The sequence below is a fragment of the Inquilinus sp. 2KB_23 genome, from assembly GCF_052115705.1.
GTDB lineage: Bacteria > Pseudomonadota > Alphaproteobacteria > DSM-16000 > Inquilinaceae > Inquilinus > Inquilinus ginsengisoli_A.
This window is the reverse complement of the sequence record NZ_JBFRHF010000001.1, coordinates 112,117-342,802: the sequence shown is the minus strand read 5'-3', so window position 1 is coordinate 342,802 and position 230,686 is coordinate 112,117. Positions and strand designations below refer to the sequence as shown.

The following is a 230,686-nucleotide window of genomic DNA, read 5'->3' as shown; positions in this document are numbered from 1 at the left end:
GCGGCCGCGCACCACCCTGACCCCGTCGCTGGCCCTGCGCGACGGCAAGCCCTACATGGCGTTCGGCTCGCCCGGCGGCGACCAGCAGGAGCAGTGGCAGCTGCAGCTGTTCCTGCGCCACGTCCATCACGGGCTGAACCTGCAGGAGGCGATCGAGCAGCCGGCGTTCCACACCGCGCATTTCCCCAGCTCGTTCTTCCCGCGCGAGCGCAAGCCCGGGCACCTGCTGGCCGAGGAGAATTTCGGTGCCGAGGTGCTGGAAGATCTGCGCCGCCGCGGCCACGCGCTGGAGACGGCGCCGGAATGGACGGTCGGCCGCCTGGTCGCCGCGTCCCGCGACCCCGACGGCCTGCTGCACGCCGCCGCCACCCCCCGGCTGATGCAGGCCTACGCCGCGGGGCGCTGAGGGACCGGACCCGACGGCTGGTGCGGATCGCCACCAGCCGTCTTCCGCCCGTCTCCGGTTCAGCCTAGTTTCGATGCGGCGATCTCCAGCTCGAGGACCGAAATGAGCCTGTCCGGCATTTTTGCTCAAGTCGTCGCGCTGATCGGCGCCGTGGCGATCCGTTTGCGGCACCGGCACGACGGCCCGCAGAAGCCGGCCTTCGGCAGCGCGCCGGCGATCCCGACGGCGAAGCCCCAGGGCAGCATCCCGACGCTGAAGATGCCGACCGCAAAGGGATGGGTTGCGGGGCAGACCCCGATCGCGGCGCCGGGGCTGCAGGTCAACGCCTTCGCCGCCGGCCTGGTACATCCGCGCTGGATCCATGCCCTGCCGAATGGCGACGTGCTGGTGGCCGAGGCGCTGAGCACGCCGGGGGGCATCAAGTCCGTCTTCGACTACGCCATGCACAGCACGATGAAGCGCGCGGCCGCGGTGGGGGTCAGCCCGAACCGCATCACGCTGCTGCGCGATGCCGATGGCGACGGCGTCGCCGAAACCCGCGAGGTGTATCTCGACGGGCTGAACCAGCCCTTCGGCATGGCACAGCTCGGCGACACGCTCTATGTCGGCAACACCGATGGCGTGGTGGCCTTCCCGTATGTGGCCGGGGCCACCCAGATCACAGCCGCGGGGCGGAAGCTGAACGACCTGAAGCCCGGCGGGCATTGGACGCGCAGCCTGCTGGCGAGCCCCGACGGGCGGAAGCTCTATATCGGCGTCGGCTCGCTCAGCAACATCGGGGACCACGGGTTGCAGGCAGAGGAGGGCCGCGCCGCCATCCACGAGCTGGACCTTGATACCGGCAAGACCCGCATCTTCGCCGGCGGCCTGCGCAATCCGGTCGGCATGGCGTGGGAACCAACGACCGGCGCGCTCTGGACGGTGGTCAACGAGCGCGACGGGCTGGGCGACGAGACACCCCCCGACTATCTGACCTCGGTGCGCGACGGCGGCTTCTACGGCTGGCCCTTCTGCTATTGGGACCGGATCGTGGACGATCGGGTGCCGCAGGACCCGGCGCTGGTCGCATCCGCCATCACCCCGGATTTCGCCTTGGGCGGGCACACGGCGTCGCTGGGCCTGTGCTGGCTGCCGGCCGGCACCCTGCCCGGCTTCCCCGAGGGCATGGCGATCGGCCAGCACGGCTCCTGGAACCGCAGCACGCTGGCCGGCTACAAGGTGGTCTTCGTGCCGTTCGTGAACGGGCGGCCCGCCGGGCCGGTGCGCGACATCCTGACCGGCTTCCTGTCACCGGACGAGCGCGCCTCCTACGGCCGGCCGGTGGGCGTGACCATCGGCCCCGACGGCTCGGTGCTGGTGGCGGACGATGTGGGCGACGTGATCTGGCGGGTCACCGGCGCGCCGGGGCACGGCTGAACCCGCAGGGACTGATGCCGGCCTACGCCGGTCCGGCTTCGGCTCGTTTCGGCGAGGCCGGCAAGAGGTCTGCGCCGTCTCCTTTTTGACCTGCTGCGGGCGGACACCAGCATCCGGATATCCATCGCACCACGGCATCCGAATCTGTCGCCCCACGATGATTTTGATTAACGAGATATGCAAAACGTCTGCTAAATCTTCTTCATTCTGAGACTGCCCGGCCAGCCGGGTGCATTTCACAGCCCGGCCGCTTTCCCTCAAAAAGCCAACGGCGGCGACGCAGGAGGAAGACCCGTGACCCAGACCCTCAACGGCACCGCTGGCAACGATATCCTCGCCGGCACCGATCCGGGCAATCCGGCCAACCCCGACGGCATCGACATCATCAGTGGCCTCGCCGGCAATGACACGCTCGCCGGCCTCGGCGGCAACGACATCATCGAGGGCGGCGCGGGCGCCGACCACATGAATGGCGGCGCCGGCATCGACACGCTCACCTATGCCCACTCCACCTCGGCCGTCAGTGTTGCCCTGAACGCCAACTCCGGCGGCGGCGACTCCACCGGCGACACCCAGAGCGCCTTCGAGAACCTGATCGGCAGCGCCTTCGACGACCAGCTCGCCGGCGACACCGGGGCCAACACGGTCGACGGCGGCAACGGCAACGACTACGTCCAGATCGGCGGCGGCGCCGACACGCTGATCGGCGGCGCCGGCGGCGACATCCTCGACGCCCGCGTCTTTGGCGCGGCCGTCAACCTCAACCTGGCCACCGGGGTCGGTAACGGAGGCGTCACCCTCTCCGGCTTCGAGACGGCGCTGGGCTCCAGGTTCAACGACACCCTGACCGGCAACCTGAACAGCAACACCACGCTGGTCGGGTACAACGGCGCCGACACGCTCAATGGCGGCAATGGTGCCGACACCCTGTTCGGCGACAGCTACGCCGGCATCAACGTTTCCGGCGGCGCCGATACGCTGAACGGCGGGGGCGGCAACGACATCCTCGAAGGCGGCCAGTTCGGCGACGTGCTGAACGGCGCCGGCGGCTTCGACACCGTCTCCTATGGTGGCTCCAATGTCGGGGTGACCGTCAACCTGGCCACCGGCGCCGCCAGCGGCGGCGACGCCGAGGGCGACACGCTGATCAGCGTCGAGAGCATCACCGGCTCGAACCTGGCCGACGTGCTGACCGGCGACGCCGGGGGCAACAGCCTCTTTGGCGGCGGGGGCGGCGACCTGCTCGACGGCGGCGCCGGGGCCGACACGCTGAACGGCAGCTTCAGCGTCGACACGGTGACCTACGCCGCGTCCACCGCGGCGGTGAGCGTCAACCTGACGGGGGGCACCGCCACCGGGGGCGACGCCCAGGGCGACGTGCTGACCAGCATCGAGAACCTCATCGGCTCGAATTTCGGCGACACGCTGATCGGCACCGCCGGTGCCAACACCCTCGACGCCGGCAACGGCAACGACACGCTCCAGGGCCGCGCCGGTGCCGACACGCTGCTGGGCGGCGCCGGCATCGACACGGCGGGCTATAGCGCCTCGGGGGCCGGGGTCGTGGTCACGGTCAACGGCGCCGCCTCGGGCGGCGACGCCGATGGCGACACCATGACCGGCATCGAGAACCTGACCGGCTCGGCCTTCAACGACACGCTGACCGGCGATGCCGGGGTCAATGTGCTCGACGGCGGCGGTGGCGATGACCTGCTCACCGGCCTCGGCGGCGCCGACACGCTGCAGGGTGGACTCGGCATCGACACCGCCTCCTACGCCGCCTCAGCGGCGGGCGTCACGGCCAACCTGCTGACCGGCCTGGGCTTCGGCGGCGACGCCGCGGGCGACACCCTGTCCGGCATCGAGAACCTGATCGGCTCGGCCCTCAACGACACGCTGACCGGCGATGCCGGGGCCAACACCCTGGCCGGGGGCAACGGCAACGACACGCTCCAGGGCCTCGGCGGCGCCGACGCACTGCAGGGCGGCGCCGGCATCGACACCGCGTCCTATGCCGCCTCCGCCGCGGGCATCGCGGTCAGCCTCTCGACCAACACCGCGTTGGGCGGCGACGCCCAGGGCGACAGCTTCAGCGGCATCGAGAACATCACCGGTTCGGCTTTGGCCGACACGATCAATGGCGATGCCGGGGTGAATGTCCTGGACGGCGGCGCCGGGGACGACCTGCTGGCAGGCCGCGGCGGCGCCGACACCCTGATAGGCGGAACCGGAACCGACACCGCCTCCTATGCCGCATCCGCCGCAGGCGTCAATCTCAGCCTCTCGTCCAACACCGCGACGGGCGGGGATGCCGAGGGCGACAGCTTCAACAGCATCGAGAACATCATCGGCTCGGCCCTCGCCGACAACATCAACGGCAGTGCCGGGGTGAACGTCCTGGATGGCGGTGCCGGCGACGACCAGCTGGCGGGCCGCGGCGGCGCGGACGTCCTCCAAGGCGGGGCCGGCAGCGACACCGCCTATTACATCGCGACCGGAAGCGTCACGATCAACCTGGCCACCAACACCGCCACGGGGGGCGATGCCGCCGGGGACACCTTCAACAGCATCGAGAATCTCTCCGGCTCGAACCAGGCCGACAGCCTGACCGGCGATGCCGGGGCCAACATCCTCGACGGCATCGATGGCAACGACCTGCTCGCCGGCGGCGCCGGGGCCGACACGCTGATCGGCGGCGCGGGCATCGACACCGCGTCCTATGCGGCCTCCGCCGCGGGCATCACGGTCAGCCTCTCGACCGGCACCGCGACGGGTGGCGACGCCCAGGGCGATACCTTGATCGGCATCGAGAACATCACCGGCTCGGCCTTGGCCGATGCGATCAGTGGCGATGCCGGGGTGAACGTCCTGAACGGCGGTGCCGGTGACGACGTGCTGTCGGGCCGCGGCGGCGCGGACTCCCTGATCGGCGGGACCGGCAACGACACGGCCGACTACATCGCATCCGCCGCGGGGGTCACGGTCAATCTGTTGACCGGCATCGCCACGGGCGGCGATGCCGCTGGCGACACCTTCAACGCCATCGAGAGCGTCAGCGGCTCGAACCTCGCCGACACTCTGACCGGCAGCAGCGGGGCCAACGCCCTCAGCGGCGCCGGCGGGGATGATCTGCTCGACGGCGGCGCCGGGGCCGACGCGCTGAATGGCGGCGCCGGCATCGACACGGCGACCTATGTCGCCTCGGTCGCGGGCGTCACGGTCAACCTGTTGACCGGCACCGGCACGGGCGGCGATGCCCAGGGCGACACGCTGGCGGCGATCGAGAATCTCATCGGCTCGGCCCTCGCCGACACCCTGACCGGCAGCGCCGCGGCCAATGTGCTGAACGGCGGCAACGGCAACGACGTGCTCCAGGGCGGCGCCGGGGCCGACACGCTGACCGGCGGCGCCGGCACCGACACGGCGAGCTATGCTGGCTCGGCCGCCGCGGTGGTGGTCACGGTCAATGGTGCCGCCTCCGGTGGCGACGCCGCGGGCGACACCATGACCGGCATCGAGAACCTGACCGGTTCGGCCCTCGCCGACACCCTGACCGGCGACGCCGGGGCCAACGCCCTCTCCGGCGCCGGCGGCGACGACACGCTCACTGGCGGCGCCGGGGCCGATGCGCTGGACGGCGGCGCGGGCATCGACACGGCGACCTATGCCGCCTCGGCCGCGGGCGTCACGGTCAACCTCCTGGCCGGCACCGGCACGGGCGGCGACGCCCAGGGCGACACGCTGACGGCCATCGAGAACCTCATCGGCTCGGCCTTCAACGACACGTTGATCGGCAGCGCCGCGGCCAATGCGCTGACCGGCGGCGACGGCAACGACACGCTCCGCGGCGGGGCCGGGGCCGATGCCCTCAACGGCGGCAACGGCACCGACACTGCCGACTACACGGGCTCGGCGGCGGCAGTCGTGGTTAATCTGCTGACCGGCGTGGGCACCGGCGGCGACGCCGCGGGCGACACGCTGACGGCGATCGAGAACGCCACCGGCTCTGCCTTCGCCGACGTGATCAACGGTAGTGCCGGGGCGAATGTCCTGGATGGCGGCGCCGGTGACGACGTGCTGGCGGGCCGCGCCGGTGCGGACACCCTGATCGGCGGGGCCGGCAGCGACACGGCCAACTACATCGCCTCCGCCGCGGGCGTCGGGATCAACCTTGCCAACACCGCCGTGAGCGGCGGCGATGCGACAGGCGACAGCTTCGACAGCATCGAGAATCTCTCCGGCTCGAACTTCGACGATGTCCTGATCGGCGACGCCGGGACCAACGCCCTCTCCGGTGCCGGCGGGGACGACACGCTCGCCGGCGGCGCCGGGGCGGACGCGCTGGATGGCGGCGCGGGCATCGACACCGCCAACTACGTCGCCTCGGCCGCGGGCGTCACGGTCAACCTCGCGGCCGGCACCGGCACGGGCGGCGACGCCCAGGGCGACACGCTGGCGGCCATCGAGAACCTCATCGGCTCGGACCTCAACGACACGCTGATCGGCAGCGCCGCGGCCAATGCGCTGACCGGCCGCGCCGGCGACGACGTGCTCCAGGGTGGCGCCGGGGCCGACATGCTGACCGGTGGCGCCGGCACCGACACGGCCAGCTACGCCGGGTCCAGCGCCGCGGTCGTGGTCACGGTCAACGGCGCCGCCTCGGGCGGCGACGCCGCGGGCGACACCATGACCGGCATCGAGAACCTGACCGGATCGGCCCTGAACGACACGCTGACCGGCGACGCCGGGGTGAATGTCCTGGCCGGGGGCGACGGCAACGACACGCTCCAGGGCCTCGGCGGCGCCGACGTGCTGCAGGGCGGCAACGGCAGCGACACCGCCTCCTACGCCGCCTCTGCGGCCGCGGTCGTGGTCAACCTGCTGACCGGGACCGGCGCGGGCGGCGACGCCCAGGGCGACACCCTGACCGGCATCGAGACCCTGGTCGGCTCGGCCTTCGCCGACACGCTGAGCGGCAGCGCCGCGACCAACTTCCTGACCGGCGGCGACGGCAACGACACGCTCCAGGGCCTCGGCGGCGCCGACGTGCTGCAGGGCGGCAACGGCACCGACACCGCCTCCTATGCCGCCTCGGCCGCCGCGGTCGTGGTCAACCTGCTGAACGGGACCGGCACGGGCGGCGACGCCCAGGGCGACGTGCTGACGGCCATCGAGAACCTCATCGGCTCGGCCTTCGCCGACACGCTGAGCGGCAGCGCCGCGACCAACATCCTGGCCGGCGGCGACGGCAACGACACCCTCCAGGGCCTCGGCGGCGCCGACGTGCTGCAGGGCGGCAACGGCAGCGACACCGCCTCCTATGCCGCCTCGGCCGCCGCGGTCTCGCTCAGCCTCACGACCGGCACCACCTCGGGCGGCGATGCCGCGGGCGACAGCTTCAGCAGCATCGAGAACGTCATCGGCTCAGCCTTCGCCGACACGATCAGCGGCGATGCAGGGGCGAATGCCCTGGACGGCGGCGCCGGCGACGACACGCTCTCGGGCCGTGCCGGCGCGGACTCCCTGCAGGGCGGAGCCGGCGTCGATACGGCCAACTATGTCGCTTCCGCCGCAGGCGTCACGGTCAACCTCGCAACCGGCACCGGCGCGGGCGGCGATGCCCAGGGCGACACGCTGGCCGGCATCGAGAACCTCACCGGCTCGAACCTCGCCGACGTCCTGACCGGCAATGCCGGGGCCAACACCCTCGACGGCGGCAACGGCGACGACGTGCTCCAGGGCGGCGCCGGGGCCGACGCGCTGATCGGCGGCGCTGGCAGCGACACCGCCTCCTACGCCGCCTCGGCCGCCGCGGTCGTGGTCACGGTCAACGGCGCCGGCTCGGGCGGCGATGCCGCGGGCGACACCCTGACCGGCATCGAGAACCTGATCGGCTCAGCCTTCGCCGACACGCTGACCGGCGACGCCGGGGTCAATGTCCTGGACGGCGGCGACGGCGACGACACGCTCCAGGGCCTCGGCGGCGCCGATGTGCTGCAGGGCGGCAACGGCAGCGACACCGCCTCCTACGCCGCCTCGGCGGCCGCGGTCGTGGTCACGGTCAACGGCGCCGCCTCGGGCGGCGATGCCGCGGGCGACATCCTGTCCGGGATCGAGAACCTGACCGGCTCGGCCCTCGCCGACACGCTGACCGGCGGCGCCGGGGCCAATGTCCTGGCCGGGGGCGACGGCAACGACACGCTCCAGGGTGGCGGCGGCGCCGACACGCTGCAGGGCGGCAACGGCACCGACACCGCCTCCTATGCCGCCTCCGCCGCGGGCGTCAGTCTCAGCCTCTCGTCCAACACCGCGACCGGCGGCGATGCCCAGGGCGACAGCTTCAACAGCATCGAGAACATCATCGGCTCGGCCTTCGCCGACACGATCAATGGCGAGGCCGGGGCGAATGTCCTGGATGGCGGCGCCGGCGACGACGTGCTGGCGGGCCGCGGCGGCGCGGACACCCTGATCGGCGGGCTCGGCAGCGACACGGCCGACTACATCGCGTCCGCGGCCGTCACGGTCAACCTCGCCACCAACACCGCCACGGGGGGCGATGCCCAGGGCGACACCTTCAACAGCATCGAGAATCTCTCCGGCTCGAACTTTGCCGACACCCTGACCGGCGATGCCGGGGCCAACATCCTCGCCGGCGCCGACGGCAACGACGTGCTCCGCGGCGGGGGCGGGGCCGACAGCCTCATCGGCGGCAACGGTACGGACACCGCCGACTACACGGGCTCGGCAAATGCGGTCACGGTCAACCTGCTGACCGGGACCGGCACGGGCGGTGACGCCGCGGGCGACACTCTGCAGAGCATCGAGAACCTGATCGGCTCCGCCCTCGCCGACACGCTGACCGGCAGCGCCGCGGCCAATGTGCTGAACGGCGGAGACGGCGACGACGTGTTCAACGGCGGGGCCGGGGCCGACAGCCTCATCGGCGGCAACGGCACGGACACCGCCGACTACACGGGCTCAGCGGCGGCGGTGTCGGTCAACCTGCTGACCGGGACCGGTTCCGGCGGCGACGCCGCGGGCGACACGCTTGCGACCATCGAGATCGTGATCGGCTCGGGCTTCGCCGACACGCTGACCGGCGACGCCGGGGCCAACACCCTCACCGGCGCGGACGGCGACGACGTGCTCAACGGCGGGGCCGGGGCTGACGCGCTGCAGGGCGGCAATGGCGTCGACACGGTGACCTATGCCCAATCCACGGCCGGGGTGGTGGTCACGGTCAACGGCGCCGCCTCGGGCGGCGATGCCGCGGGCGACATCCTGTCCGGCTTCGAGAACCTGACCGGCTCGGCCTTCGCCGACACGCTGACGGGCGACGCCGGGGCGAACGTGCTGGCCGGGGGCGATGGCGACGACACGCTCCAGGGCGGCGGCGGCGCCGACACGCTGGACGGCGGCATCGGCGTCGACATTGCCGACTACGCCGGGTCGTCTGCCGGGATCGTCATCGACCTCATCGCGGGAACCGGCACCGGCGGAGACGCCCAGGGCGACACGCTGATCGGCATCGAAGACATCGTCGGGTCGAGCTTCGCCGACCGGCTGTACGGCGACGGCGGCGTCAATGCGCTGAGCGGCGGCGGCGGCGACGACCAGCTTCGCGGCGGCGCGGGCGCCGACACCCTCGACGGCGGGGACGGGTCGGACATCGCCAACTACCAGGGCTCGACGGCCGCGGTCTCGGTCGACCTGCTGGCCCACACCGCCACAGGCGGCGACGCCCAGGGCGATGTGCTGACCAGCATCGAGAACCTTTACGGCTCCAGCAACGACGACCAGCTGACCGGCGACAATGGCGCCAACGTCCTCGGCGGCGAGAACGGCAACGACACCCTGGTCGGGAATGGCGGCGACGATGCCATGAACGGCGAGAACGGCAACGACATCCTCGATGGCGGCGACGGCGCCGACCGCCTCGTCGGCGGCGACGGCATCGACACCATCCATGGCGGCACCGGCAACGACTCGATCGATGCCGGCGCCGACAACGACATCGTCTTCGGCGATGCCGGCGATGACGGCCTCTATGGCGGCGCCGGCGACGACCAGATCGACGGCGGCGACGGCAACGATACGCTCGAAGGTGCGGCCGGGGCCGACGCCCTGACCGGCGGCGACGGCCTCGACACCGCCAGCTACGCCGGTTCGACGGTCGGGGTGACGGTCGACCTGGCCGCGAACACCGGCACGGGCGGCGATGCCCAGGGTGACACCTTCGCCGGGATCGAGAACCTGACCGGCTCGGCCCAGGCAGATCATCTGACCGGCGACGAGACTGCCAACATCCTGTCGGGCAGAGCCGGCGACGATGTGCTGACGGGAGGCATCGGCGCCGACCTGCTGCTGGGCGGGGCCGGCAACGACATCTTCGTCTACACCGGCACCGCCGACAGCACGGTGGCGTCGGCGGGTAAGGATGTGATCCTCGACTTCTCGACCGGCGACCATATCGACCTGTCGGCGATCGACGCGGACGGCAACAGCGGCAACGGCGACACCGCCTTCAGCTTCGGCACCGGGGCCTTCACCGGCCAGGCCGGGGAATTGCGGATCGTGACGGCCGGAGCGGTCCAGGTGGTCTATGCCGACACCAATGGCGATCGCACCGCCGATCTCGCCATCAACGTCCACGCCGACCAAGCCCTCACCGCGGCGGATTTCGTGCTGTAGCCCGGGCGGGCTCGGGCGCGTCTACGCCCGAGCCCTTCCCAGGTGCCGATGATCCGCTTTCGGGGCGGATAGATCACCAGGAGCGTCTGTCCGGATCGGCCCAGCTGGTGCGCCCGGCCATCCGGAAACGCGCCTGGGCAACGCCTCCACCGGAGGCGAACACAATTCTTATAGCCTTAGCTCGCGACTATGTTCATGATCTGTTCCATGAACAACGCGCCGATCGACGCCGCCCCTGCCGAGACCCCGCCGGTCGACCCCGACCGGGAGTGGACGGTGTGGGTGTGGGCACGCTGCGCGAGCTGGTCGACATCGACATGCGCGCTGCCGCCGGCTCGAAGGCCAGCACATCGTGGCCGGGAACCGGTTCGAGCCGCCGGTGATCGACTTCGCGCTGTCCCAGGCCCGCATCGCCCGTGCCGTCCGCCTGACCATCGCCATGACCGAACGCATCCGCGAGGCCTACCGGACCCGCAAGGACGCGGCGGAGAAAGCCGCCGTCGAGATCCAGGAGCGCCGGCAGCGGCGGCGGGCGCAGGTCGCCCGCGCCGTGGCCGAGGCGTTGGGGCCGGAGCGGCCGGCCGGGGATGGTTCCAAGGGCGCCGAGCGCCCGGTCGCCGAGCCGCGGGAGAGCCTGACCGAGACCGAGGTCCTGGACGTCGAGCTCGACACCCTGCCGATCGGGGAGATCGTGACGCGGATCTGTCGCCGGCACGGCCGCGAGCCCAGCCGCCTGCCGCAGGGCTGGGACGCCGCCGTTGCCGAGGACGAGGCGGCCGAACCGCTCGACGACCCGCCCCCCGAAGCGCCCGAGCCCATCGATGTCGCCGACCGGGATGAGGCCGGCCCGCCGACCCCGCCGGCCCGGAAGCCGTCGCCGGACAGCAGCTGAGCCGGCAGGATGGTTGCGCTCATTCCATCCGCTCGACCTCTATCCGCTCGACCGGCAGCACCTTCCTTGTCCCCCCTCCCCTTGCGGGAGGGGGTTAGGGGGAGGGGTCTGTGCGCGTCCGCACGCGAATGGGCCTTCAGGATCCGACTTGCGTCATGCCGGTACCGGCTCTGGCTGCGACACCCCCTCCCCCAACCCCCTCCCGCAAGGGGAGGGGGGACTCACATTGTTTCGTGCCTGCCCTCGGATCTGGAAAGGAGCCCTCGTCGTGATGGAGTGGAGGCTGCGCTGGCGCCGGACCGCCCCGCTACCGCAGCTTGCCGGCGATGCGGTCGGCGAGTTCGCCGAGGGCGTCGCTCATCGCCTGGACCTCGGCCGCGGTGCTCTGGTCCGCCGGGCGGCGGGTGATGCGGGCGGTCTCGGTCACCGGCTTGCCGCGCGCCTTGTGGCGCAGGCGCCATTGCGCCTCGAGCACGATGGTGCCGTCGGCCTCAGGGTCGAAGCGGCTGAGCGCCAGCTCGACCGTCAGGTCCTCGTCGCCCGACAGGGTGCGGCTGGTGGTGATGACCGATCCCGCCGGCAGCCGCCGGGTCAGGTCGTCGGCCAGCACCCGCTGCACCATGTTGGCCAAGGGCTCGCCCCAGCGCTCGAATTCGGCGACGCCGAGCTCGACCGCGCCCGAGCGGGTGACGATCTGCGGCCGGTCGAGGTATTTCGGCACCTCGACCGCCGCCACCGACGCCGTCACCGGCCGCCCCGGGGCCGAGACGCCCGGCGCGGCCGCCAGGGTGTAGACCTTGGGCGGCGTCGAGGAACAGGCCGCCACCGCCGCCAGCAGGCAGGCGGCGAAGGCGCGGTGGGACAGCGGCAGAGCACGCATCAGTTCAACCCTTCGGTCTTGCCCCGGATCAGCGCCTCGGGGTGCTGCTCGAGATAGTCGGTGAGGACGCGGATCGAGCGCAGCGTGTCCTCGACCTGGCCCATCAGCCGGGTGAGGTCGCGCTTGAAGCCGGAATCGGCGCCGTAGCCGTCCGACCCCAGCGTGCCGCCGAGCCGCCGCACCGCCTGCTGCGCCGCGGCCAGCAGCGGCGGCAGCTGCTGCAGCGTCGGGCCGAGATTGGTGTTGGCCTGGCCCAGCAGCTGCTGGGTCGAGGACAGGGCCCCGGCCAGCGAGCGCAGCGACTCCGTGATCTCCGGCGAGGCCGCCAGGGACTGGAGGGTCTTCAGCGTGGCGTTGGTCTGGTCGACCAGCTGGTCGATCGGCAGCGCCGAGATCTTGTCGAGGATGGCGCTGGCCGAGCGCATGACGCTGTCGAACTGGCCCTGGACGGTCGGCAGGATCGGATAGCGGTCGCCCTCGCCGACGGTCTGCGGGTAGGTGTCGGGGAAGATGTCCAGCGTGACGATCAGCTGGCCGGTCAGCAGGTTGCCGTTCTTCAGCTGCGCCCGCAGGCCGCGGCCCACCAGGGCCTTCACCTGATCGGTGTATTCCTTCGGGCCGAGGCCGGGCTTGGCCCCGATCATCTCGATGCGCTGCGGCTCCAGCTCGACCAGCACCGGGATCCGCATCCGGTTCTGCGCCGCGTCGTATTGCAGCCGGACCTCGGACACCCGCCCGACCTTGATGCCGCGCCATTCGACATTGGCCCCCGGCTCCAGCCCGCCGACCGAGCCGTCGAAATACAGGAGGTAGGGCAGCCGGACGGTGTATTCGGCCTCCTCGACGCTGGCCTCGTCCTTGTACAGGGTGAAGGTCCTGCCGGACTTGGCCCGCCCGCCGGCGCGGGCGGCGTCGGGGGTGTCGAAGGCGATGCCCCCGGCCAGCACCGCCGTCAGCGATTCGAGCTGGATCTTCAGGCCCTGCGCCCCGGCGCCGATCGAGATGCCGGAGGCGTTCCAGAAATTCGTCCCGTCATGGACCTGGGCGTCGAACGGCGCGCGGACGAAGGCGTGGATGGTGACGCCGTTGGCCAGGTCGTCGGCGTCGAAGCCCATGATCTGGCCGACCTGGACGTCGCGGTAGAAGATCGGCGAGCCGGGGCCGACCGAGCCGATGCGGTCGGCCTTCAGCAGGAATTCGCTGCCCGGCACGTCCGCCCGCACCACCGGCGGATCCTCCAGCCCGGTGAAGGCCCGGCGGCTTTCGCCCTTGCCGGGGTCGAGCTCGATATAGGAGCCGGAGACGATGGTGGAGAAGCCGGTCAGCCCGCCGCTGGCCGACAGCCGCGGCCGCACCACCCAGAACCGGGTGTCCTGGTTCAGGTGCGGCGCCGCCGCCTGGGTCATCTCGGCGGTGACCTCGACATGGCTCAGATCCTCCGACAGGGCGATGGTCTTGACCGTGCCGAACACCACCTCCTTGTGCTTGATCAGGGTCTTGCCCGCCTCAAGCCCGTCCGCGGCCTGGAAGCTGATGGTGATGGTCGGCCCCTGGCTGGAGAAGGTGATCCAGCCGAGATAGCCGGCGATCAGCACCGCCACGATCGGGATCAGCCAGATCGGCGACAGCCGGCGCTTGCGGTCGATGCGGGGGGCGGCCGGCGGGAGGCCGCTGGTCTCAGTCATGGTCGGCACTGTTCTCTCCCGCCGCGTCCCACATCAGGCGCGGATCGAAACTCATGGCCGCGATCATGGTGATGATCACCACGGCGGCGAAGGACACGGCCCCGATGCCGGGCTCGATCGTCGCGATCTGCCCCAGCTGCACCAGCGCGACCAGGATCGAGATCATGAAGATGTCGATCATCGACCAGCGCCCCACCGCCTCGACGATGCGGTACAGCACCGTGCGGTCCTGCAGCCGCCGCCTTGTGCCGCGCCGGGTGGTGACCAGGAGGGTGATCAGCCCGGCCAGCTTCAGCACCGGCACGGTGATCGAGGCGAAGAACACCAGCGCCGCCAGCGGCCACATCCCGGAATCAGCCAGTTCGATCACCCCGCTCATGATCGTGTCCGGCGCCCCGCTGCCGAGCGAGATCACCGTCATGACAGGCAGGATGTTGGCGGGGATGTAGAGGATGATGGCGGTGATGACCAGCGCCCAGGTCCGGGTCAGGCTGTCGGGCTTGCGGCGGTGCAGCGCGGCGCCGCAGCGCGGACAACCGGCATGGGCGCCCGGCGTCACGTTCGAGACCAGGCCGCAGGCATGGCACAGCCGCGCCGGCCGGGCCGGGTCGGCCGCCGGCGGCGTCGGCACCAGCCCGCGCCGTTCGAACTCCCGCCACACCGTCTGGTTGTCGAGCGAGGTGCCGGCGGCGATGATCGCCAGCATCAGCGCCCCGACCGAATAGAGGCCGGGGCCGATGTCGACCGTGGCGAGGTCGATCAGCTTCACATAGGCGACGAAGACGCCCAGCAGGTAAACCTCCATCATCGCCCAGGGGCCAAGCAGTTCGGCCCAGCGATAGAGGCGCGGCAGCCAGCGCGGCGGCCGCTTCAGGCGCAAGCCGCCCAGCACCAGGGCCAGCGTGCCCAGCCGCAGCCCGGGGGCGACGAACATGGTCAGCGCCACCACCGCCGCCAGCTCCCACAATCCCTGCCGGTACAGGGTGACGACGCCGGTGACCAGGCTGGCCGCCTGGATCCGGCCCGAGATCTCCAGCGAGATGAAGGGCAGGAGATTCGCCATCAGGAAGAACACCAGCCCGGCGCAGGTGTAGGCGAAGGCGTGGTCGAGCGAGGTGGCGCGGAACTTATGCAGGGTGGCGCCGCAGCGGCTGCAGCGCGCGGCGGTGCCGTCCGGCAGCGCCGGCACGTCGTGCCGCAGCCCGCATTCATGGCATTCCATCAGCCGGCCGGCCCCGGGGTCGGTCGGCCCGGTCCGCGTCGCCGCGATATCGCTCAACGGTTCATCTCGATTGGCCTTGCCGGCGCCATCCCCTCCCGCAGCGGCAGGACGGCCCCGCGACTTTATGGGCTAAGACCCGCCGGGCGAAACACAAGATGATTGATTCCCGGTCTTTTTTGGCCGGGGCCGTCGCGACCGACGGCACGATCTTCACCCTCCATCGCCTGGCCTTTGGGCCGGGCCTCGCCATGAGCTGCTGGAACTGCGCGGCGAGGATCCTGACCAGGGTCAGGCCGGCTCCGCTCCGGCCACGGCCGAGAGGCCGACCATCTGGCGCATCACCCTCGTGCTATTCCCTGGCAGAGATGGCGTGCCTTTCTGATGTCAGAAACAAGACATCTGTTGCACACAAATCAGAAAGCTGACAGTCTTTACCAAACAGGGGGTTTCAGTGACCGGATCGGTGCGCCAGAGACTGACCGAAAGCCTGGAGGACGGGACGGCCGCGGGGCGCGCGATCGCCACCTACATGCTGGCCAATCTGAGCGAGCTGCCGTTCGAGACCTCGGCCACCATCGCCCGCAAGGTCGGCGTCAGCGAACTGACCGTCGGCCGCTTCTGCCGCTCGGTCGGCTACCAGCACTTCAAGGACCTGAAGGCCGACCTGAAATCCGACATCGGCGACAGCCCCTGGCTGATCGGCGACCGGCTGCGCGAGTTCCAGGCCCGCAGCCGGACCGGCGGCGGCGACCTGGCGCGCAGCCTGGATCTGGAGATCGCCGCCATCGTCCGGGTCTACGAGCTGGCCCAGACACCGCAATGGAAGACGGTGGTGCAGCGGCTGGCGACCGTGCCGCGGATCTTCGTCGCCGGCTTCCAGACCGAACGCGGCATCGCCGCGATCATGGTGCATCAGCTGCGCTACCTGCGCGACGGGGTGCATCTGGTCGACCTGTCCTCCGGCAACTTCGCCGAGGTGCTGCTGACCGACGCCGAAGGGGCCGCGCTGGTGCTGTTCGACGCCCGCCGCTATTCGCAGCAGGCGCCGCTGCTGGCGCGCCGGGCGCGGGATGCGGGCATGCCGGTCACGCTGGTCACCGACCAGTTCTGCGACTGGGGGCATGACTGCGCCACCGAGGTGTTCGCAGTGCCGACCGAGATCAACCTGTTCTGGGATTCGACGGCACCGATGGTGTCGCTGATCCAGCTGCTGCTGAACGGCATCTTCGCCGAGCTCGGGCCCGAGGTGGAGGAACGGCTGAACCGGATGGCCGAGCTTTACAACGACTTCATCGGCCATGTCGGCCGCATTCCCGACCGCTGACGCGGCCGGCCACGACAAAAGACCAAAACACGGAGGCAGAGATGACGGGACTGACGACAGGCGGAGTCCGCCTGGCCGGAGTGCTGGGCCTTGCTCTCGCGGCGATGCTGCCGCTGCGGCCGGCGGCGGCACAGGATGCGGTGATCGTGCTGAGCAGCGCCGAGGCCGGGGTGCCGAACTACGACCCCATCCGCGGCGCGATCCTGAACACCGGGGCGGCGCTGATCTATGACCGGCTGGTCGAGCAGGACGCCGACCAGTCCTTCCACCCCCACCTCGCCACGTCCTGGGAAAGCACCTCGGACGGCATGGCATGGACCTTCAAGCTGCGCCAGGGCGTCAAGTTCACCGATGGCGAGCCGTTCAACGCCCAGACCATCGTGTGGTGGATCCCGAAATACAAAGGCACCGAGAACGAATTCATGATCGACGCCATCGACCATGTCGAGGCGGTGGACGACTACACCGTGCGCTTCGTGATGAAGCGGCCGGAGCCGAACCTGATCTACAACCTGGCCAGCACCTTCATGAGCATCCCCAGCCCGAAGGCGTTCGACGCGGCCGGCGACAGCTATGGCGTGACCGAGGCGGTGGGCACCGGCCCCTACAAGCTGGAGAGCTTCACTGTCGGCCAGGAAACCGTGCTGGTCCGCAACGACGACTACGCCTGGGGCAGCGACCTCTCGGAGAACCAGGGCCCACCGCATATCGGGCGGCTGACGCTGCGCGAGATCCCGGACCAGTCGACCGCCTTCCTGGAGCTGAAGACCGGCGGCGTCGACATGCTGCTGGACCTGCCGACCGACTACCTGTCGCAGCTGAAATCCGAACCGGACATCGACTTCCGCACCCAGCCGGGCTTCGGCACCACCTACATGCCAATCAACACCCAGGCCGAGCCCTTCACCGACATCCGGGTGCGGCAGGCCACGGCGCTGGCCATCGACCAGGCCGCGATCCTGAAGACCGTCTACAACGGCATCGGCACCGAGGCGCACCAGTTCCTGATCGCGTCGCTGCCGGAATCCAAGGTCGATCCCAAGGTCGAGATCCGCTACGACGCGGCCAAGGCCAACCAGATCCTCGACGAGGCCGGCTGGGTGCGCGGCGACGACGGCATCCGGGTCAAGGACGGCAAGCCCCTGTCGGTCAAGCTGTGGACCCGGGCGGAGACCGAATACAAGCGCATCGCCGAGATCGTCCAGGCCCAGCTGAAGGCCATCGGCATGGACGCCGCGATCACCGTCTTCGACACCAGCACCATCCGCGACCAGTACAAGAAGGGCGAGCACCAGCTGGTGATCGCCACCTATGGCTGGAACAACGCCGACATCCTGGACTGGTGCTTCAGCGGCAAGCGCCTGTTCTACCCGAATGTGGCGATGTGGAACGACCCGAAGTCGGAGGAGCTGAACGAGGTCGCCATGCACCAGTCCCGCACCGGGGCGGAGCGGGAGGCCAATTTCCGCAAGTACCACGAGTACCTGCTGAGCCAGTTCGTGTTTGCCCCGATCTACGAGCCGGCCCAGAACGTCGCCTTCAACAAGGCGCGGCTGCAGGTGCCCGGCGTGATCCGCGGCCCGCAGCTGAGCCAGCAGACCATCGTCGACCTCAAGGTCGCCGAGTAGCTTCGGCAGGGCGGGAGACCGACATGATCGCCTTCGTGCTGCGGCGGCTGGTGCTGATGGTGCCGGTCTTCCTGGTGGTGTCGCTGGTGGTGTTCCTGATCATCCACCTGGTCCCGGGCGACCCGATCGACAACCTGATGCGGGTCGGGTCGACCCCGGCGCAGCGGGCCCAGATCGAGGCAAAGTACGGCCTCGACCGCAGCCTGGCCGAGCAGTACCTGGTGTGGATGGGGCGGCTGCTGACCGGCGACCTGGGCACCGCCATCATCCAGCGCCGGCCGGTCGCGGAGCTGATCGGCCAGAACCTGCCCTACAGCCTGGCCCTGGGCGGGCTGGCGCTGGCCTTCTCGACCCTGGTCGGCGTGGCCGCCGGGGCGCTGGCGGCCAGCTTCCACCGCAGCTGGCTGGACGACGGCGTCACCGGCCTTATCCTGCTGGGGTCCACCGTCCCCGGCTTCTGGCTGGGGCTGCTGCTGATCCTGGTCTTCGCCGTGTCGCTGGGCTGGGTGCCGGTGTCCGGCGCCCGCGGCTGGAGCTCGCTGATCCTGCCGGTGATCGCCGCCGGCGCCGGCGGCATCGCCCTGGTGGCGCGGGTGACCCGGGTGGCGATGATCGAGGCGTCGCGCCAGGATTTCGTGCTGCTGCTGCACGCCAAGGGCGTGCCGCCCTGGACCATCCAGCTGCGCCATGTGCTGCGCCACGCCATGCTGCCGGTGGTGACGGTGCTGGGGCTGCGCATCGGCTGGATCCTGGGCGGCGCGGTCGCCATCGAATACGTCTTCGCCCGGCCCGGCCTGGGGTCGCTGCTGATCCGCGCCCTGAACCAGCGCGACTATCCCCTGGTGCAGGGCTGCCTGCTGATGCTGGCGATGGCGGTGATCCTGGGCACGCTCTTGGGTGACATCGTCCAGGCGGCGATGGATCCGCGCCAGCGCGAGGGGCGGCCGTCATGACCCGGCGCCCTGCCCTCCTCTCCGCCCTGTCGACCGTCAAGGGCGGCATCGCCGGGCTGTACCTGATGCTGCTGGTGGCCGGCGCCGTGTTCGCCCCCTGGCTGGCGCCCTATCCCTACGACCAGCAGGAGCTGTCGATCGTCAACCAACCGCCCTCAGCCGAACACCTGCTGGGCACCGACGAGCTGGGCCGGGACGTGCTGTCGCGCATCCTGAATGGCGCCCGCACCTCGCTGTCGGTCAGCGTCACCGCGATCGGCGTCTCGGTGCTGCTGGGCCTGGTGCTGGGCGCCGCCTGCGGCTATTTCGGCGGCGCCTTCGACCGCGCGGTGATGGTGGCGGTCGACCTGACCTGGTCGTTCCCGGAGATCCTGATCGCCCTGATCCTGGTGGCGATCATCGGGCCAGGGCTGCAGGGCGTGCTGCTGGCCATCGCCATCGCCTACCTCGCCCAGTTCACCCGGCTGACCCGGACCCAGGTGCTGTCGCTGAAAAGCGAGACCTATGTCGAGGCCACGGTCAATCTCGGCGCCGGCCACGCCCATGTGCTGTTCGCCCATCTGCTGCCCAACGCCCTGGCGCCGGTGCTGGTGGCGGCGATGCTGGCCACCGGCGACGCCATCATCCTGGAGGCGACGCTGGGCTTCTTCGGCCTCGGCGCCCAGCCGCCGACGCCGAGCTGGGGCGCGATGATGTCCGCCGGGTCGGCCCAGCTGTTCATCGCGCCCTGGGTGATCCTGCTGCCCGGCCTGGCCGTGGCCCTGACTGTGGTGTTCCTCAACCTGTTTGGCGACGCCCTGATCGCGGCGCTGGACATCCGCACCCGGCTGCGGGAGGCCTGAGATGCTGCTGACCGTGGAGGGCTTGCGCATCGGCATCGGCACCCTGGCCCCGGTGGACGATGTCGGCTTCGGCGTCGACCGCGGCCAGATCCTGGGCGTGGTCGGCGAGTCCGGGTCCGGCAAGTCGCTGACCGCGCTGGCGGTGATGGGGCTGCTGCCCCGGATCGGCGGCCGCATCGAGGCCGGGCATATCCGCTTCGACGGGCAGGAGCTGGTGGGCCTGCCGGAGCGGCGGCTGCGCCGGCTGCGCGGCGGCCGCATGGCGCTGATCACCCAGAACCCGATGACCTCGCTGGACCCGATGATGCGGGTCGGGCCGCAGATCGACCAGTCGGCCCGGCTGCATCTCGGGCTGGACCGGCGCGCCGCCCGCGCCCGCAGCCTGGAACTTCTGGCCGATCTGCGCATCCCCGACCCGGCGGCGGTGTACGCGCTGTACCCGCACCAGCTGTCGGGCGGCATGAAGCAGCGCATCGTCATCGCCATGGCCCTGGCCGGCGACCCCGAGCTGCTGGTGGCGGACGAGCCGACCACCGCGCTGGACGTCACGGTGCAGGCCCAGATCGTGCAGATCCTGGTCGAGCTGGTGCGCGACCGCGGCCTGGCGCTGGTGCTGATCACCCATGACATGGGCGTGGTGGCCCAGACCTGCGACCGGGTGGCGGTGATGTATTGCGGCCGGGTGGTCGAGCGCGCTCCGGTCGACGCCATCTTCGGCCAGCCCCGCCACCCCTACACCCAGGCGCTGATCCGCTGCATCCCGCGCGCGGACACGCCGCGCGGCAGCCTGAGCGGCATTCCCGGCATCGTGCCCGGCGCCGCCGACCACCCGCCCGGCTGCCGCTTCCACCCGCGCTGCCCCCGCGCCTCCGACCGCTGCCGCGAAGACATGCCGCTGCTGGGCGGCGCGCTCGACGGCCACGGCGCGGCCTGCCACCTGGCGGAGGCGGCATGAGCGCACTCCTGACCGTCACCGGCCTGGGCCGGCGCTTCGCCGGCGGCGGGCTGTTCCGCCGGCGCCGCGTGTTCCATGCCGTCAGCGACGTCTCGTTCTCGGTGCCGCACGGCGGCGTGGTCGGCATCGTCGGCGAATCCGGCTGCGGCAAGTCCACCCTGGCGCGGCTGGTGCTGCGGCTGATCCCGCCAAGCGAGGGCAGCATCCGCTTCGATGGCCAGGACATCCGCGGCCTGAAGCGGGGCGAGCTGCGGCGGCTGCGGCGCCGGATGCAGCTGGTGTTCCAGGACCCGTATTCGTCGATCGACCCGCGCTATTCCGTGCGCGACGCGCTGCTGGAGCCGTTCCGCGTCCAGCGCCTCCCGCCGGCGGAGGGTGACGCCACCGTCGCCGGCCTGCTGGAGATGGTGGGGCTGAGCCCGGCCCTGGCCCGCGCCTATCCGCACCAGCTGTCCGGCGGGCAGAAGCAGCGGGTGGGCATCGCCCGCGCCCTGGCGCTGCGGCCGTCGCTGGTGGTGCTGGACGAACCGACCGCGTCGCTGGACGTGTCGGTGCAGGCCCAGATCATCGGCCTGTTGGACCGGCTGCGGCGCGAGCTGGGGCTGACCTATCTGTTCATCTCGCACGACCTCGGCCTGGTCCGCTATTTCTGCGACCGGATCCTGGTGATGTATCTCGGCCGCATCGTCGAGATGCTGCCGAGCGGGGCGGAGCCGGCGCATCCCTACACCCGGGCGCTGCTGGACAGCACCTTCGAGCCCGATCCGCGCCGCCGCCGACACATCACCCGGCTGTCGGGCGAGATCCCGAGCGGCTGGGACCCGCCGCCGGGCTGCGCCTTCGCCGCCCGCTGCCCCCGCGCCACCGATCTGTGCCGTCACACCCTGCCCGCGCTGGCCCCTGTCTCCGGCGACACCGCCAGCGGACAGCAGGCGGCCTGCCATCACCCCCTGATCTGAAGGGAGCAACCATGACCTTCCGCGTCCTGACCGCCGAATTCGCGCATGAGACCAACACCTTCAACGTCCACCCGACCGACTACGACGCCTTCGCCCGGCGCGAGTTGTATTTCGGCGAGGACGCCATCCGCGCCCTGGGCGACGCCAACACCGGCATCGCCGGCTTCCGCGACGTTGCCCGCCAGCATGGCTGGACCCTGCGGCATGTGCTGAGCGCCGCGGCCGAGCCGGCCGGCCCCGTGACCCGCGATGCCTTCGACCGGCTGGGCGGCGCCATCGTGCGCGCGGCGGCCGAGGCGAAGGGGGCGCTGGACGGGATCCTGCTGGCCCTGCACGGCGCCATGGTCACCGACTTCTCGCCGGACGGCGAGGGCGAGCTGCTGGAACGGCTGCGCGACGTCATCGGCCCCGGCCTGCCGATCGCGATCACCCTGGATCCGCACGCCAATGTCACGGCGAAGATGTGCCGGCACGCCGACATCATCATCTCCTACAAGACCTATCCCCACATCGACATGCGCGAGATCGCGCGACATGCCGGCGAGGTGCTGCAGCGGACCATGGCCGGCGAGATCCGGCCGAAGACCCTGCTGGTCCGCCGGCCGATGCTGGAGGAGATCAATGCCGGCCGCACCGATGTCGGGCCGATGGTCGGCTGGATCGCCGAGGCCCGGGCCTATGAAGGCCAGGGCGACGCCTTCGCCGTCAGCATCAACGGCGCCTTCCCCAACGCCGACATCCCCGAGGTCGGGCCGACCGTGCTGGTGACCTATCAGGGGGATGAGGCGCCGCACCGCGCCTTCGCCGAAGGCATCGCCGACAAGATCTGGGACGCCCGCTTCGACGTGCTGAACACCTATCACACGGTGGCCAAGGCGGCGGCGATCGCCCGCGGCTGGCATGACGACAAGCCGCTGATCGTCGCCGACTACGCCGACAACCCCGGCGCCGGCGGCTATGGCGACGCCACCACCCTGCTGGGCGCCCTGCTGCAGGCCGGCATTGACAAGGCCTGCTTCGGCCCGATCGTCGACCCCGAGACGGTGCAGCAGTTGCACGGGGCCAAGGCCGGCGAAACGCTGCAGCTGCGCCTGGGCGGCAAGACCGACCCGCGCTTCGGCGGCGGCCCGCTGGCGGTGGCGGCGACGCTGCTGTGGACCAGCGACGGCAAGCTGGTCGGCGATGGCCCGATGCTGGGCGGCCTCGAATTCAGCTTCGGCCCGACCGCGGTGGTCCAGGTCGACGGCATCACCGTGCTGGTGGTCAGCGAACCGTCGCAGATGCTGGACCTGCAGCAGTTCCGCGCCTTCGGCATCGACCCTGCGGCGCACCGCGTGGTCGGGCTGAAGTCGATGCAGCATTTCCGGGCGGCGTTCGAGCCGATCGCCGGCAAGGTCATCGTCTGCGACAGCGGCGCCCTGTGCACCCTGGACTACGAGAAGATGCCCTATCACAACGTGCCGCGGCCGATCTATCCGCTGGACCGCGACATGGCCCTGTGACCCGGGCCGCATCATGATCGACTCTCAGTTGGTGTCGCCGCGCGTCGGCGCGGCGGCCGGGCACCTGACGCTGGACGGCCACGACCTGGTCGCCCTGGCCCGGGCGCATGGCACGCCGCTCTTCGTCTTCTCCGAGGCGCGGCTGCGCGGCAACGCCCGGCGGTTCCGGCAGGCGGCGGAGGCGGGCCATCCCCGCGCCCTGGTCTGCTACGCCAGCAAGGCCTGCTCGAACCTGGCGGTGCTGGCAGCGGTGCGCGACGAAGGGCTGGGCGTCGAGGTCAATTCCGGCGGCGAGCTGTACAAAGCGCTGGCCGCCGGCGTGGTGCCGGACCGCATCGTGTTCAACGGCGTGGCCAAGACCGTGGCGGAGATCGGCGAGGCGATCGGCCGGGGGATCAAGGCGATCAATGTCGATTCCCCGTTCGAGCTGCGGCGGATCGGCGAGACGGCGCGGGCGATGGGCCGGCGGGCCGAGGTGGCGCTGCGCCTGGTGCCGGGGGTCGAGGGCGGCGCCACGCCCGGCATCCGCACCGGCGGCAGCGACAGCAAGTTCGGCATGATGCCGGAGGACCTGCCAGAAGCACGAGCGATCGCCGCGGAGTTCGCCGACGCGGTCGAGGTCATCGGCCTGCATTGCCATATCGGCTCGCAGGTCGCCGACGCGGGCGCCTTCCGCGACGGCACCCGGTTCATGGCCCGGCAGGCGCGGGAGATCGGCGCCTGGCTGGGGCGGCCGTTGCGCCATGTCAATCTCGGCGGCGGCTATCCGGTGCGCTACGTCCATGGCGACGCCGCGGGACTGGGGGCGTTCGACGCGGCCGAGGATGCGGCGGCGATGGTCGGGCGGGTGGCGGCCGAGGCGGCGCAGGAACTGGGGCCGGATGTCGAGCTGCTGTTCGAGCCCGGCCGCGCCATCGTCGGCGATGCGGCGGTGCTGCTGACCACGGTCGAGAACATCAAGCACCGCGGCGCGCAGCCCTGGCTGTTCCTGGATGCCGGCTACCACACCCTGATCGATTCCGCGGCGGTGCGCTGGTACTTCCACATGGTCACCGCCAACCGGGTCGGCCAGGCCGAGGCGCCATTCCGCGTGGTCGGCCCGCTGTGCGATTCCGCCGACTGCTTCTTCGATGTCGAGGGCGAGCATCTCTACGACGCGCTCCGACAGTCGCGGCCCGACGATGACGGGCTGGAGGCCGCGGTGGTCCGGCTGCCCCGGCACCGCGGCCTGGCCGCCGCCACCGCGCCGGGCGACATCGTCGCGCTGCTGGATGTCGGCGCCTATGCGCTGGAGCAGATGTTCCCCTATTGCGGCCGGCGCCGGGCCGGGGCGGTGATGCTGCGCCGCGCCGGCGACGTCGCCTGGATCCGGCGGCCGGACACGGTCGAGGATTTGGTCCGCGACGACGTGCCGGCCGCCTGACGATGCGTAGGTTGGGTTCGCCCCGGGGCGAACCCAACATGCCGAAGCCAGAGCGAGTGTTAGGTTCGCAAGCGCGAACCCAACCTACGGGCTTATCCCAGGCGCGGCAGCCGCAGCCGCTGGGTGCGGTCATTGTTGATGACGATCGCATCCGGCAGTATCCGCACGGCGCAGAGCCAGGACGGGACCTCCGGCTCGGGTCCGTCTGCCTCTGTCGCTGGGCGGGCCAGCAACAGGCCGGGCGCCACTGGCCGCAGCACCGCGTCCAGCACGGCGAAGGAGGAACGGAGGCGCAGCCGGGCCGTCTCTCCCTCCAGCACGATCTCGGCCTCCAGCGCGATGGCGGGATCGCCATAGCGGCCGGCGGCATCGGCGGGCAGGGCCGGGGCCATGCCGGGCAGACGGCGATAGTGCCGCCGGCGGCCGAACCAGTCGGCATCGATGTCGCCGTCCGGCCGCAGGCCGAGGCGCAGCGGGATGATGCCGCGTTCGGGCTGGAACACCCCCGGCTCGACCTCCTCGACCTGCGCCTTGCCGCCATTGCCGCCGAGCACCGGCACGCCGTCCTTCAGCGCGATGGCGAAGACGTCGTCGGTCGCCTCGTCATGATACAGGCCGGCGGCTGCGGCCAGGTGCGCGCCGGCCTCGGCCGAATGCGGCGGCCCCGGCGGCCGACCGAGCACCGCGTCGACGATGCGGCGGGCCAGCGAGAACGGCGCGATGTCGTCGGTATTCGCCAGGATGACGATGTCGAGGCCGAGATCGGGGAACCGCACCCCTTCCGACCGGGCCCCGGCCATCGCCCCGCCATGGCCGATGCTGCGGTGGCCGCGATACTCTGTCGTGACCAGCCCGAGGCCGTAAGGGCTGGGCCGGCCGTTGATGGTGGCGCCCGGCCGGGCCATCCGCGCCAGCTCCGCGCCGCCGACCTTCGGGTCGTTCAGATTGGCCAGCCAGATCAGCATGTCGTCGACCGAGGAGACGATGCCGCCATCGCCATTGGCCTCCTCGCCGGCCCAGGCGCGGCGCCAGGCCCCGTCCGGCCCCTTGGTGTGATGGTCGGCGAGATGGGGCACGATCTCGTCATCCTGCTTCAGCAGCAGGGTCTGGCTCATGCCGAGCGGGCCGGTGATCCGGTCGCGCAGCAGCTCGTTGAAGCTGCGGCCGGCGACCTGCTCGATCACCTCGTACAGCAGCAGAAAGCCGGCATTGCAGTAGATCAGGTCGTCGCCGGCCGGGAAGTTCACCCCGCCGTGCTCGCGGATGACCCGGCGCAGCATCGCGCGCGGCGCCGGCGACAGCGGCGACTGGCCGCCCAGCTCCATGATCTCGACATAGTCCCGCAGGCCAGAGACGTTGGCGGCGAGGTGCTGCAGCGTGACTTTGCGCGGGAATTCCGGCAGCCAGGGCAGATGGCGCCGGACGTCGTCCTGCAGCGACAGCTTGCCCTCGGTCTCCAGCATCAGCGCCAGCAGCACGGTGAACTGCTTGGTCTGCGAGGCGATGCGCATGACGCTGCGGCCGGACAGCGGGATGCGGTGCGGCAGCTGGGCCAGGCCGTAGCAGCCGCGATGGATCTCGCGCCCGTGGCGCCGCACCACCACCACCGCGCCGGGAGACTTCGGCTTCGCCCAGGGCGCAAACAGCGCATCGATCCGGGCGGAGAGATCGGCGGGCGAACCACCGGTGTCGTCGGGTGCCATGATACCTCCCATCCTGCGGGCTTGTTGGACGAGAGAATGGCAGTTTTCTGATTTAGTGGCAAACAGAGACGGTTTTCTGACACCATCCGGATCAAAGCATTCGAGGCCGCTTCCTGGAAGCGGCCTCGAAGCACTTTTCCGGAGTATCCCCCGCGCTTAGAGCACGAAGTCGCCGGCGGTGAGGGTGATGGCACCGGTCAGGGCGATGCTGAAATCCGCCGTGCCGTTGCCGTCGATGTCGCCGCTGACGGTGGTGATGCCCCCGGCCACGGTCGCCCGCAATTCGCCGGCATGGCTGGTGAAGGCGCCGGCCCCGATGAAGCTGAAGGCCTGGTCGCCGGCCAGCGCCGGGTTGGCGTCCATCAGGTGCAGGTCGATGCGATCGGTCTGGGCATGGCTGAAATCGGTGATGCGGTCGGCCGCGGCGACCGTGCTGTCGCTGGCCGCGGTGTAGACGAAGCGGTCCGCACCGTCGCCGCCGATCAGGGTGTCCTGGCCGCCCATACCGAACAGCTGGTCGCTGCCGGCGCCGCCGACCATGCCATTGGCGCCGGCGCTGCCGAGCATCGTATCGGCAAAGCCCGTGCCGTAGACGTTCTCGATCGAGACCAGGACGTCGCCCTGGGCGCTGCCGCCGGTGCCGATGCCGGTGGCCAGGTTGACCACGATGCCGGCCGTGCCGTCGCTGTACAGCACGGCATCGGTGCCGTCGCCGCCTTCGAGCCGATCGGCGCCGAGGCCGCCCCGGAGCACATCGTTGCCCGCCAGCCCCTGCAGCAGGTTGGCGCCGGCGTCGCCGGTCAGGGTGTCGCCGGCCAGACCACCGGTCAGGTTCTCGATGCCGACATAGATGTCCCCCAGGGCCTCGCCCGTTCCGATCCCGGTGGCGAGGTTCGCCGTCACCGCGAAGGTGTTGGCGGCATAGCTGGCGGTGTCGATCCCGATGCCCCCGTCCAGCACATCCGCGCCCAGGCCGCCATCGAGCACGTCGTTGCCGCCGCCGCCGTAGAGCGCGTCGGCGCCGCCCAGGCCGCTCAGGCCGTTGGCGCCCGCATCACCCGTCAGCACATCCGCGTAGCCGTAGCTGCCTATGACGTTCTCGATCGAGGAGAACACGTCGCGCTGGGCGTCGCCGCCGACGGCCAAACCGGATGAGAGATCGACCCGCACGCCGGTGGGGGTGAAGCTGGTGCCGTAGTTGAGGGTGTCGATGCCGGCGCCGCCGTCCAGCACATCGGCGCCGGTGCCGCCGATCAGCAGGTCGTCCCCGTCGCCGCCGAGCAGGACGTCCTGGCCGTCCTGGCCGTCGAGGGTATCGTTACCGCCCAGGCCGACAAGGCGGTTGGCGTTGGAATCGCCGGTCAGCGCGTCGCCGAAGCCGGCCGAGCCGATGACGTCCTCGAAGCCGGAGACGAAATCGCCTGTCGCGTCGCCGCCCGTCGTGACGAACGTCGTCATATTGATGGTGACGCCGGCGGTGCTGTCGAAATAGGTGACGGTGTCGATGCCGTCGCCGCCGTACAGGGTGTCGCCTCCGGTGCCGCCATGCACGAAGTCGTCGCCGGCATCGCCGGAAATGGCGTCGAGGTCTCCGCCTCCATCGAGAATATCATTGCCACCATCGCCTTCAATGGCGTCGTTGCCGGCGCCGCCGGTCATGTCGTCGTCGCCGCTGCCGCCGATGAGGACGTCGGCGCCGCCGAGGCCGGAGAGGATGTCGTTGCCGCCCGAGCCATCCAGCTGGTTGTCCGCGGCCGATCCGGTCAGGACGTCGTCGAAGGCATTGGTGCCGGCAATGTTCTCGATATCGGCGCCGATCACGTCGCCCTGCGCCTCGCCGCCGGAGGCGACCGCGCCGATCGTCACCGTCACACCGCCGGCGAAGGTCGTGGCGTAGGTGACGCTGTCAACACCGGCCCCGCCATTGAGGATGTCGGCGCCGGCGCCGCCCTCGAGAGTGTCGAGGCCGTCGCCGCCGTTCAGCGTGTCGGCGCCGTCGCTGCCCTGCAGCGTATCATTGCCGGCATCGCCGTTCAGGGTGTCGTCGCCGCCGTCGCCGCCGATGAAGTCGTTGTCGGCACCGCCATTGACCAGGTCGTTGCCGTTGCCGGCAAAGACGAAGTCGTTGCCCGCATCGCCGAAGATCTGGTCGTTGCCGCCGTTGCCGGAGATCGAATCCCCTTCGGTCGTGCCGTTGAGCACGTTGTCGTTGTCGTCGCCGTTGATGGTGGCCATGAGTTTCCCCCTGAATGAGCTGGCCACCCCATGCGGCGGCCCAAGGGGAAACTAGGCCCGGCCGGTATCCGGCGGATGTCGCCGGGCGGGTGAATGTGTATCGTCTGTATCGCCCCGGCGGTCAGGAATGGCCGGCGATGTCCGACTGGACCCGCCGGATCTCCGCCTCGACGCGCTGCGCCGGTCCGGCCAGGTCGGGCGCATCCGCAGCCGCGGCACTCTCCAGCGCCTCGGCGGCATCGCCCAGAACCGCCGCGCCGACGATGCGGGCCGCGCCCTTCAGCCGGTGCGCCTCGGCCACGACATCCGGGCGCCACCCGCCGGCGACCGCCCGGGCGATCGCCGCCGCGGACGCCTCGGCGGAGACGAGGAAGTCGGCCAGCATGGCGGCGATCGTCGCCGTATCGTCCCCGAACAGCCCGGACAGCGCGGCCGGGTCGATCGCCCTGCCCCGGCCGGGATCCTCGGACGGGAACCAACGCTGCAGCACCTCCTGCAGCCGGGCGAGCTGGACCGGCTTGCCGACATAGTCGTCCATTCCCGCGGCGCGGCAGCGCTCGGCCTCGCCGGCCAGCACATTGGCCGTGACCGCCACGATTGGAATCCGCCGCCGGCCGGCCCGCTCCGCCTCACGGATCCGCCGCGTCAGCTCGAAGCCATCCAAGGACGGCATGTGGCAGTCGGTCAGGACCAGGGCGTAGGGGCCCGCAGCCCAGGCCGCCAGCGCCTCCACCCCGTCCGCCGCCGTGTCGGCGGCGTAGCCGAGAAGCTGCAGCTGCCGGACCAGCACCTGCCGGTTCACCGGATGGTCGTCGACCACCAGGACCAGCCGGCCGTCCCGGCGCGCCTGGTCGATGTCGGTCGCGGCCGGCAGAGTGGCGGCGCGGGCGGGCGCGATCTCCGCATCCTCCGCCTGTGCCACGGCGAGGTCGAGCGTGAGCCGGAAGGTCGCGCCCCGGCCGGGCACGCTGTCCACCGTGATGTCGCCGCCCATCATGGTCGCCAGCCGCCGCGCGATCGACAGGCCCAAGCCGGTGCCGCCGAAGCGGCGCGTGGTCGAGGCATCCGCCTGCGAGAAGGGCTGGAACAGGCGCTCCTGCTCGATCGCGCTGATGCCGATGCCGGTGTCGATGACGGCAATCGAGATCCGGGCGCGTCCGGCCTCGTGCCGGGCCAGCGCGGCCTCGATGCGGACGCTGCCGCGTTCGGTGAACTTGATCGCGTTGCCGGCGAGGTTCAGCAGGATCTGGCGCAGCCTGACCGGGTCGGCCAGCACCGGATCCGGAATCGTCGGGTCGGTCGCGGCGGTCAGGACCAGCCCCTTGTCGCGCGCCTGCGGGGCCAGCATGTCGACCAGGCCGGCGATCGCGGTGCGGATCGAGACCGGCATCCATTCGAGGTCCAGCCGACCGGCCTCGATCTTCGAGAAGTCGAGGATGTCGTTGACGATGCGCAGCAGCGACCGCGCGGATTCGCGGATGAGCTGCAGCGACTGGCGCTGGCCCTCGTCGAGCCGCGACTGCTCCATCACCTCCAGCATGCCCAGCACGCCGTTCATCGGCGTGCGGATCTCATGGCTCATCACCGCGAGGAATTCGGATTTGGCCCGGGCCGAGGCCTCCGCCGCCTGGCGCGCTTCGGCCATCACCTGTTCGGCGAGGCGGCGTTCGGTGATATCGTAGGTCCAGGCGATGGTGCCGGACTGGCCCTCGAAGGCGATACGCTCGAGCGACAGCAGCCCCCAGAAGCGGCCGCCTTCCCCGGTGCGGAACTCGACCTCGGCATCATGCACCAGCCCGTCCTGGCGCAGCGTCGCCTCCAGCCGGGCAGCGTCGCCGGGATCGGCGTAGAGGCCGCGCGGATTCCGCCGTGCCATGGTCTGCCCGGCCAGGCCGAACAGGTCGACATGGCGCTGGTTCGCGAACAGGAAGTTCCCGTCGCGGCCATAGATGGCGATGCTGATCGGGCTGCGGTCGAGGATGTCGCGCAGCAGCCGCTCGCTCTCGCGCAGCTCCGCAGTGCGTTCGGCGACGGCGTGCTCCAGCACGTCATTGGCCTGGGCCAGCGTCTTGCGGCCGTCCTCGATGGTGCGGATCTGCTCATAGGACCGCAGTGCGGCGACCAGGGTGGTGAACAGCCGGGTCTGCGTCAGTTCGGTCTTCGCCTTGTAGTCGTTGATGTCATAGGCGACGATCACCTCCTGCTCCGGCGCCTGGCCCGGCTGCCCGGTCCGCAGCACGATGCGCACCATGCTGTTGCCGAGCACGCCGCGGATCCAGCGGGCGAATCGCAGCCCGGCGTCGTCCGTCTCCATCACCACGTCCAGCAGGACCAGCGCCACGTTCTCGGTCCGGCGCAGGATGTCCATCGCCTCGGCCGCGGAATAGGCGTCGATCAACGCCACGCCGCGGCCGGAGAAGCTGAAGCCGTCGAGGATCAGCCGGGTGATCTGGTGCACCTCGGGGTCGTCGTCGACGATCAGCACGCGCCACGGTTCGGCGCGGCCGGACGCCTCTTTGGGGATCTCCTCGGGCGCGTCGTCGTCGAGGATCAGGAAATCGTCCGGCTGCGCCTTCGCCGTCATGGTATCCGCCCTTTCTCGGCCATCGCGCGACCGGGCTCAGTATCCCGGATCCGGCGCGAACATGTACCCGGCGCCCCGCACGGTCCGGATCACCTCGGGCTTGGTGGGGTCCATCTCGATCTTGCGGCGGATCCGCGTGATCCGCAGGTCGATCGAGCGATCGAACGGCTCCATCTCCCGGTTGCTGGTCAGGTCCAGCAGGCGGTCCCGGCTGAGGACCTGGTTCGGATGCTGGGCGAACACCTTCAGCAGCGCGAACTCCGATGCCGCCAGGGCGACGCCGTCGCCCTCCAGCGTCGTCAACCGGCGGGCCGCCAGGTCGAGGATGCAGCGCCCGAAGCGCAGGCATCCGTCCGGGGCCGTATTGGCGCGCCCACCGGACCGGCGCAGCACACTCTTGATCCGCGCCACCAGCTCGCGAGGCTCATAGGGCTTGGTGACGTAGTCGTCGGCGCCGGTCTCCAGCCCGACCACGCGGTCGACCGTGTCGGTGGCGGCCGTCACCATGATGATCGCGACATTGCCGCGTTCCCGCAGAAAGCGGGCCACCGCGAAGCCGTCCTCACCCGGCATGTGGACATCGAGCAGGACGAGGTCCAGCGGATTGCGTCGGGCCAGCAGCTTGCGCAGTTCGGCCCCGCCCTCGACCCCGGTCACGCGATAGCCCTGCCGCGTCAGATATTCCTCGAGCACCCGCCGCTGGAAGGCATCGTCGTCGACGACCGCGATATGGGGCTGACTCATCCGCTCGATCTCTGGCAGGGCGCGGCCAAGAGCCATTCCGGACGGGCCCAGCATTGCCCAGTATGCCATGTCTCGCGGCGCCGCACAGCGCCGAGGCGCTGTGCGGGATAGCAATTCGGCGATCACCGGCCATCGCCTACTTGATGCGGGTCCAGATCTCGCCGCCCAGCTTCGTGCCATTCTCCATGTCGGCCCAGATGCCTTCGAGATTGGCGCCCTTCGGCGACATGGCGAAGACGAAGCCGCCCTTGCCGAGGATGCCGCCGACCGCCAGGGTGGTGCCGAGGAAGACGCCGCGGCCGACCGAGGTGTCGCCGGCCACCGTCCAGGTCACGACATAGGTGTCCCCGGTCGCTTCGACCACGGCGGTGCCGGCATAGTGGCTGCCGGTCGGGTTGGTGCCGGCGACGCTGTAGGTCCCGGTCACCGCGCCCTGGGCCATCGCGAGGTGCGGGGACGCCAGGATCGCGCCCAGCAGGATCGTGACGGCCAGGGCCATGCTGGTGAAGATGTTGCGAAACATGAGGATGCTCCCTGTTTGATCGGCACCGGACCGACCGGCCGATGACGAGATGATCTGCCACCCCGGTATCAGGCTCATGTCGCGGCGCCGGGTTTTTGGTATCGTCTGTATCGCGTCAGGGGGGCGGATCGCCCCGCGGCCATAATCGTGTCGCCCCGATCGGATCGACGGCGCGGGCGGAGGGATGGGAACAAGCTTGACCGCGGCCAGCCGATCGGGAACACAGGCGCCGAACCCCGCCCTGGATCCGGTGCTCGATGCCATTGCCGCCGTGCTCGGCGCCGGCATCTGCGTGCTCGATGCCGAGGACCGCCTCCTGGCCTGGAACGACACCTATCTGACGCTGTTTCCCGAGGAAGCCGATCTGCTGCGCCCGGGCCTGCCCTTGAAGGAGACGGTGCGCCGCTTCTTCGAGACCCATCTGGAGCCGGCCGAACGCCCCTTCATCGACCGCCACGTCGCCGCCGCGCTGGAGCGCCACCGCAACCCGCCTAGCTCTTACACCCGGCAGTGCAAGGATGGGCGGTGGCTGTCGCTCGAGGTCAGGCGCCTGGCCGACGGCCGGCTGCTCAAGATCTTCACCGACGTGACGTCGCGCCATGACAGCGGCGCGATGAAAGAGGCGATCACCGCGGTCGATGTCGGCCTGATCCGCTATGCCGGCGACGGCACGTTCCAGACCGCCAATCGCGCCGCCAGCGTGCTGTTCCCGGCGCTGGTGGGGCAGTTCCGGTCCGGCAGCACCCGGGGCGACCACATCCGGCTGCTGGCCGATTCCGTCCTGGCCCCGGGGGAGGCGGCGCGGGCCGAGCGGCTGCTGGCCATGCCCCAGCCGGACGCGGCCCCGCGCGAACCGGCGGTGCTGCGCGACCGTGACGGGCGCTGGCTGCAATACGAGGAGCGGCGCCAGGACGATGGCGGCGTGGTGATGATCTGGCAGGACGTGACCGTCCGCATCGATGCCCAGGCCGAGCTGGACGGGCTGCGCCTGCGGATGACCGACGCCATCGAGTCGATCCATGACGGCTTCGTGCTGTTCGACGCCGAGGACCGGCTGGTGCTGTCGAACAGCGCCTATCGCCGGCTGTACGGGATCGGCGACGGCGAGATCGCGGCCGGCACCGCCTTCCGCACGCTGGTCGAGACCGCCATCGCCCGCGGCCTCTATGCCGATGCGGACAACGTGGTCGACTGGATGCGGCGGCGGCTGCGGCACCATCGCGGCGACTCGGCGCCGCTGGACCTGCCACTGGCGGATGGCCGCTGGGTGCGCATGACCGAGCGCCCGACCCATGAGGGCGGCATCGTCGGCATCCATGTCGACATCACCGACATCAAGCGGCGCGAGGCGGCGCTGGGCGACAGCGAGAGGCGGCTGGCCGCGACGCTGGCGGACGACGCCCGCCGCACCGCCATGCTGGACGCGATCGGCTATGCCGCGACCCAGATCATCGGGCGCAGCACCTGGCGCGCCGGCATCCAGGAGATGCTGGCCCGGCTGGGCCGCGCCACCGGCACCGACCGGACCTATATCTTCGAGGTCCAGGACCTGCCGGGCGGTCGCCTGACCAGCCGCTACAGCTATGAATGGGTGGCCGAGGGCGTGCCGGCGCTGATCGACGACCCGCAGATGCATGACCATCCGCTGCCCGACGACCCAGCTGTGCTGCAGGCGCTGATCGACGAGCGCATGACCGGCATGGCCGCGCTGAGCGGCTGGAATCTCGGCAGCGAGCTGGAGCAGAGGGAGCTGCGGCGCCAGGGCGTGCGTTCGAACCTCAAGGTGCCGATCCTGTTCGGCGGGCGCTGGTGGGGCACCATGGGGTTCGACGACATCCGCGAGGAAGAGCGGTCGTGGCGCGCCGATGAGATCGACGTGCTGAAATCGGCGGCCAGCCTGATCGGCGCCGCGATCGAGCGTGGCCGGATGGATGAGGAGCTGCGGCGCAGCGCCGCCGACCTGGAGCGCCGGGTCGAGGACCGGACGGCGCAGTACGCCCGGGTCGCCGAGGAGCTGCAGGGCACCGTCGCCGACCTGCGCCGGACCCAGGCCGACCTGGTGCAGGCCGAGAAGATGGCGTCGCTGGCGCAGCTGGTGGCCGGCGTGGCCCATGAGATCAACACGCCGGTGGGGACCGCCCTGAGCGCGGCGTCGCATCTTGAGGAACGGGCCCGCGCCTTCGCCGAGATCGTGGCCGGTGGCCAGATCCGGCGCTCGGAGCTGGAGCGCTTCGTCGACCGCGCCGGCGAGGTGTCGCGACTGCTGCTGTCGAACCTGGAGCGCGCGGCCGCCCTGATTCGCGAGTTCAAGCAGGTCGCGGTCGACCAGACCAGCGCCGAGCGCCGGACCTTCGACCTCGCGACCTATCTCGAAGGCGTGATCACGAGCCTGGCCCCGAACTACCGGCGCACGCCGCACCGGGTGACGCTGCGCAGCCCGGCCGGCATCACCATGGACAGCTTCCCGGGCGCCCTCTCGCAGATCGTCACCAACCTGGTGATCAACGCCCTGGCCCATGCCTTCCCGACCGGCGCGCCGGGCACCGTGGCGCTGACTGTGGCGCCGGGGCCGGAGCCGGGCCAGGTGATCCTGGGCTTCGCCGATGACGGGGCCGGCATCCCGCCCGAGACCATCGGCCGGATCTTCGACCCGTTCTTCACCACCAAGCGGGGGGCGGAGGGCAGCGGCCTGGGCCTGCACATCGTCTACAACCTGGTGACCGCGAGCCTGGGCGGGCAGATCACGGTCGACTCCACACCCGGCCACGGCACCCGCTTCACCGTGATCCTGCCCCTGGTCGCGCCCGGCGCAGCCGAAGGCCGGGCTGACTGAAGCGGCGCCAAGCTTCTCCAGAGCCAACGGGCCCGCTTTCGCCCGTTCGTGCCCATCCTGGCCGGCGCCACGCTGCAGGAGCGGATCCCCGGCGTCGACCGCCGGGGATCCGCCGCCGACATCAGGCGATGTCGAACCGGTCGAGGTTCATCACCTTGGTCCAGGCCGCGACGAAGTCCTTCGCGAACTGCGCCTGCGCGTCGGAGCCGCCATAGACCTCGGCCAGCGCCCGCAGCTGCGAATGCGACCCGAAGATCAGGTCGACGCGCGTCGCCGTCCACTTGGGCTCTTCCGTCTTCCGGTCCCGGCCCTGGAACACGCCGTGCTCGTCCGCGGACGGGTGCCACTTCGTGCCCATGTCGAGCAGGTTGACGAAGAAGTCGTTGGTCAGCACCCCCGGCCGCTTGGTGAAGACGCCATGCGGGGAGTTTCCGGCATTGGCGCCCAGCACGCGTAGACCGCCGACGAGGACGGTCAGCTCGGGCGCCGTCAGCGTCAGCAGCTGCGCCCGGTCGACCAGCAGCTCCTCGGGCGGCAGGCCCTGCGCATTGCCGAGATAGTTGCGGAACCCATCGGCCTTCGGCTCGAGCGGCGCGAAGGAGGCGGCGTCGGTGTGCTCCTCCGTCGCGTCGGTACGGCCCGGGGTGAAGGGCACCTGCACGTCCTGCCCGGCATCCTTCGCCGCCTTCTCGACCGCCGCGCCACCAGCGAGGACGATCAGGTCGGCCAGCGAGATCTTCTTGCCGCCGGGGGCCGAGGCGTTGAACGCCGCCTGGATCTCCCCCAGCTTGGCGAGCACCGTCGCCAGCTGCTGCGGCTGGTTGACCGCCCAGTCCTTCTGCGGCGCCAGGCGGATGCGCGCGCCATTGGCGCCGCCGCGCTTGTCGGAACCGCGGAAGGTCGAGGCCGACGCCCAGGCCGTCGAGACCAGCTGGGGCACGGTGAGGCCGGAGGCGAGCACCTTCGCCTTCAGTGCCGCGATGTCCGACGCGTCGACCAGCGGATGGTCGACCGCCGGCACCGGGTCCTGCCAGGGCAGGATCTCCTGCGGCACCAGCGGGCCGAGATACCGGGCGCGCGGGCCCATGTCGCGATGGGTCAGCTTGAACCAGGCGCGGGCGAAGGCGTCGGCAAACTGCTCCGGATGCTCGTAGAAGCGCCGCGAGATCTTCTCATAGGCGGGGTCGAAGCGCAGCGACAGGTCGGTGGTCAGCATGCCCGGCGCATGGCGCTTCGACGGGTCGTGGGCGTCCGGGACCGTGCCGGCGCCGGCGCCGTTCTTCGGCGTCCACTGATGGGCGCCGGCCGGGCTCTTGGTCAGCTCCCATTCATATTCGAACAGGTTCTTGAAGAACTCGTGGCTCCACCGGGTCGGCGTCGAGGTCCAGGTCACCTCCAGGCCGCTGGTGATCGCATCGCCGGCGATGCCGCTGCCATGGCTGCTCATCCAGCCCAGGCCCTGGTTGACGATGTCGGAGCCTTCCGGCTCCTTGCCGACATGGGCGGCGTCGCCGGCGCCATGGGTCTTGCCGAAGCTGTGGCCGCCGGCGATCAGGGCGACCGTCTCCTCGTCGTTCATCGCCATGCGGGCGAAGGTCTCGCGGATGTCACGGGCCGCGGCCACCGGGTCCGGGTTGCCGTTCGGGCCTTCCGGATTGACGTAGATCAGGCCCATCTGCACGGCGCCGAGATGGCCCTGCAGCTCGCGGTCGCCGCTGTAGCGCTCATCGCCCAGCCACTTGCCCTCGGGGCCCCAGAAGATGTCCTGGTCGGGCTCCCAGGTGTCGGGACGGCCGCCGGCGAAGCCGAAGGTCTTGAAGCCCATCGACTCGAGCGCGACGTTGCCGGTCAGGATCAGCAGGTCGGCCCAGGAGAGCTTGCGGCCGTATTTCTGCTTGACCGGCCACAGCAGCCGGCGCGCCTTGTCGAGATTGCCGTTGTCCGGCCAGCTGTTCAACGGCGCGAAGCGCTGCTGACCCCGCCCGCCGCCGCCGCGGCCGTCGCCGATGCGGTAGGTGCCGGCGCTGTGCCAGGCCATGCGGATGAACAGGCCGCCGTAATGGCCGAAATCGGCCGGCCACCATTCCTGCGAATCGGTCATCACGGCCTTCAGGTCGTTGATCACCGCGTTCAGGTCTAGGGTCTTGAATTCCTTGGCGTAATCGAAGGATTCGCCCATCGGGTCGGACAGGGCGGAGTGCAGGTGGAGCACCGAAAGGTTCAACTGGTCCGGCCACCAGTCACGATTGGTGTGCCCGCGGGTCCCGCCCGCAACCGGGCATTTGCTTTCGCTGGCCATGTTCCCTCCGTTGGCGTTGCTCAGTTTTGAGTCGTTCTAAACTATACGACCCTTTGCCCGCGGGGGAATAGAGGTCGGCATAGCGACGCTTTGGCACGCGGCGGACATCCTGTGGTCAGGGTCTCGACCGCCGCCGCCTCGAAATGGAATCGGCGGCCGAAGCCGCCGATTCCTCTTCAGTTGCGCGAGACGTTTCACCTCCCAAGGAGGATGAAGACGCCGCCCGGCTCGCTCAGGGCATGTGCTGCATATGCCCACCCTGGAGCTGGAGCGGCGACGCCCCCTCGGCCACGTCGGCGACATCCCCGTCCGGCAGCACGATCGCGACGTTCTGCATCATGCCGCCATCCTCATGATCGAGGATGTGGCAGTGCAGCACGAACTCGCCGATGTAACGCTGATAGCGGGTCCGGATCTTGATCGTATAGAGGCCCTTCGGGTCGCTCGGCAGCAGACTCTTGATCCAGAGCGTGTCCTTCCAGACGCCCTTCAAGCCAGGATACTGAGGATCGGCCACCCCCGGCTGGCCGCCGTTGTTGTCGATGGCCCCCGGGACGCTGACATCGACGCCCTTGGGATCGATGATCGAGACGACCTGGAACGGATTGACGTGGATGTGGAACGGGTGGCTGACGAAATGCGATTGCAGCGTCCACTCGTCCACCCCGCCCAGCTTGAGCGCCCGGTCCAGCCGCGTGGGGTCGTAGGGTTCGGCCTGCTTCTCGTCCAGGGTGTTGCTCACCTCGAACTTGGTGTCGTCGGTGCTGGTGTCGATGAAGAAGGTCAGCTCCTGCTGGCCGGTGACCTCGCTGTCCGCGATATCCGGATGAGGGACGAACTTGGACAGCTTGAGGCCGGCCTTGAGATCGGCGACCACCGTTGCCTTGACATCATCCGGCATCTTGGCGTCGGCCTGGGCCACCAGGGCGTCCCTGACATAGTTGGTGTAGTCCGCGGGCGGCGCCGTGCCCGGCTCGACATCGACGAAGCCGAGCAGCGACGGGTTGGGGCTGTCGCCGTTGACCGACCCCGCCGCCGGGGAGGAGGCGTCGATCAGGCAGTAGCGGCCCGCCTCCGGGAACATCACCACCTCATCCCAGCGGTAGCCGGGCTGGAAGACCGTGAGGTTCGAGGCCTGCGCCTGCGCCAGGGTCAGCCCGTCCGCCGCGACCCGATAATGGGTAATGCCCGCGTCGCTGCAGGATTCCTGGATGAAGGCCTGGGCCTGCGCCGCGCTGAATGTCGCGGCGAGCCGGGCCGTGGGCCTCATCTTCACGATCCGGAGGCTGATCGTGTCGCGCACGCCGCCGTGGATCATCCGCCAGCGCTCGAGCTGCCCCTGTGTGGCCTTGAAGGTCGGCAGGACCTCGCCGTTGATCGAGGTGTAGCGCCCCGATTCGGGCCATTGCCCCGGGGAGAACAGGTCGTAGTTTTCGATCTTGCCGACATCGCCGGGGTCGCAGCGATAGGTCTTGTCTTCCGGAGGATTGGTTCGCTTGATCGATCCATCCGGGTTGCGGCAGGCATACTGGATCTGCTGGAACACCAGCACCCGGTCCGTCAACCCATCCAGCAGCGTGTCGAGATCGCCAGTCTTCGTGGGAGTCGGCTGCCGGTTGCCGCGGATGATCAGCGCCCCGGCCATGCCGCTGGAGACCTGCAGCGCGGTCGAGCCGTGGCGGTGGGTGTGGTACCAGAACGTCCCCGCCGGATGGTCGCCCGGGATGTTGTATTCGTACTGGAACTTGACGCCGGGGTTGATCGACAGCAGCACGTTGTCGCCATTGCCCGCCGGGTTCACCCACAGCCCGTGGGTGTGCAGGTTGGTGCCGTTGAAGCAATGCGGCCCGTTATGACCGTGATCGTCGGCCGTGCAGCTCGGGTCGGCCGGCAACTGGTTGTCCAGGTTGACCCGGATCGTGTCGCCCGGCACGGCCTCGATCGTCGGCGAGACGTAGGGGGTGTCCGGATTGACATCCGTGCCGTTGTAGCTGCGCAGATACACCTCGTCTTCGCGGCCCGTCGCCGGGTTGTAGATCTTTCCCGGCGTGTAGACGATGTTGAGGTCCAGCACCCTTTCATGCGGCAGCGCCCGCACCGTCGGCGTCAGGCTCTCCGGTGCGATCCCCGCGCCCAGCACCCGGGGGTTGCTGATCAGGCGCTCCGTGGTCTGTTGCGCCGAGGCCGGGATCGCGCCGAAGGCGGCCAGGGCCAGCCCGGCGAGCAGAAGACGTGCGATGGGGATCTTGGTCGTGACAGCCATATCATCCTCCGAAAATTGTTCGAATATCGAAATCTCAAAACATCCCGCCCCACGGGGCGCGCCGGCCGGTCAGGGGCCGATGCGCACCGTGACGCGCGGAACCTCCTGCTCGGTCGGAGCCCGCGCCGCCCCGCCGGTCTGGGTGATCGTCAGCCGGATGGTCACATGCCCATCCGCGATCGCCTCCGCCGGCAGGGGCAGCGCGTAGACCCCAGCGGTCTCACCGGCGCGCGGGCCGAAGGGCGAGATCACGCCGATGATCCGGCCCGCCGCCGTCGCAATGGTGACCTCCCGCCGGCCGACCGGGCCGACCTCCAGCTCGATCCAGGCAGTCTCGCCCGGCCGGAACGACGGCGGCAGGGGCAGCGTCCGCTCCTGCGCCGCCGCGTGCCCGCCGCCGAGCACCAGGATCGCGAGCAGGGCCGCGGCGGCGGAGCGCGGCATCGCCCTACCGCACGGACAGCGAGACGGCCTTGAGCACGACGGCCCGCTTGTCTTCGCCATGGGACGGCACCACCCGGATCTGCAGCTTTGCATCCGCCCCCGCGGCGAGGGCGGTGAAGGCCTGCAGCCTCCGCGGCAGCGGCACCGAGAAGGTCAGGTCCCCATGCATGTGCATGCCCGGCATCGGCGCGCCGAACAGGGCGAAGGTGCCAGCATAATAGGGGCTGTCGGCCGAGACATGGGTGACGCCCTCGGGCGCGTTGACCAGCACGTCGAACTCGCGCGGCCCGGCCAGCTCCATCGGCCGGCTCATCGTCACCGCCGCGACCAGCAGCCGGGCCTGGCCGGCGGCCAGATGGCCCTGGACCGCCGCGCGCGGCACGGTGAGCGTCGCGATGTTGGCGGCCACGGCGCTGCGGATCAGTGGCAGCGGTTCGGCGTTCGCCACGCTCGTCTGCGGGATGATCTGTTCCCCCGACCCCGGCTCGTAGTCGTAGTCGAACACGGCCTTGTCGAAATAATCCTCGGCCTTGCCGGCGACGATCGGATCGCCCTTGCCGTCGATGAAGAACAGGAACGGCTCGCCGAAATAGTCCGTCTTGTCCGCATCCGACGGGTTGGGCGACAGGCCCATCGCCACCTGCTTCCGCGTCCAGACGTCCCACAGCCGGTCCATGTTGGCGTGATGCAGGAAGAAGATCGGGTCGACCGGCGACAGGTTGTTGGTCATGTTGCCGAAGGGACCCGGCTGCAGATCCGAATCCGGAAGGGAGCCGTAGCCGCCGATGTAGTTGTGGACCTTGTTGTGCGGAAAGCCCTCGAGCGTGGAGAACACGGTCCTGCCGGGCGGCGGGACGTGATGCGACTTCGTGTGCGAGCTGGTGAAGCTGTTGACGGCGTCGGTGTCGCCGTTCTGCTCGGTGACGTTGAACCCCTCGGGCGACAGCCCCCCGAGGATCTTGTCGATCTCGACATTGGCGGCGGTCTTGTCGTCCAGCTTCGGGTTGTCGCGCGTCAGGTAGCGCGCGCCGCCGGTGATGACGAATGCCTGGTTCTGGGAGATCGGCACCGGATTGCCATCGCACATGGCATAGCCGAGGATGTCGCTCCAGACATCGTCGAGTTTCTTGTAGCCCCGCTTGGCCTGTTGCGCGAGTTGGGCGGGCGAGAAGCCGCTCCAGTACGTCGTCAGGGCCGGCTTCATGAAGTTGGTGAACGCCGTCACGCTGCCGGTATAGGGCAGGAAGGGGGCGCTCGACGGCGTCAGGCAGTCGTCGAACATCCCGTCCGGAATCTGCGGCAGCTGGGTCCAGTCCCAATAGGGCAGAACGAAGCTGTCCTCCTTGGTCACGGTGCGGATGGTCTGCTCGAAATATCCGATGTAGCCGCGGTGCCAGACATAGAACCACCAGTTGCCGTGCGGGCAGTCCATCATGTGCACGAAGGCGTTGCGGAACCAGTTGTGCGGATGGTCCGCCGGCAGCTTCAGCATCGCCTCCACGCCTTTGGCGTAGATGGCCAGCATCTTCTGGCCGGCCTCGCTGGTGACATTGGGGCGGGTGAATTTCGCGGCGGCCCGCGATGGCCTGAGCGGAATGGCCGCTGCACCGGCCGTCACGGCGGCGGCCACCAGAACGTCACGACGCGACAAATGGAATCCCGAGTTATCCATATCGATCCCCCAATAATCTGAAATTGAGAAGAGGCAATCCGAATTTATCGACCATCTGACCGGGCATATTCAAAATCTGAATCGCCGATTCTTCGAATACTGTAATACGAGATGGTGAAACTGCACCACCTCATCTATAACGTTTGATGTTATCTACTTTACATTCCTTTTATTAATTGCTTTTGAAATAAACTATATCTGCAATAACTCTTTTACTGCAAAAATCTATATATTAAAATATCCAGCAATCATCTGAAAGATCTGCTTAACATCAGATTAGGAGCCGTATCTCCGCGAGGAAAATATCGGGTCTCACGAAACGACGCACTCTGAGAGACACTATTCCCAATTCTGTCCAGAATTGCAATTCCTATTGCGCATCCGAATATAAAGATAAAATTTCACTAATTATCACGAAATTCCTTCTTATCACCGAAGCGCGACAAAGGAGACCTTCTCTCGTTTTAAGGATCCGGTCTTGACCTCATGCGCTCGAGACCAGCTTGAGCCCGATGACGCCGGCCAGAATGAGGGCGATGCAGAGCACCCGCATCGGCGCAACCGAGTCGCCCAGCAGCGCCATGCCCAGAATCACGGTGCCGGCCGCGCCGATGCCGGTCCAGACCGCGTAGCCGGTGCCGACCGGCAGCGTGCGGAGCGAGAGTGAAAGCAGAAAGACGCTCGACACGCCGGTGGCGACCGTCAGCAGCCCCGGTATCCATCGCGTGAAGCCTTCGGACGACTTCATGCTGAGGGCGAATGCGATTTCGAGAAGGCCGGCGATGCTCAGGAGTATCCATGCCATTGTGACAGATCCGTTCAAGGACTCGCCGGGCCTTGCGGCCGGGCGAGCTGTTGGGGGGTGGGAGCCATGTCAGGCGAGGGAACCGCAGCCGGTTCGATCCGCTGACGCGAATGTCAGCCGGGAAGGCTTCAGACCCGGCCGCCACATGGGGAGGCGAGCGCCTGCGACGGGACGTCGTCCTGCGCTGAGCGCCCGCCAATGGGGTGTTTCAAGCTTTGGCAGCGGCAGCTGGGGTGGAACGGAACGCGATCCCGAAGCGATTGAAGGCGTTCATCAGGCTGATCGCATAGGTCAGGTCGGCGAGTTCCTTGTCGTTGAACTCGGCAGCCGCCGCCTCGTAGTCGGCATCGGGAACGCCGGTTTCGGACACGCGGGTCACGGTTTCCGCCCAGGCCAGCGCGGCCCGTTCGCGGCGATTGAAGACTTCGCCCGCGTCGTGCCACACCGGCACCAGCACGAGCTTTTCCACCGCTAGGCCGGATTTGAGCAGGTCGCGCGAATGCATATCGATGCAGAACGCACAGCCATTGATCAGCGAAACCCGGAGATAGACGAGGTTGACCAGCTCTTTCGGCAGGCCGCTTCTCTGAACGGTGACGTACACCCCGCCGAAAGCCTTGTAACCCTCGGGCGAAGCCTTGGCGTAGTCGATGCGATTGCTCACGATGATCCTCATCTCTAACTGATTGAAGGATCCCAAACGTGATGCGTCTTGGCCTATTCGAGAAGGGCCATAAACCGGCTTCAGCACTAGGCCATGATCACCCCTGGGAGGGCCGCAGCCGCGGTCAAAGCAGCGCCAGGATGCGCCGTCCGAAGGCCTCGGCGGTGCCCCGGGAGTCGATGTTCGTGAAGTTGAGAAGCAAGGCCGACGGGCCATCGCCGCCCGCCGTCCAATCGGTCAGGGCTTCCCCGTACAGGCCATCTTCCCGCATGCGCGCGACCAGCCCGCGGTCCGACTGCCGGCCCTGCAGCCGCAGGATCAGGTGCATGCCCCCCGGCTGGGAATCGATCGGCATGTGCTTCCCCAGCACGCTTTCCAGCCCCGCTGCGGTCGCGTCCCGACGCTCGGCATAGAGCTTCCGCATCCGCTGGATATGGCGCGCGAAATGCCCTTCCTTGATGAAGGCGGCGACGATGGTCTGCGTCAGCTCGGGGCTGCCCCCGGCAAAGGCCTGGGTGATCTGCTCGAACCGCTCGACCTGCGAGTCCGGCACCACGAGATAGGCCAGCCGGATGCTCGGCAGCAGCACCTTGCTGAAGGTGCCGGCATAGAGCACGCGCCCGTCGCGATCCAGGCTCTTCAACGCCGGCAGGGGGCGGCTGACATAGCGGTATTCGCCGTCGTAATCGTCCTCGATGATCCAGGCGTCGGTCCGCGCCGCCCAGTCCAGCAGCGCCAGCCGCCGCGGCAAGGACAGGGACACGCAGAGCGGGCTCTGATGCGCCGGCGTGACCACGGCCGCACGCGCCCGCGGCGCCCGCTTGATCCCGTCGGAAACCACCATGCCGTCCCGGTCCACCGGCACCGAGACGCCCGCGATCCGCATATGGCCCAGCAGCTCCCGCGTCGGCGGGTATCCCGGATCTTCGAGCCAGACGCGATCCCCTGCCTTCAGCAGGGCATGGGCGATCAGCTCGATGGTGTTGCGGTACCCCGAGGTCACGAAGATCTGGGAGGGCGAGCAGCTGATCCCGCGCGACAGCTGGAGATAGGCGGCGATCTCGGCGCGCAGGGCCGGCAGGCCGTGGACGGGGGGATGGACCATGCCGGAGGGCTGCAGGGCGCGGACGCATCGCGCGCCCAGGCGGGCCCAGATCTTGCGGGGAAACGCATCCAGCGCCGGCAAGCCCATCTGGAACGGCAGGATCGAATCCGGACGGAAGCTGGTCACGGCGCTGCCGCGGTCGGATGGCAGCACCGTGCTGGCGACAGCCGCCCCTGGTTCGAGGCCCGGCGTCACGATGGTGCCCGCCTGGCCACGGGCCTGGATGTAGCCCTCCGCGGCCAGCAGGGAATAGGCCGTCTCGATCGTGCCCCGCGCCAGGCCCAGTTCCTTGGTCAGCGCCCTGGCTGAGGGGATGCGGTCGCCCGGCTTCAACACCCCGCTGGTGATGGCGCCGCGGAACCGATCGTAGATCTGCCGGTAGAACGGTGCGGTCGCGGCGGGATCCAATGGCGGGATGCTGCTGGGCTTCAGGGCGGCCATGGACCAGTCAACTTTGTGGATGGGCCAAAGCCGACTGTACCATGCGCGACTGGGCGATGGCCATCATGGACCAGTTTCAATGTCGGTTCATGGATCTGGGGCATGGGCCATCCAGCCCGTAGATTGAGGACTTCTCGCGTGGCGGCCGGCCGGCGACATCAGGAAACCCGGCGAGAACGGCGGCATTCGGCAAGAATTCGGAGATCGGACGATGAAGAAGATCCTGCGCGTCAGCTGCAGCCCCCGCGGCCAGGACACCGAAAGCCATCGGCTGTCGCAGAAGATCGTCGGTCTTCTGCAGCAGGAAGACCCGACCGCGATCCTGGTGGAACGGGTGATCGGCGATGGTTCCATCCCGCATGTCGATGCGGATTACGCGACATCCCAGGGGTCGTCCGTGGACATCCTTCACGGGGCGTCCATCGCCCTGTCGGACAAGCTCATCCAGGAGCTGGAGAGTGCCGATGTCCTGGTCATCGGAACCCCGATGCACAACTTCACCGTGCCCTCGATGCTGAAGGCATGGATCGACCATGTCGTCCGGGCCCGCCGGACCTTCAACGTGACCCCGGCGGGCAAGGTGGGCCTGCTGCGCGACCGCCCGGTCTTCGTCGCCATCGCCTCGGGCGGACGGTTTTCCGGGGAGCGCGCGCGCCAGCCGGATTTCCTGACCCCCTATCTGAAGGCCGTCCTGGGCATCACCGGGCTGCATGACCTGACGTTCTTCTCCGTCCAGGGAACCGGCTCGGCCCCGGAGGCCGTGGCCGAGACCCGGATCCAGACGGATCAGGCGCTACAGGACTATTTCTCCTCGCCCGCCCGCAGCGGACCGGACGCGTCGCCTACTGCAGCGACAGCCCCGGCGCCGCGCGCATGAAGTGGTTCGGGCCGACGGTGACGATGCTGTCCGTCGCCTGCCGGCTGGCGGTGCGGATTGCCTCGGCCCTGGCCTGGAAGGCGCCGCTGCCGGTGCCGCGCAGCTTGACGTCGGGGTCGGGCACTGCCGAGAGCAGCAGCTGGGTGTAGGGGTGGCGCGGCGCGCCGGTCACCGCCGCGGTGTCGCCCCACTCCACCATCTGGCCGGCGAACATCACCACGATCTCCTCCGCCACATGCGCCGCCGTGGCGATGTCATGGGTGATGTACAGCATGGCCAGGCCGCGCGCCGCCTTGGTCTCGGCCAGCAGCTTCAAGATGTCGAGCCGGATCGAGACATCGAGCATCGAGGTCGGCTCGTCCGCCACCAGGATCTCCGGCTCCACCGCCAAAGCGCGGGCGATGTTGACCCGCTGGCGCTGGCCGCCGCTGAGCTGGTGCGGAAACTTGATCGCGGCGATGTCGGGGTCGAGCCCGACCCAGCGCAGCAGCTCCGCCACCCGGGCCTCGACCGCCTTGGCCGTGGCGGCATGCCCGTGCAGCCGGATCGGCCGGGACAGGTGGTGCGAGACGTTGAACACCGGGTTCAGCGAGGCGAAGGGATCCTGGAAGATCATCTGCACCGCGCGGCGATAGGCCAACTCCCCCGCCCGCCCGGCCTGGGCCGTCACATCGGTGCCGCGGAACCGGACCTGGCCCTCGGTCGGCCGGTACAGGCCCGCTATCAGCCGGGCGCAGGTGGTCTTGCCGCAGCCGGATTCGCCGACCAGCGCGATGGCGCGGCCGGGCTGCAGCCGGAAGGTGACGTCGCGCAGCGCGGTGACCGCATGGTCGCCGGCGCCGAAGCGCATGCCGACGCCCTGCAGTTCGAGAAGGGCGGCTTCGGTCATGACAGGGTCCGCTCCCGCAACGCATCCGCCGGCGCGCCCGTCCCACCCTCCACGGCCGCCGCCGCCGGCAGGCGCGGGATCGCGTCCCACAGCCGGCGGGTGTAGTCGTGCTGCGGCGCCCGGGTGATCTGGTCGACCGGCCCCTGCTCGACGATCCGCCCGGTCAGCATCACCGCGATGCGGTCGCAGAACTGCGACATCAGGTGCAGGTCGTGGGTGATGAACAGGACGGAGAAGCCGAGCCGCGCCTGCAGGTCGCAGATCTGCTGCAGGATCTCGCGCTGGACCACGACGTCGAGCGCTGTGGTCGGCTCGTCCATGATGATCAGGTCGGGTTCCAGCGCCAGGCAGATGGCGATCACCAGCCGCTGGCGCATGCCGCCGGAGAACTGGTGGGGATAGTCGCCGACCCGCTTGGGGTCGATGCCCACCAACCGCAGCATCGCCTCGGCTTTCGCCCGCCCTTCCGCCCGGCTGCAGCCGGTGTGGCGGTACAGCACGTCGAAGAACTGGCGCTCGATCCGCAGCAGCGGATTGAGCGAGTTCATCGCGCTCTGGAACACCATGCCGATGCGGCGCCAGCGCAGTTTCTGCAGCGACGCCTCGTCGAGACGCAGCAGGTCGGTGCCGTCGAATCGGATCTCGCCCTGCCGCACCCAGGCCGGCGGCCGCGGCAGCTGGGTGATGGCATAGGCGATGGTGCTCTTGCCGCAGCCGGATTCGCCGGCCAGGCCGAAGATCTCGCCGCGCCCGATCTCGAAGGAGACGGTGTCGACCGCGACGAAGGATCCCTTGTCGAGCAGGTATTCGATCACGAGGTCGCGGACCTCCAGCAGCGGCGCGGTCATGCCGGCTTCCTCTCGCGGCGGCGCCGGTCGACCAGACGCAGCCAGCGGGTCAAGGCGGGGCCGGAGCGCAGCTGCGGGTTCGCCACCTCGTCCAGGGTGAAGTTGATCAGGGCCAGGCCGAGGCCGAGCAGGGCGATGGCGGCGCAGGGGGTCATGATGTCCCACCACGCCCCGACCGTGATCGCCGAGGCGTTCTGGGCATTGTACAGCATCCGGCCCCAGGAGACGCCGAGCGGGTCGCCGAAGCCGAGATATTCCAGCGTCACCTGGGCGACCACGGCGTAGATGATGCTGCCGACCAGGTTGATGCCGATGATCGAGGCCAGGTTGGGCAGGATCTCGACCCCGACGATGCGCCAGGTCGGCTCGCCCACCAGCCGCGCCGCCAGCACGAATTCGCGGTGGCGCAGCGCCAGGGTCTGGGCCCGCGTCACGCGCGCCCCCCAGGGCCAGGAGGTCAGCGCCACGATGGTGACGATGGCGCCGATCCCGGCATTGCCGAGGAAGGCGGCGAGCATGATCAGCAGCGGCAGATTCGGGATCACCAGCACCACGTTGGTGGCGAGGTCCAGCACCTCGTCCAGCCGCCCGCCGCGATAGCCGCCGATCAGCCCGACCGCGGTGCCGATCACGGTGATGACGATGCCGCCGGCGAAGCCGACCAGCAGCGAGGTGCGGGCGCCCCAGACCAGCTGGCTGAGCACGTCGCGCCCCACCCGGGTGGTGCCCAGCAGGTGCTCGGCGCTGGGCGCCTCATGCGGCCGCCCGACCCGCGCGGAGGGGTCGTAGGGCGCGATCAGCGGGGCGAAGACTGCGATCAGCACGAAGGCCAGGACGATGGCCAGGCCGATCGTCACCTTCTTCTGGCGCCACAGCCGTTGCATCAGGCCGGTCATGCCGGCTGGTCCCGGAGCCGGGGGTCGAGCCAGAGATAGGCGATGTCGACCGCGAGGTTGGCCGCCAGCGTCGCCAGGGTCATGATCAGCAGCTGGCCCTGGATCACCGGATAGTCGCGTGAGATCGCCGCCTGGAACAGGGTGAGGCCGAGGCCGGGATAGTTGAACACCACCTCGGTGACGATCGACCCGCCGAACACGCTGCCCAGCGCCAGCGCCAGGCTGGTCAGGTTCGGCAGCACCGCGTTGCGGGCGGCGTAGCTGAACATGACACTGGTCTCGCTGAGCCCCTTGGCCCGGGCCATGGTGATGTAGTCCTCGCCCAGCACCGAGATCATGTTGTTCCGCATCGTCGCCTGGAAGTCCCCGATCAGGAACAGCGACAGGGTGAAGACCGGCAGGATGGCGTGCCAGGCGACGCTGCCGAGGAAGGCGAAGGACAGGCCGGGGTCCAGCGCCGGGTCCCAGGCGTAGCCGAGCGGCAGCCAGCGCAGGCTGACCGCGAACAGGAACAGGGCGCAGATCGCGATCACCACCGGCGGCAGCGCCAGCAGCACCACGGCGACGGGCGAGACGATGCCGTCGAACTTGCTGCCGCGGCGCCAGGCGGAGACGGTGCCGAGCAGGCTGCCGAGGGCGAAGCTGAACACGATCGAGGTGGTGACCAGAAGCCCGGTCCAACCGATCGACCGGCCCAGCACCTCGACCACCGTCTGCGGGTAGTATTTGGTCGAGACGCCGAGATCGAGGCTGGCGATGCCCTTGAGGTAGACCCAGAACTGCTCCAGCAGTGTGGCGTCGCCCTGGCCGAAGCGCATCTTGATCGCCTCGATCATCGCCGGGGTGGCGCGCTTGCCGAACTGGGCGATCATCGCGTCGACCGGGCTGCCCGGCATCAGCCGCGGCAGCAGGAAGTTCATCACGATCGCGACCGCGAAGGCGATGGCGTAGATCAGCAGGCGTCGGTATGGAACGCGCATGCGGCCTCCCAGCCGGTCGGATCAAGGCTGTGCTGATGGGGTCGTCCTGTCACCCGCCGGCGTTCCACCCCCTCACCCTTCCGTCGCCGCTGGCGCCGGGCCTATCCCTCCCCCCGGAGGAAGGGCGTCGGGTGAGGGGGTGGCGCCGGCCTCCCCCCTCGCCGGACGGCCTACTGCACCGGGCGCAGGGCCAGCAGGTGCAGGATGCGGGTGTGCACGCCGTCATGGTTCTCCGGCACCGCGAAGGGGTTGTCCGGCGTCGCCCAGCCGGTGAACCGCTTCGTCGAGTACTGGTACCAGGTCGGGTTGTTGAACAACGGGATGACCGGCAGGTTGGCGGAGACGATGTCCTGCACCTTGCCCATCAGCTCATGCTGCCTGGCGCTGTCGGTGGTGTCGCGGAACGCCGCCAGGGCCGCGTCGAGGTCGGGGTTGGCGTAGCGAGCGGACCCACCCTCGACCCGGCCGCCGCTCTTCGAATTGTAGGTGTCGTTGTAGAACTTAAACGGCGTCGCCCCGTCCAGGGTCGAGCCGAGGCCGGCGTCGAACGAGCCCCCGATCATCGCGGTCGTCCGCTGCTCCAGCTCCGGCGTCTCGACGCCGGCGTCGATGCCGATGGCGCGCAGCCCCTCGATCGCGATCTGGCTGTCGTCGATCCAGTCGGTCCAGCCGTTCGGCACCAGGATCTTGAACGAGATCGCCTTGCCCGACGGGGTGGTGCGCATGCCGTCGGCCCCCGCCTTGTAGCCGGCGGCGTCGAGCAGCGCCTTCGCCTTCTCGACGTCGTAATGCATGAAGGCGTCCCACTGCGCCGGATCGGTCTTGCTGCGCCAGACCTCAAAGCGGGGCGGCAGGCCGCTGGCGTGGGCGTTGGCCGTGGGGTAGCCATAGCCGGCGACGTTGACCATCGAGTCCCGGTCCATCGCCAGGCTGACGGCCTGGCGGAAGGCCAGGTCGTTGAAGGCCTCGCGGTTGCCCTCGTTCTCCGCCTTCAGGTTGAACACGAGTGACACGGTCTCGGCCGGCGGCTGCCAGTAATGGTGGTTGGCCGGGTCCTTGGCGACGTAGGTCTTCTCGATGTCCGGCAGGAACGAGCCGAACCAGTCGAGGTCGCCGCTCTGCGCGATCGCCAGGGTCTGGTCGTTGCCGGCGATCTGCGGGAACTTCAGGCAGTCGATCTTCAGCGAGGCGGCATCCCAGTAGTTCGGATTGCGGCACTGCTCGTAGACCTGGGTGGTGAAACGCCGGATCTCGGTCATCGGGCCAGTGCCCACCGGGGTCTCGTTGGCGGTGGCGATCGGGTCCGGAATGGCCGACCAGACATGCTTCGGGACGATCGGCACGTCGCTGAAGGTCTCGGGGAAGGTCGAATCCACGGATTTCAGGTGGATCGTCACCGTGTGCGGGTCGACCACGTCGACCGACTCCACCGCATCGGCCATGCCGTAGGCGTCGACCGCCGGGTTGCCGCGCGCGAGATCGATCGAATACTTCACGTCGTCGGCGGTGAAGGGCTGGCCGTCAGACCATTTCACCCCGTCGCGCAGGGTGTAAGTGACCGCCTTCAGATCGTCGGAGAAGGTCAGGCCGGTGGCCAGGCGGTAATAGGGCTTGCCGCCCTCCATCGGGTTGAAGATCACCAGCGGCTCGTAGATCAGGTCGACCGTGCTGGCGCGGCGCGAACCGAGATTATACGGGTTGAAGTTGCGCACCCAGGCGCTCTGCTCCTCCATGTGGAGGGTCAGCACGGTTTCGGCGAGAGCCGCGGCTGGCGCCCCTAGCGTCAGGGCGGCGATGACGGTGGATTTCCAGAACTGCATGTTGCCCCCCGGCAAATGGTTGGACCGACCGTTTTATTCATTCATTTCGAATTAATCGTGACCCGGCCCCGAACCGCTTGTCAACACAAAGTGGACTAGACCACTGGATTCAACAGCGCCTGGAAGCGCGGGGCGTAGGTGCGGGCGATCGGCTCGGTGGCGGCGCCGATGGCGACGGCCCAGGGGCCGGCGGTGCCGATGATCAGGCGCGGGCGGGTCCGCCCCGGTCGGTGGCTGAGCGACGGCAGCAGCGGCGTCATCGCCGCCGCGATGCGCTCCAGGAACGGTTCCGACAGCTGGCCGCCGAGCAGGATCGTCTCGGGGTCGAACAGGGTCTCCAGCAGGTGGACGGCGACGCGCAGCCGGTCCGCGGCCATGGCGATCCAGTCCGCCAGCGCGGGGGATTCGCCCTTGCGGATGCCCTCCAGCCGGTCGTGGAGGTCGGCCATGTCGGGGTCGAGCCCGAGATGGCGGGCGACGGCCCACAGCGACACCAGCTCCTCCAGCGTCGCGAAGGGCATGTCGTCCGGCGGCGGGGTGCCGAACATCGCCGCCGGCAGCATGCCGATCTCGCCGGCGTTGCGGGCGGCGCCGCGCACCACCTCGCCCTCGACCACGATGGCGCAGCCGAGGCCCTGGCCGATAAACAGCTGGACGAAATTCTCCAGCCCCCGCGCCGCGCCGGCCATGCGCTCGCCGATCGCCGCCATGCGGGCATCGTTCTCGAGCGAGACCACCAGCCCGGTGCGCTCGGTCAGGGACTGCACGTAGTCGCCGGCCGATTCGATCCAGTCGGCGTGCCGCCCCGCCACCGATTTCAGCGGCAGGCCGAAGGGCCCGGGCATGGCCAGGCCGATGCCGAGCACGCGGCCCGGAGCCGCAGGATCGATCGCCGCCAGGTCGCGGCCGAGCTCGTCCGCCAGATCGGCCAGGGTCGAGACCCGGGTGGCGGGGTCGCCGGCATGCAGCCAGCGTTTGGCCCGGCCCACCGGCGCACCCGACAGGTCCACCACCACGCCGCGGACCTCGTGGTGGTCGAGATGCAGGCCGATGGCATGGCCGCCGCTGGGGCGGATGCGGTAGGGCGTCGGCGGCTGGCCGCGGCCGCCGGCCACCCGGGCGCCGGTCTCGACCAGCCCGGCGGCGGCGAAATCCTCGATGATGTTGGAGACGGTCTGCGACGACAGGCCGGTGCGGCGCGCCAGCTCCGCCCGCGACAGGGGCCCGGACAGGCGCAGCAGGTCGAACACCACCCGCCGGTTGTGCGCGCTCGCCCCTTCCAGATTGGCGCCCGCACGGCGCGCGAGGGCGGCCTCCTGCATGTTTGGCCTCGACAGTTGTCAAATCATTTAGATTTAATAGCCTGGATCTGACAAGCGCCCGATTCACACGAGGCCTGGAATGACGGACACAACCGCACCCTTGTTGATCTGGCAGGTGCTGGAGCGGCGGCCGGACGGCCGGGCGGTCAGCCAATTGCAGCTCGACCTCGGCGACACCCCGATTCCGGCGGGCGCGACCTGGGCGCTGTACTTCAATGTCTGGCACGTGCTGGCGGCGGACGGCCTCAAGGGCGACCTGGCGCTGGACCGGCTGAACGGCGACCTGCGGCGGCTGCGGCCCGCGGCGGGCGCCGCCGGGCAGCGGCGCTGGCACGCCCGGCTGGTCAGCGAATCCGCCCTGCCGCAGGTGACCCACCTGCCCGCCACCTGCTTCCTGGTGGTGACCGGCGCGGATGGGCGGGAGCAGCCGCCGCGGACCGGCACGGTGCGGCGGACCCTGCCGCGCGACCCCGCCGCCTGGAGCCGCGGCACCGAGGACTTGGTGCCGCCGGAGACGCCGGCGACGCTGTTCGCCGCCCATCGGGGCGTCGCGGCGCTGCCGGAGACGGCGCTGGCGCCGCTGACGCCGAAACCCTGGCGCAGCACGGTCGGCACGGGCCGGTTCCGGCTCGACCCCACGGCCGCGATCGCCGCGGCGCCGGGGCTGGAGCGCGAGGCCGCGGTGCTGGCGGCAGGCCTCGAAAAACTGGCCGGTCTGGCCCTTCCATCCGGCACAGATCCCGCGGCGATCCGGCTGGAACTGGGCCCGATTGCCGAGGTGGCGGAGGCGACCGACGAGGCCCACATCCTGGTCATCGACGCCGCCGGCATCCGCATCGCCGGCCGTGGCCCGGCCGGGGTGATGCGCGGGGTGCAGAGCCTGCTGCAGCTGGTGCCGCCCGGCAGCCGCGGGCCGGTCGAGCTGCCGCACCTGGCCGTCACCGACCGGCCGCGCTTCCCCTATCGCGGCCTGCATCTCGATGTCGGGCGCAACTTCCACGACGCGGCGACCGTGATCCGGCTGCTCGACGTCATGGCGCTGTACAAGCTGAACACCCTGCATTTCCACCTGACCGAGGATGAGGGCTGGCGGCTGGAGATCCCGGGCCTGCCGGAGCTGACCGAGATCGGCGCCCGCCGGGGCCACAGCCCTGATGAGGCCGACCGGCTGCAGCCGTCCTTCAACTCCGGCGCCGAGACCGAGCCGCCGGGCACCGGCCATTACAGCCGTGCCGATTTCCTGGCGATCCTGCGCCACGCCACCGACCGGCACATCGCCGTGATCCCGGAGATCGAGCTGCCCGGCCACGCCCGCGCCGCGATCCGGGCCATGGCGGTGCGGCACGACCGGCTGGCCGCGGCGGGGCAGCCGGAGGCGGCGGGCGAATTCCTGCTGACCGACCCGGACGACCGGTCCGACTACCGCTCGATCCAGGGCTGGGTCGACAATGTCGTCTGCGTCGGGATGACCTCGGTCGACCGCTTCTTCGCCCATGTGGTGGATTCGATCGCCGCGATGTATGCCGAGGCCGGTGCCGCCCTGACCCACATCCATGTCGGCGCCGACGAGGTGCCATCAGGCGTCTGGGCCGGGTCGCCCGCCTGCCGCCGCCACATGGACCAGCACGGGCTGGCCGACCTGCACGCCCTGGAGACCGACTTCTTCCGCCGGCTGCGCGCTATCCTGGCCGAGCGCGGCCTGGGCCTGGCCGGGTGGCAGGAGGCGGCGCTGCGCGGCCACGGCCGGGGGCCGGACCACGGCCAGGGACCGGACATCGTGGTCGACCCCGGCTTCGCCCGCGACGACTGCCTGATCTATGTCTGGGATTCGATCTGGGGCCGCGGCCGCGAGGACTGCGCCTTCCACCTGGCCAATGCCGGGGTGCCGGTGGTGCTGTGCTCGGCCGACCGGCTGTATCTCGATCTCGCCCATGCCAAGCACCCGGACGAGCCGGGGCAGGAATGGGCCGGCTACATCTCGACCCGCGCCGCCTTCGAATTCTGCCCGACCGACCCGTTCCTGGAGCCGGCGGGCGACCCGCTGGGCCGGCTGGCGACGCCGGAGCAGCTCGCCGCGAAGCTGCGGCCGACGGCAAACGGGCTGGAGCATATCCGCGGCCTGCAGGGCACGCTGTGGAGCGAGCACATCACCAGCCGCGACCGGCTGGACCATTTCGCCCTGCCCCGCGTGCTGGCCGTGGCCGAGCGCGCCTGGGTCGGCGACCCCGCCTGGGCCGCGGTGGCGGACCCGGCCGAGCGGCGCCGGCAGATGGATGCGGAATGGTCGGACTTCGCCAACCGGCTGGGGCAGCGCGAGCTCTGGCGCCTGTCCGCCCTGGGCTATGCCCCACGTGTCCCGCCGGTGGGCGGCGCCGTGGTCGACGGCACGCTGGTGCTGAGCACCGAGATGCCGGGCCTCGCCCTGCGCTACGAGCCCGGCCAGGCCGACCCGACGCCGCAGTCGCCGCTCTATGAGGGGCCGGTCCCGGCCGCGCCCGGCGCCCGCTTCCGCGTCGCCGCCTTCACCCCCGACGGCCGGCGCAGCCGGGTGGGGACAGTGGTCGCCTGAGCGGAACCGGCCCGTCGCCATCCAATCGGCGGAGAGGCGCAGCCGGCGCTGTCCGCCGCCCTCTCTCCAGGGCATGATGCAGCGAAGCGCGACGGCGCCGTCCAATGAAGGGGGGCCAGGAATGCCCATGCGTCTCAGTTTCCTGTCCGCTGCGGCCCTGGCCGTCACCCTGGCACCGTCGGCCGGCGCAGGTGCCGGCACCGTGACGCCGGAGGCGGTGACGGCGGCGCTGCCGCTGCTGGAACGGCAGGCGCAGGCGGCGGTCGACCGGGGCGACGTGCCCGGCCTGTCGATCGCGGTGGTCTATCGCGACGAGGTGGTGTTCCTGAAGGGCTTCGGCCGGCGCGAGGCGGGGCAGCCGGCCGCCGTCGATGCCGACACCGTGTTCCAGCTGGCCTCCTGCTCGAAGCCGATCGCCTCGACCGTGGTGGCGGCGCTGGTGAGTGCCGGCACCGTCACCTGGGACACCCGCATCGCCGACATCGATCCGGGCTTCGCCCTGGCCGAGGCCTATCCGACCCAGCAGCTGACCATCCGCGACCTGTTCGCCCATCGCAGCGGCCTGCCCGGCGAGGCCGGCAACGAGCTGGAGGCGCTGGGCTACGACCGCGACGAGATCCTGCACCGGCTGCGCCAGGTGGCGCCGGCCAGCAGCTTCCGCGCCGGCTATTCCTACAGCAATTTCGGCATCACCGAAGGCGCCGTCGCGGCGGCGAAGGCGGCGGGGATGGCCTGGGAGGACGCGGCGCAGCAGCTGGTCTATGCCCCGCTGGGCATGGCCTCGACCAGCTCGCGCCATGCCGATTTCCTGTCCCGCCCGGACCGCGCCGCGCTGCATGTCCGCGTCGGCGGCGACTGGCAGGCCAAGCTGACGCGCGACCCGGATGCGCAATCCCCCGCCGGCGGCGTCAGCTCGACCGCGCGCGACATGGCGCAGTGGCTGCGGCTGGAACTGGGCCGGGGGCGGTATGCCGGCCAGGACCTGATCCGCCGCGATGCGCTGGACCAGACCCACCAGCCGCTGATGGCCCGCGGCGCCAACCCGGTCACCGGCGCCGCCGCCTTCTACGGCCTGGGCTGGAACGTTGAGTATGGCCGCCACGGCCTGCAATGGGACCATGCCGGTGCCTTTAGCGTCGGCGCCCGCACCCTGGTCAGCCTGTATCCGGACGACGGCATCGGCATCGTGATCCTGGCCAACGCCTTCCCGACCGGCGTGCCCGAAGGCCTCGCCGACAGCTTCTTCGACCAGGTCTTCGATGGCCGGGTGACCCAGGACTGGCCCGCGAAATGGGGCCGGATCTTTGACGGGCTGTTCGGCCCGGCGGTGGCGGCGTCCCAGGCACGCTATGGCACCCCGCCGGCCTCGCCATCCCCCGCCCTGCCCGCCGCGGCCTATGCCGGCCGTTATGCCAACGCCTATCTCGGCACCGCCGCCGTGGTCGAGCGCCAGGGCACCCTGTGGCTCACCCTCGGCCCGCGGCAGCAGGCCGAATTCCCGCTCCGGCATTTCGACCGGGACCTGTTCGTCTATGCGCCGTCCGCGGAGACGCCGGACCTCCTGGCCGCCGTGACCTTCCGGATCGGCCCGGACCAGGTCGCGGACCAGGTGACGATCGAGGATCTCGACGACCTCGGCCTCGGCGTGCTGACGCGCGCGGCGCCGTGATGGCGGCTGAAGGCCGGGCCTAGCGGACCGGCCGCAGCACCCGTTTGGCGACATCGATCAGCGCCCGCAGCTTGGGCTGCGCCTGGGCCCGCTGCGGGAAGTACAGGAACAGCCCCGGCCCCTTCGGCAGAAGCGGAGCCAGCACCCGTTCGAGCAGGCCGGCGCGCAGTTCGGCGTCGACCGCGATATCGGCGACATAGCTGAGGCCGAGCCCGGCGCAGGCGAAGGAGACCAGGAGCGCGCCGTCATTGACGATGACGCCGCCGGGAGGATCGACCGAGACGCTGCGGCCTTCGCGCTCGAACTCCCAGCGATAGATCGCGCCCGAGGTCGGGAATCGGTAGCGGATGGCGTCGTGGCGGGCGAGGTCCTCGAGACTCTCCGGCCGACCATGCGCGGCCAGATAGGCAGGGCTGCCCACGAGGGCCCAGACGATGTCGCGGGTCAGGCGCACCGCGACCATGTCACGTTCGATGTACTCGCCGATGCGGATGCCGGCGTCGAAGCCGCGTTCGAGCAGATCCACCGCCGCATCCTCGACGGCAACCTCGACCGACAGCTTGGGGCAGGCGCGCCGCAAGGCCGGGACGACCGGATCGATCACCAGCGGCACTGCCATGCGCGGCGCCGTCAGACGCAGAAGGCCGGTGGGCTCCTGGCCCGCCGCGCCGACCGCATCGACCGCCGTCGCGATCTCCGCCGCCGCCGGCCGGATCCGCGCCAGCAGCGCCGCGCCGGCCTCGGTCAGGCGCACGCGCCGGGTGGTGCGGATGAACAGGGGCGCGCCGAGCCGGGCCTCCAGCGCCTTCACCGTCTGGCCCACGGCGGCCGGAGAAACGCCGAGCCGGGCCGCCGCCGCGGTAAAGCCCTCCGCCTCCGCCACGGCGAGGAAGGTGGAGAGACCGAAGAATGGATCGGCAGTGGAGCCCATCTCACGATTATAAAGGTTTCCTTTTAAATCCTGAAAGCCACATCCAATTTTTGCAGGCAGTTGCGCCCGGTAATGTTCGTCATGTTCCAACAAGGGAGACGACCATGACCGACACCAGCACGCATGGCGAAGCCACCCCCCTGCCCCGTCGCGGATTGCTGCTCGGCGCGATGGCCGCGGCGGGCGGGCTTGCCGCGGTGCCGGCGGGGGCGCAGGCCCCGGGCGCTCTCACCGGCAAGGTCGCGATCGTCACCGGCGGCACCTCGGGCATCGGCGCGGCCACTGTGGCGGCCCTCGCCGCAGCCGGCGCTGCGGTGGCCTTCAACGGCCGCCGCGAGGCGCTGGGGCAGCAGGTCGAAGCCGCCGCCCGCGCCGCCGGCGGAGAGGTCGTCTATCTCCGGTCCGACGTGCGCGACGCCGCCCAGATGGAGCGCTTCGTCGCGGCGGTGGTCGAACGCCACGGCCGGCTCGACATCGCCTTCAACAATGCCGGCATCGACCTGCCGCCGGCCCCGATCGCCGACACCGGCATCGACGGCTTCGACGACCAGATCGCGACCAATCTGCGCGGCGTGTTCCTGTCGATGAAGTACGAGCTGCCGCATCTGGCGCGGGCGAAGGGGGTGATGATCAACATGGCCTCGATCGGCGGCCGCCATGCGTTCCCCAACATCCTCGCTTATGGCGCCTCGAAGGCCGCGGTCATCCACATGACCCGCGCCGCGGCGCAGGAATACGGCCGCGACGTCCGCATCAACGCGATCGCCCCGGGGCCGATCGAAAGCCCGATGCTGGAGCGGGTGCGGCGCGACTGGAAGGTGACGACGGAACAGCTCGTCGCCCCCTACCCGATGCGGCGGACCGGCACGCCGGCGGAGGTCGCCGCCGTGGTGCTGTTCCTGGCCGGCGACGGCGGATCCTATGTCAACGGGCAGGTCCTGGGGGTCGACGGCGGCGACCTGCCATAGCTCCGGCGGCCCCCGCAGGGCTGCCGCCACCCATCAGTTCGCCGGGCCCTTGCACTGGGTGTCGAGATCGGCGAAGGCCTGGGCGAAGGCGTCCAGCTGGTATTCCTGGACCGCCCCGTCATAGCGCTCCAGCCGGAAGGGCCGGCCGAGCTTCGCCGAGTCGAACAGCTTCGCGGATTGCCGGGCGGGCAGGATGACGGAGTTGGGGGCATCACCCTTGGTCAGGGTGATGCGTTCGCGGTTCTGGTTGATGGTGAGGTATCCGACGGGCGCCACGACGTCGTCGCCGTCGCTGTCGCTGCGACCGAAGCCGAACACCACGGTGACCGACTGGTCGGCCAAGCTGCAGCGGAAGCTGACAGAATCCTTGTCGCCGTCGCGCCCGCTGATCGCCAGCGTCACGGATTGCCCCCCGGGGTCCTTGACGATCTCGCCGACATCGTCGGCCGTCTCATAGGGCTGGGCGAACCCGGCCAGGGGGCTCAGGGCCACGACGCCCAGGCAGACGAGCCCGGTCCATTTCATCCACGCCTCGCTGAAATTTCCAGCGGCAGCGTAGCACGGACCGCAGCGTCCTCCTTGTGTGGCGTAAGCGCTTCGGATCCGGTCAGGCCAGGCCCTCATGGCGCAGCGCCTGCTGCACCGCCGGCCGCGCCGCCATCCGTTCGACGAAGGCCGGCAGCGGCTCCGGCACCGGCAGCCCCAGCGCCCCGGCCCAGCGCAGCATCACGTAGAGATAGGCGTCGGCGACGCCGGCCTGGTCGCCGAACAGGTAGTCGCCCTGCATCTGGCCGGCGATGACGCCGAGCCGCAGCGCGATCACCTCGTCGACTGCCGCCTTCTCGGCGTCGCTGGTCGGAAAGATCGACCGGATCAGCAGCTTGTGCAGCTCGCTGCCGATGAAGGCGAGGGTCTCGACCAGCCGGATGCGGCCCAGCTCGCCGCCCGGCGCCAGCTGCGGCGCACGGTCCGCGATCCAGCTCAGGATCGCCACGTTCTCGGTCAGCACCGCGCCGTCGTCGAGCACCAGGGCCGGGACATAGCCCTTGGGGTTGATCTGGGTGAAGTCGTCGCCGCTCTCGGTCCGCCGGGTCGGGATGTCGACGCGGATGCGGTCGAAGTCAAAGCCGGCCTCATGCAGCGCGATGTGGTCGGCAAGGCTGCACGCGTTTGGGGTGAGGTACAGCTTCATGGCGTCGCTCCTCCACAGGGTCTGGTTGGGACCATCCTGCCAAATCCGGCGGATGATAGCAATCTGCAACCAGTTGCAGGCCAGAACACCATCCCTTGGGAGGGAAGCTCACTACCAAGGAGCAGCCCTGCCGACCCGGATTGCGCGGCAAGGACCGAGGTTCCGCCGCCGCGAAACCCCTTCAGTCTCCATCCCGACCGATGCCGCAGGACGGCATGGAATCGTATCATGAAGGGACCGCGACATGACCGCATTGGCCGGGAAGATCGCCATCATCGCCGGGGCCAGCTCCGGCATCGGGCGCGCCACCGCGCTGCTGTTCGCCCGCGAGGGCGCCAGCCTGGTGCTCGGCGCCCGCCGCCGCGAACCGCTTGACACCCTGGTCGGGGAGATCGCCGCGGCCGGCGGCCAGGCGGTCGCCCTGGCCGGGGACGTCACCCACGAAGGCTTCGCCCAGGGGCTGGTGGAGACGGCCGAGACCCGCTTCGGCGGCCTCGACATCGCCTTCAACAACGCCGGGATGGTCGGGCCGATGGCGCCGACCCCGGAGGTGACGCCGGAGGCATGGCGCGAGACGGTCGAGACCAACCTGACCAGCGCCTTCCTGGCCGTCCGCCACCAGATCCCGGCGATGCTGCGGCGCGGCGGCGGGTCGGTGATCTTCACCTCCAGCTTCGTCGGCCACACCGTGGGCTTTCCCGGCGTGGCCGCCTATGCCGCCAGCAAGTCCGGGCTGATCGGCCTGACCCAGGCGCTGGCGGTGGAATTCGGCGCCCAGGGCATCCGCGTCAACGCGCTGCTGCCGGGCGCGACCGAGACCCCGATGTACGAGGTCTTCGCAGGCACGCAGGAGGCGCGCGACTTCATCAAGGGCCTCTACCCGATGAAGCGCATCGCCAGCCCGGAGGAGATGGCGCGGTCGGTGCTGTACCTCGCCTCCGACGCCTCCAGCTTCACCACCGGGACGGCGCTGCTGGTCGATGGCGGGGTGTCGATCAGCCGGAGCTGAGGCCTGCCTCCTGGCGCGGCCTCTTCCCCCATCGTCATTGCGAGCGCAGCGAAGCAATCCATGCCAGGCGGCGCCATGGATTGCTTCGTCGGCTTCGCCTCCTCGCAATGACGATTGAGGGGGCGGGAGAGGCCATGCAACTTGCCTCAGGCGATGAGCCCCGCATGGTGCTCCACCGCCGCCAGCACCGTCTCCATCTGCACGGTGTGGCCGAGGGCGAAGCGGTCGCCGTAGATGGTTTCGTCGGGGTATTCGGTGATCAGGGTCAACGGCACCCGGCTGCACTCGTCCGGCCCGATCATGCAGGGGATGCCGTTGACCACGGTGAACGGCCCCGCCCCGGCATGGGCGCCGTAGGCGGCCAGCTGCATCCGGTTCAGCTCCAAGAGCGGCGCGATCCGCGCCAGCCGGCGGGTCACCGCCTGGATCAGCGCCATGCCCGGCTCCGCCCAGTCCGGATGGTGGCGCAGGATCAGGAAGAAGCCCTTCGGGATGGTCCACATCGCGAAGCCACGCGGCAGGTAGCCGGTGAAGGGCCGGGTCCATTCATGTGCGGGATAGCCGTGCAGGTTGACGTGCAGTTGCGCACCCGTCCGCTCCACCGCCTCCTGCCGCGCCGCGCGCTCGTACAGCCCCTCGCCGGTGCGGTACTCCAGATCGTCGCCCATCGCGGTGTAGCGCGCGGCATGGTGCATGTGCCGCGGATTGTCCCGGCACAGCCGTTCATGCAGGGCGTAGCCGTCGGGATTCTCCAGCGGGATCAGCGCCAGATGTACCGCCGGTTCCTGCAGCAGCCGCTGCGCGGCGCGCAGGGCGCCGACCGGGCCGGTGGTCTCGTTGGCGTGCTGGCCGCCGGTGACCAGCACCGCCGGGCGGGACCCCGGGCGGATGATCCCCGGCACCGCCCGCCCCTGGCGCGACCGGGCCAGGATCGGCTCGCCGCCCAGCGCCGCCAGCTCGCGATGCGCCTGCTCGATCGAGATCGGCGCCGCCGCGCCGTCCAGCGGCTGCGGCGCCCAGGCCCCGGCCTCATCGGCGAGATCGCCGAAGGGCACGGCCTCGACCCGCACCCGCGGCTCCCCGGCCGCCGCCCGGATCTCCGGCACGATCTGGCCGGGCTGCAGGCCGCGGTCGCCGACCGGGCGGCCGGACTGGCGCTGGAACAGCTCGAGCAGCGAGAAGTAGAGGTCCTCGTGCAGCGCCTCGTGCAGGCTGACCGCCTCCTCATGGAAGGGCAGTTCGCGTTCGAGCGCCGGCGTCTCGACCACGATCGACAGGCGCTCGAAATAGGGCTCCTGCGCCCCCCAGGGATGGGCCCGGACCATGTCGACCACCGCCCGGAACAGCGCCTCGACCTCGGTCTCGATGCGCTGGTCGAGGTCCGGCAGGCCGCCGGGCCGGCCGGTGACGCGCAGCCAGCCGGTCGGCGACAGCGTGGCGGTGTCGAGATGGTCCATCGCCAGGTGGTTGGGCGCGAAGATCGCTGTCTCCAAGGTGCGGCCGTCGCGGTAGGACAGCGTCGCGCGGTAGGACAGCTCGGCATCGCCAGGCTCGAAGCGCAGGTCGACGCCCTCCAGCAGCGGCGCCAGCGGATAGGCCTCCAGCGTGAAGCGGTCGGGCGCGGCCGCGGGATGCACCGGGTGGCGGATGGTCACCGCCGCCAGGCCCGAGGTGTCGATCTCCTCCAGGAAGGCATGCAGCAGCGGCTTGTAGGCGCTGCGCAGCCGGGCCGAGACGCCGGCAGCGGCCAGGGCGGTCTCGGCCTCGCGGCGCGCCGCCTCGCCCTCGAACAGCCAAGCCTCGACCAGGGCGCCGCGGTGATCCTGGGAGAGATCGCGGACGATGGCATCGAGGCTCCGCGGCACGGCACGGTCGAGCAGGACGGTCATGGTCAGATCTTTCCGGTCGGGTCGAGCACGTCGCGCAGCCAGTCGCCCAGCAGGTTGAGGCCCAGCACGGTGAGCATGATGGCGAGCCCGGGGAACACGCTGATCCACCAGGCGGTCTGCAGATAGGTGCGGCCGTCGGCCAGCATGCCGCCCCAGCTGGGGATCAGCGGGTCGACGCCGAGGCCGAGGAAGGTCAGGCTGCTTTCCAGCAGGATGTTGTTGGCCACGTTCAGCGTCATCAGAATGACGATCGGCCCCAGCACATTGGGCAGCAGGTGGTCGAGGATGATGCGGTGGTCGCGCACGCCGATCGCCGTCGCCGCCTGCACGAATTCGCGGTCGCGCAGCGACAGCACCGAGCCCCGGACGACCCGGGCGTACTGCACCCATTGCGAGATCACCATGAAGAAGATCAGGTTGCCCAGGCCGCTGCCGAGGATGGCGATGAAGGTGATGGCGATCAGGATGAAGGGCAGCGCCAGCTGGACGTCGGCGCAGCGCATCAGGATCAGGTCCCAGACGCCGCGGTAGTAGCCGGCGACGAGGCCGACGATGGTGCCGATCACCACCGCGCCGGCCACCGAGAGGAAGCCGACGGTCAGCGAGATGCCGCCGCCCGTCACCACCCGGGCCAGCACGTCGCGGCCGACCGGGTCGGTGCCCAGGGGATGGGCCCAGCTGTGGAACGGCGGCAGCAGGCGGGCGGTCAGGTCGAAGCCCTCGCCGCCGTCGGGGAACAAGAGGCCGGCGCACAGCACCGCCAGCACCATCACCCCGGTCAGCGCGGCGCCGAGGATGAACTCCAGGTTGCGCAGCCGCCGCGACCAGGGGCGGCGGTCCTCGATCACCGCCATCACGACACCCCGGCGCGGATGCGCGGGTCGACCAGCCCGTAGGCGATGTCGACCGCGAGATTGATCACGACGATCAGGATCGCCAGCACGGTGATCACCGCCTGCAGCACCGGATAGTCGCGGGCGGCGATGGCGTCGAAGGCCAGCGACCCCATGCCGGGCCAGGCGAAGACCTGTTCGACCACCACGATGCCGCCGACCAGCCCGCCGAATTGCAGCCCGATATAGGTGATCAGCGGGATGGCGCAGTTGCGCAGCGCATGCTTGTACAGCACCACCCGTTCGCGCAGGCCCTTGCTGCGGGCCACCATGATGTACTGCGCCGACAGCGTCTCCAGCATCGCGGTGCGCACCAGCCGGACATTGGTCGCGGTCAGGATCACCGCCATGGTCGCGGCCGGCATCACCAGGCTGGACGCGTCCTCCATCCCGCTCGGCGGCAGCCAGCCGAGGCCGATGGAGAACACCAGCACCATCATGATCGCCAGCCAGAAATTGGGGAAGGACAGCCCGACCAGCGACAGGATCCGGATCAGCTGGTCCACCGCTTTGCCCCTGTGCACGGCGGCGTGGATGCCGAGCGGGATCGACACCAGGATCGAGGCCGCCAGCGAGACGAAGGCCAGCAGCAGCGTCGCCGGCAGGGCCCGGCCGACCAGCAGCGACACCGGCGTGCCGCCGAGGAAGCTGCGGCCGAAATCGCCGGTCACCAGGCCCTTGAGGAAGCCGAGATACTGCACCAGGAACGGCCGGTCGAGGCCGAGGGCGATGCGGATGCGCTGCAGGTCCTCCTCGGTGACGCTGCCGGCGCCCTGGGCCAGCATGATGGCGGGGTCGCCGGTCAGCCGGATCGCCCAGGACACCAGCAGGGTGACCACCAGCACGACGAAGACGGCGAGCGCCACCCGCCGGGCGATGAAGACGATCATGGACGGCGGCCTTCGTGAGAAGGGATGGGCCAGCCCGATGGACCTGAGTCCCCCCTCCCCTCGCGGGAGGGGGTTAGGGGGAGGGGGTTCGCGTCGCCGAAACCGGCGAGGGATAAGAATTGACCGATCGATCGGTCAGGGATTGGTTGGCTTGGGTGCTTGTCATCGACAACCCCCTCCCCCTGCCCCCCTCCCGCAAGGGGAGGGGGGACTAGAGAAATAACGGCCCCGCCGGTCATTCGACGGTCGCGTCGACGAAGCGCAGGCGCTCGTCGGAGGGCAGCTGCACGTTCTGCACCCGGCGGTTGACGCCGTAGATGGTGTTGAGGTTGTAGAGCGGCAGCTCCATCGCCTTGTCGGCGACGTAGCCCGCGACCTGCTGCAGCGTCTTCTCGCGCTCGGCCGGGTCGTAGGTCTTGCGCTGCGCCTCCAGCATCGCGTCGAGCTCCGGGATGCTGTCGTAGGGATTCCACTTCTCGCCGGTGTGGTACATCAGGTAGGCGGTGTTGTCGTAGTCGAAGGTCCAGCCGCCCCAGCCTTCCTGGAACAGGTCCCCGGTCTTGCCGCCCGGCACGATGTCGTTGAGGAAGACGTTGACCTCGTACGGCTTCAGCGTGGCCTTGAAGCCGACGATCTGGAGGTAGCCGGCCACCGCCTGCAGCACCTCGCGCTGGGTGGCGTTGTTGCCCGGGAAGTCCAGCTGCAGCGGCGTGCCCGGCCGCACCCCCGCCTGGGCCAGCAGCGCCTTGGCCCCCGCCGGGTCGAAGGGCAGCGGCTTGAGGTCCGGGGGATAGCCGAAGGACAGCCGGCTCTGGAAGCTGACGATCGGCTCGGCCTGGCCGGCCAGCACGGTCTTGACGATGGTGTCGCGGTCGACCGCCATGATGATGGCCTTGCGCACCGCCTCCTGCGCCGTCGGGCCGGATTTGGTGTTGAAGCGCATGGCGAAGACGGTCGGGCCCGGCACGCTTTCGATCCGCAGCTTCGCATCCTGCTCGACCACCGGCACCTGCGAGACCTCGACCCGCATGGCGATGTCGATGCGGCCGGCCTGCAGCTCGGCGATCTGGGTCGAGGATTCGGTGATGAAGCGATAGACCAGCTTGTCGAGCTTCGGCGCGCCGCCCCAGTAGGCGGGGTTGGCCTCCAGGGTCAGGCTGACCTTCGGCTCATAGGCCACGACCTTGAATGGGCCGGTGCCGATCGGGCTGGCGTTGAAGACGTCGTCACCGTTCTCCGCGATGTATTTCGGCGGCACGATCATGGCGCCGTAGCCGGCCAGCTTGGTCAGCAGCACCGGGTCCGGCCGCTTCATCACGAAGTCGACGGTCGCGGCATCGACCACCGCGACATGGTCGATCGAGTTGTAGTTCGACTGCTGCGGCCCTTTGGCGCCCTCAGGCCCGAGCAGCCGGTCGAAGGTGAACTTCACCGCCGCCGCGTCGAAGACCTCGCCGTTCTGGAAGGTCACGCCCTGGCGTAGGTGGAAGCGGATGCGGCTGGAATTGTCCAGGAACTCCCAGCTCGTCGCCAGGCCGGGCACCAGCTTGAGGTCCGGCCCGCGCATCACCAGCCCGTCGAAGATCTGGCTGCCGACCGACCCCCAGGCCACCAGGAAGGTGTCGATCGGGTCCCAGCTGCCGGGGTCCTGCCGCAGGGAGACGGTCAGCGTTCCCGCCGCCTGGGCCTGGGACGCCGCGGCCGGCAGCAGCGCCGCCGCGAGCGCCAATCCGAGGGCATGTCTTCCGATGGATCCGTTGCGCATGTTCGCCTTCCCTGTCTGCTTGTTGTGTTTGCGGCTCAAGCTTCGATCGCCGCGAAATGGTCCGGGCCGACCGGCCGCAGCCGCAGGACCGGCGGCTCGTCGCCGACCGCGCGGGTCGAGCTGGGGATTTCGCCCTCCGGCACCGCGCGCGGCGCCGTCCGTTCGGGGTCGGCCACCGGCACCGCCGCCAGCAGCCGCTTGGTGTAGGGGTGCCGCGGCGTCTCGAACACCGCCCGGCGCGGCCCGATCTCGACGATCTGGCCGAGATACAGCACTGCGACGCGGTGGCTGATCTTCTCCACCACCGCCATGTCGTGGGTGATGAACAGGTAGGACAGGCGCTGCTGCGCCTGCAGCTCCATCAGCAGGTCGACGATCTGGGCCTGGATCGAGACGTCGAGGGCCGAGACCGATTCGTCGGCGATGATCAGCCGGGGGTCGCTGGCGAGCGCCCGGGCGATGCAGATGCGCTGGCGCTGGCCGCCGGAGAACTCGTGCGGGTAGCGCCCGGCCCGCGCCGCCGGCAGCCCGACCCGCTCCATCAGCTCGTGCACCCGCCGGGTCACCGCCGCGCGGTCCGTCGCCAGCCCATGGGTGACGATCGGCTCGGCGATCGAGAACCCGACCCGTTTGCGCGGATCGAGCGCGGCGAAGGGGTCCTGGAACACGTACTGGATCTTCTGGCGCAGCCGGCGCCGGTCCGCCGCCCCCATCGCCAGGATGTCCTGGCCTTCGAAGCGGATGGACCCGCTGGTCGGCGCCACCAGCTGCTGCAGGGTCTTGCCGATGGTCGACTTGCCGCTGCCGGATTCGCCGACCAGCGCCAGCGTCTCGCCGGGATAGACCTCGAAGCTGACCTGCTGCACCGCGTGGCAGCGATGGGTGGGCCGGCCGAACAGGTTCTTCTTCAGATCGAACCAGGTCGACAGCCGGTCGACCGACAGCAGCGGCGTCGCATAGTCGGCGGTGTCCTGGACCCGCGCCTCGCCGACGCCGCGGGGGGCGTCGCCCTCCATCACGATCAGCGGCACGCGCCGGGGCAGGGCTTCGCCGGTCATGCTGCCCAGCCGCGGCACCGCCGACAGCAGGGCGCGGGTGTAGGGGTGCTGCGGCGCCCGGAAGATCTCGCGCACCGGGGCCTGCTCGACCTTGCGCCCCTGCCACATCACCAGCACCTCGTCCGCCATCTCCGCCACCACCCCCATGTCGTGGGTGATGAACAGCACGGACATGCCGAGATCCTGCTGCAGCTCGCGGATCAGGGTCAGGATCTGGGCCTGGATGGTGACATCCAGCGCCGTGGTCGGCTCGTCGGCGATCAGCAGCTTCGGACGGCAGCACAGCGCCATGGCGATCATCACCCGCTGGCGCATGCCGCCCGACAGCTGGTGCGGATAGCGGTCCAGCATCGCCGCGGCGTCCGGCAGCCGCACCCGGCGCAGCAGCGCCTCCGCCGCCCGCCGCGCCTCGCGGACGCTCAGGCCCTGGTGCAGGATCAGCGCCTCGGCGATCTGGTTGCCGACGGTGAACACCGGGTTCAGCGACGTCATCGGCTCCTGGAAGATCATGGCGATGTCGTTGCCGCGGATCTGCCGCAGCCGGGCGTCGGAGGCCCGCGCCAGGTCGATCGGGACGCCATCGTCCGGCCGGAACCGGATCGACCCGCCTTCGATCCGGCCGTTGACGCTTTCGACCAGCCGCATGATCGACAGCGCGGTCACCGACTTGCCCGACCCCGATTCGCCGACGATGGCCAGCGTGCGGCCGGGCGCCAGGTCGAAGCCGAGCGACCGCACCGCGGTGAACGGCCCCTGCCCGGTCTCGAAGCTGACGGTGAGGTCGCGCACCGACAACAAGGCGCCGTCGGCACCAGCATTAGCCTGCGGCACGTCGAGGGTCCCGGCCAGGCCGGTCACAGCGTGGTCGCCGCGCGCGCGGCCTGCTCGTAATAGCCGGACAGGGCGCGCAGCTGGGCTCCCATCTGCGACAGCAGCTCCTCCGCCGGGCCGGTCGAGACGGTCGCGTTCACCAGCAGCCGCTCGCGGATCTCGGCGTAGCGGTCGCAGGCGGCGCGGCCGGCCTCGGTGATCCGGATCAGCTTCTCCTTGCCGGCGCGGCCGGTGGCGACCAGCCCGGCGGCCGCCAGCTTGCGGATGGCGTAGGTGGCGACATGGGTGTCCTGGATGTCGAGCACGAGGCAGAGATCGGCCAGGGTCTTGGCCCGGTCGCGATGCCGCACCGAATGCAGGATCATGACCTCGATCGCGGACAGGCCGGGCACTCCGGCCGCCGCCATGCAGCGCACCAGCCAGCGCGAGAAGGCGTGGGACGCCAGGATCAGCCCGAATTCCAGCTCGGACAGCGCCGGGGACGCACCCGCGGCGAGATGGGCGGAGGACACGACGGCGCCGACGCCGCGCGGCTTGCCCGCAGTGCCGGCGGGGCCACGCCCCGTCGTTCCGTTTCGCGCCATGCCGCCCCTGTCCGGAGATTTGTTAGATACAAATTGTCGACATAATGTCGATATGCTGTCAACCGGGGATGCGCGTCCTATCTCCGTCATTGCGAGCGCAGCGAAGCAATCCATGCCAGGCGGCGCCATGGATTGCTTCGTCGGCTTCGCCTTCTCCCAATCGCGATTGAAAGAAGCCGCGCGCCCCTACCCCCGCGGCGTCACCAGCGCGGTCCAGCCGGCCATGGCGCTGTCGACCACGGCGTGCAGCGCCGGGCAATCGGCGCCGTTGCGGGCCTGGATGGTCAGGCCGTTCAGCACGGTGGCGTAGAAATTGGCGACGGCCAGGGTGTCGGCCCCGGCCGGCACGTCGCCCTCGGCGATGCCGCGGTCTAGCCGCGCCTTCAGCCGCACCACCGATTGCCGCCCGGATTCCTGGAGATAGTCGCGGATCTCCGGGCTGGCCGGGACGCCGACGGCCGAGGCCAGCACGATCATGCAGCCCGGCGGCTTGCCCGGTGCCGTGTAGGCGGTGGCGTTGTCGCGCAGCATCGCCTCGACCGCCCGGCGCGCCGTCGGCTCGGTCTCCAGCGCCCGCGCCGCCACCCCGCCCTCGCCGGCCTCGTACAGCTCGAGCGCCTCGCGGAACAGCGCCTCCTTGCACCCGAAGGCGGCGTAGAGGCTGGGCGAAGCGATGCCCATCGCCGCGGTCAGGTCGGTCATTGCCGTGCCCTCATAGCCGCGCGCCCAGAACACCTCCATCGCCCGGCGCAGGGCGGCGGTCCGATCGAAGCGGCGGGGACGGCCCCGTTCGGCCATCGTCGGTTCCTTTCTGTGTCAACCAATACATAATTGGCTGGACAGCCGGCGGCAAGCGGGTTATCGATTTATGTATCATTCAACACATAAATGGAGATCCCCGATGTCCGGACTTGGCGGAAAGGTCGCCCTGGTCACCGGCGGCAGCCGCGGCATGGGCGCCGCGATCGCGGAGCGGCTGGCCCAGGACGGCGCCGATGTGGTGCTGACCTACAGCGCCTCGCCCGACAAGGCGCAGGCCGTGGCCGGGCGGATCGAGGCAGGGGGCCGGCGCGCCCTGGCGATCGCGGCCGACGCCAGCGACGGCAAGGCGGTGCAGGCGGCGGTGGAGCGGACGGTGGCGGAGTTCGGCCGCATCGACATCCTGGTCAACAATGCCGGCGTCTTCCCCTATGGCCCGATCGAGGAGGTCAGCGAGGCGGAGCTGGACCGCACCCTGGCGATCCATGTCCGGTCGGTCTTCCTGGCGTCGCAGGCGGCGGCGCGGCACCTGGGCAAGGGCGGGCGGATCATCTCGATCGGCTCCTGCCTCGCCGACTATGCCGGCGAGGCGAACATGACGCTCTACATCATGACCAAGGCGGCGGTGACCGGCCTGACCCGCGGCCTGGCGCGCGACCTGGGCCCGCGTGGCATCACCGCCAATGTGATCCATCCGGGGCCGACCGACACCGACATGAACCCGGCCGACGGCCCCGGCGCCGAGAGCCAGCGCCAGGGCATCGCGCTGGGCCATTACGGCGAGTCGTCCGACATCGCCGCCATGGTCGCCCATCTCGCCGGCGAGGGCGGGCGCTGGATCACCGGTGCGTCGATCGCGGTCGACGGCGGCACCAACGCCTGACGCGGCTGCGCCCCGGCTCGAAGCCGGGGCGCAGGTGCAGAAGCCGGTTACTCCGCCGGGACTTCGACCGGGCGACTCCGGCCCAGGGTCATCTGGGTCAGGACGAAGGCGATGACGGCGCAGCCGGCGATGCCCACCACCATCGGCAGCGAGGTGCCGTCGAAGAACGGGCCGACCGCGGCGATGACCAGGGCGCCGGTGACGAATTGCAGCGTGCCCATCAGGGCCGAGGCGGTGCCGGCGATGGCGCCGTGCTCCTCCATCGACAGCACCGCGGTGGTCGGGATCACCAGGCCGAGGAAGCCGTAGCCGACGAACAGCAGCGCGGCCAGCACGTCCAGCCGGTCGACCCCGGCAAGGGTGACGATCAGCAGCACCGCCATGGCGAAGGCATAGCCGCTGACCGCGACCCGGACGATGCGGTCGAGGCCGAAGCGCGAGGCCAGCCAGCCGGTGGTCTGCGACACGCCGATGAACGACACCGCGTTGATCGAGAAGAACACGCTGTAGAGCCGCGGCGACAGGCCGTAATGCTCGATCAGCACGAAGGAGGAGTTGGCGAGGTAGGCGAAGAAGCTGGCGATGCCGAAGGCGCCGATGAAGGTCAGGCCGAGGAACTTCCAATCGGTCAGCAGGGCGCCGTAGGCCGACAGCGCGCCGCCGATGCTGCTGTCCACCCGGTGCTCGCGCGGCCGGGTCTCGCCCAGGAACAGCGCCATCAGCAGGATGCCGAGCGCCGCCAGCACGGTCACCACCCAGAACACGCCGCGCCAGCCCGCCGCTTCGATCACGAAGCTGCCGGCCAGCGGCGCCAGGATCGGCGACACGCTGAACACCAGCATCAGCAGCGACATCAGCCGCGCCGCCTCGGTACCGGTGTGCAGGTCGCGCACCACGGCGCGCGGGATCACCATGCCGGCGCAGGCGCCCAGGCCCTGCAGGAAGCGGAAGGCGATCAGCGTGTCGATGTCCGGCGCGAAGGCGCAGCCGATGCTGCCAACCAGGAACACGGCCAGGCCGAAATACAGCGGCAGCTTGCGGCCGAGCATGTCGGACAGCGGCCCGTAGATCAGCTGGCCGGCGCCGAGCGAGATGAAGAACGCCATCAGGCTGGCCTGCACCATGCTGGTGTCGGCCGACAGGCTGCGCCCGATCTCGGGCAGCGCCGGCAGGTACATGTCGATCGCGAACGGGCCCATGGCCGTCAGCAGGCCGAGGACGATCGCGTTGCGAAGCAACTTGGAGGGCATGGCGGACGCTTCCGGAAATCGGGTTGCCGGCGGAGGGAGCTTCTTCCCGGGCGGGAGGATGACCATATGGGGAGCGCAAGCCGCCTCTGCGAGCGGCCGTTGCGACTCTCTGTCCAAAAGATTGGACAGTATTGTCCAATTCGTCAAGACCCCCTATCTTGGGGACATGCGGATCGCGGATGACATCGAGCGGCCGGCGTCCCCCCGGCGCGGCCAGTACGCCAAGCACAATTCGGTGCTGGACGCGGCGGCCATGGTGTTCTGCCGCGACGGCTTCACCGGCGCCAGCATCGACGTGATCGCGTCCGAGGCCGGAGTGTCGCGCCAGACCGTCTACAACCATCACGGCGACAAGGAAGCGCTGTTCGTCGCCGTGGTGCGGGAGATGACCGAGCGCTGCAACGCCGGCCTGTTCGCCACCCTCACCACCTTTCCCGACCAGCCCCGGGAGCTCGGGGCGGAGCTGACCGCCTTCGCCGGGCGGATGGTGCGCGACTGCCTGTACAACCGCGACGGCGCGGCATTGCGCAAGCTGATCCAGGGCGAAGGCGAGCGCTATCCGGCGCTGTTCACGGCCTGGCGCGAGCACGGGCCGGGCACCGCCTGGGCCGCGCTCGCCGCCCGCTTCGCCAAGCTGGCCCATGCCGGCCACCTGCAGGTCGAGGACCCGGACCTGGCGGCGCGCCAGTTCCTGGCCCTGATCCATGCCGATTTCCACATCTCCCACATGCTCGGGACCAAGCCGGCGGATGCCGAGATCGACGTCGGCGTCGCCAACGCCGTGCGCACCTTCCTGCGCGCCTTCGGCCCGCAGGGCCCGGCCTTGCAGGCAATGCCCAACTGAGCGGTCCGGTCGGACCTGCATTGCATCCGTAACAGGTGCGGACATAAAGATCTGACATATCATCCGGTGACGCCGCCGAAGGTCACCGCATCCCGTCCGCAACCGATCGAGCGCCCCTCATGACCGCCTCCGCGCTGTTCTCCCCGCTCGCCCTCGGCCCGGTGCCGCTGCCCAACCGGATCGTGGTGGCGCCGATGTGCCAGTATTCCGCCGATGACGGCAGCGCCACCGACTGGCACCTGCAGCATTGGATGACTCTCGCCATGTCCGGCGCCGCGCTGGTGGTGTTGGAGGCGACCGGCGTCGAGCGCCGGGGCCGCATCACCCATGGCTGCCTCGGCCTCTATTCCGATGCCAACGAACGCGCCATCGCCCGCGGCCTGGCCGCCGCCCGCGGCGTCGCCCTGCCCGGCACCCGCTTCGGCATCCAGCTCGGCCATGCCGGGCGCAAGGCGTCGTCGCAGCGCCCCTGGGAGGGCGGCCGCGCCCTGGGCCCCGCCGAGGATCCCTGGCCGACCGTCGGCCCCTCCGCCCTGCCCTTCAGCGAAGGCTGGCACACGCCGGAGGCGCTGGACGAGGCCGGGCTGGAGCGGGTCACCGCCGCCTTCGTCGCCGCCGCCCGCCGCGCCGTGCGGCTGGGCTTCGACGCCATCGAGCTGCACATGGCGCATGGCTATCTGCTGCACAGCTTCCTGTCGCCGCTGTCGAACCGGCGTGATGATCGCTGGGGCGGCGATGCCGAACGCCGACGCGCCTTCCCGCTGGCGGTGGCGCGTGCGGTTCGCGATGCGGTCCCCGCAGGCATCGCTCTGGGCGTCCGCGTCAGCGCCTCGGAATGGGTCGAGGGCGGCTTCGAGGTCGGGGATGCCGCGGTGCTGGCGGTCGAGTTGAAGGCCCTTGGTTTCGACTTCATCTGCGCCTCGTCGGGCGGCAATGCCTCGCATGCCCGCATCCCGGTCGCTCCCGGCTACCAGGTGCCGTTCGCACGCGAAATCCGGCAGAAGAGCGGCCTGGTGACCCGCGCGGTCGGGCTGATCGTCGACGCGCAGCAGGCCGAGGACATCATTGCCCGCGGCGACGCCGACCAGGTAGCGCTGGCCCGCGCCGTGCTGGACGATCCGCGCTGGGGCTGGCATGCCGCCGAGGCGCTGGGCGCCGAGCTGACCCTGCCGCCGCAGTACCGCCGGGCCGCAGCCGCCACCTGGCCCGGCCGCAAGCTGCTGGAAGCCGCTGAGTAGTCGAGGGGAGCCCGGGACGAATGACTGATCCGATCACCGTCCCGGGCCTCGCCGCCCCGGCCGAAATCCTGGTCGACCGCTGGGGCATCCCGCACCTGACCGCGGCCAGCCTGGACGACCTGTTCTTCCTGCAGGGCTTCAACGCCGCCCGCGACCGGCTGTGGCAGATCGACCTGTGGCGCAAGCGCGGCCTGGGCCTGCTGGCGGCGGATTTCGGCCCCGGCTACCTCGCCCAGGACATCGCCTGCCGGCATTTCCTCTACCGCGGCGACATGGTCGCGGAATGGGCCGCCTATGCCGAGGATGCGGAGGCGATCTGCACCCGCTTCGCCGCCGGCATCAACGCCTATGTCGCCCTGACCGAACGCGAGCCGGACCGGCTGCCGGAGGAGTTCCGGATCTTCGGCACAAAGCCGGCGCGCTGGCGGGCGGAGGATGTCGTCCGCATCCGCAGCCACGGCCTGACCCGCAACGCGCTGTCGGAGCTGGCCCGCGCCCATGTGCTGGCCGGCGCCGACGCCGCGACCGACCGGCTGCGCAAATCGATCGAGCCGCCGGTGGCGGTCGGGCCGGTGCCCGGCTTCGACCCCGTGGCGGTGCCGCCGGACGCGCTGCAGCTGTTCCGGCTGGCCATGGCGCCGGTGACCTTCCCGCCCGAACGGCTGGCGGCGACGCTGGATGAGGCCGGGCGGTGGCGCGAGGTCACCGATCTGGGCGAGGTGCTCCGGGCACCCGAAGCGGAAGGATCCTCCGACGGGTCGAACAACTGGGCCGTGCATGGCAGCCGCACCAGCACCGGCCGGCCGGTGCTGGCCACCGACCCGCACCGTGCCCATGCCGTGCCGTCGCTGCGCTACCTCGTCCACCTGACCGCGCCGGGCTTCGACGCGATCGGCGCCGGCGAACCCTGCGTGCCCGGCATCATGATGGGGCACAACGGCACCGCCGCCTTCAGCCTGACCATCTTCGGCGCCGACCAGGAGGATGTGTATCTCTACGAGACCCGGCCGGACGATCCCGACTCCTACCGCTACGGTGCGGGCTGGGAGCGGATGCGGGCGGTCGAGGAACGCTTTGCCGTCAAGGGTGCGGCGGAGCAGGCGCGGACCCTGCGCTTCACCCGGCACGGGCCGGTGGTCCATGCCGATACCAACAGGCGCAGCGCCGTGGCGGTGCGGTCGGTGTGGTTCGAGCCCGGATCGGCCGCCTATCTCGCCAGCCTGAGCGGCATGCGCGCCCAGGACATCGACGGCTTCCGCGCGGCGATGCGGCGCTGGGGCACGCCGTCGGTCAACCAGGTCTATGCCGACATTTCGGGCACCATCGCCTGGCTGCCGGCCGGCCATGTGCCGCGGCGGCCGAACTGGCACGGCCTGGCGCCGGTGCCGGGCGACGGCAGCCATGAATGGGACGGCATGATGGACCCGGCGCTGATGCCGGTGCGGATCGACCCGCCCGAGGGCTTCGTCGCCACCGCCAACGAGCTGAACCTGCCGGCCGACTGGCCGCATGACCAGCGCCCGGTCGGCTTCGAATGGCTGGAGGCCAGCCGCGCCGTGCGCATCCGCGAGGTGCTGGGCGGGCAGGACCGTCACAGCCTGGCGGATGCGCAGGACCTGCAGGCCGACACCCTGTCGGTGCCGGCGCGGCGGATGCTGCGGCTGCTGGCGCCGCTGGAGTCGGGGGACGCGGCCCTGGCCCTGCTGCGCGGCTGGGACGCGCGGCTGGAGGCGGATTCCGCTGCCGCCGCTCTGTTCGAGCTGTGGTGGACCAAGCACCTGAAGCCGGCGCTGTTCGCCCTGGTGGTGCCCGACCCCGCCATCCGCAAACTGCTGGCGCCGGGCGACGTCGCCGGCATCCTGGCGGCGCTGGAGGAACCGGACGGGCGCTTCGGCGCCGACCCCGCTGCGGTGCGCGACGCGCTGCTGCTGGAGACCCTGGCCGCGGCCTGGGCGGATGCGGCGCGGCGGCTGGGGCCGGATCCCGCCGCCTGGCGCTGGGGCGACCTGCATCACGGCTATTTCGGGCATCCGGCCAGCACCGTGGCGCCGGACCGGAAGGCCGAGCTGGATGTCGGCCCGCTGGCCAAGGGCGGCGGCGCCTCCACCGTCATGCACGCCGCCTATCGCCCGGACAGCTTCCAGGTCACCAACGGCGCCTCGGTCCGCATTGTCATGGATGTCGGCGACTGGGACCGCAGCACCTGCATCAACACCCCCGGCCAGTCCGGCGACCCGCGCTCGCCGCATTACCGCGACCTCGCGCCCCTGTGGGCCCGCGGCGAGCAGGTGCCGCTGCTGTACAGCCGCACAGCCGTGGAAGACGCGGCCGAGACCCGCATCGCGCTGGTGCCGCAGCCGTAGGTTGGGTTCGCGATTCCGCGAACCCAACATTCCGACCTCCCCCATAGGACGCCGTTCCCGCCTTGACAGGTCCGCTTGAGCGGATGAAGATCGTTTGTATACGAATGAAATGCCGGCCGGGTAACGACGGGCTCTTCGGAACAGGATCAGGCCAGGGAGATCCCTTCATGCATCTCCGGACAGGGCAGCTCCGGCCCAGCGGACCATGGGCGACCAGCCGCGCCGCGCCCTTCGGCGCCGGGCGCGCCGCCGCGGCCGCACAGCAGAATCGAGACTGACATGTCCCAGCCGACCGCCCCGGACAAGACTGCCGACGGCCGCATCCGCTGCGATGCCTGCCCGGTGATGTGCTACATCAAGCCCGGCGCCGCCGGGGCCTGCGACCGCTATGCCAACCATGACGGCACGCTGGTCCGGGTCGACCCGCATGTGGTGCTGGACCGCACCCTGGCGCAGGGCGGCAGCGTGGTGCCGTTCACCCGCACCAGCGACTGGGACGGCAAGCTGGTGCGCGGGCCGGAAACCTTCGTCACCGCGATCGGCGCCGGCACCACCTATCCCGACTACAAGCCGGCGCCCTTCATCGTCTCGGCCGAGGTCGACGGCGTCGACATGGTCACCGTGGTGACCGAGGGCATCTTCAGCTATTGCGGCGTCAAGGTGAAGATCGACACCGACCGCCATCTGGGGCCGGAGCGCAGCTTGGTGCGGGCGCAGGGCGAGCCGGTCGGCCATGTCACCACGGGCGAATACGGGTCGCAGATGCTGTCGCTGGGCGGCGTGCATCACCTGACCGGCGGCAGCAAGAAGGAAGGCCGCGTCACCTGCGACACGCTGCTGGAGCTGAGCAACGGCCGCGCGGTCGAGCTGACCATCGACGACGGCGCCACCGTGATCGTGCAGGCCGGCCGGCCGCCGATCGTCAACGGCGCGGCGGAAGAGCGGATGCGGGTCGGCTGCGGCTCGGCCACCATCGGCATGTTCGCCAAGCAGTGGCAGGGCAAGGTCGACGAGGTGGTGGTGGTCGACGACCACATCACCGGCGTGCTGTCGGAGCACCAGGCCGGCAAGCTGCTGGGCATCGCCGAGACCGGCATCAATATGAAGGGCCGGCGCTCCACCCCCGGCCGCTATTTCCAGGTGGCCCAGCCCGGCACCGGCTGGGGCGGCACCGACATCTCCGACCCGCTGTCGATCCTGGGGCCGTTCAACCCCAAGACGGCCCGGGCCGGCCTGACCATGCTGATGGTCAGCACCACCGGCGAGCATTTCGCCTATTACAAGCTGGACGACGAGCTGCGGCCGGTGCAGCAGGAGCTGCCGCCGCTGCTGCGGCAGTCGATCGAGCGGATCGAGGAGAATTGCGAGCCGGCGCTGTGCACCGTGCTGTTCATGGGTGGGGCCGGCGGGTCGCTGCGGTCCGGCGTCACCGAGAACCCGGTGCGGCTGACCCGGTCGGTCAAGGAAGCGCTGACCTATGTCACCTGCGGCGGCGCCCCGGTCTATGTCTGGCCGGGCGGCGGCATCACCTTCATGGTCGATGTGACCCGGGTGCCGGAGAACGCCTTCGGCTATGTCCCCACCCCGGCCCTGGTGGCGCCGATCGAGTTCACCCTGCGCCTGTCCGACTATGAGGCGCTGGAGGGGCATATGGATCATGTCCGCCCGATCTCCTCGCTCGGGGTCGACATGGCGCGACGGCAGGTGCCGGGCCATCGCGACAACCCCTGGCCCTTCGCGCCGCAGGGCGCGAAGCGGTCGCACGGCTGAGGCCGCCAATGGCCCGAATCCCGCAGATCGCGCTGCTGTCCGACGGGCGGCGCCTGCATCTGCAGGACGGGCCGATCGACCTGGTCGTCGAGGCGACCGGGGCGGAAGCGGCGGTGCAGGCCGCCTACGCCGCGGCGGCGCGGCGCTTCACCGGCCTGCTGGACCAGCTGTGCGACGAGCTGCCGGCGCTGCGGGCGCCGGCCCGGCCCGGCCGCTCCCCGCTGCAGGGCCCGATCGCGCGCCGCATGCATGACGCGGTGGCCCCCTACGCCGCCGAAACCTTCATCACCCCGATGGCCGCGGTGGCCGGTGCGGTGGCCGAAGCCGTGCTGGCGGCGATGGTCGCGGCGGCACCGCTGGACCGCGCCTATGTCAACAATGGCGGCGACATCGCCCTGCACTTGGCGCCGGGCGAACACTTCACCATCGGCCTGGTCGACCGGCCCGATAAGCCCGGCCTGTTCGGCACCACGGCGCTGGCGGCCGAGGATGCGCTGCACGGCATCGCCACCAGCGGCTGGCGCGGCCGCAGCTTTTCGCTCGGCATCGCCGATGCGGTGACGGTGCTGGCGGTCGGTGCCGCCGATGCCGATGCCGCGGCCACGGTGATCGCCAATGCCGTCGACCTGCCCGGCCATCCCGCCATCCTGCGTCAGCCGGCCCGCGACCTGCAGCCCGACAGCGACCTGGGCGACCGCCCGGTGACCCGCGGCGTCGGCCCGCTGCACCCCGCCGAGATCGACGCCGCCCTTGAGGCCGGCGCGGCCGTGGCCGAGGACCTGGTCGCCCGCGGCCTGATCCGCGCCGCCGCCCTGCACCTGGCCGGCGAGACCCGGACGGTGGGGTTGGGCGGGGATATGCTTCCCGTCCCTCAGATGTCATTCCCGCGAAAGCGGGAATCCCAAAATCCACAGCACAGAGCCTGATCCATGCCCGAGGTCGAGATCCGCAAGCGCCTGGTCACCATCGAGGAGATCTTCCACGAGGGCGGGCCGCCGGCCGCGACGCCGCTGCGCCGGGGGGCGATCATCGCCGTGATCCGCAACCCCTTCGCCGGCCGCTATGTCGAGGAGATCGCCGGCTTCATGGACGACCTGAAGCCGCTGGGCCTGGCCATGGCGCAGCAGCTGATCCAGGCGCTGGGCGGCGACCCGAAGGCGATCCAGGGCTACGGCAAGGGCGCCATCGTCGGCGCCGCCGGCGAGCTGGAGCACGGCGCGCTGTGGCATGTCCCTGGCGGCTACGCCATGCGCGAGGCGCTGGGCGGCGCCAAGGCGATCGTGGCCTCGGCCAAGAAGGTCGGCGGCCCCGGCACCCGGCTGGACGTGCCGGTCACCCACATCGACGCCTCCTATGTCCGCAGCCATTTCGACGCGATGGAGGTCGGCGTGCCCGACGGGCCGAAGGCGGACGAGATCGCGCTGGTGCTGGTGATGACCACCGGCGCCCGCGTCCACGCCCGCGTCGGCGGGCTGAAGGCCAGCGAGATCAAGGGCGAGGACGGGCTGCGATGACCGCGAAGATCCGCAAGATCGTCACCGTGGTCGAGGAGACCGTGACGGAGATGGGCCGGCCGGTGACCCCGCCGACCCGCCGCGCCGCCGCGGTGGCGGTGATCGAGAACCCCTTCGCCGGCCGTTATGTCGACGACCTGACCGAGCTGTTCGAGATCGGCGAGGAGCTGGGCGCGTTGCTGGCCGCGAAGGCGGTGGCGGCGCTGGGCATCGAGGGATCCCGCGCCGAGAGCTACGGCAAGGCTGCGGCGGTGGGCGAGAATGGCGAGCTGGAGCACGCCGCCGCCATCCTGCACCCGAAGCTGGGCACCCCGGTGCGCAAGGTGCTGGGCAAGGGCGCGGCGCTGATCCCGTCCTCGAAGAAGCGCGGCGGCCCCGGCGTGGCGCTGGACATCCCGCTGGGCCACAAGGACGCGGCCTATGTCCGCAGCCATTTCGACGGCATGGAGGTGCGCATCGCCGATGCGCCGCGCGCCGGCGAGATCGTGGTCGCCGTGGCGGTGACCGACAGCGGCCGCCCCCTGCCCCGGGTCGGCGGGCTGAAGACGAGCGAGATCAAGGGCGAAGACGGCCTGCGCTGAATCGGGCAAACCACAAGGCAGCCCCACCCAACCGGGACACGAAGGAGACAGGGATGAAGGCAAGGTTTCACGTGGCGGCGGCGCTGGCGCTGGTCGCCGCCCTCGGCACCCCGGCAGCCGCCGGGGCGCAGGAGATCAAGATCGGCGAGATCAACAGCTATTCGGCTTTGCCGGCCTTCACCGAGCCCTACCGCAAGGGCTGGCAGCTGGCGATCGAGGAGATCAACGCCGCCGGCGGGGTGAACGGGCAGAAGCTGGTCGTCGTCTCCAAGGACGACGGCGGCAAGCCGGCCGACGCCGTGACCGCCGCCAATGAGCTGGTGTCCAGCGAAGGCGTCACCATGCTGGCCGGCACCTTCTTCTCCAACATCGGCCTCGCCGTGTCGGATTTCGCCAAGCAGAAGAAGGTGTTCTTCCTGGCCGCCGAGCCGCTGACCGACGCCGTCACCTGGGCCAACGGCAACCGCTACACCTTCCGGCTGCGCCCGTCGAACTACATGCAGGCGGCGATGCTGGCCGAAGAGGCGGCGAAGCTGCCGGCCAAGCGCTGGGCCACGGTGGCGCCGAACTACGAATACGGCCAGTCGGCCGTGGCGGTGTTCAAGCAGCTGCTGTCGGCCAAGCGCCCGGACATCGAATGGGTGAACGAGCAGTGGCCGCCGCAGGGCAAGATCGACGCCGGCGCGGTGACCCAGGCCCTGGCCGCGGCCCAGCCCGAGGCCATCCTGAACGTCACCTTCGGCGCCGATTTGGTGAAGTTCGTGCGCGAGGGCAACACCCGCGGCCTGTTCGAGGGCCGGTCGGTGGTGAGCTTCCTGACCGGCGAGCCGGAATACCTCGACCCGCTGAAGGACGAGACCCCGGCCGGCTGGATCGTCACCGGCTATCCCTGGTACGCGCTGCATACCCCCGAGCATGACGCGTTCCTGAAGGCGTACCAGGCCAAGTACAACGACTATCCGCGCCTGGGTTCGATCGTCGGCTACACCACGATGAAGGCGGCGGCGGCGATCCTGGCCAAGGCCGGGTCGACCGACACCGACAAGCTGATCGCGGCGGCCGAGGGCATCGGCCTCGACAGCCCGTTCGGCCCGATCACCTTCCGCAAATCCGACCACCAGTCGACCCTGGGCGCCTTCGTCGGCAAGACCGCGGTCGAGGACGGCAAGGGCGTGATGACCGACTTCCAGTACCGCGACGGCGCCGCCTACCTGCCGAGCGACGCCGAGGTCGCCAAGCTGCGGCCAGCGGAATAGCCCTCCTTGTCCCCCCTCCCCTCGCGGGAGGGGGCTAGGGGGAGGGGGTTCGGGCCCGCGAGAACCGTTCGGATGGTCCGACCTCGAGAGCAATTTAAAACCGGCAACGCCGGAGTCCCGCATCGGCAACCCCCTCCCCCTACCCCCWCCCGCAGGGGGAGGGGGGACTAGAACAAGTAACGGGAGAGGCTTGGTGGATTTCCTCGTCGCCCAGTTCCTGACCGGCCTCGCCAGCGCCGCTTCGCTGTTCCTGGTGGCGTCGGGCCTGTCGATCATCTTCGGCGTGACGCGGATCGTGAACTTCGCGCATGGCGCCTTCTACATGCTGGGCGCCTACCTCGCCTACACCCTGACAGAGCGGCTGTCCGGCGCGGTCGGCTTCTGGGCCGCGCTGGTGCTGGCCGCCTTGGCCGTCGCGGTGCTGGGCGCGCTGCTGGAGATCGTGCTGCTGCGCCGGATCTACCGCGCGCCGGAGCTGTTCCAGCTGCTGGCCACCTTCGGCGTCACCCTGATGGTCGAGGACCTCGTGGTCCTGATCTGGGGGCCGGAGGATCTGGTCGGCCGGCGGGCGCCGGGGCTGCGCGGCGCGGTGCAGGTCTTCGGCCAGCCGCTGCCGCTGTACGACCTGTTCCTGATCATCCTCGGACCCGTGGTGCTGGGCCTGCTGTGGCTCTTGTTCCGGCGCACCCGCTGGGGCGTGCTGGTGCGGGCCGCGACCCAGGACCGCGACATGGTCGCCGCCCTCGGCGTGAACCAGAAATGGCTGTTCACCAGCGTCTTCGCGCTCGGCGTTTTCCTGGCCGGGCTGGGCGGCGCCCTGCAGATCCCGCGCGACGCGGTCAGCCACGGCATGGATCTGCGCATCATCGTCGAGGTCTTCGTCGTGGTGGTGATCGGCGGCCTGGGCAGCGTGCCCGGCGCGTTCATCGCCGCGGTGCTGGTGTCGGAGCTGAACGCCTTCGGCATCCTGGTCTTCCCCACCATCTCGCTGGTGCTGGTGTTCCTGGTGATGGCCTGCGTGCTGGTGGTCCGCCCCTGGGGCCTGCTGGGCAAGCCCGAGGCGGCGGCGCGGCCCACCGTCGGCATCGGCCTGCGGCCGTGGCGGCCCTTCGGCAAAACCGAGCGCATCGTCCTGCTGGTGGTGGTCGCGGCCGCCGCCCTGCTGCCGACCGTGGCCGGCGCCTATGCCCTGACCGTCGCCACCGAGATCGCGATCTTCGCCCTGTTCGCCGCCAGCCTGCAGTTCCTGATGACCACCGGCGGCCTCGCCTCCTTCGGCCATGCCGCCTATTTCGGCCTCGGCACCTATGGCGCGGCCTTCGCGGTCAAGGCGCTGGGGCTGCCGATGGAGGCGGCGCTGCTGGCCGGCCCGCTGTTCGGGCTGCTGGGCGCCGCCCTGTTCGGCGCCTTCTGCGTGCGGCTGTCCGGCGTCTATTTCGCCATGCTGACCCTGGCCTTCGCCCAGATCGCCTGGTCGGTCGCCACCCAATGGGTCGAGGTCACCGGCGGCGACAACGGCATGCTGGGAATCTGGCCGTCCGCCTGGGCCTCCAGCCCTGCCGGCTTCTACTGGCTGGCGCTGGCGGTCGCCGCCGCCGGCATCGCCGTATTGCGCATCCTGACCTTCTCGCCCTTCGGCTACGCCCTGCGCGGGGTGAGGGATTCGCCCCAGCGGGCCGAGGCGATCGGCATCGGCCGGCCCAAGGTGCAATGGGTCGCCTTCCTGGTCGCCGGCACCATGGCCGGGCTGGCCGGGGCGATGTTCGCCTTCCTCAAGGGCAGCGTCTTCCCCGACAATCTCGGCATCCCGGTGTCGATCGACGGGCTGGTGATGGTGCTGCTGGGCGGCATCGAGACCGTCTCCGGCGCCGTGGTCGGCGCCATCGTCTACAAGGCGCTGGCGATCTGGCTGGTCAGCCAGACCGACCTGTCGAAGCTGATCCTGGGCGGCATCATCGTGCTGCTGGTCGTGGCCTTCCCCAAGGGCCTGGTCGGCTTCGTCGAGGAGGTCCGCGGAAGGCGGCGGAAGGGGGCCGCCTCGGTTTCGGCCGCCGCATCCCCCATGGAGGCCGCGGAATGAGCCCGCCGCTGCTGCAGGTCGAGGGCCTGGCCAAATCCTATGCCGGGGTGCAGGCGGTGCGCGGCGTCGGTTTCACGCTGCAGGCCGGCGAGATCCTGGCCCTGATCGGCCCGAACGGCGCCGGCAAGAGCACCTGCTTCAACATGCTGAACGGCCAGATCCGGCCCGATGGCGGCCGCATCCGGCTGATGGGGCGCGACACCACCGGCCTGGCGCCGCGCCGCGTCTGGCGCCTGGGCGTCGGCCGCACCTTCCAGATCGCCGCCACCTTCGCCTCGATGACGGTGCGCGAGAATGTGCAGACCGCGCTGCTGTCGCACCGCCCCATATCCACGACGAGTTTGGCCGGCTTCGGCTTTGCCGGCCGGGCCCATCGCGGCGAGGCCGACGCGCTGCTCGACCTCGTCGGGCTGGGTGATGCGGCCGGGCGGGCCTGCGGCGAGCTGGCCTATGGCGACGTCAAGCGGCTGGAGCTGTCGATCGCCCTGGCCAACGACCCGAAGCTGCTGCTGATGGACGAGCCGACCGCCGGCATGGCGCCGAAGGAACGGGTCGAGCTGATGCGCCTGACCGCGACCATCGCGCGGGAGCGGCAGATCGGCGTGCTGTTCACCGAGCACGACATGGATGTGGTGTTCGAACATGCCGACCGGATCATGGTGCTGAACCGCGGCGCGCTGATCGCCGAGGGCCCGCCCGACACGGTGCGCCGCGACCCTCAGGTCCGCGCGGTCTATCTCGGCGACGGCCTGGTCTACGATGCCCGGCACCGGCAAGAGGTGACTGCGTGATGTTGACCGTCTCCGGCCTCAACGCCCATTACGGCCCGGCGCATATCCTGTTCGATGTCGGCTTCGAGGTCGGCGCCGGCGAGGTGGTCGCCTTCCTCGGCCGCAACGGCGCCGGCAAATCCACCACCTTCCGCTCGCTGGTCGGGCTGGTGCCGCGGCGCGAGGGCCGCATCCAGTTCGGCGGCGCCGAGATCTCGACCCGCGCGACCTATGAGATCGCCCGTGCCGGGCTGGGCTATGTGCCCGAGGACCGGCGCATCTTCACCGACCTGACGGTGGAGGAGAACCTGGCCGTCGGACGCCAGCCGTCGCGGCCGGGCGTGCCGGACTGGACGCCGGAGCGGCTGTACGCCCTGTTCCCCAACCTGGCCGAGATGCGCGGCCGGCTGGGTGGGCGGATGAGCGGCGGCGAGCAGCAGATGCTGACCATCGCCCGCACCCTGATGGGCAACCCGTCGCTGGTGCTGCTGGACGAGCCGTCGGAGGGGCTGGCGCCGAAGATCGTCGAGCAGATGGCCGACGCCATCCTGGCGATGAAGCGCGAGGGCTTGAGCGTCCTGCTGTCCGAGCAGAACCTGCATTTCGCCCGGCTGATCAGCGACCGCGCCTACATCATCGAGAGCGGCCGCATCCGCTTCGGCGGAACCATGGCGGAGCTGGAAGCGCAGCCGGAGATCCGCGACGCCTATCTGGCGGTGTGATAGGAAGCCGCGATGACCGTATCCGCACCCGCGACCCGCCGGCGCAAGGCCCCCGAGGGGCCCTACCATCTCGACGACCAGATCGGCTTCATCCTGCGCCAGGTCAGCCAGCGCCATGCCGCGCTGTTCGCCGCCGGCATCGGCGACGACCTGACCGCCACGCAATGGGCGGTGCTGGCCAAGCTGCAGGAACGCGGTCCCTGTTCGCAGAACCGGCTGGGCCGGCGCACCGCGATGGATGCGGCGACGATCAAGGGCGTGGTCGACCGGCTGGGCAAGCGCGGGCTGATCGAGACCCGCCCCGACCCGGAGGACGGCCGCCGGCTGGAGGTGGCGCTGAGCCCCGCCGGCCACGCCTTGGCCGAACGCACCGCGCCCAACGCCCTGCGCATCACCGAGGAGACGCTGGCTCCGCTGGACGATGCCGAGCGGAACCAACTGATCGCGCTACTGCGGAAGCTGAGCTGAGGCGGTCGGCAGCGGGCTGCTTCCCCGCCGTCATCCCCGGCCCGGCTGAGCGATTCCACAGGAATGAGCTAGGTTTTCATTGTCATTGCCCGGCTTGACCGTGGCATGACAAGTGAGAGGCGTAGCGACAGTGAGCCGGCCTAAGCCGGGATCGCCTGCACGGTCGCCGCCTCGAGGTCGGACACCCGGTCGAGCCAGACCGTGCCGGAGCCTTCGGTCTCCCACATCGCCAGGTGGGCGAAGACGTGGTTGGGCACTGCGCCGTGCCAATGCTCGACATCCGGCGGGATCACCACGGTGTCGCCCGGCTGCAGCCGGATCGGCGGCTCGCCGCGCTTCTGCACCTGGCCGATGCCCGTGGTGACATACAGCAGCTGGCCGATCGGATGGGTGTGCCAGTTGGTCCGGGCCCCCGGGCTGAAGGTCACCAGCGACGCGTTCAGCCGCGAGGGCCCGTCGGCGACCACGACCTCGTTCATCCACACCGCGCCGGTGAAATAGTCGGCCGGCGCCGGCTTGCTGGTCCGCGCCGCAGCCTTGATCACCTTCATCGCTTCTCTCCGCCTGATCGGTTCGACCGCCGCCATGGGGCGCCGGATGAGGGGATATGATAGGCCAGTTGCCGCCGGCGATGGGCCGCGATCGCCACTGCGCGGGCAAACGTCGCAAGCCTGCCGCTGCGCCGGGCTTCATCAAGATTTCATGGACTTCGCTGGATTGAAATCTTTAGACTGATCTCCGTAAGAAGATTTCGACCGGCATTTCAAATCAGCAGCGGTCCTCGCATTCAGACCGCCAACGCATGTCCCGGGGCGAACGCCGGGACCGACCACGGATCTCGACAGGGGGAGAGATGACGACGATTCCGGGCACCGAAGGCGACGACCGCCTGTTCGGCGACGACACTGGCAACGACAACCTCTACGGCCTCGGCGGCAACGACCTGCTGCGCGGGCTGGGCGGGGACGACTGGCTCGAAGGCGGGGCCGGCGACGACAACCTCTATGGCGGGCTCGGGGCCGACACCTTCATCGGCGGCGACGGCATCGACATCCTGAACTACGGCGACAGCGCCAGCGGGGTCTCGGTCAACCTGACCACCGGCCTCAACCATGGCGGCGCCGAGGGCGACATCACCCTCGACAGCTTCGAGATCGTGCGCGGCAGCCTGTTCGACGACAGCCTCGTCGGCGACGGCAACGCCAATGCCCTGCGCGGCCTGGCGGGAGACGACACGCTGCGCGGCCTCGACGGCGACGACATCCTCGACGGCGGCAGCGGCGCGGATTATCTCGACGGCGGCAGCGGCGACGACCTGCTGCGCGGCGGCCAGGGCGGCGACAGCTTCCTCGGCGGCGCCGGCCAGGACGGGGTCAGCTACGCCATCAGCGACGCCGGGGTGGTCATCGATCTGGCCGCGGGCACCGCCCATGGCGGCTTCGCCGAGGGCGACCGCTTCTTCGACCGGGTCGAGATCCTGGACGGCAGCCTGTTCGGCGACAGCCTGACCGGCGGCGACGCGGATGACAGCCTGAACGGGCTGGACGGCGACGACGACCTTCAGGGCGGTGGCGGGGACGATGTCCTGCAGGGCGGCGCCGGCGCCGATGTCTTCACCGGCGGGATCGGCACCGACACGGTCGACTATGCCCACAGCCAGGCCGGCATCGCCGTCGATCTCGGCACCGGCGCGAACCATGGCGGCGACGCCGAGGGCGACAGCTTCGGCGATGCCATCGAGATCATCCGCGGCAGCCGCTTCGCCGACAGCCTGGCCGGCGGCGCCCATGGCGACACCCTGTTCGGGGCGGGCGGCGCCGACCTGCTGGACGGCGGCGGCGGCGACGACGTGCTGGAGGGCGGCGCCGGTGCCGACAGCTTCATCGGCGGCGACGGTATCGACATCGTCAGCTATGCCAGCAGCGTGACCGGCGTGACGGTCGACCTGACCGAGCCGGGCCGCGCCTTCGGCGACGCCCGGGGCGACCAGTACCTCAGCGGCATCGAGATCATCGAGGGCAGCCGGATCGCGGGCTGTTCGATGCGCGGCGACGGCGACGCCAACAACTTCCGCGGCCTGGGCGGGTTGAACAGCTTCAGCGGCGAGGGTGGGGACGACATCCTGGAAGGGGCGCAGAATCTCGACATCCTGTCGGGCGGCGCCGGCGACGACACGCTGCGCGGCAACGGCGGCAACGACTATCTCTATGGCTATGAAGGCGCGGACATCGTGGTCGGCGGCGCCGGCCAGGATTTCATGGAAGGCGGCGCGGGCGCGGACCGCTATGTCTTCACCGCCGTCACCGATGCGGTCCCCACCGAGCCGAACGGCAACCGCGACATGATTTCGGGCTTCTCAGCCGCCGAGGGCGACATCATCGACCTCGGCGCCATCGACGCGGATGGCAATGCCGCCAATGGCGACACCGCCTTCACCATCGTCACCGGCGGGTTCACCGGCGCCGGGGCCGAGCTGCTGATCGTGCCGGTCGGCGGCGGGGGCCACGTCCAGATCCGGCTGGATGTGGACGGCGACCAGCGCGCCGACTTCCTGGCCCACGTCTTCGCCTTTCCGGCGCTGACCGCCGCCGACTTCGTGCTGTAAGAGGGGTCCCTACCCCTTAACGACCACGGGCACCCGGGTCGCCGGCGGGGTGTTGCGGCTGCGCTGGCTGCGCACCACGCCGTCGATCACGGTCATGCCGACGCCCGGCAGGTCGCCCAGCTGCACGCTTTCCAGCATCGACGTGCCGGCGGAATGCTGCGCCGTATCCAGGAACACGAAATCGGCCGACCAGCCGGTTTCGATGATGCCGGCGTCGAGCTTGCGCATCCGCGCGGTGTTGCCGGTGGCGAAGCAGAAGGCGGTTTCGGCCGCCACCCCGCCCAGCGACGACAGCATCGACACCATGCGCAGGATGCCCAGGGGCTGCACGCCGGAGCCGGCCGGCGCGTCGGTGCCGAGGATGACGCGGTCGAGCTGCCCCATCTCCTTGGCCGTGCGCATGGTGAACAGCGCCGCCCGCTCATTGCCGTTATGCACCAGTTCCAGCCCGCGCTTGCAGCCCTCGCAGATGCAGCGGATCTGGCCGTCCGGCAGGGCGGTGTGGCCGCCATTGATGTGGCCGACGACGTCGGCGTCGGTCTCCAGCACCACGTCCTTGTCGATCAGGCCGGAACCGGGGATCGAGGGGCCGCCGGTGTGGATCGTGCTCTGGATCCCGTATTTGCGGGCCCAGCCGACCATGCGGTTGGCGGTCGGGCCGTCCTTGACCCCGCCCAGGCCGATCTCGCCCAAGAGGGTGACGCCGGCATCGGCCAAATCCTTGAAGTCCTGCTCCTCCATCTCGTGCTCGATCACCGGCGCGCCGGCATGGAGCTTCACGCCGGAGGGGCGGAAGGCGGAGAAGCTGCGCTGCGCCGTGATCGCCAGCGCCTTCAGCCCGACGATGTCGCGCGGCCGGCCGGGCAGATGCACCTCGCCGGCCGAGATCATGGTGGTGACGCCGCCATGCAGGCTGCTGTCGATCCAGCCGATCTGGTTCTGCCGCGGCGTCCAGTCGCCGATGACAGGGTGGACGTGGCTGTCGATCAGGCCGGGCGCCAGCGTGGTGCCATGGGCGTCGATCACGGTGGTGGCGCCTTCGGTGTCGACATCCTTCTCGCGCCCGATGGCGGCGATGCGGCCGTCGATCGCGACCACGGTGTCGGCGTCGAGGATCGGCGCCTCCAGCTTGCCGCTCAGCAGCAGGCCGATGTTGCGGATCACCAGCTTGGCCGGGCCGGCCGGCTTCTGCGGCTCGTCATGCGCCATGGGACGTTCCTTTTGATCGCTGCGCCCGTGCCGGGCTGCCTTCACCTGTCGTGAGCGATTGACATTACGGCCGATCGCCCGTATTTATTGTTTGTATACAAACAATAAATCACCCAAGCAAGGGTGCCTTGCGAATTCGTCGCAGCCGAAAAGTCGTATCGGCATCGACATGAACGAGGTCGTCGGTCACATTCCGCGCTTCGCGCGCGGGGCCATAGTCCGCGCCTTGCGCGTGGGCACGAGCGTCAGGGAGCACGAGCGGTGAGCAATTTCTACGAAGAGCGGGTCCTGAGCGTCCACCATTGGACCGACACGCTGTTCAGCTTCAAGACCACGCGCGACCCGACCTTCCGGTTCAAGAACGGCCAGTTCACGATGATCGGGATCCAGGTCGAGGGCAAGCCGCTGCTGCGCGCCTATAGCGTGGTCAGCCCGAACTACGAGGACGGCCTCGAGTTCTTCTCGATCAAGGTGCAGAACGGGCCGCTGACCTCGCGCCTGCAGCATCTGAAGGAAGGCGACCCGGTCATCGTCGGCCGCAAGGCCACCGGCACCCTGGTGCTGGACAACCTGCTGCCCGGCCGCAACCTGTACCTGATGGGCACCGGCACCGGCCTGGCGCCGTTCATGAGCCTGATCCGCGACCCCGAGACCTATGAGCGCTTCGAGAAGGTCGTGCTGCTGCATGGCTGCCGCCAGGTCAGCGAGCTGGCCTATGGCGAGCTGATCACCAAGGACCTGCCGCAGGACGAGTTCCTGGGCGAGGAGATCAGCAGCAAGCTGATCTACTACCCGACCGTGACGCGCGAGCCGTTCCGCAACCGCGGCCGGATCACCGACCTGATCACCTCGGGCCAGCTTTTCACCGACATCGGCCTGCCGGCGCTGGAAGCCGAGCACGACCGGGTGATGCTGTGCGGCAGCCCGCAGATGCTGGCCGACCTCAAGATCATGCTCGAGGGCAGCGGCTTCAGCGAGGGCAACCACGGCGAGCCCGGCCACTACGTCATCGAGAAGGCCTTCGTCGAGAAGTAAGCTCAGGGCGGCGCTGCCGCCGGCGATGGAATGCCAAGGGGCTGCCGGAGCGATCCGGCGGCCCCTGATGCTTTTTGGGGCCGCCTCCCTCAATTGTCATGCCACGGCTTGCCCCGGATCAAGTCCGAGGGGTGGCATCCAGGGGCCGGCAGGCAGCGCTCTCGAAAGCCCCTGGATTGCCCGGTCAAGCCGGGCAATGACAATAAGGGAAGGATGGCTTCGTCATCTGTGCCATCTTCCTGCAAAAACCTGCCCATCCATGCGCAAACCGAGCAGGACAACCTGCCGCGCGACCCGCTTTCGCACGGAACGCCCACGTCGGCGCTGGTATCATCCTGGAAGATCCGCCACGCCAGGAGCACCCGATGGGCCCCTATCCGCACGACGCGCCGCCGGCCGAGATCACCGAGGCCAACCCGATGGGCACGGACGGCTTCGAATTCGTCGAATACGCCTCCGCCGAGCCGGAGAAGCTGGGCGCGCTGTTCGAGACCATGGGCTTCGCCCCGGTGGCGCGGCACAAGTCCAAGCGGGTGACGCTGTACCGCCAGGGCGACATCAACTTCATCGTCAATGCCGAGCCCGACAGCTTCGCCAGCGACTTCGCCCGCAAGCACGGCCCCTGCGCCTGCGCCATGGCCTTCCGCGTCGCCGATGCCGGGCACGCCTTCCGGCGCGCGGTGGCGCTGGGTGCCAAGCCGGTCGAGAGCCGGGTCAATGCCGGCGAACTGCAGATCCCGGCGATCGAGGGCATCGGCGGGTCGCTGCTGTATTTCGTCGACCGCTATGGCGCCAAGGGCTCGATCTACGATGTCGACTTCGAGTGGACCGGCGAGGCCGAGCCGCACCCGGAGGCCGCCGGCCTCTACTATCTCGACCACCTGACCCACAACGTCCATCGCGGCCAGATGGATGTCTGGACCGGCTTCTACACCAGGCTCTTCAACTTCCGGCAGATCCGCTACTTCGACATCAACGGCAAGATGACCGGGCTGTTCTCGCGCGCCCTGACCAGCCCGGACGGCAAGATCCGCATCCCGATCAACGAAAGCGCGGATGAGAAGAGCCAGATCGAGGAATATCTGCGGGCATACAAAGGCGAGGGCATCCAGCATGTCGCCATGGGCAGCCGCGACATCTATGCCTCGGTCAGCCAGCTGGCCGACAACGGCCTGGCCTTCATGCCGGCCCCGCCCGACACCTATTACGAGAAGATCGCCGACCGGCTGCCCAAGCATGGCGAGCCGGTGGAAAAGCTGCGCGACCTGGGCATCCTGATCGACGGTGAAGGCGTGGTCGAGGGCGGCTACACCAAGACCCTGCTGCAGATCTTCTCGCAGACCGTGATCGGCCCGATCTTCTTCGAGTTCATCCAGCGCAAGGGCGATGACGGCTTCGGCGAGGGCAATTTCCGCGCCCTGTTCGAGAGCATCGAGGAGGACCAGATCCGGCGCGGCGTGCTGTCGGCCGACAGCGACGCGGCGTGAACGGCAACCCCTTCGCGCCGGAGGCGGGGCCGGCCTGGCGCCGGCACCCGCAGGCCCCGGCGCCCGGCACCGCGCTGGGGCGGGTGGACGAGATCGAGGATCCCGGCGTCCGCGTGCTGTCCTTCGGAAGCGGACGGCGCGTGTTCTCGATGCTGCTGGTCCGCCACGGCGACGCGGTGCGCGCCTTCCTCGACGCCTGCCCGCACAACTGGCTGCCGCTGAGCTGGCGCGGCGGCAGCCTGCTGAGCGAGGACGGTGCCCGCCTGGTCTGCTCCAACCACTTCGCCGAGTTCGACGCCGATGACGGCCGCCCCGTCTCCGGCCCCGCCGATTGCGGCCTCGACGCCATCCCGGTCCGGGTCGAGAACGGCGCCATCGTGATGGGGTGAGGTCGACGGCCGCGAGTGCTATGGAAGGGCCTTGATCGCGACGGGGCCCCGAGCATGCTGACCGGCAAGACCATCATCGTCACGGGTGCTGCCTCCGGCATCGGCGCCGCGACGGCCCGGCTGGTGCAGGCCTGGGGCGGCCGGGTGATCGCGGTCGACCGCCACCAACCCGCCGACCCGGTCGACGCGTTCTTCGCGGCCGACCTGTCCGACCGCGCGTCGATCGACGCCCTGGTCGCGGCGCTGCCCGCCGGCGCCCATGGCCTGGCCAACATCGCCGGCCTGCCGCCGACCCGGCCGGCGGCGGAGGTGCTGCGGGTCAACTTCGTCGGGCTGAAGCACCTGACCACCCGACTGGTGCCGAATCTGGCCGACGGCGCCGCCATCGTGAACCTGGCCTCGCTGGCCGGGCTGGACTGGGCCGAGGCGCTGCCGGCCGTGCGCGCCAGCCAAGACCTTGCGTTCGAAGACGTGGAGGCGTTCTGCCGGGACCACGGCATCGCCGGCGCCCGCAGCTATTTCTTCTCCAAGGAAGCGCTGATCGCCTGGACCCTGCGGCACCGCTGGACCTGGCGCGACCGCGGCATCCGCATGAACGCCGTCAGCCCCGGCCCGGTCGACACGCCGATTCTGAAGGATTTCGTGGCGACGCTGGGTGCCCGGGCCGAACAGGACATGGCGGTGATGGACCGGGCCGGCCGGCCGGAGGACATCGCCCCCGTGGTCGGCTTCCTGCTGTCCGATGCCTCGGCCTGGATCCGCGGTGCCAACATTCCGGCCGATGGCGGCCTCTACGCCCATGTGCTGGACCGCCGGCACAGGCTTTAGCTCCGAGGCACTGCCAGGACGATGGCGCGCGCCGCCTCCTGCAGCGCCGGCAGGAAGCGGGCCTGCATCTCCACCGCCCCCACCCGCGACGCCGGGGCGCTGAGGTTGATCGCCAGGCTGCCGGCCGAGATGCCGCCGGGCACCGCCACCGCGATCGAACACAGCCCCGCCTCCAGCTCCTCCGACACCAGCGCGTAGCCGCGGGTGCGGATCTCGGCAAGCCGGGCGGCCAGTTCGGTCCGGCTCGTCAACGTGTGCGCGGTGAACCGCTCCAGCACCGCCGCCTCGAAATAGCGTTCCAGCTCACGCGGATGCAGCGTCGCCAGCAGCGCCTGGCCCATCGAGGTGGCATGCGCCGGCAGGCGGGTGCCGACGCCCAGCCCGACCGTCATGATCCGGTGCGGCGCCGGCGACCGCGCAACATAGGTGATGGCTGTGCCGTCAAGCATGGCGGCGGAGGAGGATTCGCCGAGGCGACGCGTCAGCTCCAGCAGCGCGTCGCGCACCCGCTCCAGCTCGCCCATCCCCGACAGGAAGCTGTGGCCAATGGTCAGGATCGCTGGGGTCAGCTCGAAATGCTTGCCGTCGCTGCGGGCATAGCCGGCCTCGCACAGGGTCAGCAGGAAGCGCCGGGCGGCCGCCCGGGTCAGGCCGGTGCGGGAAGCCGCCTCGGTGATGGTCTGGCGACGGTGCCCCGCGCCGAAGCTGCGGATCACGTCCAGCCCCTTGCGGAACGACAGCACCTGCTCGGTTCGCTGCAGAGTGGCTCCTCCCCATTTGTTCGTTTTGCGAACAAGGCATCCGTTCTGCGAACCGATCCTTGACCCGATCCACGCCCCGGCACAAGACAGCAGGGTAGAAAAAACGCAGGAAAGATGGGGGAAGCGTCCGGGATGGCGAAGACCGTCACCCTTCCGGCGACCTGTGCCGCGGCGGGCCATGGCCCGGCCCCGCGCTTGCCCCGACCCGCAATGGCGTGACGAGGCGAAGGACACCCGCATGGTCGCATCCATCCCCGAAGACCGGCCGCTGACGGCACCGATCCAGAATGCCGCCGTCGCCGCGCTCAGCACCCGCGGCCGGATCTTCGCCATCGTCGGCAGCTCGTCCGGCAACCTGGTCGAGTGGTACGACTTCTACACCTACGCCTTCACCTCGATCTATTTCGCCGGCGCCTTCTTCCCCAAGGGCGACCGCACCAGCCAGCTGCTGGCCACCGCGGGCATCTTCGCCGTCGGCTTCCTGATGCGGCCGATCGGCAGCTGGGTGTTCGGCCGCATCGCCGACCGGCACGGCCGCCGCACCTCGATGGTGCTGTCGGTGCTGATGATGTGCGCCGGGTCGCTGGCGATCGCGGTGCTGCCGACCTACGACACCATCGGCACCGCGGCGGGGGTCCTGCTGCTGCTGGCCCGCCTGGTGCAGGGGCTGTCGGTCGGCGGCGAATACGGCACCAGCGCCACCTATATGAGCGAGGTGGCGGCGCGCGGAAACCGCGGCTTCCTCGCCTCCTTCCAATACGTCACGCTGATCGGCGGCCAGCTGCTGGCAAGCCTGGTCGTGGTGGTGCTGGAACTGACCCTGTCCGGCGACGAGATCCGGGCCTGGGGCTGGCGCGTTCCCTTCGTGATCGGGGCGGTCGCCGCCGTCGTCGCGCTGTATCTGCGCCGGTCGCTGATCGAGACCAGCTCCGAGGATGCCCGCAAATCCAAGGATGCCGGCACGATCGGCGCCCTGCTGCAGCACCCGCGGGCCTTCATGACGGTGCTGGGCTTCACCGCCGGCGGGTCGCTGATCTTCTACACCTACACCACCTACATGCAGAAATACCTGGTCAACACCGCCCATATGGCCACCAGCACGGTGAGCCTGGTGATGACCGCGGTGCTGTTCGTCTACATGGTGGTGCAGCCGCTGTTCGGCGCCCTGTCCGACCGCATCGGCCGGCGCAACAACATGCTGGCCTTCGGCCTGCTGACCACGCTGAGCACGGTGCCGCTGCTGGGCGCCATCGGCACGGTGACCAATCCCTTCGCCGCCTTCGGGCTGATCCTGTGCGGGCTGGCCGCGGTCAGCTTCTACACGGCGATCAGCGGGCTGGTGAAGGCCGAGATGTTCCCGATGAGCTGCCGCGCCCTGGGCGTCGGCCTGTCCTACGCCATCGCCAACGCCGTCTTCGGGGGCAGCGCCGAGTATGTGGCGCTGTGGCTGAAGGATGCCGGGATCGAGGGCTGGTTCGCCTGGTACGTCACCGCCCTGTGCGCCATCGCCTTCATCGTCGCCATCCTGATGCCGGACAGCCGCAGCAAGAGCATGATCGAAGACAACTGATCCAGCGGCGGGAGAAACCCGCCGCACACCAGAACAGGGAGGACCATGATGCGTCGACGCCATCTCACCGCCGCGGCCCTGGCCGCGATCCTTCTGGCCCCGCTGCCGGCGCTGGCGCAGGACACGGTCAGGATCGGCCTGATCCTGCCGATGACCGGCCCCTCCGCCTCCACCGGGCGGGAGATCGAGGCCGCGGCCCGGCTGTACCTGCAGCAGAACGGCACCACCGTCGCCGGCAAGACCATCGAGCTGATCGTCAAGGACGACACCGGCACCGCCGACGTCACCAAGCGCCTGGCGCAGGAGCTGGTGGTGAAGGACAAGGTGGCGGTGCTGGCCGGCTTCGGCCTGACCCCGCTGGCCGCCGCCGTGGCGCCGATCTCGACCCAGGCCAAGGTGCCGCAGGTGATCATGGCCGCCGCCACCGCGGCGACCACCGAGGCGTCGCCCTTCATCGTCCGCACCAGCTTCACCCTGCCGCAGGTGACGGTGCCGCTGGCCGACTGGGCGGCGCAGAACGGCATCAAGACGGTGGTCACGCTGGTCAGCGACTATGGCCCCGGCCTGGACGCGCAGAAGGCCTTCGCCGAACGCTTCGGCAAGGCCGGCGGCACGGTGACCGAGCAGCTGCAGGTGCCGCTGAAGAACCCGGATTTCGCGCCGTTCCTGCAGCGCGTCGCCGACGCCAAGCCGGATGCGGTGTTCGTGTTCGTGCCGTCCGGCTTCGGCGCCATCTTCATGAAGCAGTTCGTCGAGCGCGGGCTGGACAAGTCCGGCATCCGCCTGATCGCGACCGGCGACGTCACCGATGACGAGCAGCTGGACAGGATCGGCGACGTGGCGCTGGGCACCATCACCACCCACCACTATTCCGCCGCCCATGACAGCCCGGAGAACAAGGCCTTCGTCGCCGCGTTCCTGGCCGCCAACGACGGGCTGCGGCCGAACTTCATGGCGGTCGGCGGCTATGACGGCATGCATCTGATATACGAGGCGCTGAAGAAGACCGGCGGCGCCACCGACGGCCAGGGGCTGCTCGACGCCATGAAGGGCATGAGCTGGACCAGCGTGCGCGGCCCGATCTCGATCGACCCCGACACCCGCGACATCGTCCAGAACGTCTATGTCCGCAAGGTCGAGCGGAAGGACGGCGCGCTGTACAATGTCGAGTTCGCGACCATCGAGGCGGTGAAGGACCCGGTCAAGGCCGCGAAGTAGGCCCGCCATGGCGACCATCCTGTTCGACGGCATCGCCTACGGCATGCTGCTGTTCGTGCTGGCCTGCGGCCTGTCGGTGACGCTGGGGCTGATGAACTTCATCAACCTGGCGCATGGCGCCTTCGCCATGCTGGGCGGCTATGTCACCGCCATCCTGATGAGCCGCTGGCAGGTGCCGTTCTTCCTGTGCCTGCCCGCCGCCTTCGCCGCGGCGGCGCTGGCCGGGCTGGTGCTGGAGCGGACGCTGTATCGACAGCTGTATCGCCGCAGCCCGCTGGATCAGGTGCTGTTCTCGATCGGGCTGGTGTTCATGGCCGTCGCCGCCGCCGACTACCTGATGGGGTCGGAGCAGCAGATCATCCAGCTGCCCGGCTATCTCCGCGGCCGGGTCGAGGTGCTGGGCGTCGGCATCGGCATCTACCGCGCCCTGATCATCGTGATCTGCGGCGTGCTGGTGCTGGCGCTGCAGGCCGTGCTGGCCCGCACCCGCTTCGGCAGCCGGCTGCGCGCCGCGGTGGACGATCCGCGCGCCGCCCGCGGCCTGGGCATCCGGGTCGACATGATCTTCGCCGCCACCTTCGCCGTCGGCAGCGGTCTCGCCGGCCTCGGCGGCGCGCTGGGGGCGGAGATCCTGGGCGTCGACCCGACCTTCCCGCTGAAATACATGATCTATTTCCTGATCGTGGTGACCGTCGGCGGCACCTCCAGCCTGACCGGGCCGTTCCTGGCCGCCCTGCTGCTGGGCATCGCCGACGTCGCCGGCAAATACTACGTCCCCGCCTTCGGCTCCTTCGTCATCTACACCGTGATGATCGTGGTGCTGATCCTGCGGCCGCAGGGCCTGTTCGCACGCGGTGGCACGCGATGACCGATACGCCCCTGCCCGCTGCGGCAACGATCCGCCCGGCCGCGTCGCGCGCCCGCTGGCGCTGGCCCGAGATCCTGTTCTGGCTGGCGGCGCTGGCCGCCCTGTTCGGGCTGCCGGACCAGTATCTGATCCTGAATGAGATCGCGATCCTGGCGCTGTTCGCGCTCTCGCTCGACCTGATCCTGGGCTATGCCGGCATCGTCTCGCTCGGCCATGCCGCCTTCTTCGGCACCGGCGCCTATGTCGCCGGCCTGCTGGCCGTGCATGTCGCCGGCGAGCCGGCGCTGGGCTTGGCTGCCGCCGCCGTGGTGGGCGCGGCGCTGGGCTTCGTCACCAGCTTCCTGGTGTTGCGCGGCTCGGACCTCACCCGGCTGATGGTGACGCTCGGCGTCTCGCTGCTGCTGTTCGAAATTGCCAACCAGGCGGCCGGCCTGACCGGCGGCGCCGACGGGCTGAACGGCATGGTGGTCGGCCCGGTGCTCGGCCTGTTCGAGTTCGATCTCTACGGCCAGACCGCCTATGGCTACAGCCTGGCGGTGCTGTTCGTGCTGTTCCTGGCCGCCCGGCGGCTGGTGCATTCGCCCTTCGGCCTGTCGCTGCGGGCGATCCGCGACAACCCGCTGCGCGCCGGAGCGATCGGCGTGCCGGTGGCGCGGCGGCTGGTCGGCATCTACACCCTGTCGGCCGCCTATGCCGCGGTGGCCGGGGCGCTGCTGGCCCAGACCACGCAGTTCGTCTCGCTCGACGTGTTCGACTTCCACCGTTCGGCCGATGTGCTGCTGGTGCTGGTGATCGGCGGCGCCGGATACCTGTATGGCGGGCCGGTCGGTGCCGTGCTGTTCCGCTTCCTGCAGGACTGGATCGCCGGCATCACGCCGCAATACTGGTCGTTCTGGCTGGGCGCGTTCCTGGTGCTGCTGGTGCTGGTCGGCCGCGACCGGCTGGTGCAGGGCTTGCGCTGGCCGGTCACGGCACTGCTGTCCCGCTTCGGAGGCGGCCCCCGCCTTGGAGGTGAGCGATGACCGCGGCGCTGGAGACCATCGGCCTGCAGAAGCGCTTCGGCGGGCTGGTCGCCACCAACGACGTGTCGCTGCGGATCGAGGTCGGCGCCCGGCATGCGCTGATCGGCCCGAACGGTGCCGGCAAGACCACCTTCGTCAACCTGCTGACCGGGGTGCTGGCGCCCAGCGCCGGCCGGGTGCTGCTGACCGGCGAGGACATCACCGGGCTGAAGCCGCATCTGCGGGTCCGGCGCGGCCTGGCCCGCACCTTCCAGATCAACCAGTTGTTCGCCACCATCACGCCGCTGGACACCATCGGCATGGCGGTGTCCGAGCGCATGGGCAGCGGCGGCGACTGGTGGCGCGTCGCCGGCGGCAAGGCCGATGTGACGGATGAGATCCAGGAGATCGCCGACCGCTTCCGCCTGGCGGATGTGCTGCACGAGCGCACCGCCACCCTGGCCTATGGCAAGCAGCGGCTGCTGGAGATCGCCACCGCCTTCGCCTGCCGCCCGCGCGTGCTGCTGCTGGACGAGCCGGCGGCCGGCGTGCCGGAGGCGGAACGGCATGAGCTGCTGGCCACCATCGCCGAGCTGCCGAAGGACGTGTCGGTGCTGCTGATCGAGCACGACATGGACCTGGTGTTCAGCTTCGCCGACCGCATCTCGGTCCTGGTCAACGGCACGCTGCTGACCGAGGGCACGCCCGACGCCATCGCCGCCGATCCCCAGGTGCGCGCCGTCTATCTCGGGGAGGCGGTGGATGGCTGAGCTGCTGACCGTCAGGGATCTGGTCGCCGGATATGGCGAGGCCGTGGTCGTCACCGGCGTGTCGCTGGCCGTGGCCGAGGGCGAGGCCCTAGCGCTGCTGGGCCGCAACGGCACCGGCAAGACCACGCTGCTGAACAGCATCATCGGCGTCACCCGCCGGATGGGCGGCACCGTCGTTCTGGCCGGCCGCGACCTGACCCGGGCGCGGCCGGAGGACCGGGCGCTGGCCGGCATCGGCTGGGTGCCGCAGGAGCGCAACATCTTCAAGTCCCTGACGGTCGAGGAGAACATGACCGCGGTGGCCCGGCCGGGCCCGTGGACTCCGGAGCGGGCCTATTCGATGTTCCCGCGGCTGAAGGAGCGGCGGCGCAACCTGGGCCACCAGCTGTCGGGCGGCGAACAGCAGATGCTGGCCATCGCCCGCGCCTTGATGCTGAACCCGAAGCTGCTGCTGCTGGACGAGCCGACCGAAGGCCTGGCGCCGATCATCGTCGAGGAGTTGCTGGCCGCGCTGAAGCGCATCCTGCGCGACGAGGGCGTCGCGGCTATCGTGGTCGAGCAGCATGCCCGCAAGATCCTGTCGGTCACCGACCACGCCGTGATCCTGGAGCGCGGCGCCATCGTCCATGCCGCGCCCAGCGCCGCGCTGAAGGCCGACGACGCCGCCCTGGACCGCCATCTCGGCGTCACCCGCAAGGGCCCGCGCCCACCGCACCATTGAGAAGAGGGACCGTCTCATGCCGCGCCAAACCCCACCCTTCCGCGCCGACATGGTCGGCAGCCTGCTGCGCACCGCACCCTTGAAGGCCGCCCGCGAGCAGCATGAGCGCGGCGCGATCTCGGCCGGGGAGCTGCGCGCGGTCGAGGACCAGGAGATCCGCACGCTGGTGCGGAAGCAGGAGGAGATCGGCCTGCAGGCCGTGACCGACGGCGAGTTCCGCCGCGCCTTCTGGCATTACGACTTCCTGGAGCATCTCGACGGCGTCGAGGGCTTCTGGATGGACCATGGCGTGCAGTTCCAGGGCGCCCAGCTGAAGCCGAAGGGCATCCGCGTCACCGGGAAACTCGGCTTCTCCGGCCACCCGATGCTGGATCATTTCCGCTTCCTGAAGGCCGCGACCTCCCGGGTGCCGAAGATGACCATCCCGTCGCCCAGCATGCTGCACTATCGCGGCGGCCGGCAGGTGATCGACCCCGCGGTCTACCCCGACATGGAGGAGTTCTACGCCGATCTCGGCCGGGCCTATGCCACGGCGGTGGCCGCCTTCGCCGCCGAGGGCTGCCGCTACCTGCAGCTCGACGATGTCAGCTTCGCCTATCTCTGCGACCCCGAGCAGCGGCGGATGCTGGCCGAACGCGGCGACGACCCGGTGAAGCAGCCGGAGATCTATGCCGGCATGCTGAACGCCGCCATCGCCAACCGGCCGGCGGACATGGTGATCAGCATGCATCTCTGCCGCGGCAATTTCCGCTCCACCTTCATCGCCTCGGGCGGCTACGAGCCGGTGGCGGAGCGGCTGTTCAACCAGATCGGCGCCGACGCCTATTTCATGGAATGGGACACCGAGCGCGCCGGCGGGTTCGAACCGCTGCGCTTCCTGCCCAAGGGCAAGACCGTGGTGCTGGGCCTGGTCACCTCGAAGACCGGCACGCTGGAGCGGAAGGACGACATCCGGCGCCGGATCGACGAGGCGGCGAAGTTCGTCGACCTCGACCAGCTCGCCCTCAGCCCGCAATGCGGCTTCGCCAGCACCGAGGAGGGCAACACCCTGGCCGAGGACGAGCAGTGGGCCAAGCTGGCGATGATCGTCGAGATCGCCCGCGAGGTCTGGGGGTAGGGTCACCGCTCCCCCTTTGTCACATTGTCATGCCCGGGCTTGCCCCGGGCATCCAGAGAGCGTCGACACCTTCTGGATTGCCGGGTCAAGCCCGGCAATGACAGGGAAAGGGAGGGCGGCGAAGAGCATTAATCAAGATATGACTTGCAATATCCCCTTGACCTGAAGTGCACTTGAGCTTGTAGCGGTGGAGGCTCCTGACGAGAGGAGCATCCTGTCCATGCCGACCGATATCGATCTGAGCCAGCTTCGCGTCGCCGTCACCGGCGGCACCTCCGGCCTGGGGCTGGCCCTGGTCCGCCTGCTGACCGCGATGGGCGCGCGGGTCGCCTTCGTCGCCCGCACCGGCCCCGCCGTCGCCCGCCTGGCCCGCGAGACCGGCGCCCAGGGCATCATCGCCGATGTCGGGCGCAAGGAGGACATCCACCCGATCGCGCTGCAGGTCACCGCCGGGCTCGGCGGGGTCGACGTGCTGGTCAACAACGCCTCCAGCCTCGGCCCGGTGCCGCTGGCGCTGCTGGCCGACACCGAATGCGAGCAGCTGGAGGAGGCGCTGGCGATCAACCTGGTCGGGCCGTTCCGGCTGACCCGGGCGCTGTTCGGCGCCCTCGCCGCCTCGGCCCGCGACGGGCGCGGCGCCGTGGTGGTCAACATCTCCAGCGACGCCGCGGTCAGTGCCTATCCCGGCTGGGGCGCCTATGGCGCCAGCAAGGCGGCGCTGCGCCACCTGACCGCGATCTGGGCCGAGGAGACGCAGGAGGAGCGGGTGCGGTTCCTGTCGATCGATCCCGGCGACATGGACACGCCGCTGCACGCACTGGCGGTGCCCGACGCCGACCCCGCGACCCTGAAGCAGCCCGAACTCTCGGCCGCGGAGATCGTGCAGGCCATCCTCGCCGTCTTGCCGGGCCGGGCGGAGCGGCCGGCGGCCGAGCTCCCGGTCGGGACCGCAGCATGATCGCCGCCGACGCTCCCGACCGGCGCGCCGCAAGGCTCTGCGCCATCGACCCGACGGGCAGGCTGCGGCACTTGCCCCGCGCCGGGCTGGCGGCGCTGCTGCGCCCCGGCGACCTGGTGGTCGCCAACGACGCCGCGACCCTGCCCGCGAGCCTGCACGGGCTGCACGCTGCCAGCGGCCGCCTGGTCGAGCTGCGGCTGGCCGGCTGGGTGACGGCCGGCGACCCGACCCGCTTCGTGGCCGTCGCCTTCGGCGCCGGTGACCACCGCACCCGCACCGAGGACCGCCCGCCCCCGCCGCCGCTGGCGCCGGGCGACCACCTGGCGCTCGGGCCGCTCGCCGCGATGGTCGAGCGGCGCCTCGGCCATCCCCGGCTGGTCGGGCTGCACTTCCTGGGCGGCCGTGACGCCGTGCTGGCCGGGCTGGCGCGGCACGGACGGCCGATCCAGTACGCCCATGTGCCGCAGCCGCTGGCGCTGTGGGATGTCTGGACCAGCATCGCCGCCGACCCCGTGGCGTTCGAGCCGCCTTCGGCCGGCTTCGCCCTCGATTGGGGCCTGCTGGCCGCCTGGCGGAAGCGCGGCGTTGGATTCGCCACGCTGACCCACGCCGCCGGGATCTCTTCGACCGGCGACCCCGCGCTGGACCAGCGGCTGCCTTTCGACGAGCCCTACCGCATTCCGCAGCCGACAGCGGCGGCGATCAGCCGGGCGAAATCCGGGGGCGGGCGGGTCATCGCCATCGGCACCACCGCGGTCCGGGCGCTGGAGGCCGCGGCGCAGGCCGACGGCCGGGTGCGGCCCGGCGCCGGCGTGGCCCGCGGGCGGATCACGGCCGAAACCCGGCTGCGGGTGGTGGATGCGATCCTGACCGGCGTGCATCAGCCCGGCGAAAGCCATTTCGAGCTGCTGCGCGCCTTCGCCGATGACGCGGTGCTGGACCGTGCCCTCGAGACCGTGGCGGCGCAGGGCTATCGCGCCCATGAGTTCGGCGACTGTCTGATGCTGGAGCGGCGGCGCGCTTTCGAAAGCGGCCGGCTGGCGTCCTAGGCCGGAGGGTCCGCCCTACGACCGGGTCTTGGCCAAGGGATGGGCCGAGGCCACCAGGCTCTGCAGCCGGTCCCCCAGCACATGGGTGTAGATCTGGGTGGTGGCGATGTCGGCATGGCCCAGCATGGTCTGGACCGAGCGCAGGTCGGCGCCATGCGACAGCAGATGGGTGGCGAAGGCGTGGCGCAGCACATGCGGGCTGACCCGGCTGGGCTCGATCCCCGCTTCGACCGCCAGGTCCTTCAGCAGCTGGCCGAAGCGCTGCCGCGTCAGGCTGCCGCCGCGCGCGGTGCGCGACGGGAACAGGAAGCCACGGTCGCGGCCCTTGACGAAGAACACCCCGCGATACGGCAGGTACGCCGCGATGGCGTCGCGCGCGGGCTCGGACAGCGGCACCAGCCGCTCCTTGTCGCCCTTGCCGCGGACGATCAGTGCCCGCCCGTCGCGCCCCAGGGCCGAGAGCGGCAGCCCGACCAGTTCCGAGACGCGCAGGCCGCCGCCATAGAGGATCTCAAGCAAGGCCAGCAGCCGCAGGCCCTCGGCCATCCGCTCCGGGTCGGCGAACAGCCCGGCGATGGCGCCGATCAGCCCTTCGACCTCGGCTTCGGACAGCAGCTTCGGCAGCGACCGGCCGAGCGCCGGGGAGTCGAGCGCGGCCGAGGGATCGTCCTGGCGCCGCCCTTCCGAGACCAGGAAGCGGTAGTACTGTCGCATCGCCGACAGGCGCCGCGCCGCCGTGCGCGCGCCGGTGCGTTCGCCCTTGGCCCCTTCCCTGCGGGAGAGGTCACCGAGATAGGCGCGCAGATCCTCGGTCACGGCGCTGTCGATGGCGCCGCCGCCGGATTCGAGGAAGCGGTTCAGGTCGATCAGGTCGCGGCCATAGGCCTCGCGGGTGTTGGCGGCGGCCCCGCGCTCCGCCACCAGCATGTCGAGGAACGCGTCGACCGAGGGCGGCGGCAACAGCCGCGGCGCCGGCGGACGGCCGCGCCGGCGCTTGGGTCCGGGGGCTGCCGCGTCCGCCACCCTCGTCAGGCTCTCACTTGAAGTGATCGTTCGAGATCACCTTCTCGACCGTCTGGCTGGGCGGCCGGAAATCGATCACGGTGAGCGCGACGCCGCCGCCCACGATCACCAGCAGCACGGCGACCGCCAGAATCCGGCCGAGGCCACCGCCCCCGCCGCCGCTGGAGGAGCTCGGGGAGAATCGGTTTTTCGAACGACGACGAGCCAAGACGGACCCCGTGACTGCTGCGAATCAGGACCAATGCGCCGGCCGCGGCCGGCACCTGCCGGAGAAAGCAGATGCGGCAGGGCCGGCGCAACCCTATCTTAGGCGGTCGGGACGGCGGCGGCAAACCGCCATCCCCTTTCAACCAAGCCCTGCCGGGCCCGGAACAGGATCGATGATCACCGCGCTGCACCGCCCCTTGCCCCGCACCCTCGTGCTCGTCGGCCTGATGGGCGCCGGCAAGACGGCGGTGGGCAAGCGCGTGGCCGCCCGGCTGGGGCTGGGCTTCACCGATGCCGACCACGCGATCGAGGAGGCGGCGGGCTGCAGCATCCCCGACATCTTCGAACGCTATGGCGAGCCGGCCTTCCGCGACCTGGAGCGCCGCGTCATCGCCCGGCTGATGCATGAGCCGGTGCAGGTGCTGTCGACCGGCGGCGGTGCCTTCATGGATGCGCAGACCCGGGCCACCGTCGCCGAACGCGGCCTGTCGCTGTGGCTGAAGGCGGAGCTGGAGGTGCTGACGGCGCGCACCGCCAAGCGCCACAACCGCCCGCTGCTGCGCCAGGGCGACCCCAAGGCGGTGCTGGCCGGGCTGATGGAGCGCCGCCACCCGATCTACGCCCTGGCCGACCTGACCGTCGACAGCCGCGACGGGCCGGTCGAGGAGACGGTGGAGCGGGTGCTGGCGGCGATCGACGCCCGCCTGGCCGCCGAGACCGCCACGAGCGAAACCGATCCCGGCCAGACAACTCCGGACCACCCGGCCCCCGACCCTATGACCGCGGGCCAGGCAGCCCCGGACCAAACGGATTGACCCCCTGACATGACACGCGAAACCATCCGCGTCGGGCTGGGCCCGCGCAGCTACGACATCGTGATCGGGCCCGGCGCCCTGGCCGAGGCCGGGGACCGGATCGCGGCGCTGGGCCGGGCCGGGCGGGTGATCGTGATCGCCGATGCCCGGGTCGCGGCGCTGCACGGCGCCGCCCTGGATGCGGCGCTGACCAAGGCCGGGATCGCGGTCGAGACCCTGACCGTGCCGCCGGGCGAGGCGTCCAAGTCGATGACGGTGCTGGCCGGCCTGCTGGACCGCATCCTGGCCCTGGGCATCGAACGCGGCACCCTGCTCGTCGCGCTGGGCGGCGGCGTGGTCGGCGACCTCGCCGGCTTCGCCGCGGCGGTGGCGCTGCGCGGGCTGGACTTCGTGCAGATCCCGACCACGCTGCTGGCCCAGGTCGACAGCTCGGTCGGCGGCAAGACCGGGGTCAACAGCCAGCACGGCAAGAACCTGATCGGCGCCTTCCACCAGCCGCTGCTGGTGCTGGCCGACACCGCGTTGCTGGCCACCCTGCCGGCGCGGGAGCTGCGCGCCGGCTATGCCGAGGTGGTGAAGTACGGCGCCCTGGGCGACGCCGGCTTCTTCGACTGGCTGCAGGACAACGGGCCGAAGCTGCTGGCCGGCGACGGCGCCGCCACCATCCAGGCGGTGAAGCGCAGCTGCGAGATGAAGGCCGAGATCGTCGGCCAGGACGAGCGCGAGGCGGCACAGCGCGCCCTGCTGAATCTCGGCCACACCTTCGGCCATGCGCTGGAGGCGGAGACCGGCTACGGCGACGCCCTGCTGCATGGCGAGGCGGTGGCGATCGGCATGGTCATGGCCTTCGACCTGTCGGTCCGGCTGGGCCTGTGCCCGGCGGCCGACCGCGACCGGCTGGTCCGGCACCTCGACGCGGTCGGGCTGCCGACACGGCCGGACCGCAGCCGCAGCTGGTCGGTCGACGCCCTGCTGCACCACATGACCCGCGACAAGAAGGTGCGGGACGGCCGCCTGACCTTCATCCTGGTGCGCGGCATCGGCCAGGCCTTCGTCACCAACGAGGTGCCGGCGGAGCCGGTCGCCGCGGTGCTGGCCGACGCCATCGCCGCCTAGCCCCCCAACAAGGACGCCCGAAGACGCCTATGTCCGACGACCTCGCCCTGCTGCTCAGCGTCGCCGGCATCGTCATCCTGCTGGTGATCTCGGCGTTCTTCGCCGGCTCCGAGACGGCGCTGACCGCGGCCAGCCGGGCGCGGATGCACCAGCTGGAGAGCCACGGGCTGAAGCGGGCCGGCATCGTCAACCGCCTGCGCGAGCAGAAGGACCGGCTGATCGGCGCCCTGCTGCTGGGCAACACCCTGGTCAACATCCTGGCCTCGGCGGTCGCCACCAGCCTGCTGAGCACCATGGTCGGCGCCTCGGCGGTGCCGATCGCGACGGTGGTGATGACCGCGCTGATCCTGATCTTCGCCGAGGTGCTGCCCAAGACCTATGCCATCACCCATGCCGACCGGGCGGCGCTGTCGATCGCGCCGCTGGTCCGCAGCGTGGTCTGGGTGCTGGGCCCGATCGTCCGGCTGGTGAACTGGCTGGTGCGCGGCGTGCTGCGCCTGTTCGGCGCCGACCCGCACCGGGTCGGCCTGGCCGACTATGTCGACGAGCTGCGCGGCGCCATCGAGCTGCACCGCGGCAGCGAGGCCGAGGTGGCGCAGGAGCGCCAGATGCTGCGCTCGATCCTCGACCTCGGCGACGTCTATGTCTCGGAGATCATGACCCATCGCCGCACCGTCGAGGCGATCGACGCCGAGCTGCCGCTGCAGGAGGTGGTGGGGGCGATGCTGAACAGCCCCTACACCCGCATGCCGCTGTGCCAGGGGGGCCTGGAGAACATCATCGGCGTGCTGCACGCCAAGGACGTGCTGCGGGCGCTGCAGGCGGCCGGCGGCGACCCCGATCGGCTGGACATCCGCCGGATCGCGACCAAGCCCTGGTTCATCCCGGACACCACCAGCCTGCTGGACCAGCTGCACGCCTTCCGCGTCCGGCGCGAGCATTTCGCCATCGTGGTCGACGAGTATGGCGACCTGAAGGGCGTGGTGACGCTGGAGGACATCCTGGAGGAGATCGTCGGCGACATCGTCGACGAGCACGATTTGCCGGTGGCCGGCGTGCGGCCACAGCCCAACGGCAGCTACCTGGTCGACGGCACCGTGACCATCCGCGACCTGAACCGCCGCTTCGAATGGCGGCTGCCGGACAGCGAGGCCTCGACCGTCGCCGGGCTGGTGCTGCACGAGGCGCAGCGCCTGCCCGAGGTCGGCCAGGCCTTCACCTTCCATGGCTTCCGCTTCGAGATCCTGCGGCGCCAGCGCAACCAGATCACCGCGGTGCGCCTGACCCCGCCCGTCGACGACCCCGAGGAGGGGTGACATGCCCCTGTCCGCCCCCGCCCCGCGCGCCCCCATCCACACCCGCCGCGTCACCTGCGAAGGCTTCCGCCGCGAGGACGGACTGTGGGACGTCGAAGGCCACCTGACCGACGTGAAGGCCTATGAGTTCCGCAACGAGTTCCGCGGCGCCATCACCCCGGGCGATCCCCTGCACCAGATGCGGATGCGGCTGACCGTCGATGACGGGCTGGCGATCGTCGCGGTCGAGGCGGTGACCGAGCACGGCCCCTACGCCCTGTGCCCGGAGATCACGCCGAACTTCCAGGCCCTGGTCGGGCTGCGGATCGGCCCCGGCTTCACCCGCGCGGTCAAGGAGCGGCTGGGCGGCCCCAAGGGCTGCACCCATCTGGTCGAGCTGCTGGGCCCGATGGCGACGACGGCGTTCCAGACCGTGTTCCCGGTGCTGTCGCGCGAACGCGAGGGGGAGGCCGACCCGGCCAAGCGGCCGATCCTGCTGGACAGCTGCCACGTCTTCGCCGCCGACGGCGACCACGCCCGGCGCAAATGGCCGGCCTTCTACACCGGGCCGGAGCAGAGCTGAGGCGCCCCCTCACTTGCATTATGCAAGCGTCGCGCCTAGATCACCTGCCCATGCAACGGACCAGCTTCGCCGCGATGGACTGCCCGATCGCCCGCGCGCTCGACGCGCTGGGGGAGTGGTGGAGCCTGTTGATCCTGCGCGACGCCTTCCTGGGCGTGACCCGGTTCGACGATTTCCAGGCCAGCCTGGGCATCGCCCCGAACATGCTGACCCGGCGGCTGAAGCGCCTGGTCGATGCCGGCCTGCTGGAGCGGCACCCCTATTCGCAGCGGCCGCTGCGGCACGAATACCGGCTGACCGCGGCCGGGCGCGACGCCTTCCCGGTGCTGGCCATGCTGGGCGCCTGGGGCGGCCGCCACGCCACCGGCGGCAAGGTGCTGGTCCAGCTGACCGGCCGTGCCGATGGCGCCACGCTTGACCCGGTGCTGATCGACCGCCGCAGCGGCGCGCCGATCACGCCCGAGACCGCGGAATTCCGCCTCGGCCCCGATGCCGGGGCCGAGGGCCGCGCCCGCGCCGCCCGGATCCTGGCCCGCCGGGCCGGGGCGGCCAACGAGACTGTTTCGGCTTGAGGAGATCTGACATGCGCCGCATCGTGGTGACCGGGATGGGTGCCGTCTCGCCCTTGGCCAATGGCGTCCAGCCGAGCTGGGCCCGCCTGCTGGCCGGCCGGTCGGGGCTGCGCCGCCTGCCGGAGGAGATCGTCGCGGATCTCGGCGCCAAGGTCGCCGGCGTGGTGCCGTCGATCGCGGAGGATCCGGAGGCCGGCTTCGACCCGGACCTCACGGTGCCGGTCAAGGACCAGAAGAAGATGGACCGCTTCATCCTGTTCGCCATGGCGGCGGCGGAGGAGGCGATCGCCCAGGCCAACTGGCGGCCGACCGAGGCGCGGGCGCAGGAGCGCACCGCCACCATCATCGCCTCCGGCGTCGGCGGCTTTCCCAACATCGTCGAGGCGGTGCGCACCACCGACCAGCGCGGCGTGCGGCGGCTGTCGCCCTTCACGGTGCCGGCCTTCCTGGTCAACATGGCGGCCGGCCAGGTCTCGATCCGGCACGGCTACAAGGGCCCGCTGGGCGCCCCCGTCACCGCCTGCGCCGCCGGAGTCCAGGCGATCGGCGACGCCGCCCGGATCATCCGCGCCGGCGAGGCCGACGTGGCGCTGTGCGGCGGCACCGAAGCCTGCATCGACCGGGTCAGCCTGGGCGGCTTCGCCGCGGCCCGCGCCCTGTCGACCGGCTTCACCGAGACGCCGGAGCGCGCCTCCCGTCCCTTCGACGCCGCCCGCGACGGCTTCGTCATGGGCGAAGGCGCCGGCATCCTGGTGATCGAGGCGCTGGACCATGCGCTGGCGCGCGGCGCCACCCCGATCGTGGAGCTGATCGGCTACGGCACCGCGGCCGACGCCTATCACATGACCTCGGGGCCGGAGGACGGCAACGGCGCCCGCCGGGCGATGGAGATCGCCCTGGCCCAGGCCGGGATCGGCCCCGGCGACGTGCAGCACCTGAACGCGCACGCCACCTCGACCCCGGTCGGCGACCGCGGCGAGCTGGCGGCGATCAAGACGCTGTTCGGCACCGGCGGCACCGTGGCGGTCAGCGCCACCAAATCCGCCACCGGCCACCTGCTGGGCGCCGCCGGCGGGCTGGAGGCGGTGTTCACCATCCTGGCGCTGCGCGACCAGATCATGCCGCCGACCCTGAACCTGGAAAATCCGGACCCGGACGCCGCCGGCATCGACCTGGTGGCGCTGGAGGCCCGCCGCGGCAACATCGAGCACGCTTTGTCGAACGGCTTCGGCTTCGGCGGCGTCAACGCCAGCGTGCTGTTCCGCCGCTGGCACGGCTGAGGCGCCGGCAGGTCTGATCCGGCCTCGCTCAGTTTGAGCGAGGCCGGATCGGAGACGTCCTAATCCGGGACAGGCGCCACGAGGTCGTCGATCCCGATGGGAAACCGCCGGACGCGTATTCCGGTCGCGTGCCAGACCGCGTTCGCTACCGCGCCTGCCGATCCCGTGACCCCGATCTCACCGACCCCCTTGATGCCGAGCGCGTTCACATGGGGATCGTGCTCCTCGATCATCAGGGCTTCCAGGGACGGCACGTCGGCGTTCACCGGGATGTGGTATTCGGCGAGGTCGGCGTTCAGCGTCCGGCCCGACCGCGGGTCCACAACGGCACGCTCGTGCAGCGCGAAGGACGCGCCCCAGATCATGCCGCCGTAGAACTGGCTTTGCACCAGCCGCGGATTGATCACCCGCCCGGCCGCGAAGGCCCCGACGAGACGGCTGACGCGGACCTGGCCGAGATCCGGATCGACCCGGACCTCGGCGAACACCGCCCCATGCGCGTGCATGGCATAGGCCGATTGCGTCGCAGGGTCTGCGGCGCCCGTGCCGCGGCCTTCGATCTCGGCCAGGCCGGCGCGGGCGAGAACCTCGGCATAGCTTTCGCTGCGGCTGTCGTCGTCGCGACGGAACAGGCGACCGCCCTGTGCGACCACCCCGGCATTCCCTGCCCCGAACAGGGGCGAGCGCTCATCGGCCGTCGCCAGGTCGGCAAGCTTGGCGATGACGGCGGCGCCGGCGTTGTGGATCGCCATCCCGGCCGTGGCGGTGTGGGCCGAACCGCCGGCGATTCCGGCATCGGGAAGATCGGATGACCCAGCCTTGAACTCCATCTGCTCGAGATCGAGCCCCAGGGAATCGGCCGCGATCTGGGCGAAGGCGGTCCAGGCGCCCTGGCCCATGTCGTGGGTGCCCGACTCCATCACGCCGGTCCCGTCGCGTCGCAGCACCGCCCGTGCCTCGGCCTGGAACATCAGCGCTGGAAATGTCGCGGTGCCCACGCCCCAGCCGACCAGGAAGCCGGCCTCGTCGCGCATCTGCCGCGGCGCGAGCGGGCGCCCCGACCAGCCAAAGCGCTCCGCACCCTTGGCGTAGCATTCGCGCAAGGCCTTGGAGGAGAACGGCTTGCCCGAGATCGGTTCGACCTCGGCATAGTTCTTCAGCCGGAAGGCCAGCGGGTCCATCCCGACGGCCCAGGCCGCCTCGTCGATCGCGCTCTCCAGCGCGATCGAGCCCGTGGCCTCGCCGGGGGCCCGCATGAACAGCGGCGTGCCGGTGTCGTTCCGGACCACCTCGTGCGAGGTCACGATGGCGGGGCTCGCATACAGCGTGTGCGAGGCGTCCGCCGCCGGCTCGAAGAAGTCGTCGAAGGTGCTGGATGTCGTCTTGGCGTGATGCTCCAGCGCCGTCAACCCGCCGTTGCCGTCGACACCGATGCGCAGCGTCTGGCGGGTGGGCGCCCGATGGCCGACCGGCCCGAACATCTGCTCACGGCGGAGCACCAGCTTGACCGGCCGGTCGACCATCCGGGCCGCCAGGATGCCGAGGACCTGCGGGCCGGAGACCAGGCCCTTGCAGCCGAAGCCGCCGCCGAGGAACGGGCTGCGGATGTGGATCTTCTCCGGGGCGATTCCGAACAGCCCGGCGATCCGCCCCTGGGCCATGGCCATGCCCTGGCTCGGCGTGTCGATGGACAGGGCGTCGCCGTCCCAGGCGGCGACGATGGCATGCGGCTCGATCGGGTTGTGGTATTGCGAGGGCGTCTCATAAGTCGCCTCGACCCGGTGCGCCGCCGTCGCCAGGCCCGCCTCGACGTCACCCCGCTCGACCCGGCCCGGATTGCCGACGCCGACGGCGGGCGGAAGGAAGCTCTCGCCGGCATCCAGCCCCACCCGAACCGGCTGGGTTTCGTAGCGCGGCGACAGCAGCGTCGCCCCTTCCGTCGCGGCCTCCAGCGTCTCGGCGATCACCACCGCGATCGGCTGGTTCGCATAGCGCACCAGATCGTTCTGCAGCAGGTCGAGCCGGAACATGAAGGGGTGGAGCTTCGCATCCGGGTCCGTCGCCAGCGGCGGCCGGTTGGCGGGGGTCATGACATCGACGACGCCCGGATGTCCCTTGGCGGCCCCGATGTCGAGGAAGGTCACCCGGCCGCGGGCGACGCTGCTGACCGCCATGACCGCATACAGCATCCCGGCCGGGTGGTTGTCGGCGGCGTAGCGGGCCTTCCCGGTCACCTTCAGGATGCCGTCGCGGCGCGTGAGCGGCTGACCGATGCTGGAGCCGTGCCGCGCGTGGGCGGGAGCCTGGGTGGGGTTGATCTCAGACGTCATGGCGCGCTCCGGGACCGAATGAGAACGGGGACGCCGGGAGGGCGGGGACACGCTCCGGCGTGCCGGCCGCGGCGACCGTCAGGGCACGCACCAGGATTCTGCGCGCGAGTTCGATCTTGAAGGCGTTGTCGCCGGACGGCCTGGCGTCGACGAGGGCCGCCTCCGCCGCCCGGCGGAAGACGGCTTCATCGGGGCTGGCGCCGGCCAGGACATCCTCGGCCGCACGGGCGCGCCACGGCTTAGCGGCGACCCCGCCCAGCGCGAGCCGCGCCGTCCGGATGGTGCCGCCCTCGATCCGCAGCGCCGCGGCGGCCGAGACCACCGCGAAGGCGTAGGAGTTGCGCTCGCGCACCTTGAGGTAGCGGGAATGCGCCGAGAAGGCCGCAGCCTCGGCCGGCAGGCGCAGGGCGACGATCAGATCGCCCGGCTGGAGCGCGCTCTCCTGCTCCGGCGTGGTCCCCGGCAGGCGGTGGAGGGCCTCGACCGGGATGTCGCGGCGGCCGCCCGCGCCTTCGACCTCGACCACGGCATCCAGCGCGACCAGCGGCACGCAGAAATCCGACGGGTGGGTGGCGATGCAGGACTCGCTCCAGCCGAGCACGGCGTGCAGGCGGTTTTCGCCGTTCCGGGCGTCGCACCCCGCGCCGGGCTCGCGCTTGTTGCAGGCGCTGGCGGTGTCGTAGAAATACCCGCAGCGTGTCCGCTGCAGCAGATTGCCGCCGACCGTCGCGGCATTGCGCAGCTGCGCCGAAGCCCCCGACAGCAGCGCCTCCGCCACCGCCGGATAGGCCTGGGCGAATTCGGGATCGTGGGCGAGGTCGGCATTGCGGACCAGCGCGCCGATGCGGAGGCCGCCATCGGGCAGGGGTTCGATGCCGTCGAGCCCGGGAAGGCGCGTGACATCGACCAGGCGGTCCGGACGGCTGATGCCGCCCTTCATCAGGTCGAGGAGGTTGGTGCCGGCGGCAAGATAGGCGGACCCCGGCTCGGCCGCTGCCGCGACGGCAGCGGTGATCGAGGTGGGCCTGACGTAATCGAAGGTTTTCACGCGGCGTCCCTCCGGCCGGTTTCGGCCACCGTCTTCTGCGCCTCCAGCACCGCCTCCGTGATCCCGGAATAGGCCGCGCATCGACAGAGGTTTCCGCTCATGCCCTCACGGATGCGCTCGGGGTCGTCACCGGCCTGGCCTTCCCCGATCAGGCCGATCGCGCTCATGATCTGGCCCGGGGTGCAGAACCCGCACTGGAACCCGTCATGGGCGATGAAGGCGGCCTGGACGGGATGGAGCTGGTCGCCGCGGGCCACACCCTCGATGGTGAGGACATCGGCGCCGTCGAGGCTGACGGCGAGCGCCAGGCACGAATTGATCCGGCGGCCGTCGACCAGGACCGTGCAGGCGCCGCACTGGCCCCGGTCGCAGCCCTTCTTGGTGCCGGTCAGGTCGAGGCGCTCACGCAGGAGGTCGAGCAGCGTGACCCGCGGATCTTCCAGCTCGACGTCATGCCGCACACCATTCACGGTGAGGCTGATGGCGAAATTCATGCAGGACTCCGATCAGTGGTATCGTCGAAGGCATTGGGGCCGCACGGGTGTGCGGCTGCAGGCCGGGCAGCTTGATTGGCTTGCCGTGGGGCGCCGAAGCCACCCGGCTTGACCAAAGGGCGGCATCAGGTGATCTACTCGCCCGGACAATATACGGAGGGACCCTCCGCTTTGCAAGCGGATGGGCAACCAGATGAGGGATATGGGCGAGGATTCGGCAAAGACCACCCGGCGGCCCCGCGCCGATGCCATCCGCAATCGCGAGCGCGTGCTGGAGGCCGCGAAGGTGGTGTTCAGCGCCGGCGGTCCGGATGCCAGCCTGGAGGCTGTGGCAAGACGGGCCGAGGTCGGCATCGGCACACTGTACCGGCACTTCCCGACCCGCGAAGCCCTGTTCGAGGCGGTCTACCGCCGCGAGGTCGGGCAACTGGTCGAACTGGCGGAACAGCTGAAGGACGAGGCCGCGCCGGTCGACGCCTTGCGCCGCTGGCTGCGGTCCAATGTCGAGCTGGTCGCCACCAAGAAGGGCATGCTGGCGGCACTGGCCCTTGCCACCCACGGCCCGTCGCAGCTCTACGCCGACACGTTCCATCGCCTGACGGCGGCGATCGGCACGCTGCTGGACCGCGCCGTCGCGGCCGGCGAGATCCGTGCCGACGTCAGCGCCGAGGACCTTCTGCGCGCCCTCATCGGCATGTGCTACATGCACGATCAACCCGGCTGGCAGGAGGCGGTGCTGCGGCTGCTGGACGTCTTCGTCGATGGTCTTTGCCTGCAGACCAAAGCGAAGCGCTGAAGGCGGCAGGGATCCCGCCGACACAGGAAAGTCCTCGGAGACGACAGATGCGCCAACGGCCTGTGAGGCTATCAACAGAAGACGCCTTTATTTCCGAAGAATCCCTGATCTCCGCATTAATATCGATCGGTAATTACTGAATAATTTCACGAAAGCCGAAGTGAACTACCGTTGCAATATGCTTGAATCAGCGCTGCCGGCACGGCTGCGCTAGGCCCGCCCGCCCGGGCGGGTGCCGACCTCGCGGATCAGGTCGATGAAGGCGCGCAGCCCGGCGGGCAGGTGGCGGCGGCCGGGATAGTACAGGCACAGGCCCGGCAGCGGCGGCGTCCAGTCCGCCAGCACCCGGACCAGGCGGCCGCCGGCGACGGCATCCGCCACCACCCATTCCGGCAGGTAGGTCAGCCCGGCGCCGGCCAGCGCGGCCTCGAGCATCAGATCAGCCTCGTTGAGGATCAGCGGCCCGGGGACGTCGATGTCGAGGGTCTCGCCATCACGCTCGAACTCCCAGCGGAAGACGCTGCCATTCGGCATCCGGGCCCGGATGCCGCGATGCGCCGCCAGGTCGCCGGGCACCACCGGCCGGGGATGGCGCGCGAAATAGGCCGGTGATCCGACCACGGCGAAGGTCAACGTCGCGCCGAGGGGAATGGCGATCATGTCGCGCGGGATGGACTCCGCCGGCCGGATGCCGGCATCGAAGCCCTCGACCACGATGTCGATCAGCCGCTTGTCGGCGATCAGCTCGACCTGCATGTCCGGATAGCGATCGAGATACTCCAGCACGACCGGCACCAGCACCTGGCGGGCGCCCGAGATCGAGCTGTTGATCCGCAGCGTCCCCCGCGGCGTGTCGCGGTGGCTGTTCACCGTCTCCATCGCGGCCTGGATGTCGGACAGGGCGGGCGCGACCTTGGCCACGAAATCCGCCCCCGCCGCCGACAGCGAGACGCTGCGCGTCGTCCGGTTGAACAGCCGCACGCCGAGGCGGGCCTCCAGCCCGGCCACGGCGTGCCCCACCGCGGTCGGCGACATGCCGAGGTCCCCGGCCGCGGCGCGGAAGCTGCCGTGGCGGGCGACCGCGATCACCACCTCGAGTTCGATCATTCCGCTTTTGTGCATTGCACCGGTTTCCGGGTCAGGTCATGCCGATTTATCTCACTTATCGGCGCAGTCACGCACACCCATCTGATCGGCAACGTCAAAAATCATCCCGCCGCACCGATGGCTTCGCAGCCCCGGCCGCCCCTAGTGGGCCGGCTGGTCGCGGCCTGTTCACTCCGGAAGGTTTCCCATGGCACCCACACGACAGGGATCGGCGGCACAGACGTCGGCCTCGGGGCTGACGCTCGGCATCATCCTGGCCTGCCAGCTGATGATCGTCCTCGACGTGACGGTGCTGTACACCGCCATGCCGCACATCGAATCCGCCCTGCACTTCACCCTCGCCACCCTGTCCTGGGTGCAGAGCGCCTACACCCTCGGCTTCGGCGGGCTGATGCTGCTGGGCGCCCGCACCGGCGACATCCTGGGCCGCCGCCGCGTCTTCATCGCCGCCATCGCCCTGTTCACCCTGGCCTCGCTGGCCGGCGGGCTGGCCCAGTCGGCGGAGGGGCTGCTGATCGCCCGCGCCGTGCAGGGCATCGCCGCCGCCTTCGCCGCGCCCTCGACGCTGGCCCTGATGATGACCAGCTTCCCCGAGGGCCATGAGCGCAACCGGGCGGTGAGGCTGTACACCGCCGTGTCGGGCGCCGGCGGCGCCATCGGCCTGGTGCTGGGCGGGCTGCTGACCGACGCCGTCTCCTGGCGCTGGGTGATGTTCATCAACCTGCCGATCGGCCTGGGCCTGCTGATCCTGGCGCCGCTGTGCCTGCAGGAGACCGAGCGCCATCGCGGCCGGTTCGACCTGGCCGGCGCCCTGACCGTCACCTTCGGCAGCAGCGCCCTGGTCTACGGCCTGATCCGCGCCGTCACGGATGGCTGGGCCGACACGCTGACCGGCCTGTCCTTCGCTGCCGGCGCCGCCTTGCTGGCGGCCTTCGTCTGGGTCGAGCGGCGGGCGGCGCAGCCGATCACGCCGCTGCACCTGTTCGCCAGCACCGAGCGCTCGGGCGCCTATGCCGGCCGCATCCTGCTGATCGGCGGCAATCTCGGGACCTTCTTCTTCCTGACCCAGTATGTGCAGACCGGCCTGGGCTACAGCGCCCTGAACGCCGGCTTCGCCTTCCTGGCCCTGGTGGTGCCGCAGGTGCTGATGTCGACCTACGGGGTGCGGCGGCTGCTGCCGCTGGTCGGCCACCGGCTGCTGCTGGCCGGCGGGCTGGCGCTGGCTGTCGCCGGCATGGTCGGGCTCAGCCGGATCGGCGTCGACATCAGCTATTTCCCGCAGCTGGCGGTGCCCCTGGTCATCCTCGGCATCGGCACCGGCGCGGCCTTCGTGCCGCTGACCACGGCCGGGATCGCCGGGGTGGCGCCGCGCGACGCCGGCGCGGCCTCGGGGCTGGTCAACACCGCGCACCAGCTCGGCGGGTCGCTCGGCACCGCGGTGATCGTCGCCATCGTCGGACCTGTGGGCGACCCCGCGGCGGGCCCGCTGGTCGACGGCGTGGCCTCCCACCTCGCGGTGCGGTCCGCCCTGACCCATGCGCTGACGGTCTCGGCGACGGCGTCGGCGGCGTTCTTCGCGCTGGCCCTGGCCGTCGCGCTGCTGACCATGCGGCGCGCCGGAAGCCTCAAGCCGGCGGTCCCGAGCGAAGGCCGGGCCGGCTGATGCGATGCTCTAAGATTCGAAGCTGTCGAGGAAGTCCGCGGACGGAAGGAAGAACAGCGATCCGGTGACGGCGCGGCTGTAGTCCAGCAGCCGGTCATAGTTCCCCGGCGGCCGGCCGACGAACATGTTCTCGAGCATCTGCTCGATCCGGTGCGGCGACCGGGCATAGCCGATGAAGTAGGTGCCGAACTCGCCCTTCCCGACCTCCCCGAACGGCATGTTGTCGCGCACGATCTCCAGCTCCTCGCCATCCTCCACGATCGAGGTCAGCGCGTTGTGGGCGGAGGTCGGCTTGACCGCGTCGTCGAGCTCGATGTCGTCGAGCTTGGTCCGGCCGATGATGCCTTCCTGCTGCTCGACCGGCAGCCGGTTCCAGGCCTTGAGGTCGTGGAGGTATTTCTGCACCACGACATAGCCGCCGCCGGCGAACCCGGCATCCTCCTCGCCGATCGTGGTGGCGTCGATCCGGGCCTGGCCCTCGGGGTTCTCCGTCCCGTCGACGAAGCCGATCAGGTCGCGATCGTCGAAATAGTTGAAGCCGTGCACCTCATCGACCACCGCGACCGCGCCGTCGAGCTGCGCCATGATCTGGGTCGCCAGGGCGAAGCACAGATCCATGCGCCCGGCGCGGATGTGGAACAGGATGTCGCCCGGCGTCGAGACGGCGTGATGCACGCCCTTGATCTCGCGGAAGGGATGGAGGTCCCGGGGCTTCGGCGTGCCGAACAGCCGGTCCCAGGCGTCCGATCCGAAGCCCATGACGCAGGACAGCCCGCCGTCGAGGTCGCGGAAGCCCACCGCCCGCACCAGGCCGGCCAGCTTGCCGCACAGGGTCTTCACCGCATCGTCGTTCTCGTGTCCCGGATTGATGGTCGCGACCACGAAGATGGCGGCCCGGGTGAGCTTGGTGGCGACCGGCTGGCTTTGAACTGATGGCACTTGGTCGCATCCGTATAGTGACTGGCGTTGGTGACTGGCCCAGCACAACTCCGTGCGGCGCCCCGCACCACTATCCCCAGGGCCGCTGCCGGTGGCAACTCCGGAGGCCCGCGTCACACCGTCAGGTCGACCGCCGGCAGCGAGCGGCTGGGGCGGCGCGGATTGTAGATCACCACGATCGGGTCTCCCGGCGCCGGGCGGGGCCACAGCGTGCGGGAAGAGCCGCGGCCGTCATGCTCCCTCCCCGCCGCGTCGCGGAAGCGGTAGTGGACATAGATGCGGTGTTCCGGCCGGAACCGGAACGCGCCTTTCGGTGAAGCAGGGGAAGCCGGCGCCATGAGAAATGGCTCGGTCCGGGTCACGATGCCCTGGGCCGCGACGCCGTGGCGGGCGAGGCGCCAGCGCCGGATGGTGTTCGGCAGGGCGAACCAGAGGAACAGCAGCGCCACGAGGGCGGCCAGGATCCCACACGCGGCGGTGGAACCGCGGGTGCCGGCCACGGTCCAGACTTTCATCATCGCCGGAGCGCCCGGCAGCAGGGCCGAGGCGACAAAGCCACCCCCCAGGAGGAGGAGCAGACCGAAGAGGAGGCCGCTCTCCCAGGCGATTCGCCAGAAGCTCTTGTGGCGCCGCGGCGCGGAAGAGCCATTGAAATTGATCGCGTTGGACATGGGCAGCCTGAAATCGGATCGCTGGAAATGCGTCACTCGATGGCAGGAGTATGCTCCTACCGGCGATGGCCGCAAAGCCTCGACGCCACGGACACAGCCGAAATAAAATGTCTCCAGAGTCGCATCCAGCGCAACTCTGGCATGATATAGGTCAGTCTCATTGACATAAATCGGAGCCGCATGGTTCCGTGGGTCGACGCCGGGATGCGGCGCGCCCAGGACGACCGACCGAGGACCAGACCGATGAGCATCGGTGAGACCCACTACGCCACGCGCGCCGCCAAGATGCGCGCCTCCGAGATCCGCGAGCTGCTGAAGCTGCTGGACCGGCCGGGCGTGATCTCCTTCGCCGGCGGCATCCCCGACCCGGCGCTGTTCCCGACCGATGTCATCCGCGAGGGCTATGCCGCCGCGCTCGATGCCGGCGGCGCCGCGCTGCAGTATTCGGTCAGCGAGGGCTATGTCCCGCTGCGCCAGTGGCTGGTCCGGCACATGGCGTCGATCGGGGTGTCCTGCACCATCGACAACATCGTCATCACCTCGGGCTCGCAGCAGGGGCTGGACTATCTCGGCAAGCTGTTCCTGTCGCCGGGCGACACCGCGCTGGTGACCTGGCCGGCCTATCTCGGCGCGCTGCAGGCCTTCAACGCCTATGAGCCGCGCTACGACCGGCTGGCGCCGGAGCACGGCAACACCACGCCCGCGGCTTATCGCATGGCGGCTGAAGCCGCTGGAGGACGGGTGGCTTTGGCCTACCTGACCCCGGATTTCGCCAACCCGTCGGGCGAGACCCTGAGCCTGGACGGCCGCCGCCGCGCCTTGGCCCTGGCCGACGAGCTGGACATCCCGGTGATCGAGGACGCCGCCTACCAGCAGCTGCGCTACGACGGCGAGGATGTGCCGCCGCTGCAGGCGCTGGACGTCGCGGCCAAGGGCGGCGACATCGACCGCAGCCGGGTGATCCACAGCGGCAGCTTCTCCAAGACCCTGGCGCCGGGCCTGCGCATCGGCTGGATCTGCGCCGCGCGCGGCGTGGTGCAGAAGCTGGTGCTGACCAAGCAGGCGGCCGACCTGCACACCCCCACCATCAACCAGATGGTGATGCACCATGCCGCCGAGCACGCCCATGCGGCCCAGGTGGCGAAGATCCGCGCCGCCTACCGCGACCGCCGCGACCACATGCTGGCGGCCTTGCTGCGGCACATGCCGGCGGGGGTCAGCTGGACCCGGCCGCGGGGTGGCATGTTCATCTGGGTCACCCTGCCGGAGGGGCTGGACGGCGCCGAGCTGCTGGCCCGGGCGGTCGAACAGGGCGTCGCCTTCGTCCCCGGCCGCGCCTTCCACGCCGACGGCACCGGCGGCAACAGCCTGCGCCTGTCCTTCTCGCTGGCCGACGCGGCGGCGATCGAGACCGGCATCGGCCGGCTCGGCGCCCTGATCGCGGGGGCGGCGCGGGAAGCGGCCTGAGGGAAGGCGCGCTCGGGCGCGGCAGCAAGAACCGGATTGGCCCGACCCGGCCCATGACCGAGAACACCGCCTCGTTTCCACCACGAGGAGGATCCGGCATGGTCGACCGGCTGACGCCCGAGCGGCGGTCCTGGCTGATGGCCCGGATCCGGAGCAAGGACACGCTGCCGGAGCGCCGCACCCGCAGCGCCGCGCACGCCATGGGCCTGCGCTTCCGGCTGCACCGGCGCGACCTGCCCGGCACGCCGGACCTGGTGCTGCCGAAGCGGCGGGTGGCGCTGTTCGTGCATGGCTGCTTCTGGCACCAGCATCCCGGCTGCCGCAAGGCGCGCCAGCCTCAGACCCGGCCGGACTATTGGGCGGCGAAGTTCCGGGCCAATGCCGAGCGCGACGTCCGGGCCGCGGCGGCGCTGGAGGCCCGCGGCTGGCGTGTCGTCATCCTGTGGGAGTGCGAGACCGAGGATGCCGAGGGCCTGCGGCGGCGGCTCGGCGAGCGCATCGACGGCGACCGGCCCGGCCTTGCCGGCGCCGGCGGTCAGCCCTCCGGCGTTTCGTCCCGGAAATAGGGCTCGACCACGCCGTTCATCTTCATCGTCAGGGGGTGGCCGCGCCGGTCCAGCGCCTTGCCCATCGACAGCCGGACCCAGCCTTCGCTGACGCAGTACTCCTCGACATTGGTCCGCTCGGTGCCGTTGAAGCGGATGCCGATGCCCCGGCGCAGCACGGCCTCGTCGTAATGCGGGCTGTTCGGATTGTTCGAGAGGTGGTCGGGCGGGGTCTGGGTCATGGCGGCGGCCTTCACAGCAAAATCACCCCGCGTGATAGCCGCCCGCGGCCGCGCTGCCAACCACGCTATCGTCGCCGCCCCTTGACCGTCCCGAGTTTCCGCCCTTAGGCTGAATCGCAATTAAGGAAGCAATTCCACAATAACGGAATTACCCGAAAAGGGATTCCAGCCACCGCAGCGAGGCGCAATCATGTCGGGATCGGATCGGACGGAGACCGGTGTCACACAGGGCGAGGCTATGGCCTCGGGCCCTGATGTTGCTGGGATGTCGCGGCGCGCGGTGCTCGGCGGCACCGCCACACTGGCCATGGGGATGACGATGGCGAACGGCGCGAGGGCGGCGGAGATCAAGGCGGGATCCCGGCTGCTCTATGTCTGCAGCTACACCGGCAAGACCGGCAATGGCCCGGGCATCACCCTGGTCCGGCTGGACGCGCAGAAGGGCCGGCTGGAGACGGTGAAGAGTTTCGCCGGGCCGAACCCGTCCTGGCTGGCCTTCGCCCCCGATGGCGGCCACGCCTATGCGGTCAACGAGATCGACTCCTTCGGCGGCAAGGCCCAGGGCTCGGTCACCGCCTACCGGGTCGACCGCGCCAGCGGCGACCTGACCGCGCTGAACAGCGTCGGCTCCGGCGGCACCGGGCCGGCGCATTGCAGCGTGCATCCCGCCGGCCGCCACGTGCTGGTGGCCAATTACGGCGGCGGCCAGGTGACGGTGCTGCCGATCGCGGCGGACGGGTCGCTGGCCGAGGCCACCGATGTCCAGGCGCCGCAGGGCCCCACCGGCCCGACCACGGCCGAGGCCGCGCCGCCGGGCAGCTTCGCCTGCAGCGGCCACGACGCCTCGCATGCCCATATGGTCGAGGCCGACCCGCAGGCGCGCTTCGTGCTGAGCACCGATCTCGGCCAGGACCGCACCTATGTCTGGACCCTCGACCCCGAGGCCGGAAAGCTCCACCCGGCCGACCCGGCCTTCTTCGCCACCGCCTCGACCGGCGCCGGGCCGCGCCACTTCGCCTTCCATCCGGATGGCCGCATCCTCTACACCCTGTATGAGGAAGCGTCGCAGCTGGCGGTGCACGGCTACGACCCCGCGACCGGCCGCACCGCGCTGCTGCAGAAGACCGGCACGCTGCCGCCGGGCTTCGCCGGGTCCAGCTTCGCCTCGGCCCTGACGGTCAGCGCCGACGGCCGCTTCCTCTATGCCGGCAACCGGCTGCACAACAGCATCGCCATCTTCGCCATCGGCGGCGACGGCAAGGTGCGCTGGCTGGACGCGGAATGGACCCGCGGCGACTACCCCAACCAGATCGCGCTCGACCCCACCGGCCATTTCCTGTTCGCCTGCAACCGGCGCAGCGACCAGGTGACCCTGTTCCGGGTCGACCGCCGCTCCGGCAAGCTGGACTTCACCGGCCAGTACCTGCCGGTGGGCAGCCCCAACATGGTGGCCTTCGCGCCGGGCTGAGCCTGCCCTACTCAACCTCCACCACCACTTTCCCGGCGGTGTTGCCCGCGGCCACCGCGGCGTGGGCGGCCTCGGCCGTGGCCAGGGTGAAGCGGCGCGGGTCGACCACCGGCGCCAGGGTGCCGGCCTCGGCCAGCGCCCCGGCCTGGCGCAGGATCTCGCCGTGCCGGGCGCGGCCCTCGCCGGTCAAGAGCGGCAGTAGGGTGAAGACGCCGGAATAGGTCGCGGCGCGGAACGACAGCGGCGCCAGCGCGTGGCTGCCCCAGCCCAGGCTGCTGACGACATGGCCGAAGCGCCGCACCGCCTGGAACGAGGCGTCGAGCACCGGCCCGCCGACCGTGTCGTAGACCAGGTCGAAGCCGCGGCCGGCGGTGTGGGCGGCGACATACTGCTCCACCGTCACCGCCTCGTGGTCGATCGGGGTGGCGCCGAGGCGCCGCACCAGATCGTGCTGCCCGGCCGAGGCGGTGGCGAAGACCCGCGCCCCGAAGGCCCGGGCGATCTGCACCGCGACATGGCCGACGCCGCCTGCGCCGCCCTGGACCAGCACGTCCTGCCCCGCGCGCACCGCGGCGCGGTCGACCAGCCCTTCCCAGGCGGTGATCACCACCAGCGGCAGCGCCGCGGCCTCGCGCATCGTCAGGCTGGCCGGCTTGGGCGCCAGCAGCGCCGCATCCACCGCCGCATAGTCGGCCAGCGACCCCTGGTGGCCGCCGACGCCGCCGGTCATGCCGTAGACCTCGTCGCCCGGCCTGAAGCCCGCGACGCCGGGTCCCACCGCCGCCACCGTGCCCGCGAGGTCGATGCCGAGGATGCCGGGCAGCGGATGCCGGGCGTGCGCCGCGGCGCCGGCCCGGATCTTGAGGTCGAGCGGGTTGACGCCGCTGGCGGCGATCCGCACCAGCACCTGGCCGGCGGCCGGCACCGGCCGGGCCAGCTCGGCAAGGCGGAACGGCGCGTCCGGCCGGTCGAGCACCAGCGCGCGCATGGAGGGGATATCGGTCATGGCTAGCTCCTCAAGGTCGAGGCCCGAGAGATGGCCCATGCCCGGCCGATCCGAAATCGAAGAGAATGTTCGAGATCCATGCATTTTTGTATGATCCCGGCATGGAATGGAGCGACCTCAAGATCTTCCTGGCGGTGGCGCGGGCCGGCACGCTGGGCGCCGCGGCCCGGCAGTTGGGCCAGACCCAGCCGACCATGGGACGGCGGCTGCGGGCGCTGGAGCAGGCGGTCGGCCAGACCCTGTTCCAGCGCACCCGCGACGGCTTCGTGCTGACCGCCGAGGGCGAGGCCGTGCTGGCCCATGCCGAGCGCATCGAGGAGGAGGCGATCGCCTTCGAGCGCACCCTCGCCGGCCAGGGCCGGGCGCTGGAGGGGATGCTGCGGGTCTCGGCGTCGGACTGGTTCGGCGCCCGGGTGCTGACCCCGGTCCTGGCCGGTTTCACCCGCGCCCATCCCGGCGTCACGGTCGAGCTGGTCACCGATGCCAGGCTGTTCAGCCTGGCCCGGCGCGAGGCCGACCTGGTGGTGCGGATCCGGCCCTTCGACGAGCCCGAGGTGGTGCAGCGCCGGCTGACCCATGTGCCCTACGCGCTCTACGCCGCGGCGGGCACCCCGCCGCCGGTGGCCGGCGACGGTGCCGGCAGCGCCCTGGTCACCATGGACACCGCCTTCGAGGCGCTGCCGGATGTCGGCTGGCTGACCCGGCTGCTGCCGCGCGCCCGCATCGCCTTCCGCAGCAACAACCGCGAGGCCCAGGCGCGGGCCTGCGCCGCCGGGGCCGGCTTCGCCGTGCTGCCCCGGCCGCTGGGCGATGCCGAGCCGGGTCTGGCGGCGATCGACCTCGGCGAGGCCCCGCCGGGCCGCGACGTCTGGATCGGCTTCCACCGCGACCTGCGCCGCCTGGCCCGGCTGCGCGCCCTGCTGGACACGCTGCTGGACCGGCTGGCGGGATAGGGCTGAACCCAATCGGGTCCTCGTCCCGTAGGGGGCTCGGTTTGCTTTGGCTCTGTCATGGGACAGGCCGGCTCTCCCCCTCACCCCAGGGAGAGGGCGAAGCCCTCTTCCCTCTCGGCCCATTCCTCCTGAGTCCCCCCTCCCCTTGCGGGAGGGGGTTAGGGGGAGGGGTCTGCGCGCGTCCGCGCGCGACTGCGCAAAGGACAGGCTTCGCCATCGACGGCTGGATCTTCGGAATCGAGGCCGGCTCCAGCGGCGAAAACCCCCTCCCCCTACCCCCCWCCCGCAGGGGGAGGGGGACTAAGAGAAGGCGCGCCGCTCCACACCTCTCCTTGGGGAGAGGTCGAAATCGCGCAGCGATTTCGGGTGAGGGGGTGGCCCCGGCCCATCCAGCCCGTCACCCGGTATCCGGCGCGTCCGGCTTGAAGCCGAAGATCATCGGGCTGAGCCCGAGCGACCGGCAGAGGCGGTGGGCCGCGGTGGCGATGGTCTCGGTGTCGAGCATCTCGACCGCATCCGCCTCCTGCAGCCGCACCGCCAGCCCGGCCCGGAGCGCCGGGATCCAGGCGGGATCGGCGCATTCCGCAAAGTCCCGCTCGACCGCGGCGGTCACCGCCTTCCGGCGCTTGGCCCGGATCGCCCGGATCTCCGCCGGGCTGCCCGCCGGCCGGGCCGGGCGCGGCGTGGCCGGCCATTCCTCGCCGCGCCAGCGCTGCCAGGTCTCGGACAGGCCGAGGCCGCAGGCCACCCCAGCCATCACCGACCCCACCGGCCGGTCCTCGACCTGGACATCCTGGTCCTCGTAGAGCCCATCGACCCGCTCCTCGAGATCGTCCTTCAGGGCGTTGAAGCGGCCCTCATCCTCGATCTCCTCGCAGATCATGTCCTGCAGCGTGTCCTGGACCTCGTCGCGGTGGCGGTCGCGGCGGGCCTTGCGGGCCGCCAGGCGGTCGGGGGTCTCGGCCCGGTCCTGGGCGCACAGCTTGTCGGCGGTGCGGGCGCGCTGGGCCAGCGACTGATGCACCGTGCGGGAGAAGCGGCTGAAGGCCAGCCCGGCCTCCCGCGCCTCGGCCCTGGCCGCCGCGGCCTCGTCGGTCCCGGGCGCCGCGGCCCTCACCTGGGCCTGGGCGTCGAGGGCGCGGGCGCCCTCGCCCCTGACCAGCTGCAGACTGATCTCGGCGATCTCGGTGAGCATCTCCATCTGCTGCAGCGCGAGGCTGCGGCAGTGGGCCTGGATGTCGAAACCTTCTGGTGCTGCCTCCATGGAACGCATCATGAACGAGTCGTTCCACTTAACACAATGCACATTGTGTTTACGCCTGCGCCTCTCCCGCTTGCGGGACCCTTTCGGAATGAACCGAGCCCATTCCTTTCTTGTCCCCCCTCCCCTTGCGGGAGGGGGTAGGGGGAGGGGTCTGCGCGCGTCCGCGCGCGAATGGGGCAAAGGACAGGCTTCGTCGTCGGAGCCAAATTGCCAGGGTCGTGGCCGGTTCGGGGCATCGGAAACCCCCTCCCCCWACCCCCTCCCGCGAGGGGAGGGGGGACTCTTTTTAACCTCCGCCGCTGGCGGTATCGCTCACCCCCGATACACCGGCGCCCCGTACGGCGCGCCGGAGCCGCCGCCGTCGACGAAGATCTCGGTGCCCTGGATGTTGCTGGATTCGTCCGAGGCCAGGAACAGCACCGTGTTCGCCACCTCCTCGGCCTTGCCGAAGCGGCCGAGCGGGATGCCGCGGGTGATGCGCTGCTCCAGCGCCGCCCGGGCTTCTGGCGTCGGCGCCACAGCATCCCAGATCTCGGTATCGGTGGCGCCGGGCGACACCACGTTCACCCGGATGCCGCGCGGCGACAGCTCGGACGCCAGCACCCGGCCCATCGACCGCACCCCGCCCTTGCTGGCGGCATAGGCCGACCAGCCCGGCGCGCCGTAGACGCTGTGCACCGAGCCGTTGAGGATGATCGAGGCCCCGTCGTTGAGATGCGGCAGCGCCGCCTGCACCGCGAAGAACACGCCGGTCAGGTTGATGCGCAGGATCTGTTCGAACTGCTCGAGCGCGGTCTGGCCGATCGGGGTGGTGCCGCCGACGCCGGCATTGGCGAAGACGATGTCGATCCTGCCGAAGCGCTGTGCCGTCTCCGCCGCCGCCCGCTCCATCGCCGCGACATCCGTGGTGTCGGCCTGCAGCGCCAGCACCGCATCGCCCAGCTCGCGCGCCGCGGCGTCCAGCGTCTCGCGGTTGCGGCCGGTGATCGCCACCCGCGCGCCCTCGGCCACGAACCGCCGGGCCGTCGCCAGGCCGATGCCGGCGTTGCCGCCGGTGATCAGCGCGACCTTGTCCTGCAATCTCATCACGATCTCCTGCACCCCGTCGGGGCGTCGCTTGCATAGGGTGCCGCGCATCCCTGGCGGCGGTGGCCTGACGACCCCATATTCTGCATGATGGCCGTCATCCTGATTGAGGAGATGATAACCGTCATCCTGATTGTCAACCGGTGTGGGGAGATATCGCCATGGGCCATTCGCGGGACGACAAGGCGGCCAGCCACGACCGGATCGTGCGGATCGCGGCGGCGCGCTTTCGCGAGTCGGGGGTCGACGGCCTCGGCGTCGCCGAGCTGATGCAGGAGGCGGGGCTGACCCATGGCGGCTTCTACCGCCACTTCGCCTCACGCGACGACCTGGTGGCCGAGGCGGTGGAGATGGCGCTGGGCCACAGCCGGGTGCAGACCACCACCACCCGACCGGACGGCGCGCCGCGCGACTATGCCGAGTTCGTGGCGACCTATCTCGACCCGGCGCACCGCGACGATCCGGCGAATGGCTGTGCCGTGGCGGCGCTGGCCGGCGAGGCCGGGCGCCTGGACGAGCGGCCGCGGGCGGCCTTCACCCGCCAGTTCAAGAGCAACCTGGACAGTGTCGCCGCCATGCAGCGGGCGAAGGACCCGGACGCCAGCCGGGCCTACGCGCTGCTGGCGGCCAGCGCCCTGGTCGGCGCCGTGGCCCTGTCGCGCGCCGTGTCGGACCCGGCGCTGTCGGACGAGATCCTGGCGGCGGTCCGCGCCAGGCTGGTCGCGCTGGCGGAGGGCCAGCCTTAGCCCGGGACCTTGGCCGATTCCGCCGGCGTCTGGGTGGTCAGCGACAGGGCGTGCACCCGGTCCTTCAGCTCCGCCGCCAGCAGGTCGTAGACCAGGCGCTGGCGGTCGACCCGCGACTTGCCGGTGAAGGCCTCGGACACGATCCGCACCCGGAAATGGCTTTCGCCCTGCCCGTCATGCCCGGCGTGGCCGGCATGGCGGTGGCTGTCGTCGATGATCTCCAGCTGCGCCGGGGCCAGCGCATCCTCGATCTTGCGGCGCATGCTTTCGGCGATCTGCATCGGTCTCGACCTCTTCCGTTCCGGTCTCTCCCGACCGTGATAGCAGAGGCCGCCCCGGCCGGGGAGGTCCTGCGGAAGATCCCGCAGACCCCGGCTGCCCTCCTACCCGCCTATGCCGCAAGCGCCGATGCTGCGACACGGCGGCAGGTCTGATCCCCACCGCGTCGGCTTGTCAGGCGAATGAGCCCTGCCCATACTCGCACCATGGCCACTGCAAACCGCAGATATCACCGGACGTATGAGGAGCCGGCGCCGTCAGCGCGCCGCTGCGATCATCCGGGCTGCGCCGGCGCAGGGGAATTCCGCGCGCCGAAGTCGCGCCAGCATCTCAACGAGTACTACTGGTTCTGCCTCGACCATGTGCGGGAGTACAACCGCGGCTGGAACTACTACCAGGGCATGAGCGCCGACCAGATCGAGCGCGAGGCCCGCCGCGACACGGTGTGGGACCGGCCGACCTGGCCGATGGGCAGCTGGCGCGCCGAGCAGCGGCTGCGCGACCGGATCTACCGCAGCTTCGCCGAGGGCGCCGGCGACAACCCGTTCCGGGCCGGCGCCGAGGCGCAGGAGGAGGCTCAAGCGGGCCGCCCGCTGACCGAGCAGGAGAGCGCGATGAAGACGCTCGAACTCGCTCCCCCTTTCGACCTGAAAGCGCTCAAGGCGCGCTACAAGACGCTTGTCAAACTGCATCACCCGGACGCCAATGGCGGCAGCCGCGATGCCGAGGAGAAGTTCAAGACCATCAACCACGCCTACACCGTGTTGAAGGCTGGCTTCGCCTCGTAACCCGCCACCGCGTACTCCGTTACCTCTGGAATTTGGACTTCGACTGGATCATGAGCGCTGACACCTCCACCACGCTGCCCGACATCAAGGTTTCCGTCCGGCAGACCTTCGGCATCGACAGCGACCTGCAGGTGCCCGCCTTCTCCTCCGCCACGCCGCACGTGCCGGATGTCGACAGCGCCTACCGCTTCGACCGCGACACCACCATGGCCATCCTGGCCGGCTTCGCGCACAACCGCCGCGTCATGATCCAGGGCTATCACGGCACCGGCAAGTCGACCCATATCGAGCAGGTCGCGGCCCGGCTGAACTGGCCCTGCGTCCGCGTCAACCTGGACAGCCACATCAGCCGCATCGACCTGGTCGGCAAGGACGCCATCGTGCTGCGCGACGGCAAGCAGGTGACCGAGTTCCGCGAGGGCATCCTGCCCTGGGCGCTGCAGAACCCCTGCGCCATCGTGTTCGACGAATACGACGCCGGCCGGCCGGACGTGATGTTCGTGATCCAGCGCGTGCTGGAGGTCGAGGGCAAGCTGACCCTGCTGGACCAGAACCGGGTGATCAAGCCGCACCCGGCCTTCCGCATCTTCTCCACCGCCAACACCGTCGGCCTGGGTGACACCACCGGCCTGTATCACGGCACCCAGCAGATCAACCAGGGCCAGATGGACCGCTGGTCGATCGTGGCCACCCTGAACTACCTGCCGCATGACGCCGAGGTCGAGATCGTGCTGGCCAAGGTGCCGGATTTCGACAATGAGGACGGCCGCGCCAAGATCAACGCCATGGTCCGCCTGGCCGACCTGACCCGTGCCGGCTTCATCGGCGGCGACATCTCGACCGTGATGTCCCCCCGCACGGTGATCACCTGGGCCGAGAATGCGCGGATCTTCGGCGATGTCGGCTTCGCCTTCCGCCTGACCTTCCTGAACAAGTGCGACGAGGTCGAGCGCTCGACCGTGGCCGAGTACTACCAGCGCTGCTTCGGCACCGAACTGCCGGAAAGCGGCGTCCGCGCCCATCTGGCGTGAGGCCGGGTCGCGGGACTTTTCTTCCTGTCATGCCCGGACTTGATCCGGGCATCCAGAGGATGTCGAAACCCTCTGGATTGCTGGGTCAGGCCCGGCAATGACAGGCTAAAGCGGAAGCGGCGAAAGCCGCAGAGACGAAGCAGGCGATGCCCCAGGACGACAGCCCGATCGAGGTCTTCAAGCGCGCCACCACGGCGACGGTGCGCGCCATTGCCGAACGGCCCGACATCACCGTCGCCTATTCCAGCGAGCCGCCCGGCGTCGCCGGCACCCGCGCCCGGCTGCCGCAGCCCTCGCGCCTGCTGACCACCGCCGAGGTGGCCAAGGTGCGCGGCGCCGCCGACGCCGTGGCGCTGCGCCTGCGCCACCACAACGCCAAGGTCCACGCCGCCCGCATGCCGCAGGGCGACATCGCCCGCGCCGCCTTCGAGGCGCTTGAGCAGGCGCGCTGCGAGGCGATCGGCGCCACCCAGATGGCCGGCGTCGCCGGCAACCTGACCGCGGCGCTGGACGACCGCTACAAGCGCCAGGGCCTGGACCGCGTCACCGAGCGCGAGCAGGTGCCGCTGGCCGAGGCGGTGCGGCTGGCCGCCCGCGAGGCGATGACCGGCGAGAAGCCGCCGCCGAACGCCCGCCACGCCGCCGAACTGTGGAAGTCCTGGCTGGAAAGCCGCATCGGCCGGACGCTGCACCAGCTGGCCGAGGCGATGGAGGACCAGGACGCCTATGCCCGCCAGGCCAAGCACCTGCTGGCCGAGCTGGACGTCGAGATCGGCCAGGAGGACGAGAGCGAGGAGACCGAGGAGGGCGACGACGACGAGAAGTCGCAGGGCGAGCAGCCCGAGGAGGAGGGCCGCGAGGGCGAGCAGGTCAGCGCCAGCGCCGACGACAGCGACAGCGACCCCGAGAGCGGCGACGAGACCGACGCCGAGGGCGCCGAGCAGGAGGATTCCTCCGACGACAGCGACGAATTCGCCACCGAGGACACCGACGCGCCGGGCCAGCCCTGGCGCGACGACCAGACCGGCCCGTTCGACCCCACCGGCCTGAACTACAAGGCCTACACCACCCAGTTCGACGAGGTGGTGGTGGCCGAGGACCTGTGCGACGCCGACGAGCTGTCGCGCCTGCGCCTGATGCTGGACCAGCAGCTGCAGCACCTGCAGGGCGTGATCGCCAAGCTGGCCAACCGGCTGCAGCGCAAGCTGATGGCCAAGCAGACCCGGTCCTGGGATTTCGACCTGGAGGAAGGCATCCTGGACGCCGCCCGGCTGGCCCGGGTGGTGATCAACCCGCTGACGCCGCTGTCCTTCAAGATGGAGCAGGACACCGATTTCCGCGACACGGTGGTGACCCTGCTGATCGACAATTCCGGGTCGATGCGCGGCCGGCCGATCACCATCGCCGCGATCGCCGCCGACATCCTGGCGCGGACGCTGGAGCGCTGCGGCGTGAAGGTCGAGATCCTGGGCTTCACCACCCGCGCCTGGAAGGGCGGCATGGCGCGCGAGCGCTGGATCCAGCAGAGCAAGCCGCAGAATCCGGGCCGGCTGAACGACCTGCGCCACATCATCTACAAATCCGCCGACGCCCCCTGGCGCCGCGCCCGCAAGAATCTGGGCCTGATGCTGCGCGAGGGCGTGCTGAAGGAGAACATCGACGGCGAGGCGCTGCTGTGGGCCCACAACCGCATCGTCGGACGGTCGGAGCAGCGGCGCATCCTGATGGTGATCTCGGACGGCGCGCCGGTCGACGACTCCACCCTGTCGGTCAACCCCGGCAACTATCTCGAACGCCACCTGAAGCAGGTGATCGAGTACATCGAGCGCTGGTCGCCGGTGGAGCTGGTGGCGATCGGCATCGGCCATGACGTCACCCGCTACTACCGCCGCGCCGTCACCATCGTCGACGCCGAGCAGCTGGGCGGCACCATGATCGATAAGCTGGCCGAGCTGTTCGACGAGGCGCCGAAGAAGGCGGCCGCGGGCCTGCGCCGGGCGGGGTGAACCGGCGGGGCCGCGCCCCATCGCTGCGAACCGACGACACAGTCCGTTCCCTTCACTGACCGGACGCCCGTCCGCCAGGACCGGTTCCGCACCCCGCGGGCGATGCCGTTCGGCCGCAGCCGCCCGCCGATCGCCGCCGGATATCCACACCGATGCCACAATAGTGGTAATCATGGAGGGGTATATCGGCCTTCATATTTTCCTCCCGATTTGGAAAGATGTTCGCCGGGCATTCTCGGTTTTCGCCACGGCCAGCCGAGTACAGGACCAGAATCGACGGGGATCGCTGCAGTAGTCATTTTTTCCTTTTCTAGGAAATGCCGGAGCGTTTGCGATGTCTGCATGCCATGATCGACCAGGGCGCGACGAGCATGCGGCGATGCGTGCCGGTCCGACATTTGATCCCGCCCGGGCGGCGCAGGCAGAAGGATCGGTCGAATGACCGCGGGCGCGCAGGCGATCCTGCAGACCGTGCAGCGGATCTACGACGCGGCGCTGGAGCCCGATGGCTGGCCGCAGTGCCTCGACGCAGTGCGCGACATCGTCGGCGGCAGCCATGCCATCTTCAGCACCTCGACGCCGCTCGGCGTCGACCTGTCGACCTGCAGCCGGATGGACGTGCAGCTTCACTCCAGCCGCTGCGACCGCATCCTGCACAGCGACTTCTGGGCCGAGCAGATGCGGCGGTTCCCGGCCGGCGTCGCCCGCACCCAATCCTCGATGCTGCCGGTGCGGGACTATGAGCGGACGGATTTCTACCAGGAGCTGATCCGGCCGATCGGCGGCGGGCTGGCCGCCGTCGCCGTGCCCTGGCGCCAATCCTCCGACTGGTCGGCGGTCCGCGTCTGCCGCCCGCTGCATGACCGGGATTTCGGCGAGGCCGAGCTGACCACGCTGCAGACCCTGGTGCCCCATCTGGCCAAGGCGGGCCGGCTGAGCCGCCGCCTGGCCACCACCGACCCGCGCGCGGCCGGCGCCCTGGCCGCGATCGACGCGCTGGGCATCGGGCTGATCCTGCTGGACCGGCAGGGCCGGCCGACCTACCGCAACGAACGGGCCGAAGCCATCATCGCCGCGCGCGACGGGCTGCTGGCCGACAGCTACGGCATCGCCACCGCGCTGCCGGCCCAGACCCGGGTGCTGCACCAGGCGATCGCCGCGGCCATGCTGATGGGCGGCGGCCCGGACGACATGGACGCCGCCTTGTCCAGCAGCGGCGACATGGCCCGGCGCATCCCGGTGTCGCGCCGCCCGCCGAACGGGCCGCTGGTGCTGACCGTGGTGCCGGCGCCCACCATCGGCCGCCGGATCGACCGCGAGGATGCCGGCGGCGTGGCCGTGCTGGTGTCCGACCCCGACCGGCGCCTGCGCATCGACACGGGCGGGCTGGTGACGACCTATGGCCTGACCCGGCGCGAGGCCGACCTGGCGGCGCTGATCGCCGACGGCTCCGGCCCGGCCGAGGCCGCCGCAACCCTCGGCATCTCGATCGGCACCGCCCGCCACTACCTCAAGCAGGTGTTCGAGAAGACCGAGACCCACCGGCAGGCCGATCTGGTCCGCCTGCTGCTGCACAGCTTCGTGGCCGCCGACATCGACGCCGTCACCGGGCGCTGAGCGGCCCTCCGCGACCCCGACCGGCGTCGGCTTGACCGGCCGGGCCGGATCGGGCCTGCTGCGGCCGATTTCGACTCAGAAGGCGCCGCCATGCCCGCCCCGATCCTGGAGACCGGCCCGGTCCTGGAGACAGACCGCCTGATCCTGCGCCCGACGCAGGCGGAGGATTTCGAGGGCTGGGCCGCGATGATGGCCGATGCCGAGGTCGCCCGCGCCCTCGGCGGCGTGCAGCCGCGCACCACGGCCTGGCGCGGCTTCATGATCATCGCCGGGGCCTGGGCGATCCAGGGCTTCGCCATGTTCTCGGTGATCGAGAAGGCGACCGGCCGCTGGATCGGCCGGCTCGGCCCGTGGCAGCCGGAAGGCTGGCCGGGCACCGAAATCGGCTGGGGCCTGTGCCGCGAGGCCTGGGGCAAGGGCTACGCCACCGAAGGCGCCGCCGCGTCGATCGACTGGGCCTTCGACCATCTCGGCTGGACCGAGGTGATCCACTGCATCGCGCCGGAGAACGAACCGTCCAAGGCGGTGGCGCGGCGGCTGGGATCGGTGTTCCGCGGCCCCGGCCGGCTGCCGGCGCCGCTGGACAGCCTCGACATCGAGATCTGGGGCCAGACCCGCGAGGAATGGCGCGCCCGCGCCGGGGGCCGGCGGTGACGGTCGCGATCCGCGCCGGCCGGCTGGACGACAATCCCGAACTGCTCGACATCTGGCTGCGCGCCGTGCGGGCCACCCACCACTTCCTGACCGAGGACGACATCCAGCTCTTCGTGCCGCTGCTGCGCGACCACTATCTCGCGATGGCCGAGCTGTGGGTCGCGGCCGGGGCGGGCGATGCGCCGGTCGGCTTCATGGGCCTGGCCGAGGCGAAGGTGGAGATGCTGTTCGTCGACCCGGACCGGCACGGCCTGGGCACCGGCCGGGCGCTGCTGGCGCATGCCGCGGCGCTGAAGGGCGCCCTGACCCTCGACGTCAACGAGCAGAACCCCGGCGCCGTCGCCTTCTACCGCAGATGCGGCTTCCGCGAGACCGGGCGGTCCCCGGTCGACGGCATGGGCATGGCCTTCCCGCTGATCCACATGGCCGCGGAAGCCTGACCGGACGACCGGTCAGCCCAGCAGCGCCGCAAGCTTGTCGAGACAGTCCTCTCAGCCGGCGATCTTGAGAATGCCGCGAAGATCCGCTACCGCCACAGCGGGACCATGGGGATGCGGGATGATCGGGGTCTTCGATTCGGGCACGGGCGGGCTGACGGTGCTGCAGGCCCTGGCGCACGACCTGCCCGGCCAGCGCTTCGTCTATCTCGGCGACCACCGCCACGCCCCCTACGGCAACCGCGAGCCGGAGGAGATCTACCAGCTGACCGTGGCGGCGGTGGAGCGCCTGTTCGGCCTGGGCTGCCGGCTGGTGGTGGTGGCCTGCAACACCGCCGCCGCCAACGGGCTGCGCCGGCTGCAGCAGAGCTGGCTGCCGTCGCATCACCCCGACCGCCGGGTGATCGGGGTGCTGGTGCCGATGGTCGAGGCCATCACCGGCGTGCCCTGGATGGCCGACATCCGCACCGGCCGGCACCGCGGCGAGCCGCGCACCGTCGCCATCTTCGCCACCCGCCACACCGTGCGCAGCGGCGCTTTCGTCGAGGAGATCGGCAAGCGGGCGCCGGAGGTGACGGTGGTGCAGCAGGCCTGCCCGGTGCTGGTGACGCTGATCGAACAGGCGGCGCCGGAGGCGGTGCTGCGCCGCGCGGTGCGCCGCTACGCGGCCTTGCTGATGCGGCAGCTCGGGGGCGTGCCGCCGGATGCGGTGATCCTGGGCTGCACCCATTACCCGCTGATATCAGGGCTGTTCGCCGAGGCGCTGCCGCCCGGGGTCGAGATGCTGTCCCAGCCCGACATCACCGCCCGCAGCCTGGCCGCCTATCTTGAACGCCACCCCGAATTCGACACCGCGGACGGGACAGCGGCGCCTTTGCCCCGCTTCTATACGACCGGCGATGCCGAAAAGGTCTCCGCCCTCGCCACCCGCTTCTACGGCCGCCCGGCCGTGTTCGAGCCGATCGGGGCGGCCTGAGGCCCCGCGAGTCTGAGCCCAATTCTCCGGTCGCGTCTCGGCACGCCCCTTCACTTGTCATGCCACGGCTTGACCGTGGCATCCAGGGGCGGCCAGAGCGGCTCGTCGTGGCCCCTGGATTGCCCGGTCAAGCCGGGCAATGACAGTAAAGGATAGATCTCGACCGTCAGACGCAGGTCGAGTTCGCAAGCACGAACCCAACCTACGCCCTACCGGGAATAGGCCAGGCGCAACCCGGGCTCGGGCCAATCCATCGCCACCAGCCGCCCGGTGCCCGACAGGGTGATGTAGGCGGTCTTCAGATCCGGCCCGCCGAAGCAGATGTTGGTCGCGACCGGGTCGGGAAGCATGACCTGCCGCAGGACGGTGCCGTCCGGAGAGATCACGGTGATGCAGCCGGTGATCAGCGTCGCGACACAGATGTTGCCATGGGCATCGACGGCCATGCTGTCGAAGCGCTGGTATCCGGGCAGGCCGCAGACCAGCCGGCCGCCATGCGGCGATGGGAACGGGTGCCGCCGCGGCCGCCCCGGCGCATCGAGGTCGAAGGCCCACAGCCGCCCGGTGTCGGTTTCCGCGACATAGACCGTGGAGTCGTCCGGCGACAGGCCGACGCCGTTCGGCATCTCCATGGGATAGGCGACCTCGACGATCTCAGAGCCGTCGGCGCGGGCGTAGTACAGCCCGCCATAGTCGCGGTCGCGCTCCCGGTGCTTGCCGTAATCGGTGAAGTAGAAGCCGCCCGACCGGTCGAAGACGATGTCGTTCGGGCCGCACAGCCGGTTCTCGCCGCAGCGGTCGTAGAGGGTCCGGACCTCGCCCGTGGCGAGATCGAGGCGTTCGATCCGCCCGCCGCTGTACTGCGGGTGGACGCCGCGGCGCATCCGGTTGTAACCGCCGTCCATGTGGAACAGGAAGCCGCCGTTGTTGCAGACATAGAGGGCGCCATCCGGGCCGACCGCCAGACCGTTCGGCCCGCCGCCGAGCGTCGCCACCACCTCGACCGTTCCGTCTGGCCGGACGCGGCTGACGGTTTCCCGCTGGATCTCGACGACCAGGACGGAGCCATCGGCCTCGGCCACGGGCCCTTCCGGGAACAGCAGCCCGCTGGCGACGGTACGGATATCAGGCATTGTCCCCTCCCAACCTACCCCAGCTTCGGCACCGCCCGGCCGAAGCCGTTGCGGCTGGCCCAGGATTCGATCGCGCGGGCGGCGGCCAGAACGGCGCGGTCGCCGCGGCGGCGGCCGATGATCTGCAGGCCGAAGGGCAGCCCCGCTGCGTCGCGGCCGAAGGGCAGCGCCACCGAGGGCAGCCCCGCCAGGGTCGGGCCATAGGCCAGCGCCAGCCAGTGGAAGTAGCTGGACAGTTCGGCGCCGTCGATCGTCGCCGGGTACCAGTCCTTCCACGGGAAGGGCGGGTGGCCGGCCACCGGGCAGATCACCACGTCGACACCGGCCAGGAAGGCATCGAAGTCGCGCAGCACCCGGGTCTGCACCGTCAGCGCCGAGGCGACGTCGGCGAGGCCCAGCTTCAGGCCGGCCGCGACATTGGCGCTGACATTCGGCCCCACCTTGTCGGGCGTGGCCTCGACCTTCTCGCGATGGCCGGCGACGAAGCCGACGGCGCGCAGCGTGGCGAAGGCCTGGTCGACCCCGCGCATGTCGACCGCGAAGTCGGCGCGGCGGCCGAAGGCGGGCTCCAGCGCCTCGCGGGCCGCGCGGAAGGTGGTGCGGACGCGGCTGTCGACCGGGGCGAAGCCGAGATCCTCGGTGAAGGCCGCGGACAGGCCCGACAGCTCCGGCGCCTCGAGCGAGCGGAACGGCGCGCCATCGACGCCGAGCGACAGCGGGTCGCGCGGGTCGTCGCCGACCATCACCGACAGCATCAGCGCCGCATCGGCCACGGTGCGCGCCATCGGCCCGTCGACCGACAGCGGCGACCAGCCATGGCCGCGGGTCTCGGTCGGGATCAGCCCCGGCGTCGGGCGGAAGCCGACGATGCCGCAGTAGGAGGCCGGGGTGCGCAGGCTGCCGGCGAGGTCGGAGCCGGTGGCCAGCGGGACCATGCCGCAGGCCAGCGCCACCGCCGAGCCGCCGGAGGAGCCGGCGCAGGTCAGCTCATGGTCGAAGGGGTTGAGCGTAGGCCCGAACACCTCGTTGCGGGTGTTGGCGCCGGCGCCGAATTCCGGGGTGTTGGTCTTGGCCAGCACGATGGCGCCGGCCTGGCGCAGCACCGCCACCACCAGCTCGTCGGCGGCCGGCACGTTGTCGGCGAACAGCGGCGAGCCATAGGCGGTCAGCAGCCCCTCGGTCTCGCTGAGGTCCTTCACCCCGATCGGCAGACCGTGCAGGGGGCCGAGGGCGTCGCCGCGCCGCACCGCCGCCTCGGCTCGCTGAGCCTCCGCCCGGGCGCGGTCATAGGCGGTGGCGGTGATGGCGTTGACCGCCGGGTCCGCCGACTCGATCCGGGCGATGCAGCTCTCCACCAGCTCCACCGGCGAGATCTCGCCCGCCCCGATCAGGCGCCGCAGCTCCACCGCCTCGCGATCGCACAGCTCCGCCATGTCAGCCTCTCCGGTTCATGTCGGGCAAATGTGCGAGGCCGGTCGCGGGGGCGTCAACCGCGATCCGTGGCCACCAGATCCCCATATTCCGGGTGGCGCCGGATCACCGCGGTGATGAAGGGGCAGAGAGGCCGCACCTTCAGCCCGGCGGCGCGGACCCGGTCGAGCGTGGCGAGCACCAGGGCAGTGCCGATTCCGCGGCCGGACAGCGCCTGCGGCACCTCGGTGTGGGTCAGCGCCAGCACATCGCCCAGGCGGCGGTATTCGACCACCGCCACGGCGCCGTCGACCGCCATCTCGTAGCGGCTCAGCGCCGGATTGTCGGCCACCTCGGCCATGTCCCTGCCTCCATCGGATTGCGGCCGGCAGTCTAAGCGCGGCCCGCCATCGAAGGCGAGGTTGACTCCACCGCAGATCGGAACAAATTAGCAACATGACCGAGACCCTGACCACCCTGGCGAAGCTCGACATCCTGGCCGATGCGGCGAAATACGACGCGTCCTGCGCCTCCTCCGGCGCCACCAAGCGCGATTCGCGGGACGGCAAGGGCCTCGGCTCCACCACCGGCGCCGGCATCTGCCACTCCTACACGCCGGACGGGCGCTGCGTGTCGCTGCTGAAGATCCTGCTGACCAATTTCTGCCAGTACGACTGCGCCTACTGCATCAACCGCCGGTCCAGCAACGTGCGGCGGGCCCGCTTCACCATCGCCGAGGTCGTCGACCTGACCATCCAGTTCTACAAGCGCAACTACATCGAGGGGCTGTTCCTGTCGTCCGGCATCATCCGGTCGGCCGATTACACCATGGAGCAGCTGGTCGAGGTGGCGCGCCGGCTCCGGCATGACCATGGCTTCCGCGGCTACATCCACCTGAAGACGATCCCCGAGGCGAGCCCAGAGCTCCTGGAAGCCGCCGGCCGCCACGCCGACCGGCTGTCGATCAACATCGAGCTGCCGACCGAGGACGGGCTGACCCGGCTGGCGCCGGAGAAGCGCAGCCGGACCATCCGCGGCGCCATGGGCCGGCTGCGGCTGGGGATCGACGAATCCGAGGCCGAGCCGAAGGCGCCGCGCTTTTCCCCGGCCGGGCAGAGCACCCAGCTGATCGTCGGGGCCGACGGCGCCGACGATTCCACCATCCTCGGCACCGTCGCCGGCCTCTATGCCGGCTACCGGCTGAAGCGGGTCTACTACTCCGCCTTCAGCCCGATCCCGGAGGCGAGCAGCGCCCTGCCGCCCCACGCCCCGCCCCTGCAGCGCGAGCACCGGCTGTACCAGGCGGACTGGCTGATGCGGTTCTACGGCTTCGACGCCGGCGAGATCCTGGCCGACGTGCCCGGCGGGATGCTGGACCTCGCCATCGACCCGAAGCTGGCCTGGGCGCTGCGGCACCGCGACCGCTTCCCGGTCGACGTCAACCGGGCCGAGCGCGGCCTGATGCTGCGCATCCCCGGGCTGGGCGCGCGGACGGTCGAGCGGATCGTGGAGACGCGCCGGCACCACAGCCTACGGCTGGCGGATTTGGCCCGCCTGACCGGCGCGCTGAAGCGGGCCCTGCCCTTCATCATCGCCGCCGACCACCGGCCGACCCGGCTGCTGGACCGGGCCGACCTGCGCGCCCGGCTGGCCCCGCCCACGCAATTGTCGCTGTTCGCCTGATGCGCGCGGTCGTCATTCGCGAGCCCGACGATCTCGATGGCTTCCGGCAAGCGGCGCGCGGGCTGATCGCGGCGCAGGTGCCGCCGGGCGCGGTGTCCTGGCACGAAGGCGGGGATCCGCCGCTGCTCGGCGAGATCCCGCCGGCCGCGGCCGAGGCCCCGCCCCTCGCCGTGCCGGCGCGGTTCCAGGATCTGGCCGGGGCCGCGATCTGCCATCGCGATCCCGAGCGGTTCGCCCTGCTGTATGCGGCGCTGTGGCGGCTGGCCCATGGCGAGCGGAGCCTGCTGCGGATCGCCTCGGATCCCCTGACCGGCCGGCTGGAGCGGATGGCCCAGGCGGTGCGCCGCGACGCGCACAAGATGACGGCCTTCCTGCGCTTCCGCCGGGTCGAGGCCGAAGGTGACGGGGCAGGCGAGCACTTCATCGCCTGGTTCGAGCCGGAGCACCACATCCTGCGCCGCGTGGCCCCGTTCTTCACCGGCCGGTTCGCGGCGATGCGCTGGTCGATCCTGACGCCCGAGGGGTCGCTGCATTGGGACGGGGATAAGATCGCCTTCGGCCCCGGCATGCGGCGCGACCAGGCGCCGGAGGGCGATGTGCAGGAGGACGCCTGGCGGCGCTACTACCGCGCCACCTTCAACCCGGCCCGCGCCAACCCGGTGGCGATGCGGGCGGAGATGCCGAAGAAATACTGGCGGAACCTGCCGGAGGCCGGGCTGATCCCGGGCCTGCTCGGCGATGCCCGGGCGCGCACCCGCGCCATGATCGACGCATCGCCCGAACCGCCGCGCAAGCCGATCCCGGCGCCCGACCTGCATCGCCCGGGCCCTGCCGGCACGCTGGCCGGCCTGGCGTCGGAGATCGCCGCCTGCCGGCGCTGCCCGCTGCACGGCCCCGCCACCCAGCCGGTGTTCGGCGAAGGCCCGGCGGACGCGGCGGTCGCCTTCGTCGGCGAGCAGCCGGGCGACCAGGAGGATCTGGCGGGCCGTGCCTTCATCGGCCCGGCCGGGCAGGTCTTCGACCGCGCCCTGGCCGATGCCGGCATCGACCGCGGCCGGGTCTACATCACCAACGCGGTGAAGCATTTCAAGTACCAGCTGCGCGGCAAGCGGCGCATCCACCAGCGGCCGAACAGCGGCGAGGTCGAGGCCTGCCGCTGGTGGGTCGACCGTGAGCTGGCCCTGATCCGGCCGCGGCTGGTGGTGGCGCTGGGCGCGACCGCGGCCCGATCCCTGTCGGGCCACGCGGCCCCGCTGGCCGAAATCCGCGGCGTGCCGGTCCGCTTCCGTGGCGACCTGCCGGGGCTGGTCACCGTCCATCCGTCCCACCTGCTGCGGCTGCCGGACCGGCAGGCGCAGCAGGCGGCCTATGAGCGGTTCGTCGAAGATCTCCGGCACGCCGCCCTGCTGGTGCCGGAGATCGGTGTCGCCCGGATCTGATCGTCAGCGGGCGCAGTCCGCGGCGGGGACCAGCGCCGGCCCGCGGCGGTCGAGCCGCAGGCTGAACGCCGCCACCGCCAGCCCGGCCAGCGGCACCAGGGCGGCGACCCAGGGCACGGCGCCGAGGCCGGGGCCCTGGTCGATCACCACACCGCCGAGCCAGGCGCCCAGCGCGTTGCCCAGGTTGAAGGCGGCGATGTTGAAGCTGGAGGCCAGGCTCTGGCCGGCGCCTTGCGCCTTCTCCATCACCCACATCTGCAGCGGCGCGACGGTGGCGAAGCCGGCGGCCCCGAGCAGGCCGACGAAGACGATGGCCAGGACCTGGCTGTGGATGGCGAAGGTCATCAGCCCCAGCACCACGGCCAGCACCACCATGCTGCCCAGCACCGTCGGCACCAGCCAGCGGTCGGCGAACCTGCCGCCAGCCAGGTTGCCGACCACCAGCCCGCCGCCGAACACCAGCAGGATCGGGGACACCGCACCTTCCGAGAAGCCGGTGATCCGGGTCAGGATCGGCGCGATATAGGTGAAGACGGCGAACACGGCGGCGAAGCCGAGGACGGTGGTCAGCAGGCCCAGCAGCACCGGCCGGCGGGCCAGCACCCGCAGGTCCTGGCGCCAGTCGCTGGCCTCCGGCGCCGCCTTGTCCTTCGGCACGGCGACGGCGATCACGGCCAGGGCGGCGATGCCGACGGCGGTCACCGCCCAGAAGGTGGCGCGCCAGCCGAAGCCCTGGCCCAGCCAGGTGCCGAACGGCACGCCCAGGATGTTGGCCACGGTCAGGCCGGTGAACATGATGGCGATGGCCGAGGCCCGCTTGTCCGCCGGCACCAGGCCGGTGGCGACCACCGAGCCGACGCCGAAGAAGGTGCCATGGGCGAAGGCGGTCAGGATGCGCGCCGCCATCAGGGTGTTGTAGTCCGGCGCCACCGCGCAGGCGAGGTTGCCGATGGTGAAGATCACCATCAGGCCCAGCAGTACGGTCTTGCGCGACATCCGCCCGGTCAGGGTGGTCAGGATCGGCGCGCCGGCGACGACGCCGAGCGCGTAGCCGCTGATCAGCAGGCCGGCGGTGGAGATCGAGACGCCGAGATCGGCGCCGACCTGGGGCAGCAGGCCCATGATGACGAATTCGGTGATGCCGATGCCGAAAGCACCGACGGCAAGGGCGTAGAGGGCGAGGGGCATGATGGCCGACCTTCCGATGAACCAACCTTCCGTGAAACGGTCACCGCAAGATGGGCACCCCGGCCGTTTGCGATTATCCTTCGCCGCGGCCGATCATCTGTGAAACGGATTCCAAAGCCGATGGATGTGAACCGATCCGGCGAGATGGAGGTGTTCGTGCGGGTGGTGGAGGATGGCAGCTTCTCCGCCGCCGCCCGCCGCCTGGGCCTGACCCCGTCCGCCGTCGCCAAGCTGATCGGGCGGCTGGAGGACCGGCTGGGGGTGCGCCTGCTGGCCCGGTCGACCCGCAGCCTGATGCCGACGCCGGAGGGCAGCCTGTTCTACGAGCAGGCCAGCCGGATCCTGGCCGACATCGCCGAGGCCGAGGCCGGCGCCGGCGGCTCCGCGGCGCCGCGCGGGCGCCTGCGGGTCAGCGCCTCGATCCCGTTCGGCACCCATTGCCTGATGCCACTGATGCCGGAGTTCCGGGCCCTGTACCCGGCGGTGACGCTGGACATCAGCCTGACCGACGAGGTCGTCGACATCCTGGCCGAGCGCACCGACGTCGCCATCCGCCACGGCCCGCTGCGCGACAGCGGCCTCTTGGCCCGCAAGCTGGGCGACAGCCGGCGGGTGCTGATCGCGGCGCCGTCCTACATCGAACGCCGCGGCCGGCCCGAGACGCCGGCGGACCTGGCCGGGCACGACTGCCTGACCTTCAACTACCGCCGCAGCTTCACCGACTGGGTGCTGGCCGGGCCGGACGGGCCGCGGCCGATGCAGGTGTCGGGGTCGCTGGTGGTCAACAACGGCGAGACCCTGCGCCAGGCGGTGCTGTCCGGCATGGGGATCGGCCGCACCGCGATGTACCATATCGGGCACGACCTCGCCGCTGGCCGGCTGGTCCAGCTGCTGCCCGAATTCGACCCGAAGGAGATGGAGGAGATCCACGCCGTCTTCCTCGGCCGCGGCACCATGCCGGCCCGGGTGCGCGCCTTCGTCGACTTCCTGGCCGATCGGGTGCGGATCGCGTAGCCACCATCGACGGCCGCGCCAGACTTGCTAAGATGGGGACATGCTCGACCACAGCCGCACCCCGCATCCCGAACACCAGTATCTCGACCTGCTGGAGCGCGCCTGGCGCGAAGGCGCGCCGCGGCGCGACCGCACCGGCGTCGGCACCCGCGCCCTGTTCGGCCAGACCCTGCGAATCGACCTGTCCGACGGCACCGTGCCGCTGCTGACCACCAAGCGGGTGTCGTGGAAGACCATCGTCCGCGAGCTGCTGTGGTTCCTGGACGGCGGCACCAACATCCGCCCGCTGCTGCAGGACGGCGTGACGATCTGGACCGACTGGCCGCTGGCCAAGTACCGCCGCGAGACCGGCGAGGACATCTCGCAGAAGGCGTTCGAGGCCCGCATCGTCGAGGACGAGGCCTTCGCGCAGCGCTGGGGCGACCTGGGCCCGGTCTACGGCGCGCAATGGCGGCACTGGCCGCGCTACGAGCCGGCGGGCGAGGCCGACGGCGAGACGCTGTACCGCCGCGACCCCGAGGGCATCGACCAGATCACGGCGCTGGTGCGCGACATCCGCACCAACCCGTCGTCGCGGCGGCTGATCTTCACCGGCTGGAACGTCGCCGAGCTGGGCGGCATGGCCCTGCCGCCCTGCCACACCACCTACCAGTACTTCGTCGCCGACGGCCGGCTGTCGGGCCTGCTGCACCAGCGCAGCTGCGATGTCGGGCTGGGCGTGCCCTACAACCTGGTGACCGCGTCGCTGCTGATCCGCATGCTGGCCCAGCAATGCGACCTGGAGCCGGGCGAGTTCGTCTGGTTCGGCGGCGACACCCATGTCTATGAGAACCACGGCGACCTCGTCGCCGAGCAGCTGAGCCGCGAGCCGCGGCCGTGGCCGACGCTGCGCTTCGCGCGGCGGCCGGAATCGATCCTCGACTACCGGTTCGACGACTTCATCGTCGAAGGCTACGACCCCCACCCCTCCATCGCCGCGCCGATCGCGGTGTGACACGCCTGCCGCAGGGAAGCCGATGACCGTTCCAATCGTGCTGGTGGCGGCGATGGCGCGCAGCCGCGTCATCGGCGCCGACAACGGGCTGCCCTGGCGCATGCGGTCGGACATGCAGCACTTCAAGGCGGCCACCATGGGCAAGCCGCTGGTGATGGGCCGCAAGACCTGGCAGTCGATCGGCCGCCCGCTGCCGGGGCGCCGGACCATCGTGGTGACGCGCGACCCCGGCTTCGCGGCCGAGGGCGTCGACGTCGCCGGCAGCCTGGAAGCCGGGCTTGAGCGCGGCCAGGCGCTGGCGCTAGAGATGGGCGCGGATGCGGTGATCGTCGCCGGCGGCGCCGCGATCTACGCCCAGGCGCTGCCGCTGGCCGACCGGCTGATCCTGACCGAGCTGGCGCTGGACGCCGCCGGCGACGCGGTGTTCCCGGCCCTGCCGCCGCAGGATTGGCGGGAGGTCAGCCGCGTCGCCCACCCGCGCGGCGAGGCCGACGACGCCGCCTTCGAGGTGGTGACCTGGGAGCGGCGCCGGCCGGGCGGTTAGGGTGCAGGCCGCGACGGAAGAGACGCGATGAGCCTTGTCGATCTCGGCCTGCCGCCGCTCAACGCCCTCGTGGTGTTCGAGGCGGCGGCGCGGCTGGCCAATTTCTCCCGCGCCGGCGCCGAGCTGGGCCTGACCCAGAGCGCGGTCAGCCGCCAGATGCTGAAGCTCGAGGGCTTCATCGGCGCCAAGCTGTTCCAGCGCACCCCGGCCGGCGTCACCCTGACCCCGGTGGGCGAGGCCTATGTCGCCGAGATCCGGCGCATCCTCGGCGACCTCGCCGCCGTCACCCATGGCGCCCGCGGCTCGGCCGGGCCGCGCCAGGTGACGCTGGCCTGCTCGCACGGCATCGCCGATCTGTGGCTGATGCCGCGGCTGCAGGCGCTGGACGCCGCCCTGCCGGGGATCGAGCTGCGCCTGCGGGTCACCGACGACGTCGCCCGTCTCCGCCTCGACGAGTTCGACCTCGCCATCTTCTACCGGCGCGAGCGGCCGACCGGGGTGGCGCTGCATGTGCTGGGCACCGAGGAGATCGTGCCGGTCACGGCGCCCGGCCGGCCTGCCCTGGCCGACGACCCGGCGCCGACCCTGCTGGCGATCGAGGATTCGCTGCGCGAATGGCTCGATTGGACCCATTGGTTCGGCGCCGTGGCCATGCCGCAGCCGGCGGCGGCGCGGGTCTGGCGCCTCGGCTCCTACGCCCTGTCGGTGCAGGCGGCGTCCCAGGGGCTGGGCACCGCGCTGGGCTGGACCTGGCTGCTGCGCGACCGCCTGGCCGCCGGCACGCTGGTGCCCGCGCATGACTTCCACCTGCGCTCGGAAGGGTCGTTCTACCTGATGCGGCCGCTGGACCGGCATGTCCGCCGCGTGGTGCGGCAGACCATGGATTGGCTGGTCGCCAGCAACGCCGGCTGACCGGACGCCGGGCCGGGACCGGCTCATAGGGATATGACGAAAAATCATGTCCGACTTATTGGAGCCATCCCCTAGGGTCCAGTCGTTCAAGGCCGCGCGGGACCACAACAGCGCGGCCGGAATCGGATGAAGCCTCCGCAAACAGGGATCGTCATGACCAACAGCCATTTCCCCCGTCTCGGGACGACGCGCCGCAACCTGCTGCTGGGAGCGGCGGGGCTGGGGCTCGCCGCCGCGGGCGGCTTCGGCGGGCAGGCCTTCGCCCAGGACACGCCGCGCAAGGGCGGCGTGCTGAAGCTGGGCATGGGCGGCGGCAGCACCACCGACAACCTCGACCCCCGGGTGATGACCGACTGGGTGCCGCTGAACCAGGCCTTCATGCTGATGAACGGCCTGGTCGAGATCGACCGCAACAACCAGGCGGTGCCGGAGCTGCTGGAGAGCTGGGAGGCCAAGCCCGGCGCGGCGGACTGGGTGTTCACGCTGCGGAAGGGCGTCACCTTCCACAACGGCAAGGCGCTGACGGTCGAGGACGTGATCTATTCGATCAACCTGCACCGCGGCGAAAGCACCTCCGCCGCCCGCGCCATCGCGGAGCAGATCAAGGACGTGCGCAAGCTGTCGGACAGCCAGATCGCGATCGAGCTGACCGGCGGCAATGCCGACCTGCCCTACCTGCTGTCCGACTACCATTTCCTGGTGGTGCCGGAAGGCTTCACCGACTGGTCCAAGCCGATCGGCACCGGCCCCTTCGTCTATGAGAGCTACGAGCCCGGCGTGCGCTCGCGCTTCACCCGCAACGAAAGCTACTGGAAGCCCGGCTGCGCCAATGTCGATGCGGTCGAGGTCATCGTCATCAACGACGTCGCCGCCCGCACCAACGCGATGATGTCGGGTCAGGTCCACGCCATCAACCGGCTGGACTTCAAGACGGTCGACCTCTTGAAGCGCAACCCGAAGCTGCAGATCGTGCAGTCGGCCGGCGGCCAGCACTTCACCTTCCTGATGGACTGCACCAAGGCGCCGTTCTCGGACGTCAATGTCCGGCTGGCGATCAAGCACGCGATCGACCGCGACCAGCTGCTGAAGGTGGCGCTGCGCAGCGCCGGCCAGATCGGCAACGACCACCCGATCCCGCGCACCGACCGTTTCTTCAACACCGAGCTGCCGCAGCGCCCCTACGACCCGGACAAGGCGAAGTACTACCTGCAGCAGGCCGGGATGACCGACCTGAAGGTCGAGCTGTCGACCTCCGACGCCGCCTTCGGGGGCGCGGTCGACGCCGCGGCGATCTTCCGCACCGCCGCGGCCAAGGCCGGCATCGACGTCGCCATCAAGCGCGAGGCCGCCGACGGCTATTGGGACAAGGTGTGGCTGCAGGCGCCGTTCAGCATGGGCTATTGGGGCGGCCGCCCGACCGCCGACCAGATGCTGTCGATCGCCTATGCCTCCGACGCCAAGTGGAACGACACCCATTGGAAGAGCGAGCAGTTCGACAAGCTGCTGGTCGAGGCCCGCGGCCTGCTGGACGACGCCAAGCGGAAGGAGATCTACTGGACGCTGCAGGAGATGATCTCGAACCAGGGCGGCGCCATGATCCCGATGTTCGGCGACTATCTCGACGCGGCGTCGACCCAGGTGCAGGGCGTCACCCCGCATCCGATGTTCAACTTCATGGGCGGCCGGCTGGCGGAGCGCGTCTGGCTGGCGGCCTGATGACAGTCCTGATCCTAAAAAGGATCGCGCTCGGCGTCTTCACCCTCTGGCTGGTCTCGCTGCTGGTCTTCGCCGGCACCCAGCTGCTGCCCGGCGACGTCGCCTCGGCCATCCTCGGCCAGTCGGCGACGCCGGAGGCGGTGGCGGCGCTGCGCCGCGACCTGGGGCTCGAGGTGCCGGCGCTGGTCCGCTACGGCCACTGGCTGTGGGGCTTCGTGCAGGGCGATCTCGGCCAGTCCCTGGCCAACCGGCAGCCGGTGGCGGAGCTGCTGTGGCCGCGCTTCTGGAACACCATGTTCCTGGCCGCCTATGCCGCCATCATCGGCGTGCCGCTGGCGGTGACCTTGGGCATCCTGACCGCGGTGCGCCGCGGCGGGGTGTTCGACCGGCTGGTGAACGTCGCGGCGCTGGGCACCGTCTCGCTGCCGGAATACTTCCTGGGCCTGGTGCTGATCCTGGTCCTGGCGGTGCAGTACCCGGTGTTCCCCAGCCTGGCCGACGTCTATGCCGGCATGAGCTTCGGCGAGCGGGTGGACGCGACCACCCTGCCGATGCTGACGCTGCTGCTGGTGACCGTCGCCCAGATCATGCGCATGACCCGGACGGCGGTGCTGGCGGTGATGGATTCCGCCTATGTCGAGACCGCCTACCTGAAGGGCCTGCGCACCGGCCGGGTGGTGATGCGCCACGCCCTGCCGAATGCGGCGGCGCCGATCGTCAATGTCGTCGCCTTCAACATCGCCTATCTCATCACCGGGGTGGTGCTGGTCGAGGCGGTGTTCAACTACAACGGCCTGGGCCGCTTCATGGTCGATGCGGTGTCGAAGCGCGACCTGCCGATGGTGCAGGCCTGCGCCATGGTGTTCGGCGCGGCCTATGTGCTGCTGAACATGACCGCCGACATCGCCGCCATCGCGCTCAACCCGCGCCTGCGGCACCCCCGATGAGGACCGTCCTGAAGCGCATCCCCCTCACCGCCTGGATTGGCCTCGCCATCATCGCCGTGAACCTCGCCGCCCTGGTGTTCGGGCCGCTCTTGGCCCCCTATGGCGAGGAGGACATCCTGGGCGGCCCGTTCGACCCGGCCACCGCGCTGAACTGGCTGGGCATGGACCAGAACGGCCGCGACATGCTCTCGCGCATCCTGTACGGCGCGCAGATGTCGATCGGCGTGTCGCTGGCGGCGTCGCTGATCTCCTTCTCGATCGGCCTGCCGCTGGGCTTCTTCGCGGCGCTGCGCGGCGGCTGGGTCGACACCGTGCTGTCGCGGCTGGTCGACACCATCATGTGCGTGCCGGTGCTGATCTCGGCCCTGGTGGTGCTGCAGGCGCTCGGCTCGTCCCTGCCGGTGCTGATCCTGACCATCGCCATCCTGGATTCGACCCGGGTCTTCCGCCTGGCCCGCATCCTGGGGCAGGGTATCAATGTGATGGAATATGCCGAGGCGGCGCGGCTGCGCGGCGAAGGCAGCTGGTGGCTGATCCGCAAGGAGATCCTGCCGAACGCGGCGGCGCCGCTGATCGCCGAATTCGGCATGCGCTTCTGCTTCACCTTCCTGTTCGTCGCCGGCCTGTCCTTCCTGGGCCTCGGCATCCAGCCGCCCTATGCCGATTGGGGCGGCATGGTGAAGGACAACCAGCAGGGCATCCTCTACGGCCTCTACGCGCCGCTGTACCCGGCGGCGGCGATCGCGCTGCTGACCATCGGCGTCAACCTGGTGGTCGACTGGCTGCTGGCCGGCCGCAGCCGGCCGCAGGGAGAGGCGCGATGACCGACATCCTCACCATCCGCGGCCTGCGGGTCGAGGCGCCGAACGGCGCCGTCCTGGTCGATGGCATCGACCTTGACCTGAAGCAGGGCGAAGTGCTGGGGCTGATCGGCGAATCCGGCGCCGGCAAGTCGACCATCGGCCTGGCCGCGATGGGCTGGGGCCGCGGCGGCTGCCGCATCGCCGGCGGCACCGTCGCGATCGGCGGCAAGGCGCTGACCGGAGAGGGTGCGGCCGGCCGGGCCAAGGTGCGCGGCGCCCGCATCGCCTATGTCGCGCAGAGCGCCGCGGCCGCCTTCAACCCGGCGCTGACCATCGGCCGCCAGGTGCTGGAAGGGCCGCGCCACCACCGCTCGATGGGCCGGGCCGAGGCCCGCGCCTGGATGCTGGAGCTGTTCCGGGCGCTGGACCTGCCCGACCCCGAGCATTTCGGCGACCGCTATCCGCACCAGGTCTCGGGCGGGCAGCTGCAGCGCGCCATGGTGGCGATGGCGATGTCCTGCCGCCCCGACATCCTGGTGCTGGACGAACCGACCACGGCGCTCGACGTCACCACCCAGATCGAGGTGCTGGCCCTGCTGCGCCGGCTGATCCAGCGCTACGACACCGCCGCGCTCTACATCAGCCACGACCTCGCGGTGGTGGCGCAGATCGCCGACCGGATCCAGGTGCTGCGCCACGGTAAGGCGGTGGAACTCGGGAGCACCGCCGCGGTGCTGGAGGCGCCGCGCGAGGACTACACCCGCCGGCTGGTCGGTGAACGGCAGGCCAGCCTATCGGGAGCACCGCGCCGGCACGAGGGCGGCGAGGTGCTGCTGACCGTCGACGGCATATCGGCCGCCTATCACCACGTGCCGGTGCTCAGCGACGTGTCGCTGTCGCTGCGGCGGGGCGAAACCCTGGCGGTGGTCGGCGAATCCGGTTCGGGCAAGTCGACCCTGGCGCGGGTGATCACCGGCCTGCTGCCGCCGGTGGCCGGCACGGTCCGGCTGGGCGGCCAGGTGCTACCGCCGGGTTACACCGGGCGCAACCGCGACCTGCTGCGCCGGGTGCAACTGGTCTACCAGCTGCCCGACGTGGCCCTGAACCCGCGCCAGAGAGTGGGCGAGGCGATCGGCCGGCCGCTGGCCTTCTATTTCGGCCTGAAGGACCGCGAGGTGAAGCAGGAGGTCGCGCGGCTGCTGGGGCTGATCGGCCTGGACGCCGATTTCGCCGACCGGCTGCCGGGGGCGCTGTCGGGCGGGCAGAAGCAGCGCGTCTGCATCGCCCGCGCTTTGGCCGCCAAGCCCGATTTGATGATCTGCGACGAGGTGACCTCCGCCCTCGACCCGCTGGTGGCGGAGGAGATCCTGCGGCTGCTGCGCCGGCTGCAGGACGAGCTGGGCGTCGCCTACCTGTTCATCACCCACGACCTCGGCGTGGTGCGCCGGCTGGCCGACCGCACCGCGGTGATGCAGCGCGGCCGGATCGTCGAGCAGGGGCCGACCGCCGAGATCTTCGCGCCGCCCTTCCACGACTACACCGGCCGGCTGCTGGCCTCGGTGCCCGAACTGCGCCGCGACTGGCTGGACGGCGTCCTGGCCGGCCGCGACGCAAGCCCCTGATCCGTCTTCGTTGTCTAGCGGACCGCTGCGGTCCTGGTTCTGGAGATCCGACATGCCCGTCTCCGTCGAGGAGAACATCTGGATAGCCCTGGCCGACGGCACCCGCCTGGCGGCGCGGCTGTGGCTGCCCGAGGGGGCGGAGGCGGCGCCGGCCCCGGCGATCCTGGAATACATCCCCTACCGCAAGCGCGACGGCACCCGCGGCCGGGACGAGCCGATGCATGGCTGGTTCGCGGCCCAGGGCTATGCCGCCATCCGCGTCGACATGCGCGGCAGCGGCGAATCCGACGGCCACATGGCGGACGAGTACCTGCAGCAGGAGCAGGACGACGCGGTCGAGGTCATCGCCTGGATCGCGGCCCAGCCCTGGTGCACCGGCGCGGTCGGCATGATGGGCAAGTCCTGGGGCGGCTTCAACGCGCTGCAGGTGGCGGCGTGCCGGCCGCCGGCGCTGAAGGCGATCATCACGGTCTATTCGACCGACGACCGCTACAGCGACGACATCCACTACCAGGGCGGCTGCCTGCTGAACGACAACCTGTGGTGGGGCGCCATCATGCTGGCCTATCAGGCCCGCCCGGCCGACCCCGCGATCGTCGGCGACAGCTGGCGCCGGCAATGGCTGGAACGGCTGGACACCCTGCCCTTCTTCCCGGCGCTGTGGCTGCGGCACCAGCGCTATGACGACTACTGGAAGCACGGCTCGATCCGCGAGGACTGGTCGGCGATCCAATGCCCGGTGCTGGCGATCGGCGGCTGGGCCGACAGCTACACCAACGCGGTGCCGCGGCTGCTGGCCGGGCTGCAGGTGCCGCGCCGCGGCATCATCGGGCCGTGGGGCCACATCTATCCGCAGGACGGCGTGCCGGGCCCGGCGATCGGCTTCCTGCAGGAGGCGCTGCGCTGGTGGGACCAGTGGCTGAAGGGCCACGACACCGGGGTGATGGAGGAGCCGATGCTGCGCGCTTTCGTCGAGGATTGGATGCCGCCCGCCGGCGACCGGCCCGAGAGCACGGGCCGCTGGGTCGGCGAGGCCGCCTGGCCCAGCCCGGCGATCGCGCCGCGGCGTTGGGCGCTGAACGCGCCGGGCAGCCTGGCCGATGCCGCCGGCCTGGAGGCCGACATCCTGGTCCGGTCGCCGCTGAGCCACGGCAAGGCGGCCGGCGAATGGATGGCCACCGGCTGCCCCGGCGAGCTGCCGGTCGACCAGCGCCTGGATGATGGCGCGGCGCAGCTGTTCGACACCGCGCCTCTGCCGGATGCGGTCGAGATCCTGGGCGCGCCGGAGCTGCTGCTGGACCTCGCGTCGGACGCGCCGGTGGCGCAGCTCGCGGTGCGGCTGTGCGACGTGGCGCCGGACGGCCGGTCGACCCGGGTCAGCTATGGCGTGCTGAACCTGACCCATCGCGACGGGCACGAGTCACCGGCGGCGCTGGAGCCCGGCAGGCGCTACCAGGTGCGGCTGAAGCTGAACGATTGCGGCCACCGCTTCCCGGCGGGGCACCGCATCCGCATCGCCGTCGCCACCGGCTATTGGCCGACGGTGTGGCCGGCGCCCGATGCGGCCACCCTGACCCTCAGGGCCGGGGCCAGCCATCTCGACCTGCCGGTTCGGCGCGGTGGGGCGGAGGCACCGGTGGTGTTCGAGCCGCCGGTCAGCGGCCCGCCGGCGCCGGCCACCCAGATCGGCCCCGGCAGCATCCGCCGCTATACCGTGCAGGACCATGTAACCGGGGAGACAACCTATGTCACCGAGGGCATCGGCGGACTGTTCGGCGAGGGCATCCTGCGCTTCGACGAGATCGACAGCATGGCGTCGCACAGCCTGAAGCGCGAGCTGACCATCCGCGACGACGACCCGTTGTCGGCCCGCTATGTCCTGACCCAATCCTACGAGATGGGGCGCGAGGGCTGGCGCATCCTGATCGAGAGCCGGTCGGTGCTGACGGCGGACCGCGACCAGTGGCACCTGTCCACCGAGCTGACGGCCAGCGAGAACGGACAGCCGGCGGCCGAGCGGTCCTGGTCGGAGAGCATTCCGCGCGACTTGGTCTGACAGCCGGTGCCGGCCACCGGTCATGGCAGCGTTCCGGCGCCGTGATCGGTGGCCCAGGGCGGTGGCGCTAGAGCCTGCCGTGCGACGGCATCCGCAGTGGCGGCATGGTCGGTGCCCTCAGACTTTGTGTCTGTCGGGGAGCGGGCGTCGAGATCGCCGGTGACGCGGGCCGCGAGAACGGTATGAATTCCCGCGATTGGTTGACGAATGGCGGCGATCCACCGATGCAGGGGCTGCCGATGATGTTCGGATCGACGATGCATTGAGCCGTCGCGGCCGGCACGGTCGCAACGGTCAGGCTGGCGGCCAGCGCCAGGCGAGTCCATGTGCTCATGACCTCCATATTTGCCGCGATCGGCCGCCTTCAACGGCCATCGGACCGCGGTGCGATGTTGCGCCGCGTCCGGCTTTCAGCGGAGCGCAGATCTGGAATTCCGGTCTGAACGGCGACGCTCAGACATTTGAGAGATCCGCGGCTCCTGTCGGTCGGCTCCAGTAATCATTCCACCAGCACACTTTTCGAGGGAGAGATTTGAGAAAGGCGGGGCCGGGCATGCATTGCGCTGATTTAATCCCGATGACACGCGGGGGTAAGTGTCGCGATCCCATCTTCACGGATACACGCCCGGCGATGACGGCGGCGATCCGAGACCAGTGGAGATGCAGATGGATACCCCCTTCGATTCCGACAACCGCGGCCGGCGGCCCCGCCTTCGCCGAATGACGGCGGCGCTGCTGGTCGGCACCGCCCTGATCGGCGTGCCGCTCGGGGCGGTCTTCGCCTTCGGCTCCCCGCCGGAGGTGCAAGGCAAGCCGATCGAGACCTCTCTCGCTCCAACGGCTTCCGGATCCTTTGCCGGGCTGGTGCACCAGGTGATGCCCGGCGTCGTCAATGTTTCGATCGCCGGGCATGCGTCGCCCAGGGAGGTGGCGGATGGCGCCGGTGGACCGCGCGGCGGCGAGGGCAGCGGTCACCAGTTCCATGGCGCCGGGTCCGGCTTCGTCATCGATCCGGCTGGCTACATCGTCACCAACAACCATGTGGTGAAGGACGCCGACGACATCACCGTCACCCTCAGTGACGGCACCAAACTGCCGGCAAAGGTGGTCGGAACCGACGAGAAGACCGATCTCGCCCTGATCAAGGTCAAGACCGACCGGAAGCTGACAGCGGTCGAATGGGGCGACAGCGATGCCGCCCAGGTCGGCGACTGGGTGGTGGCGGTCGGAAACCCGTTCGGCCTGGGCGGCACCGTCACGGCCGGTATCGTCTCGGCCCGCGGCCGCGACCTGAATTCCAACCCGCTGGAGGACTTCCTGCAGATCGACGCGCCGATCAACCCCGGAAATTCCGGCGGCCCGAGCTTCGATGCCAGCGGGAAGGTCATCGGCATCAACAGCGAGATCTACTCGCCCAGCGGCGGTTCGGTCGGCATCGGCTTCGCCATCCCGTCCAACCTGGCCAAGACCGTGATCGGTCAGATCCGCGACCATGGCAGCGTCCAGCGCGGCTGGCTGGGCGTGCAGATCCAGGCGGTGACGCCGGAGATCGCCGCCGCGATCGGCCTCGACAAGGCCGAGGGTGTCCTCGTGGCCGCCGTGCAGAAGAACAGCCCGGCGCAGAAGGCCGGCCTGCAGCAGGGCGATGTGATCCTGTCGTTCGATGGCAAGCCGGTCGGGCAGATCCAGGAGCTGCCTCGACTGGTCGCGGCGACCGCGGCCGGCGATACCGTGCAGGTCAAGGTGCTGCGCAACGGCAAGACCGAGACCGTTTCGGTCGACATCGCCAGATTGGCGAAATCCGAGCGCGTGGAGAGTTGAGGTCAGGGCCGGCGTGACGGCCGGCCCGACCGTCCGACATTGTCGTTGCGAATTCTGTTTCGGTCTCCAGCCCCGCACATCGGGTCCGGTGCAAGGGTTCAGAACCGATAGCCCAGCCGCCCCAGGCCGGTATGGGAGGCATACCCGTCGCCGACCTCGGCGCTGTACTGGAGCCGAAAGTCCCAGTTCGTGTTGTTCAGCACCTCGGCGCCGAGGGTGAACTTGCCCAGCACGTCCGGAATGGGGGTCGTGGCGCGGAAGCCCCCGCTGCCCGGCTGATCGGCAAAACGCGCCGTCGCCGCCCAGTCGCCATTGGCGCTGAGCTCGAGGCCGGCGCTGGCGAATGGGCGCAGCACCGCGGCCCCACCGAGGGGGATGCGCCCGCCCACCTCCACCGCGGGGATCGCCGCGAAGGTCGTGGCGCCCTCGGACTCGACGGCAAGGTCGAACGGGCCGGCCCCGGTCTCGGTGTAGCCGTTGCCGTGCACATAGGTCAGGTGCAGGTCGACGCGGGGCTGCACGTACCAGTCCGCGATCGGCGCCTGGTAGGCCAAGCGCGCATGGGCGCCGACATGCCAGAGTGTCGGCGAGGCGTCGGCGGTCCCCTGGAAGCTGCCGGCTTCGATCGAGCGCCGGCTGTCATACCAGCCATAGCCGAAGTCGAGCGCGCCCGAGGCCTGCCACGGCCCGGTCTGGTAGCGCAGCGTCGTGCCGAGCAGCAGGCTGTCGCCGCTGACCCGCGCGCTGCCGCCATTGCCGCGGAGGCTGCTGCTCTCATACCCGATGGATCCGCCGAGGAACCAGGCGGGTGCAATCTCGCGCTGCCCGCCGGCCTGAAGAGTCCAGGTGGTGGTGTGGTAGCCCAGCGCGTCGCGGGTGCTGTCCTGGTCGGCCACGCCGCCGACGGCGCGCGCCCAGGTGCAGCCGGCCTCGTCCTGCGTCCGGCCGGCGCCCTCGAAGGTCGCGCATTCGTCCAGCATGTTGGTGACGAAGCCATGGCTCGAGCTGTAGCGGAGGGCCGCGACCGCTCCGACCGTCTGGCCGGAGAGGCTGCTCAGCGCCCGCCCGTAGCTGCCGCCGTCCCCGACCCCGGCGAGCGCGGTGAAGCCTTCATCGAACCCCGCACCGCTGTCCCAGAGCTGCTGCAGATGCGCCGCCACCCGGCGTTGGTTTTTCCCCAGCGAGCCAGCCGCCGCGCTGAACTCCGCCACCGGCTGCACTTGCAGGCTGTTGCCGGATTGTTGCGCATCGAAGCGGTAGAGATGGGTGCGGCTGACCGCGAAGCCCGGATCGACCGCCAGCCCCCCGGTGGCGCTCAGCACCGTTACGGCGCGGTTGGCGAGTGACAGCGGATGCACCTCCACCATGCCGCCCAGGCGCGCATGGCCCTGCACATCGAGGAGATCCGCCGTGCCGGTGCCGTGGTTCGTCTCCACCACCAGACGGCCCGTGGCGCTCTGAACCAGGTCGCCCGTCACGGTCGTCCTGCCGATCGCGCCGGCGCCGCCGACCAGCAAGCTGCCGGCGTTGCGGAGCTGGCCGCCGCTCAGGTTGATGGCCGTGAAGGCCTCGATCACACCGCCGGAACGGTTGTCCACGACATTCCCGACCCCGCTGTTGAAGAGGATGTCGCCCGAGATCGTTCCCGTGTTCGTGACCTGGGTGTTGCCCGCCGGCGTGTCGGTCAGGATCGCAATGCCATTGAGCGACGAGATGATCCCCTTGTTGTTGATCGTGTTCCCGGTACCGCCCATCAGCCGGACGCCCGCCACGTCGCGGAGTCCGCGGCCTTGATTGCCGGGGAAGGCCGCGTCGTCCTGGCCGCCGTGAACGCTCGAATTGGCATCGATCGAAATGAGGATGTTGACTGATGATGTTCCATCGCCATCGTTCTGGGCGAAGATGCCTGGCGACCCCGCCCCCGACGCCGAGACCATGCTGCCGATGAGGTTGACCTCAACACCACCGCCGCTGCCGCCGCCGCCGGCACTGCCCCGCGCCTGGATCTTGTCGCCAGGACCGCCGGCGATGTTGTAGTTCACCAGGCCGCCGCCGCCGCCGATGCTCTGGGCGAAGATGGCCGGGGCATAGTTGCCCGTGGTCTGAATGCGGGCGCTTTCCGCAGTAACCGAGACGGTTCCGGCATCGCCGATGTTGCTCGTCACGGCCGCCGCCGTATTGGTCTCGTAGTCGTGCACCACGGACGGATCGCCGGCGAAGCCGCCGCCGCCGCCGATGCTTTGGGCAATGATGCCGTAGGCGCCGTTGCCGGCTGTGAGAATCGCCGTGCCCGGAGTGAGCTCAACCTCGACTTGGCCGCCGTTGCCGGTGGCGCCGCCCGCGCTGATCGGGCCGCCCGGCAGGATGACCTGCCCCCCGACGGCCATCCCGCCGCCACCCCCGATCGACTGCGCCAGGATGCCATGCGCGTCCAGGCCGGATGTGGTGATGGGGCCGCCCATGGTGACCGAGACGTCCCCGCCGTTGCCGGCGACGCCGTTCTGGCCGCCGAACGTCAACGTCAACCCGTGGACGTCGCCGATGCGCCCTTGCGGGTTGTCGACGATCTTGGAGGGATCGAACGTCTCGTCGGTGGTCATTGTCCGGACCAGCCCGCCGCCGCCCCCGACGCTCTGGGCGAAGATGGCGATGCCGTGCTTGCCGGTGGTGGTGATCGCGCCGTCCGTCGTCACGCTGACCGCGCCGCCATTCCCTCCGGTGCCGCCATCGCCGCCGATCCCGACGGAGAGGCTCTTCAGCGAGCCGCTGACGGTGCCGGCCAGCGATCCTTCGCCGCCGCCGCCGCCCACGCTGTGCGCCAGGATGCCGAACGCGGCCACGCCCTGCGTCAGGATCTTGGCGCGCGCCTGGTTGGCGACCGTCACGACACCGCCGTCGCCGCCGCCGCCACCCTTGCCGCCCACGCCGATCGCGGTCTGGATCGGCGTGTCGTCGGCGGCGCCGCTGGTCGAGGTCGCAGCGCCGCCGCTGCCGCCACCGCCCCCGACGCTCTGCGCATAGATGCCGTCCGACTGGGCCCCGTAGGTCGCGATCAACCCGGTGTTGGTCGCATTGGCCGCGCCGCCGTCGCCCGCGGCCCCGCCGCTGCCGCCGACCGACACCGCGACGTTCATCTTCACGGCGGTGCCCTTCTGCGCGTCACCCGCCTGCGGCTGCGAGAAGATGCCGTTCAACTCGTCATAGGTCGCCCTGATCTCCTCGCCGATATGACCGATCCGCAGGATGCCGTCGCCGAGACTGGTGACCGTCTGACCGAAGTTCAGGCCGCCCGACAGGATGTCGAACAGGGCCTTCGCATTCGAGAGCACGGCCGCTCCACCGGCGGTCGCCCCGCCTTTGCCGCCCTTGCCGCCGCCGCCGCCGATGCTCTGCACCGACAGGGCGATCGCGTCGGTGCCGCGGGTCACGATGCTGCCGCCATTGGCGACCGTGGCGGTGTTGCCGTTGCCGCCCGCGCCGCCGCGCCCGCCGACACCGACCGCAACGCTGAGCGTGCCGCCGCCGGCCGTGGCGACCCCGCCCCCGCCGGCCCCGCCGCCGCCGCCGACGCTTTGGGCGAACACCCCATCGGCCCCGTCGCCCACCGTCGCGACCGCACCCGTGCTGGTCACATCGACAATGTCGGCGTGGCCGCCGGTGCCGCCGGTGCCGCCCACCCCGATCGAGGCGGCGAAGCTGAACTTTGCCTGGCTCGCCGCCGACGAGGCATCGCCGGCGCCGCCGGACCCGCCGCCGCCGCCGACGCTCTGGGCAAAGACGCCATAGGCATCCTGGCCCAGCGTGGTCACGAGCCCTTCATTGGTCACCGTCACCGCGCCGCCGGTCCCGCCGGTGCCCCCGGAGCCGCCGACCGCCACCGCGACCGAGATCGCCACACCGGCCTGGCTGCCGCCGGAATAGGACGCCGCCGTGCTGTCGCCGCCCGTGCCGCCGCCGCCGCCGACCGATTGCGCCATGACCCCGATGGCGCCGTCGCCGGCCGTGGTGATCAACCCCGAATTGTCGAGCCCGACCTTGCCGCCGGTGTTACCCGCCCCGCCCTGGCCGCCGGTCGCCACCGAGACCGAGATGGCGGGGACATATTTGCTCGGCGAGAGATCGACCGCGCGCGCCGCCGCGGCCCCACCGCTGCCGCCGCCGCCGCCGATGCTCTGGATCAGGATGCCGGTGGCATCCGCGCCATAGGTCGTGACCTGGCCGCTGTTGCTGACGAAGACGTTCCCCGCCGGGCCGCCGCTGCCACCGCGGCCGCCGACCGAGACCGCCGCCGTCGGAAGCAGGCCGGCGGCAAAGGTGAAGGCCGCGCCCCCCTTCCCGCCGCCGCCGCCGATGCTTTGCGCCTGGATGCCGGCCGCATGGTCGCCACGGCTGGTGATCAGCGATTTGTTGGTGACGCTGACCAGGCCACCGGTGCCGCCGCCGCCCGCGTCGCCGCCGATCGCCATCGAGAAGAAGCCGGTGCCTTTCGAGGCCGCGCTGCCGCCGGCCCCGCCGGACCCGCCGATGCTCTGGGCCAGGATGCCCGCGCCGCCGAGCGTGCTGGTGGAGGCGAACACGCCCCCCGTCAGGGTCATGCTGACCGTTCCGCCATTGCCGCCGAGACCGCCATTGCCGCCGATGGCCACCTGGGTGATGCCGATGTCGATGTCGTTGGTGTCGCCGCCGACGCCGCCGCCGCCGCCCACGCTTTGCGCCACCATCGCGATGGCGTTGTCGCCGATGGCGATCACCGAGCCGTTGGGCGACTGGACCGTGACCGCGCCGCCATTCCCGCCGGCCGCCCCGGCACCGCCCTGGGCGTTGAAGCTGGCCTCACCGCCATTGCCGCCGGCACCGCCGACGCTCTGCACCAGCGCACCATGGGCGAAAGCCCCCGAGGTCCGGACGGAGCCCAGGCTCGCGGCGTTGCCCAGGATCAGGGTGGCGCCACCGCCGACACCGGCGAATCCGCCGCCGCCCGCCTGGCCGACGATTCCGCCCGCACCCGCACCGGCCCCGCCGGCGCCGCCATTGGACTGGACCAGGACGCCCTGGCCGCCGCCCTGGCTGGAATAGGTGACCGGGCCGAGAATGGTGGCGCTGGCATTCCCGCCATTGCCGCCGTTCCCGCCGCTGCCGCCGCCCTCCCCGATTCCGGACTCCACGGTTCCGCCATTGCCGCCATCGCCGCCGATCGCCGAGACATAGAGGCCGGCCCCCGTCGTACGGGGCGGGGCCAGGGTGACAGCGACCCCGCCGCCGGTCAGCACCAGGCTGGCCGTGCCACCATTGCCGCCGGCACCGGCATCGCCACCCGTGGTGTCGAAGGCATAGGCGGCATCGCCCCCGGAGCCTCCAGCCCCGCCCTCCGCGATGGCCAGCAAACCGAATTGCGCCGATGTGACGGTCCCGCCCAGCCAATTCAGAGACACCGCGCCCGCCTGGCCGCCATTGCCGCCATCGCCGCCCTGCGTGGTGTCGAGCTTGTCCGTGGTGGAGGAGTTGCCCCCGTTCCCGCCCGAACCGCCGCCGGACTGTGCCGAGACGCCGACGGCATCAGCCTGGACGGAACCGCTGGCCGTGAGCGCGACAGATCCGCCGGCGCCCCCCGCCCCGCCGTTGCCGCCCTGCTTGGCGTAGATTCCGGAATAGCTGGACGCCCCCCCGGTGCCGCCGGCGGCGCCTGCGGACGATGCGGAGAGTCCGTAGGTCGCCAGACCGGTGGCTGGATCCGGAACGAAGGTGCCGTCGAACCCGACGGTGATATTGCCGCCCGCCCCGCCGGCGCCGCCATTGCCGCCCTGCAGGTCGATCGAGGTGGTGTAGCCGCCCTGGCCACCGGCGCCTCCCGCTCCGCCGATGCTGGCGATATTCGCGCCGACGGTCGAAACGGTGCCGACCGACATGACGCCGCCGACGATGGTCAGGCCGGTGTTGGTGCCGCTGATCTGCCCTCCGGCCTGTCCCAGGCTGCCGTCGACGCCGGATTCGCCGTAGCCTCCATCGGGCCCGATGCAGCCGGCGGCACCCGGCGAGGTCACCGCATAAGGGTTCCCCGGGCCGAAGCTTTGGTTCGAGAAGTTCGCCGTGACCGCAGGCGGCGGAGGCGGGTTGCTGCTCGAGTTGCACTGCGCCCGCGCCGCGGTGGGGATCTGGGCGAAGGCGATGCCCCCGAGCGCCAGGCCGATGACGTCCCTTCGAATGCCCATCCTGCCTTGCCCCCTTGCCTTACCAGGTCCGCCGGAACACCGCCCTGAGCTGGTGGTTGTCGGTGCCGCCGGCCACTTCGCCGTCGTAGCTGACCGCCAGGGTGGTGTTGTCGGCGATGCTGGTGGCGGCGGAGAAGCCGATCACGGCGCTGTCGCGCGCCACCGAGGCGCCGGACACCGTGAACCGCGAACCGGGGGCGTCGTCGAACGCCGCGGTGATCGGCCGGTCGGTGTCGGCGAATTCGTGCATCCAGCCCAGCCGCAGGCCGAGGCCGAGCGGCAGGCCGCCGCCGAGATCGAAGCCGGCCGCGAGGTCGGCGCCGAATGTGGTGCGCACCGAGGTGGTGGTCTGCGACGCGACGTCGAGATCGAACGCGCCCCCGCCGCTCTCGCTGAAGCCGTCCTGGTGGACCGAGCCGATCTGCAGCCGGCCGAAGGGAGTCACCGACGTGTCGGCCGGCAGGCCGAGCCCGATCCTGTAGCCGGTCTCGATCTGGCCGAGGAACTGGTTGGCGCTGGTGTCGCCGCTGGCGCTGCCCGTCTCCACCCCCGGAAGGGAGACCTTGCGCCGCATGTCGTTGGAGGCATTGGCGTAGCCCGCCAGCACATCGGTGTAGAAGGCCCCCTCGGTGAAGGAGCCGTAGAGAGCGACGCTCAGCGCATCGGTGTGGCCGTCGCCCCGGAAGCCGTCGGCCCACTGCGTGCCGCCGACGTAGCCGCCGGCGATGCCGAGCAGGACGCGCGGATCGAGGCGATAATCGACACCGAAGGCAGTGCCGCCCAGCGTGTAGCTGAGGTCGGCGGCATTGCCGTCGCCCCCGACGCTGCCGGTGGTGCCGATGCCGCCCAGCCAGGCCGAGACATGGTCATCGGCGTCGCAGGCGGCCCCGCACGCCCCGGCCAACCCCACGCTCGCGGGGGCGCCGAGGCCCCCGCCGCGCTTGGCCGCCATCTGGCGACCGACCGCATTCATGAACAATTGGCTCGCCTGCAGGTTCACTGTGCCGAAATCGGCATAGGGCTCGCCGCTCAGCGCCTGCAGTGCCGCAGCACCCTGTGACGGCTGCAGGTTGGCCATCGTGGTGACGAGGCCGCCGACATCGCCGCCGGCGGCGATGTCATCGAGCGCGCCGCCGACCGCCTGCTGGTTGGCGGTCCGGCCGGCCGAGCGGAAGGCATCGGGCGGCAGCGCCAGGGTGAGGTAGATGCTGTGCAGATCGGGATCGAGCGAGGCCTCCGGCACCAGGAATCCGACGCTGCCGGCAAGGTCGCCGACCCAGACGGAGCCGCCGGCCTCGGTCGTGATGATCGTGTATCTCGTGTTGGGGGTGTAGGTGCCGGCCTGCGGGACGACCAGCAGCGTGCCGGTATGGATCCTCACCGCGTGGCCGGCGCCGACCACGCTGACGCGGTCGCTGTCGCCCTGGGGATCGACCTCGACCTCAAAGGTGCCGCTGTTGAAGGTGAAGTCGCCATCGACCGTCAGATGGCCGATCGAGTTGCCCGGGCTGATCGTGCCGCCATTGTTGGTGATGCTGCCGGTGATGTTGCCGGACCCGTTGAGCGTGCCTCCCTTGTTGACCGTGACGTTGCTGGTCAGGTCACCGTTGACGGCAAAGGCGCCGGCATTGATGGTCGTGCCGCCACCGACGCTGCTGGTGCCGGAGAAACTGAGCTTGCCGGTGCCATTCTTGGTGAGCGTGCCGGAGCCGGTCATGGCGCCGGCATAGGTGCCGGCGAAGTCCTGGTCGAAGATCACCGCGGCGTTGTTGGTGATGGCGCCCTGCAGGCTCTTGCTCGTGCCCTGCAAGGCCCCGGCCGAGACCGTGGTGCCGGCGCTGTAGGTGTTGTCGCCGGTCAGGATCAGCGTGCCGGCGCCGGTCTTGGTCAGGCTGCCGATGCCGGTGATCTTGTTCGTGAAGGTGCCGTCCGCGGCCTGGTCGAACGTGACCGACCGGGCGATCGTGTTCTGCGCGTTGGTATCGAAGGCGATGTCGCCCCGCACGGTCGAGGTGTTGCCCTGCAGCGTGCCGCCGTTCTGGAAAATGGTCCCCATCGCGCTGCTGGTGCCCGCCAGGACGAGGGTGCCGGCGCCGACCTTGGTGAGGAAGCTTCCTGGGGCCACCACGAGGTCCCCGCCCAGGGTCAGGGTCTGGCCGGCGTCGACCTGGAACCCGCCGCCCCCGTTTTGCAGCGTGATATCCCGCGGGGTGGTGAAGGTCCCGGACGCCCAGAGATTGCCCCCCTGGATCAGGGTGATGTTCGTCCCCGCCTTGCCGAGCTTGTCGTCGGAGGCGATCTGCAGCGTGCCTTGCGCCACCATCGTGCCGCCGGTGTAGGTGTTGGTCTGTCCGGAGAGCGTGAGCACGCCGAGGCCGCTCTTGATGAACCGGCCATCGCCGGTGATGTTGCCGCTCCAGGTGAGAGGATTGATCCCGAGGGTGATGCCGCCGCTGCCGACCAGGGTGATGGGGCGGGCCATCGAGAGGCCCGCGACCGCATCCTTGGTCGTTCCGATCGATCCGCCCTGCAGCGTGATCTGCGTGCCGGCCGCGCCCAGATTGGCGTCGGAGGTGAACGACAGGGTGCCGCCGCCGACGACCGTGCCGCCGGCATAGGTGTTGGCCCCGGACAGGATCAGCGTGCCAAGGCCGGCCTTGCCCAGCCGGCCGGTCCCGCTGATCGTGCCGCTCCAGGTCACCGGGCTTGTGACATCGTCTCCAACGAACATCCCGCCGGTGCTGGTGATCGTGACGGGTCGGCTGAAGGTCTGTCCGCCCGCCCCTGCACCGACCCCGATCGTGCCGTTGTTGAGACTGATGCCGTTGCCCGCCGCGCCCAGATTGGCATCGGAGCTGAACAACAGAGTGCCGCCGTTGCTGACCGTCGTGCCTCCCGAATAGGTGTTGGTTCCGCTGAATGTGACGGCACCGGAGCCGCGCACGGTGAGGGCGCCGGTGCCCGACAGGTTGCCGGCATAGGTGCCGGCGCCGGCCTGGTCGAAGACCACGCCGGCGTTGTTCAGGATGTTGCCCTTCAGGCCAGCGGTGCTGCCCTGCAGGACACCTGCCTTAACGGTGATCCCGCCGGAATAGGCGTTGTCCCCGGTCAGGATCGTCGTGCCCGCGCCGTCTTTCACCAGCGACCAGCTGCCGGCATTGGCGCCGGTGCCGCCGGCACCGGTCTGATCGACAATGGCGTCGCTGATCACCTGTGACAGCCCGGCACCGGGAGTCAGGTTCAGCGTCCCGTTGCCACCGAGAAAGAGTCCCGATCCGGCGCCGGCGCCGGACARGCCTCCGTGAGCGCCAGATCCGCCGCTGCCGCCGGCAACGGTGTTTCCGGAAACGTTGAGCGGGCCGGCCAGGCTCAGGGTTCCGCCTTGCTGGACGAAGATCGCACCGCCAAATCCGCCGCCGCCTCCCCCGCCGCCGCCGAGGCCGGCCAAGCCGGCGCCGCCCCCGCCGCCCAGGAAGCCACCGGGCATCGTGGTGGCGCCGGAGCCGCCGCCCCCGCCGCCGCCAAACCCACCGCTGCCGCCGAAATAGCCGGTGCTGCCTCCCCCCCCGCCGCCGCCAAATCCGCCGTTATCTCCGTTGGCATATGAGTGGCCGTCGCCGCCGGTGGGGGTACCGCCGCCGCCGGCGGCGGAGAAGCTGCCGTAGCCGCCATCGGCTCCGGTGACCCCATACCCGCCACCGCCGCCGCTGGTACCGCCGCTGCCTGAGACGCTGTTGCCGCCGTTGCCGCCACGCGCCGAGCCGTTCTGCACGCTGACATTGCTCACCGCCACCTGGGCGCCGGTGGCGACGAACAGCGCGCCACCAAATCCGCCGCCGCCGCCGCCGGCGCCGCCGCCGTCGCCGTCACCGCCTCTGCCGCCCTGGGCGACGGCATCCTTGATGGCGAGATCGTTGATCGCGACCGTGCCGGACTGCACGAACAGGCCGCGATACTTGTTGTCGCCCGATAGGGTGAAGAGCCCGCCGTTGACGGTCACGTTCTTGGTCACCGTCGGCAGGTTGCCGCCGAGGGTGATGTTGCCGGTGAAAGTGATGGTGTCGCCATTCCCGGCGCTGCTGATGGCATTCCTCAGCTGGCCGTCATTGGCGACGTTGAAGTTTGCGGCAAGTGCAGGCCACGAGACACCCATGGCGAGGAGCACAACCGGCACCAGGCGCATGATGGGGGCCCGGAGGCAAGTGCTGCCGAGAAGTGCCCGCGCCGTTGCGCGGCCGTGATTCTGCGAACCGGTGATCAATTCTGCCCCCGCCCAGGTAGACTTTCCCAGACCATCTTTGCGGCAGTGCGGGCGGGAACAGCATCCCCCGCGTTTGGAACGCACCGGATTTCTTTGTCTTTTCCAGGAATATGCGAATATGGCGTTTGGAAACCGGGCAAGCGTCCCGTCAGCAGGAAACTCGAGTGGCACGAGACATCGATCGGAAGTTTCGTCTCACCGCGGCCGTACTGGGTGCGGCCACGCACAAGGATCTCGCCGCCGCCTTCCGGCGCATCAATCCGGCGACGCCGTTCGATGTCGACCGCGCCTACAAATGGCTGCAGGGCCGTGCCCAGCCGCGCGAGCAGCAGATCTACGAGGACTGGTCCAAGGTGCTCGGCCTGGATCGGCCCGGCCAATGGATCGCGGATTGCGACACCGAGGCGTTCCTCGACGAGGTCTGTGCCCGCCACGGTCGTGACCGCGAAGACCTGCTGCGCCGCCTCGAGGAGCCCACCAGCCGCCGCAACAGATCGGGATCCGTCGAACTGGCCGGCACGTTCGTCTGCTACTCACATGCCTGGTCGCCCTATTTTCGCGGTCGGCTTGTCCGGGGCGAGCTGACCGTCGGTGTCGAATCGAGTCCCAATCGGCTGCCGGTCTCCTACACCGAGGTGCTGCCCACCGGCGCGCTGGTGCTCAAGGGCGCCATGTTCCTCTCCAAGCATGGGTTGCATGTCCAGGTCGGCGACGTGACCGGCGATACGCAGGCCATCACCTTCTGCCTGTTCCCGGCGGCTCCGCCCGCCAGCGTCCTGGGCGGATTGATGATCGGCACCACCCTGATCAGCCCCGATGCCCAACCCTCGGTGACACGCGTCGTCCTGGTGCGGCTGCCCGCGGCGAGCCCGCAACTGCGTTCGGTCGACGCCTATCTTCCGCGGCAGGGTTCGGTGGCCGAGGACCTGGCGCAGTTCGGCCTGCATGTCGGCGACGCCGCGGCCGTCGACCTTCGCCTTGCCGAGTTCCTCACCGGAAGCAGCGACGGCTTCGATCAGGTTCCCGTATTGGCATACCGCGCGCTGGCGGACCTTTTCGATCGCGATTGGCTGGTGGGCGCGGCGCGGCGCCCCGGACCGCTACGCGTCATCGCCGGCGGCGCATGATAGCCCCGCGCGACTGCAGACATTGCGAGCACCTGACCGCGCTGATTTCGGCACCGGTGTTTCAGTTGCCAGCCGGTGTCGGGGCGGCGGAGCGCGCATTCGAACGTCGCATCCGCAGCTCGCGAAACGATATCAACCGTCCCTGCCTCTCGTCCCACAGGGCGAGCGTCGCGCAGCGAAAGCTCTGAAGGAACGTCAGCCGCCCGACGCCCGCCAGTTCGGGGTGATCGTCCAGGACCTGGCGCAGGCGGTAGAACGGGATCCGGCTGCACAGATGGTGCACATGATGCACGCCGATGTTCCCCGTGAACCAGGCGAGGGCACGCGGCAGCTCATAGTGCGAGCTCCCGTGAAGGGCGGCTTCATGGAAGTCCCAGTCGCCTTCGTAGGCCCATCGCGTGTCCTCGAACTGATGCTGGACGTAGAAGAACCACACGGCGATCGAGGCGGCGATCAGCACCACCGGGCCTTGCACCAGGAGGAATGGCCCCACCCCGACAAGCCAGACCATCATCAGGACGACGGCGGCGATCGTCGCGTTGGTTCCCATGGTGCTGGCCCAGGGCTGTCCGCCGGCCCGCATGAGACCAAAGGGAAGGCGGTGATGCAGCAGGAACAGGTACGCCGGAATCAGGCCGAACATCACGATCGGATGGCGATAGACGCCGTAGGCAAGGCGGCCGACGGCGCCGAGCGCGAGGTATTCACTCACCGTCTTGGTGTCGATATCGCCGATGCCGCGATGGTCGAGGTTGCCCACGGCCGCGTGATGCGTCGCATGGGTCCGGCGCCAGAAGCCATAGGGCGTCAACGTCACGACGCCGATGATCCGGCCCACCCAATCATTCATGGCGCGTCGGCGGAAGAAGGCTCCGTGTCCGCAATCATGCTGAATCATGAAAAGGCGCATGAGGAAGGCCGCGGTCGGCACCGCGAGCAGCAATGACAGCCAATAGCCGATGCCGAGCGCGGCCCACATCAGGGCCCAAAGCACCGCGAAGGGCACTGCCGTGACCAGCAGTTCAAACGCGCTGCGCGCGGTCTTCATTTCGCGGTATCGGCTCAGCGCCTGCATCCCGGCCTTGGCGTCTCCAACGGGGAAGGTCATGTCTTTTGTCATCCGTCATCGACGCTTGCTGCGAGCTTCACCGTCGCGCGATCGAGCCRGCCGTCCGCGTGCACCTGGACGGCCGGCTCGATCGCGCGACGGCACTTGCAACTATACTCATCGCCGGGTCAATGACGGCAGGCTCGGAAATCACTCAAGGATGTGCCCTGGCGGCCTGGCGAGGGTTCCAGGTCTCGGCCACGGCCGCCGGCGGCAATGTTCAAGGCGATGACCCGGCGACCGTTCCACGCCGCTCCAGGAGAGCGAGGAGCCCCTTGAGCAGGGCGGTCGGATCCGGCGGACAGCCGCGGATATGGAGGTCGACCGGCAGCACGGCGGCGACGCCCCCGACCGTCGCATAGGAGTCCGCGAACAGGCCGCTGCCGGCAGCGCAGTCGCCGACCGCGACCACCCATTTCGGCGCCGGCGTTGCCGTGTACGTCCGCTCCAGCGCCTCACGCATGTTGTGGGTCACCGGGCCGGTGACCAGCAGCACATCGGCATGGCGCGGCGAAGCCACGAAGCGGAGCCCGAAGCGCTCGAGGTCGTAGAAGGCGTTGTTGAGGGCGTTGATCTCCAACTCGCAGCCGTTGCAGGAGCCGGTGTCGACCTCCCGGATCGACAGGCTCCGCCCCAGCCGCCGGCGGGCGGCCCCGTCCAGGCGGGCGGCCAGCGCCGCCAGCTCCGGATCGTCGCCGGGCGGCGGTGGTTCGGTCAGCGGCGGCCGGAAGAGGCCCTGGAAGAGATGCCGACGCATGGCGCCCTCAGAGGTCGTGCCCCGCATAGGAGCAGTTGAAGGATTTGTTGCAGAGCGGAAAATCCGCGACGATGTTGCCTTCGATGGCGGCTTCCAGGAGCGGCCACTGGAACCAGGAGGGGTCGCGCAGATGGCCGCGGGCAACCCGGCCCTCCGCATCGAGGCGGACCCAGGCGAGGATGTCGCCGCGGAACCCCTCGACCAGGGACAGCCCCTCGCCGGCCCGCCGCGGGATCTCGATGCGGATCGGCCCGTCCGGCAGCCGCTCCAGGATCTGGCCGATCAGCGACAGACTCTGCTCGACCTCGCGGATCCGGATCCAGACCCGGGCATTGACGTCCCCCTCGCCCAGGACCGGAACATCGAAGCTGAGCATCCGGTACGGACCGTCGCCGAACGCCCGCCGGGCGTCGAAGCGGCGCCCCGAGGCGCGCCCGATGAAGCCGCCGGCGCCGAACTGCCGTGCCAGCGCAGGGTTGAGGACACCGGTCGCGACCGTCCGGTCCTGCAACGATGCCGTGTTGTCGTACAGCTCGATCAGCGGCGGGAAGGCCATCTGGATCTCGGCGACCAGTGAGGCCAGGATCTCGACGGCATCACCGTCAGGGTCGACCGCGACGCCGCCCGGCACCACCCGGTCCATCATCAGCCGATGACCGAAGGCGCGGCCGCAGGCCCGCAGGACCCGCTCGCGCAGCACGCCGGTCTGGGCGTGCATGAGAGCGAAGGACGCATCGTTGCAGATCGCGCCGATGTCGCCGAGATGGTTGGCCAGGCGCTCGAGCTCGAGCATGAGGGCCCGAAGCCAGGTGGCGCGGAACGGCACCTTGACGCCGAGTGCGGTTTCGACGGCCCTGGCGAGGGCGCAAGCGTAGGCGACGGTGCTGTCGCCCGAAGCCCGCCCCGCGAGGCGGCCCGCATGACCGGGATCTGCGCCGGCCATGAGGCCCTCGAGGCCGCGATGGACGTAGCCGAGCCGCGCTTCGAGCCGGACCACGGTTTCGCCATTGGCCGTGAACCGGAAATGCCCGGGCTCGATGATGCCCGCATGCACCGGGCCGACCGCAATCTGGTGCAGGCTCTCACCTTCGACCGGCAGGAAGGCGTACGGCTCCATGCCGAGCGCCGGCTCGCATCGGCCGAGAGGGTGGTGCTGGCCCCATCGTCCATGGTCGAGCCAGGGCCGGACATCCGGGATGCCCATCGGCTCGAGGCCGAACAGGTCCCAGATCGCCCGTTCCAGTCGGATGGCGGGTGGATGACGCTGCCCCACCGAGGGGAAGCGCCCGTCCGGGCATTCGAGGCTGATGACGGCCATCTGGGCGGCAGGCTCGTCGAGCACCGCCATGTGGACGTAGGGAGGGTCGCCCCAGAGGCCGAGGAGGGTCCAGGCATTTTCGGCCAGGTGTCCGGTGACGACCTGCCAGAGATCCGCGTCGACGACGACCCGAATCCACGACGGATCGGTGTCCACCCTCCTGCCTGCGAGAACGAATTCGGCCAGCGCCGGCATGCTCCTCACTCCCCCTTCAGCCCAGAAGGCCGGCGACGTGCTGGAACCAGGCGGCCAACGGCGGCGGCAGATAGATGCCGGCGACCAGCACCAGCCCGAGATGCCCGAACATCGGCAGGTACGACGCCTGCACCGGGGCGGTGCTGCCGGTCGGCTCGCCGAAGGCGAGGCCCTGGACCCGCAGCAGTAGCGCCCCGAAGGCGATCAGCAGGCCGAAGACGAGCGGCACGGCCAGCAGCGGTTCGCGGGCGAAGGTCGAGCTCACGACCAGGAACTCGCTCATGAAGACGCCGAGCGGCGGCATGCCGGCGATGGCGACGACGCCGGTCACCAGCCCCCAGCCGAGCACGGGGTGGGATTCGGTCAGCCCGCGGATCTCGGCGATCTTCTGGGTGCCCTTGACCTGGGCGATGTGGCCGACCGCGAAGAAGATCGCAGACTTGGTCAGGCTGTGCATGGTCATGTGCAGCAGGCCGGCGAAGTTGGCCAGCGGCCCGCCCATGCCGAAGGCGAAGGTGATGATGCCCATATGCTCGATCGAGCTGTAGGCGAACATCCGCTTGATGTCGCGCCGGCGGTACAGCATGAAGCCGGCGAAGATCAGCGAGGTCAGGCCCATGGTGGCCATCAGCGGCCCGGGGGCGATCGCGGCGTGGTTGGCCGCCATCAGCATCTTGAAGCGCAGCACGGCATAGAGCGCGACGTTGAGCAGGAGCCCCGACAGCACGGCCGAGATCGGGGTCGGGCCTTCGGCATGGGCGTCCGGCAGCCAGGCGTGCAGCGGCGCCAGGCCGACCTTGGTGCCGTAGCCGAGCAGTAGGAAGATGAAGGCGAGGTTCAGCAGCGCCGGATCGAACGCCGCCACGCGGTCGATCAGGACGGTCCACAGCATGCCGTCGATGCCTTCGCCGACAACGGGCCGCGCGGCCATGTAGACCAGGATGGTGCCGAACAGCGCCAGGGCGATGCCGACGCTGCCGAGGATGAAGTATTTCCAGGCGGCTTCGATCGCCTCGGGCGTCCGGTAGATGCCGACCATCAGGACGGTGGTCAGGGTCGCGAGTTCGACCGCCACCCACATCAGTCCGATGTTGTTGGCGACCAGCGCCAGGTTCATGCCGAACATCATCGCCTGGTACATGGCGTGGTAGAATCGGAGATGGCCCGGGGTGAGACGGCCGGTCTCGATCTCGTGGGCGATGTAGCTGGCGCTGAACACACTGGTGGTGAAGCCGACGAAGGTGTTCAGCACGATGAACACGATGTTGAGGTCGTCGATCAGAAAGTAGGAATCGGGCTGCGGCCGGCCGAACAGCAGGGACAGCGCGGTGAGCAGGGTCAGCAGGCACGCCAGGACATTGAGCCGGGCCGAGAGCCGGTAGCCGGGCAGCAGGGCGAGGACGGCCGCCGTTGCGGCCGGAATGGCCAGCACGAGCGGCACGGCGAAGGCCGAAAGCGCGGTCATCGCCGCTCTCCCCGGAAGTGGTCGAGAGCGTGGACGTCCACGGTGTCGAAGCGTTCGCGGATGCGGAACAGGAAGACGCCGATCACGATGAAGGCGATCAGGATCGAGAAGGCGACGCTGATCTCGACCACCAGCGGCATGCCCTTGGCGCCGGCGGCGGCGAGGACGAGCCCGTTCTCGAGCGACATGAACCCGACCACCTGGCTGACCGCATTGCGCCGGGTCACCATCATCAGCAGGCCGAGCAGGATGACGGCGAGCGCGAAGGCAAGATCCTCCCGGGCCAGCGGGTCCGCCTCGGCCGTCACCCGCAGCATCACCACCATGGCGAGCGCCACGAGGCCGATGCCGGCGAGCATGGTCGGCCCGATGCCGACCACGGTCTCGATCTCGCGGTGGATGCCGAGCCGGGCGATGATCCGGTGCAGCGCTACCGGAATGACGACCGCCTTGAAAGCGAGCGCGATCACCGCCGTGACGTAGAGATGGGGTGCGTGCTGGGTAAAGGCTTGCCAGGCGACCGAGAGCGACAGCACGACCGCATGCAGCGCGAACACGTTGAGCAGCGCGTAGAGGCGGACCTGGTAGAGCAGCATGAAGCTGACCAGCACCAGGCCGCCGGCGAGCAGATGCGCGACGTCGAAGGTCAGCTCGCCCATCTAGAGGCTCCTCGAAACGAACAGCAGCAGCGTGCCGAGCAGGCCGAGCATCAGGGCCGCGCCCAGGAAATTCGGGACCCGGAAGACCCGCATCTTGGCGATCGCGGTCTCGAAGACGGCGAGCGCGAAGCCACCGACGGCCAGCTTCCCGGCATAGACGGCGATGCCGATCGCATAGGCGCCGCCGCCGGCCCCGGCCGGTGCCGACCCCCAAGGCGCGAACACGCAGGCGATGAGCGAGAGGTAGAGCAGCAGCTTGAGCGATGCGGCGAGTTCGATCACCGCCAGATGCCGGCCGGAATACTCCAGCACCATGGCCTCGTGCACCATGGTCAGCTCGAGATGGGTCGCCGGATTGTCGACCGGGATGCGGGCGTTCTCGGCGATCGCGACCATGATCAGGGCGATCAGCGCCAGGCCGAGCGAGACGCGCAGCCCGACCTGCGGCGACAGCATGATGCCGGCGATGGTCGAGAGCTGGGTCGAACCGGCGACCAGCGCCAGGATGAACACGATCATGATCATCGCCGGCTCGGCCAGGGTGGCGATCAGCACCTCGCGGCTGGAGCCGATGCCGCCGAAGCTGGTGCCGATGTCGAGCCCGGCCAGCGCCAGGAAGAAGCGGGCGCTGCCCAGCAGCGCGATGATGGCGATCAGATCGGCCGACCAGCTGAACATCAGGCCCCGGGCGAAGGTCGGCACCAGGGCCGCGGCCACCCAGGTGGCGGCGAAGACCAGGTAGGGGGCCGCCCGGAACAGCCAGGACGCATGCTCGGCGAGCACGACCTCCTTGCGCAGCAGCCGCAGCAGGTCGCGGTACGGCTGCAGCAGCGGCGGACCGCGGCGGCGCAGCAGCCGCGCCTTCACCTTGCGCACGAAGCCGGTCAGGAGCGGCGCCGCCGCCAGCACCAGGAGCATCTGCAGGGCCTGGACGGCAAGGTCGACGATCAGGACCATAGCGACAGCGCCAGCAGCAGGGTGACGAGCGCCATGAAGACCAGGCTGAGATAGCGTCGGATCGTCAGGAACTGCAGATGGTTGAGCCGATCGGCGAGGAAGCCGACGATGCCGGCCACCGGGGCGTAGAGGATGTCCCAGACGGGGTCGCGCAGATCCACCTTGAAGCGTGCGGGCCGCGGGTCGCCCGGCGGCGGCATCTCGACATGATCCCGGGCGCGGAAGACGACCGTCCCGAAGACCCGGCGGATCGGTTGGGCGAAGCTGCCGGCGGTGTATTGGGTCGCCGGGCTCGGGTCGGGATAGCCGCAGTCCCAGGCCGGCGCCCGGCGCAGGGCGCGCGATGCCAGCCGGTGGATGGCGAAGGCCGCCAGCGAGGCCGACAGGGCGATGAAGAGGAAGACCAGGAGGCCGTTGTAGGAGCTCCGGCTCTCGCCGACCGGGACGATCGACAGCCAGGCGACCGCGATCTGCCGTGGCATCTCCGCAGCCACCACGCTCCGCACCGCCGGAGCCAGCCCGTCGATCACGAGGCCGGGCAGGATGCCGATGGCGAGGCAGAGGCCGGCCAACCCGACCATTGCCGTGAGCGACCAGCGGTCGACCTCCTGGGCCTGCGAAGCCGCCTCGCTTCGAGGGCGGCCGAGGAAGGCGATGCCGAAGACCCGGACGAAACAAGCCGCGGCGAGCGCCGCGGCCAGCGCGAGAAGGGCGCCGACGGCCGGGACCGCCAGCTTCAGCCCCCATTGCGGCAGTTGCGGGCTCAGCAGGATGGCCTGCAGCGTCAGCCACTCGGAGACGAAGCCGTTGAACGGCGGCAAGGCCGAGATGGCAGCGCAGCCGGCGAGGACCGCCGCCGCAGTCGCCGGCATGCGGTGGATCAGGCCGCCGAGGCGCTCGAGGTCGCGCGTGCCGGTCGCCGTCAGCACCGCACCGGCGCCGAAGAACAGCAGGCTCTTGAACAGGGTGTGGTTGAGGGCGTGGAACAGTGCGGCAGTCAACGCGAGGGCAGCGGCGGCGGACATGCCGTTGGCCCGGAACGCGAGAGCCAGCCCGAGGCCGACGAAGACGAAGCCGATGTTCTCGATCGTGCTGTAGGCCAGGATCCGCTTCAGGTCGGTCTGCATCAGCGCCTGGAGCACGCCCAGCACGGCGGTGACGCCGCCGATACCGAGCACAGCCAGGCCCCACCACCAGCTCGGCGGACCAAGCAGGTCGAAGACGATGCGGATGAAGCCGTAGACAGCGACCTTGGTCATGACCCCGCTCATCAGTGCCGAGACGTGGCTCGGCGCGGCCGGATGGGCCAGCGGCAGCCAGACATGCAGCGGCACCAAACCGGCCTTCGACCCGGCGCCCAGCAGAACCAGGATGAGAACCAGCCCCGCCAGCCACGGCGACGGGCTCCCCGCCCGGATCGACGCGAAGGCGTAGCCGCCGTCGGGGCCGGCCAGAAGACCGAAGGCCAGGAGCAGCGCCAGGGTGCCGAAGCTCGCCATCAACAGGTAGACGTAGCCGGCCCGCGCATTCTCCGCGTCGCGGTGATGCGCCATCACCAGCGCCCAGGACGCCAGCGACATCGATTCCCAGCTCAGCAGGAAGGTGAAGGCGTCGTCGGCGAGGACCACGAGGGTCATGCCGGCCAGGAAGGCCGGGAAGAACGGCAGCACGCGGTGGGGAGCCTCCTCGTGGCGGCCGTAACCGAGGCCGTAGAGACTCGCTGCGGCGCCCCCGAGGTTGACGATGACGAGGAACAGCGCCGATAGCGCGTCAACCCGGAACCGCGCCCCGATCCACGGCAGGCCGAGCGGCAGTGTGATCGTGTCGGGTGGGGCGGCGGATAGCAGATGGGTGAGCGCCGCGGCAAAGGACACCAGCGACACCGCGAGGCTTGCGGCATAGACGACCTGCGTCGCGAAGGGCCTCCGCGCGATGGATGCGCCCAATACGGCGAGGCCGACCAGGGCGGCCACGCACCAGAGAGCTACGCCGGACGCCATTGCGATCTCGCTTCCCACGGACGCCCGACAAGCCCTGGCGCGTCACCGAATCCGATGTCCACGCTCATGCTTTCAGCCGGACGCCGCGCCCACCTCCCTGGCTTACCGATCCCTCGCCGATGAGCTCGATCCCGGCGACGTCGAGCGCGCCGACGAGCTTCATCAACGAGTCGACATTGCCGCGGATGACGCCGTCGCTGCCCTCCATGCGCTGGATCGTCGGCAACGACAGGCCCGACAGCTCGGCGAGCTTCCGCTGATCCACACCGAGCAGGGCCCGAGCGGCTTTCAGTTGCGCAGAGGTCAGCATGGCTGAATCATCATTAAGCATGTTTTAAGCATCATTAATACCATTTACAGCTTGCATAATCCGAAATCAACTAGCAATTCCTATTGATGGGCCATGCCACAGAGGCATATTCTTGCCGGCGGCCCGGCGTGGCGTGCGACGAGCCGATGCGATTTGGTGACTGAGGACGACAGCGGGATGACCCAAGTGCCGGCGCGCGGACTCTACGGGGTCTATCGGCAGCGCATCGAGACGCTGGCGAACATGCCGCCAAGACCGAATGACATCTGGATGGCGGAACTCCAGGAGGTCCTGACCCAGTTCAAGGCGGACACGGCCAGCCTCACGCCTGGCCGCGCCCACCTCCTGTGCTGGGAACTCTGCGAGCAGTTCGAAGATGAGGCCTACCAGACCGGACGGCATCACCGCCGGGATGTGCTGATGGCGGCGATCAAGGGGCTCGAGCGGATCGCCCTGGAGCCGTGACCGAGCCGAAATGGCCGGTCGCCGAATTCGGAGCCCGGATCACGACCCTGGGAGCCGCGGCGTCAACCTTGTTGCTGCTTTTCGGCGAGCAGGATGACGAGGCTTTCGCGGACGCCGAGCCGAAGGGTCACAGCATCTCGCCATAGGGAATGAAATCGACCGCCATTCCCGGCTCCAGCTGAGTCATGGACTCCGGCAACTCGGCCAACCCGTCTGTTTCGGTCAGCGACGTCAGCATGCCGGCTCCCTCCTTCGGAAAGCGCCGCAGCCGCCCGCCATCGCCCGCTTCGACCGAAACCCGGACATATTCGCGCCGGCCGGCTTTCTTCCGGTAGGAGAACCCGCTCACCATGGCAAAGCGACGCGGCACGCGTGGGAGCATGCCGGTCATCGCCTCGATCAGCGGCCTCGCCACGGCGGCAAAGGTGACGAGCGCCGCCACGGGATTGCCGGGAAGTCCGATCAGCGGTGTCCCGCCGATCTGACCAAGAGCGACCGGCCTCCCCGGCTTGATCGCCAGGCGCCAGAAAAACAGGGAGCCATGCGACGCGATGACATTGCGGACATGGTCTTCCTCGCCGGTCGAAACGCCGCCGGACGTCACAATCAGGTCGTGCCGGGCTGCCGCGTCGACCAGGGCTTCGGCCAGCGCTCCGGGCCGATCGGGCAGAATGCCGCGATCGGAGACCACGACGCCCGCGCGGACCAGCATGCTCGCCAGCATGAAGCGATTCGCGTCATAGATCTGACCGGCCGCCAGAGACTGGCCGGGTTCCCTCAGCTCGTCGCCAGTCGAGAACAGGGCGACCGACAGACGCCGGCGGACGGGTACGACGGATTGACCCAGTGCCGCGAGCATACCCAACTCGGCGGGTCCGAGGCGACGGCCGGCGGCAAGTGCCACGCTTCCGGCGGCGATGTCCTCACCGGCCAAGCGCCGGTTGGCACCGAGCCTGATCCCGGGCCGGATGAGCACCATGTCCCCATCCTCCCGGCAATCCTCCTGCATGATCACGGTGTCTGCGCCCACGGGCAGAGCCGCGCCGGTGAAGATGCGGGCCGCCCGACCGGCCGCCAGCGGATCGGCCGGCGTCTGGCCCGCCGCGATGCGGCCGTCACGCACGAGTCTGGTCTCGGCATCCGGAGACAGATCGTCGAAGCGAACCGCATACCCGTCGACCGCGGAGTTGGTGAAGCCCGGGACATCGCGCGGCGCCGCCACGGCTTCAGCCAGCGTCCGGCCGTCGGCTTGCATCAGAGCGACTGTCTCGACATCGGCGACAACCTTGACGCGCTCGACGATCAGCCGCCGCGCCTCTTCGAGCGGCAACAGGGCTCCGCCAAACGCGAAGCAGTCATCGGAAAGCTGCGCCATGATCGGCTTCCTCCGCCGCTCTCCGGTCCATCGGCCTCGGTCACCGGCGACGTCGACCTGACTCTGTTCGAGCCGGAGGGCGGTCTCTCGACGTTCCCGCAACATGGCATTGAAGATTATGGACGGCAACCGGCGCAATTGGCCGCAGTTCGAATGGTGGAGAGCCTCGCTCCCGGCCGCATGACGCCCGGCCGGACTGCGACAAAAACCTCCGGACCGTTATGTGGCACTGGCCATAGCGGCGAAGTTCCGCCTATCGTAATTTTGTATACCAGAGGCGAGGCTGACCATGAGTCGGATGGAACACGCTCCGCCCCTGGGCATAGACTGAACCGAACGGGCGCCAGACCCGGCCTTGGCCAGGAGGGAACGGAGCGTATGGACACGATCGACCCGGCATCGTTCGGATCGCCTTCGGGTCGCCGCAAGGCGCGAAGCACCCCAAAGGGCCGGCAGGTGGATGCCGCAGCCGCGCGGGAAATGCGCGAGCTGCTGGGCGACCGGTCACGTCGCCGGGACCTGCTGATCGAGCATCTCCACCTGATCCAGGACCGCTGGGGCCATCTTTCGGAACGCCATCTGGCGGCGCTGGCCGACGAGATGCTCCTGTCGATGGCGGAGGTCTATGAGGTCGCGACCTTCTACGCCCATTTCGACGTGGTGCGGGATGGCGAGGTCCCACCGCCGGCGCTGACGGTGCGGGTCTGCGACAGCCTGACCTGCGCCCTGCACGGCAGCGAGGCGCTGCTGGCCGAACTGCGGAACACCCTCGGATCGGATGTCCGGGTTGTCCGCGCGCCCTGCGTTGGCCGCTGCGATGTGGCCCCGACCGCCGAGGTCGGACACAACTTCGTGGACGCCGCGACGGTCGAAACCGTGGCAGCCGCCGTCGCTGCGCAGGCGATCCATCCGGTCCTGCCGGCCTATCGCGGCTACGACGCCTATGTCGCCGATGGCGGTTATGCCCTCTTCAACCGGATTCGCGCCGGCACGGTCACCCGCGACGAACTGGTCGCGGCGATGGATGCCGCCGGCCTGCGCGGCCTCGGCGGCGCTGGCTTCCCGACCGGCCGGAAGTGGAAGACGGTCCTGTCCTTCCCCGGGCCGCGGCTGATGGCGGTCAACGGCGACGAGGGCGAGCCGGGCACGATCAAGGACCGCTGGTATCTGGAGCGCGACCCGCACCGCTTCCTCGAAGGCACGCTGATCGGCGCCTGGCTGGTCGAGGCGGCCGAGGTCTTCATCTACCTGCGCGACGAATACCCGGCGCTGCGCGAGGTGCTGCACGCCGAGATCGGCCGGATCGAGGCGGAGGGGCTGACGCGGGGCACGGTGCTGCATCTGCGCCGCGGCGCCGGCGCCTACATCTGCGGCGAGGAATCGGCGATGCTGGAAAGCATCGAGGGCAAGCGCGGCCTGCCGCGGCACAAGCCACCCTATCCCGCGGAGGTCGGGCTGTTCGGCCGGCCGACCCTGATCCACAACATCGAGACCCTGTACTGGATCCGCGACATCGTCGAGAAGGGCGCGGAGTGGTGGACCGGCCAGGGCCGCAACGGCCGCAAGGGCCTGCGCAGCTTCTCCGTCTCCGGCCGGGTGGTCGAGCCGGGGGTGAAGCTGGCCCCGGCCGGCATCACCGTCGCCGAGCTGATCGAGGAATATTGCGGCGGCATGGCGCCCGGCCACAGCTTCAAGGCGTACCTGCCGGGCGGCGCCTCGGGTGGCATCCTGCCGGCCTCGATGGCGGACATCCCCCTCGATTTCGGCACGCTGGAGCAATATGGCTGCTTCATCGGCTCGGCCGCGATCGTGGTGCTGTCGGACCAGGACGACATGCGGGCCGCCACGCTCAACCTGCTGAAGTTCTTCGAGGATGAAAGCTGCGGCCAGTGCACGCCCTGCCGCGTCGGCACGGAGAAGCTGGTGGCGCTGATGGAGCGGCCGCACTGGGACGAGGCCGTGATGGGCGACATCGCCCAGGTGATGCGCGACGCCTCGATCTGCGGCCTCGGCCAGGCCGCCTGCAACCCGCTGAGCAGCGTGCTGAAGCACTTCCGGGAAGAGGTCCTGCGATGACCGACACCATCGCCTTCACCCTCGACGGCGAGGCCGTCGAGGCCCTGCCCGGCGAGACCATCTGGCAGGTGGCCGACCGGCTCGGGGTCGAGATCCCGCATCTGTGCTGGCAGCCCAAGCCCGGCTACCGCGCCGACGGCAATTGCCGTGCCTGCATGGTCGAGATCGAGGGCGAGCGCGTGCTTGCGGCCTCCTGCATCCGCAAGCCTTCGGCCGGCATGAAGGTGCATGTCGGGTCGGAGCGGGCGCACAAGGCCCGCCAGGGCGTGCTGGAGCTGCTGATCGCCGACCAGCCGGCCAAGGCCGAGGCGCACGATCCGCAGTCGCAGTTCTGGCATTGGGCCGACGCCATGGGTGTCGAAGCCGGGCGCTTGCCACGGCGAGAGGCCGAGGCGGCCGATCCCAGCCATCCGGCGATGCGGGTCAACCTCGACGCCTGCATCCAGTGCAACCTGTGTGTCCGCGCCTGTCGCGAGGTCCAGGTCAACGACGTCATCGGCATGGCCTATCGCGGCCACGGCTCGAAGATCGTGTTCGATTTCGACGACCCGATGGGCGATTCGACCTGCGTCGCCTGCGGTGAATGCGTCCAGGCCTGCCCGACCGGCGCGCTGATGCCGGCGACGGTGCTGGACGAGAACGAGGTCCGCACCGGCTATGCCGACCGCACCGTGGACAGCCTGTGCCCCTATTGCGGCGTCGGCTGCCAGCTGACCTACAATATCAAGGACGACAAGATCCTGTTCGTCGAGGGCCGCGACGGCCCGGCCAACCACGAGCGGCTGTGCGTCAAGGGCCGCTTCGGCTTCGACTACGTCACCCATCCCCACCGCCTGACCGTGCCGCTGATCCGCCGCGACGACGCCCCGAAGCATGCCGAGATCGACTTCGATCCGGCCAACCCCTGGACCCATTTCCGCAAGGCGACCTGGGAAGAGGCGCTGGACCGCGCCGCCGGTGGCCTGCGCGACATCCGGGACGCCCATGGCGGCCCGGCCCTGGCCGGCTTCGGCTCGGCCAAGGGATCGAACGAGGAGGCCTACCTCTTCCAGAAGCTGGTCCGCACCGGGTTCCACACCAACAACGTCGACCACTGCACCAGGCTGTGCCACGCCTCCTCGGTCGCGGCGCTGATGGAGGGGCTGAACTCCGGCGCGGTGACGGCGCCGTTCTCGGCCGCGCTGGATGCCGAGGTCATCATCATCATCGGCGCCAATCCGACGGTGAACCATCCGGTGGCCGCCACCTTCATCAAGAATGCGGTCAAGCAGGGCGCCAAGCTCGCCATCATCGATCCGCGCGGCCAGACCCTGTCGCGCCATGCCACCTGGAAGCTGCAGTTCAAGCCGGGCTCGGACGTGGCGCTGCTCAATGCCATGCTGCACACCATCATCACCGAGGGTCTGTACGACTGGCAGTACGTCCAGGGCTACACCGAGGGCTTCGACGCCCTGCGCGAACGCATCAAGGACTTCCCGCCGGAGAAGATGGAGGCGGTCTGCGGCGTGCCGGCCGAGACCATCCGCGCCGTCGCCCGCGCCTACGCCACCTCGCGCGCGTCCCTGATCTTCTGGGGCATGGGCATCAGCCAGCACGTCCATGGCACCGACAACGCCCGCTGCCTGATCGCGCTGGCCCTGATCACCGGCCAGATCGGCCGGCCCGGCACCGGGCTGCACCCGCTGCGCGGCCAGAACAACGTCCAGGGCGCGTCCGACGCCGGGCTGATCCCGATGGTCTTCCCCGACTACCAGTCGGTCGAAGACCTGGAGATCCGCCGCTTCTTCGAGGAATTCTGGGACACCGAGCTCGAGGCCAAGCGCGGCCTGACCGTGGTCGAGATCATGAACGCGATCCATGCCGGCCAGATCCGCGGCATGTATATCGAAGGCGAGAATCCGGCGATGTCGGACCCGGACCTGAACCATGCCCGCGAGGCCCTGGCCAAGCTGGAGCACCTGGTGGTGCAGGACCTGTTCCTGACCGAGACCGCCTTCTTCGCCGATGTCGTGCTGCCGGCCTCGGCCTTCCCCGAGAAGACCGGCACCTTCACCAACACCGACCGCCGGGTGCAGATGGGCCGCGCGGCCCTGCCGCTGCCCGGCGAGGCGCGGCAGGATTGGTGGATCATCCAGGAGATCGCCAAACGCCTGGGCCTGAACTGGACCTACGCCGGGCCGCACGAGATCTTCCCGGAGATGGCGGCGACCATGCCCTCGCTGAAGAACATCAGCTGGGAGCGGGTCGAGCGCGAAGGCGCCGTGACCTACCCTGTCGACGCACCGGACCAGCCGGGCAACGAGATCATCTTCGCCACCGGCTTCCCGACCGCCAGCGGCCGCGGCAAGATCGTGCCGGCCAACGTCACGCCGCCCGACGAGGTGCCGGACGACGACTACCCGATGGTGCTGTCGACCGGCCGGGTGCTGGAGCATTGGCACACCGGTGCGATGACCCGGCGCGCCGCCGTGCTCGACGCGATCGAGCCGGAGGCGATCGCCTTCCTCAACCCGAACGAAATCGGCCGCCGCAATCTGACGCCGGGCGAGACCATCAGGGTCGAGACCCGGCGCGGCGCGGTCGAGATCCGGATCCGGGCCGACCGCGACGTGCCGCCGGGGATGATCTTCATCCCGTTCTGCTATGTCGAGGCGGCGGCGAACCTGCTGACCAACCCGGCGCTCGACCCCTTCGGCAAGATTCCGGAGTTCAAGTTCTGCGCCGCCCGGATCGGCCGGGTCGAAGCCAGGGTGGCGGCGGAATAGATGCCGACAGGTCCGGCTCGGCCAGATGGCCGGGCCGGGCTGCCTCCGGCGTTGGCTGTCCTGCCTATGGATGCCGCTTCCAAAATACCCTCAAGGCGGCGGCAACCAGGATGCCCCCCAAGAGCAGCTTCAGGATCTCAGCCGGCGCCGATCCTGCAAGCGCACCGCCGGCGGCCGCTCCGACCAGGCTCTCCGCCCCCATGGGCAGGCCAATGCGGAACAGCGTACGCCGGCGCGGCAGCAGCCCGAGGCGGCCGTAGCGCCAGAGCCCGGCACAGATGGTCGGGATCGAGATGAACAGCGTCGCCGAACCGGCGGTGTGGATATCCGCTCCGAAGACGAACACCAGCGTCGGGATCAGCAGCTCGCCGCCGGCGACCCCGAGGAAGGTACTGATGGTGCCGATGCACAGGCCGAGAGCAAGCCCCGCCGGAATCTGCCAATAGGGCTCCCTCGGCACCAGTGCGGGGATGCCTTCCGGCAGCAGATGTTCGCCGACGAGCAGGAGGCCGATCGCCATCAACAGGATCGCGATCGACCGTTCGAGACGATGGTCGGAGACCATCGAGATCAGGCGTGCGCTCATATAGGCTGCCGTCATCCCGGCGACCCCGAGGGCGGCGACGGCGGGGGCGAAATCACCGACCCCGACGAGCAATCCGTGATGCCAGCGCATTGCGAAGGCCGTGGTCAGCGTGACCAGGCTGAGGATCTGATTCATCGGCACGGCAGCTCTCGCGGCGAAGCCGAGCAGGCCGACGAGGATCGGAAGGCGGAACTCGCCCCCACCCAGCCCGATCAGCCCGCCGGCCCCCCCGATCACCAGGGCGCAGGCGAGAGCGAGTGCGGTGGTACGCCAGCCGGAAAAGCCGGGTTCCAACGGCTTTGCCGGTGGCTGGACGCTCCTATCCACCTCGGCGCGCGCCACCATCGTCGGAAGCCGAATCGCTATGTCAAATTGACCATAACGCTATCTGATCCTCCATGCCCGCGCCAGCGGGGATGGAGGATCGGGCGGCGGTCAGACTTTGGGGCCGGCCTCTGGTCGCGCGCGCTGTTCGATCGCAGCGAGGTCGTCGACGGCGAGGTTCGCGGCGGCATCCTGCAGCCGGCGATAGCGCGACAAGAGATCCTGGCCGAGCGGTGTGAGATTGGCGCCACCGCCGCCGGCGCCACCGGTGGTGCGTTCGACGATCGGCGCATCGAAGGCGCGGTTCAGGCTGTCGACCAGCAGCCAGGCGCGCTTATAGTCCATCCGCATGGACCGGGCGGACGCAGATATCGAGCCGGTCTCATGGATGCTCTCCAGCAGAGCTGCCTTGCCCGAACCGATGCGGGCGCCGGAATCGAGGACCAGAGTGAGCTTGAGCGTCGCCATGTACAACAATGCCATCGACGTGAAGACGCACTCTAGCGCGTTGGTCGCCGGGTTTGCTCGGCAGGTGGCGGCACAACCTGCCGGCTGACCGCCTCCCGTTCCACTTCCGGCCTTCCCAAGCCTTCGGCCATCCGTTTGAAAGGTGCCCGATGCCGGGGTTATCAATGGCCAAGCCATTTGCGCCCGGTGTATGTTGATGGGCATGCGAGCGGTCGGGTCCATCAGCCGTGAGCGCCGCTGGGATTTGGGTGGAAGGTCGTTCATGAACGAGCTCCGTGAGAGACGAATTCAGCGCCGTGATCTGCTGCGCGCCATGACGGTTGGTGTTGCCGCGGTCGCTCTTCCGCTTGCGCCCGCCGACGCCGATACCGGGACCACGGCCGCGAAAAATAAGCGCAGGGCCCGCTACCAGGCGAATTCCGTAGAGGTGCAGAACTTCTACCGGGTCAATCGTTATCCGTCCCACTGAGGGAGACGTTCGTGCTGATCAGGAAGTCGGAACGTCGGGCCGGCCATGGAACGCTCGCCGCCGCGCTTGCTGGCCCCGAGAGCGGCGGCCTCGATCGCCGGACCTTCCTGCGGCGCTCCGGCCTCGCAGCCGGGGGCTTGGCGGCGCTCGGCAGCCTGCCGCTCGGCAACATCCGCAAGGCTGACGCCGGCCCGCCGCCCCCCCCTGGCGCGACGGTCACGACGCACAAGAATGTCTGCACCCATTGTTCGGTGGGCTGCTCGGTCATCGCCAAGGTGGCGAACGGGGTGTGGATCGGCCAGGAGCCGGCCTACGAGAGCCCGATCAATCGCGGCTCGCATTGCTGCAAGGGGGCCGCGGTTCGCGACGACGTGCTGAACGAACGCCGCCTGCGCTATCCGGTGAAGCTTGTGGACGGCCAGTGGACCCGCGTGTCCTGGGACCAGGCCATCGACGAAATCGGCGACAGGCTTCTGGAGATCCGCCAGAAGTCCGGGCCCGACTCGGTCTACTGGCTCGGCTCGGCCAAGTTCACCAACGAAGCCGCCTATCTCAACCGCAAGCTGGCCGCCTTCTGGGGAACCAACAACTCCGACCACCAGGCGCGCATCTGCCATTCCACCACGGTCACGGGCGTGGCCAACACGTGGGGCTATGGCGCGATGACCAACAGCTACAACGACATCCGCAACGCCAAGACCATTCTGATCATGGGCGGCAACCCTGCCGAGGCGCATCCGGTTTCGCTGCAGCATATTCTGGAGGGCAAGGAACTCAACCGCGCCAACATGATCGTCATCGATCCCCGGATGACGCGGACCGCTGCGCATGCCACCGAGTATGTCCGCGTGCGGCCCGGCGCGCACATTCCAACCATCTACGGCATGCTTTGGCACATTTTTCAGAACGGTTGGGAGGACACGGAATTCCTCCGCCAGCGTGTCTATGGCCTGGATGACATCCGGAAGGAGGTTGCGAAGTGGACGCCCGACGAGGTCGAGCGCGTCACCGGCCTGCCGGAGGCCCAGGTCAAGCACATCGCCGAAGTCTTCTCGAAGGAAAAGCCGGCGACGCTCATCTGGGCCATGGGACAGACCCAGTTCACGACCGGAACGGCGAACGTCCGTGCGAGTTGCATCCTGCTGCTCGCCACCGGCAATGTCGGGCACGCCGGCGGCGGCGCCAATATCTTCCGCGGCCACACCAATGTCCAAGGGGCGACTGATCTCGGCCTCGATGTGACGACGTTGCCGCTCTACTACGGTTTGTCCGAGGACGCGTGGCGGCATTGGTGCCGGGTGTGGCAGGTGGACTACAGCTGGATGAGCTCCCGCTTCGCCAGCAAGCCGTTGATGGAAGGGCCCGGAATCCCGAGCACGCGATGGTTCGACGCCACCCTGTTGCCGAAGGACCAGGTCGGCCAGCCTGACACGCTGCAGGCGATGTTCGTGATGGGACACGGCGTCAACACCATCACCAGAATGCCGGAAGCGGTTCGCGGGATCGAAAAGCTCGATCTTCTGGTCGTCTGCGATCCCTATCCGACAGCCTGGTCGGTGCTCTCCGAACGCAAGAACGGCACCTATCTGCTGCCGGCCTGCACGAGCTTCGAGATGGACGGATCGCGCACGGCGTCCAACCGTTCGCTCCAATGGGGCGAGCAGATCGTGCCGCCGGTCTTCGAATCGAAGAACGACTACGACGTCATGTACATGCTCGCCCGCAAGTTCGGCTTTGCCGACCAGATGTTCAAGAACATCAAGGTCGAGAACGGAGCGGTGTCGGCCGAGGATATCCTGCGCGAGATCAACCGCGGCGGATGGTCGACGGGCTATTGCGGGCAGTCGCCCGAGCGGCTCAAGGCCCATATGAAGAATCAGGCCAAGTTCGATCTGGTCACTCTTCGGGCACCCAAGGACGACCCGGAGGTCGGCGGCGACTACTATGGCCTGCCGTGGCCATGCTGGGGCACGCCGGAGTTCAAGCATCCCGGCACACCCATCCTCTACAACACCAACCTGCCAGTGAAGGAAGGCGGCGGCACGTTCCGCGCACGCTTCGGCGTCGAGCGCGTGGTCAAGCGCAAGGTGACCGAGAACGGGCAGGAGGTGGAGAAGGAGGAGCATGACAACCTCCTCTCGGACGGGTCCTACTCGGTCGACTCCGAGATCAAGGACGGATATCCGGAGTTCACTCTCGGCGTGCTCAAGAAGCTGGGCTGGGACAAGGATCTCACCCCGTCGGAAATGGCGATCATCCAGCAGGTGAACACCGCCAATCCCGATGCCGTATCGTGGTCCCTCGACCTCTCGGGCGGCATCCAGCGCGTGGCGGTCGGGCATGGCTGCTCGCCCTACGGCAACGGCAAGGCCCGGATGATCGCCTGGAACCTGCCCGATCCCATTCCGGTCCACCGCGAGGTGATCTATACGTCGCGGCCCGATCTCGTGGCGAAGTATCCGACCCTGCCGGACGCCAAGCAGTTCCGCGTCCCCAACATCGGCTTCACCGTTCAGAAGGCGGCCGTCGACACCGGCGTCTTCAAGCAGTTCCCGCTGATCCTGAGTTCGGGCCGGCTGGTGGAGTACGAGGGCGGAGGCGAGGAGACGCGCTCCAACAAGTGGCTGGCCGAGCTGAAGCAGGACATGTATGTCGAGATCAATCCGGCGGATGCGGACGAACGTGGCGTCAAGGACGGCAACTGGGTCTGGGTCACCGGGGCCGAGAGCAGCTCGAAAACGCGGATGAAGGCCCTGGTGACGGAGCGGGTCGGCAAAGGCGTCGCGTGGATGCCGTTCCATTTCGCCGGCTGGTTCGAGGGCGCCGACCTGCGCAGCAAATATCCGAAGGGTGCCGATCCGTTCGTGCTGGGCGAGAGCGTCAACACGCTCACGACCTACGGCTTCGATCCGGCGACGGGCATGCAGGAACCCAAGGCCACGCTTTGTCAGATCAGAGCGGCGTGAGGAGACGGACGCCACCATGGCACGAATGAAATTTCTCTGCGACGCCGACCGCTGCATCGACTGCAACGCCTGCGTCACCGCCTGCAAGAACGAGAACGAGGTGCCGTGGGGCATCAATCGACGGCGCGTCGTCACCATCAATGACGGCAAGCCGGGCGAACGGTCGGTGTCCATGGCGTGCATGCACTGCACCGACGCGCCCTGCGCGGCCGTCTGCCCGGTCGAGTGCATCTTCCCGACCGACGACGGCATCGTGCTTCACTCGAAGGATCTGTGCATCGGCTGCGGCTACTGCTTCTACGCCTGCCCCTTCGGGGCGCCGCAATATCCGCGGATCGGCAATTTCGGTTCGCGCGGCAAGATGGACAAGTGCACCTACTGCGCCGGCGGCGGCGGGACAGAGGCCTCCGGCAGCGCCGAGGAATACGAGAAATACGGCTCCGACCGGTTCGGTGAGGGCAAGCTGCCGATGTGCGCCGAGATGTGTTCCACCAAATCGCTGCTCGCCGGCGATGGCGAGATCATTGCCCAGATCTACAAGGAGCGGGTCCTGGCGCGGGGCTACGGCTCCGGTGCCTGGGGCTGGATGACGGCCTATCACGAGAGCATCGCGGTCTGAGCTGTTCCGGCCGGGATCGGCTCTGGCCAGCCAGAGGTGGGAGAAGGACCATGACGAAGCTTCCGACCCGCGCCGGCCTCGTCTTTGGCGCGCTGGCGATCTCCGTCTTGCTTGCCGCGGCAAGTCCGGCGCTCGCCCAACAGAGCGGGCCCGACGGCGCCCCCAACCCGACCGCCAGCGTCGTGAACGAACAGACGCTGCTCGAGCAGGCCCCGCGCATTCAGGGTCGCATCGACATTCCCGACGAGAAGGCCAGCGTGCTCATCCAGCCCGCAGGGCGGGAGTGGGATTATTTCCACGAAGTGCTCCTGCACTGGTTCGGTGCGCTCGTGATCGTGGGGACGATCGCGATCCTCGGGGCCGCCTACCTGATCATGGGCCGCATCCGGATTTCGGCAGGACGGTCCGGACGGAAGGTTCACCGCTTCGGTGCCTTCGAACGATTCTCGCATTGGCTGACGGCGGTGTCCTTTGTCCTTCTCGGCCTGACAGGATTGAACATCACATTCGGCAAGATCGTGCTTCTGCCGGTGATCGGTCCGGAGGCGTTCAGCGGCCTCTCGCAGGCCGCGAAGTACGTGCACAATTTCGTCAGCTTCGCGTTCGTGGTCGGCCTCGTCCTCATCGTGGCGCTTTGGATCAAGGACAACATCCCGCGCAAGGTGGATGTCGACTGGATGAAGCAGGGGGGAGGCTTCATCAAGTCGAAGCACGCACCGGCCGGGCGCTTCAATGCCGGCGAGAAGCTGGTGTTCTGGTTCGCGCTCGGCGGCGGGGTGGCGGTCATCGTGTCGGGCTATCTGCTGATGTTTCCCTTCTATGCGACGAACATCGCCGGGATGCAGATCGCGCAGGTGGTGCACGCCGTGGTGGCGGTTCTGTTCGTCGCCGTGATCCTCGGCCACATCTACATCGGCACGCTCGGAATGGAAGGCGCGTTCGAGGCCATGGGGACGGGCGAGGTCGACCTCAACTGGGCGAAGGAGCACCACGACCTCTGGCTGGCGGAGCAACTCGCCAAGGAGCGCTCGGCCGGCCCGGCACAGCCATCGGCCACGCCGGCGGAATGAGCCTGGTTCCTGCGGCCGGGTTGTGGTGCCTCGAACGGTCACGAACAGCCACCATGCCGGTCTGTCACTGGATCAGCAGGCGACCGCTGCCATGCGAAAGGCAAAGGTGCCGGTTGTCCCGCCCATGGTCGGCGACGTCGAGGTCGTTTTGTCTGCTTCCGTGTTCCTAGGTTCAGCGGGTCGATTGACGCCGGCATCTCATGTCGGATGACGAGACCGAGGATGGGCCGGGGCGGCCGGGCGATGTGCGATTGGCGGGCTTCGCCGACCGCGTTTCCTTCGCGCGGGCCGCGGCGTGGATCGACAGGCATGCGCGGATCCTTCCGGCCGAGGAGATCGACGCGGCTCTTGCAGCCGGGCGCATCCTCACCACGCCGGTCGAAGCGCCGCGGGACAGCCCCCAGCACGACCGGGCCGCGGAAAACGGCTATGCCCTCAGGGCCGGCGAGACCATCGGCGCCAGCGATTACAATCCATTGCCCTTTGCGCTGCGGAATGCGGAGGACCCGCTACCGGCCGGAGCCGCGGCGCTGGTCGCGTCCGGCGCGCCGCTGCCGGCCGGCGCCGATGCCGTCATCCCGTTCGAGATCGCGCAGCCGAGCGGCGCGATGCTGGAGGTGTTCGGCGCGGTTGCGGCCGGAACAGGCGTTGAAAGCAAGGCGCGGGACGCCGCAGCCGGAACGCTGGCGATGGAACCAGGGCGCAGGCTGCGGGTGCAGGACGCGGCCGTCATCCTGTCGTTCGGCCTTGGGCAGGTTCGTGTCGTGCGACGGCCGCGGATCAAGCTGATCATCGCCGGTCCGAAACCCTCGCCTGCCGGTCCGGCTCGCGATGCCGATGGCGTGATGCTCAGCGCTTTGGTCCGCCGCGACGGCGGCATCGTCTCGGACATCGCAGCCGACGCAGCGGGACGGGCCGCCATGGTCGAGGCGCTGACCGGCACCCCGGCGGACGCCATTCTCGTCGCCGGGCGGACCGGAACGGGCCCGGACGACGAAGCACCGCTCGCGCTCGCCGAGGCCGGCCGTCTGTCGATCCACGGCCTCGCCCTGCGACCGGGTGGCTCGACCGGGATGGGGCTTGTCGGCGGCGTGCCGGTCATGCTGTTGCCGGGCGATCCGCTGGCGTGCCTCTGTGCCTACGAGATGCTCGGGGGCCGGCTGATCCGGCGGCTCGGCGGTCTCGATCCGGATCCGCCGCATCCGTTGCGCCAGGCCGAGCTCGGTCGCAAGATCGTCTCGGCGGTGGGTGTGGTCGACATCTGCCAGGTGCGCTTCGTCGGTGGCCTGGTGGAACCTGTCGGCTCGGCCGAACGCGGCGGCCTTGCCTCCGCGGTCCGCGCCGATGGGTTCGTGGTGATTCCGGCGGCGCTCGAAGGATATGCATCGGGCACGCGCGTCGACGTGCATGTCTATCAGGCGACCGGTGCGGACTTTGCCTGTGCTTGAGGAGTGCGACGATTGGCCGACGCCCTGAAGGAGGCCTTGCGCAAGGCCGCGCGGCAGGAGCAATTCCTCGAGGTTGTCGACCGCGACGAGGCCGAGGCGCGGTTCCGCCGGCACATCGCGATGGCGCCGCTGGGCGAGGAGGCCGTACCGCTGGCGCAGGCACTCGGCCGGGTCCTCGCGCGCGATGTCGTTGCCGACATCGATGTCCCCAGCTTCGACAGGGCGAGCGTGGACGGGTTTGCGGTGCGCGCCGCCGATGTCGCGGGCGCCTCCGACGAGGTGCCGCGCCGCCTCCGTCTCAACACCGAGATCCTCACCCCCGGCGTCGAGCCGGAATGCGACGTGGCCGGAGAAACCGCAACCGTCATCGCAACCGGCGGGATGGTCCCGCGCGGTGCCGATGCCATCGTGATGGTCGAGCATAGCGACACGCATGATGGTGATGACGGTCTTGCGGTGGAGATCCAGCGTGCCGTCGCACCCGGACAGTTCATCCAGGCCGCGGGCTTCGACATCGCGAGCGGCGAGACCGTGCTGCGTGCCGGCCAGGTGCTCAGCTCACGCGAGATCGGTGCCCTGGCGGCCGTCGGCCTTGCCGAGGTCTTCGTGTGGCGCAAGCCGAGGGTGGCGATCTTTTCCACAGGCGATGAGCTTGTCGCGCCCGGCGATCCCCCGCGCCCTGGTGGCGTCTACGATTCCAACGCAGCGATCCTTGCCGCCGCCGTCGAGGAGCTTGGCGGCGAGCCCGTTCGGCTGGGCATCGCCCGCGACAACGAAGCGGAGCTGACGGCGCTTCTGGAGACGGCCCTCGCCCATGACATCGTGCTGTTGTCCGGCGGCACGTCGAAAGGCGCGGGCGATCTGGCCTATCAGGTGGTGAGCCGGCTCGGGGATCCGGGCATCGTCGTCCACGGGGTGGCGCTCAAGCCGGGCAAGCCGATCTGCCTCGCCGTCTCGCATGGCAAGCCGGTCGTCGTCCTGCCCGGCTTTCCGACTTCGGCGATCTTCACCTTCCACGAATTCGTGGCGCCGGTCATCCGCGCCTTTGCCGGCCGCGCGCCCGAACGGCGCGAGACCGTGACGGCCGAGCTTTCCATGCGCGTGGCCTCGGAGCGCGGTCGCACCGAGTATGTCATGACCTCGCTGGTTCCGCGCGAGGCTGGCGGCCTCTCCGCCTATCCGACGGCCAAAGGCTCCGGCGCGGTGACCGCCTTCGGCCATGCCGACGGCTTTTTCAGGATCGCACCGCAGACGGAAACGGTGCCGGCCGGCACGACGGTCGATGTCACCCTGATCGGCGCGGGGCACAGGCTGGCGGACCTCGTGGTGATCGGAAGCCATTGTGTCGGGCTCGACATGCTGATCGGCCGGATGACGGCCGAGGGTTACGCAGTGAAGGCCCTGGCGGTCGGCAGCACGGGCGGCCTCGCGGCGGCGAAGCGCGGCGAGTGCGATGTCGCCGGCATCCATCTCATGGATCCGGCGACGGGCGAATACAATCGTCCCTTCCTGACCGAATCGCTGGATCTCGTCCCCGGCTATGGTCGCTTGCAGGGCCTCGTGTTCCGGCCGGGTGATGCCCGCTTCGAAGGTCGTCCGGTCGAGGTCTGCATGGCAGCGGCGCTCGCCCATCCGTCCTGCCTGATGATCAACCGCAACTCCGGCAGCGGTACCCGGATCGTCATCGACCGCCTGCTGGACGGCACCCGTCCCGCCGGCTATTCGCACCAGGCGAAGTCGCACAACGCGGTCGCCGCGGCGGTCGCGCAGGGGCGCGCCGATTGGGGCATGGCGATCGAGACGGTGGCGCACCGATATGGTCTCGGCTTCCTGCCGCTGCAGCCGGAACGCTATGACTTCGTCGTCCCCAAGGCCCGGGCAACACGCCCGCCGGTGCTCCGCTTCCTCGAGCTCCTGCGGGAAGATCCGGTGCGCGCGCAGCTCTCGGATCTCGGCTTCACCCTATAGGACAACGAGTCGGGCTCCTGCGGGGGGAAGGTGCCCGCTCAGCTCTCGCCTTTTTTGGCCTGATCGCGCTCGCGCAGATAATCGTCCGTGGTGCGCGCGGTTCGGGTCGGCGTCCCGTAAGGGTCGAAGGCTTCCTCCGTGACGAAGGCAACGCGGCAATCCTCGCACATCTTGATGACGTCGAGACGGTTGGGCGAGCCTTCGTACATCCAGTGCGTGCCCTGCAGCTTCGCTGTCACGCGATCGATCGTGCTCTTGACCCCGAATGGCTTGCCGCAGCGAATGCAGCAGAACGGCTCCTCCTGCTTGAGGACGCGTGCCGACGTCGCGGCGGTGCGAAAATCCAGCTGGGGCCTGAGCGTGATCACGCTCTCGGGACAGGTCGCCTTACACAATCCGCACTGCACGCAGGCGTCTTCGACGAAGCGCAGCATCGGCCGCTCGGGATCGTCGCCCAGCGCTCCGGTCGGGCACGCCGACACGCAGGAGAGGCACAACGTGCAGCCGCCGACATCGATCTCCACCGCGCCGAACGGCGCCCCTTCGGGCAGCGCCACGATGTCGACAGGGGCGGGTGAAGCACGGTGAAGCTCGTGCAGCGCGAAGCGCAGCAGGCCCCGCTTCCCACCGATCGGAAGGAAGCTCGCCGGACGCGGCGCCGATGGCATCGACGGGATCCCGGTCAATGCTCTGCTCAGACCGTCCGGGTCGTCCGTCTCGATGATCGCAACCCGGTCGGTGCCGAAGCCGAGCCCGGCGAGGATGGGGTCTGCCAGCGCGATCGTTCGTTCCAACCCCGTGACGTCGTGGCGCGGCCGTCCCCGTAGGAGGAGCCGCACCGCCGACGCGCCGAAGGCGAAGGCCGCGGCGATGCTTTCCAGGCCGATCTGGGTGACCTCATTGACGGCCAGCGGCAGCACATGCGCCGGCAGCCCTTCGCCGAACCGGGCCAGCGCATCGATCAGCGCCGCGCCGTGCGGTTCATCGTGCAGCAGCACGACTGCCTGCTCGCCACCCGCCCCGCGATAGGCGACGAGCATCGCGCGCAGCTTGCGCATCAGCACATCCGGCGGCGGCAATGCGTAGGACGCCGCACCGGTCGGGCAGACCGCCGCGCATTGACCGCAGCCGGCGCAGACATACGGATCGATCGCCACATGGTCGCCGGCCGGCGCGATGGCACCGGTCGGGCAGAGATCGAGGCAGCGGGTGCAGCCGACGATCTGCGAGCGCGAATGGGCGCAGAGCGGCGCGTCGAAGGCGATGTAGCGCGGCTTCTCGAAGGTGCCGACGAGGTCGCGGGCCTTCAGGACGGCCTGCAGCATCGCCGCGGGATTGGCAGGATCGGCGCGCAGATAGCCATCGCGCAGATCGGCGGCGTTGAACAGCGGCGGCCCGCCGGAGAGATCGAGAATGATGTCGCAGCGCGACCGGGTGCCGTGGCGCGAGGGGCCGAACGACAAGACGGCGCGCGAGGACGGCGCCGGCGGCGCGAAATCGTCGACCGTCACCTCGAATGCGCCGAGATGGCCTGCGGCCGTCCGGATCAGCCCCTTCGCGACCGGAAAATCGGCGATGCGCCGCGGCACGATGGCCGCCGGCGGCTTGATCAGCACGGTGACGTCGAGATGCTCCTTGAGCAGGTCGCCGGCCTCGACGGCCACTTCGTCGCGGCCGTAGACGAGGATGACGCCTTCGCTCGCGACATCGACAAACGGCACATCCGGCACGGGCTCCGCCGCCACGGCGAGAAGTGCCGCCATTTTTGGCCCGGCCCGGGCGGCGTCGCCGGACCATCCCGCGGTCTCGCGGATGTTCGCGTACCGGATGGGCGCCGTTCGCCCGCTCTCGGCCGCAGCCTCGGAGAACAGGGCGACCTCCTGCGTGCAGCCGACCGTCAGCGGACCAGCCTCGGCGGCGATCGCCCGGAAGCGGTGGAGCTCCGCCCGGCAGAGGTGTCGCGCCGTCGTGACCTGATCGCCGCGGCAGCCGCGCCGAATGGCCTCTGCGTCGAGCGGCATCGTGTCTTCACACGAGCAGATCACGATCGTCTCAGGCGGAGCCGGCATGTGTCTCGTGATTCCCCAGCGATCGGGATCTGAGTCTTCTGCGCCAAGCTATTTGCCCGGCCACTCCTGGCCCATATAGTCACACAAGTTCGACATCGTAAATCCTGGAGGTCCTGTGCCGATCGAGGCACGCCGCCGGGGGCGCCTGCCCCCACCGTCTGGGCTTGATCTGCCGCCTCCCTTCCGCCTCGTGAGGCTCAGGGAGGCGGGCGATGCGTTTGCCCATGCCACGACCGTCGCGGCCCACGAAGGCGCAGGCACGCTCGTCCATGTCGGCCGCTTCGACATTGCGGAATTCGCGGTGGTCCTCGAGCCGGAGGAGCCGCTTGCGACAGCGCGCCGCGCGCTCTATGCCGGCTTGATCGCCCTGAGAGCGGCGCTGGCGGCGGATGCGCCGCCGCACCGGCTGATCACCTTCGCCTGGCCTGATGCGCTTCATGTCGATGGCGCATTGGCCGGTGGCGTGCGTCTCGCCTGGCCGGCGGCGGCGGATGAAGACAGCCTGCCGGACTGGCTCGTGCTCGGCGCGATGGCGAGGGTGGCCGAGGCGTCTGACGACCAGGGCATCGACGGGCCGCATCCCGCCCGGCTGGTCGAGTCGTGGGCGCGCCATTTCGCCGCCGCCATAGACGAATGGCAGACGGACGGCTTCGGCGTGGTGGCGGACAGCTATCTCGCGCATCTCGGATGCGAGGGAGGCGCCACACCCGCCATCGACGACAATGGCAACTTGGTGCTACGCCGGCTCGACGGGCGGTTGCCCGATCGCCGTTCCCTGGCGGAAGCGCTCGCCGCACCGACATGGCTCGACCCGGCGAGCGGAGGGCTGCGCACGTGAAACTGCTGCGAACCATTCGGGCCGATCCCTCGGACACATTCGTGTTCGAGAGGGCGGCGGAGCCTGGGGAATGGGCAGTGTCGGGCGCTTTCGCGTTTGCACGCATCGACCCGGCCACACTCGTGGGCGGCGCCCGTGCCGCCTTTCGGGCGGGCTTTCTCGGCATCGCTTCGCTCGGATGGTCGACATTGGCGCAGATCGTCGAGGCAAGCGAGACGGACCGAGCGGAGGCCGTGGAAACCCTGGCCAAGCGCCTGGTCGAGAGCTTCGGTGCCCCCGATCTGCGGACCGCGCGGCCGGCGGCGGAGGAGGAGGTCGCCTTCGCCGCCTCGCTCTGCGATCACCCCACCGGAATGCTGGCAGCCGTATCGCGCCGCTACGAGAACGGGTCGATCCACGAGGCGTTTCGCAGCCTGCACCCCGCCAACCGGTTGAAGCCGGCGCGCGCCTTCGACTTCACGGCGATGACGGACGCGGAAGAAGCGGCGGAGGAGGTCGATCTCGCGGGCCTCGCGAAAGGGGAACGCCGTTGAACGCGCGGCGCGACTTCTGGCTCTCCTGCGGCCATCATCTGCTGGATCGCGGCCCGGGCGGCGGGCTGGTGGTCACGGACGAATTCCTGAAAGCCTATCTGGCCCGACCGGAGCTCGCGCCGCCGCCCGACGCGTGCCCGGCAGAACACAGTCTTCGCAGCATTCTGCTGGACCGGCCGCGCCAGGCGGTCACGCCGTCGCAGATCGCGGCGATCGCCGATGCCGACGCGCGCCAGAACTGGGAGCTGATGATCGCCTGGCGCGACCATCTCCTGGATCACCAGACGTTGGAGGCGGGCTATCTCGACCTCGTCCGGCGTGGGCTCAGATTTCCGCATCTCTTCATCGACCAGCTGGTGCAGGTGATCCTGCGAAACGCACTGGATGGCTGCGACGACGCTTTCGAGCTGCGGGCAGCCGAGATGTTCTTCCGGCCGCAACGGCTTGCCCTGCACCAGGGCTCGCTCGTGGCCGCCGATGACGAGACCGTGTCCGGCCTCGGCGGCCGGCCGCTGTCGCCGCTGGTCTCGCTGCTGGGATTGCCGACGGCGGCCGAGATCGACGTGCTCAGCGATGCCAACGACGGCGGCTATTGGGATCGCAGCGACCGGTTCGACATGGCGCTCGATCTCACGACCGGCCGGCGCGGGCTCGCGGCGCTCGGCGACGTCGTTGCACGCTGGATCGCCCATCTGCTCGCGATCGATGTCGCGATCGAGCCCATGATCGAGCTGCGGGACGTGCCGCTGAGGTGGTATGTTGGCCTGGATCCCGATGCGACGCGTATCGGCGATGCGCTGTGGAACGGCGACGATCTCGACGAAGCGGCGCGGGCCCGCGTGATCGGCCTCTATCGGCTGGTTTTCGAGGACCCGAGAGACGTGATCGAGGAGCTCAGGGGCGAACCGGTGTATCTCATCGTTGCCATAACGGCCGACAAGGTGCTGCGACTGAAACCGCAGAATCTCGTGACCGGCCTTCCGATCCGGCAACGGGAGGCGGCACGGTGAGGGAGACGGCGCTCGCACGCATTCCCGTGGGCGTCATCGTGGAGCGCCGCAAGGCGATGAGTCCGTGGCTCGATTTCCTGTGGCGCCCGGTCTCGGTCCTTCCCGGGAACCCCTCGGCGGCGCCCTGGACGCAGATCAGCGCTGGGCCGGCGGCGGCCATGTTCTACGCAGGCGAGGCCGTGATCGAACTGCACCGGACGGAAACGGTCAATTATCGCGCCAATCTGGCTTCCGGCGCACCCTTGCTGTGGGTGGTGCTGCGCCCGACCAAGTCTGAGCCGGCCTATGAGGTTCTCACCGTGACGGCCGATCCGGCGGAGGGCGAGGCTTTCACGGACGCCGGCAACGATCTGGTCGAGGCCGTGCCCATGCCGCCCATCATCGCCGGGAAGCTTGCTGATTTCATCGCCGAGCACCATGTCGAGCGGCCCTTCGTGAAACGCCGGCGCGATCGGGCTTCGACGGATGGACATGCCGGGCGCGACGACGGCCAAGAGGGGGGCGAATGAGCGCGCCTGAACCTTTCATGTCACGCTGGTCGCGGCTGAAAGAGGAGGCCGGCAGCAGGACGGACTCCGAGCCCGCCCCTCTGCCTCTCAAATCGGATGCCGTCGCGGCGAAGCCTGTCGGTGCGGATGCAGAGACGGCCGTGCCGACCGAAACGAACGCGCCCGGTCCGCTGGTCTTCGACCCGGCCAGCCTGCCGCCGATCGAATCGATATCCGTCGGCACCGACATCCGTTCGTTCCTGCAGTCCGGCGTCCCGGCAGACCTGACGCGCGCTGCCCTGCGCCGCGCCTGGGTCGCCGATCCGACAATCCGAGACTTCATCGGGATCGCCGAAAACCAGTGGAATTTTAACGACCCGACCGCGATCCCAGGCTTCGGACCGCTGACCGCCGCCGACGACGTTCCGGGGCTCCTTGCCAGGATCATGGGCACAACGGACGATGCCGTGGGCCGGATCACCGAAGTCGTCGCCCCCGCTCGTCCCGCGGCGTCGCCGGCCACCGATGGCCGCCGCGTCGAGGCCGACGACGTCCGACCGGGGGTCGCGATCACGGCAGACGATCCCGGCAGTCCGCATGCGGTCGGGCGCGAGCAGGAGCGCCATGGGGCGGAGATCGCGGCGGCAGATCGACACGCCGCCGCAGAGTCGGGCGCCGCAGAACCGGGCGTACGGCGCAATCGCCGTCCGCACGGGAGCGCCATGCCCAAATGACCTCGGCAGCTCCACGCGCACGCCGTTGACGATCGTCCCGCCCGGGTTCTAGCGTCCGGGCGGAATTGTACGGAATCCTTGAAGGATCGAGCAGATGCGGGATCCGGGCTCTCAGGAGGCCATGCGCGACGAACCCGCAGCCCATGCCGTCGACGAGATCGATCGGGCGCGCGAGCAGGAATACGCGTTGCTCTCGACATTGCTGGCGCGATGCCCCGACGCGGCCATGATCGAGAGCCTGGCCGGCCTGCAGGGCGATGCGAGCCCGCTCGGCATCGCGCATGCGGCGCTCGGGCAGGCTGCCGCCCGGACCGACGCCAAAGAGGTCCAACGGGAGTATTTCGACCTCTTCAGCGGGCTCGGGCGCGGTGGGCTGCTTCCCTACGCATCCTATTACTTGACGGGCTCTCTGTACGGTCGCCCCCTCGCGCGGCTGCGGGATGTTCTGCAACCGCTCGCGATCGTGCCGGCGGAGGGACAATCAGAACCCGAGGATCATGCCGCCATGCTCCTTGAAATCATGGCAGGCCTCGCCGGCGGCCGGATCGCCGCTCCGGTCGGAACGGAGCGTGACATTTTCGAGACGCACCTCGCGCCGTGGATCGGACGCTTCTTTGCGGACCTCGAACAGACCGGGCCGGCGACGTTCTATGCAGCCGTTGGTGGGCTGGGCCGAGTCTTCACGGAGATCGAAATCGAGGCATTCAGATTGCCGGCTTAACCAGTCTGCGAAAGCATGCCTTGGCAATGTGGGGCTTCCCCCTCTGAGTCGACGACGTCAGGAATGAGGAGAAAGGTTGTGCGCAGCTTCTTGGTAGCATGTTTAGTAGCCGTCATCATTGCTGTTGGCGCCGCTGCTGTGCTGGACCAATTCGTGCAGGAACCAGTTTCGAGCGCATTTGCCGAGTCGAGCGTCCGGAACTAGGCTTCGTTGGAGAAGGGGCAAACACAGCAGTGCTGAGGCGAGGCTGACGGCGCCAAGATATGGCTCTTTGGCACGGCATCTTTGACCCCCGTGCGCCCCTGCCACCAGCCAAGCCCGTTCCAACGATTTGTTCCTGATGTGCTTGAAGAAGCACCGATCGCTGTTCCGACCAGAACCACGGCGAGCCCATGGTCACGTATCGTCTTCACGACGCTCCTTGCCCTGGGATCTCGAAGAGTCGGCATCGATCGCCGCTGGGTCGGCATCGAAGACGATGCGCTCAGTGCCGCTCAGCGCGATGAACCGGGTGCCTTTTGCTCGGCCGATCAGCGTAAGGTTCGCTTGCCGCGCGAGGTCGACCCCCCAGGCCGTAAAGCCCGAGCGGCTGATCAGGATCGGGATCCTCATGCGGACGATCTTGATGACCATTTCGGACGTCAGGCGCCCGGTCGTGTAGAAGAGCTTTCCCTCTGGCCGAATACCGTTGAGGAACATGTATCCGGCGATCTTGTCGATCGCGTTGTGCCGTCCGACGTCTTCCATATAGACGAGCGGGGCATCACGCTCGCACAACACGCAGCCGTGCATAGCGCCCGCTTCCAGATAGAGACTCGGCGTCAGGTTGATTGCCCGGCCCAGACTATAGAGCCAGGAAACGCGCAACTCCGCCTCACGGCCGAGCGTGATCGCAGCAAAATTTTCCAGAAGATCGCCGAAAGCCGTACCCTGGGCACATCCTGAGGTCAGCGTCTTCTTGCGAAGCTTGTCCTCGAAGTCGGTCTCGCGGGCGGTCCGTACGACGACGACTTCCAGATCATCGTCGTGCTCGATGGCGGTGATTTCGTCATCGGGTCGCAGCATGTTCTGATTGAGCAGGTATCCCACCGCCAGACAGTCCGGATAGTCTCCGACCGTCATCATCGTGACGATCTCTCGGCTGTTGAGGAACAAGGTCAGTGGACGCTCGACCGGGACCGTGACATTGACTTTGGCGCCAGCGTGATCGATGCCGTCGATCGAACGGGTAAGGCTCGGATTGGCTGGGTTCGGCCGGATCACGAGGCTTGCGGGGGCTACGAGCTTGCCGGTCACGCCATTTCACCGCAGGGGATGAAATCGACCATCATGTCCGGCCCAGGCTCGGTCAGCGACGTCAGCATGTCTGCTCCCTCCGTCGGAAAAGCATTGAAGGCGCCCGCTATCGCCTCGCCGCGACCGAAACACGGGCATCATCTGTGTGCCGACGTTGCATCGCCCACGGCAAGATGGAGATACATCGCCGCTGCCCATTTTAAGCTTCAGCGGCGGCCTGCGTCGATTCGTGTCGTGGAAGCCCAGTACCAAAGAAGCCCGGCAGTGCGCCGGCGCCCGATTCCGTGGAGATCCAGCAGGGCTTCGGTCGGCCAATCAACACGATGGCCCTTCACCTGTGACGCACGAGCGACTTTGCGGCATTCGGACCGCAGGCAACCGCCAGATCAGCGGAGAATGCAGCATTTGCGGCCGTATTGCGCCGGGCTCAGGAGACATTTCGAGGCGCATGACGGTGGTGTCAGCGCCAAAAGCGCGAAGAGACCGCCATCGCAGCCTCATCCTAACGCACTGATTTTCCCGAAAAACTGGAGCGGGCGAAGGGATTCGAACCCTCGACCCCAACCTTGGCAAGGTTGTGCTCTACCCCTGAGCTACGCCCGCTCTGGCGCCGTCCGGCGCCGCAGCGCCGTCCGAGGTGGCGGGTTATATCCGATGCCACGGGATTTGCAAGCACCTAAATGCCGAAATTTCCGACGCCCGGAGACGCGGCGGCACCCGGTGCTTCCAGCGCATGGGCGCGCCCCGGGCGGGTGGGCTTGGAAGCGGGACGGCAGGCTCGTATAACACCGGGGCCATGACCGCGCCCGACACCAACACCCCCGCCCGCGCCGACGCGCCCGCCGCCGAAACCGCCGGCCGCCCCCGCGCCACGCCGCAAGACCTGTTCGCGCGATTGCGGTCGCTGGGCCTCGCCGTCAGCACCCATGAGCACGAGGCGGTGTTCACCGTCGAGGAATCGCGCCACCTGCGCGGCCTGCTGCCGGGCTGGCATTCCAAGAACCTGTTCCTGCGCAACAAGAAGGGCCAGGAATGGCTGGTCGTGTGCGAGGAGCAGCGGCGCATCGACCTCAAGGGCCTGGGTGACCTGCTCGGCGCCGGGCGCCTGTCCTTCGGGTCGCCCGATCGGCTGATGGATTCGCTCGGCGTCACCCCCGGCTCGGTCACGCCCTTCGCCATCATCAATGACGCCGACCGGCGGGTGACCATCGTGCTGGATTCCGGGATGATGCGGCACGGCACCCTGCACTTCCATCCGCTGGTCAACACCATGACCACGGCGATCGAGCCGGCCGGGCTGCTGGGCTTCATTGCGAGCTGCGGCCACGAACCCCATATCGTCGATCTCGACCCCGTCACCCTGCCGGCTGAACCAGAGTCTGCCGGGAGCTGACGCCCCGCTTGCCGCCCCCGCCCTTCGGCACAGATCAATACCAGACCTGGGACAACGCCATGGACGCCCTCATCAACGCCGCCGCCGGCACCGCCCCGGCGATCAAGGACAGCAGCACCGCCGGCTTCCGCGCCGACGTGATCGAGGCCTCGATGGAGGCGCCGATCATCGTCGACTTCTGGGCCACCTGGTGCGGCCCGTGCAAGACGCTGACCCCGATCCTGGAGAAGCAGGTCCAGGCCGCCCAGGGCAAGGTCCGGATGGTCAAGGTCGACATCGACCAGAACCAGGCCCTGGCGGCGCAGCTGCGCATCCAGTCGGTGCCCACGGTCTATGCCTTCTACCAGGGCCGGCCGGTCGACGGCTTCATGGGCGCGGTGCCGGAAAGCCAGGTCAAGGCGTTCGTCGACAAGCTGGTGCAGCTGGCCGGGCATGACGACCACGACCATGTCGACCAGCTGCTGGCCGAGGCCAAGACCGTGCTCGATGGCGGCAATGCCGAAGAGGCGGCCGGCATCTACCAGCACATCCTGGCGCATGCGCCGGACAGCGGTGCCGCGGTCGCCGGCCTGCTGCGCAGCCTGATCGCGCTGGGTGAGACCGATCAGGCCAAGCAGCTGCTGGAGAGCCTGACCCCCGAACTGGCCCAGCATGCCGAGGTGCAGGCGGCGAAGAGCGCGCTGGAGCTGGCGGAGCAGAGCGCCGGCGCCATCGCCGGCCTGGCCGGGCTGCGCCAGCGCCTGGCCGCCAACCCCGACGACCACGAGGCGCGCTACGAGCTGTCCACCGCCCTGTACGGCGCCGGCCAGCAGGAGGAGTCGGTGGACGAGCTGCTGGAACTGTTCCGCCGCAACCGCGAGTGGAACGAACAGGCGGCGCGCAAGCAGCTGGTCAAGCTGTTCGAGGCGCTGGGCCCGACCGATCCGCTGACCCTGTCCGGCCGGCGGCGGCTGTCCTCGCTCCTGTTTTCATGAAGAGGGGGCCGCGCGCGCCCAGCTTCGAGGACCTCGGCACCGACCTGCCGGTCTTCCCCCTGCCCGGGGTCCTGCTGCTGCCGCGCGGCCTTCTGCCCCTGAACATCTTCGAGCCGCGCTACCTCGCCATGATCGAGGATGCGCTGGCCGCCGACCGTCTGATCGGGATGATCCAGCCGCGCACCGAATCCGCGGCGGCGCCCCCGCTCTACACCGTCGGCTGCGCTGGCCGGATCACCAGCTTCGACGAGACCGATGACGGCCGCTACCTGATCACCCTGACCGGGCTGTGCCGGTTCCGGGTGGCGGCGGAACTGGAGGAGCGGCGCGGCTACCGCCGGGTGCGGCCGGACTGGACCGGCTTCGCCGCCGACATGGCCGCCCCGGCCGCGGCCGAGATCAACCGCGCCGGGCTGGACCAGGCCCTGACCGAATACTTCCGGGTGGCCGGCCTGTCCGCCGACTGGGAGGCGATCGGCCAGACCCCCGACGAGCGGCTGGTGACCTCGCTGGCCATGATCTGCCCGTTCGAGCCGCAGGAGAAGCAGGCACTGCTGGAGGCGAAGGATCTCTGCGAGCGCACTGATCTCATGCTATCGATCATCCGGATGGCGATCCATGGCGGCGATGCCGGCCAGGTGCGCCACTGACAGAGCATCCGGAACCGGCCATGAGCGACACCCCCGAGACCCCCGTCACCCCCGCCGCCAGCCTGCCCGCGGCGGTCGACCCGCGCCTGCTGGAAATGCTGGTCTGCCCGCTGACCAAATCGCCGCTGCGCTACGACGCCAAGGCGCAGGAGCTGATCTCCGACCAGGCGCGGCTGGCCTATCCGATCCGCGACGGCATCCCGATCATGCTGATCGACGAGGCCCGGCCGCTCGACCCCGACGCGCGGCGCTGAGCCCATGGCCGGCAATCTGGGCAGCCCGCCCCTGACTGGAAGCGTGTCTCGGCCGGTCGAGATCCGGCTGAAGCGGGCCGAGCGCGTGCTGGAGATCCGTTTCGACGACGGGCTGCACGTCACCCTGTCGGCCGAGCTGCTGCGGGTCGAGAGCCCGTCCGCCGAGGTCCAGGGCCACGGCCCGTCGCAGAAGACCATCGTCGGCGGCAAGCGCAACGTCGCGATCACGGGCGTCGAGCCGGTCGGCCACTACGCGGTGCGGCTGGTGTTCGACGACGGCCACGACACCGGCCTCTATTCCTGGACCTATCTCCACGACATGGCGAGCCGGCAGGACGAGCTGTGGCGGGGCTACCTCGCCGCACTGGAGGCCCGAGGGCTGTCACGTGACCGCTGAGCTTGATGCGCCGGTCCCGGGCCGCCAGCCGGTCGCGGCGACGCTGGCCGGGCTGCGGCGCTGGCTGGGCAACCAGGCGCTGATGGCCGGGCCGGTGCCCGACGTCGCCACCGGCTTCGCCGACCGCCTGCTGAAGGCCGGCATTCCGCTGTGGCGGGCCCATCTCTCAGTCTCGACCCTGCATCCGCAGATGGAAGCGATCGGCCTGACCTGGACCAGCGACGGCGGCCGGCAACTCGAGGAATACGGCCATGGGTCGTTCAGCCGGGTGTCGCGCGACAGCCCGATCTACGACGCCATCGTCCGGGCCCGCGAGGCGGCCCGCGACCCCGCCACGGCGCGTGCCGAGGACATCGTGCCGCTGACCCGCTACCGGCTGGAGCGGGACGAAGGGGTGGAGCAGTTCCCGGTCCTGGGCGCCTTCCGCGATGCCGGCGCCACCGACTACCTCTGCTTCGTCATCCCGTTCTCGGCCGACGGTCTGCTGCATCCGCTGGAAAGCGGCGCGGTGGTCAGCCTGGCCACCGACCGGCGCGGCGGCTTCACCGCGGAGGAGGTGGAGGCGATCGACGAGCTGATGCCGACCTTCGGCGCCGCCATCCGCATCGGCATCGACCTTGCCGCCTTCCGCACCGTGCTGGGCACCTATCTCGGCCGCGATGTCGGCCAGCGGGTGATGCGTGGCGAGATCCGCCGCGGCTCGGTCCAGACCATCTCGGCGGCGATCCTGGTCGGCGACCTGCGCGGCTTCACCGCCCTGGCCGACGCCATGCCGCGCGACCAGCTGGTGACCATGCTGGACGACTATCTGGACGCGCTGGCGACGCCGATCGAGACCCAGGGCGGCCAGGTGCTGAAGTTCATGGGCGACGGCCTGCTGGCCACCTTCGCCTTTGCCGAAGACGACCCGGCCGAGACCTGCGGCCGGGCGCTGGCGGCAGCGACCGAGGCGCTGGCCCGCATCGCCGCGATCAATGTCCGCCGCGCCGGCGACGGCGAGCCGGTGATGACGCTGGACGTCGCCCTGCATGTCGGCGACGTGCTGTACGGCAATGTCGGATCCGGCCAGCGGCTGGACTTCACCATCATCGGCCCGGCGGTGAACGAGGCCAGCCGGCTGGAGCATCTGTGCGGCGCGCTGGATGTGCCGATGGTGATCAGCCAGCGCTTCGTCGAAGCCCTGGCGGCGCCGGACCGCTTCCGCTGCCTCGGCCCCCAGACCCTGCGCGGCGTGCGAGCGCCGGTCGAAGTGTTCACGCCAGTCTAGGCACCCGCCTCCCACAGCCGCGCCAAATCGAAGCCGTGCACGTCGCGGCACAGGGCAACGAAGGCGGCGGCCTGGTGGTCGACGACCTGCCGCCCCTTCTCCGCCGTCGCCCGGGCGGCGTTGCCGACCGCGCCGCCGGGGTTGAGGTCCTGCGCCATCCAGCCGAACTGCGAGATGCCGTGCGCCCGGAGATGCGCGAACTCCTGGATGAACTCCAGTTGGGTCGAGCGGAAATCCGCGGCCAGGTCCATCTTCACCAGGTCGGGCCGCAGATGCAGCATGACCGAGGTCTCCATGTCGCCGCCATGGATGCCGTAGGTCGCCTCCTCCGCTGGGAACAGCCCCTCGGGGTTGCCGAAGCGCGACCAGGCCGAATGCACCGCCAGCATGGAATGCCGGACCCGCAGCTCGCGCGCCACCACGTCGAGGATCGGCACGTTGCCGCCATGCGAATTGATCAGGATCAGCTTGCGCACCCCGGCCCGCCGCACGCTCTCGCCGATCTCGATCAGGAGCTGGGTCAGGGTCTCCCAGGACAGCGTCAGGGTGCCGGGCGAGGCGATGTGTTCGTTCGACTTGCCGACCGCCTGGGTCGGCAGCAGCGTCACCGGCAGATCTTCCGGCAGCAGCTCCAGCACCCGCCGCACCATGCCCTCGGCGATGCAGGTGTCGGTGTAGACCGGCAGGTGCGGGCCGTGCTGCTCGATGGCGCAGACCGGCTGCACCGCGATCCAGCCCTCCGTCCCGCCGTCGCGGAAGTCGAGCGTCGTCATCTCGTGCCAGTGGCGCTTCGGCAGCATCGGAAATCCTTTCAGACGGCAGGCCCAGCGGCCACGATCTCGACTTCAACGAAGAATTCCGGCCGGGCGAAGCCGGAGACGATCATCAGGGTCGAGGCCGGCGGCGGGTCGGCGACGAAGCGGTCGCGCGCCGCCATGTAGCCCTTGAGATGCTCCCGCCCGGTGACATAGGCGTTGATCCGGATGATGTGGGACAGGTCCAGCCCCGCCGCCGCCAGGATGGCGCGGATGTTCTCGAAGCAGCGCTCGGTCTGGCCCTCGACCGTGCCGGGCACGGCCTCGTCCGGGCCGATGCCGAGCTGGCCGGAGCAGAACAGCAGGCGGTGGCCAGCCGGCACCTCGACGGCATGGCTGTAGCGGGCGAAGGGTGGCCGGATTCCGGTGGGGGTGATGGGGCGCGACAAGGGTTTCGTCTCCCGCAAAAGCAACGGCACGGTAAGGCGGCGGCGGGCCGGTGACAAGGTTGCCGGGTGCCGGAAATCTCGGCTAGGCTGCCGTCAAAATAGGCAATGGACGGACGGGGTTTCCCCGGCTGCGGGGCCGCCCCAAGCCTCCATGCGCAGCATGTGTCCTGCAGGTCTTCGGTCAGGCGGTCCCGGCCCGCGTACCAGGGGCGGATGGCATGGCCGTTGCATCCTGTCTTCGATGGTGCCCATCAACGACACAAGAACGGGATCGGCTTCATGCAGCTCTTCGGACGGGTCCTCGGCCTCGCCCTCGGCCTGACGGCCGGGCTTGCCGCGACCTCCGCCTTCGCGCTCGACAAGGTCACCTTCGGCACCAACTGGCTGGCCCAGGCGGAGCACGGCGGCTATTACCAGGCGGTGGCCGACGGCACCTACGCCAAGTTCGGGCTGGAGGTCACCATCGCCCAGGGTGGGCCGCAGGCGGCGAACCGGGCGCGGCTGGTGGCTGGACAGATCGATTTCTACATGGGCGGCACCCTGGACGCCTTCGACGCGGTCAAGGAGGGCGTGCCGACGGTCAATGTCGCCGCCATCTTCCAGAAGGACCCGCAGGTGCTGCTGGCCCATCCCGACCAGGGGCTGGAGAAGCTGGAGGACCTGGCCAAGCTGAAGACCCTGTTCCTGTCCGGCGATGGCTATGACAGCTATTTCCGCTGGCTGAAATCGGCCTATCCCGGTTTCAAGGACGAGCAGTACAAGCCCTACACCTTCAACCCCGCCCCGTTCATCGCCGACCCGAATTCCGCGCAGCAGGGCTATCTGACCTCGGAGCCGCTCGACATCGAGAAGCAGGCCGGCTGGAAGCCGAAGGTCTTCCTGCTCGCCGATTACGGCTTCGACCCCTATTCGACCACGATCTCGGTGCAGCAGTCGCTGGTCGACAAGAACCCGGATCTGGTCCAGCGCTTCGTCGATGCCACCGCCATCGGCTGGTACAACTACCTATACGGCGACAACGCGGCCGCCAATGCGCTGATCAGACGGGACAATCCGGAGATGACGGATGAGCAGATCGCCTTCGGCATCGCGCAGCTGAAGGCCAACCACATCATCATCGCCGACGAGGCCGAGACCCAGGGCATCGGCTGCATGACGGCGGCGCGCTACCAGGGCTTCTACGACAAGATGGTCAAGGCCGGGGTGCTGGAGCCGGGGCTGGATGTCGGCAAGGCCTTCACCACCCAATTCGTCTGCAAGGGCGTCGGTCTCGACGTCTACAAGAAGCTCGCCGGCGGCTGAGGTGGATTTGGCCGTCTCCCCAGCCCCGGAAAGCCCGGTCACCGGGCCAAAGCGGGCGCTGGTCTCGCTGAACGGCGTATCCAAGCGCTTCGCCAGCGGCACGCTCGCCCTGTCCGCCATGACCCTCGACATCCGCGAGGGCGAGTTCGTCAGCCTGCTGGGCCCGTCCGGCTGCGGCAAGTCGACGGCGCTGCGGCTGGTCGCCGGGCTGGGCACACCCTCGGCCGGCACCATCGACTGGCCGGGCGCCAGCCATGATGCAGTGGGGGTCCCGGAGCGGGAGATCGGCTTCGTGTTCCAGGAGCCGACGCTGATGCCCTGGGCCACGGTGTTCAAGAATGTCTGGCTGCCGCTGCGGCTGAAGGGCCTGTCCCAGGCGGCGGCGCGCGACCGGGTGATGGACGCGCTGGCGATGGTCGGGCTCGACCGCTTCGCCGGCGCCTATCCGCGCGAACTGTCGGGCGGCATGAAGATGCGGGTGTCGATCGCCCGCGCTTTGGTCACCCGGCCGAAGCTGCTGCTGATGGACGAGCCCTTCGCGGCGCTGGACGAGATCACCCGGATCAAACTGAACGACGACCTGCTGCGGCTGTGGCAGGGCCAGAAATGGACCATCGTCTTTGTCACCCATTCGGTGTTCGAATCCGTCTACCTCTCCACCCGGATCGTGGTGATGGCGGCACGGCCGGGCCGCGTGATCGAGGAGGTGGCGGTGGACGCACCCTATCCCCGCGGCAACGACTACCGCCTGTCCGCGCCCTACAACGCCCATTGCCGCACCGTCTCCGACGCGCTGATGAGGGCCATCATGGTGGCGGCGGAATCCAAATGACCCAGGCCGAGCTCCAGGCCGGCGACGCCGCCGAGGATGCCGCCGCGATCGAGGCGGCGCGGCGGGCCGAGCCGGGGCGCGTCGGCAAGCTGGCGGCGCGCATCGCGGTGCCGGGGATCGCCTTCGCCGCCTTCATCGCGCTGTGGCAGTGGTATGTCGTCACCTACCAGGTGCCGCACTACATCCTGCCGGCGCCGACCCAGGTGCTGGCGGCGCTGGTCACCGACTGGCCGATCCTGTCCTCGGCGCTGGAGGTCACGCTCGGCATCACCTTCGCGGCCCTGGCCGCGGCGCTGGTCGGCGGCGTGGCGCTGGCGATCCTGTTCGTGCAGTGGCGCTGGCTGGAGCTGGCCTTCTACCCCTATGCCGTGGTGCTGCAGGTGACGCCGATCGTCGCCATCGCCCCCCTGATCATCATCTACGCGCCGTCGACCGAATCGGTGCTGCTGATCTGCGCCTTCATCGTCGCTTTCTTCCCGATCCTGTCGAACATGACCCAGGGGCTGAAGAGCACCGACCACAACCTGCTGAACCTGTTCGAGCTGTACGGTGCGTCGCGCTGGCAGGCGCTGCTGCACCTGCGCATCCCCGCCGCCCTGCCCTACTTCACCACCGGCCTCAGGATCGGCGGCGGTCTGGCGCTGATCGGGTCGGTGGTGGCGGAGTTCGCGGCCGGATCGGCCGGGGCCCAGTCCGGCCTGGCCTTCCGCATCCTGGAGGCCGGGCGACGGCTGAACGTGCCGCGGCTGTTCGCGGCGCTGCTGCTGATCACCCTGACCGGCATCGCCATCTTCGCCCTGACCAGCCTGGTCTCGCACCTGCTGCTGCGACGCTGGCATGAAAGCGCCATCCGGCGGGAGAACTGAGCATGTTCGCTACCCTGCCCGCCGCCGCGCGCTACCGCCTGACCAACGCCACGGTGCCCGCCTGCCTGGTCGAGGGCACCGCCCTGGCGCCGGACGCCGAAGGCTTGGCCCGGGCCGACCTGACCATCGACGGCGCCACCCTGGCCGCGATCCGCCCGGCCGGCAGCCCCGACCCCGACGGCGCCGCCCTGCCGGCGCTGGACCTCGACGGCGGCATGGTGTGGCCGGCCTTCGTCGAGGCGCACACCCATCTCGACAAGGGCCACATCTGGCCGCGCGCGCCGAACCCGGACGGCAGCTTCAACGGGGCACTCACCGCCGTGCGCGGGGACAGGGCGGCGCATTGGTCGGCAACGGATGTGCGGGCGCGGATGGAGTTCAGCCTGCGCAGCGCCTTCGCCCATGGCACGCGGCTGATCCGCACCCATATCGACAGCGACCCGCCACAGCATTCCGTCTCCTGGCCGATCTTCGCGGCTTTGCGCGCTGAATGGGCGGGACGGATCGAGCTGCAGGGCACGGCCCTGGTCGGCATCGACCGGTTGCTGGACGATCCCTACTTCGACAACCTCAGCGATACGGTGCGCACCCATGGCGGCATGCTGGGCGCCGTCACCTACATGGTCCCGGGCATCGAGGCCGGCATCGACCGGATATTCCGCCACGCGATCGAGCATGGGCTGGACCTCGACTTCCACGCCGACGAGACCGGCGATCCGGAGGTACGGTCGCTGGCGATGATCGCCGAAGCCGCGATCCGCCACCGCTACCGCGGCCGGGTGCTGGTCGGCCATTGCTGTTCCCTGGCCCGGCAGCCCGAGGACGTCATCGACCGCACGCTGGACCTTGTGGCCGAGGCCGGCCTGGCCATCGTGTCGCTGCCGATGTGCAACATGTACCTGCAGGACCGCCGCAGTGGCGCGACGCCGCGCTGGCGCGGGGTGACGCTGCTGCACGAGATGAAGGCGCGCGGCATCCCGGTCGTGGTCTCCTCCGACAACACCCGCGACCCGTTCTACGCCTATGGCGATCTCGACCCGCTGGAGGTCTACACCCAGGCGACGCGCATCCTGCATCTCGACCACCCGGTCGGCGATTGGCCACGTGCGGTGACCGCGACCCCGGCCGAGGTGCTGGGCCGGCCCGAGTTCGGCCGCCTGGCCGCGGGCGGCGGCGCCGACCTGGTGCTGCTGCGCGCCCGCCGCTGGACCGAGCTGCTGTCCCGCCCCCAGGCCGACCGGATCGTGATCCGCGCCGGCCGCGCCATCGACACCACGCTGCCGGATTACCGCGAGCTCGACGCCCTGCTGGCGCCCGCCGAAGGAGAGGCCCGATGACCGATCTCGCCGCGCTGAAGCGCGACCTGGAGGGGCTGCGCGTCACCGACGACCCGGTGCTGGTGAAGCAGAAGAGCCAGGACTTCTTCTGGTACTCGCCGGTGCTGAAGCGGCAGCTGGAGCACGTCACCGGCGACATCGTGGTGTCGCCGACCTCGGAGGCCGAGGTGGTGCAGGCGCTGAAGGCGGCCCATGCCCATGGCGTGCCGGTGACGCCGCGCGGCGCCGGCACCGGCAATTACGGCCAGGCCATGCCGCTGTCCGGCGGCATGGTGCTGAACCTGGCCCGGATGAACGCGGTCACCGCGATCCGCCCCGGCGCGGTGACGGCCGAGGCCGGCGCGGTCCTGGCGCAGATGGATGCGCAGACCCGGGCCAAGGTCGGGCAGGAGATGCGGCTGTTCCCGTCGACCTACCGCATGGCGACGATCGGCGGCTTCCTGGCCGGCGGGTCCGGCGGCGTCGGTTCGATCCGCTGGGGCGGCTTGCGCAACCTCGGCAACGTCATGCGGCTGAAGCTGGTGACGATGGAGGCGGAGCCGCGAATCCTCGACCTGTCCGGCGAAGACCTGCTGAAGGCGCTGCACGCCTATGGCACCAACGGCATCATCACCGAGGTCGAGATCCCGCTGACCGCGGCGCCGGACTGGGTCGACGTCGTGGTCGGCTTCGACGACTGGATGGACGCGGTGCGCTTCGGCGAGGAGATCGGCCGGGCCGACGGCCTGCTGGTGAAGGAGATCGCGCCGGTCGCCGCCCCGGTGCCCTACGAGTATTTCCTGAAGCACCGCAAATTCGTGCGCCCCGACCAGTCGGTGGTGCTGCTGATGGTGGCCGACTTCGCCATGGGCGGCTTCGAGGCCTTCATGAAGCGGTCGAAGGGCGAGGTGCTGTTCCGCGCCGACACTGCGACCGACGAGGAGAAGAAGGGCCTGCCGCCGCTGTACGAGCTGACCTGGAACCACACCACGCTGCGGGCGATCAAGATCGACCCGACCATCACCTACCTGCAGGTCCTGTACCCCTTCCCCGACCATCTGCGGCTGGTCGAGGAGATGACGAAGATCTTCGACGACGAGGTGCCGGGGCATCTCGAAGTGATCCGCTTCGACGGCAACGTCACCTGCTCCGGCCTGCCCATCGTGCGCTTCACCAGCGAGGAACGGCTGGACGAGATCATCCGCATCCATGAGGACCATGGCTGCCTGATCTTCAACCCGCACCGCTACACGCTGGAGGAGGGCGGCATGAAGCGCACCGACGCGGTGCAGCTGGAATTCAAGCGCGAGACCGACCCGCAGGGGCTGCTGAACCCCGGCAAGATGATCGGCTGGGACGACCCGAACTACGATCTGAATTCCGGCCGGACCTACCTGTTCCCGGGGCTGCAGGCGACGGCCTGACCCATGCGCGTCCTGGTGCTGTTCGCCCATCCGGTCGAGACCAGCTTCCATGCCGCGCTGCACCTGGCCATGGTCGGCGCGCTGCGCCGGGCCGGGCACGAGGTCGACGATTGCGACCTCTACGCCGAGGGCTTCGACCCGGTGCTGAGCCGGGAGGAGCGGCTGCGCTACCACGACCTCGCGACCAACCGCCAGGCGGTGGAGGCGGATGTCGACCGCCTGCTGCGGGCCGAGGCGCTGGTGATCATGGCGCCGGTGTGGAATTTCGGCTTCCCGGCGATCCTGAAGGGCTTCTTCGACCGGGTGATGCTGCCCGGCGTGTCGTTCCGCATGGTGGACGGCCGGGCGCGGCCGAACCTGCAGCACATCCGGTCGCTGACCGCCGTGGTCTCCTATGGCGGCACGCGCTGGGCCAGCGCCCTGATGGGCGACCCGCCGCGCAAGCTGGTGCGGCGCTGGCTGCGCGGCATGATCCGCCCCTGGTCGCCGGTGCGCTACCTCGCACTCTACGGCATGAACCGGGCCACCGAAGCCGACCGCGACGCCTTCCTGGCCAAGGTGGTCCAGGCGGCCGACCGCCTGTGAGGCGCACGTCTGACAGGTTATCGCAAACAAACCGAGGTGCCGCCGTGCTGGACAGGCTGAGAGACCAGTTCGAGGAGGCGTCGCTGAAATACAGCGAGGCCAACGGCCTGACCCGCGATCCCGACTGGTTCGTGCTCAAGCTGCATGAGGAGCTCGGCGAGCTGACCCAGGTCTGGAACAGGCTGACCGGGCGGGGACGCACGCATGGCCGGTCGGAAGCGGAGCTGCGGGAAGCCCTGACGGACGAGACGGCGGATCTGCTGGGCCATGTCCTGCTGTTCGCACGCCACAACCGGCTGGACCTGGCCGCGGCCATCGAGCGGAAATGGCGCTTCCGGCCCGGCTAGACCTCGACCTCGACCAGCGCCGTCTCGGCCTGCGAACAGCAGGCCAGGATCCAGCCCTCGGCAATCTCGTCATCGGCGATGCCGCCCATATGCTCCATCCGGACCTGGCCGGACAGCTTGCGCACCAGGCAGGTGCCGCACAGGCCCTGGCGGCAGGCGGTGGGGATGCGCAGGCCGCAGCCCTCCGCCGCCTCCAGGATGGTCTGGCCCGGCAGCAGCGGCGCCTTGCGGCCGGAGCGGGTGAACGACACCTGCATGCCCTCGCCCGCGGCGTCGGACGGCGCGGTGATCGGCGACGCCACCGGCACCGGCGCCGGGGTGGCGCCGAAGCTTTCCTCATGCCAGCGCGCGGCGGGCACGCCGAGGTCGCCGGCCAGCCGCCGGGCCGCGTCCATGAAGCGGTCCGGGCCGCAGCAGAACACCGCGCGGTCGCCGAGGTCGGGGCACAGCACCGACAGCAGCGCCGGGTCCAGCCGGCCGCTGCTCCAGCCCTCGCCCTCCGGCGCGCCGGTGACGACGAAGCGCAGCCGCAGCCCGGCCGCGGCGCCGGCCATGTAGCCGAGCTCGGACCGGAACAGCAGGTCCTCCGGCCGCCGGGCGAAATGGACATAGGTGACGTCGGTCTGCGGCGCGGTGTCGAACAGCCAGCGGGCCATCGACATCATCGGCGTGGCGCCGCTGCCGGCCGACAGGAACAGGTAGCGGTCGGCGGGATGGTCGACCAGCGAGAACCGCCCGGTGGGGCCATGCGCGGTCAGCCGGTCGCCGAGCTTGAGATGATCGAACAGCCAGCGCGTGGCGACGCTGCCCGGCTGGACCTTGGCGGTGATCTTGGCGTGGTGCGGCCGCGACGGGGTCGAGGCCAAAGTGTAGGTGCGCAGCACCGGCTCCGGCCCCACCGGCAGCTCCAGCGTCACGAACTGGCCGGGGCGGTAGGCGAACCAGCTGCCGTCCTCGGCCTCGAAGCGGAAGGTGCGGACATCAGGCGCCTCCTCGCGGATGCCGACGCAGCGCAGCCGCGCCGTCTTCGCGTTCCACAGCTTCGGCTGTTCCGTCACCGCACCGGCCACGCCCCGCCCCTCAGGCCACGTCGCGGATCGGGGCGACGGCGGAGCCGCCGCCCAGCCGGCCGGCGAGGGCATCGGCGTACCAGTCGACGAACTGGATCACCGCACCCTCGTGCAGCCGGGAATACGGCCCGGGCGCATAGGCGGGGGACAGGATGCCGCGCTGGTTCTCCTCGACGATCCGGCGGTCCTCGTCATTGGTCGCCACCCACACCTCGGTCAGCGCCTTGAGGTCGTAGTCGACGCCTTCGACCGCATCCTTGTGCACCAGCCATTTGGTGGTGACCTCGGTCTCGGTCGGGCTGATCGGCAGGACGCGGAAGCTCAGCGCGTGGTCGGACAGCAGGTGGTTCCAGCTGTTCGGATAGTGGTACAGCAGCATCGAGCCGAGCGCGCCGCTGGGGAAATCGGCGAGCGGGCGGCGCACCGCGGGCTGGCCGTTCATGGTCATCGACTGGGCGTCGCGCAGGAACGGCACCCGCATCACCCGGTACTGGTGGTCGGGCGAGATCTGGTACCGGCTGGGCAGGCCCATCGCCTCGCAGCGCTGCCAATGCGACAGGATGGTGTCGTCCTCGCCCATCTGGTCGTGGCCGCTGGTCAGGGTCGGCTGGTCGGAGAAGACGCGGCACAGCTCCGGATGGTTGCCGGAGCAGTGGTAGCATTCGCGGTTGTTCTCCATCACCAGTTTCCAGTTGCCCTTCTCGATGATGGTCGAGCTGTGGGCGACCTTGGCCTCGGCCAGCCGGTGCGGCGCCATGTAGGGCTCCACCATGCGGCGGAACACCTCGAAGTCGCGCGGCTCATCCGCCAGCGAGATGAAGATCCAGCCGGCCACCTCGCCGCAGGCCACCGGCCGCAGCCCGAACTGCGCCGGGTCGATCTCGTTCATCATGTCGCGGGCGAAGATCAGCTTGCCCTCGAGGTCGTAGGTCCACTGGTGGTAGGGGCAGACCAGCCGCGGGCGCGAGCCGCGCTCGTCGGTGCACAGGCGCGAGCCGCGGTGGCGGCAGACATTGTGGAAGGCGCGGATGGCGCCGTCGCGTCCGCGCACCAGGATCACCGGGTACTCGCCGATCTGGACGGTGGTGAAGTCGCCCGGCCGCGTCATCTCGCAGGAATGGCCGACGAACAGCCATTCCTTGTAGAAGATGTGCTCCAGGTCCAGCGCGTGATAGGCGGGGCTGGTGTAGAAGTCCCGCTTCAGGCTGAAGCCCGGCGCCCGGGTCATCAGATCCATCAACATGGCCGAACGCGCTTCCATTTCCAGCTCTCTCCTGCGGGCTCCAGGTGGGATCATCATCCGCCCCCGACCATCGCGCGACTCGGGACCCGCACCCGCTCCGCAGCCGACACCGCCTGACGCAACCGCGACACCGGATGGTCGCCCGGCCGGCGCGGCATCTCCTGCTGCCGGCGGGCCGGACTTCGCCATCTCCTGCCGCCGCCCGGCGCGATTGCGCAGCCCCTGCCGGCGCCGCCCGCGCATCATCGGGGATATCGACACCGGAGACGCGCCATGAAGCTGACCGACTTCAAGATCCTGACCTTCGACTGCTACGGCACGCTGATCGACTGGGAGACCGGCATGGTCACGGCGCTGGCGCCGCTGACCGCCCGGGTCGGCCGCCCGCTGACCCGCGACCAGATCCTGGAAGCCCATGCCCGCCACGAATCGGCGCAACAGCGCTGGACCCCGGCACGGCGCTACAGCGAGCTGCTGGCCCTGGTCTACAAGCGCCTGGCCGAGGAATGGGGCGTGGCGGCGAGCTGGGAGGAGGCGCAGGCCTATGGCCGCTCGGTCAAGGACTGGCCGGCCTTCGCCGACACCGCCGGCGCCCTGCAGTATCTGAAGAAGTACTACAAGCTGGCCATCCTCTCGAATGTCGACAATGCCAGCTTCGCCCTCAGCAACGTCCGGCTGCAGGTCGAGTTCGACGCGATCTACACCGCCGAGGACGTCGGCAGCTACAAGCCCGCCGCCCGCAACTTCGACTACATGCAGGAGAAGCTGGACAGCCTGGGCATCGCCAAAAGCGAGGTGCTGCACACGGCGGAGAGCCTGTTCCACGACCATGAGCCGGCGACCGCGGCCGGCTTGGCCACCTGCTGGATCCACCGGCGCCATGCCGAGGGCGGCTTCGGCGCCACGATGCGGCCGGCGACCGAGCCCAAGGTCGATTTCCGCTTCACCAGCATGGCGGAACTGGCAAAAGCTCATCAGGAAGCGCTGCGGGGCTAAGTCCCGCGGCCGATCGGACGAGGACAGGATGGCGCCGAAGCTGGACCGGATCGACATCGCCATCCTGGCCCGGCTGCAGGCCGATGGGCGGATGACCAACGCCGCCTTGGCCGAGGCGGTCGGGCTGTCGCCCAGCCCCTGCCTGCAGCGCGTGCGACGGCTGGAGGCGGCGGGCTACATCGCCGGCTACGGCGCCCGCATCGCCCTGTCGAAGCTGACCGAGACCGTGACCGTGTTCACCGAGGTGACGCTGAGCGACCACCGGCGCGAGGACTTCATCCGCTTCGAGGCCGGGCTGGGCACGGTCGAGGAGCTGCTGGAGTGCCACCTGGTCAGCGGCGGCTACGACTACCTGCTGCGCTTCCTGACCCGCAGCATCGCCCATTACCAGCAGGTGATGGAGGCGCTGCTGGACCGCCGCATCGGCATCGAGAAGTACTTCAGCTACATCGTGATCAAGTCGCCGATCCTGCGCCAGGCGGCGCCGCTGCACCGCCTGCTGCGGTCCGACAGCGAATAGTCACGCGGCGCCGGGCTGGGCCGCGCGATGCGCCGCGAAGGCGCCGACCAGCCAGTCGATGAAGACCCGGACCCGCGGCGACAGCTGCCGGCTGCGGGCATACAGCAGCGACACCGGCACCGGCGGCGGCGGGCAGTGGTCCAACACCAGCACCAGCGTCCCGCGCTGGAGATCCGGTTCGACATGGTAGCGCGGCACCTGGATCATCCCCAGCCCGAGCCGGGCCGCCGCGACATAGCTTTCGGCGCCGTTGACCGAGACGGTGGCGGGCAGGACCAGGCTGCGCACCACGCCGTCGACCGTGAATTCGAACGGCATCAGGGCGTTGGTCGCCGAGGAGCGGAAGCCGACGATGCGGTGGCCGTCCAGCCGGTCGATCGCCTCGGGCCGGCCGAAGCGTTCGATGTAGGACGGCGCGGCGCAGGTGATCTCGTCCAGCATCGCCACCCGCCGCCCGATCATGTCGCTGTCCTGCAGGTCGCCGACCCGCAGCACGCAGTCGATGCCTTCGCGGATGAGATCGACCAGCCGGTCGCCCTCGCTCACGTACAGCGCGATGTCCGGATACTCGGCCAGGAAGGCCGGCAGCCCCGGCAGCACGAAATGGCGCGCCAGCGTGCCGTGGACGTCGACCCGCAGCAGACCCTTCGGCTTGGCCCCGCCGAACGCCGCCTCGGCGTCCTCGAGATCGGAGATCAGCGACAGGCAGCGCCGGTGATAGGCCTCGCCGTCCAGCGTCGGGCTGACATGCCGCGTCGTCCGCTCCAGCAGCCGGACGCCGAGCCGCGCCTCGAGCTGCTTCACCGCGTCGGTCACGGTCGAACGCGGCAGGCCGAGATCCTGCGCCGCGAGGGTGAAGCTGCGCCGCTCCACCACCCGCGTGAACACCCGCATGGCGTCGAACCTGTCCATGGATTGTTTGTCATTTCCGGATTGTGATGCCGAATACTGCTGGATTATCCGGAAACTGAAAAGGTCCATCTTATCTTCATCGAACGCGGACACCCGCAGCCGACGATGAGGAGACGAAAAATGGCCCAGGAAACCAACAAGGTGGCGATCGTGACCGGCGCCTCCCGCGGCATCGGCGCCGCGGTGGCGGAGCGGTTGGCCACGGACGGCTTCACCGTCGTCATCAACTACTCCGGCAACGCCGCCCCGGCCGAGGCGCTGGCGCGCCAGATCGAGGCCAAGGGCGGCCGCGCGCTGACCGCCAAGGCGGATGTCAGCGACGCGGATGCCGTGCGGCGCATGTTCGACGCGGCGGAGACGGCCTTCGGCGGCATCGACGTGCTGGTCAACAACGCCGGCGTCATGGCGCTGACCACCATCGCCGACACCGACGACGCGACCTTCGAGCGCCTCATGAACGTCAACATCCGCGGCACGTTCAACACGCTGCGGCAGGCCGCGACCCGCCTGCGCAACGGCGGCCGGATCATCAACTTCTCGAGCAGCCAGGCCGGCCTGCTGCATCCGACCTACGGCGTCTATGCCGCCACCAAGGCGGCGGTCGAGGCGCTGACCAGCGTCCTGTCCAAGGAACTGCGCGGCCGCGCCATCACCGTCAACGCCGTTGCCCCGGGGCCGACCGCCACCGACCTGTTCCTGAACGGCAAGCCGCAGGAGGTCATCGACCGCCTGGCCAAGGCGGCCCCGCTCGAACGCCTCGGCCAGCCCCAGGACATCGCCTCGACCGTCGCCTTCCTGGCGGGCCCCGACGGCGCCTGGATCAACGGCCAGACCCTGCGCGCCAACGGCGGCATCATCTGACCACCCGCGCCACGTCATCGATGCAAGGATCGCAGCCATGAAGCAGATCATCGTCGTCACCGGCGCGTCGAGCGGCTTCGGCGCGCTCGCCGCCCGCGCCCTGGCCCAGGCCGGGCACACCGTCCACGCCTCGATGCGCGAGACCACCGGGCGCAACGCGCATGAGGTGGCCGAGGTGGCGCGCTACGCCGCCGAGCATGGCGTCGACCTCCGCACCGTCGAGCTCGACGTCGCCTCCAGCGACTCGGTGGATGCCGGCATCGCCAAGATCATCGCCGACAACGGCCGCCTCGACGTGGTGGTCCACAATGCCGGCCACATGTCGTTCGGCCCGGCCGAGGCCTTCAGCCCGGAGCAGTTCGCCGAGCTCTACGACATCAACGTGCTCAGCACCCAGCGGGTCAACCGTGCGGCGCTGCCGCAGCTGCGCAAGCAGGGCAAGGGTCTGGTCGTCTGGGTGTCGTCGAGCAGCGCCCGCGGCGGCACGCCGCCCTACCTGTCGCCCTATTTCGCGGCCAAGGCGGCGATGGACTCGCTCGCGGTCAGCTATGCCGGCGAACTGGCGCGCTGGGGCATCGAGACCTCGATCATCGTACCGGGCGCCTACACCAAGGGCACCAACCACTTCGCCCATTCCGGCAAGCCGGCCGACACGGCGCGGGCGGCGGAATACGACCAGGGGCCCTATGCCGGCCTGCCCGAGCAGGCACTGAAGGGCCTCGCCGCGCTCGAACCGGCCGACGCCGATGCCGCGGCGGTGGCCGAGGAGATCGTGCGGGTGGTGGGCCTGCCCTTCGGCAAGCGCCCGTTCCGCACCCATATCGACCCGTCGGAGGATGGCTGCGAGATCGTCAACGGCGTCGCCGACCGGGTGCGGGCCGAGCTGCTGCGCCGCATCGGCCTTGAGGATCTGCTGTCGCCGCGGATCAACGGCTGAACCAGCGAGGCCATGGGTCGGGGCTGCCGCGGCGGCCCTGACCCATGATCGCGTCTGCCTACCCCGTCGCCAGGCTGCGCAGGTTGCGGTTGGCGACGGCCAGCATCGACAGGTCGACCTGGTCCATCGCCTTGAGCTCGGAGACCAGCTGGTCCACCCGCTCGACCGGGGTGCGGCGCTGGTCGACCCAGGCCTCGACCGCCTCGGTCCCGGCAGCCCCCGCCGGCGCCGCCTGCATCGCCCGCACCGCCAAGTCGGCCTGCAGGGTGTAGAGATCGTCGACGATCGCCCCCACCGCCTGCTTCTGCCAGTGGTTGGTGGCCGGCATCCGGCTGGCGCCGTCGCGCAGCCAGGCCAGGCCCAGCCGGCGCCCGGTCTCGAAGTACACCGAGGCGACCTCGGTCACGCCGCGGCCGGTGTCGTCGGCGATGCGTATGACGTCCAGCCCCGCCGCCCACAGGTTCAGCCGGGCGACGCGGCGGGCCAGGTCCTCCGGCAGCCCGGCTTCGACGAAGGTCTTGGCCCGGGCGTCGATCACCGCCCTGGCATCGTCGAAGATCGCGGCGTCCAGCTCGCGCTCCAGCTCGGCCAGGCCGGGCTTGAGATGCGCGACGTCCTTGCCGACATCGAGGCCGCGGCCCTGCTGGCGCAGGATCCAGGACACGGTGCGTTCGATCAGCCGGCGGGTTGCCAGCATGGCGCGGATCTGGGCCTGGGCCTCGGCCTTGTTGTCGAGCGCCTCGACCGCCGACCATATCTCGCGCAGGCCGAAGCTGTCGCGCACGATCAGATAGGCTCGCGCGATCTCGGCCACGCCCAGGCCGGTCCTGTCCGCCATCTCCGACACGAAGGTAGCGCCGACCCGATTCACCATGCTGTTGGTGACATGGGTCGCCACGATCTCGCGGCGCAGCCGGTGGTGTTCGATCGCATCCTTGAACCGCTCGCGCAGCGGCGTCGGGAAGTACAGGAACAGGTCGTCGACCAGGGCCGGATCGTCCGGCAGGTCGCTGGCCAGCAGCGCGTCGTAGATGGTGATCTTGGCATAGGCCAGCAGCACCGCCTGCTCCGGCCGGGTCAGGCCCTCGCGGTTGGCCAGGCGCTGGGTCATCTCCTCGTCGGTCGGCAGCATCTCGATCAGGCGGTCGAGCTTGCCCACCTTCTCCAGCCCGCGCATGAAGCGGCCCTGCTGGTCCAGCACCTCGACCCCCTCGCCGACCGCGAGCGACAGCGCCTGGCTCTGCAGGTAGTTGTCGCGCAGGACGAGGTGGCCGACCTCCTCGGTCATGCTGCCCAGCAGCTGGTTGCGCTGCTTCAGGGTCAGGTCGCCGGCCTGGACCACGGCGCCGAACAGGACCTTGATGTTGACCTCGTGGTCCGAGGTGTCGACGCCGGCCGAGTTGTCGATGAAGTCGGTGTTCAGCCGGCCGCCGGCGCCGCCGGCCCCGACGCGGGCGTATTCGATACGGCCGAACTGGGTGACGCCGAGATTGGCGCCCTCGCCGATCACCTTGGCGCGGACGTCGCGGCCGTTGATGCGCAGCGGGTCGTTGGCCTTGTCGCCGACATCGGCCTGGCTCTCGCGGCCGCCCTTCACATAGGTGCCGATGCCGCCGAACCACAGCAGGTCGACCTCGGCCCGCAGCATCGTCTGCATCAGCTCGTTCGGGGTCACCGTCTCGCGGTCCAGGCCGAAGCGGGCGCGGACCTCGGGCGACAGCTTGATCGACTTGGCGCGGCGGTCATACACCGCACCGCCGGGCGACAGCAGCGCCGAATCGTACTGGTCCCAGGATCCGCGGCCGAGGTCGAACAGCCGCTTGCGCTCGGCGAAGCTGACCGCCGCATCCGGGTCCGGGTCGACGAAGATGTGCAGGTGGTTGAAGGCACCGAACAGGCGGGTGTGCTCGGACAGGATCATGCCGTTGCCGAACACGTCGCCCGACATGTCGCCGACGCCGACGCAGGTGAAGTCCTGGGTCTGGATATCGCGGCCAAGCTCGCGGAAGTGCCGCTTCACCGATTCCCAGGCACCGCGGGCGGTGATGCCCATCTTCTTGTGGTCGTAGCCGACCGAGCCGCCGGAGGCGAAGGCGTCGTCGAGCCAGAAGCCGTAATCCTGGCTGACCCCGTTGGCGATGTCGGAGAAGGTGGCCGTGCCCTTGTCGGCGGCGACGACGAGATAGGGATCGTCCTCGTCATGCCGGACGACGCGGTCGGGATGCTGGGTCTCGCCACCGGTGATGGTGTCGGTGATGTCGAGCAGCCCGCGCATCAGGATCTTGTAGCATTCGATGCCTTCGGCCTGGAACGCCTCGCGCCCGCCCTGGGTCGGCGGCCGCTTCAGCACGAAGCCGCCCTTCGAGCCGACCGGCACGATGACGGTGTTCTTCACCATCTGCGCCTTCATCAGCCCCAGGATCTCGGTGCGGAAATCCTCGCGCCGGTCGGACCAGCGGATGCCGCCGCGGGCGACCTTGCCGCCGCGCAGGTGCACGCCTTCCATCCGGGGGCTGTAGACGAAGATCTCGCGCCACGGCCGCGGCAGCGGCATCTCCTCGACCGAGAGGCTGTCGAGCTTGAGCGACAGGTAGGATTTCGGCCGGCCCTGGTCGTCGGCCTGGAAGAAGTTGGTGCGCAGCGTCGACCGCACCAGGTTCAGGTAGCGGCGGAGGATGCGGTCCTCGTCGAGATTGGTCACCGCGTCCAGCATGTGGTCGATCTCGACCAGCATGCCGCGGATCGCCACCTCGCGGTCGCCGGTCAGGTCCGGGTCGAAGCGGGCGGTGAACATGCGGACGATCGCGCGGGTGATGTCCGGATGCGCGACCAGCGTGTCCTCGATCGTCTCCTGGCTGAAGGCGAAGCGGGCCTGGCGCAGGAACTTGGCATAGGCGCGCAGCAGGGTGATCGAGCGCCAGTCGAGGCCGGCGGCGAGCACCAGCCGGTTCAGTCGGTCATCCTCCATGTCGCCGGTCCAGATCCGCTCGAAGGCGGTCTGGAACACGGCCTTCAGCCGGTTCAGCTCGATCGCGTCGCCGCTGCGGCTGCGCACCTCGAAATCATGGATCCAGACCGCGGGCAGACCCTGGATCGCGACTTCGGTCGGGATCTCGGAGATCACCTTGAAGCCGATATGCTCCAGCATCGGCAGCACGTCGGACAGCGGCACCGGGGCGCCGCGGTGGTACAGCTTGAAGCGCAGCTCGTTCGGCGCCGCCTCGATCGGGCGGAACAAGTGCAGCCCGATCTCGCCGGCCTCGTCGATCTCCTCGATCCGCTCGATGTCGACGATCGCCGCCGCCGGCGCCGTCTCCTCGCGGTAGCCCGCGGGGAAGGCGTCGGCGTAGCGGCGCAGCAGGTTCAGCCCCTGCTCCTCGCCCTTCTTCTCGACCAGGGCCGATTGCAGCAGGTCGGCCCAGCTGCGGCCGGCCTCGACCAGCCGCTCCTCGATCACATCGACCGGTTCGTCCGTGCCGACGCCGGGTTCGGTCCTGATGGTGAAGTGGACGCGGGCGTGCGCCCCTTCGGTCATCTGGGTGGTGAAGGCCGTGACCGGCCCGCCATAGGCCTTCTCCAGGATCTTCTGGATGCGCTGGCGCAGGTCGGTGTTGTAGCGGTCGCGCGGCACGTAGACGAGGCAGGAGACGAAGCGGCCGAACGGGTCGCGGCGCATGAACAGCGCGGTGCGCTGCCGTTCCTGCAAGTGCAGCACGCCCATGCCGGTGTCGAGCAGCTGCTCGTCCGAGATCTGGAACAGCTCGTCGCGCGGATAGGTGTCGAAGATGTGCCCCAGCGCCTTGCCGTCATGGCTGCGCGGGTCCAGCCCGGCGCGCGCCAGGGTGCGGCTGACCTTGGACCGGAGATAGGGGATGTCGCGGGCGCTGCGGCTGTAGGCGAGGGAGGTGAACAGACCGACGAACATGTGGTCGCCCGCGACCTCGCCGGCCTCGTCGAAGATCTTGACGGTGAAGACGTCGAGATGCACCGGGCGGTGCACGGTCGCCTTCAGGCTGGCCTTGGTGACGGTCAGCGGCACCGTGCTGCGTAGCATGGCCTGCGCCTCTTCCGACATCCGGTCGTAGCGGCGCGCGCCGTCGAACACCGAGACGTCGGCCTGGCGCAGGATGCCGAGGCCGCTGTCCGGCACGATCGCGATCTCGAGCCCCTTGTCGCTGTGGATAAAGTCGTAGCGGCGGTAGCCCAGGAAGGTGAAGTGGTCGTCCTCGAGCCATTCCAGGAAGGCGACGATCTCGCGCACCTCGCCCGGGTCGACCGGCAGCGCCTTGCCGTCGAGCTCGTCGAGCACGGTGCGGATCTGCTTGCGCATCGCCGCCCAGTCCTCGACCGAGGCGCGGACATCGGTCAGCACGCTGCGCAGGGTGGCGGCGATGCGGTCGAGCGCTGCCTGGTCGGTGCGCTCGTCGACCTGGATGTGCATGAAGCTTTCGGCAGCCGTGCCTTCGGGGGCCGTCGCCGGATCCTGGGCGTCGGTCAGCCGGCCCTGGGCGTCGCGGGTGACCGCGATGATCGGATGGGCGACCAGATGCACGGTGAGGCCGAGCTCGGACAGCGCCGCGGTCACCGAATCGACCAGGAACGGCATGTCGTCGTTGATGACCTCGACCACGGTGTGCGGGCTGCGCCAGCCATAGTCGTCATAGACCGGATTGAAGATCCGGATCTTGACCTCGCCCTTGCGCCTCTCGCCGCCGAACTGCAGCAGGCCGAGGGCGACGCTGTACAGCGTGTCGGCCCCCTCGCGCAGCACGTCGTGCGGCGGCATGTTGCGGAAATAGAGGCGGATGAACCGCTCGGCCATTCCTCCCTTCGCCGGATCGAGCCGCTGCTTGGCGAGAGCGACGACACCATCGACGATTTCGGCCTTATGCTGATCGGCCTTTGACATCCTGCAGACTCCAGAGAGCGTGCGGCCCAACGTCAGGGCCGCATCAGGCCCCATGGGCATACAAGCAACCCGTGTAAAAGAAAACCGCGCAACGATGACGGTGCGCCGGCGGGCGCCCGGGCCATGGCGAAAGAATTTCGCGCCGCAGGACATCTCGCACCGGAAATCGCCGTATTCCGGTTCGAATGATCCAAATGCCTGTTTCCGGGCCTTTGGTTTGATCGCCGGCTGGACGTCCGACCCGCTTCGCCTGTATTGGAAGAAAAAGATTCTGGCCGCCAAAACAAGAAAGAGAGCGCGTGTTGTCGATCCATCATCGTCGCCCCTCGCCGACCCTCTTCATCGCGCTTGCCGCGGCGACCCTCCTTGGCGCCTGCCAGACGACGCAGCAATCGGTGCAGATCCCCCCCTACGACTTCCCCAAGGTGTCGACCGAGTGGCATGACGACATCAACGTCGTCTACACCGGCACCCTCCAGGTCGGCCGTCCCTGCAGCGTGCTGCGCCGCGACGACGGCACCGAGGTCGCGATCCAGGGCAAGCCGTTCCCGGTCCGCATCGGCGACCGCGTCACCATCTCCGGCCCGACCGCGCGCTGGTCGCTGTGCCAGACGCTGGAAACGATCCGCGCCGACAAGGTCGACGTCATGTCCGGCGCCTATGTGCCGTCGTCATCCGTCACCGTCTACTGACCGCCGCTCCGGTTCCGCTGCACCGCAAAACGCCGTAGCCGCCGCCCCGTCTTTGGGGCAGGCTGCGGCGAATCATGCCTGGGCGCCACGACGCACGGGCGACCGGAACAGGGGAACAGCATCATGCGCCTGGGCATCGCCGCCGCCATCGCCTTCGCCTTGACCGCCACGTCGGCCACCGCCGCGGAGCCGGTGAAACTGCGCCTGGCCATGAGCGGCTGGACCGGCTTCGCGCCGATCACGCTGGCCAAGCAGCTGGGCTTCTTCGAGAAGCACGGCATCGACCTCGACATCGTCAAGATGCCGACCTCGAACCGGCACCAGGCCATGGCCTCGGGCGACGTGCAGGTGATCACCACCACCGTCGACACCCATCTGCTCTATGCCAGCTCCGGCGTGCCGGTGGTGCAGGTGCTGGCGCTCGACACATCCTCCGGCGGCGACGGCATCGCCGCGCGCAAGGACATCGCCGACATCGAGGCGCTGAAGGGCAAGAGCATCGCGGTGCAGTTCGGCGGCGATTCGCAGTTCTGGCTGGCCTATCTGCTGAAGCAGCACGGCATGAGCTTCAAGGATGTCAGCCTGACCGACCTGCAGCCGCCCGACGCGGCCGCAGCCTTCATCGCCGGCCAGTTCGACGTCGCCGTGACCTATGAGCCGTACCTGTCGAACATCCGCAAGGATCCGAACGGCAAGATCCTAGTCACCTCGGCCGACACGCCCGGCGTGATCATCGACACCCTGGCGTTCCAGCCGGACTACGTCGCCGCCCATCCCGACGTGGTCAAGGCCGTGGTCGACAGCTGGTTCGAGGCGCTGGACTACATCAAGGCCAACCCGGCCGAGGCCAACAAGATCATGGGCGCCGACGTCGACCAGACGGCGGAGCAGTTCGCCGATTCGGCCCAGTACGTGACCTGGTACGACCGCGCGGCCAACAAGGCCTACCTGACCGGCACCATGCCGAGCTTCATCAACCAGGCGGCGGACATCATGCTCGAGGCCGGGCTGCTGCGGCGCAAGCCGGAGGACCTGACCGCGCTGTACACCGCGAAATTCGTCGAGTAGCCGTGCCCACACCGCTCGCCCCCGTCGGCGCCGCCCGACGCCTCGCCCTCGGCATCCTGTGCTTCGTCCTGTTCGTGGCACTGTGGGGCGCGGCGACCTGGAGCGGGCTGGTCAAGCCGTTGTTCCTGGCCAGCCCGGACACCACCTTCACCGAAGGCGTCGAGCTGTTCATGCGGTTCGGCTTCGCCTGGGACATCGCCGTCACCATGTTCCGCGTCTTCGGCGGCTTCCTGCTGGCGGCGCTGCTGGCGGTGCCGCTCGGCATCCTTATGGGCACCTTCAAGGGCATCGAGGCGTTCTTCGAGCCCTTCGTGTCCTTCTGCCGCTACCTGCCGGCCTCGGCCTTCATCCCGCTCCTGATCCTGTGGGCCGGGGTGGGCGAAACCCAGAAGCTGCTGGTGATCTTCATCGGCTCGGTGTTCCAGCTGGTGATCATGGTCGCGGTGATCACCGGGTCGATCCGGACCGAGTTGGTGGAGGCGGCGCGGACGCTGGGCGCCCGGACCCGCGGCGTGGTGGTGCGGGTGATGATCCCGAACGCGGCGCCGCAGATCTTCGAGTCGCTGCGCCTCGTGCTGGGCTGGGCCTGGACCTATGTCATCGTCGCCGAGCTGATCGGATCCTCCGCCGGCATCGGCCACATGATCATCGACGCCCAGCGCTTCCTCGACACCGGGCAGATGATCTTCGGCATCTTCACCATCGGCACCATCGGCCTGATCACCGACCAGCTGTTCAAGCGGCTGAACCGCGCCCTGTTCCCCTGGAGCCTCGGCCGATGACACTGGTCCGTGTCGAAGGCGTCAGCCGGCAGTATCCCGGAATCCATGGCGGCGCGCCGACCCAGGCGCTGAGCCCGGTCGACCTCGGTATCGCCGAGAACGACTTCATCACCCTGCTGGGCCCGTCCGGCTGCGGCAAGTCCACCCTGCTGCGCATCGTCGCCGGGCTGGACCGGCCGAGCACCGGGCGGGTGCTGGTCGGCGGCAGGCCGGTGACCGAGCCGGGGCCCGACCGCGGCGTGGTGTTCCAGGCCTACACCCTGTTCCCGTGGCTGAGCGTCGCGCAGAACATCGCCTTCGGCCTGCGCGAGAAGGGCGTGCCGCAGAGGCAGCAGGCCGAAATCGTCGCCGAATACGTCGCCAAGGTCGGCCTGCGCGGCTTCGAGAACCACTATCCGAAGATGCTGTCGGGCGGCATGCAGCAGCGCACCGCGATCGCCCGGGCGCTGGCCAACGATCCCAAGATTCTGCTGCTGGACGAGCCCTTCGGCGCGCTGGACACCCAGACCCGGGCGCTGATGCAGGAGCTGCTGCTGTCGATCTGGGAGGCGGAGCGCAAGACCGTGCTGTTCGTCACCCACGACATCGACGAGGCGGTGTTCCTGGCCAACCGGGTGATCGTGATGAGCGCCCGGCCCGGCCGGATCATCGAGGACCGGCCGATCGCCCTGCCGCATCCGCGCCACTACACGGTGAAGACCACGCCGGAGTTCCAGGAGCACCGCGCCGCCCTGACCGAGGCGGTGCGCCAGCAGGCGATGATCGCCGCCGGGATGGCGGGATAAAGCGACGAACGCCACAAAAAGGGCATTTTGTTTCGAGAAACTACCCTTGTTCTGCATCTTTCTTAGAGTATCTGGAAATAATATTCCGACCCTCGGATCCTGATCCGCGGACGGTCGGGTGGAGCGGTCCGGGCCGACCGGCTCGGCATCCCATCATCGAGAGTTGCGGGCCTTCGTCGTTGCGCGGCGGCCGGTGCCTTGGGGCACATCGTCCTGCGGTCCGGTGATTCCCGGCGACTGGCCGGGACCAGCGCATCGGCAGGTGCCGCCGTCCATCGGCGATCCCGCCGACATGCGGAATCCGGGACGGCGCGTCTCCAGCGAACATCGGAGACAGCGCATGGCCATACAATTGGAAATCAGGGACGGCACACCGGACTGGTGGATGAGTCCCGACATCTGGGTCGTCCCAGGCAACGACCCGACCGGACAGCCGGGGGCGCCGATTGCGGGGCAGCCGGCCTATGTCTGGGCCCATGTCGAGAACCACGGATCGAGTGTCGCCGACGGCACCCGCATCGATTTCTGGTGGGCCGATCCCAGCACCCAGATCCTGCGCAGCACCGCCCATTTCATCGGGTCGGCCAATGCGGACCTGCAGCCCGGCGCGGCACAGGACGTGCTGTGCCTGGTGCCCTGGGCGGTGACCATGGTGAATGGCGGGCATGAGTGTCTGATCGCCGTCGCCAATCATTCCGGCAGCTCGATCCCGGTCCCGCCGCCGGATGATTTCAACCCGCCGGCCTATCCGGAGGCCGCGCAGCGCAACCTCAGCGTCGTCGTGGCGCAGACCGGCATTCCCGCCCGGATGCTGACCATCGCGGCCGGCCTCCGCACCGACAAGCGGGTTCTGGTCACGGCCAAGGTCGGGGGCGAACTGGACGAGGCGCAACTGCGCCGGCTGGACCTGGCCGGCCTGAAGCCGTCCAAGGCCGCCAAGGTCGAGGTCGGCATGGGGCAGGAGCCGATGTGCACGCCGGAAAAGGGCGGCCTGGGCAAGCGGGAACTGGAGTTGCACATTCCCAGGGGCACCAAGGCCGCCATCCATGTCGCCATCAGGGCGCCGGACCTGGCGAAGGGCGAATACGCCCTGGTCCGGATCGCCGAGCAGGACGGGGAGGACCGGACGCTCGGTGGGTACACCTTCATCGTTCTGTCCGACCGGAAAGGAGGCCGCAAATGACCGCCACGCCGATGCAGGTGCTGACGCGCCCCTTCGCCGTCGAGCCCGTGACCAATATCATGCTGCCGGACGGCATCTTCGATAACGCTATCTATTCGCTGCTGATCTCGTGCCACTACACCAACAATTCCTCCAGCGACCTGGTCAATGTCCGCCTCTATCTCGAGAGCATTGGCGACCCGGGCATCGTTCCGGCGGCCAACACCCTGGTCTTCTCCAGGATCCCGGCCGGGGCATCGGTGCTGGTGTCCTGGCGGGCGAATTTCGAGAACGCCACGCCGGGCAAGCACCTGGTCAGCTTCATCGCGCGCGCCGACGGCTTCGAGTCCCGCCGCTCGATCCAGCAGATCTTCGTCTCGCAGACCCGGTTCGACTCGACGACCAATTCCTACACTTGCACCGTGGGCGAGGGATCGCTGGTGGTGTCGAACCTGGCCGCCCTCGGGCCGGCCGCGGATTGGTGGAAGTGCAATCCGAAAGACCCGAAATGCGGGCCGGATTTCGGCCCCTGGGTGCCGACCGGGGCGACGATGGTCTGGCAACCCAACCCCGCCTATGACGGGGTCCATGGCGAGCTGCCTTTCGCCGATCCTTGGTGGAAGATCCTCGCCCTCATCGTGCTGGTGGTCGCGGCGATCGTGGCGATCGTCGCCGTGGCCCTCGGTTCCGGGAACGCGAATTTCAGCGCCGGCGGCACCTTCGAGGAGACGGACCCGAGCGTCAGCTGCTGCACCCCGAAGGGCGCCGCTTCCGGCCCGCCCGAATACACGGTGGCGGGCGTGGCTTCGGCCATCGCCTCGGGCGCCCTCGTCGTCGCCTGCTCCGACGCCGCGGATCCCTTCTATCGCGGGCAGGCGGCCACGCCGCCGGGGGCCGGCGAGAAGACCCTGGGTGAAAAGGTGGTGGCGAAATGGAGCCTGCCCGACGCCCCCAACGCCGGCCGCGCCTATCCGGCCGATGTCGAATGGACCTATCAGCGCTTCACCACCGGCCAGACCTACAGCCATTCGGTGTCGGAGACGCAGACCAACATCCATGTCGGCGGCGACGTCGAGATCGAAACCCCCGGCACGGTGCATGCCTTCAAGCCATTGTGGGTGAAGGCGAAGTTTCAGAACGGCGGAGGCGGCTACTTCACCGGGACGGAGCTCTACGCGTTCGCCCTGTTCCAGGCGCCGCAAGGGCTGTTCTTCGTCGTGCCGCTAACGGATGACGGGCTCGGCTTCGACGACGCCGCCAATGACGGCGTCTATGCCGGCAGCCTGGACCTGGAGCGGGCCTACAAGCTGCTGCTGTCCCAGCACCAGGATGTCTACGGCGTCTGGCGGATCTTTGTCTTCGCCCAGGACGTCAACCTGACGAAGCCGGGAACGCCCCCTGAAATCGCGGCCCAGCACATCGGCGGCTTCTTCGTCGCCAGCGCGATCGAGATCACCTTCGATCCCTCCCTGCCATGTCCGCTGAAAGCGCAGAGCACGATCACCGTGGTCTGATCGACCGGGCTTCGGAGCCGGCTGAAGGTGGCCGCGATGTTTCCGTGCCGCCGGACGCCGGCTCCGGGCATACTCCGCGTCGGGGACAGACGAGGGGGCAGCCCGGATGCTCTACGCCATTCTTTGCTACAATTCGCAGGACGCCATCGGCGCCTGGACCAAGGAAGAGGATGACGCGGTCATGGCCCGGCTGGACGTCGTCCACCGCCGGCTGGCCGAGCAGGGCCGGCTGGGGCCCGCCGCGCGGCTGATGCCGACCACCGCCGCGACCACGCTGGTGAAGGGCCATGAGCCGCCGCTGGTGATCGACGGGCCCTATGTCGAGACCAAGGAGCAGATGCTCGGCTTCTACATCGTCGACTGCCCGTCGATCGAGGAAGCGGTCGCACTGGCCCAGGACCTGGAGCGGGCGAATCCCGGCATCGGCGGCTACGAGATCCGCCCGGTCAAGCTGTTCCTGCCCGGAAGCGGCATGGCCTGATGCCCGGCCCCGGCCGAAGCTGGCGTCCCTTCCGGGCCGTGGCGGGCTGGACGCTGCGGGACGGCCGGTCCGACCTGGTCGCAGGCCTGACGCTGGCGGCCATCACCATCCCCGAGCAGATGGCCACCGCCCGGCTGGGCGGCTTCGCGCCGGAAATCGGCTTCTTCGCCTTCGTCGCCGCGGCGCTAGCCTTCGCGGTGTTCGGCGCCCATCGCCTGCTGTCGGTCGGCGCGGATTCCACCATCACCCCGATCTTCGCCGGCGGCCTGGCCCTGCTGGCGGCGGCGGGATCGCCGCACTACGCGGCCCTGGCCGCCGCTTTGGCCCTGATGGTCGGCCTGATCGTCTGCTGCGGCGGCGTGTTCCGCCTGGGCTGGATCGCCGACCTGCTGTCGGTGCCGGTCACGACAGGCTTCCTGGCCGGGATCGCGGTGCACATCGCCGTC

The 230,686-nt window shown here is 69.8% G+C and carries 191 protein-coding genes and 1 tRNA gene (2 of these 192 running past the window's edge); 118 read left to right on the top strand and 74 right to left on the bottom strand.

Going from position 1 to position 230,686, the window contains the following annotated elements; genetic code table 11:
- The 4 genes from AB4112_RS01470 to AB4112_RS01455 all read left to right on the top strand — a co-directional run.
- A protein-coding gene (locus tag AB4112_RS01470) for a gamma-glutamyltransferase family protein (protein WP_441716750.1) crosses the window boundary here: on the top strand, positions 1-406 show its final stretch. It extends 1,391 nt beyond the left edge of the window; only the last 406 of its 1,797 coding nucleotides appear in the window; its start codon lies off the left edge, out of view; it ends in the stop codon at positions 404-406.
- A 102-nt stretch (positions 407-508) separates the two neighbouring features.
- On the top strand, positions 509-1,822 hold the full coding sequence (locus AB4112_RS01465; RefSeq protein WP_441716748.1) for a PQQ-dependent sugar dehydrogenase: 1,314 nt from the start codon (positions 509-511) through the stop codon (positions 1,820-1,822).
- Between the two features lie 294 nt (positions 1,823-2,116).
- Positions 2,117-10,513, top strand: coding sequence for a hypothetical protein (locus tag AB4112_RS01460; RefSeq protein WP_441716746.1), 8,397 nt, complete (start codon positions 2,117-2,119; stop codon positions 10,511-10,513).
- Between the two features lie 352 nt (positions 10,514-10,865).
- Complete coding sequence (locus AB4112_RS01455) at positions 10,866-11,405, top strand: hypothetical protein (protein ID WP_441716744.1); 540 nt, start codon at positions 10,866-10,868, stop codon at positions 11,403-11,405.
- Between the two features lie 307 nt (positions 11,406-11,712).
- On the opposite strand, the gene AB4112_RS01450 is transcribed toward AB4112_RS01455, so the two are convergent.
- Genes AB4112_RS01450 through AB4112_RS01440 form a run of 3 tightly spaced genes read right to left on the bottom strand, consistent with a single transcriptional unit; the run spans position 11,713 to position 15,249 of the window.
- The gene (locus AB4112_RS01450) at positions 11,713-12,285 is read right to left on the bottom strand and encodes a PqiC family protein (RefSeq protein WP_441716742.1); all 573 of its coding nucleotides are present in this window, start codon (positions 12,283-12,285) and stop codon (positions 11,713-11,715) included.
- Positions 12,285-13,970 (bottom strand): PqiB family protein, encoded by a 1,686-nt coding sequence (locus AB4112_RS01445; protein WP_441716740.1) that lies wholly within the window; start codon positions 13,968-13,970, stop codon positions 12,285-12,287. The genes AB4112_RS01450 and AB4112_RS01445 overlap by 1 nt, the downstream gene beginning before the upstream one ends.
- On the bottom strand, positions 13,963-15,249 hold the full coding sequence (locus AB4112_RS01440) for a paraquat-inducible protein A (RefSeq protein ID WP_441716738.1): 1,287 nt from the start codon (positions 15,247-15,249) through the stop codon (positions 13,963-13,965). Before AB4112_RS01440 ends, AB4112_RS01445 begins: the two co-directional genes overlap by 8 nt.
- A gap of 406 nt (positions 15,250-15,655) precedes the next feature.
- Here AB4112_RS01440 and AB4112_RS01435 point away from each other — a divergent pair, with 406 nt between their 5' ends.
- From AB4112_RS01435 to lysA, 8 genes are read left to right on the top strand one after another with little or no spacing between them, the layout of a single operon-like run.
- A complete protein-coding gene (locus AB4112_RS01435) occupies positions 15,656-16,516 on the top strand; it encodes a MurR/RpiR family transcriptional regulator (RefSeq protein ID WP_309801480.1) in 861 nt (286 codons plus the stop codon).
- A 41-nt stretch (positions 16,517-16,557) separates the two neighbouring features.
- On the top strand, positions 16,558-18,144 hold the full coding sequence (locus AB4112_RS01430) for an ABC transporter substrate-binding protein (RefSeq protein WP_309801479.1): 1,587 nt from the start codon (positions 16,558-16,560) through the stop codon (positions 18,142-18,144).
- Positions 18,145-18,167: 23 nt separating this feature from the next.
- The gene (locus tag AB4112_RS01425; RefSeq protein ID WP_309801478.1) at positions 18,168-19,097 is read left to right on the top strand and encodes an ABC transporter permease; all 930 of its coding nucleotides are present in this window, start codon (positions 18,168-18,170) and stop codon (positions 19,095-19,097) included.
- Positions 19,094-19,939, top strand: coding sequence for an ABC transporter permease (locus AB4112_RS01420; RefSeq protein WP_309801477.1), 846 nt, complete (start codon positions 19,094-19,096; stop codon positions 19,937-19,939). Before AB4112_RS01425 ends, AB4112_RS01420 begins: the two co-directional genes overlap by 4 nt.
- 1 nt (position 19,940) lies before the next feature.
- Positions 19,941-20,894, top strand: a complete 954-nt coding sequence (locus AB4112_RS01415) for an ABC transporter ATP-binding protein (RefSeq protein WP_441716735.1) — start codon at positions 19,941-19,943, stop codon at positions 20,892-20,894.
- Positions 20,891-21,853 (top strand): ABC transporter ATP-binding protein, encoded by a 963-nt coding sequence (locus AB4112_RS01410; protein ID WP_309801475.1) that lies wholly within the window; start codon positions 20,891-20,893, stop codon positions 21,851-21,853. Before AB4112_RS01415 ends, AB4112_RS01410 begins: the two co-directional genes overlap by 4 nt.
- Positions 21,854-21,864: 11 nt before the next feature.
- On the top strand, positions 21,865-23,355 hold the full coding sequence (locus AB4112_RS01405) for a M81 family metallopeptidase (protein ID WP_441716733.1): 1,491 nt from the start codon (positions 21,865-21,867) through the stop codon (positions 23,353-23,355).
- Positions 23,356-23,368: 13 nt separating this feature from the next.
- Positions 23,369-24,778 carry a diaminopimelate decarboxylase gene (lysA, locus tag AB4112_RS01400; RefSeq protein ID WP_309801473.1) on the top strand — a complete coding sequence of 470 codons (1,410 nt, stop codon included), beginning with the start codon at positions 23,369-23,371 and terminating at the stop codon, positions 24,776-24,778.
- Positions 24,779-24,870: 92 nt separating this feature from the next.
- Here the strand turns inward: lysA and AB4112_RS01395 are convergent, their stop codons facing one another.
- The 5 genes from AB4112_RS01395 to AB4112_RS01375 form a co-directional block, all read right to left on the bottom strand.
- Entirely contained in the window at positions 24,871-26,481 is a 1,611-nt protein-coding gene (locus AB4112_RS01395; RefSeq protein WP_309801472.1) for a serine hydrolase domain-containing protein, read from the bottom strand.
- Between the two features lie 156 nt (positions 26,482-26,637).
- Positions 26,638-28,716 (bottom strand): calcium-binding protein, encoded by a 2,079-nt coding sequence (locus AB4112_RS01390; RefSeq protein WP_309801471.1) that lies wholly within the window; start codon positions 28,714-28,716, stop codon positions 26,638-26,640.
- 121 nt (positions 28,717-28,837) lie between these two features.
- Positions 28,838-31,300 carry a hybrid sensor histidine kinase/response regulator gene (locus AB4112_RS01385; RefSeq protein WP_309801470.1) on the bottom strand — a complete coding sequence of 821 codons (2,463 nt, stop codon included), beginning with the start codon at positions 31,298-31,300 and terminating at the stop codon, positions 28,838-28,840.
- 36 nt (positions 31,301-31,336) lie between these two features.
- The gene (locus tag AB4112_RS01380) at positions 31,337-32,044 is read right to left on the bottom strand and encodes a response regulator (RefSeq protein ID WP_309801469.1); all 708 of its coding nucleotides are present in this window, start codon (positions 32,042-32,044) and stop codon (positions 31,337-31,339) included.
- A gap of 136 nt (positions 32,045-32,180) precedes the next feature.
- Positions 32,181-32,567 carry a hypothetical protein gene (locus AB4112_RS01375; protein ID WP_309801468.1) on the bottom strand — a complete coding sequence of 129 codons (387 nt, stop codon included), beginning with the start codon at positions 32,565-32,567 and terminating at the stop codon, positions 32,181-32,183.
- 196 nt (positions 32,568-32,763) lie between these two features.
- Here AB4112_RS01375 and AB4112_RS01370 point away from each other — a divergent pair, with 196 nt between their 5' ends.
- Complete coding sequence (locus AB4112_RS01370) at positions 32,764-35,400, top strand: PAS-domain containing protein (RefSeq protein ID WP_441716729.1); 2,637 nt, start codon at positions 32,764-32,766, stop codon at positions 35,398-35,400.
- A 121-nt stretch (positions 35,401-35,521) separates the two neighbouring features.
- On the opposite strand, the gene katG is transcribed toward AB4112_RS01370, so the two are convergent.
- From katG to pdxR, 7 genes are all read right to left on the bottom strand, one after another.
- Positions 35,522-37,699, bottom strand: coding sequence for a catalase/peroxidase HPI (gene katG / locus AB4112_RS01365; protein WP_309801466.1), 2,178 nt, complete (start codon positions 37,697-37,699; stop codon positions 35,522-35,524).
- 232 nt (positions 37,700-37,931) lie between these two features.
- Complete coding sequence (locus AB4112_RS01360) at positions 37,932-39,962, bottom strand: multicopper oxidase family protein (RefSeq protein WP_309801465.1); 2,031 nt, start codon at positions 39,960-39,962, stop codon at positions 37,932-37,934.
- A 69-nt stretch (positions 39,963-40,031) separates the two neighbouring features.
- Positions 40,032-40,406, bottom strand: a complete 375-nt coding sequence (locus tag AB4112_RS01355; protein WP_309801464.1) for a hypothetical protein — start codon at positions 40,404-40,406, stop codon at positions 40,032-40,034.
- A gap of 4 nt (positions 40,407-40,410) precedes the next feature.
- Positions 40,411-42,057, bottom strand: coding sequence for a tyrosinase family protein (locus tag AB4112_RS01350; protein WP_309801463.1), 1,647 nt, complete (start codon positions 42,055-42,057; stop codon positions 40,411-40,413).
- Positions 42,058-42,562: 505 nt separating this feature from the next.
- Positions 42,563-42,883: a DMT family transporter gene (locus tag AB4112_RS01345; protein WP_309801462.1), complete on the bottom strand. Its 321-nt coding sequence runs from the start codon at positions 42,881-42,883 to the stop codon at positions 42,563-42,565.
- A gap of 208 nt (positions 42,884-43,091) precedes the next feature.
- Positions 43,092-43,547 (bottom strand): carboxymuconolactone decarboxylase family protein, encoded by a 456-nt coding sequence (locus AB4112_RS01340; RefSeq protein WP_309801461.1) that lies wholly within the window; start codon positions 43,545-43,547, stop codon positions 43,092-43,094.
- Positions 43,548-43,671: 124 nt separating this feature from the next.
- Positions 43,672-45,093 (bottom strand): MocR-like pyridoxine biosynthesis transcription factor PdxR, encoded by a 1,422-nt coding sequence (gene pdxR / locus AB4112_RS01335; protein WP_309801459.1) that lies wholly within the window; start codon positions 45,091-45,093, stop codon positions 43,672-43,674.
- Positions 45,094-45,304: 211 nt separating this feature from the next.
- On the opposite strand from pdxR, the gene AB4112_RS01330 reads away from it, so the two are divergent.
- On the top strand, positions 45,305-45,970 hold the full coding sequence (locus AB4112_RS01330) for an FMN-dependent NADH-azoreductase (RefSeq protein ID WP_309801458.1): 666 nt from the start codon (positions 45,305-45,307) through the stop codon (positions 45,968-45,970).
- On the opposite strand, the gene AB4112_RS01325 is transcribed toward AB4112_RS01330, so the two are convergent.
- From AB4112_RS01325 to AB4112_RS01300, 6 genes are all read right to left on the bottom strand, one after another.
- Positions 45,936-46,859, bottom strand: a complete 924-nt coding sequence (locus AB4112_RS01325) for an ABC transporter ATP-binding protein (RefSeq protein WP_309801457.1) — start codon at positions 46,857-46,859, stop codon at positions 45,936-45,938. The two genes, AB4112_RS01330 and AB4112_RS01325, sit on opposite strands and share 35 nt — an antisense overlap.
- A complete protein-coding gene (locus AB4112_RS01320) occupies positions 46,856-47,707 on the bottom strand; it encodes an ABC transporter ATP-binding protein (protein ID WP_309801456.1) in 852 nt (283 codons plus the stop codon). The genes AB4112_RS01325 and AB4112_RS01320 overlap by 4 nt, the downstream gene beginning before the upstream one ends.
- The gene (locus AB4112_RS01315; protein WP_309801455.1) at positions 47,704-48,603 is read right to left on the bottom strand and encodes an ABC transporter permease; all 900 of its coding nucleotides are present in this window, start codon (positions 48,601-48,603) and stop codon (positions 47,704-47,706) included. Before AB4112_RS01315 ends, AB4112_RS01320 begins: the two co-directional genes overlap by 4 nt.
- Positions 48,600-49,583, bottom strand: coding sequence for an ABC transporter permease (locus AB4112_RS01310; protein ID WP_309801453.1), 984 nt, complete (start codon positions 49,581-49,583; stop codon positions 48,600-48,602). Before AB4112_RS01310 ends, AB4112_RS01315 begins: the two co-directional genes overlap by 4 nt.
- Before the next feature lie 170 nt (positions 49,584-49,753).
- Positions 49,754-51,403 carry an ABC transporter substrate-binding protein gene (locus AB4112_RS01305; RefSeq protein ID WP_309801452.1) on the bottom strand — a complete coding sequence of 550 codons (1,650 nt, stop codon included), beginning with the start codon at positions 51,401-51,403 and terminating at the stop codon, positions 49,754-49,756.
- 95 nt (positions 51,404-51,498) lie between these two features.
- On the bottom strand, positions 51,499-52,725 hold the full coding sequence (locus AB4112_RS01300; protein ID WP_309801451.1) for an ROK family transcriptional regulator: 1,227 nt from the start codon (positions 52,723-52,725) through the stop codon (positions 51,499-51,501).
- A 79-nt stretch (positions 52,726-52,804) separates the two neighbouring features.
- Here AB4112_RS01300 and AB4112_RS01295 point away from each other — a divergent pair, with 79 nt between their 5' ends.
- Both AB4112_RS01295 and AB4112_RS01290 read left to right on the top strand, forming a co-directional pair.
- Positions 52,805-55,294, top strand: a complete 2,490-nt coding sequence (locus AB4112_RS01295) for a family 20 glycosylhydrolase (RefSeq protein WP_309801450.1) — start codon at positions 52,805-52,807, stop codon at positions 55,292-55,294.
- 121 nt (positions 55,295-55,415) lie between these two features.
- Positions 55,416-56,963, top strand: coding sequence for a serine hydrolase (locus AB4112_RS01290; RefSeq protein ID WP_441716722.1), 1,548 nt, complete (start codon positions 55,416-55,418; stop codon positions 56,961-56,963).
- A gap of 19 nt (positions 56,964-56,982) precedes the next feature.
- On the opposite strand, the gene AB4112_RS01285 is transcribed toward AB4112_RS01290, so the two are convergent.
- Entirely contained in the window at positions 56,983-57,894 is a 912-nt protein-coding gene (locus tag AB4112_RS01285; RefSeq protein ID WP_441716720.1) for a LysR family transcriptional regulator, read from the bottom strand.
- A 104-nt stretch (positions 57,895-57,998) separates the two neighbouring features.
- Between AB4112_RS01285 and AB4112_RS01280 the strand changes: the two genes are divergently transcribed.
- A complete protein-coding gene (locus AB4112_RS01280; protein ID WP_309801447.1) occupies positions 57,999-58,862 on the top strand; it encodes an SDR family NAD(P)-dependent oxidoreductase in 864 nt (287 codons plus the stop codon).
- Between the two features lie 33 nt (positions 58,863-58,895).
- On the opposite strand, the gene AB4112_RS01275 is transcribed toward AB4112_RS01280, so the two are convergent.
- Positions 58,896-59,387, bottom strand: a complete 492-nt coding sequence (locus AB4112_RS01275) for a hypothetical protein (RefSeq protein ID WP_309801446.1) — start codon at positions 59,385-59,387, stop codon at positions 58,896-58,898.
- Between the two features lie 82 nt (positions 59,388-59,469).
- A complete protein-coding gene (locus AB4112_RS01270; RefSeq protein ID WP_309801445.1) occupies positions 59,470-60,054 on the bottom strand; it encodes a glutathione binding-like protein in 585 nt (194 codons plus the stop codon).
- 244 nt (positions 60,055-60,298) lie between these two features.
- Between AB4112_RS01270 and AB4112_RS01265 the strand changes: the two genes are divergently transcribed.
- Complete coding sequence (locus tag AB4112_RS01265; protein ID WP_441716718.1) at positions 60,299-61,063, top strand: SDR family oxidoreductase; 765 nt, start codon at positions 60,299-60,301, stop codon at positions 61,061-61,063.
- 146 nt (positions 61,064-61,209) lie between these two features.
- Here the strand turns inward: AB4112_RS01265 and AB4112_RS01260 are convergent, their stop codons facing one another.
- From AB4112_RS01260 to AB4112_RS01230, 7 genes are all read right to left on the bottom strand, one after another.
- The gene (locus AB4112_RS01260; protein ID WP_441716716.1) at positions 61,210-62,952 is read right to left on the bottom strand and encodes a M14 family zinc carboxypeptidase; all 1,743 of its coding nucleotides are present in this window, start codon (positions 62,950-62,952) and stop codon (positions 61,210-61,212) included.
- A 2-nt stretch (positions 62,953-62,954) separates the two neighbouring features.
- A complete protein-coding gene (locus tag AB4112_RS01255; RefSeq protein ID WP_309801442.1) occupies positions 62,955-63,806 on the bottom strand; it encodes an ABC transporter permease in 852 nt (283 codons plus the stop codon).
- Positions 63,806-64,735, bottom strand: a complete 930-nt coding sequence (locus AB4112_RS01250) for an ABC transporter permease (RefSeq protein ID WP_309801441.1) — start codon at positions 64,733-64,735, stop codon at positions 63,806-63,808. Before AB4112_RS01250 ends, AB4112_RS01255 begins: the two co-directional genes overlap by 1 nt.
- A 235-nt stretch (positions 64,736-64,970) precedes the next feature.
- Positions 64,971-66,500: an ABC transporter substrate-binding protein gene (locus tag AB4112_RS01245; protein WP_441716715.1), complete on the bottom strand. Its 1,530-nt coding sequence runs from the start codon at positions 66,498-66,500 to the stop codon at positions 64,971-64,973.
- Positions 66,501-66,535: 35 nt separating this feature from the next.
- Positions 66,536-68,416 (bottom strand): ABC transporter ATP-binding protein, encoded by a 1,881-nt coding sequence (locus AB4112_RS01240; protein ID WP_309801439.1) that lies wholly within the window; start codon positions 68,414-68,416, stop codon positions 66,536-66,538.
- Positions 68,413-68,973, bottom strand: coding sequence for a winged helix DNA-binding protein (locus AB4112_RS01235; RefSeq protein ID WP_309801438.1), 561 nt, complete (start codon positions 68,971-68,973; stop codon positions 68,413-68,415). The genes AB4112_RS01240 and AB4112_RS01235 overlap by 4 nt, the downstream gene beginning before the upstream one ends.
- 186 nt (positions 68,974-69,159) lie before the next feature.
- The gene (locus AB4112_RS01230; RefSeq protein WP_309801437.1) at positions 69,160-69,771 is read right to left on the bottom strand and encodes a TetR/AcrR family transcriptional regulator; all 612 of its coding nucleotides are present in this window, start codon (positions 69,769-69,771) and stop codon (positions 69,160-69,162) included.
- A 103-nt stretch (positions 69,772-69,874) separates the two neighbouring features.
- Between AB4112_RS01230 and AB4112_RS01225 the strand changes: the two genes are divergently transcribed.
- Positions 69,875-70,615: an SDR family NAD(P)-dependent oxidoreductase gene (locus tag AB4112_RS01225; protein WP_309801436.1), complete on the top strand. Its 741-nt coding sequence runs from the start codon at positions 69,875-69,877 to the stop codon at positions 70,613-70,615.
- Positions 70,616-70,662: 47 nt separating this feature from the next.
- Here the strand turns inward: AB4112_RS01225 and AB4112_RS01220 are convergent, their stop codons facing one another.
- Complete coding sequence (locus AB4112_RS01220) at positions 70,663-71,865, bottom strand: multidrug effflux MFS transporter (protein ID WP_309801435.1); 1,203 nt, start codon at positions 71,863-71,865, stop codon at positions 70,663-70,665.
- A 166-nt stretch (positions 71,866-72,031) separates the two neighbouring features.
- On the opposite strand from AB4112_RS01220, the gene AB4112_RS01215 reads away from it, so the two are divergent.
- The 12 genes from AB4112_RS01215 (at position 72,032) to AB4112_RS01160 (ending at position 85,471) form a co-directional block, all read left to right on the top strand.
- The gene (locus AB4112_RS01215; protein ID WP_309801434.1) at positions 72,032-72,709 is read left to right on the top strand and encodes a TetR/AcrR family transcriptional regulator; all 678 of its coding nucleotides are present in this window, start codon (positions 72,032-72,034) and stop codon (positions 72,707-72,709) included.
- Between the two features lie 119 nt (positions 72,710-72,828).
- The gene (locus AB4112_RS01210) at positions 72,829-73,947 is read left to right on the top strand and encodes an NADH:flavin oxidoreductase/NADH oxidase (RefSeq protein ID WP_309801433.1); all 1,119 of its coding nucleotides are present in this window, start codon (positions 72,829-72,831) and stop codon (positions 73,945-73,947) included.
- Positions 73,948-73,967: 20 nt separating this feature from the next.
- Positions 73,968-76,310 (top strand): penicillin acylase family protein, encoded by a 2,343-nt coding sequence (locus AB4112_RS01205; RefSeq protein WP_309801432.1) that lies wholly within the window; start codon positions 73,968-73,970, stop codon positions 76,308-76,310.
- Between the two features lie 279 nt (positions 76,311-76,589).
- Positions 76,590-78,080 (top strand): 6-hydroxynicotinate reductase, encoded by a 1,491-nt coding sequence (locus AB4112_RS01200; RefSeq protein ID WP_441716711.1) that lies wholly within the window; start codon positions 76,590-76,592, stop codon positions 78,078-78,080.
- Positions 78,081-78,088: 8 nt separating this feature from the next.
- Entirely contained in the window at positions 78,089-79,006 is a 918-nt protein-coding gene (locus AB4112_RS01195) for a UPF0280 family protein (RefSeq protein WP_441716709.1), read from the top strand.
- 3 nt (positions 79,007-79,009) lie between these two features.
- The gene (locus AB4112_RS01190) at positions 79,010-79,594 is read left to right on the top strand and encodes an amino acid synthesis family protein (RefSeq protein ID WP_441716707.1); all 585 of its coding nucleotides are present in this window, start codon (positions 79,010-79,012) and stop codon (positions 79,592-79,594) included.
- Complete coding sequence (locus AB4112_RS01185) at positions 79,591-80,175, top strand: amino acid synthesis family protein (RefSeq protein WP_441716705.1); 585 nt, start codon at positions 79,591-79,593, stop codon at positions 80,173-80,175. The genes AB4112_RS01190 and AB4112_RS01185 overlap by 4 nt, the downstream gene beginning before the upstream one ends.
- A 53-nt stretch (positions 80,176-80,228) precedes the next feature.
- Positions 80,229-81,431: an ABC transporter substrate-binding protein gene (locus AB4112_RS01180; protein ID WP_441716703.1), complete on the top strand. Its 1,203-nt coding sequence runs from the start codon at positions 80,229-80,231 to the stop codon at positions 81,429-81,431.
- 193 nt (positions 81,432-81,624) lie between these two features.
- Positions 81,625-83,511, top strand: a complete 1,887-nt coding sequence (locus tag AB4112_RS01175; protein WP_441716702.1) for an ABC transporter permease — start codon at positions 81,625-81,627, stop codon at positions 83,509-83,511.
- On the top strand, positions 83,508-84,302 hold the full coding sequence (locus AB4112_RS01170) for an ABC transporter ATP-binding protein (RefSeq protein WP_441716700.1): 795 nt from the start codon (positions 83,508-83,510) through the stop codon (positions 84,300-84,302). Before AB4112_RS01175 ends, AB4112_RS01170 begins: the two co-directional genes overlap by 4 nt.
- A complete protein-coding gene (locus tag AB4112_RS01165; RefSeq protein WP_309801484.1) occupies positions 84,302-85,003 on the top strand; it encodes an ABC transporter ATP-binding protein in 702 nt (233 codons plus the stop codon). The genes AB4112_RS01170 and AB4112_RS01165 overlap by 1 nt, the downstream gene beginning before the upstream one ends.
- Positions 85,004-85,015: 12 nt before the next feature.
- The gene (locus AB4112_RS01160; RefSeq protein WP_441716698.1) at positions 85,016-85,471 is read left to right on the top strand and encodes a MarR family winged helix-turn-helix transcriptional regulator; all 456 of its coding nucleotides are present in this window, start codon (positions 85,016-85,018) and stop codon (positions 85,469-85,471) included.
- A gap of 140 nt (positions 85,472-85,611) precedes the next feature.
- On the opposite strand, the gene AB4112_RS01155 is transcribed toward AB4112_RS01160, so the two are convergent.
- Positions 85,612-86,022: a (R)-mandelonitrile lyase gene (locus tag AB4112_RS01155; protein WP_441716696.1), complete on the bottom strand. Its 411-nt coding sequence runs from the start codon at positions 86,020-86,022 to the stop codon at positions 85,612-85,614.
- A 302-nt stretch (positions 86,023-86,324) separates the two neighbouring features.
- On the opposite strand from AB4112_RS01155, the gene AB4112_RS01150 reads away from it, so the two are divergent.
- The gene (locus AB4112_RS01150) at positions 86,325-88,076 is read left to right on the top strand and encodes a calcium-binding protein (protein WP_441716694.1); all 1,752 of its coding nucleotides are present in this window, start codon (positions 86,325-86,327) and stop codon (positions 88,074-88,076) included.
- A 9-nt stretch (positions 88,077-88,085) separates the two neighbouring features.
- On the opposite strand, the gene AB4112_RS01145 is transcribed toward AB4112_RS01150, so the two are convergent.
- Complete coding sequence (locus tag AB4112_RS01145) at positions 88,086-89,285, bottom strand: amidohydrolase family protein (protein ID WP_309801420.1); 1,200 nt, start codon at positions 89,283-89,285, stop codon at positions 88,086-88,088.
- Between the two features lie 261 nt (positions 89,286-89,546).
- Between AB4112_RS01145 and AB4112_RS01140 the strand changes: the two genes are divergently transcribed.
- From AB4112_RS01140 to AB4112_RS01125, 4 genes are all read left to right on the top strand, one after another.
- Positions 89,547-90,320, top strand: coding sequence for a ferredoxin--NADP reductase (locus AB4112_RS01140; RefSeq protein ID WP_309801419.1), 774 nt, complete (start codon positions 89,547-89,549; stop codon positions 90,318-90,320).
- Between the two features lie 365 nt (positions 90,321-90,685).
- A complete protein-coding gene (gene hppD / locus AB4112_RS01135; protein ID WP_309801418.1) occupies positions 90,686-91,807 on the top strand; it encodes a 4-hydroxyphenylpyruvate dioxygenase in 1,122 nt (373 codons plus the stop codon).
- Entirely contained in the window at positions 91,804-92,196 is a 393-nt protein-coding gene (locus AB4112_RS01130) for a Rieske (2Fe-2S) protein (protein ID WP_309801417.1), read from the top strand. Before hppD ends, AB4112_RS01130 begins: the two co-directional genes overlap by 4 nt.
- Before the next feature lie 54 nt (positions 92,197-92,250).
- Positions 92,251-93,024 carry a coniferyl-alcohol dehydrogenase gene (locus tag AB4112_RS01125; protein ID WP_309801416.1) on the top strand — a complete coding sequence of 258 codons (774 nt, stop codon included), beginning with the start codon at positions 92,251-92,253 and terminating at the stop codon, positions 93,022-93,024.
- Here AB4112_RS01125 and AB4112_RS01120 read toward each other — a convergent pair.
- Complete coding sequence (locus tag AB4112_RS01120) at positions 93,021-93,767, bottom strand: IclR family transcriptional regulator domain-containing protein (protein WP_309801415.1); 747 nt, start codon at positions 93,765-93,767, stop codon at positions 93,021-93,023. The genes AB4112_RS01125 and AB4112_RS01120 overlap by 4 nt on opposite strands.
- A gap of 256 nt (positions 93,768-94,023) precedes the next feature.
- Between AB4112_RS01120 and AB4112_RS01115 the strand changes: the two genes are divergently transcribed.
- The 9 genes from AB4112_RS01115 (at position 94,024) to AB4112_RS01075 (ending at position 103,057) form a co-directional block, all read left to right on the top strand.
- Complete coding sequence (locus AB4112_RS01115) at positions 94,024-95,355, top strand: MFS family transporter (protein WP_441716690.1); 1,332 nt, start codon at positions 94,024-94,026, stop codon at positions 95,353-95,355.
- 45 nt (positions 95,356-95,400) lie between these two features.
- Positions 95,401-96,573, top strand: coding sequence for an ABC transporter substrate-binding protein (locus AB4112_RS01110; protein ID WP_441716688.1), 1,173 nt, complete (start codon positions 95,401-95,403; stop codon positions 96,571-96,573).
- A gap of 7 nt (positions 96,574-96,580) precedes the next feature.
- Positions 96,581-97,441, top strand: coding sequence for a branched-chain amino acid ABC transporter permease (locus AB4112_RS01105; RefSeq protein ID WP_309801412.1), 861 nt, complete (start codon positions 96,581-96,583; stop codon positions 97,439-97,441).
- Positions 97,438-98,463 (top strand): branched-chain amino acid ABC transporter permease, encoded by a 1,026-nt coding sequence (locus AB4112_RS01100; protein WP_309801411.1) that lies wholly within the window; start codon positions 97,438-97,440, stop codon positions 98,461-98,463. Before AB4112_RS01105 ends, AB4112_RS01100 begins: the two co-directional genes overlap by 4 nt.
- Positions 98,460-99,212 carry an ABC transporter ATP-binding protein gene (locus tag AB4112_RS01095; protein ID WP_441716686.1) on the top strand — a complete coding sequence of 251 codons (753 nt, stop codon included), beginning with the start codon at positions 98,460-98,462 and terminating at the stop codon, positions 99,210-99,212. Before AB4112_RS01100 ends, AB4112_RS01095 begins: the two co-directional genes overlap by 4 nt.
- Positions 99,205-99,933, top strand: a complete 729-nt coding sequence (locus AB4112_RS01090; RefSeq protein WP_441716684.1) for an ABC transporter ATP-binding protein — start codon at positions 99,205-99,207, stop codon at positions 99,931-99,933. The genes AB4112_RS01095 and AB4112_RS01090 overlap by 8 nt, the downstream gene beginning before the upstream one ends.
- 16 nt (positions 99,934-99,949) lie before the next feature.
- Complete coding sequence (locus tag AB4112_RS01085; RefSeq protein ID WP_441716682.1) at positions 99,950-101,050, top strand: 5-methyltetrahydropteroyltriglutamate--homocysteine S-methyltransferase; 1,101 nt, start codon at positions 99,950-99,952, stop codon at positions 101,048-101,050.
- A 220-nt stretch (positions 101,051-101,270) separates the two neighbouring features.
- Complete coding sequence (locus AB4112_RS01080) at positions 101,271-102,008, top strand: SDR family NAD(P)-dependent oxidoreductase (protein WP_309801407.1); 738 nt, start codon at positions 101,271-101,273, stop codon at positions 102,006-102,008.
- Positions 102,005-103,057 carry an S-adenosylmethionine:tRNA ribosyltransferase-isomerase gene (locus AB4112_RS01075; protein WP_309801406.1) on the top strand — a complete coding sequence of 351 codons (1,053 nt, stop codon included), beginning with the start codon at positions 102,005-102,007 and terminating at the stop codon, positions 103,055-103,057. Before AB4112_RS01080 ends, AB4112_RS01075 begins: the two co-directional genes overlap by 4 nt.
- A gap of 15 nt (positions 103,058-103,072) precedes the next feature.
- On the opposite strand, the gene AB4112_RS01070 is transcribed toward AB4112_RS01075, so the two are convergent.
- On the bottom strand, positions 103,073-104,080 hold the full coding sequence (locus tag AB4112_RS01070) for a site-specific tyrosine recombinase XerD (protein ID WP_441716679.1): 1,008 nt from the start codon (positions 104,078-104,080) through the stop codon (positions 103,073-103,075).
- A 380-nt stretch (positions 104,081-104,460) separates the two neighbouring features.
- On the opposite strand from AB4112_RS01070, the gene AB4112_RS01065 reads away from it, so the two are divergent.
- Genes AB4112_RS01065 through fabF form a run of 6 tightly spaced genes read left to right on the top strand, consistent with a single transcriptional unit; the run spans position 104,461 to position 109,948 of the window.
- A complete protein-coding gene (locus AB4112_RS01065) occupies positions 104,461-105,102 on the top strand; it encodes a shikimate kinase (RefSeq protein WP_441716677.1) in 642 nt (213 codons plus the stop codon).
- Positions 105,103-105,111: 9 nt separating this feature from the next.
- On the top strand, positions 105,112-106,218 hold the full coding sequence (aroB, locus tag AB4112_RS01060) for a 3-dehydroquinate synthase (RefSeq protein ID WP_441716675.1): 1,107 nt from the start codon (positions 105,112-105,114) through the stop codon (positions 106,216-106,218).
- A gap of 29 nt (positions 106,219-106,247) precedes the next feature.
- Entirely contained in the window at positions 106,248-107,534 is a 1,287-nt protein-coding gene (locus AB4112_RS01055; RefSeq protein WP_309801402.1) for an HlyC/CorC family transporter, read from the top strand.
- A 1-nt stretch (position 107,535) separates the two neighbouring features.
- Positions 107,536-108,096 carry a DUF2889 domain-containing protein gene (locus AB4112_RS01050; RefSeq protein ID WP_441716673.1) on the top strand — a complete coding sequence of 187 codons (561 nt, stop codon included), beginning with the start codon at positions 107,536-107,538 and terminating at the stop codon, positions 108,094-108,096.
- A 50-nt stretch (positions 108,097-108,146) separates the two neighbouring features.
- On the top strand, positions 108,147-108,668 hold the full coding sequence (locus AB4112_RS01045; protein WP_441716671.1) for a winged helix-turn-helix transcriptional regulator: 522 nt from the start codon (positions 108,147-108,149) through the stop codon (positions 108,666-108,668).
- Between the two features lie 11 nt (positions 108,669-108,679).
- Positions 108,680-109,948 carry a beta-ketoacyl-ACP synthase II gene (gene fabF, locus AB4112_RS01040; protein ID WP_441716669.1) on the top strand — a complete coding sequence of 423 codons (1,269 nt, stop codon included), beginning with the start codon at positions 108,680-108,682 and terminating at the stop codon, positions 109,946-109,948.
- Positions 109,949-110,007: 59 nt separating this feature from the next.
- Here fabF and AB4112_RS01035 read toward each other — a convergent pair whose 3' ends face one another.
- Genes AB4112_RS01035 through AB4112_RS01025 form a run of 3 tightly spaced genes read right to left on the bottom strand, consistent with a single transcriptional unit; the run spans position 110,008 to position 113,820 of the window.
- Positions 110,008-112,278 carry a xanthine dehydrogenase family protein molybdopterin-binding subunit gene (locus AB4112_RS01035; RefSeq protein ID WP_441716667.1) on the bottom strand — a complete coding sequence of 757 codons (2,271 nt, stop codon included), beginning with the start codon at positions 112,276-112,278 and terminating at the stop codon, positions 110,008-110,010.
- Positions 112,268-113,326, bottom strand: a complete 1,059-nt coding sequence (locus AB4112_RS01030; RefSeq protein ID WP_441716665.1) for an FAD binding domain-containing protein — start codon at positions 113,324-113,326, stop codon at positions 112,268-112,270. Before AB4112_RS01030 ends, AB4112_RS01035 begins: the two co-directional genes overlap by 11 nt.
- The gene (locus tag AB4112_RS01025) at positions 113,323-113,820 is read right to left on the bottom strand and encodes a (2Fe-2S)-binding protein (protein ID WP_441716663.1); all 498 of its coding nucleotides are present in this window, start codon (positions 113,818-113,820) and stop codon (positions 113,323-113,325) included. The genes AB4112_RS01030 and AB4112_RS01025 overlap by 4 nt, the downstream gene beginning before the upstream one ends.
- Before the next feature lie 193 nt (positions 113,821-114,013).
- On the opposite strand from AB4112_RS01025, the gene AB4112_RS01020 reads away from it, so the two are divergent.
- Positions 114,014-114,616, top strand: coding sequence for a TetR/AcrR family transcriptional regulator (locus AB4112_RS01020; RefSeq protein ID WP_441716661.1), 603 nt, complete (start codon positions 114,014-114,016; stop codon positions 114,614-114,616).
- A 210-nt stretch (positions 114,617-114,826) separates the two neighbouring features.
- Here the strand turns inward: AB4112_RS01020 and AB4112_RS01015 are convergent, their stop codons facing one another.
- Complete coding sequence (locus tag AB4112_RS01015; RefSeq protein WP_309801394.1) at positions 114,827-115,723, bottom strand: LysR family transcriptional regulator; 897 nt, start codon at positions 115,721-115,723, stop codon at positions 114,827-114,829.
- 187 nt (positions 115,724-115,910) lie between these two features.
- On the opposite strand from AB4112_RS01015, the gene AB4112_RS01010 reads away from it, so the two are divergent.
- A complete protein-coding gene (locus AB4112_RS01010; RefSeq protein ID WP_441716659.1) occupies positions 115,911-117,386 on the top strand; it encodes an MFS transporter in 1,476 nt (491 codons plus the stop codon).
- Positions 117,387-117,395: 9 nt separating this feature from the next.
- Here the strand turns inward: AB4112_RS01010 and AB4112_RS01005 are convergent, their stop codons facing one another.
- The gene (locus tag AB4112_RS01005) at positions 117,396-118,325 is read right to left on the bottom strand and encodes a Dyp-type peroxidase (protein WP_441716657.1); all 930 of its coding nucleotides are present in this window, start codon (positions 118,323-118,325) and stop codon (positions 117,396-117,398) included.
- Positions 118,326-118,438: 113 nt separating this feature from the next.
- Entirely contained in the window at positions 118,439-118,996 is a 558-nt protein-coding gene (locus AB4112_RS01000) for a DUF3592 domain-containing protein (RefSeq protein ID WP_441716655.1), read from the bottom strand.
- Positions 118,997-119,239: 243 nt separating this feature from the next.
- Between AB4112_RS01000 and AB4112_RS00995 the strand changes: the two genes are divergently transcribed.
- Both AB4112_RS00995 and AB4112_RS00990 read left to right on the top strand, forming a co-directional pair.
- A complete protein-coding gene (locus AB4112_RS00995) occupies positions 119,240-120,463 on the top strand; it encodes an aminotransferase-like domain-containing protein (protein ID WP_441716653.1) in 1,224 nt (407 codons plus the stop codon).
- Positions 120,464-120,561: 98 nt separating this feature from the next.
- Positions 120,562-121,029: a very short patch repair endonuclease gene (locus AB4112_RS00990; protein WP_441716651.1), complete on the top strand. Its 468-nt coding sequence runs from the start codon at positions 120,562-120,564 to the stop codon at positions 121,027-121,029.
- Here the strand turns inward: AB4112_RS00990 and AB4112_RS00985 are convergent.
- A complete protein-coding gene (locus tag AB4112_RS00985) occupies positions 120,999-121,250 on the bottom strand; it encodes a DUF3297 family protein (RefSeq protein WP_441716649.1) in 252 nt (83 codons plus the stop codon). The genes AB4112_RS00990 and AB4112_RS00985 overlap by 31 nt on opposite strands.
- 265 nt (positions 121,251-121,515) lie before the next feature.
- On the opposite strand from AB4112_RS00985, the gene AB4112_RS00980 reads away from it, so the two are divergent.
- Positions 121,516-122,718 (top strand): lactonase family protein, encoded by a 1,203-nt coding sequence (locus AB4112_RS00980; RefSeq protein WP_441716647.1) that lies wholly within the window; start codon positions 121,516-121,518, stop codon positions 122,716-122,718.
- 7 nt (positions 122,719-122,725) lie between these two features.
- On the opposite strand, the gene AB4112_RS00975 is transcribed toward AB4112_RS00980, so the two are convergent.
- Positions 122,726-123,724, bottom strand: a complete 999-nt coding sequence (locus AB4112_RS00975) for a zinc-dependent alcohol dehydrogenase family protein (RefSeq protein ID WP_441716645.1) — start codon at positions 123,722-123,724, stop codon at positions 122,726-122,728.
- A gap of 101 nt (positions 123,725-123,825) precedes the next feature.
- Here AB4112_RS00975 and AB4112_RS00970 point away from each other — a divergent pair, with 101 nt between their 5' ends.
- Entirely contained in the window at positions 123,826-124,677 is an 852-nt protein-coding gene (locus AB4112_RS00970) for a LysR family transcriptional regulator (protein WP_309801386.1), read from the top strand.
- A 397-nt stretch (positions 124,678-125,074) separates the two neighbouring features.
- On the opposite strand, the gene AB4112_RS00965 is transcribed toward AB4112_RS00970, so the two are convergent.
- A complete protein-coding gene (locus AB4112_RS00965) occupies positions 125,075-125,953 on the bottom strand; it encodes a hypothetical protein (RefSeq protein WP_441716643.1) in 879 nt (292 codons plus the stop codon).
- Positions 125,954-126,253: 300 nt separating this feature from the next.
- The gene (locus AB4112_RS00960) at positions 126,254-127,027 is read right to left on the bottom strand and encodes a glucose 1-dehydrogenase (RefSeq protein ID WP_441716641.1); all 774 of its coding nucleotides are present in this window, start codon (positions 127,025-127,027) and stop codon (positions 126,254-126,256) included.
- A 161-nt stretch (positions 127,028-127,188) separates the two neighbouring features.
- On the opposite strand from AB4112_RS00960, the gene AB4112_RS00955 reads away from it, so the two are divergent.
- Positions 127,189-127,773 (top strand): TetR/AcrR family transcriptional regulator, encoded by a 585-nt coding sequence (locus AB4112_RS00955; RefSeq protein WP_441716639.1) that lies wholly within the window; start codon positions 127,189-127,191, stop codon positions 127,771-127,773.
- Here AB4112_RS00955 and AB4112_RS00950 read toward each other — a convergent pair.
- The gene (locus AB4112_RS00950; RefSeq protein WP_441716637.1) at positions 127,770-128,054 is read right to left on the bottom strand and encodes a BolA family protein; all 285 of its coding nucleotides are present in this window, start codon (positions 128,052-128,054) and stop codon (positions 127,770-127,772) included. The genes AB4112_RS00955 and AB4112_RS00950 overlap by 4 nt on opposite strands.
- A gap of 204 nt (positions 128,055-128,258) precedes the next feature.
- Between AB4112_RS00950 and AB4112_RS00945 the strand changes: the two genes are divergently transcribed.
- The 7 genes from AB4112_RS00945 to murI all read left to right on the top strand — a co-directional run bounded on the left by AB4112_RS00945 (position 128,259) and on the right by murI (position 135,561).
- Entirely contained in the window at positions 128,259-128,840 is a 582-nt protein-coding gene (locus AB4112_RS00945; protein ID WP_309801379.1) for a J domain-containing protein, read from the top strand.
- 50 nt (positions 128,841-128,890) lie between these two features.
- Positions 128,891-129,871 (top strand): cobaltochelatase subunit CobS, encoded by a 981-nt coding sequence (gene cobS / locus AB4112_RS00940; RefSeq protein ID WP_309801378.1) that lies wholly within the window; start codon positions 128,891-128,893, stop codon positions 129,869-129,871.
- 146 nt (positions 129,872-130,017) lie between these two features.
- Positions 130,018-131,877 (top strand): cobaltochelatase subunit CobT, encoded by a 1,860-nt coding sequence (gene cobT, locus AB4112_RS00935; RefSeq protein ID WP_309801376.1) that lies wholly within the window; start codon positions 130,018-130,020, stop codon positions 131,875-131,877.
- Between the two features lie 438 nt (positions 131,878-132,315).
- Positions 132,316-133,494, top strand: a complete 1,179-nt coding sequence (locus AB4112_RS00930) for a helix-turn-helix transcriptional regulator (RefSeq protein ID WP_309801374.1) — start codon at positions 132,316-132,318, stop codon at positions 133,492-133,494.
- 90 nt (positions 133,495-133,584) lie between these two features.
- Positions 133,585-134,148: a GNAT family N-acetyltransferase gene (locus AB4112_RS00925; protein ID WP_309801372.1), complete on the top strand. Its 564-nt coding sequence runs from the start codon at positions 133,585-133,587 to the stop codon at positions 134,146-134,148.
- The gene (locus tag AB4112_RS00920) at positions 134,145-134,588 is read left to right on the top strand and encodes an acetyltransferase (RefSeq protein WP_441716633.1); all 444 of its coding nucleotides are present in this window, start codon (positions 134,145-134,147) and stop codon (positions 134,586-134,588) included. The genes AB4112_RS00925 and AB4112_RS00920 overlap by 4 nt, the downstream gene beginning before the upstream one ends.
- A gap of 118 nt (positions 134,589-134,706) precedes the next feature.
- Positions 134,707-135,561 carry a glutamate racemase gene (gene murI, locus AB4112_RS00915; protein ID WP_441716631.1) on the top strand — a complete coding sequence of 285 codons (855 nt, stop codon included), beginning with the start codon at positions 134,707-134,709 and terminating at the stop codon, positions 135,559-135,561.
- A 209-nt stretch (positions 135,562-135,770) separates the two neighbouring features.
- Here the strand turns inward: murI and AB4112_RS00910 are convergent, their stop codons facing one another.
- Genes AB4112_RS00910 through AB4112_RS00900 form a run of 3 tightly spaced genes read right to left on the bottom strand, consistent with a single transcriptional unit; the run spans position 135,771 to position 138,465 of the window.
- A complete protein-coding gene (locus tag AB4112_RS00910) occupies positions 135,771-136,694 on the bottom strand; it encodes an SMP-30/gluconolactonase/LRE family protein (RefSeq protein ID WP_441716629.1) in 924 nt (307 codons plus the stop codon).
- A 14-nt stretch (positions 136,695-136,708) separates the two neighbouring features.
- Complete coding sequence (locus AB4112_RS00905) at positions 136,709-138,127, bottom strand: amidase (protein WP_441716627.1); 1,419 nt, start codon at positions 138,125-138,127, stop codon at positions 136,709-136,711.
- 53 nt (positions 138,128-138,180) lie between these two features.
- A complete protein-coding gene (locus AB4112_RS00900) occupies positions 138,181-138,465 on the bottom strand; it encodes a GNAT family N-acetyltransferase (RefSeq protein ID WP_309801365.1) in 285 nt (94 codons plus the stop codon).
- A 95-nt stretch (positions 138,466-138,560) separates the two neighbouring features.
- Between AB4112_RS00900 and AB4112_RS00895 the strand changes: the two genes are divergently transcribed.
- Both AB4112_RS00895 and AB4112_RS00890 read left to right on the top strand, forming a co-directional pair.
- Positions 138,561-139,787 (top strand): putative DNA modification/repair radical SAM protein, encoded by a 1,227-nt coding sequence (locus AB4112_RS00895; protein ID WP_441716625.1) that lies wholly within the window; start codon positions 138,561-138,563, stop codon positions 139,785-139,787.
- A complete protein-coding gene (locus tag AB4112_RS00890) occupies positions 139,787-141,226 on the top strand; it encodes a UdgX family uracil-DNA binding protein (RefSeq protein WP_309801361.1) in 1,440 nt (479 codons plus the stop codon). Before AB4112_RS00895 ends, AB4112_RS00890 begins: the two co-directional genes overlap by 1 nt.
- A gap of 3 nt (positions 141,227-141,229) precedes the next feature.
- On the opposite strand, the gene AB4112_RS00885 is transcribed toward AB4112_RS00890, so the two are convergent.
- Complete coding sequence (locus AB4112_RS00885; protein ID WP_309801359.1) at positions 141,230-142,414, bottom strand: MFS transporter; 1,185 nt, start codon at positions 142,412-142,414, stop codon at positions 141,230-141,232.
- Positions 142,415-142,534: 120 nt separating this feature from the next.
- Between AB4112_RS00885 and AB4112_RS00880 the strand changes: the two genes are divergently transcribed.
- The 9 genes from AB4112_RS00880 to AB4112_RS00840 all read left to right on the top strand — a co-directional run bounded on the left by AB4112_RS00880 (position 142,535) and on the right by AB4112_RS00840 (position 153,022).
- Positions 142,535-143,428 carry a LysR family transcriptional regulator gene (locus AB4112_RS00880; RefSeq protein ID WP_309801357.1) on the top strand — a complete coding sequence of 298 codons (894 nt, stop codon included), beginning with the start codon at positions 142,535-142,537 and terminating at the stop codon, positions 143,426-143,428.
- Positions 143,429-143,468: 40 nt separating this feature from the next.
- Complete coding sequence (locus tag AB4112_RS00875; protein ID WP_441716622.1) at positions 143,469-144,422, top strand: thymidylate synthase; 954 nt, start codon at positions 143,469-143,471, stop codon at positions 144,420-144,422.
- A gap of 22 nt (positions 144,423-144,444) precedes the next feature.
- Entirely contained in the window at positions 144,445-144,966 is a 522-nt protein-coding gene (locus tag AB4112_RS00870; protein ID WP_441716620.1) for a dihydrofolate reductase, read from the top strand.
- 27 nt (positions 144,967-144,993) lie between these two features.
- Positions 144,994-145,878, top strand: coding sequence for a LysR substrate-binding domain-containing protein (locus tag AB4112_RS00865; RefSeq protein ID WP_441716618.1), 885 nt, complete (start codon positions 144,994-144,996; stop codon positions 145,876-145,878).
- A 153-nt stretch (positions 145,879-146,031) separates the two neighbouring features.
- The gene (locus tag AB4112_RS00860; protein WP_441716616.1) at positions 146,032-147,594 is read left to right on the top strand and encodes an ABC transporter substrate-binding protein; all 1,563 of its coding nucleotides are present in this window, start codon (positions 146,032-146,034) and stop codon (positions 147,592-147,594) included.
- Positions 147,594-148,541, top strand: a complete 948-nt coding sequence (locus tag AB4112_RS00855; protein ID WP_309801348.1) for an ABC transporter permease — start codon at positions 147,594-147,596, stop codon at positions 148,539-148,541. Before AB4112_RS00860 ends, AB4112_RS00855 begins: the two co-directional genes overlap by 1 nt.
- Entirely contained in the window at positions 148,538-149,365 is an 828-nt protein-coding gene (locus AB4112_RS00850) for an ABC transporter permease (RefSeq protein ID WP_441716614.1), read from the top strand. The genes AB4112_RS00855 and AB4112_RS00850 overlap by 4 nt, the downstream gene beginning before the upstream one ends.
- Entirely contained in the window at positions 149,362-150,966 is a 1,605-nt protein-coding gene (locus AB4112_RS00845; protein ID WP_309801344.1) for an ABC transporter ATP-binding protein, read from the top strand. The genes AB4112_RS00850 and AB4112_RS00845 overlap by 4 nt, the downstream gene beginning before the upstream one ends.
- Before the next feature lie 52 nt (positions 150,967-151,018).
- Positions 151,019-153,022 (top strand): CocE/NonD family hydrolase, encoded by a 2,004-nt coding sequence (locus AB4112_RS00840; RefSeq protein ID WP_441716612.1) that lies wholly within the window; start codon positions 151,019-151,021, stop codon positions 153,020-153,022.
- 67 nt (positions 153,023-153,089) lie between these two features.
- On the opposite strand, the gene AB4112_RS00835 is transcribed toward AB4112_RS00840, so the two are convergent.
- Positions 153,090-153,356 (bottom strand): hypothetical protein, encoded by a 267-nt coding sequence (locus AB4112_RS00835; protein WP_441716610.1) that lies wholly within the window; start codon positions 153,354-153,356, stop codon positions 153,090-153,092.
- A gap of 332 nt (positions 153,357-153,688) precedes the next feature.
- Between AB4112_RS00835 and AB4112_RS00830 the strand changes: the two genes are divergently transcribed.
- Positions 153,689-154,843 carry a trypsin-like peptidase domain-containing protein gene (locus tag AB4112_RS00830; protein ID WP_441716608.1) on the top strand — a complete coding sequence of 385 codons (1,155 nt, stop codon included), beginning with the start codon at positions 153,689-153,691 and terminating at the stop codon, positions 154,841-154,843.
- Between the two features lie 98 nt (positions 154,844-154,941).
- Here the strand turns inward: AB4112_RS00830 and AB4112_RS00825 are convergent, their stop codons facing one another.
- Both AB4112_RS00825 and AB4112_RS00820 read right to left on the bottom strand, forming a co-directional pair.
- The gene (locus tag AB4112_RS00825; RefSeq protein WP_441716606.1) at positions 154,942-161,052 is read right to left on the bottom strand and encodes a hypothetical protein; all 6,111 of its coding nucleotides are present in this window, start codon (positions 161,050-161,052) and stop codon (positions 154,942-154,944) included.
- A 19-nt stretch (positions 161,053-161,071) separates the two neighbouring features.
- Positions 161,072-165,235 (bottom strand): autotransporter domain-containing protein, encoded by a 4,164-nt coding sequence (locus AB4112_RS00820; RefSeq protein ID WP_441716604.1) that lies wholly within the window; start codon positions 165,233-165,235, stop codon positions 161,072-161,074.
- A gap of 242 nt (positions 165,236-165,477) precedes the next feature.
- Between AB4112_RS00820 and AB4112_RS00815 the strand changes: the two genes are divergently transcribed.
- Positions 165,478-166,440, top strand: coding sequence for a hypothetical protein (locus tag AB4112_RS00815; protein ID WP_441716603.1), 963 nt, complete (start codon positions 165,478-165,480; stop codon positions 166,438-166,440).
- A 61-nt stretch (positions 166,441-166,501) separates the two neighbouring features.
- Here the strand turns inward: AB4112_RS00815 and AB4112_RS00810 are convergent, their stop codons facing one another.
- The 8 genes from AB4112_RS00810 to AB4112_RS00775 all read right to left on the bottom strand — a co-directional run bounded on the left by AB4112_RS00810 (position 166,502) and on the right by AB4112_RS00775 (position 175,209).
- Positions 166,502-167,548: a fatty acid desaturase gene (locus AB4112_RS00810; protein WP_309801331.1), complete on the bottom strand. Its 1,047-nt coding sequence runs from the start codon at positions 167,546-167,548 to the stop codon at positions 166,502-166,504.
- A gap of 220 nt (positions 167,549-167,768) precedes the next feature.
- Entirely contained in the window at positions 167,769-168,305 is a 537-nt protein-coding gene (locus tag AB4112_RS00805; protein WP_441716601.1) for an NADH-quinone oxidoreductase subunit B family protein, read from the bottom strand.
- A 7-nt stretch (positions 168,306-168,312) separates the two neighbouring features.
- Positions 168,313-169,818 carry a hydrogenase large subunit gene (locus AB4112_RS00800; RefSeq protein WP_441716599.1) on the bottom strand — a complete coding sequence of 502 codons (1,506 nt, stop codon included), beginning with the start codon at positions 169,816-169,818 and terminating at the stop codon, positions 168,313-168,315.
- Positions 169,819-169,834: 16 nt separating this feature from the next.
- Positions 169,835-171,283, bottom strand: coding sequence for a hydrogenase 4 subunit F (locus tag AB4112_RS00795; protein WP_441716597.1), 1,449 nt, complete (start codon positions 171,281-171,283; stop codon positions 169,835-169,837).
- The gene (locus tag AB4112_RS00790) at positions 171,280-171,942 is read right to left on the bottom strand and encodes a hydrogenase-4 component E (RefSeq protein WP_309797468.1); all 663 of its coding nucleotides are present in this window, start codon (positions 171,940-171,942) and stop codon (positions 171,280-171,282) included. Before AB4112_RS00790 ends, AB4112_RS00795 begins: the two co-directional genes overlap by 4 nt.
- A complete protein-coding gene (locus tag AB4112_RS00785) occupies positions 171,943-172,899 on the bottom strand; it encodes a respiratory chain complex I subunit 1 family protein (RefSeq protein WP_441716595.1) in 957 nt (318 codons plus the stop codon).
- Complete coding sequence (gene hyfB / locus AB4112_RS00780) at positions 172,890-174,899, bottom strand: hydrogenase 4 subunit B (protein WP_441716594.1); 2,010 nt, start codon at positions 174,897-174,899, stop codon at positions 172,890-172,892. The genes AB4112_RS00785 and hyfB overlap by 10 nt, the downstream gene beginning before the upstream one ends.
- 64 nt (positions 174,900-174,963) lie before the next feature.
- Positions 174,964-175,209, bottom strand: a complete 246-nt coding sequence (locus AB4112_RS00775; protein WP_309797473.1) for a helix-turn-helix domain-containing protein — start codon at positions 175,207-175,209, stop codon at positions 174,964-174,966.
- Positions 175,210-175,386: 177 nt separating this feature from the next.
- On the opposite strand from AB4112_RS00775, the gene AB4112_RS00770 reads away from it, so the two are divergent.
- Positions 175,387-175,674 (top strand): hypothetical protein, encoded by a 288-nt coding sequence (locus AB4112_RS00770; protein ID WP_441716592.1) that lies wholly within the window; start codon positions 175,387-175,389, stop codon positions 175,672-175,674.
- Positions 175,675-175,801: 127 nt separating this feature from the next.
- Here the strand turns inward: AB4112_RS00770 and AB4112_RS00765 are convergent, their stop codons facing one another.
- On the bottom strand, positions 175,802-177,049 hold the full coding sequence (locus AB4112_RS00765; RefSeq protein ID WP_309797476.1) for a molybdopterin molybdotransferase MoeA: 1,248 nt from the start codon (positions 177,047-177,049) through the stop codon (positions 175,802-175,804).
- A 456-nt stretch (positions 177,050-177,505) separates the two neighbouring features.
- Between AB4112_RS00765 and AB4112_RS00760 the strand changes: the two genes are divergently transcribed.
- Positions 177,506-179,125 (top strand): NAD(P)H-dependent oxidoreductase subunit E, encoded by a 1,620-nt coding sequence (locus AB4112_RS00760; RefSeq protein WP_441716590.1) that lies wholly within the window; start codon positions 177,506-177,508, stop codon positions 179,123-179,125.
- The gene (fdhF, locus tag AB4112_RS00755) at positions 179,122-181,890 is read left to right on the top strand and encodes a formate dehydrogenase subunit alpha (protein WP_441716588.1); all 2,769 of its coding nucleotides are present in this window, start codon (positions 179,122-179,124) and stop codon (positions 181,888-181,890) included. Before AB4112_RS00760 ends, fdhF begins: the two co-directional genes overlap by 4 nt.
- Before the next feature lie 64 nt (positions 181,891-181,954).
- Here fdhF and AB4112_RS00750 read toward each other — a convergent pair whose 3' ends face one another.
- Entirely contained in the window at positions 181,955-182,821 is an 867-nt protein-coding gene (locus AB4112_RS00750) for a sulfite exporter TauE/SafE family protein (RefSeq protein ID WP_441716586.1), read from the bottom strand.
- 90 nt (positions 182,822-182,911) lie between these two features.
- The gene (locus AB4112_RS00745) at positions 182,912-183,268 is read right to left on the bottom strand and encodes a winged helix-turn-helix domain-containing protein (protein WP_309797486.1); all 357 of its coding nucleotides are present in this window, start codon (positions 183,266-183,268) and stop codon (positions 182,912-182,914) included.
- Between the two features lie 262 nt (positions 183,269-183,530).
- Here AB4112_RS00745 and AB4112_RS00740 point away from each other — a divergent pair, with 262 nt between their 5' ends.
- From AB4112_RS00740 to AB4112_RS00715, 6 genes are all read left to right on the top strand, one after another.
- The gene (locus AB4112_RS00740; protein ID WP_309797488.1) at positions 183,531-183,737 is read left to right on the top strand and encodes a hypothetical protein; all 207 of its coding nucleotides are present in this window, start codon (positions 183,531-183,533) and stop codon (positions 183,735-183,737) included.
- Positions 183,738-183,748: 11 nt separating this feature from the next.
- Positions 183,749-186,703, top strand: a complete 2,955-nt coding sequence (locus AB4112_RS00735) for a formate dehydrogenase subunit alpha (protein ID WP_309797489.1) — start codon at positions 183,749-183,751, stop codon at positions 186,701-186,703.
- A gap of 16 nt (positions 186,704-186,719) precedes the next feature.
- On the top strand, positions 186,720-187,322 hold the full coding sequence (gene fdh3B, locus AB4112_RS00730) for a formate dehydrogenase FDH3 subunit beta (protein WP_309797492.1): 603 nt from the start codon (positions 186,720-186,722) through the stop codon (positions 187,320-187,322).
- 50 nt (positions 187,323-187,372) lie between these two features.
- Positions 187,373-188,392, top strand: a complete 1,020-nt coding sequence (locus AB4112_RS00725) for a formate dehydrogenase subunit gamma (protein WP_309797494.1) — start codon at positions 187,373-187,375, stop codon at positions 188,390-188,392.
- Between the two features lie 200 nt (positions 188,393-188,592).
- Positions 188,593-189,840, top strand: a complete 1,248-nt coding sequence (locus tag AB4112_RS00720; RefSeq protein WP_441716583.1) for a molybdopterin molybdotransferase MoeA — start codon at positions 188,593-188,595, stop codon at positions 189,838-189,840.
- A 3-nt stretch (positions 189,841-189,843) separates the two neighbouring features.
- Complete coding sequence (locus AB4112_RS00715; RefSeq protein WP_441716581.1) at positions 189,844-191,808, top strand: molybdopterin biosynthesis protein; 1,965 nt, start codon at positions 189,844-189,846, stop codon at positions 191,806-191,808.
- Between the two features lie 38 nt (positions 191,809-191,846).
- On the opposite strand, the gene AB4112_RS00710 is transcribed toward AB4112_RS00715, so the two are convergent.
- Entirely contained in the window at positions 191,847-193,829 is a 1,983-nt protein-coding gene (locus tag AB4112_RS00710) for a 4Fe-4S dicluster domain-containing protein (RefSeq protein WP_309797499.1), read from the bottom strand.
- A 163-nt stretch (positions 193,830-193,992) separates the two neighbouring features.
- Here AB4112_RS00710 and AB4112_RS00705 point away from each other — a divergent pair, with 163 nt between their 5' ends.
- From AB4112_RS00705 to AB4112_RS00680, 6 genes are all read left to right on the top strand, one after another.
- The gene (locus AB4112_RS00705; RefSeq protein ID WP_309797503.1) at positions 193,993-194,715 is read left to right on the top strand and encodes a biotin/lipoate--protein ligase family protein; all 723 of its coding nucleotides are present in this window, start codon (positions 193,993-193,995) and stop codon (positions 194,713-194,715) included.
- Positions 194,712-195,248, top strand: coding sequence for a DUF6505 family protein (locus AB4112_RS00700; protein WP_309797504.1), 537 nt, complete (start codon positions 194,712-194,714; stop codon positions 195,246-195,248). Before AB4112_RS00705 ends, AB4112_RS00700 begins: the two co-directional genes overlap by 4 nt.
- Positions 195,245-196,258, top strand: a complete 1,014-nt coding sequence (locus AB4112_RS00695; protein ID WP_441716578.1) for a DUF6352 family protein — start codon at positions 195,245-195,247, stop codon at positions 196,256-196,258. The genes AB4112_RS00700 and AB4112_RS00695 overlap by 4 nt, the downstream gene beginning before the upstream one ends.
- The gene (locus AB4112_RS00690) at positions 196,255-196,767 is read left to right on the top strand and encodes a DUF3305 domain-containing protein (RefSeq protein WP_441716577.1); all 513 of its coding nucleotides are present in this window, start codon (positions 196,255-196,257) and stop codon (positions 196,765-196,767) included. The genes AB4112_RS00695 and AB4112_RS00690 overlap by 4 nt, the downstream gene beginning before the upstream one ends.
- On the top strand, positions 196,764-197,480 hold the full coding sequence (locus AB4112_RS00685; protein ID WP_441716575.1) for a DUF3306 domain-containing protein: 717 nt from the start codon (positions 196,764-196,766) through the stop codon (positions 197,478-197,480). Before AB4112_RS00690 ends, AB4112_RS00685 begins: the two co-directional genes overlap by 4 nt.
- Before the next feature lie 121 nt (positions 197,481-197,601).
- Positions 197,602-198,201 carry a TorD/DmsD family molecular chaperone gene (locus AB4112_RS00680; RefSeq protein WP_441716573.1) on the top strand — a complete coding sequence of 200 codons (600 nt, stop codon included), beginning with the start codon at positions 197,602-197,604 and terminating at the stop codon, positions 198,199-198,201.
- Between the two features lie 396 nt (positions 198,202-198,597).
- Here AB4112_RS00680 and AB4112_RS00675 read toward each other — a convergent pair whose 3' ends face one another.
- Together AB4112_RS00675 and AB4112_RS00670 are read right to left on the bottom strand one after the other, a co-directional pair.
- A complete protein-coding gene (locus AB4112_RS00675; protein WP_441716571.1) occupies positions 198,598-199,497 on the bottom strand; it encodes a formate dehydrogenase accessory sulfurtransferase FdhD in 900 nt (299 codons plus the stop codon).
- A gap of 528 nt (positions 199,498-200,025) precedes the next feature.
- Positions 200,026-200,100 (bottom strand) — tRNA-Gly (locus AB4112_RS00670).
- 193 nt (positions 200,101-200,293) lie between these two features.
- On the opposite strand from AB4112_RS00670, the gene AB4112_RS00665 reads away from it, so the two are divergent.
- From AB4112_RS00665 to AB4112_RS00640, 6 genes are read left to right on the top strand one after another with little or no spacing between them, the layout of a single operon-like run.
- On the top strand, positions 200,294-200,890 hold the full coding sequence (locus AB4112_RS00665) for a prolyl-tRNA synthetase associated domain-containing protein (RefSeq protein WP_441716569.1): 597 nt from the start codon (positions 200,294-200,296) through the stop codon (positions 200,888-200,890).
- A gap of 59 nt (positions 200,891-200,949) precedes the next feature.
- Complete coding sequence (gene trxA / locus AB4112_RS00660) at positions 200,950-201,864, top strand: thioredoxin (RefSeq protein ID WP_441716567.1); 915 nt, start codon at positions 200,950-200,952, stop codon at positions 201,862-201,864.
- On the top strand, positions 201,861-202,514 hold the full coding sequence (locus AB4112_RS00655) for an LON peptidase substrate-binding domain-containing protein (RefSeq protein ID WP_441716565.1): 654 nt from the start codon (positions 201,861-201,863) through the stop codon (positions 202,512-202,514). The genes trxA and AB4112_RS00655 overlap by 4 nt, the downstream gene beginning before the upstream one ends.
- Before the next feature lie 20 nt (positions 202,515-202,534).
- Entirely contained in the window at positions 202,535-202,768 is a 234-nt protein-coding gene (locus tag AB4112_RS00650; RefSeq protein WP_309797516.1) for a Trm112 family protein, read from the top strand.
- A 4-nt stretch (positions 202,769-202,772) separates the two neighbouring features.
- A complete protein-coding gene (locus tag AB4112_RS00645; RefSeq protein ID WP_309797518.1) occupies positions 202,773-203,165 on the top strand; it encodes a DUF971 domain-containing protein in 393 nt (130 codons plus the stop codon).
- Positions 203,155-204,432: an adenylate/guanylate cyclase domain-containing protein gene (locus tag AB4112_RS00640; protein ID WP_441716563.1), complete on the top strand. Its 1,278-nt coding sequence runs from the start codon at positions 203,155-203,157 to the stop codon at positions 204,430-204,432. The genes AB4112_RS00645 and AB4112_RS00640 overlap by 11 nt, the downstream gene beginning before the upstream one ends.
- On the opposite strand, the gene AB4112_RS00635 is transcribed toward AB4112_RS00640, so the two are convergent.
- Both AB4112_RS00635 and AB4112_RS00630 read right to left on the bottom strand, forming a co-directional pair.
- Positions 204,429-205,232: a creatininase family protein gene (locus AB4112_RS00635; RefSeq protein ID WP_309797522.1), complete on the bottom strand. Its 804-nt coding sequence runs from the start codon at positions 205,230-205,232 to the stop codon at positions 204,429-204,431. The two genes, AB4112_RS00640 and AB4112_RS00635, sit on opposite strands and share 4 nt — an antisense overlap.
- A gap of 11 nt (positions 205,233-205,243) precedes the next feature.
- A complete protein-coding gene (locus tag AB4112_RS00630; RefSeq protein WP_309797524.1) occupies positions 205,244-205,636 on the bottom strand; it encodes a RidA family protein in 393 nt (130 codons plus the stop codon).
- 279 nt (positions 205,637-205,915) lie between these two features.
- Between AB4112_RS00630 and AB4112_RS00625 the strand changes: the two genes are divergently transcribed.
- Genes AB4112_RS00625 through AB4112_RS00595 form a run of 7 tightly spaced genes read left to right on the top strand, consistent with a single transcriptional unit; the run spans position 205,916 to position 212,308 of the window.
- Complete coding sequence (locus AB4112_RS00625; RefSeq protein ID WP_441716561.1) at positions 205,916-206,938, top strand: ABC transporter substrate-binding protein; 1,023 nt, start codon at positions 205,916-205,918, stop codon at positions 206,936-206,938.
- 7 nt (positions 206,939-206,945) lie between these two features.
- Complete coding sequence (locus AB4112_RS00620; RefSeq protein ID WP_441716559.1) at positions 206,946-207,770, top strand: ABC transporter ATP-binding protein; 825 nt, start codon at positions 206,946-206,948, stop codon at positions 207,768-207,770.
- A complete protein-coding gene (locus tag AB4112_RS00615; protein WP_441716558.1) occupies positions 207,767-208,636 on the top strand; it encodes an ABC transporter permease in 870 nt (289 codons plus the stop codon). The genes AB4112_RS00620 and AB4112_RS00615 overlap by 4 nt, the downstream gene beginning before the upstream one ends.
- A 2-nt stretch (positions 208,637-208,638) precedes the next feature.
- Positions 208,639-209,973 (top strand): cytosine deaminase, encoded by a 1,335-nt coding sequence (locus AB4112_RS00610; protein WP_309797531.1) that lies wholly within the window; start codon positions 208,639-208,641, stop codon positions 209,971-209,973.
- Positions 209,970-211,376, top strand: a complete 1,407-nt coding sequence (locus AB4112_RS00605; protein WP_309797532.1) for an FAD-binding oxidoreductase — start codon at positions 209,970-209,972, stop codon at positions 211,374-211,376. The genes AB4112_RS00610 and AB4112_RS00605 overlap by 4 nt, the downstream gene beginning before the upstream one ends.
- Before the next feature lie 3 nt (positions 211,377-211,379).
- The gene (locus tag AB4112_RS00600) at positions 211,380-211,961 is read left to right on the top strand and encodes an NAD(P)H-dependent oxidoreductase (RefSeq protein ID WP_309797534.1); all 582 of its coding nucleotides are present in this window, start codon (positions 211,380-211,382) and stop codon (positions 211,959-211,961) included.
- A 44-nt stretch (positions 211,962-212,005) separates the two neighbouring features.
- Positions 212,006-212,308: a hypothetical protein gene (locus AB4112_RS00595; RefSeq protein ID WP_309797535.1), complete on the top strand. Its 303-nt coding sequence runs from the start codon at positions 212,006-212,008 to the stop codon at positions 212,306-212,308.
- Here the strand turns inward: AB4112_RS00595 and AB4112_RS00590 are convergent.
- Both AB4112_RS00590 and AB4112_RS00585 read right to left on the bottom strand, forming a co-directional pair.
- Positions 212,305-213,378, bottom strand: a complete 1,074-nt coding sequence (locus tag AB4112_RS00590) for a hybrid-cluster NAD(P)-dependent oxidoreductase (RefSeq protein ID WP_309797538.1) — start codon at positions 213,376-213,378, stop codon at positions 212,305-212,307. The two genes, AB4112_RS00595 and AB4112_RS00590, sit on opposite strands and share 4 nt — an antisense overlap.
- A gap of 10 nt (positions 213,379-213,388) precedes the next feature.
- Positions 213,389-214,639: an aromatic ring-hydroxylating oxygenase subunit alpha gene (locus AB4112_RS00585; protein ID WP_309797541.1), complete on the bottom strand. Its 1,251-nt coding sequence runs from the start codon at positions 214,637-214,639 to the stop codon at positions 213,389-213,391.
- Between the two features lie 255 nt (positions 214,640-214,894).
- Here AB4112_RS00585 and AB4112_RS00580 point away from each other — a divergent pair, with 255 nt between their 5' ends.
- Together AB4112_RS00580 and AB4112_RS00575 are read left to right on the top strand one after the other, a co-directional pair.
- Positions 214,895-215,617, top strand: coding sequence for a haloacid dehalogenase type II (locus AB4112_RS00580; protein ID WP_309797543.1), 723 nt, complete (start codon positions 214,895-214,897; stop codon positions 215,615-215,617).
- A gap of 28 nt (positions 215,618-215,645) precedes the next feature.
- Positions 215,646-216,137: an Lrp/AsnC family transcriptional regulator gene (locus AB4112_RS00575; RefSeq protein WP_309797544.1), complete on the top strand. Its 492-nt coding sequence runs from the start codon at positions 215,646-215,648 to the stop codon at positions 216,135-216,137.
- Here AB4112_RS00575 and AB4112_RS00570 read toward each other — a convergent pair whose 3' ends face one another.
- Positions 216,138-217,049 carry a LysR family transcriptional regulator gene (locus AB4112_RS00570; RefSeq protein ID WP_309797546.1) on the bottom strand — a complete coding sequence of 304 codons (912 nt, stop codon included), beginning with the start codon at positions 217,047-217,049 and terminating at the stop codon, positions 216,138-216,140. It abuts the gene before it with no gap.
- Positions 217,050-217,169: 120 nt separating this feature from the next.
- Between AB4112_RS00570 and AB4112_RS00565 the strand changes: the two genes are divergently transcribed.
- Both AB4112_RS00565 and AB4112_RS00560 read left to right on the top strand, forming a co-directional pair.
- On the top strand, positions 217,170-217,910 hold the full coding sequence (locus tag AB4112_RS00565; protein WP_309797547.1) for an SDR family oxidoreductase: 741 nt from the start codon (positions 217,170-217,172) through the stop codon (positions 217,908-217,910).
- A gap of 37 nt (positions 217,911-217,947) precedes the next feature.
- Positions 217,948-218,847: an SDR family oxidoreductase gene (locus AB4112_RS00560; RefSeq protein WP_441716554.1), complete on the top strand. Its 900-nt coding sequence runs from the start codon at positions 217,948-217,950 to the stop codon at positions 218,845-218,847.
- Positions 218,848-218,905: 58 nt separating this feature from the next.
- Here AB4112_RS00560 and AB4112_RS00555 read toward each other — a convergent pair whose 3' ends face one another.
- Positions 218,906-223,669, bottom strand: coding sequence for an NAD-glutamate dehydrogenase (locus AB4112_RS00555; protein ID WP_441716552.1), 4,764 nt, complete (start codon positions 223,667-223,669; stop codon positions 218,906-218,908).
- 389 nt (positions 223,670-224,058) lie between these two features.
- Here AB4112_RS00555 and AB4112_RS00550 point away from each other — a divergent pair, with 389 nt between their 5' ends.
- The 8 genes from AB4112_RS00550 to AB4112_RS00515 all read left to right on the top strand — a co-directional run.
- Entirely contained in the window at positions 224,059-224,448 is a 390-nt protein-coding gene (locus AB4112_RS00550) for a DUF5818 domain-containing protein (protein ID WP_309797553.1), read from the top strand.
- A gap of 123 nt (positions 224,449-224,571) precedes the next feature.
- The gene (locus tag AB4112_RS00545; protein WP_309797555.1) at positions 224,572-225,516 is read left to right on the top strand and encodes an ABC transporter substrate-binding protein; all 945 of its coding nucleotides are present in this window, start codon (positions 224,572-224,574) and stop codon (positions 225,514-225,516) included.
- A 2-nt stretch (positions 225,517-225,518) separates the two neighbouring features.
- Positions 225,519-226,298 carry an ABC transporter permease gene (locus tag AB4112_RS00540; RefSeq protein ID WP_309797556.1) on the top strand — a complete coding sequence of 260 codons (780 nt, stop codon included), beginning with the start codon at positions 225,519-225,521 and terminating at the stop codon, positions 226,296-226,298.
- On the top strand, positions 226,295-227,083 hold the full coding sequence (locus AB4112_RS00535; RefSeq protein ID WP_441716550.1) for an ABC transporter ATP-binding protein: 789 nt from the start codon (positions 226,295-226,297) through the stop codon (positions 227,081-227,083). Before AB4112_RS00540 ends, AB4112_RS00535 begins: the two co-directional genes overlap by 4 nt.
- A gap of 340 nt (positions 227,084-227,423) precedes the next feature.
- On the top strand, positions 227,424-228,266 hold the full coding sequence (locus AB4112_RS00530) for a hypothetical protein (protein WP_309797558.1): 843 nt from the start codon (positions 227,424-227,426) through the stop codon (positions 228,264-228,266).
- A complete protein-coding gene (locus AB4112_RS00525) occupies positions 228,263-229,759 on the top strand; it encodes a choice-of-anchor X domain-containing protein (protein WP_309797559.1) in 1,497 nt (498 codons plus the stop codon). The genes AB4112_RS00530 and AB4112_RS00525 overlap by 4 nt, the downstream gene beginning before the upstream one ends.
- Positions 229,760-229,865: 106 nt before the next feature.
- Complete coding sequence (locus tag AB4112_RS00520; protein WP_309797561.1) at positions 229,866-230,240, top strand: YciI family protein; 375 nt, start codon at positions 229,866-229,868, stop codon at positions 230,238-230,240.
- A protein-coding gene (locus AB4112_RS00515) for a SulP family inorganic anion transporter (RefSeq protein WP_309797563.1) crosses the window boundary here: on the top strand, positions 230,240-230,686 show its beginning. Its footprint extends 1,275 nt past the window's final position; the window shows 447 of its 1,722 coding nt (coding positions 1-447); it begins with the start codon at positions 230,240-230,242; the stop codon falls past the right edge of the window. Before AB4112_RS00520 ends, AB4112_RS00515 begins: the two co-directional genes overlap by 1 nt.

Bases quoted from the DNA above. Each gene is read 5' to 3' on its own strand.
- AB4112_RS00560 (WP_441716554.1), top strand. From the start codon at position 217,948: ATGAAGCAGATCATCGTCGTCACCGGCGCGTCGAGCGGCTTCGGCGCG.
- AB4112_RS01090 (WP_441716684.1), top strand. From the start codon at position 99,205: ATGGCTGAGCTGCTGACCGTCAGGGATCTGGTCGCCGGATATGGCGAG.
- cobT (WP_309801376.1), top strand. From the start codon at position 130,018: ATGCCCCAGGACGACAGCCCGATCGAGGTCTTCAAGCGCGCCACCACG.
- AB4112_RS01015 (WP_309801394.1), bottom strand. From the start codon at position 115,723: ATGATCGAACTCGAGGTGGTGATCGCGGTCGCCCGCCACGGCAGCTTC.
- AB4112_RS00680 (WP_441716573.1), top strand. From the start codon at position 197,602: ATGCGCGACGAACCCGCAGCCCATGCCGTCGACGAGATCGATCGGGCG.
- AB4112_RS00645 (WP_309797518.1), top strand. From the start codon at position 202,773: ATGGCCGGCAATCTGGGCAGCCCGCCCCTGACTGGAAGCGTGTCTCGG.
- AB4112_RS00555 (WP_441716552.1), bottom strand. From the start codon at position 223,669: ATGGCCGAGCGGTTCATCCGCCTCTATTTCCGCAACATGCCGCCGCAC.
- AB4112_RS01265 (WP_441716718.1), top strand. From the start codon at position 60,299: ATGACCGCATTGGCCGGGAAGATCGCCATCATCGCCGGGGCCAGCTCC.
- AB4112_RS01125 (WP_309801416.1), top strand. From the start codon at position 92,251: ATGCTGACCGGCAAGACCATCATCGTCACGGGTGCTGCCTCCGGCATC.
- fdhF (WP_441716588.1), top strand. From the start codon at position 179,122: ATGACCGACACCATCGCCTTCACCCTCGACGGCGAGGCCGTCGAGGCC.
- AB4112_RS00835 (WP_441716610.1), bottom strand. From the start codon at position 153,356: ATGAGCACATGGACTCGCCTGGCGCTGGCCGCCAGCCTGACCGTTGCG.
- AB4112_RS00585 (WP_309797541.1), bottom strand. From the start codon at position 214,639: ATGGAAGCGCGTTCGGCCATGTTGATGGATCTGATGACCCGGGCGCCG.
- AB4112_RS00910 (WP_441716629.1), bottom strand. From the start codon at position 136,694: ATGCCTGATATCCGTACCGTCGCCAGCGGGCTGCTGTTCCCGGAAGGG.
- AB4112_RS00870 (WP_441716620.1), top strand. From the start codon at position 144,445: ATGACCGTTCCAATCGTGCTGGTGGCGGCGATGGCGCGCAGCCGCGTC.
- AB4112_RS00860 (WP_441716616.1), top strand. From the start codon at position 146,032: ATGACCAACAGCCATTTCCCCCGTCTCGGGACGACGCGCCGCAACCTG.
- AB4112_RS01215 (WP_309801434.1), top strand. From the start codon at position 72,032: ATGCGGATCGCGGATGACATCGAGCGGCCGGCGTCCCCCCGGCGCGGC.
- AB4112_RS00800 (WP_441716599.1), bottom strand. From the start codon at position 169,818: ATGCCGGCGCTGGCCGAATTCGTTCTCGCAGGCAGGAGGGTGGACACC.
- AB4112_RS00610 (WP_309797531.1), top strand. From the start codon at position 208,639: ATGTTCGCTACCCTGCCCGCCGCCGCGCGCTACCGCCTGACCAACGCC.
- AB4112_RS00970 (WP_309801386.1), top strand. From the start codon at position 123,826: ATGGAATGGAGCGACCTCAAGATCTTCCTGGCGGTGGCGCGGGCCGGC.
- AB4112_RS00865 (WP_441716618.1), top strand. From the start codon at position 144,994: ATGAGCCTTGTCGATCTCGGCCTGCCGCCGCTCAACGCCCTCGTGGTG.
- AB4112_RS01420 (WP_309801477.1), top strand. From the start codon at position 19,094: ATGACCCGGCGCCCTGCCCTCCTCTCCGCCCTGTCGACCGTCAAGGGC.
- AB4112_RS00790 (WP_309797468.1), bottom strand. From the start codon at position 171,942: ATGGGCGAGCTGACCTTCGACGTCGCGCATCTGCTCGCCGGCGGCCTG.
- AB4112_RS00950 (WP_441716637.1), bottom strand. From the start codon at position 128,054: ATGCAGATCGCCGAAAGCATGCGCCGCAAGATCGAGGATGCGCTGGCC.
- pdxR (WP_309801459.1), bottom strand. From the start codon at position 45,093: ATGGCCGCCCTGAAGCCCAGCAGCATCCCGCCATTGGATCCCGCCGCG.
- AB4112_RS00725 (WP_309797494.1), top strand. From the start codon at position 187,373: ATGACGAAGCTTCCGACCCGCGCCGGCCTCGTCTTTGGCGCGCTGGCG.
- AB4112_RS00625 (WP_441716561.1), top strand. From the start codon at position 205,916: ATGCAGCTCTTCGGACGGGTCCTCGGCCTCGCCCTCGGCCTGACGGCC.
- AB4112_RS01295 (WP_309801450.1), top strand. From the start codon at position 52,805: ATGACGGACACAACCGCACCCTTGTTGATCTGGCAGGTGCTGGAGCGG.
- AB4112_RS01105 (WP_309801412.1), top strand. From the start codon at position 96,581: ATGGCGACCATCCTGTTCGACGGCATCGCCTACGGCATGCTGCTGTTC.
- AB4112_RS01425 (WP_309801478.1), top strand. From the start codon at position 18,168: ATGATCGCCTTCGTGCTGCGGCGGCTGGTGCTGATGGTGCCGGTCTTC.
- AB4112_RS01390 (WP_309801471.1), bottom strand. From the start codon at position 28,716: ATGGCCACCATCAACGGCGACGACAACGACAACGTGCTCAACGGCACG.
- AB4112_RS00650 (WP_309797516.1), top strand. From the start codon at position 202,535: ATGAGCGACACCCCCGAGACCCCCGTCACCCCCGCCGCCAGCCTGCCC.
- AB4112_RS00930 (WP_309801374.1), top strand. From the start codon at position 132,316: ATGACCGCGGGCGCGCAGGCGATCCTGCAGACCGTGCAGCGGATCTAC.
- AB4112_RS01325 (WP_309801457.1), bottom strand. From the start codon at position 46,859: ATGACCGAAGCCGCCCTTCTCGAACTGCAGGGCGTCGGCATGCGCTTC.
- AB4112_RS00565 (WP_309797547.1), top strand. From the start codon at position 217,170: ATGGCCCAGGAAACCAACAAGGTGGCGATCGTGACCGGCGCCTCCCGC.
- AB4112_RS01330 (WP_309801458.1), top strand. From the start codon at position 45,305: ATGAAGAAGATCCTGCGCGTCAGCTGCAGCCCCCGCGGCCAGGACACC.
- AB4112_RS00635 (WP_309797522.1), bottom strand. From the start codon at position 205,232: ATGCTGCCGAAGCGCCACTGGCACGAGATGACGACGCTCGACTTCCGC.
- AB4112_RS01080 (WP_309801407.1), top strand. From the start codon at position 101,271: ATGCCGACCGATATCGATCTGAGCCAGCTTCGCGTCGCCGTCACCGGC.
- AB4112_RS01115 (WP_441716690.1), top strand. From the start codon at position 94,024: ATGGTCGCATCCATCCCCGAAGACCGGCCGCTGACGGCACCGATCCAG.
- AB4112_RS00855 (WP_309801348.1), top strand. From the start codon at position 147,594: ATGACAGTCCTGATCCTAAAAAGGATCGCGCTCGGCGTCTTCACCCTC.
- murI (WP_441716631.1), top strand. From the start codon at position 134,707: ATGATCGGGGTCTTCGATTCGGGCACGGGCGGGCTGACGGTGCTGCAG.
- AB4112_RS01280 (WP_309801447.1), top strand. From the start codon at position 57,999: ATGACCGACACCAGCACGCATGGCGAAGCCACCCCCCTGCCCCGTCGC.
- AB4112_RS00775 (WP_309797473.1), bottom strand. From the start codon at position 175,209: ATGCTGACCTCTGCGCAACTGAAAGCCGCTCGGGCCCTGCTCGGTGTG.
- AB4112_RS00570 (WP_309797546.1), bottom strand. From the start codon at position 217,049: ATGGACAGGTTCGACGCCATGCGGGTGTTCACGCGGGTGGTGGAGCGG.
- AB4112_RS01190 (WP_441716707.1), top strand. From the start codon at position 79,010: ATGCCCGAGGTCGAGATCCGCAAGCGCCTGGTCACCATCGAGGAGATC.
- AB4112_RS00825 (WP_441716606.1), bottom strand. From the start codon at position 161,052: ATGGGCATTCGAAGGGACGTCATCGGCCTGGCGCTCGGGGGCATCGCC.
- AB4112_RS01045 (WP_441716671.1), top strand. From the start codon at position 108,147: ATGCAACGGACCAGCTTCGCCGCGATGGACTGCCCGATCGCCCGCGCG.
- AB4112_RS00765 (WP_309797476.1), bottom strand. From the start codon at position 177,049: ATGGCGCAGCTTTCCGATGACTGCTTCGCGTTTGGCGGAGCCCTGTTG.
- AB4112_RS01230 (WP_309801437.1), bottom strand. From the start codon at position 69,771: ATGGCCGAACGGGGCCGTCCCCGCCGCTTCGATCGGACCGCCGCCCTG.
- AB4112_RS00710 (WP_309797499.1), bottom strand. From the start codon at position 193,829: ATGCCGCTCGACGCAGAGGCCATTCGGCGCGGCTGCCGCGGCGATCAG.
- hppD (WP_309801418.1), top strand. From the start codon at position 90,686: ATGGGCCCCTATCCGCACGACGCGCCGCCGGCCGAGATCACCGAGGCC.
- AB4112_RS01375 (WP_309801468.1), bottom strand. From the start codon at position 32,567: ATGTTTCGCAACATCTTCACCAGCATGGCCCTGGCCGTCACGATCCTG.
- AB4112_RS00890 (WP_309801361.1), top strand. From the start codon at position 139,787: ATGCGCGCGGTCGTCATTCGCGAGCCCGACGATCTCGATGGCTTCCGG.
- AB4112_RS01180 (WP_441716703.1), top strand. From the start codon at position 80,229: ATGAAGGCAAGGTTTCACGTGGCGGCGGCGCTGGCGCTGGTCGCCGCC.
- AB4112_RS00615 (WP_441716558.1), top strand. From the start codon at position 207,767: ATGACCCAGGCCGAGCTCCAGGCCGGCGACGCCGCCGAGGATGCCGCC.
- AB4112_RS01430 (WP_309801479.1), top strand. From the start codon at position 16,558: ATGACGGGACTGACGACAGGCGGAGTCCGCCTGGCCGGAGTGCTGGGC.
- AB4112_RS01380 (WP_309801469.1), bottom strand. From the start codon at position 32,044: ATGAGTCAGCCCCATATCGCGGTCGTCGACGACGATGCCTTCCAGCGG.
- AB4112_RS01100 (WP_309801411.1), top strand. From the start codon at position 97,438: ATGACCGATACGCCCCTGCCCGCTGCGGCAACGATCCGCCCGGCCGCG.
- AB4112_RS01260 (WP_441716716.1), bottom strand. From the start codon at position 62,952: ATGACCGTCCTGCTCGACCGTGCCGTGCCGCGGAGCCTCGATGCCATC.
- AB4112_RS00995 (WP_441716653.1), top strand. From the start codon at position 119,240: ATGAGCATCGGTGAGACCCACTACGCCACGCGCGCCGCCAAGATGCGC.
- AB4112_RS01290 (WP_441716722.1), top strand. From the start codon at position 55,416: ATGCCCATGCGTCTCAGTTTCCTGTCCGCTGCGGCCCTGGCCGTCACC.
- AB4112_RS00575 (WP_309797544.1), top strand. From the start codon at position 215,646: ATGGCGCCGAAGCTGGACCGGATCGACATCGCCATCCTGGCCCGGCTG.
- AB4112_RS01150 (WP_441716694.1), top strand. From the start codon at position 86,325: ATGACGACGATTCCGGGCACCGAAGGCGACGACCGCCTGTTCGGCGAC.
- AB4112_RS01165 (WP_309801484.1), top strand. From the start codon at position 84,302: ATGTTGACCGTCTCCGGCCTCAACGCCCATTACGGCCCGGCGCATATC.
- AB4112_RS00665 (WP_441716569.1), top strand. From the start codon at position 200,294: ATGACCGCGCCCGACACCAACACCCCCGCCCGCGCCGACGCGCCCGCC.
- AB4112_RS01465 (WP_441716748.1), top strand. From the start codon at position 509: ATGAGCCTGTCCGGCATTTTTGCTCAAGTCGTCGCGCTGATCGGCGCC.
- AB4112_RS01010 (WP_441716659.1), top strand. From the start codon at position 115,911: ATGGCACCCACACGACAGGGATCGGCGGCACAGACGTCGGCCTCGGGG.
- AB4112_RS01220 (WP_309801435.1), bottom strand. From the start codon at position 71,865: ATGCCCTCCAAGTTGCTTCGCAACGCGATCGTCCTCGGCCTGCTGACG.
- AB4112_RS00960 (WP_441716641.1), bottom strand. From the start codon at position 127,027: ATGAGATTGCAGGACAAGGTCGCGCTGATCACCGGCGGCAACGCCGGC.
- AB4112_RS01085 (WP_441716682.1), top strand. From the start codon at position 99,950: ATGCCGCGCCAAACCCCACCCTTCCGCGCCGACATGGTCGGCAGCCTG.
- AB4112_RS01355 (WP_309801464.1), bottom strand. From the start codon at position 40,406: ATGCCGCGCTCCGCCGCCGCGGCCCTGCTCGCGATCCTGGTGCTCGGC.
- AB4112_RS00900 (WP_309801365.1), bottom strand. From the start codon at position 138,465: ATGGCCGAGGTGGCCGACAATCCGGCGCTGAGCCGCTACGAGATGGCG.
- AB4112_RS00880 (WP_309801357.1), top strand. From the start codon at position 142,535: ATGGATGTGAACCGATCCGGCGAGATGGAGGTGTTCGTGCGGGTGGTG.
- AB4112_RS01065 (WP_441716677.1), top strand. From the start codon at position 104,461: ATGATCACCGCGCTGCACCGCCCCTTGCCCCGCACCCTCGTGCTCGTC.
- AB4112_RS01205 (WP_309801432.1), top strand. From the start codon at position 73,968: ATGACTGATCCGATCACCGTCCCGGGCCTCGCCGCCCCGGCCGAAATC.
- aroB (WP_441716675.1), top strand. From the start codon at position 105,112: ATGACACGCGAAACCATCCGCGTCGGGCTGGGCCCGCGCAGCTACGAC.
- AB4112_RS00600 (WP_309797534.1), top strand. From the start codon at position 211,380: ATGCGCGTCCTGGTGCTGTTCGCCCATCCGGTCGAGACCAGCTTCCAT.
- AB4112_RS00530 (WP_309797558.1), top strand. From the start codon at position 227,424: ATGGCCATACAATTGGAAATCAGGGACGGCACACCGGACTGGTGGATG.
- AB4112_RS00520 (WP_309797561.1), top strand. From the start codon at position 229,866: ATGCTCTACGCCATTCTTTGCTACAATTCGCAGGACGCCATCGGCGCC.
- AB4112_RS01235 (WP_309801438.1), bottom strand. From the start codon at position 68,973: ATGGCGCGAAACGGAACGACGGGGCGTGGCCCCGCCGGCACTGCGGGC.
- cobS (WP_309801378.1), top strand. From the start codon at position 128,891: ATGAGCGCTGACACCTCCACCACGCTGCCCGACATCAAGGTTTCCGTC.
- katG (WP_309801466.1), bottom strand. From the start codon at position 37,699: ATGGCCAGCGAAAGCAAATGCCCGGTTGCGGGCGGGACCCGCGGGCAC.
- AB4112_RS01075 (WP_309801406.1), top strand. From the start codon at position 102,005: ATGATCGCCGCCGACGCTCCCGACCGGCGCGCCGCAAGGCTCTGCGCC.
- AB4112_RS01185 (WP_441716705.1), top strand. From the start codon at position 79,591: ATGACCGCGAAGATCCGCAAGATCGTCACCGTGGTCGAGGAGACCGTG.
- AB4112_RS00990 (WP_441716651.1), top strand. From the start codon at position 120,562: ATGGTCGACCGGCTGACGCCCGAGCGGCGGTCCTGGCTGATGGCCCGG.
- AB4112_RS00925 (WP_309801372.1), top strand. From the start codon at position 133,585: ATGCCCGCCCCGATCCTGGAGACCGGCCCGGTCCTGGAGACAGACCGC.
- AB4112_RS00980 (WP_441716647.1), top strand. From the start codon at position 121,516: ATGTCGCGGCGCGCGGTGCTCGGCGGCACCGCCACACTGGCCATGGGG.
- AB4112_RS00850 (WP_441716614.1), top strand. From the start codon at position 148,538: ATGAGGACCGTCCTGAAGCGCATCCCCCTCACCGCCTGGATTGGCCTC.
- AB4112_RS01000 (WP_441716655.1), bottom strand. From the start codon at position 118,996: ATGTCCAACGCGATCAATTTCAATGGCTCTTCCGCGCCGCGGCGCCAC.
- AB4112_RS01405 (WP_441716733.1), top strand. From the start codon at position 21,865: ATGACCTTCCGCGTCCTGACCGCCGAATTCGCGCATGAGACCAACACC.
- AB4112_RS00985 (WP_441716649.1), bottom strand. From the start codon at position 121,250: ATGACCCAGACCCCGCCCGACCACCTCTCGAACAATCCGAACAGCCCG.
- AB4112_RS01275 (WP_309801446.1), bottom strand. From the start codon at position 59,387: ATGAAATGGACCGGGCTCGTCTGCCTGGGCGTCGTGGCCCTGAGCCCC.
- fabF (WP_441716669.1), top strand. From the start codon at position 108,680: ATGCGCCGCATCGTGGTGACCGGGATGGGTGCCGTCTCGCCCTTGGCC.
- AB4112_RS01225 (WP_309801436.1), top strand. From the start codon at position 69,875: ATGTCCGGACTTGGCGGAAAGGTCGCCCTGGTCACCGGCGGCAGCCGC.
- AB4112_RS00770 (WP_441716592.1), top strand. From the start codon at position 175,387: ATGACCCAAGTGCCGGCGCGCGGACTCTACGGGGTCTATCGGCAGCGC.
- AB4112_RS01110 (WP_441716688.1), top strand. From the start codon at position 95,401: ATGATGCGTCGACGCCATCTCACCGCCGCGGCCCTGGCCGCGATCCTT.
- AB4112_RS01320 (WP_309801456.1), bottom strand. From the start codon at position 47,707: ATGACCGCGCCGCTGCTGGAGGTCCGCGACCTCGTGATCGAATACCTG.
- AB4112_RS00965 (WP_441716643.1), bottom strand. From the start codon at position 125,953: ATGATGCGTTCCATGGAGGCAGCACCAGAAGGTTTCGACATCCAGGCC.
- AB4112_RS01310 (WP_309801453.1), bottom strand. From the start codon at position 49,583: ATGCGCGTTCCATACCGACGCCTGCTGATCTACGCCATCGCCTTCGCG.
- AB4112_RS01195 (WP_441716709.1), top strand. From the start codon at position 78,089: ATGGCCCGAATCCCGCAGATCGCGCTGCTGTCCGACGGGCGGCGCCTG.
- AB4112_RS00955 (WP_441716639.1), top strand. From the start codon at position 127,189: ATGGGCCATTCGCGGGACGACAAGGCGGCCAGCCACGACCGGATCGTG.
- AB4112_RS01145 (WP_309801420.1), bottom strand. From the start codon at position 89,285: ATGGCGCATGACGAGCCGCAGAAGCCGGCCGGCCCGGCCAAGCTGGTG.
- AB4112_RS01210 (WP_309801433.1), top strand. From the start codon at position 72,829: ATGACCGCCTCCGCGCTGTTCTCCCCGCTCGCCCTCGGCCCGGTGCCG.
- AB4112_RS01305 (WP_309801452.1), bottom strand. From the start codon at position 51,403: ATGCAGTTCTGGAAATCCACCGTCATCGCCGCCCTGACGCTAGGGGCG.
- AB4112_RS01415 (WP_441716735.1), top strand. From the start codon at position 19,941: ATGCTGCTGACCGTGGAGGGCTTGCGCATCGGCATCGGCACCCTGGCC.
- AB4112_RS01410 (WP_309801475.1), top strand. From the start codon at position 20,891: ATGAGCGCACTCCTGACCGTCACCGGCCTGGGCCGGCGCTTCGCCGGC.
- AB4112_RS00655 (WP_441716565.1), top strand. From the start codon at position 201,861: ATGAAGAGGGGGCCGCGCGCGCCCAGCTTCGAGGACCTCGGCACCGAC.
- AB4112_RS01285 (WP_441716720.1), bottom strand. From the start codon at position 57,894: ATGGGCTCCACTGCCGATCCATTCTTCGGTCTCTCCACCTTCCTCGCC.
- AB4112_RS00580 (WP_309797543.1), top strand. From the start codon at position 214,895: ATGAAGCTGACCGACTTCAAGATCCTGACCTTCGACTGCTACGGCACG.
- trxA (WP_441716567.1), top strand. From the start codon at position 200,950: ATGGACGCCCTCATCAACGCCGCCGCCGGCACCGCCCCGGCGATCAAG.
- AB4112_RS01020 (WP_441716661.1), top strand. From the start codon at position 114,014: ATGAGGGATATGGGCGAGGATTCGGCAAAGACCACCCGGCGGCCCCGC.
- AB4112_RS00830 (WP_441716608.1), top strand. From the start codon at position 153,689: ATGGATACCCCCTTCGATTCCGACAACCGCGGCCGGCGGCCCCGCCTT.
- AB4112_RS01450 (WP_441716742.1), bottom strand. From the start codon at position 12,285: ATGCGTGCTCTGCCGCTGTCCCACCGCGCCTTCGCCGCCTGCCTGCTG.
- AB4112_RS01160 (WP_441716698.1), top strand. From the start codon at position 85,016: ATGACCGTATCCGCACCCGCGACCCGCCGGCGCAAGGCCCCCGAGGGG.
- AB4112_RS00685 (WP_441716575.1), top strand. From the start codon at position 196,764: ATGAGCGCGCCTGAACCTTTCATGTCACGCTGGTCGCGGCTGAAAGAG.
- AB4112_RS01035 (WP_441716667.1), bottom strand. From the start codon at position 112,278: ATGACGTCTGAGATCAACCCCACCCAGGCTCCCGCCCACGCGCGGCAC.
- AB4112_RS00745 (WP_309797486.1), bottom strand. From the start codon at position 183,268: ATGGCGACGCTCAAGCTCACTCTGGTCCTCGATTCCGGCGCCCGCATC.
- AB4112_RS01055 (WP_309801402.1), top strand. From the start codon at position 106,248: ATGTCCGACGACCTCGCCCTGCTGCTCAGCGTCGCCGGCATCGTCATC.
- AB4112_RS00905 (WP_441716627.1), bottom strand. From the start codon at position 138,127: ATGGCGGAGCTGTGCGATCGCGAGGCGGTGGAGCTGCGGCGCCTGATC.
- AB4112_RS00875 (WP_441716622.1), top strand. From the start codon at position 143,469: ATGCTCGACCACAGCCGCACCCCGCATCCCGAACACCAGTATCTCGAC.
- AB4112_RS00895 (WP_441716625.1), top strand. From the start codon at position 138,561: ATGACCGAGACCCTGACCACCCTGGCGAAGCTCGACATCCTGGCCGAT.
- AB4112_RS01095 (WP_441716686.1), top strand. From the start codon at position 98,460: ATGACCGCGGCGCTGGAGACCATCGGCCTGCAGAAGCGCTTCGGCGGG.
- AB4112_RS01445 (WP_441716740.1), bottom strand. From the start codon at position 13,970: ATGACTGAGACCAGCGGCCTCCCGCCGGCCGCCCCCCGCATCGACCGC.
- AB4112_RS01360 (WP_309801465.1), bottom strand. From the start codon at position 39,962: ATGGCTGTCACGACCAAGATCCCCATCGCACGTCTTCTGCTCGCCGGG.
- AB4112_RS00785 (WP_441716595.1), bottom strand. From the start codon at position 172,899: ATGGTCCTGATCGTCGACCTTGCCGTCCAGGCCCTGCAGATGCTCCTG.
- AB4112_RS01255 (WP_309801442.1), bottom strand. From the start codon at position 63,806: ATGGCGGTGATCGAGGACCGCCGCCCCTGGTCGCGGCGGCTGCGCAAC.
- AB4112_RS00720 (WP_441716583.1), top strand. From the start codon at position 188,593: ATGTCGGATGACGAGACCGAGGATGGGCCGGGGCGGCCGGGCGATGTG.
- AB4112_RS01200 (WP_441716711.1), top strand. From the start codon at position 76,590: ATGTCCCAGCCGACCGCCCCGGACAAGACTGCCGACGGCCGCATCCGC.
- AB4112_RS00840 (WP_441716612.1), top strand. From the start codon at position 151,019: ATGCCCGTCTCCGTCGAGGAGAACATCTGGATAGCCCTGGCCGACGGC.
- fdh3B (WP_309797492.1), top strand. From the start codon at position 186,720: ATGGCACGAATGAAATTTCTCTGCGACGCCGACCGCTGCATCGACTGC.
- AB4112_RS01155 (WP_441716696.1), bottom strand. From the start codon at position 86,022: ATGAAGGTGATCAAGGCTGCGGCGCGGACCAGCAAGCCGGCGCCGGCC.
- AB4112_RS00605 (WP_309797532.1), top strand. From the start codon at position 209,970: ATGACCGATCTCGCCGCGCTGAAGCGCGACCTGGAGGGGCTGCGCGTC.
- AB4112_RS00885 (WP_309801359.1), bottom strand. From the start codon at position 142,414: ATGCCCCTCGCCCTCTACGCCCTTGCCGTCGGTGCTTTCGGCATCGGC.
- lysA (WP_309801473.1), top strand. From the start codon at position 23,369: ATGATCGACTCTCAGTTGGTGTCGCCGCGCGTCGGCGCGGCGGCCGGG.
- AB4112_RS00810 (WP_309801331.1), bottom strand. From the start codon at position 167,548: ATGACCTTCCCCGTTGGAGACGCCAAGGCCGGGATGCAGGCGCTGAGC.
- AB4112_RS00795 (WP_441716597.1), bottom strand. From the start codon at position 171,283: ATGACCGCGCTTTCGGCCTTCGCCGTGCCGCTCGTGCTGGCCATTCCG.
- AB4112_RS00535 (WP_441716550.1), top strand. From the start codon at position 226,295: ATGACACTGGTCCGTGTCGAAGGCGTCAGCCGGCAGTATCCCGGAATC.
- AB4112_RS01395 (WP_309801472.1), bottom strand. From the start codon at position 26,481: ATGGCACCCGACGACACCGGTGGTTCGCCCGCCGATCTCTCCGCCCGG.
- hyfB (WP_441716594.1), bottom strand. From the start codon at position 174,899: ATGGCGTCCGGCGTAGCTCTCTGGTGCGTGGCCGCCCTGGTCGGCCTC.
- AB4112_RS01050 (WP_441716673.1), top strand. From the start codon at position 107,536: ATGCCCCTGTCCGCCCCCGCCCCGCGCGCCCCCATCCACACCCGCCGC.
- AB4112_RS01315 (WP_309801455.1), bottom strand. From the start codon at position 48,603: ATGACCGGCCTGATGCAACGGCTGTGGCGCCAGAAGAAGGTGACGATC.
- AB4112_RS00740 (WP_309797488.1), top strand. From the start codon at position 183,531: ATGAACGAGCTCCGTGAGAGACGAATTCAGCGCCGTGATCTGCTGCGC.
- AB4112_RS00805 (WP_441716601.1), bottom strand. From the start codon at position 168,305: ATGCGTCGGCATCTCTTCCAGGGCCTCTTCCGGCCGCCGCTGACCGAA.
- AB4112_RS01025 (WP_441716663.1), bottom strand. From the start codon at position 113,820: ATGAATTTCGCCATCAGCCTCACCGTGAATGGTGTGCGGCATGACGTC.
- AB4112_RS01345 (WP_309801462.1), bottom strand. From the start codon at position 42,883: ATGGCATGGATACTCCTGAGCATCGCCGGCCTTCTCGAAATCGCATTC.
- AB4112_RS01250 (WP_309801441.1), bottom strand. From the start codon at position 64,735: ATGATCGTCTTCATCGCCCGGCGGGTGGCGCTCGCCGTCTTCGTCGTG.
- AB4112_RS01270 (WP_309801445.1), bottom strand. From the start codon at position 60,054: ATGAAGCTGTACCTCACCCCAAACGCGTGCAGCCTTGCCGACCACATC.
- AB4112_RS01385 (WP_309801470.1), bottom strand. From the start codon at position 31,300: ATGACGGCGAAGGCGCAGCCGGACGATTTCCTGATCCTCGACGACGAC.
- AB4112_RS01170 (WP_441716700.1), top strand. From the start codon at position 83,508: ATGAGCCCGCCGCTGCTGCAGGTCGAGGGCCTGGCCAAATCCTATGCC.
- AB4112_RS00545 (WP_309797555.1), top strand. From the start codon at position 224,572: ATGCGCCTGGGCATCGCCGCCGCCATCGCCTTCGCCTTGACCGCCACG.
- AB4112_RS00750 (WP_441716586.1), bottom strand. From the start codon at position 182,821: ATGGTGGCGCGCGCCGAGGTGGATAGGAGCGTCCAGCCACCGGCAAAG.
- AB4112_RS01300 (WP_309801451.1), bottom strand. From the start codon at position 52,725: ATGCAGGAGGCCGCCCTCGCGCGCCGTGCGGGCGCCAATCTGGAAGGG.
- AB4112_RS00845 (WP_309801344.1), top strand. From the start codon at position 149,362: ATGACCGACATCCTCACCATCCGCGGCCTGCGGGTCGAGGCGCCGAAC.
- AB4112_RS00945 (WP_309801379.1), top strand. From the start codon at position 128,259: ATGGCCACTGCAAACCGCAGATATCACCGGACGTATGAGGAGCCGGCG.
- AB4112_RS01245 (WP_441716715.1), bottom strand. From the start codon at position 66,500: ATGCGCAACGGATCCATCGGAAGACATGCCCTCGGATTGGCGCTCGCG.
- AB4112_RS00525 (WP_309797559.1), top strand. From the start codon at position 228,263: ATGACCGCCACGCCGATGCAGGTGCTGACGCGCCCCTTCGCCGTCGAG.
- AB4112_RS00975 (WP_441716645.1), bottom strand. From the start codon at position 123,724: ATGACCGATATCCCCTCCATGCGCGCGCTGGTGCTCGACCGGCCGGAC.